General features: G+C 59.6%; 195 protein-coding genes, 7 tRNA genes, 3 rRNA genes and 1 riboswitch (1 of these 206 only partly in view). Of the genes, 112 read left to right on the top strand and 93 right to left on the bottom strand.

Annotation, left to right across the window (positions count from 1 at the left end):
* Positions 1-125 precede the first annotated feature (125 nt).
* The 4 genes from rhlE2 to ahcY all read right to left on the bottom strand — a co-directional run bounded on the left by rhlE2 (position 126) and on the right by ahcY (position 5,646).
* A complete protein-coding gene (rhlE2, locus tag AC3IP0_RS26520) occupies positions 126-1,994 on the bottom strand; it encodes an RNA helicase RhlE2 (RefSeq protein WP_489317524.1) in 1,869 nt (622 codons plus the stop codon).
* Positions 1,995-2,217: 223 nt separating this feature from the next.
* On the bottom strand, positions 2,218-3,036 hold the full coding sequence (locus tag AC3IP0_RS26515) for a substrate-binding periplasmic protein (RefSeq protein WP_489317523.1): 819 nt from the start codon (positions 3,034-3,036) through the stop codon (positions 2,218-2,220).
* Positions 3,037-3,229: 193 nt separating this feature from the next.
* Positions 3,230-4,075 carry a methylenetetrahydrofolate reductase [NAD(P)H] gene (gene metF / locus AC3IP0_RS26510; protein WP_056726523.1) on the bottom strand — a complete coding sequence of 282 codons (846 nt, stop codon included), beginning with the start codon at positions 4,073-4,075 and terminating at the stop codon, positions 3,230-3,232.
* A gap of 161 nt (positions 4,076-4,236) precedes the next feature.
* Positions 4,237-5,646 carry an adenosylhomocysteinase gene (ahcY, locus tag AC3IP0_RS26505; RefSeq protein WP_489326240.1) on the bottom strand — a complete coding sequence of 470 codons (1,410 nt, stop codon included), beginning with the start codon at positions 5,644-5,646 and terminating at the stop codon, positions 4,237-4,239.
* A gap of 23 nt (positions 5,647-5,669) precedes the next feature.
* Positions 5,670-5,772: riboswitch (S-adenosyl-L-homocysteine riboswitch) on the bottom strand.
* A 198-nt stretch (positions 5,773-5,970) separates the two neighbouring features.
* On the opposite strand from ahcY, the gene AC3IP0_RS26500 reads away from it, so the two are divergent.
* Positions 5,971-6,375 (top strand): acyl-CoA thioesterase, encoded by a 405-nt coding sequence (locus AC3IP0_RS26500; RefSeq protein WP_008050263.1) that lies wholly within the window; start codon positions 5,971-5,973, stop codon positions 6,373-6,375.
* Between the two features lie 175 nt (positions 6,376-6,550).
* Positions 6,551-7,447: a formate/nitrite transporter family protein gene (locus AC3IP0_RS26495; protein WP_489317521.1), complete on the top strand. Its 897-nt coding sequence runs from the start codon at positions 6,551-6,553 to the stop codon at positions 7,445-7,447.
* Between the two features lie 3 nt (positions 7,448-7,450).
* Here AC3IP0_RS26495 and AC3IP0_RS26490 read toward each other — a convergent pair whose 3' ends face one another.
* Entirely contained in the window at positions 7,451-8,620 is a 1,170-nt protein-coding gene (locus tag AC3IP0_RS26490; protein WP_056726527.1) for an MFS transporter, read from the bottom strand.
* Between the two features lie 218 nt (positions 8,621-8,838).
* On the opposite strand from AC3IP0_RS26490, the gene AC3IP0_RS26485 reads away from it, so the two are divergent.
* Together AC3IP0_RS26485 and AC3IP0_RS26480 are read left to right on the top strand one after the other, a co-directional pair.
* Positions 8,839-9,672 carry an EamA family transporter gene (locus AC3IP0_RS26485; protein ID WP_057712956.1) on the top strand — a complete coding sequence of 278 codons (834 nt, stop codon included), beginning with the start codon at positions 8,839-8,841 and terminating at the stop codon, positions 9,670-9,672.
* 31 nt (positions 9,673-9,703) lie between these two features.
* Complete coding sequence (locus AC3IP0_RS26480; RefSeq protein ID WP_489317519.1) at positions 9,704-10,087, top strand: MAPEG family protein; 384 nt, start codon at positions 9,704-9,706, stop codon at positions 10,085-10,087.
* A 90-nt stretch (positions 10,088-10,177) separates the two neighbouring features.
* On the opposite strand, the gene mltA is transcribed toward AC3IP0_RS26480, so the two are convergent.
* Positions 10,178-11,350: a murein transglycosylase A gene (gene mltA, locus AC3IP0_RS26475; RefSeq protein WP_489317518.1), complete on the bottom strand. Its 1,173-nt coding sequence runs from the start codon at positions 11,348-11,350 to the stop codon at positions 10,178-10,180.
* 128 nt (positions 11,351-11,478) lie between these two features.
* Between mltA and AC3IP0_RS26470 the strand changes: the two genes are divergently transcribed.
* A complete protein-coding gene (locus tag AC3IP0_RS26470; protein ID WP_489317517.1) occupies positions 11,479-11,928 on the top strand; it encodes a c-type cytochrome in 450 nt (149 codons plus the stop codon).
* A 176-nt stretch (positions 11,929-12,104) separates the two neighbouring features.
* Here the strand turns inward: AC3IP0_RS26470 and AC3IP0_RS26465 are convergent, their stop codons facing one another.
* The 4 genes from AC3IP0_RS26465 to AC3IP0_RS26450 form a co-directional block, all read right to left on the bottom strand.
* Positions 12,105-12,500 carry a DUF1090 domain-containing protein gene (locus AC3IP0_RS26465; RefSeq protein ID WP_489317516.1) on the bottom strand — a complete coding sequence of 132 codons (396 nt, stop codon included), beginning with the start codon at positions 12,498-12,500 and terminating at the stop codon, positions 12,105-12,107.
* Positions 12,501-12,596: 96 nt separating this feature from the next.
* Positions 12,597-14,276, bottom strand: a complete 1,680-nt coding sequence (ligB, locus tag AC3IP0_RS26460) for an NAD-dependent DNA ligase LigB (RefSeq protein ID WP_489317515.1) — start codon at positions 14,274-14,276, stop codon at positions 12,597-12,599.
* A gap of 208 nt (positions 14,277-14,484) precedes the next feature.
* On the bottom strand, positions 14,485-15,675 hold the full coding sequence (gene metK / locus AC3IP0_RS26455) for a methionine adenosyltransferase (protein WP_008050251.1): 1,191 nt from the start codon (positions 15,673-15,675) through the stop codon (positions 14,485-14,487).
* 18 nt (positions 15,676-15,693) lie between these two features.
* Entirely contained in the window at positions 15,694-16,689 is a 996-nt protein-coding gene (locus tag AC3IP0_RS26450; protein WP_046039312.1) for an ArsR/SmtB family transcription factor, read from the bottom strand.
* Positions 16,690-16,950: 261 nt separating this feature from the next.
* Between AC3IP0_RS26450 and tkt the strand changes: the two genes are divergently transcribed.
* The 6 genes from tkt (at position 16,951) to fba (ending at position 23,196) form a co-directional block, all read left to right on the top strand.
* The gene (tkt, locus tag AC3IP0_RS26445) at positions 16,951-18,948 is read left to right on the top strand and encodes a transketolase (RefSeq protein WP_489317514.1); all 1,998 of its coding nucleotides are present in this window, start codon (positions 16,951-16,953) and stop codon (positions 18,946-18,948) included.
* A 181-nt stretch (positions 18,949-19,129) separates the two neighbouring features.
* Entirely contained in the window at positions 19,130-20,182 is a 1,053-nt protein-coding gene (epd, locus tag AC3IP0_RS26440; RefSeq protein ID WP_008050248.1) for an erythrose-4-phosphate dehydrogenase, read from the top strand.
* A 12-nt stretch (positions 20,183-20,194) separates the two neighbouring features.
* Entirely contained in the window at positions 20,195-21,358 is a 1,164-nt protein-coding gene (locus AC3IP0_RS26435) for a phosphoglycerate kinase (protein ID WP_489317513.1), read from the top strand.
* Between the two features lie 34 nt (positions 21,359-21,392).
* Positions 21,393-21,614, top strand: a complete 222-nt coding sequence (locus AC3IP0_RS26430) for a hypothetical protein (RefSeq protein ID WP_223460491.1) — start codon at positions 21,393-21,395, stop codon at positions 21,612-21,614.
* A gap of 56 nt (positions 21,615-21,670) precedes the next feature.
* Positions 21,671-22,012, top strand: coding sequence for an MliC family protein (locus tag AC3IP0_RS26425; protein WP_414913444.1), 342 nt, complete (start codon positions 21,671-21,673; stop codon positions 22,010-22,012).
* A 119-nt stretch (positions 22,013-22,131) separates the two neighbouring features.
* Positions 22,132-23,196, top strand: a complete 1,065-nt coding sequence (fba, locus tag AC3IP0_RS26420) for a class II fructose-bisphosphate aldolase (protein WP_007981624.1) — start codon at positions 22,132-22,134, stop codon at positions 23,194-23,196.
* A gap of 100 nt (positions 23,197-23,296) precedes the next feature.
* Here the strand turns inward: fba and AC3IP0_RS26415 are convergent, their stop codons facing one another.
* The gene (locus AC3IP0_RS26415; RefSeq protein ID WP_489317511.1) at positions 23,297-23,965 is read right to left on the bottom strand and encodes a polysaccharide lyase family 7 protein; all 669 of its coding nucleotides are present in this window, start codon (positions 23,963-23,965) and stop codon (positions 23,297-23,299) included.
* 322 nt (positions 23,966-24,287) lie between these two features.
* Here AC3IP0_RS26415 and AC3IP0_RS26410 point away from each other — a divergent pair, with 322 nt between their 5' ends.
* Genes AC3IP0_RS26410 through AC3IP0_RS26400 form a run of 3 tightly spaced genes read left to right on the top strand, consistent with a single transcriptional unit; the run spans position 24,288 to position 27,279 of the window.
* Positions 24,288-26,411 carry a putative bifunctional diguanylate cyclase/phosphodiesterase gene (locus AC3IP0_RS26410; RefSeq protein ID WP_489317510.1) on the top strand — a complete coding sequence of 708 codons (2,124 nt, stop codon included), beginning with the start codon at positions 24,288-24,290 and terminating at the stop codon, positions 26,409-26,411.
* A 45-nt stretch (positions 26,412-26,456) separates the two neighbouring features.
* Positions 26,457-26,945 (top strand): YgjP-like metallopeptidase domain-containing protein, encoded by a 489-nt coding sequence (locus tag AC3IP0_RS26405; RefSeq protein WP_102699232.1) that lies wholly within the window; start codon positions 26,457-26,459, stop codon positions 26,943-26,945.
* 37 nt (positions 26,946-26,982) lie between these two features.
* Positions 26,983-27,279, top strand: a complete 297-nt coding sequence (locus AC3IP0_RS26400; protein WP_102672284.1) for a winged helix-turn-helix domain-containing protein — start codon at positions 26,983-26,985, stop codon at positions 27,277-27,279.
* 108 nt (positions 27,280-27,387) lie between these two features.
* Here the strand turns inward: AC3IP0_RS26400 and AC3IP0_RS26395 are convergent, their stop codons facing one another.
* Positions 27,388-27,840: a GNAT family N-acetyltransferase gene (locus AC3IP0_RS26395; protein ID WP_489326239.1), complete on the bottom strand. Its 453-nt coding sequence runs from the start codon at positions 27,838-27,840 to the stop codon at positions 27,388-27,390.
* Positions 27,841-28,098: 258 nt separating this feature from the next.
* Between AC3IP0_RS26395 and AC3IP0_RS26390 the strand changes: the two genes are divergently transcribed.
* Complete coding sequence (locus AC3IP0_RS26390) at positions 28,099-28,836, top strand: substrate-binding periplasmic protein (RefSeq protein ID WP_489317508.1); 738 nt, start codon at positions 28,099-28,101, stop codon at positions 28,834-28,836.
* Positions 28,837-28,991: 155 nt separating this feature from the next.
* Here AC3IP0_RS26390 and yccS read toward each other — a convergent pair whose 3' ends face one another.
* The 9 genes from yccS to betI all read right to left on the bottom strand — a co-directional run bounded on the left by yccS (position 28,992) and on the right by betI (position 42,816).
* A complete protein-coding gene (gene yccS, locus AC3IP0_RS26385; RefSeq protein WP_489326238.1) occupies positions 28,992-31,175 on the bottom strand; it encodes a YccS family putative transporter in 2,184 nt (727 codons plus the stop codon).
* A gap of 215 nt (positions 31,176-31,390) precedes the next feature.
* On the bottom strand, positions 31,391-32,569 hold the full coding sequence (locus AC3IP0_RS26380) for a BaiN/RdsA family NAD(P)/FAD-dependent oxidoreductase (protein WP_423505688.1): 1,179 nt from the start codon (positions 32,567-32,569) through the stop codon (positions 31,391-31,393).
* A gap of 141 nt (positions 32,570-32,710) precedes the next feature.
* Positions 32,711-34,048, bottom strand: a complete 1,338-nt coding sequence (dbpA, locus tag AC3IP0_RS26375; protein WP_489319828.1) for an ATP-dependent RNA helicase DbpA — start codon at positions 34,046-34,048, stop codon at positions 32,711-32,713.
* 105 nt (positions 34,049-34,153) lie between these two features.
* A complete protein-coding gene (gene mdtD / locus AC3IP0_RS26370) occupies positions 34,154-35,581 on the bottom strand; it encodes a multidrug transporter subunit MdtD (protein WP_489326236.1) in 1,428 nt (475 codons plus the stop codon).
* 169 nt (positions 35,582-35,750) lie between these two features.
* Positions 35,751-37,088, bottom strand: coding sequence for a TldD/PmbA family protein (locus AC3IP0_RS26365; RefSeq protein ID WP_489326235.1), 1,338 nt, complete (start codon positions 37,086-37,088; stop codon positions 35,751-35,753).
* Complete coding sequence (locus AC3IP0_RS26360; protein WP_489326233.1) at positions 37,088-38,530, bottom strand: TldD/PmbA family protein; 1,443 nt, start codon at positions 38,528-38,530, stop codon at positions 37,088-37,090. The genes AC3IP0_RS26365 and AC3IP0_RS26360 overlap by 1 nt, the downstream gene beginning before the upstream one ends.
* 273 nt (positions 38,531-38,803) lie before the next feature.
* Positions 38,804-40,504: a choline dehydrogenase gene (betA, locus tag AC3IP0_RS26355; protein WP_489326231.1), complete on the bottom strand. Its 1,701-nt coding sequence runs from the start codon at positions 40,502-40,504 to the stop codon at positions 38,804-38,806.
* A 183-nt stretch (positions 40,505-40,687) separates the two neighbouring features.
* A complete protein-coding gene (gene betB / locus AC3IP0_RS26350; protein ID WP_057712979.1) occupies positions 40,688-42,160 on the bottom strand; it encodes a betaine-aldehyde dehydrogenase in 1,473 nt (490 codons plus the stop codon).
* 62 nt (positions 42,161-42,222) lie between these two features.
* Positions 42,223-42,816 carry a transcriptional regulator BetI gene (betI, locus tag AC3IP0_RS26345; protein WP_489317501.1) on the bottom strand — a complete coding sequence of 198 codons (594 nt, stop codon included), beginning with the start codon at positions 42,814-42,816 and terminating at the stop codon, positions 42,223-42,225.
* 380 nt (positions 42,817-43,196) lie between these two features.
* Here betI and AC3IP0_RS26340 point away from each other — a divergent pair, with 380 nt between their 5' ends.
* Positions 43,197-45,137: a BCCT family transporter gene (locus AC3IP0_RS26340; RefSeq protein ID WP_489319827.1), complete on the top strand. Its 1,941-nt coding sequence runs from the start codon at positions 43,197-43,199 to the stop codon at positions 45,135-45,137.
* 196 nt (positions 45,138-45,333) lie between these two features.
* Here AC3IP0_RS26340 and choV read toward each other — a convergent pair whose 3' ends face one another.
* The 3 genes from choV to AC3IP0_RS26325 form a co-directional block, all read right to left on the bottom strand.
* Entirely contained in the window at positions 45,334-46,512 is a 1,179-nt protein-coding gene (gene choV / locus AC3IP0_RS26335; RefSeq protein WP_489317500.1) for a choline ABC transporter ATP-binding protein, read from the bottom strand.
* Positions 46,509-47,354, bottom strand: coding sequence for a choline ABC transporter permease subunit (gene choW, locus AC3IP0_RS26330; protein ID WP_095944879.1), 846 nt, complete (start codon positions 47,352-47,354; stop codon positions 46,509-46,511). Before choW ends, choV begins: the two co-directional genes overlap by 4 nt.
* A gap of 77 nt (positions 47,355-47,431) precedes the next feature.
* Positions 47,432-48,379 (bottom strand): choline ABC transporter substrate-binding protein, encoded by a 948-nt coding sequence (locus AC3IP0_RS26325; RefSeq protein ID WP_489317499.1) that lies wholly within the window; start codon positions 48,377-48,379, stop codon positions 47,432-47,434.
* 435 nt (positions 48,380-48,814) lie between these two features.
* Between AC3IP0_RS26325 and AC3IP0_RS26320 the strand changes: the two genes are divergently transcribed.
* Positions 48,815-50,191: an L-serine ammonia-lyase gene (locus AC3IP0_RS26320; RefSeq protein WP_489317498.1), complete on the top strand. Its 1,377-nt coding sequence runs from the start codon at positions 48,815-48,817 to the stop codon at positions 50,189-50,191.
* A gap of 537 nt (positions 50,192-50,728) precedes the next feature.
* Positions 50,729-51,832, top strand: coding sequence for a choline metabolism transcriptional regulator GbdR (gene gbdR / locus AC3IP0_RS26315; protein ID WP_007975492.1), 1,104 nt, complete (start codon positions 50,729-50,731; stop codon positions 51,830-51,832).
* Here gbdR and aac(6') read toward each other — a convergent pair whose 3' ends face one another.
* The 7 genes from aac(6') to AC3IP0_RS26280 form a co-directional block, all read right to left on the bottom strand.
* Positions 51,833-52,279: an aminoglycoside 6'-N-acetyltransferase gene (gene aac(6') / locus AC3IP0_RS26310; RefSeq protein WP_489319826.1), complete on the bottom strand. Its 447-nt coding sequence runs from the start codon at positions 52,277-52,279 to the stop codon at positions 51,833-51,835.
* Positions 52,280-52,326: 47 nt separating this feature from the next.
* The gene (locus tag AC3IP0_RS26305; RefSeq protein ID WP_223532922.1) at positions 52,327-52,590 is read right to left on the bottom strand and encodes a hypothetical protein; all 264 of its coding nucleotides are present in this window, start codon (positions 52,588-52,590) and stop codon (positions 52,327-52,329) included.
* Positions 52,591-52,975: 385 nt separating this feature from the next.
* Positions 52,976-54,139: a gamma-butyrobetaine dioxygenase gene (locus AC3IP0_RS26300; protein ID WP_489317497.1), complete on the bottom strand. Its 1,164-nt coding sequence runs from the start codon at positions 54,137-54,139 to the stop codon at positions 52,976-52,978.
* Positions 54,140-54,152: 13 nt separating this feature from the next.
* A complete protein-coding gene (locus AC3IP0_RS26295; RefSeq protein ID WP_489317496.1) occupies positions 54,153-54,629 on the bottom strand; it encodes a thioesterase family protein in 477 nt (158 codons plus the stop codon).
* 136 nt (positions 54,630-54,765) lie between these two features.
* Positions 54,766-55,731, bottom strand: coding sequence for an L-carnitine dehydrogenase (locus AC3IP0_RS26290; RefSeq protein WP_489317495.1), 966 nt, complete (start codon positions 55,729-55,731; stop codon positions 54,766-54,768).
* 51 nt (positions 55,732-55,782) lie between these two features.
* A complete protein-coding gene (gene cdhC / locus AC3IP0_RS26285; RefSeq protein ID WP_007994462.1) occupies positions 55,783-56,670 on the bottom strand; it encodes a 3-dehydrocarnitine:acetyl-CoA trimethylamine transferase CdhC in 888 nt (295 codons plus the stop codon).
* Between the two features lie 95 nt (positions 56,671-56,765).
* Complete coding sequence (locus tag AC3IP0_RS26280; protein ID WP_489317494.1) at positions 56,766-57,710, bottom strand: choline ABC transporter substrate-binding protein; 945 nt, start codon at positions 57,708-57,710, stop codon at positions 56,766-56,768.
* A 225-nt stretch (positions 57,711-57,935) separates the two neighbouring features.
* Between AC3IP0_RS26280 and AC3IP0_RS26275 the strand changes: the two genes are divergently transcribed.
* A complete protein-coding gene (locus tag AC3IP0_RS26275) occupies positions 57,936-58,880 on the top strand; it encodes a GlxA family transcriptional regulator (RefSeq protein WP_489317493.1) in 945 nt (314 codons plus the stop codon).
* Positions 58,881-59,005: 125 nt separating this feature from the next.
* Here the strand turns inward: AC3IP0_RS26275 and AC3IP0_RS26270 are convergent, their stop codons facing one another.
* The 3 genes from AC3IP0_RS26270 to AC3IP0_RS26260 form a co-directional block, all read right to left on the bottom strand.
* On the bottom strand, positions 59,006-59,422 hold the full coding sequence (locus AC3IP0_RS26270) for a DUF3010 family protein (protein WP_489317492.1): 417 nt from the start codon (positions 59,420-59,422) through the stop codon (positions 59,006-59,008).
* 33 nt (positions 59,423-59,455) lie between these two features.
* Positions 59,456-59,779: a helix-turn-helix domain-containing protein gene (locus AC3IP0_RS26265; RefSeq protein ID WP_489317491.1), complete on the bottom strand. Its 324-nt coding sequence runs from the start codon at positions 59,777-59,779 to the stop codon at positions 59,456-59,458.
* 216 nt (positions 59,780-59,995) lie between these two features.
* Entirely contained in the window at positions 59,996-60,397 is a 402-nt protein-coding gene (locus AC3IP0_RS26260) for a lysozyme inhibitor LprI family protein (RefSeq protein ID WP_489317490.1), read from the bottom strand.
* A gap of 236 nt (positions 60,398-60,633) precedes the next feature.
* Between AC3IP0_RS26260 and AC3IP0_RS26255 the strand changes: the two genes are divergently transcribed.
* The 7 genes from AC3IP0_RS26255 to AC3IP0_RS26225 all read left to right on the top strand — a co-directional run bounded on the left by AC3IP0_RS26255 (position 60,634) and on the right by AC3IP0_RS26225 (position 69,845).
* Positions 60,634-61,611, top strand: coding sequence for a dipeptidase (locus tag AC3IP0_RS26255; RefSeq protein WP_032829497.1), 978 nt, complete (start codon positions 60,634-60,636; stop codon positions 61,609-61,611).
* Between the two features lie 78 nt (positions 61,612-61,689).
* Positions 61,690-62,220 (top strand): DUF5943 domain-containing protein, encoded by a 531-nt coding sequence (locus tag AC3IP0_RS26250; protein WP_489326228.1) that lies wholly within the window; start codon positions 61,690-61,692, stop codon positions 62,218-62,220.
* 15 nt (positions 62,221-62,235) lie between these two features.
* On the top strand, positions 62,236-64,296 hold the full coding sequence (gene dgcA / locus AC3IP0_RS26245) for a dimethylglycine demethylation protein DgcA (RefSeq protein ID WP_489317489.1): 2,061 nt from the start codon (positions 62,236-62,238) through the stop codon (positions 64,294-64,296).
* Between the two features lie 148 nt (positions 64,297-64,444).
* A complete protein-coding gene (gene dgcB / locus AC3IP0_RS26240) occupies positions 64,445-66,394 on the top strand; it encodes a dimethylglycine demethylation protein DgcB (RefSeq protein ID WP_489317488.1) in 1,950 nt (649 codons plus the stop codon).
* Positions 66,394-67,614, top strand: coding sequence for an electron transfer flavoprotein subunit alpha (gene etfA / locus AC3IP0_RS26235; RefSeq protein WP_489326226.1), 1,221 nt, complete (start codon positions 66,394-66,396; stop codon positions 67,612-67,614). The genes dgcB and etfA overlap by 1 nt, the downstream gene beginning before the upstream one ends.
* Before the next feature lie 15 nt (positions 67,615-67,629).
* Complete coding sequence (etfB, locus tag AC3IP0_RS26230; protein ID WP_489317486.1) at positions 67,630-68,400, top strand: electron transfer flavoprotein subunit beta; 771 nt, start codon at positions 67,630-67,632, stop codon at positions 68,398-68,400.
* A 278-nt stretch (positions 68,401-68,678) separates the two neighbouring features.
* Positions 68,679-69,845, top strand: coding sequence for a retropepsin-like aspartic protease (locus AC3IP0_RS26225; protein ID WP_489317485.1), 1,167 nt, complete (start codon positions 68,679-68,681; stop codon positions 69,843-69,845).
* Positions 69,846-70,622: 777 nt separating this feature from the next.
* Here the strand turns inward: AC3IP0_RS26225 and gbcA are convergent.
* Complete coding sequence (gbcA, locus tag AC3IP0_RS26220; RefSeq protein WP_489317484.1) at positions 70,623-71,918, bottom strand: glycine-betaine demethylase subunit GbcA; 1,296 nt, start codon at positions 71,916-71,918, stop codon at positions 70,623-70,625.
* A 283-nt stretch (positions 71,919-72,201) separates the two neighbouring features.
* Here gbcA and gbcB point away from each other — a divergent pair, with 283 nt between their 5' ends.
* Positions 72,202-73,302 (top strand): glycine-betaine demethylase subunit GbcB, encoded by a 1,101-nt coding sequence (gene gbcB / locus AC3IP0_RS26215; RefSeq protein WP_489317483.1) that lies wholly within the window; start codon positions 72,202-72,204, stop codon positions 73,300-73,302.
* 120 nt (positions 73,303-73,422) lie between these two features.
* Here the strand turns inward: gbcB and AC3IP0_RS26210 are convergent, their stop codons facing one another.
* Together AC3IP0_RS26210 and AC3IP0_RS26205 are read right to left on the bottom strand one after the other, a co-directional pair.
* The gene (locus AC3IP0_RS26210) at positions 73,423-74,247 is read right to left on the bottom strand and encodes an SDR family oxidoreductase (protein WP_489317482.1); all 825 of its coding nucleotides are present in this window, start codon (positions 74,245-74,247) and stop codon (positions 73,423-73,425) included.
* Between the two features lie 135 nt (positions 74,248-74,382).
* Positions 74,383-75,423: a threonine aldolase family protein gene (locus tag AC3IP0_RS26205; RefSeq protein ID WP_489317481.1), complete on the bottom strand. Its 1,041-nt coding sequence runs from the start codon at positions 75,421-75,423 to the stop codon at positions 74,383-74,385.
* A 156-nt stretch (positions 75,424-75,579) separates the two neighbouring features.
* On the opposite strand from AC3IP0_RS26205, the gene AC3IP0_RS26200 reads away from it, so the two are divergent.
* The 8 genes from AC3IP0_RS26200 (at position 75,580) to fdhA (ending at position 85,681) form a co-directional block, all read left to right on the top strand.
* Positions 75,580-76,296 (top strand): TraX family protein, encoded by a 717-nt coding sequence (locus tag AC3IP0_RS26200; protein ID WP_489317480.1) that lies wholly within the window; start codon positions 75,580-75,582, stop codon positions 76,294-76,296.
* A 284-nt stretch (positions 76,297-76,580) separates the two neighbouring features.
* Complete coding sequence (gene glyA, locus AC3IP0_RS26195; RefSeq protein ID WP_046039380.1) at positions 76,581-77,834, top strand: serine hydroxymethyltransferase; 1,254 nt, start codon at positions 76,581-76,583, stop codon at positions 77,832-77,834.
* A 23-nt stretch (positions 77,835-77,857) separates the two neighbouring features.
* Positions 77,858-79,108: a sarcosine oxidase subunit beta gene (locus AC3IP0_RS26190; RefSeq protein WP_007947735.1), complete on the top strand. Its 1,251-nt coding sequence runs from the start codon at positions 77,858-77,860 to the stop codon at positions 79,106-79,108.
* A 14-nt stretch (positions 79,109-79,122) separates the two neighbouring features.
* Positions 79,123-79,452: a sarcosine oxidase subunit delta gene (locus AC3IP0_RS26185; protein WP_046039383.1), complete on the top strand. Its 330-nt coding sequence runs from the start codon at positions 79,123-79,125 to the stop codon at positions 79,450-79,452.
* Entirely contained in the window at positions 79,449-82,466 is a 3,018-nt protein-coding gene (locus AC3IP0_RS26180) for a sarcosine oxidase subunit alpha (protein WP_489317479.1), read from the top strand. The genes AC3IP0_RS26185 and AC3IP0_RS26180 overlap by 4 nt, the downstream gene beginning before the upstream one ends.
* Positions 82,467-82,620: 154 nt before the next feature.
* Positions 82,621-83,253, top strand: coding sequence for a sarcosine oxidase subunit gamma (locus AC3IP0_RS26175; protein ID WP_489317478.1), 633 nt, complete (start codon positions 82,621-82,623; stop codon positions 83,251-83,253).
* A 169-nt stretch (positions 83,254-83,422) separates the two neighbouring features.
* Positions 83,423-84,280, top strand: a complete 858-nt coding sequence (purU, locus tag AC3IP0_RS26170; protein ID WP_007981374.1) for a formyltetrahydrofolate deformylase — start codon at positions 83,423-83,425, stop codon at positions 84,278-84,280.
* Between the two features lie 201 nt (positions 84,281-84,481).
* On the top strand, positions 84,482-85,681 hold the full coding sequence (gene fdhA / locus AC3IP0_RS26165) for a formaldehyde dehydrogenase, glutathione-independent (protein ID WP_477753040.1): 1,200 nt from the start codon (positions 84,482-84,484) through the stop codon (positions 85,679-85,681).
* Between the two features lie 238 nt (positions 85,682-85,919).
* On the opposite strand, the gene AC3IP0_RS26160 is transcribed toward fdhA, so the two are convergent.
* Positions 85,920-86,795, bottom strand: coding sequence for an RHS repeat-associated core domain-containing protein (locus AC3IP0_RS26160; protein WP_489326224.1), 876 nt, complete (start codon positions 86,793-86,795; stop codon positions 85,920-85,922).
* A gap of 225 nt (positions 86,796-87,020) precedes the next feature.
* On the opposite strand from AC3IP0_RS26160, the gene AC3IP0_RS26155 reads away from it, so the two are divergent.
* Positions 87,021-87,575: a DUF2780 domain-containing protein gene (locus AC3IP0_RS26155; RefSeq protein WP_489317476.1), complete on the top strand. Its 555-nt coding sequence runs from the start codon at positions 87,021-87,023 to the stop codon at positions 87,573-87,575.
* A gap of 1 nt (position 87,576) precedes the next feature.
* Here AC3IP0_RS26155 and AC3IP0_RS26150 read toward each other — a convergent pair whose 3' ends face one another.
* On the bottom strand, positions 87,577-88,077 hold the full coding sequence (locus AC3IP0_RS26150) for a 1-acyl-sn-glycerol-3-phosphate acyltransferase (protein ID WP_489326222.1): 501 nt from the start codon (positions 88,075-88,077) through the stop codon (positions 87,577-87,579).
* Between the two features lie 164 nt (positions 88,078-88,241).
* Between AC3IP0_RS26150 and rloA2 the strand changes: the two genes are divergently transcribed.
* The gene (gene rloA2 / locus AC3IP0_RS26145; protein ID WP_489317475.1) at positions 88,242-88,748 is read left to right on the top strand and encodes a retropepsin-like aspartic peptidase RloA2; all 507 of its coding nucleotides are present in this window, start codon (positions 88,242-88,244) and stop codon (positions 88,746-88,748) included.
* Between the two features lie 12 nt (positions 88,749-88,760).
* Here the strand turns inward: rloA2 and AC3IP0_RS26140 are convergent, their stop codons facing one another.
* The 8 genes from AC3IP0_RS26140 to AC3IP0_RS26105 form a co-directional block, all read right to left on the bottom strand.
* Positions 88,761-89,390 carry a glutathione S-transferase family protein gene (locus AC3IP0_RS26140; RefSeq protein ID WP_477777296.1) on the bottom strand — a complete coding sequence of 210 codons (630 nt, stop codon included), beginning with the start codon at positions 89,388-89,390 and terminating at the stop codon, positions 88,761-88,763.
* 171 nt (positions 89,391-89,561) lie between these two features.
* Positions 89,562-89,741: a hypothetical protein gene (locus AC3IP0_RS26135; RefSeq protein WP_489317474.1), complete on the bottom strand. Its 180-nt coding sequence runs from the start codon at positions 89,739-89,741 to the stop codon at positions 89,562-89,564.
* A complete protein-coding gene (locus AC3IP0_RS26130; protein ID WP_489317473.1) occupies positions 89,738-90,868 on the bottom strand; it encodes a PepSY-associated TM helix domain-containing protein in 1,131 nt (376 codons plus the stop codon). The genes AC3IP0_RS26135 and AC3IP0_RS26130 overlap by 4 nt, the downstream gene beginning before the upstream one ends.
* Positions 90,869-90,940: 72 nt before the next feature.
* Positions 90,941-93,385 (bottom strand): TonB-dependent siderophore receptor, encoded by a 2,445-nt coding sequence (locus AC3IP0_RS26125; protein WP_489317472.1) that lies wholly within the window; start codon positions 93,383-93,385, stop codon positions 90,941-90,943.
* 243 nt (positions 93,386-93,628) lie between these two features.
* Positions 93,629-94,603 (bottom strand): FecR domain-containing protein, encoded by a 975-nt coding sequence (locus AC3IP0_RS26120; RefSeq protein WP_489317471.1) that lies wholly within the window; start codon positions 94,601-94,603, stop codon positions 93,629-93,631.
* Positions 94,600-95,118, bottom strand: a complete 519-nt coding sequence (locus AC3IP0_RS26115) for an RNA polymerase sigma factor (protein WP_008048225.1) — start codon at positions 95,116-95,118, stop codon at positions 94,600-94,602. The genes AC3IP0_RS26120 and AC3IP0_RS26115 overlap by 4 nt, the downstream gene beginning before the upstream one ends.
* A 154-nt stretch (positions 95,119-95,272) precedes the next feature.
* Positions 95,273-95,980: a 3'-5' exonuclease gene (locus AC3IP0_RS26110; RefSeq protein WP_489326220.1), complete on the bottom strand. Its 708-nt coding sequence runs from the start codon at positions 95,978-95,980 to the stop codon at positions 95,273-95,275.
* Positions 95,977-97,917, bottom strand: coding sequence for a putative nucleotidyltransferase substrate binding domain-containing protein (locus tag AC3IP0_RS26105; RefSeq protein ID WP_489326218.1), 1,941 nt, complete (start codon positions 97,915-97,917; stop codon positions 95,977-95,979). Before AC3IP0_RS26105 ends, AC3IP0_RS26110 begins: the two co-directional genes overlap by 4 nt.
* A gap of 253 nt (positions 97,918-98,170) precedes the next feature.
* Here AC3IP0_RS26105 and AC3IP0_RS26100 point away from each other — a divergent pair, with 253 nt between their 5' ends.
* Positions 98,171-98,614, top strand: a complete 444-nt coding sequence (locus AC3IP0_RS26100) for a response regulator (protein WP_489317468.1) — start codon at positions 98,171-98,173, stop codon at positions 98,612-98,614.
* Between the two features lie 366 nt (positions 98,615-98,980).
* Positions 98,981-99,892 carry an EamA family transporter gene (locus AC3IP0_RS26095; protein WP_489317467.1) on the top strand — a complete coding sequence of 304 codons (912 nt, stop codon included), beginning with the start codon at positions 98,981-98,983 and terminating at the stop codon, positions 99,890-99,892.
* 73 nt (positions 99,893-99,965) lie between these two features.
* On the opposite strand, the gene AC3IP0_RS26090 is transcribed toward AC3IP0_RS26095, so the two are convergent.
* Entirely contained in the window at positions 99,966-102,155 is a 2,190-nt protein-coding gene (locus AC3IP0_RS26090; protein ID WP_489317466.1) for a malate synthase G, read from the bottom strand.
* Positions 102,156-102,701: 546 nt separating this feature from the next.
* Between AC3IP0_RS26090 and AC3IP0_RS26085 the strand changes: the two genes are divergently transcribed.
* On the top strand, positions 102,702-103,220 hold the full coding sequence (locus AC3IP0_RS26085) for a glycine cleavage system transcriptional repressor (protein WP_223460390.1): 519 nt from the start codon (positions 102,702-102,704) through the stop codon (positions 103,218-103,220).
* Positions 103,221-103,435: 215 nt separating this feature from the next.
* Here AC3IP0_RS26085 and rarD read toward each other — a convergent pair whose 3' ends face one another.
* From rarD to AC3IP0_RS26060, 5 genes are all read right to left on the bottom strand, one after another.
* Positions 103,436-104,323: an EamA family transporter RarD gene (rarD, locus tag AC3IP0_RS26080; RefSeq protein WP_046039417.1), complete on the bottom strand. Its 888-nt coding sequence runs from the start codon at positions 104,321-104,323 to the stop codon at positions 103,436-103,438.
* A gap of 158 nt (positions 104,324-104,481) precedes the next feature.
* The gene (locus tag AC3IP0_RS26075) at positions 104,482-105,456 is read right to left on the bottom strand and encodes a serine/threonine protein kinase (RefSeq protein ID WP_489317465.1); all 975 of its coding nucleotides are present in this window, start codon (positions 105,454-105,456) and stop codon (positions 104,482-104,484) included.
* Between the two features lie 183 nt (positions 105,457-105,639).
* The gene (locus tag AC3IP0_RS26070; RefSeq protein WP_489317464.1) at positions 105,640-107,541 is read right to left on the bottom strand and encodes a PhoX family protein; all 1,902 of its coding nucleotides are present in this window, start codon (positions 107,539-107,541) and stop codon (positions 105,640-105,642) included.
* 67 nt (positions 107,542-107,608) lie between these two features.
* On the bottom strand, positions 107,609-108,373 hold the full coding sequence (locus AC3IP0_RS26065; RefSeq protein ID WP_489317463.1) for a TOBE domain-containing protein: 765 nt from the start codon (positions 108,371-108,373) through the stop codon (positions 107,609-107,611).
* A gap of 63 nt (positions 108,374-108,436) precedes the next feature.
* A complete protein-coding gene (locus tag AC3IP0_RS26060) occupies positions 108,437-109,177 on the bottom strand; it encodes a ComFC family protein (RefSeq protein ID WP_489326215.1) in 741 nt (246 codons plus the stop codon).
* A 93-nt stretch (positions 109,178-109,270) separates the two neighbouring features.
* Between AC3IP0_RS26060 and bioB the strand changes: the two genes are divergently transcribed.
* The 10 genes from bioB (at position 109,271) to AC3IP0_RS26010 (ending at position 121,703) form a co-directional block, all read left to right on the top strand.
* Positions 109,271-110,326, top strand: a complete 1,056-nt coding sequence (gene bioB, locus AC3IP0_RS26055; RefSeq protein ID WP_489317461.1) for a biotin synthase BioB — start codon at positions 109,271-109,273, stop codon at positions 110,324-110,326.
* A gap of 161 nt (positions 110,327-110,487) precedes the next feature.
* Positions 110,488-111,666: an 8-amino-7-oxononanoate synthase gene (gene bioF / locus AC3IP0_RS26050; RefSeq protein ID WP_489317460.1), complete on the top strand. Its 1,179-nt coding sequence runs from the start codon at positions 110,488-110,490 to the stop codon at positions 111,664-111,666.
* Positions 111,659-112,390 (top strand): alpha/beta fold hydrolase, encoded by a 732-nt coding sequence (locus AC3IP0_RS26045; protein WP_489317459.1) that lies wholly within the window; start codon positions 111,659-111,661, stop codon positions 112,388-112,390. The genes bioF and AC3IP0_RS26045 overlap by 8 nt, the downstream gene beginning before the upstream one ends.
* Positions 112,383-113,195: a malonyl-ACP O-methyltransferase BioC gene (gene bioC / locus AC3IP0_RS26040; RefSeq protein WP_489317458.1), complete on the top strand. Its 813-nt coding sequence runs from the start codon at positions 112,383-112,385 to the stop codon at positions 113,193-113,195. The genes AC3IP0_RS26045 and bioC overlap by 8 nt, the downstream gene beginning before the upstream one ends.
* Positions 113,192-113,872 (top strand): dethiobiotin synthase, encoded by a 681-nt coding sequence (bioD, locus tag AC3IP0_RS26035; RefSeq protein WP_489317457.1) that lies wholly within the window; start codon positions 113,192-113,194, stop codon positions 113,870-113,872. The genes bioC and bioD overlap by 4 nt, the downstream gene beginning before the upstream one ends.
* 123 nt (positions 113,873-113,995) lie before the next feature.
* Positions 113,996-114,292: a pyrroloquinoline quinone biosynthesis protein PqqE gene (locus AC3IP0_RS26030; RefSeq protein WP_489317456.1), complete on the top strand. Its 297-nt coding sequence runs from the start codon at positions 113,996-113,998 to the stop codon at positions 114,290-114,292.
* Positions 114,293-114,570: 278 nt separating this feature from the next.
* Positions 114,571-116,376 carry a phenylacyl-CoA dehydrogenase gene (locus AC3IP0_RS26025; protein WP_489326213.1) on the top strand — a complete coding sequence of 602 codons (1,806 nt, stop codon included), beginning with the start codon at positions 114,571-114,573 and terminating at the stop codon, positions 116,374-116,376.
* Positions 116,377-116,574: 198 nt separating this feature from the next.
* Positions 116,575-117,867, top strand: coding sequence for a GGDEF domain-containing protein (locus AC3IP0_RS26020; RefSeq protein ID WP_489326211.1), 1,293 nt, complete (start codon positions 116,575-116,577; stop codon positions 117,865-117,867).
* Positions 117,868-117,952: 85 nt separating this feature from the next.
* Complete coding sequence (locus AC3IP0_RS26015) at positions 117,953-119,749, top strand: acyl-CoA dehydrogenase C-terminal domain-containing protein (protein ID WP_489317454.1); 1,797 nt, start codon at positions 117,953-117,955, stop codon at positions 119,747-119,749.
* Positions 119,750-119,924: 175 nt separating this feature from the next.
* Positions 119,925-121,703 (top strand): acyl-CoA dehydrogenase C-terminal domain-containing protein, encoded by a 1,779-nt coding sequence (locus AC3IP0_RS26010; protein ID WP_489326209.1) that lies wholly within the window; start codon positions 119,925-119,927, stop codon positions 121,701-121,703.
* A gap of 227 nt (positions 121,704-121,930) precedes the next feature.
* Here AC3IP0_RS26010 and AC3IP0_RS26005 read toward each other — a convergent pair whose 3' ends face one another.
* Positions 121,931-122,860, bottom strand: coding sequence for a LysR family transcriptional regulator (locus tag AC3IP0_RS26005; protein WP_489317452.1), 930 nt, complete (start codon positions 122,858-122,860; stop codon positions 121,931-121,933).
* A gap of 169 nt (positions 122,861-123,029) precedes the next feature.
* On the opposite strand from AC3IP0_RS26005, the gene AC3IP0_RS26000 reads away from it, so the two are divergent.
* Both AC3IP0_RS26000 and AC3IP0_RS25995 read left to right on the top strand, forming a co-directional pair.
* The gene (locus AC3IP0_RS26000; protein WP_489326207.1) at positions 123,030-124,313 is read left to right on the top strand and encodes an aspartate aminotransferase family protein; all 1,284 of its coding nucleotides are present in this window, start codon (positions 123,030-123,032) and stop codon (positions 124,311-124,313) included.
* Between the two features lie 205 nt (positions 124,314-124,518).
* Positions 124,519-124,677 carry a YqaE/Pmp3 family membrane protein gene (locus tag AC3IP0_RS25995; RefSeq protein WP_003228885.1) on the top strand — a complete coding sequence of 53 codons (159 nt, stop codon included), beginning with the start codon at positions 124,519-124,521 and terminating at the stop codon, positions 124,675-124,677.
* 87 nt (positions 124,678-124,764) lie between these two features.
* Here AC3IP0_RS25995 and AC3IP0_RS25990 read toward each other — a convergent pair whose 3' ends face one another.
* The 10 genes from AC3IP0_RS25990 to AC3IP0_RS25945 all read right to left on the bottom strand — a co-directional run bounded on the left by AC3IP0_RS25990 (position 124,765) and on the right by AC3IP0_RS25945 (position 135,741).
* Entirely contained in the window at positions 124,765-126,591 is a 1,827-nt protein-coding gene (locus AC3IP0_RS25990; protein WP_489326205.1) for a S9 family peptidase, read from the bottom strand.
* A complete protein-coding gene (gene pqqE, locus AC3IP0_RS25985; protein ID WP_489317449.1) occupies positions 126,557-127,729 on the bottom strand; it encodes a pyrroloquinoline quinone biosynthesis protein PqqE in 1,173 nt (390 codons plus the stop codon). Before pqqE ends, AC3IP0_RS25990 begins: the two co-directional genes overlap by 35 nt.
* The gene (gene pqqD / locus AC3IP0_RS25980; RefSeq protein ID WP_090451769.1) at positions 127,701-127,976 is read right to left on the bottom strand and encodes a pyrroloquinoline quinone biosynthesis peptide chaperone PqqD; all 276 of its coding nucleotides are present in this window, start codon (positions 127,974-127,976) and stop codon (positions 127,701-127,703) included. Before pqqD ends, pqqE begins: the two co-directional genes overlap by 29 nt.
* Positions 127,973-128,725: a pyrroloquinoline-quinone synthase PqqC gene (pqqC, locus tag AC3IP0_RS25975; protein ID WP_489317448.1), complete on the bottom strand. Its 753-nt coding sequence runs from the start codon at positions 128,723-128,725 to the stop codon at positions 127,973-127,975. The genes pqqD and pqqC overlap by 4 nt, the downstream gene beginning before the upstream one ends.
* A gap of 138 nt (positions 128,726-128,863) precedes the next feature.
* Positions 128,864-129,775 carry a pyrroloquinoline quinone biosynthesis protein PqqB gene (gene pqqB / locus AC3IP0_RS25970; protein ID WP_489317447.1) on the bottom strand — a complete coding sequence of 304 codons (912 nt, stop codon included), beginning with the start codon at positions 129,773-129,775 and terminating at the stop codon, positions 128,864-128,866.
* Positions 129,776-129,856: 81 nt separating this feature from the next.
* Positions 129,857-129,931: a pyrroloquinoline quinone precursor peptide PqqA gene (gene pqqA, locus AC3IP0_RS25965; RefSeq protein ID WP_003444522.1), complete on the bottom strand. Its 75-nt coding sequence runs from the start codon at positions 129,929-129,931 to the stop codon at positions 129,857-129,859.
* 158 nt (positions 129,932-130,089) lie between these two features.
* On the bottom strand, positions 130,090-132,519 hold the full coding sequence (gene pqqF, locus AC3IP0_RS25960; RefSeq protein ID WP_489326203.1) for a pyrroloquinoline quinone biosynthesis protein PqqF: 2,430 nt from the start codon (positions 132,517-132,519) through the stop codon (positions 130,090-130,092).
* Positions 132,520-132,567: 48 nt separating this feature from the next.
* On the bottom strand, positions 132,568-133,362 hold the full coding sequence (locus tag AC3IP0_RS25955; RefSeq protein WP_489326202.1) for a carbon-nitrogen hydrolase family protein: 795 nt from the start codon (positions 133,360-133,362) through the stop codon (positions 132,568-132,570).
* A gap of 12 nt (positions 133,363-133,374) precedes the next feature.
* A complete protein-coding gene (locus AC3IP0_RS25950) occupies positions 133,375-135,057 on the bottom strand; it encodes a flavin monoamine oxidase family protein (protein WP_489326201.1) in 1,683 nt (560 codons plus the stop codon).
* Positions 135,058-135,279: 222 nt separating this feature from the next.
* A complete protein-coding gene (locus tag AC3IP0_RS25945; RefSeq protein ID WP_046039454.1) occupies positions 135,280-135,741 on the bottom strand; it encodes an Lrp/AsnC family transcriptional regulator in 462 nt (153 codons plus the stop codon).
* 185 nt (positions 135,742-135,926) lie between these two features.
* Between AC3IP0_RS25945 and AC3IP0_RS25940 the strand changes: the two genes are divergently transcribed.
* Entirely contained in the window at positions 135,927-138,281 is a 2,355-nt protein-coding gene (locus tag AC3IP0_RS25940; RefSeq protein WP_489326200.1) for a glucose/quinate/shikimate family membrane-bound PQQ-dependent dehydrogenase, read from the top strand.
* A gap of 112 nt (positions 138,282-138,393) precedes the next feature.
* Positions 138,394-139,026: a zinc metalloprotease gene (locus tag AC3IP0_RS25935; protein ID WP_489326199.1), complete on the top strand. Its 633-nt coding sequence runs from the start codon at positions 138,394-138,396 to the stop codon at positions 139,024-139,026.
* 95 nt (positions 139,027-139,121) lie between these two features.
* On the opposite strand, the gene AC3IP0_RS25930 is transcribed toward AC3IP0_RS25935, so the two are convergent.
* Complete coding sequence (locus AC3IP0_RS25930) at positions 139,122-139,430, bottom strand: DUF3077 domain-containing protein (RefSeq protein WP_489326198.1); 309 nt, start codon at positions 139,428-139,430, stop codon at positions 139,122-139,124.
* A 538-nt stretch (positions 139,431-139,968) separates the two neighbouring features.
* On the opposite strand from AC3IP0_RS25930, the gene AC3IP0_RS25925 reads away from it, so the two are divergent.
* The 3 genes from AC3IP0_RS25925 to AC3IP0_RS25915 are packed head-to-tail and all read left to right on the top strand — an operon-like array spanning position 139,969 to position 142,107.
* Positions 139,969-140,736: a MarR family transcriptional regulator gene (locus tag AC3IP0_RS25925; RefSeq protein ID WP_489317441.1), complete on the top strand. Its 768-nt coding sequence runs from the start codon at positions 139,969-139,971 to the stop codon at positions 140,734-140,736.
* Between the two features lies 1 nt (position 140,737).
* Positions 140,738-141,439, top strand: coding sequence for a hypothetical protein (locus tag AC3IP0_RS25920; RefSeq protein ID WP_489326197.1), 702 nt, complete (start codon positions 140,738-140,740; stop codon positions 141,437-141,439).
* Positions 141,436-142,107, top strand: coding sequence for a PP2C family protein-serine/threonine phosphatase (locus AC3IP0_RS25915; RefSeq protein WP_489326195.1), 672 nt, complete (start codon positions 141,436-141,438; stop codon positions 142,105-142,107). The genes AC3IP0_RS25920 and AC3IP0_RS25915 overlap by 4 nt, the downstream gene beginning before the upstream one ends.
* Before the next feature lie 146 nt (positions 142,108-142,253).
* Here the strand turns inward: AC3IP0_RS25915 and AC3IP0_RS25910 are convergent.
* From AC3IP0_RS25910 to rpsU, 5 genes are all read right to left on the bottom strand, one after another.
* A tRNA-Ile gene (locus tag AC3IP0_RS25910) sits at positions 142,254-142,330 on the bottom strand.
* 15 nt (positions 142,331-142,345) lie between these two features.
* On the bottom strand, positions 142,346-146,092 hold the full coding sequence (locus tag AC3IP0_RS25905) for a bifunctional diguanylate cyclase/phosphodiesterase (RefSeq protein ID WP_489326194.1): 3,747 nt from the start codon (positions 146,090-146,092) through the stop codon (positions 142,346-142,348).
* Positions 146,093-146,214: 122 nt separating this feature from the next.
* Positions 146,215-148,062 (bottom strand): RNA polymerase sigma factor RpoD, encoded by a 1,848-nt coding sequence (gene rpoD / locus AC3IP0_RS25900; protein ID WP_150725191.1) that lies wholly within the window; start codon positions 148,060-148,062, stop codon positions 146,215-146,217.
* 67 nt (positions 148,063-148,129) lie between these two features.
* Entirely contained in the window at positions 148,130-150,097 is a 1,968-nt protein-coding gene (dnaG, locus tag AC3IP0_RS25895; protein WP_046039464.1) for a DNA primase, read from the bottom strand.
* A 481-nt stretch (positions 150,098-150,578) separates the two neighbouring features.
* Positions 150,579-150,794 carry a 30S ribosomal protein S21 gene (rpsU, locus tag AC3IP0_RS25890; RefSeq protein ID WP_002551877.1) on the bottom strand — a complete coding sequence of 72 codons (216 nt, stop codon included), beginning with the start codon at positions 150,792-150,794 and terminating at the stop codon, positions 150,579-150,581.
* 199 nt (positions 150,795-150,993) lie between these two features.
* Between rpsU and tsaD the strand changes: the two genes are divergently transcribed.
* Positions 150,994-152,019, top strand: coding sequence for a tRNA (adenosine(37)-N6)-threonylcarbamoyltransferase complex transferase subunit TsaD (tsaD, locus tag AC3IP0_RS25885; RefSeq protein WP_489326193.1), 1,026 nt, complete (start codon positions 150,994-150,996; stop codon positions 152,017-152,019).
* Positions 152,020-152,042: 23 nt separating this feature from the next.
* Here the strand turns inward: tsaD and plsY are convergent, their stop codons facing one another.
* Complete coding sequence (gene plsY / locus AC3IP0_RS25880) at positions 152,043-152,612, bottom strand: glycerol-3-phosphate 1-O-acyltransferase PlsY (RefSeq protein ID WP_489326192.1); 570 nt, start codon at positions 152,610-152,612, stop codon at positions 152,043-152,045.
* A 74-nt stretch (positions 152,613-152,686) separates the two neighbouring features.
* Here plsY and folB point away from each other — a divergent pair, with 74 nt between their 5' ends.
* Both folB and folK read left to right on the top strand, forming a co-directional pair.
* The gene (folB, locus tag AC3IP0_RS25875; protein ID WP_008051601.1) at positions 152,687-153,043 is read left to right on the top strand and encodes a dihydroneopterin aldolase; all 357 of its coding nucleotides are present in this window, start codon (positions 152,687-152,689) and stop codon (positions 153,041-153,043) included.
* A complete protein-coding gene (gene folK / locus AC3IP0_RS25870) occupies positions 153,034-153,552 on the top strand; it encodes a 2-amino-4-hydroxy-6-hydroxymethyldihydropteridine diphosphokinase (RefSeq protein WP_489326191.1) in 519 nt (172 codons plus the stop codon). The genes folB and folK overlap by 10 nt, the downstream gene beginning before the upstream one ends.
* An 86-nt stretch (positions 153,553-153,638) precedes the next feature.
* On the opposite strand, the gene AC3IP0_RS25865 is transcribed toward folK, so the two are convergent.
* The 11 genes from AC3IP0_RS25865 to AC3IP0_RS25815 all read right to left on the bottom strand — a co-directional run bounded on the left by AC3IP0_RS25865 (position 153,639) and on the right by AC3IP0_RS25815 (position 167,808).
* Complete coding sequence (locus AC3IP0_RS25865) at positions 153,639-154,862, bottom strand: multifunctional CCA addition/repair protein (protein ID WP_489326189.1); 1,224 nt, start codon at positions 154,860-154,862, stop codon at positions 153,639-153,641.
* 63 nt (positions 154,863-154,925) lie between these two features.
* Entirely contained in the window at positions 154,926-156,488 is a 1,563-nt protein-coding gene (locus AC3IP0_RS25860) for a SpoVR family protein (RefSeq protein WP_223445646.1), read from the bottom strand.
* Entirely contained in the window at positions 156,485-157,756 is a 1,272-nt protein-coding gene (locus tag AC3IP0_RS25855; RefSeq protein WP_007993202.1) for a YeaH/YhbH family protein, read from the bottom strand. Before AC3IP0_RS25855 ends, AC3IP0_RS25860 begins: the two co-directional genes overlap by 4 nt.
* Before the next feature lie 204 nt (positions 157,757-157,960).
* A complete protein-coding gene (locus AC3IP0_RS25850; protein WP_007982655.1) occupies positions 157,961-159,883 on the bottom strand; it encodes a PrkA family serine protein kinase in 1,923 nt (640 codons plus the stop codon).
* A gap of 297 nt (positions 159,884-160,180) precedes the next feature.
* Positions 160,181-160,510, bottom strand: a complete 330-nt coding sequence (gene glpE / locus AC3IP0_RS25845; RefSeq protein WP_008051614.1) for a thiosulfate sulfurtransferase GlpE — start codon at positions 160,508-160,510, stop codon at positions 160,181-160,183.
* Positions 160,511-160,543: 33 nt separating this feature from the next.
* Positions 160,544-161,425, bottom strand: coding sequence for a symmetrical bis(5'-nucleosyl)-tetraphosphatase (locus tag AC3IP0_RS25840; protein WP_489317434.1), 882 nt, complete (start codon positions 161,423-161,425; stop codon positions 160,544-160,546).
* Positions 161,425-161,805: a Co2+/Mg2+ efflux protein ApaG gene (gene apaG, locus AC3IP0_RS25835; protein WP_007980214.1), complete on the bottom strand. Its 381-nt coding sequence runs from the start codon at positions 161,803-161,805 to the stop codon at positions 161,425-161,427. The genes AC3IP0_RS25840 and apaG overlap by 1 nt, the downstream gene beginning before the upstream one ends.
* A gap of 115 nt (positions 161,806-161,920) precedes the next feature.
* A complete protein-coding gene (gene rsmA / locus AC3IP0_RS25830; protein WP_489317433.1) occupies positions 161,921-162,730 on the bottom strand; it encodes a 16S rRNA (adenine(1518)-N(6)/adenine(1519)-N(6))-dimethyltransferase RsmA in 810 nt (269 codons plus the stop codon).
* Positions 162,727-163,716: a 4-hydroxythreonine-4-phosphate dehydrogenase PdxA gene (pdxA, locus tag AC3IP0_RS25825; RefSeq protein WP_489326187.1), complete on the bottom strand. Its 990-nt coding sequence runs from the start codon at positions 163,714-163,716 to the stop codon at positions 162,727-162,729. The genes rsmA and pdxA overlap by 4 nt, the downstream gene beginning before the upstream one ends.
* A complete protein-coding gene (surA, locus tag AC3IP0_RS25820) occupies positions 163,713-165,029 on the bottom strand; it encodes a peptidylprolyl isomerase SurA (protein WP_489326186.1) in 1,317 nt (438 codons plus the stop codon). The genes pdxA and surA overlap by 4 nt, the downstream gene beginning before the upstream one ends.
* Positions 165,010-167,808, bottom strand: a complete 2,799-nt coding sequence (locus AC3IP0_RS25815; protein ID WP_489326185.1) for an LPS-assembly protein LptD — start codon at positions 167,806-167,808, stop codon at positions 165,010-165,012. The genes surA and AC3IP0_RS25815 overlap by 20 nt, the downstream gene beginning before the upstream one ends.
* A gap of 130 nt (positions 167,809-167,938) precedes the next feature.
* Between AC3IP0_RS25815 and AC3IP0_RS25810 the strand changes: the two genes are divergently transcribed.
* From AC3IP0_RS25810 to AC3IP0_RS25800, 3 genes are read left to right on the top strand one after another with little or no spacing between them, the layout of a single operon-like run.
* On the top strand, positions 167,939-168,958 hold the full coding sequence (locus tag AC3IP0_RS25810) for an aminoglycoside phosphotransferase family protein (protein ID WP_489326184.1): 1,020 nt from the start codon (positions 167,939-167,941) through the stop codon (positions 168,956-168,958).
* Positions 168,955-169,626: an N-acetylmuramate alpha-1-phosphate uridylyltransferase MurU gene (gene murU / locus AC3IP0_RS25805; protein WP_489326182.1), complete on the top strand. Its 672-nt coding sequence runs from the start codon at positions 168,955-168,957 to the stop codon at positions 169,624-169,626. The genes AC3IP0_RS25810 and murU overlap by 4 nt, the downstream gene beginning before the upstream one ends.
* Before the next feature lies 1 nt (position 169,627).
* Positions 169,628-170,395, top strand: coding sequence for a TerB family tellurite resistance protein (locus tag AC3IP0_RS25800; RefSeq protein ID WP_489326181.1), 768 nt, complete (start codon positions 169,628-169,630; stop codon positions 170,393-170,395).
* 120 nt (positions 170,396-170,515) lie between these two features.
* Here the strand turns inward: AC3IP0_RS25800 and AC3IP0_RS25795 are convergent, their stop codons facing one another.
* The gene (locus AC3IP0_RS25795; protein WP_489326180.1) at positions 170,516-171,505 is read right to left on the bottom strand and encodes an alpha/beta hydrolase family protein; all 990 of its coding nucleotides are present in this window, start codon (positions 171,503-171,505) and stop codon (positions 170,516-170,518) included.
* 73 nt (positions 171,506-171,578) lie between these two features.
* On the opposite strand from AC3IP0_RS25795, the gene AC3IP0_RS25790 reads away from it, so the two are divergent.
* The 10 genes from AC3IP0_RS25790 (at position 171,579) to trpE (ending at position 184,097) form a co-directional block, all read left to right on the top strand.
* On the top strand, positions 171,579-173,975 hold the full coding sequence (locus AC3IP0_RS25790) for a PAS domain-containing sensor histidine kinase (protein ID WP_489317425.1): 2,397 nt from the start codon (positions 171,579-171,581) through the stop codon (positions 173,973-173,975).
* A 101-nt stretch (positions 173,976-174,076) separates the two neighbouring features.
* Positions 174,077-174,730 carry a response regulator gene (locus tag AC3IP0_RS25785; protein WP_007993216.1) on the top strand — a complete coding sequence of 218 codons (654 nt, stop codon included), beginning with the start codon at positions 174,077-174,079 and terminating at the stop codon, positions 174,728-174,730.
* A gap of 360 nt (positions 174,731-175,090) precedes the next feature.
* The gene (locus AC3IP0_RS25780) at positions 175,091-176,215 is read left to right on the top strand and encodes an ABC transporter ATP-binding protein (RefSeq protein WP_489317424.1); all 1,125 of its coding nucleotides are present in this window, start codon (positions 175,091-175,093) and stop codon (positions 176,213-176,215) included.
* Between the two features lie 48 nt (positions 176,216-176,263).
* On the top strand, positions 176,264-177,307 hold the full coding sequence (locus AC3IP0_RS25775; protein WP_489317423.1) for an ABC transporter substrate-binding protein: 1,044 nt from the start codon (positions 176,264-176,266) through the stop codon (positions 177,305-177,307).
* A gap of 181 nt (positions 177,308-177,488) precedes the next feature.
* Positions 177,489-178,736: an ABC transporter permease gene (locus AC3IP0_RS25770; protein WP_095964075.1), complete on the top strand. Its 1,248-nt coding sequence runs from the start codon at positions 177,489-177,491 to the stop codon at positions 178,734-178,736.
* A 12-nt stretch (positions 178,737-178,748) separates the two neighbouring features.
* Positions 178,749-179,573 carry an ABC transporter permease gene (locus AC3IP0_RS25765; protein ID WP_489317422.1) on the top strand — a complete coding sequence of 275 codons (825 nt, stop codon included), beginning with the start codon at positions 178,749-178,751 and terminating at the stop codon, positions 179,571-179,573.
* 219 nt (positions 179,574-179,792) lie between these two features.
* Positions 179,793-180,941, top strand: a complete 1,149-nt coding sequence (locus tag AC3IP0_RS25760) for an iron-containing alcohol dehydrogenase (protein WP_489326177.1) — start codon at positions 179,793-179,795, stop codon at positions 180,939-180,941.
* Positions 180,942-181,056: 115 nt separating this feature from the next.
* On the top strand, positions 181,057-181,731 hold the full coding sequence (gene rpe / locus AC3IP0_RS25755; RefSeq protein WP_150725211.1) for a ribulose-phosphate 3-epimerase: 675 nt from the start codon (positions 181,057-181,059) through the stop codon (positions 181,729-181,731).
* Positions 181,728-182,546 carry a phosphoglycolate phosphatase gene (locus tag AC3IP0_RS25750; protein ID WP_489317420.1) on the top strand — a complete coding sequence of 273 codons (819 nt, stop codon included), beginning with the start codon at positions 181,728-181,730 and terminating at the stop codon, positions 182,544-182,546. Before rpe ends, AC3IP0_RS25750 begins: the two co-directional genes overlap by 4 nt.
* Positions 182,547-182,615: 69 nt before the next feature.
* The gene (gene trpE / locus AC3IP0_RS25745) at positions 182,616-184,097 is read left to right on the top strand and encodes an anthranilate synthase component I (protein ID WP_489317419.1); all 1,482 of its coding nucleotides are present in this window, start codon (positions 182,616-182,618) and stop codon (positions 184,095-184,097) included.
* A gap of 75 nt (positions 184,098-184,172) precedes the next feature.
* Here the strand turns inward: trpE and estP are convergent, their stop codons facing one another.
* Positions 184,173-186,083 (bottom strand): esterase EstP, encoded by a 1,911-nt coding sequence (gene estP / locus AC3IP0_RS25740; protein ID WP_489317418.1) that lies wholly within the window; start codon positions 186,081-186,083, stop codon positions 184,173-184,175.
* A 408-nt stretch (positions 186,084-186,491) separates the two neighbouring features.
* Here estP and AC3IP0_RS25735 point away from each other — a divergent pair, with 408 nt between their 5' ends.
* From AC3IP0_RS25735 to AC3IP0_RS25720, 4 genes are all read left to right on the top strand, one after another.
* Positions 186,492-187,085, top strand: a complete 594-nt coding sequence (locus AC3IP0_RS25735; RefSeq protein WP_007906885.1) for an aminodeoxychorismate/anthranilate synthase component II — start codon at positions 186,492-186,494, stop codon at positions 187,083-187,085.
* 9 nt (positions 187,086-187,094) lie between these two features.
* Positions 187,095-188,144: an anthranilate phosphoribosyltransferase gene (gene trpD / locus AC3IP0_RS25730; protein WP_489317417.1), complete on the top strand. Its 1,050-nt coding sequence runs from the start codon at positions 187,095-187,097 to the stop codon at positions 188,142-188,144.
* Positions 188,141-188,977, top strand: a complete 837-nt coding sequence (gene trpC / locus AC3IP0_RS25725) for an indole-3-glycerol phosphate synthase TrpC (protein WP_489326175.1) — start codon at positions 188,141-188,143, stop codon at positions 188,975-188,977. The genes trpD and trpC overlap by 4 nt, the downstream gene beginning before the upstream one ends.
* Before the next feature lie 99 nt (positions 188,978-189,076).
* On the top strand, positions 189,077-189,778 hold the full coding sequence (locus AC3IP0_RS25720) for a lipoate--protein ligase family protein (RefSeq protein ID WP_489326173.1): 702 nt from the start codon (positions 189,077-189,079) through the stop codon (positions 189,776-189,778).
* 10 nt (positions 189,779-189,788) lie between these two features.
* Here AC3IP0_RS25720 and crp read toward each other — a convergent pair whose 3' ends face one another.
* The gene (gene crp, locus AC3IP0_RS25715; RefSeq protein ID WP_008051651.1) at positions 189,789-190,433 is read right to left on the bottom strand and encodes a cAMP-activated global transcriptional regulator CRP; all 645 of its coding nucleotides are present in this window, start codon (positions 190,431-190,433) and stop codon (positions 189,789-189,791) included.
* Between the two features lie 228 nt (positions 190,434-190,661).
* On the opposite strand from crp, the gene AC3IP0_RS25710 reads away from it, so the two are divergent.
* Together AC3IP0_RS25710 and speD are read left to right on the top strand one after the other, a co-directional pair.
* Entirely contained in the window at positions 190,662-191,084 is a 423-nt protein-coding gene (locus AC3IP0_RS25710) for an OsmC family protein (RefSeq protein WP_007994936.1), read from the top strand.
* A 239-nt stretch (positions 191,085-191,323) separates the two neighbouring features.
* Complete coding sequence (speD, locus tag AC3IP0_RS25705) at positions 191,324-192,115, top strand: adenosylmethionine decarboxylase (protein WP_007986012.1); 792 nt, start codon at positions 191,324-191,326, stop codon at positions 192,113-192,115.
* 115 nt (positions 192,116-192,230) lie between these two features.
* Here the strand turns inward: speD and coq7 are convergent, their stop codons facing one another.
* The 6 genes from coq7 to hemJ form a co-directional block, all read right to left on the bottom strand.
* On the bottom strand, positions 192,231-192,878 hold the full coding sequence (coq7, locus tag AC3IP0_RS25700; protein ID WP_008051652.1) for a 2-polyprenyl-3-methyl-6-methoxy-1,4-benzoquinone monooxygenase: 648 nt from the start codon (positions 192,876-192,878) through the stop codon (positions 192,231-192,233).
* 149 nt (positions 192,879-193,027) lie between these two features.
* Positions 193,028-193,366, bottom strand: a complete 339-nt coding sequence (locus AC3IP0_RS25695) for a histidine triad nucleotide-binding protein (protein WP_007986008.1) — start codon at positions 193,364-193,366, stop codon at positions 193,028-193,030.
* An 80-nt stretch (positions 193,367-193,446) separates the two neighbouring features.
* Positions 193,447-194,235: an SDR family NAD(P)-dependent oxidoreductase gene (locus AC3IP0_RS25690; RefSeq protein ID WP_032829767.1), complete on the bottom strand. Its 789-nt coding sequence runs from the start codon at positions 194,233-194,235 to the stop codon at positions 193,447-193,449.
* Between the two features lie 61 nt (positions 194,236-194,296).
* Positions 194,297-195,262 carry a DUF805 domain-containing protein gene (locus AC3IP0_RS25685; protein ID WP_489317414.1) on the bottom strand — a complete coding sequence of 322 codons (966 nt, stop codon included), beginning with the start codon at positions 195,260-195,262 and terminating at the stop codon, positions 194,297-194,299.
* Positions 195,263-195,355: 93 nt separating this feature from the next.
* Positions 195,356-196,324, bottom strand: coding sequence for an NAD(P)H-dependent flavin oxidoreductase (locus AC3IP0_RS25680; RefSeq protein ID WP_489317413.1), 969 nt, complete (start codon positions 196,322-196,324; stop codon positions 195,356-195,358).
* A gap of 33 nt (positions 196,325-196,357) precedes the next feature.
* Complete coding sequence (gene hemJ, locus AC3IP0_RS25675; protein WP_353741670.1) at positions 196,358-196,786, bottom strand: protoporphyrinogen oxidase HemJ; 429 nt, start codon at positions 196,784-196,786, stop codon at positions 196,358-196,360.
* A 135-nt stretch (positions 196,787-196,921) separates the two neighbouring features.
* Between hemJ and argC the strand changes: the two genes are divergently transcribed.
* Positions 196,922-197,956 (top strand): N-acetyl-gamma-glutamyl-phosphate reductase, encoded by a 1,035-nt coding sequence (argC, locus tag AC3IP0_RS25670; RefSeq protein ID WP_007980174.1) that lies wholly within the window; start codon positions 196,922-196,924, stop codon positions 197,954-197,956.
* A 166-nt stretch (positions 197,957-198,122) separates the two neighbouring features.
* Positions 198,123-198,473, top strand: coding sequence for an iron-sulfur cluster insertion protein ErpA (gene erpA, locus AC3IP0_RS25665; RefSeq protein WP_007906865.1), 351 nt, complete (start codon positions 198,123-198,125; stop codon positions 198,471-198,473).
* A 68-nt stretch (positions 198,474-198,541) separates the two neighbouring features.
* Here the strand turns inward: erpA and AC3IP0_RS25660 are convergent, their stop codons facing one another.
* Positions 198,542-199,633: an anhydro-N-acetylmuramic acid kinase gene (locus tag AC3IP0_RS25660; protein WP_489317412.1), complete on the bottom strand. Its 1,092-nt coding sequence runs from the start codon at positions 199,631-199,633 to the stop codon at positions 198,542-198,544.
* A gap of 3 nt (positions 199,634-199,636) precedes the next feature.
* Positions 199,637-201,061, bottom strand: coding sequence for a peptidoglycan DD-metalloendopeptidase family protein (locus AC3IP0_RS25655; RefSeq protein ID WP_489317411.1), 1,425 nt, complete (start codon positions 201,059-201,061; stop codon positions 199,637-199,639).
* Between the two features lie 211 nt (positions 201,062-201,272).
* Between AC3IP0_RS25655 and tyrS the strand changes: the two genes are divergently transcribed.
* From tyrS to rpsS, 31 genes are all read left to right on the top strand, one after another.
* Complete coding sequence (gene tyrS / locus AC3IP0_RS25650; RefSeq protein ID WP_110662979.1) at positions 201,273-202,472, top strand: tyrosine--tRNA ligase; 1,200 nt, start codon at positions 201,273-201,275, stop codon at positions 202,470-202,472.
* 494 nt (positions 202,473-202,966) lie between these two features.
* Positions 202,967-204,503 (top strand): 16S ribosomal RNA (locus AC3IP0_RS25645).
* An 82-nt stretch (positions 204,504-204,585) separates the two neighbouring features.
* Positions 204,586-204,662 (top strand) — tRNA-Ile (locus AC3IP0_RS25640).
* Positions 204,663-204,692: 30 nt separating this feature from the next.
* Positions 204,693-204,768: transfer RNA gene (locus tag AC3IP0_RS25635), tRNA-Ala, on the top strand.
* A 248-nt stretch (positions 204,769-205,016) separates the two neighbouring features.
* Positions 205,017-207,910 (top strand): 23S ribosomal RNA (locus AC3IP0_RS25630).
* A 151-nt stretch (positions 207,911-208,061) separates the two neighbouring features.
* Positions 208,062-208,177: ribosomal RNA gene (rrf, locus tag AC3IP0_RS25625) — 5S ribosomal RNA — on the top strand.
* Together the 16S, 23S and 5S rRNA genes with 2 tRNA genes alongside form the textbook arrangement of a ribosomal RNA operon.
* A gap of 135 nt (positions 208,178-208,312) precedes the next feature.
* A complete protein-coding gene (gene birA / locus AC3IP0_RS25620; RefSeq protein ID WP_489317410.1) occupies positions 208,313-209,272 on the top strand; it encodes a bifunctional biotin--[acetyl-CoA-carboxylase] ligase/biotin operon repressor BirA in 960 nt (319 codons plus the stop codon).
* Positions 209,262-210,011: a pantothenate kinase gene (locus tag AC3IP0_RS25615; RefSeq protein WP_489326172.1), complete on the top strand. Its 750-nt coding sequence runs from the start codon at positions 209,262-209,264 to the stop codon at positions 210,009-210,011. Before birA ends, AC3IP0_RS25615 begins: the two co-directional genes overlap by 11 nt.
* A gap of 7 nt (positions 210,012-210,018) precedes the next feature.
* Positions 210,019-210,459 carry a hypothetical protein gene (locus AC3IP0_RS25610; protein WP_489317408.1) on the top strand — a complete coding sequence of 147 codons (441 nt, stop codon included), beginning with the start codon at positions 210,019-210,021 and terminating at the stop codon, positions 210,457-210,459.
* Between the two features lie 143 nt (positions 210,460-210,602).
* Positions 210,603-210,687, top strand: a tRNA-Tyr gene (locus AC3IP0_RS25605).
* Between the two features lie 24 nt (positions 210,688-210,711).
* Positions 210,712-210,785: transfer RNA gene (locus AC3IP0_RS25600), tRNA-Gly, on the top strand.
* A 26-nt stretch (positions 210,786-210,811) separates the two neighbouring features.
* Positions 210,812-210,887 (top strand) — tRNA-Thr (locus tag AC3IP0_RS25595).
* Positions 210,888-211,061: 174 nt separating this feature from the next.
* A tRNA-Trp gene (locus tag AC3IP0_RS25590) sits at positions 211,062-211,137 on the top strand.
* 45 nt (positions 211,138-211,182) lie between these two features.
* Positions 211,183-211,551, top strand: coding sequence for a preprotein translocase subunit SecE (gene secE / locus AC3IP0_RS25585; protein WP_007984402.1), 369 nt, complete (start codon positions 211,183-211,185; stop codon positions 211,549-211,551).
* A 9-nt stretch (positions 211,552-211,560) separates the two neighbouring features.
* On the top strand, positions 211,561-212,094 hold the full coding sequence (gene nusG, locus AC3IP0_RS25580; protein ID WP_007984405.1) for a transcription termination/antitermination protein NusG: 534 nt from the start codon (positions 211,561-211,563) through the stop codon (positions 212,092-212,094).
* Between the two features lie 117 nt (positions 212,095-212,211).
* Positions 212,212-212,643, top strand: a complete 432-nt coding sequence (gene rplK / locus AC3IP0_RS25575) for a 50S ribosomal protein L11 (RefSeq protein WP_007933726.1) — start codon at positions 212,212-212,214, stop codon at positions 212,641-212,643.
* A complete protein-coding gene (gene rplA, locus AC3IP0_RS25570) occupies positions 212,643-213,338 on the top strand; it encodes a 50S ribosomal protein L1 (RefSeq protein ID WP_003186095.1) in 696 nt (231 codons plus the stop codon). Before rplK ends, rplA begins: the two co-directional genes overlap by 1 nt.
* A 198-nt stretch (positions 213,339-213,536) precedes the next feature.
* Positions 213,537-214,037, top strand: coding sequence for a 50S ribosomal protein L10 (gene rplJ / locus AC3IP0_RS25565; RefSeq protein ID WP_007970413.1), 501 nt, complete (start codon positions 213,537-213,539; stop codon positions 214,035-214,037).
* 75 nt (positions 214,038-214,112) lie between these two features.
* Positions 214,113-214,478, top strand: coding sequence for a 50S ribosomal protein L7/L12 (rplL, locus tag AC3IP0_RS25560; RefSeq protein WP_008030886.1), 366 nt, complete (start codon positions 214,113-214,115; stop codon positions 214,476-214,478).
* 220 nt (positions 214,479-214,698) lie between these two features.
* Complete coding sequence (gene rpoB, locus AC3IP0_RS25555) at positions 214,699-218,772, top strand: DNA-directed RNA polymerase subunit beta (RefSeq protein ID WP_108218341.1); 4,074 nt, start codon at positions 214,699-214,701, stop codon at positions 218,770-218,772.
* Positions 218,773-218,836: 64 nt separating this feature from the next.
* Complete coding sequence (rpoC, locus tag AC3IP0_RS25550) at positions 218,837-223,036, top strand: DNA-directed RNA polymerase subunit beta' (protein WP_223445014.1); 4,200 nt, start codon at positions 218,837-218,839, stop codon at positions 223,034-223,036.
* 216 nt (positions 223,037-223,252) lie between these two features.
* Positions 223,253-223,624: a 30S ribosomal protein S12 gene (gene rpsL, locus AC3IP0_RS25545; RefSeq protein WP_003186084.1), complete on the top strand. Its 372-nt coding sequence runs from the start codon at positions 223,253-223,255 to the stop codon at positions 223,622-223,624.
* Positions 223,625-223,732: 108 nt separating this feature from the next.
* Positions 223,733-224,206, top strand: a complete 474-nt coding sequence (rpsG, locus tag AC3IP0_RS25540; RefSeq protein ID WP_007994653.1) for a 30S ribosomal protein S7 — start codon at positions 223,733-223,735, stop codon at positions 224,204-224,206.
* Positions 224,207-224,236: 30 nt separating this feature from the next.
* Entirely contained in the window at positions 224,237-226,342 is a 2,106-nt protein-coding gene (gene fusA / locus AC3IP0_RS25535) for an elongation factor G (RefSeq protein WP_007994652.1), read from the top strand.
* A 30-nt stretch (positions 226,343-226,372) separates the two neighbouring features.
* Complete coding sequence (gene tuf / locus AC3IP0_RS25530) at positions 226,373-227,566, top strand: elongation factor Tu (RefSeq protein ID WP_150716055.1); 1,194 nt, start codon at positions 226,373-226,375, stop codon at positions 227,564-227,566.
* Between the two features lie 157 nt (positions 227,567-227,723).
* The gene (gene rpsJ, locus AC3IP0_RS25525; RefSeq protein ID WP_003186070.1) at positions 227,724-228,035 is read left to right on the top strand and encodes a 30S ribosomal protein S10; all 312 of its coding nucleotides are present in this window, start codon (positions 227,724-227,726) and stop codon (positions 228,033-228,035) included.
* Positions 228,036-228,115: 80 nt separating this feature from the next.
* The gene (gene rplC, locus AC3IP0_RS25520) at positions 228,116-228,751 is read left to right on the top strand and encodes a 50S ribosomal protein L3 (RefSeq protein ID WP_003186059.1); all 636 of its coding nucleotides are present in this window, start codon (positions 228,116-228,118) and stop codon (positions 228,749-228,751) included.
* Positions 228,752-228,763: 12 nt separating this feature from the next.
* Entirely contained in the window at positions 228,764-229,366 is a 603-nt protein-coding gene (gene rplD, locus AC3IP0_RS25515) for a 50S ribosomal protein L4 (protein WP_003228735.1), read from the top strand.
* On the top strand, positions 229,363-229,662 hold the full coding sequence (gene rplW, locus AC3IP0_RS25510; protein ID WP_002555488.1) for a 50S ribosomal protein L23: 300 nt from the start codon (positions 229,363-229,365) through the stop codon (positions 229,660-229,662). Before rplD ends, rplW begins: the two co-directional genes overlap by 4 nt.
* A 14-nt stretch (positions 229,663-229,676) precedes the next feature.
* Positions 229,677-230,501 carry a 50S ribosomal protein L2 gene (gene rplB / locus AC3IP0_RS25505; RefSeq protein WP_003176423.1) on the top strand — a complete coding sequence of 275 codons (825 nt, stop codon included), beginning with the start codon at positions 229,677-229,679 and terminating at the stop codon, positions 230,499-230,501.
* Positions 230,502-230,517: 16 nt separating this feature from the next.
* Positions 230,518-230,686: the 5' portion of a 30S ribosomal protein S19 gene (gene rpsS, locus AC3IP0_RS25500; protein ID WP_002555486.1), read on the top strand. It continues 107 nt past the right edge of the window; the window shows 169 of its 276 coding nt (coding positions 1-169); it begins with the start codon at positions 230,518-230,520; the stop codon falls past the right edge of the window.

Genomic DNA, 230,686 nt, shown 5'->3' with positions numbered 1-230,686 from the left:
CATTCAACATTGAAGGTAACTGATCCACCGCCATCGCGAGCAAGCTCGCTCCCACAGGGTTTTGTACTGATCAAAAAAAATGCCCCGGCTCTTTCGAACCGGGGCATTTTCATTGCAGCGATAACTCAGCGATTGCGGGTCAGCAGCGCTGGTTTCTCACCACGAGGACGGCTTGGCAGTTGATCCAGCTGCTCAGGTGTCGGGAAGCGGTCAGCCTTCGACTCCTTGTGCATGATCTTCGGCGCCGGACCGCGCGGGTTCTGTACGGCAGGCTCCGAACGCGGCTGGTCGTCACGGGCCGGGCGGCGATTGCGCGAGTCTTCGCGGCGGGCCTGGCCGTCGCGCGGTGCGCCACTGCGAGGACCGCTACGCTTGGCCGGTGGGGTGCCGGTGCTGGCGCCATCGCTGTTGCGCGGACCGTTCTGGCGACCTTGTGGCTTGCCGGAACGTGGAGCGCCCGAACCTGCCGCGGTGCCTTGTGCCGGAGCACCCGGACGGCGACCACGGCCTTGAGCAGGTTTCTGCTGTGGCACGTAGTCGACGCGGTTGCCGAAGTTATCGATATCGTCGTCCAGGAACTCGTCCGGGGCACGGTCAGCGGCGGCACGAGGAGGCTGCGACGGACGCTGTTCGCGAGCCGGAGTGCCTTCACGTGGCTTCTGCTGACGGGCCGGGCGCTCACCGCGCTCGCCGGCCGGTTTTTCCTTGCCCTTGTCCTTGCCTTTGTCCTTGCGACCGCCGCCGCCACCGCTGCCGTTCGGACCGTCGCCGCGCGGGCCACGTGGATTGCGTGGGTTACGCATGTCCGGACGCTCGCGCACTTCAGGTTTTTCCGCCTCGATGGTGCTGGCATCGAAGCCCATCAGGTCGCCGTCGGCGATTTTCTGCCTGGTCATGCGTTCGATGCTTTTCAGCAGTTTCTCTTCGTCCGGGGCTACCAGCGAAATCGCCTCGCCCGAACGACCGGCACGGCCGGTACGACCGATACGGTGCACGTAGTCTTCATCGACGTTCGGCAGTTCGAAGTTGACCACGTGTGGCAACTGGTCGATGTCCAGGCCACGGGCGGCGATGTCGGTGGCCACCAGGATGCGCACGGTGCCGGCCTTGAAGTCGGCCAGGGCTTTTGTGCGGGCGTTCTGGCTCTTGTTGCCGTGGATCGCGACGGCGCTCAGGCCGTGCTTGTCCAGGTACTCGGCCAGGCGGTTGGCGCCGTGCTTGGTGCGGGTGAACACCAGTACCTGTTCCCAGGCGCCAGCGGTGATCAGGTGCGCCAGCAGCGAACGCTTGTGGCTGGCCGGCAGACGGAATACGCGCTGTTCGATACGCTCGACTGTGGTGTTCGGCGGCGTGACTTCGATGCGTTCCGGGTTGTGCAGCAACTTGCCGGCGAGGTCGGTGATGTCCTTGGAGAAGGTCGCCGAGAACAGCAGGTTCTGGCGTTTGGCCGGCAGACGGGCCAGGACCTTTTTCACGTCATGGACGAAGCCCATGTCGAGCATGCGGTCGGCTTCGTCCAGCACGAGGATTTCCACGTGGGACAGATCGACGCTGCCTTGGCCGGCCAGGTCGAGCAGGCGGCCAGGGCAGGCCACCAGCACGTCTACACCACGGGACATGGCCTGAACCTGCGGGTTCATGCCGACACCGCCGAAGATGCAGGCGCTGACGAACTTCAGGTCACGGGCATAGACCTTGAAGCTTTCATGCACTTGGGCTGCGAGTTCGCGAGTCGGGGTCAGGACCAGTACGCGCGGCTGGCGCGGACCGTGACGTTGGGATTTGTCCGGGTGACCGTTGGGGAACAACCGCTCCAGGATCGGAAGGGCGAAACCGCCGGTTTTACCAGTACCTGTCTGTGCCGCGACCATCAGGTCGCGACCTTGCAACACGGCGGGAATGGCCCGCTGTTGCACCGGAGTAGGCTCGGTATAGCCCGCTGCCTCGATGGCGCGGACTAAAGCCTCGGAGAGACCGAGGGAAGCAAAGGACATGAGTAATCCTGTTTTAAGTTAGGGCTTGGCCCAATGGGAGTCTTGCCTGGCGCGAATCGCGTTTAAGAGGACGCAATCCCGTCCGGTCCTGCTGGGTCTCGAAGGCTCGTCTGCAAGCGCTCGCGCGGGCTGAAAGCTGCGCAGTAGCGGGGTTGAGATGCCTTTAACGATTCCGAGCGTCCGGGCGTGAGCCTGGCGGGAAGGCCGGAGTATAACAGAGCAATCACTGCGCGCCGCTTTCCTGCTGCTCAACGGTTTTTTCCGCGGCAGCCGTGGCCTTTTCTGCCTTCACGCTGGCTGCCGGTTCCGCGCCGTAGCGGGCACTCAGTTCAGCGTAGGCGGGCTCGCGCTTGAAGCGCTTGAGTTCGGCGCCGAAACGCTGGACCAGCAGATCCATGCCCGCATTGCGCCGTACCGCGAGAAACTGGCTTTGCTGGCTGATGATCGTGGGGTTTTCGGTGATCTTGTCGCGGATGCCCAGTTCGTCGAGCAAATGCTGGCCGACCCGGCGATCGGTGATCAGCAGGTCAATTCGTCCGCGTACCAGTTTGCCGAAGTTGGCTTCATGGGTGGGGGCCGGCTCGCGGGTGAACAGCGTCGAATCGCTGAAATCCTTGCTGTACAGGTAACCTGGCGAGGTGCCGATGGTCAGGCCTTGCAAGTCATCGAGGGTGCGAAACGGATGGGGCCGTTCATTGGCGTAGAACATCACGAACTGGACTTCAGACAGTGGTTCGCTGGGGTAGAGCAGGGTCGCATCGCGTTCGTCGCTGTGAAAGATGTCCAGCGCGCCGTCGGCCTGGCCTGATTCAAGCATCGACAGGCAGCGTTTCCATGGCAGGAATTGCCACTCCACTTCGATGCCCAGGCGCTTGAAGACAATGGCGGTGGTTTCGTAGTCCAGACCCAGGGATTTGCCGTTGTTGTCTTCGTATACGTAGGGCGCCCACGGCTCCGTGACAATGCGCAGCTTCTCGCCCCGGGCGGTAAAGCTCAGGCAAGTGAAGACAAGCACGGCGACTAACTGCGTGATCAAAGGCATGGGCTTGAGATTACGACGAGAAACCGGAAAGAGCCAGAAACTGACCGCAGATGCTCTAACTCCGTGGATTGCCGCACATTAATAGTGCGTTGAAAGCAAAAGATCGCAGCCTGCGGCAGCTCCTACAGGGAATACACATTTCTCTGTAGGAGCTGCCGCAGGCTGCGATCTTTTGGCCTTGCTTTAACGACTTTTAACGCGGCAACTTCAGGTTGTTCCACACCGCCAGGCTCGCTTCAGCCTGGTTCAGGGTGTAGAAGTGCAGCCCTGGAGCGCCACCCTGCAGCAGTTGTTCGCACATCTCGGTGATGACCTGTTCGCCAAAGCGCTGAATGCTCTGGGTGTCGTCGCCGTAGGCTTCCAGTTGCTTGCGGATCCAGCGCGGGATTTCCGCACCGCAGGCATCGGAGAAGCGCGCCAGCTTGCTGTAGTTGGTGATCGGCATGATGCCCGGCACGATCGGGATGTTCACACCCAGCGCCCGCACGCGTTCCACGAAGTAGAAGTAGCAGTCGGCGTTGAAAAAGTACTGGGTGATCGCGCTGTCGGCGCCAGCTTTGGCCTTGCGCACGAAGTTGGCCACATCGTCTTCGAAATTGCGCGCTTGCGGATGCATTTCCGGGTAAGCGGCGACTTCGATGTGGAAGTGATCACCGGTTTCTTCACGAATGAATTCAACCAGGTCATTGGCGTGGCGCATTTCACCGCTGGCCATGCCCATGCCCGAAGGCAGGTCGCCGCGCAGGGCGACGATACGCTTGATGCCGGCGGCCTTGTACTGGGCCAGCAGGCCGCGCAGGTCAGCTTTGCTATCGCCCACGCAGGACAGGTGCGGGGCGGCAGGGATTTTGACTTCGCTTTCTAGCTGCAACACGGTGTTCAGCGTGCGATCACGGGTCGAACCGCCGGCGCCGTAGGTGCAGGAGAAGAAATCGGGGTTGTAGGCGGCCAGCTGGCGAGCAGTGGCGAGCAGCTTTTCTTGCCCGGCATCGGTCTTCGTAGGGAAGAACTCGAAGCTGTAGCGACGATCTTGGGACATGGTCATATCCTTGGAAACTCGAAAGCCAAACGGTGTGTCCGTCACGACGCCTTCGCTGGCAAGCCAGCTCCTGCAAGTGCGACATAAACCCTGTAGGAGCTGGCTTGCCAGCGAACCAGACAACACGGTGCGCCAGGCACACCGTGTTGTCATTTAAGGTATCAGTAGCGGTAAGCGTGCGGCTTGAACGGACCTTCGACGGTCACGCCGATGTAGTCGGCCTGGGTCTTGGTCAGTTGAGTCACTACGCCGCCGAAGCCGCGGACCATTTCCAGGGCCACTTCTTCGTCGAGTTTCTTCGGCAGTACTTCAACGGTCAGGCGCTCGGCTTTCTGGGCTGGCGACAGGTCGGCGTACTTCTGGCCGAACAGGAAGATCTGCGCCAGAACCTGGTTGGCGAACGAACCGTCCATGATGCGGCTAGGGTGGCCGGTGGCGTTACCCAGGTTAACCAGACGGCCTTCGGCCAGCAGGATCAGGTAGTCGTCGTTGTGCGGATCGAAATCGCCAGCGCCGGTACGGTGGATCTTGTGAACCTGCGGCTTCACTTCTTCCCATGCCCAGTTCTTGCGCATGAAAGCGGTGTCGATTTCGTTGTCGAAGTGACCGATGTTGCAGACAACGGCACGCTTCTTCAGGGCCTTGAGCATGTTTGCGTCGCAAACATTGACGTTACCGGTGGTGGTCACGATCAGGTCGATCTTGCCCAGCAGTGCCTTGTCGATGCTCGCTTCAGTACCGGTGTTGATACCGTCGATGAACGGCGAAACCAGTTCGAAACCGTCCATGCAGGCTTGCATGGCGCAGATCGGGTCGACTTCGGAGACTTTAACGATCATGCCTTCCTGACGCAGGGACTGGGCCGAACCCTTGCCCACGTCGCCGTAGCCGATGACCAGCGCTTGCTTGCCGGACAGCAGGTGGTCGGTGCCGCGCTTGATCGCATCGTTCAGGCTGTGACGGCAGCCGTACTTGTTGTCGTTCTTGCTCTTGGTCACCGAGTCGTTGACGTTGATGGCCGGGATTTTCAGCTCGCCCTTGGCCAGCATGTCCAGCAGGCGGTGAACGCCTGTGGTGGTTTCTTCGGTCACGCCGTGAACGCGGTCCAGAACGGCCGGGTATTTCTTGTGCAGCAGTTCGGTCAGGTCGCCGCCGTCGTCGAGGATCATGTTGGCATCCCAAGGCGCGCCATCTTTCAGAATGGTTTGCTCCAGGCACCACTCGTACTCTTGTTCAGTCTCGCCTTTCCAGGCGAAAATAGGGATGCCGGCAGCGGCGATGGAAGCGGCGGCCTGGTCCTGAGTCGAGAAAATGTTGCAGGACGACCAGCGCACTTCGGCACCCAGGGCAACCAGGGTTTCGATCAGCACGGCAGTCTGAATGGTCATGTGGATGCAGCCGAGGATCTTCGCGCCCTTGAGCGGTTGCTCTTCGGAGTACTTGCGACGCAGACCCATCAGGGCTGGCATTTCGGATTCGGCGATGATGGTTTCGCGACGGCCCCAGGCAGCCAGGGACATGTCGGCGACTTTGTAGTCGGTAAAATCTGCAGGCGTGATAACAGCGCTCATGAAGAGCCTCCATTCGTAATGTATGCGAATGGGCGCCGTTGTGCGTTTAGTGTCCAGCCACTGAAGGCCAGGCAACGCCCCATCCGAGCCTGACAGGTCGAACCTGCTGCAGCGCCCCTCGGACAGGTGGCGGGAAAACGGTATCAAGTAGAGGTTACCGTTTTGAAACGGTGGCGATTATAGCGGGCTATGCCGATCTTCCAAAGCGTTTCTGTCGGTCAATGTCCGAACGGTAATCGAGACCATAGACGATGCTCAATAGAGCTCTAGGTCGGGCTCTGCCATGATGGTCAGCATCATTCGGCAAGACGCTCAGGAGTGAACATGAACTTCCACACCCGCAAATGGGTAAAACCCGAAGACCTCAACCCCAACGGCACGCTGTTTGGCGGCAGCCTGCTGCGCTGGATCGACGAAGAGGCGGCGATCTACGCCATCGTTCAGTTGGGCAACCAGCGTGTGGTCACCAAGTACATTTCCGAAATCAACTTCGTCAGCGCCTCGCGCCAGGGCGACATCATCGAACTGGGCATCACGGCGACCGAATTCGGCCGAACTTCGATCACCCTGACGTGTGAAGTGCGTAACAAGATCACCCGCAAGAGCATCCTCACCGTTGAAAAAATGGTGTTCGTGAACCTCGGTGAAGACGGCTTGCCGGCGCCTCACGGCCGGACCGAGATCAAGTACGTCAAGGACCAGTTCCAGGATGATGACGCCGGTCAGTAACATCTGCGTTGCTTTCTTCGCGAGCAAGCCCGCTCCCACAGGTACAGCGCCGTCCATGTGGGAGCGGGCTTGCTCGCGAAAGCGGTTCTGTATTCACCGAAGAATTGTCTGAGTACTGAACAGCCGTGAACCCCGCGTGTCGTAGCTAAATAGCCCGCCACCGGTTGCGCATCCCATGAACTCGGCACAAGACGGCAAGACCCCGAACCTTTCGGCGCAAGAAGAGCACGAAGTCGAAAAGAGCCAGCCACCCCGTGCCGCGGTGCTGCACGAGATCATCCGTACCCAGGGCGATCAGGAACTGGACCGCAGCATTGGCGCGTTGTGGTGGTCGGCGCTGGCGGCGGGGTTGACCATGGGCCTGTCGCTGATGGGCATGGGGTTGCTCAATTCGCGCTTGCCGGATGGCGAAGGATTCAAGGTGTTCGCGAGTTTCGGTTATTGCGCCGGTTTTCTCGCGGTGATCCTCGCCCGTCAGCAACTGTTCACCGAAAACACTCTGACCGCCGTGCTGCCGGTGATGACCAGGCCGACGCTGGCCAACTTCGGCCGGCTGCTACGGCTGTGGACGGTGGTATTGGTCGGCAACCTCTGTGGCACCTTGCTGGTGGCGTACGTGATGCTGGAACTGCCGATTTTCGACAGCAAGACCGATGTCGCCTTCCTCGATATCGGCCGCAAGGTCATGGAAAACCACGCCAGCCAGATGTTCGCCAAGGGCATCATTTCCGGATGGATGATCGCCACCATGGTCTGGATGATCCCGTCCATGGAGAGCGCCAAGATGTGGATCATCATCCTCATCACCTACCTCATGGCGCTGGGGGATTTCACCCACATCGTGGTCGGTTCGCTGGAGGTTTCGTATCTGGTATTTGCCGGCGAGTTGCCGTGGAGTGATTTCTGGCTGGTGTTCGCCGGGCCGACGCTGGCGGGGAACATCATCGGTGGCAGTTTTATTTTCGCGCTGATCAGCCATGCGCAGATTCGCAGCGAAAGCGGGTCGCCGAAAAAATCAGCGGATCAGAGCGAGGCGCCCGATCCGCAGCAGATCAAAAAACCATCAAGGTGATGTTCAGCCCACTACATCGAGTGCAGCCGCACCGCGACGCTGGCGATAGATGAAGAACAGTGCAGTCACCACAGTCAGTCCGCTGACCAGCGCGCCGGTCCAGGGCAGGTCTGCCAGATCGGCGCCGCTGGCCACCACCAGCCCGCCGATCCAGGCGCCGGCCGCGTTGCCCAGGTTGAAGGCGCTCTGGTTCAGGGTCGAGCCCAGGTTCGGTGCCTCGTGGGCCTGATCGATGATCAGCAGTTGCAGGATCGGGCACAGGGCGAAGGCGAATGTCCCCCACAGCACCAGCGTGATTGCCGCCGGGATCACCGAATGGCTGGTTTGCGTGAATGCCGCCAGCACCACCAGCACCGCCAGCGCCATGCCCACCAGCGAAGGCAGCAAGCGGCTGTCCGCCAGACGACCACCGAGCATGCTGCCGGCGGTCAAGCCAACGCCGAACAACAGCAGCATGATGGTGACGCCGTGGGGGCTGACACCGGTGATGTCTTGCAGGATCGGCGCAATGTAAGTGAACACACTGAACAGGCTGGTCGAGGCCAGCACACTCATGCCCAGGGCCAGCAGTACGTTGGCCTTGCCCAGCACCTTGAACTCGCTGGCCAGGTTGGCCTTATCCATCGCGATGTTTTTCGGCAGCCAGACCCATTGCGCAATCGCCGCCAGAACCCCGATCACCGACACTGCCCAGAAGGTCGAGCGCCAGCCTGCGTATTGCCCGAGTGCTGTGCCCAGCGGCACGCCGAGCACGTTGGCCAGGGTCAGGCCGGTGAACATCATGGCAATCGCCTGAGCGCGTTTGTTGGGGGCCACCAGCCCGGCGGCCACCACCGAGCCGATGCCGAAAAATGCGCCGTGGCACAGTGCCGTGATCACGCGCGCGGCCATCAGCGTGGCGTAGTTCGGCGCCAGCGCGCAGAGCATGTTGCCGAGGATGAACATCAGCGTCATGCCCAACAGCGTGGCCTTGCGCGGCATGTTGGCGGTGCCGACGGCGAGGATCGGTGCACCGAACACCACGCCCAGGGCGTAGCCGGTGATCAGCAGCCCGGCATCGGGAATGCTCACGCTGAGGTCGCGGGCGACATCGGGCAAAAGACCCATGATGACGAATTCAGTGGTGCCGATGCCGAACGCGGCAACAGCGAGGGCAAGCAAAGCGAGTGGCATGCGCAAGGTCTCTGTCGGTAGTCTTGACGCTGTGATCAGGCATACGCAGGCCGACGACCGTTCTCGACGAGAGCGGGCCGGGCAGAATTTTTATTGGAATTAGTCTGTGCGCAACTGAGTGCGGCGTGGTCGCTTGCAGTATAAACAGCCACTGAAATATGGCGAATCAATTCTCTGCGCCCCTACAAGGATCGTGGAGACAACAAAAGGAGTAGGCCGTGCTTGCGACGGCGTTGGTGTTGGTGGCGGCGCTGTTGCATGCGGCGTGGAATACCCTGATCAAGTTCAGTGCGGAACGACTGTTGGTGGTGGCCTGCATGGACAGCGTGGCGCTGCTCTTTGTCGTGCTGATGTTGCCGTTCCTGAGCGTGCCGCCACTGGAGATCTGGCCGTGGATCCTGGCATCGGCGGCCTTCGAGTTGCTCTATCGCTATTTGCTGATCCAGGCCTATCGGGTCGGCGATCTCGGGCTGGTCTATCCATTGATGCGCGGCCTGTCACCGTTGGTGGTGCTGGCGCTGACGCTGATCTTTGCCGGGGAAGTGCTGACCCATCAGCAGATTTTCGGCATCCTGCTGATCCCGTTCGGCATGCTGTGCCTGCTCTGGCAGGGCGGTGGCGGTGCGCGTTTGCCGTGGTCGATGTTGCCGGTGGTGGCGCTGATCGGCCTGTGTATCGGTTGCTACACCTACATTGACGGGCAGGCATTGCGGCGCTGGTCCCATCCACTGGATTACCTGGTCTGGGTCACCTTGCTCAGTGCCTGGCCGTTTCCGCTGTTGGCGTTGGTGCGCAAACGGCCCGCGTTCATGTTGTTCTGGCGCGAGCAGTGGCGATTGGGCCTGGCCGTCGGGTTCTGCGTGTTGTTCAGCTACGCTCTGGTGCTGTGGGCGATGCAATTGGGCTCGATTGCAGAGGCGGCGGCGTTGCGCGAGATCAGCGTAATCCTGGTGGTGCTGTTTGGCATGCGTTACCTCAAAGAACCCTTTGGCGGGCCGCGCCTCTTAGCTTGTGGGCTGGTGCTGATCGGCATTTTGGTCATGAAATTTTGACTGTTCTGAAACGTGAAGAAGGGACTGCTTTATGACGGTTGCTCTGTGGTGCATTTTGATCGCGATTTTCCTGCCGTACGTGTGCACGGCCGTGGCGAAGGTCAGCGGCGGATACGGTTTGAGACACAATCATGATCCACGAGGGTTTCTCGATTCCCTGGAGGGTTTGGGCAAGCGGGCGAATGCAGCGCAGCTGAACAGTTTTGAAGTGACGCCGGCGTTCGCAGCCGCGGTGATCGTGGCGCACCTGGCAGGTAACGCCGAATTGGTGACAATCAATGTGTTGTCGGTGTTGTTCATCACCAGCCGTCTGCTCTACATCATTTTCTATCTGACAGACCTGGCGACGCTGCGGTCGTTGATGTGGTTCGTGGGGATGGGGTTGATCGTGAGTTTCTTTGTGGTGTCGGTTTAAAGGCAAGATCAAAGGATCGCAGGCTTCGCCAGCTCCTACCGGGTGTCGAGTGTGCCTGTAGGAGCTGGCGAAGCCTGCGATCTTTTGACGTTAAAGTTTGTCCGCCACCTGCGGCACTTGCGGTAGCACCGCACCTTTGGGCCAGAGCATCCAGATCTGCCCCTGCTGTTTCATGTCCCCGGCCAGTTGCCCGGCCGCATCGCCGGTGCCCCAGAACAGATCCGCCCGAACCTCGCCGGCAATGGCGCCGCCGGTGTCCTGTGCTGCCACCGGGCGAACCAGGGCAGTGCCGTCCGGTCTGGTGGTGGACAGCCATAACAGGCTGCCCAGCGGAATCACCTTGCGATCCACCGCCGCGCTGTAACCGGCGGTCAACGGTACGTTCAGCGAGCCGCGCGGACCTTCATTGCTGTCCGGGTTGCGGGTGAAGAACACGTAGCTGGGGTTGCTGCCGAGCAGTTCGGGAATTCGCGACGGATTGGCCTTGGCCCAGGTGCTGATGGCGCCCATGGTCACGTCTTCTTTTTTCAATTCGCCCTGTTCCACCAGCCAGCGGCCGATCGGTCGATACGGATGGCCGTTCTGATCGGCGTAGGCAATGCGCAACTGGCGACCATTGTCGAGCTGGATACGACCCGAACCCTGGATTTGCAGGAACTGCAGGTTCATCGGATCGGTCAGCCAGGCCACGACCGGCGCCTTGACCCCTTTGCTTTCGATGGCTGCCGCATCGTCGTACGGCTTGAGCACGCGACCTTCGAGTCGCCCGCGCAGGCGCTTGCCCTTGAGTTCCGGGTAAATGCTGTCGAGGGCGACGATGATCATGTCCTCGGGAACGCCATAGACCGGGACATTGGCAGCGCCAGTCTGGGTCAGGCTCCCGGGATAGACCGGTTCGTAGTAGCCGGTGATCAGGCCGTTGGGGTTGTCGTTGGCGGCCCGCAGGCCATAGACATCGAGGTTCTGTTTGAGAAAACCGCGAATGTCGCTGGCGGTTTGCGGCACATTGGCAGCCGCTGCGCAGGTACCACCCCAGACCGGGTCGGCCTTGAGTCGAGTGCAGGCGCTGCGCCAGGAACCGAAACCGGCGACCAGGTCGCTGTCGGACACCGCCGGCAGCGCTTCCCAAGTGGCGCTGGAGTAGGTGGCCAGGGCGTGGGTTTTCGGTTGTTGGTTGTCGCCGCCGGTGCAGCCTGCGAGCAGGGCCACCATCGGCAGAGTCCAGGTCAGGCTGTGACGCCATGCCTTGAAACGACTGTTCATGGGGTGATTCCTTTGCCGGTTACCTGAGCGCTCCATGTGCTCAAGCAACCCTTGTTGATAATAGGGCTATTGGTCTTTGCCGATGACGCGAGGATACTGGCCGCCGTTTCCAGTGACCTGAAGCCACCATGACTCTTAAAAGACTTTCTGTTGTATTGCTGGCCTGCCTGACGTTGTCCGCTTGTGGTGGTATCGACCCCAACTCGCCGCTCGGCCAGCGCAAGGCCATTTTCAAGCAGATGCTCAAGACTGGCGAAGACCTTGGCGGCATGTTGCGTGGACGCATTGCGTTCGATGGCCCGAAGTTCGCCGAGGGCGCGGTGAAACTCGATGGGTTGTCCCGTGAGCCGTGGCAGCATTTTCCGCAGGTGCGCGAGGAAGATCACACCAGCGCCAAGAGTGATGTCTGGGAGCAGCAGGCGCGCTTCCAGGCAATGGCCCGTGACCTTGAAGGCGCCACCGGAGAATTGGTGATCGCCAGCCAGGTTCAACCCTACAAGGCCAGCAACCTGGGGCCGGCGGTGCAGAAAGTCGAAGATGCTTGCAGTGCTTGTCATAAGGCGTTTCGGGATCATTGATTCTCGGCTGCGACGGTCTGCTGTTGTGGCGAGGGAGCTTGCTCCCGCTCGGCTGCGCAGCAGACGTTGATTGGCTGTCGGGTTCGATCTGATGTCCAGGATGGCTGGTTTGGGGCTACTTCGTAGCCCAGCGGGAGCAAGCTCCCTCGCCACGGTTAGCCTTGGGTGTTGCTTGTTTATTTATCCAGCTCATCCAATGCGTTCTGCAATTCCTTGCGGGCATCGGCGAGTTTGTCTTTGCGCTTGTTGATCTTGTCGGGGTCGCCTTTGCTCATGGCCTTGTCGAGGTCCGCCTGACGCTTGCTGACTTCGTGCTTGGCGTCGAGCACCTTGTTTTCCCGTTCCTTCTTCAGTGAGGCGTCGGTGCAGTTCGCTTCGACTTCGCTCAGTGCCTTTTCCAGGCCTGCCTGCTGGTCGGCGTTGCCGTGGACCTTGGCCAATTCGATCTGGTTGACGATACCTTGCTTCTTGGCGGCGCAACCGGTCAGCCCCGGCGCGTCCTCGTCCGCCATCAACGGGGTGGCCAGCACGCTGCAAAGGGTCAACAGGGCGAGCGGTGAAAGAAATTTCATAAAAGCTCCATGTAGGAAAGCAAGCAGGCCGGTGTGGCAATGGCTTGTTGGAGCCCAGCGGTCCCCTGGGGTTCCCGGTGGGCACAGGGCCAACAGCTAAAAGCCGTCAATCCCCGCATCACGTAACGTTTCACTCAAGGCCAGGACCTGCGGGTCGCGGAAAAAAGCGCTCAGTTGCGCCGCGCGCCCTGGCCCGATATCGGCCTCGGCCCGCCATCGTTCGATGTCGCGCTGGGCCAGTACCTGCCATGAATCGCCGAGATGCGCCTGGCCTGTCGGCGGCAATCCCAAGGCTTTGAGCCAGTGTACGAACGGGCGTTGCCGGGCCTGGTTGAAGCTGTCCGCAAGGCGAACCGCGCTGCGCTCGCCGAAACCGTCAATGGTAGCAAGCTCTTGGGCATCGAGGGTCAACCAATCCAGCAGACTGTTCAGGCGACCTGTTGCAAGAAGTTTTTCCCACGTCCCCGGACCCACATTGGGCAGCGCCAGGCTCTGTTTGCTGCTGAGCCAGGTCAGGCGCGCGAGAAACTGGCTCTCACACCCCGGAGTCGGTTGCCAGCAACTCAATGAATGAAAATCCTCTGCCAGCGGCACGTTCAATTCGACGCGTTCGCTGCTGCGCAGTACAACGCTATCGAGTCTGGGAATGGTCAGCCCGGCCAGGCTGATGGCGACCTGGTCACCCGGGCGTATGTCCAGCGCCTGCCAGCGTTGCAACGAGCCGACGCTGACGTGTTTGATCTGCCGGTCATCGAGCTGCACCGGGGTCAGTTCAAGTACCGGAGTGATCCGCCCGGTCCGGCCGATCCTGAAGTGAACCTGGCGGACTTCGGCCAGTGCCTGGGCGAAGGGGTATTTCCAGGCGATGGCCCAGTAGGGTGACCTGGCCTGCCAGCGTTCGGCGGCCGGGCGCTGGTTCTGGCGCAGGACGATGCCGTCGCTGGCAAAGGGCAAGGCAGAGCGATACCAGTGCTCGCGCCAGCGTTCGGCATCGACGACGGAGGTAATGGGCTGGCTGTATGCCGTGGTACTCGGGAAGCCCAGTGCAGTCAGCGCCGCAGCACGCTCGGGCACGCTCGCCGGCCCTTGGGGCCAGTCCCAGACAAACAAGTCGATGTTGGCGGCCTGTTTGGCGCTCAAGACCTTGCGTGCCATCAGGCCGGCCACCGAGCCACGAGCATTGAGGCTACCGGCCCGGGCCTGCACGTGATCGGTCAGGCGCCAATACAGTTCACCTTGCACGATCAAGTCCCGGGCCTGCGATAGGCGTTGCGGGATGGCCGGAATCTGCCGCGCAGGAGCCGTCCAGTCCTGGCCGCTCTTGCCGTCGCCGCGGCTGATTGCCTGGGCCAACAGACCGCTGCGATAAACCAGGGTCACCGCCACGCCATCGATTTTAGGCTGGACCCAGACGCCCACCCGGTCACGCAGCCATTTTTCCACGGCGGGCTGATCGTGCAGTTTGTCCAGGCCGGTGTGGGCGATGGGGTGAGGCAGCGTGCCGCGTGCAGTGCGCAAGGGGTCTGCGGACGGGCTCAGGTTGAAGCATTGGCGCCATTGGGTCAGTTGCGCGCGGGACTGGTCGTAGAGTTCATCGGCGACCAGTGATCGTCCCTGACGGTGATAGCTGTCGTCCCAGAAGTCGATTTGTTGTTGCAGTTTGCCGACTTCGTTCTGGGCGCGTTCGGATGGCCAGTCAGGGCACTCGGCGGCACTGGCGGTCAGGTGGGCAAGGGTTAGTAGAAAGGCGAAAAACAGGCGCAGGTCGGGAAGCATCTTGAGCGTCCTTGCTCGGTGAGGTGCGTGAAGGCTAGGTCAGTATCAGTTGGCATGGCAGTCGGGGGTTTTACCGAGTGTTTCTGGTGCCTGGACTGGCCTCTTCGCGGGCTTGCTCGCGAAGGCTGCGGCGCGGTGTAAAACGAATCCCAATAAAAAGCCCCGCAGGGCGCGAACCGTGCGGGGCTTCGGGTGTTGCGGGGAAACCTTACAGGCCGGCAGCAGAACGCAGGGCGTCGGCGCGGTCGGTTTTTTCCCAGGTGAACGTGGTGAAAGTGTCGTCACCAACGGTCTTGGTCGCCGGGGTGCGACCGAAGTGGCCGTACGCAGCGGTTTCCTGGTACATCGGGTGCAGCAGGTCGAGCATGGTGGTGATCGCGTATGGACGCAGGTCGAACACTTCGCGGACCAGTTTGACGATCTTGTCATCGCTGATCTTGCCGGTACCGAAGGTGTTCAGCGAGATCGAAGTCGGCTGGGCAACACCGATGGCGTAGGAAACCTGGATCTCGCAACGTTCGGCCAGGCCAGCGGCAACGATGTTCTTGGCCACGTAACGACCGGCGTAGGCTGCCGAACGGTCAACCTTCGATGGATCCTTGCCGGAGAACGCGCCACCGCCGTGACGGGCCATGCCGCCGTAGCTGTCGACGATGATCTTGCGACCGGTCAGGCCGCAGTCACCCACCGGGCCGCCAATGATGAACTGGCCGGTCGGGTTGATGTGGAACTGGGTGTCCTTGCTCAGCAGTTCGGCAGGCAGTACGTGCTTGACGATCAGCTCCATCACGCCTTCGCGCAGGTCGTTGTACGACACTTCCGGGTTGTGCTGGGTCGACAGAACGACGGCGTCGATACCGACAACCTTGCCGTTTTCGTAACGGCAGGTCACTTGCGACTTGGCGTCCGGACGCAGCCACGGCAGCAGGCCGGATTTACGAGCTTCAGCCTGGCGCTGCACCAGTTGGTGCGAGAAGGTGATCGGTGCAGGCATCAGCACGTCGGTTTCATTGCTGGCGTAGCCGAACATCAGGCCCTGGTCGCCGGCGCCCTGATCTTCAGGCTTGGCACGGTCGACACCCTGGTTGATGTCAGGGGACTGCTTGCCGATGATGTTCATCACGCCGCAGGTCGCGCCGTCGAAGCCGACGTCGGAGCTGGTGTAGCCGATGTTGGTGATCACGTCACGAACGATCTGCTCCAGGTCAACCCAGGCGGAGGTGGTGACTTCGCCGGCGATGATCGCCACGCCCGTTTTCACCAGAGTCTCGCAAGCCACACGGGCGAACTTGTCTTCAGCAATGATGGCGTCCAGCACCGCATCAGAAATCTGGTCGGCGATTTTGTCCGGATGCCCTTCAGACACGGACTCGGAGGTGAAAAGGGAGTATTCGCTCATCTCGATGTTTTCCTGAAATTACCGATGGTGAGTGTCGCCAGCCGGTCGCTGAAAATGGCGGACCTGGATCTGGAAACCATTACGTAAGCCTACATAGAGGCTTTCCCCGGGAACGAGTCCCGCAGCGGTGGCCCAACGGGCCAGATCGTCCTGTTCAAACCCCAGCCAGAGATCACCGCAGGCCTCCTTGGCCCAACTCTGGTTGTGGCTACATAACTCTGTCACTAACAGGCTACCGCCTGGTTGCAGCAAATTGGCCATGTGCTTGAGCGCATCGGCCGGCGCGGCAAAATGGTGCAGCACCATGTTCAGTACGACGCAATCGGCCTTGAGGCTGACGCCGTTCAATGCATCGGCCAATTGCAGGCTGACGTTAGTCAGCTTGTCGCGTTCGCAGACCTGGCGCGCCAGCTCGAGCATCGCGCTGCTGTTATCCAGCGCCGTGACTTGCGCGAAGCGGCGCGCCAGTTCCGGCAGGAATGCGCCATCGCCGGGGCCGACTTCAATGGCCGTGGCGTCTTTGTCGAAGCTCAGCTTGTCGAGCAGGGCCACCACGCTTTCGCGGTATTGCGGCAGGCCGGCGATCAAGTCTTGCTGGGCGCGAAACTTCTCCGCCACCCGTGAGAAAAAATCCTGGCTGGCGGCCGCCCGTTGTCCATGGACCTGAGTGATGCGCGACTGTACGTCGGTCGGCAGCGTCAGGTTGTCCACTTCTTCGAGCAGGGCTGCGTGCAGTTTGCCGCCCAGCAGTTCGGTGTGGGGCAGGGCGCGACGGTAGAAAATCGCGTTGCCTTCGCGGCGCGTCGCCACCAGGTCCGCCTGGGCCAGTACCTTGAGGTGGTGGCTCATGCCTGACTGGCCGATGCCGAAGATCTGCGCCAGTTCCAGCACACCGAACGAATCGTTGGCCAGTGCGCGCAAAACATTCAAACGCAGGGGATCGCCGCCAGCCTTGCACAAGGCTGCCAGCTCATCGCAATCGTCATGTTGAATGGAGGGCACGCGTAAATTCATAAGGCCGGCAGTCTAGTCATGGGTCGAAGGTATCGCAAGAGCAATATCAAAAAGTTTTGATATTGCTCGATAGATGGCACTTCCGGACGTTAGCTTCAGTCAACAAACGGACGGCGGAAGGGTTTCACCAGGCGAATACGTCGTTATCCATTGGAAAAACGCCTTCAGATGACTATCTGTCATTGCCCCGAGGCGGCCCGGTGAGGGAAAATGCTCGCCTTTTTTCCGTTTCGTTTTATTCAAGCCCCCAGGAGAACAGCGATGCCTAGCCGTCGTGAGCGTGCCAACGCCATTCGTGCCCTCAGCATGGATGCCGTGCAAAAAGCCAACAGCGGCCATCCCGGTGCCCCGATGGGTATGGCAGATATCGCCGAAGTACTTTGGCGCGACTACCTCAAGCACAACCCGAGCAATCCATCGTTCGCCGACCGTGACCGCTTCGTGCTGTCCAACGGCCATGGCTCGATGCTGATCTACTCGCTGCTGCACCTGACCGGCTACGACCTGTCGATCGATGACCTGAAGCAGTTCCGTCAACTGCACAGCCGTACCCCGGGCCACCCGGAACTCGGCTACACCCCGGGTGTAGAAACCACCACCGGTCCACTGGGCCAAGGCCTGGCAAACGCCGTGGGTTTTGCCCTGGCTGAAAAAGTCATGGCGGCGCAGTTCAACCGTCCTGGCCACAACATCGTCGATCACCACACCTATGTGTTCCTGGGTGATGGCTGCATGATGGAAGGCATTTCCCACGAAGTCGCTTCCCTGGCCGGTACCTTGGGCCTGGGCAAGCTGATCGCCTTCTACGATGACAACGGCATCTCCATCGATGGCGAAGTCGAAGGCTGGTTCACCGACGACACCCCGAAGCGTTTTGAGTCCTACAACTGGCAAGTGATCCGCAACGTCGACGGTCATGACCCGGAAGAGATCAAGACGGCCATCGATACTGCGCGCAAAAGCGATCAGCCAACCCTGATCTGCTGCAAGACCACCATCGGCTTCGGTTCGCCGAACAAGCAAGGCAAGGAAGATTGCCACGGCGCCCCACTGGGTGACGCGGAAATCGCCCTGACCCGTGCGGCGCTGAAATGGAATCACGGCCCGTTCGAAATCCCGGCCGATATCTACGCCGAGTGGGACGCCAAGGAAGCCGGTCGCGCCGTGGAAGCCGAGTGGGATCAGCGTTTCGCGGCCTACTCCGCCGCGTTCCCGACTGAAGCCAGCGAACTGGTACGTCGTCTGAGCGGCGATCTGCCAGCTGATTTCAGCGAAAAAGCCTCGGCCTACATCGCCGAAGTGGCCGCCAAGGGCGAATCCATCGCCAGCCGTAAAGCCAGCCAGAATGCCCTGAACGCGTTCGGCCCGTTGCTGCCTGAGTTCCTCGGCGGTTCGGCTGACCTGGCCGGTTCCAACCTGACCCTGTGGAAAGGTTGCAAAGGCGTCACCGCCGAAGACGCCAGCGGCAACTACATGTACTACGGCGTGCGCGAGTTCGGCATGACCGCGATCATGAACGGCGTCGCCCTGCACGGCGGCCTGGTGCCTTACGGCGCGACCTTCCTGATGTTCATGGAATACGCGCGCAACGCGGTGCGCATGTCGGCCCTGATGAAGCAACGTGTGATCCACGTCTACACCCACGACTCCATCGGTCTGGGCGAAGACGGCCCGACTCACCAGCCAATCGAGCAACTGGCCAGCCTGCGCTGCACGCCGAATCTCGACACCTGGCGCCCAGCCGACGCTGTTGAATCGGCAGTGAGCTGGAAGTACGCACTGGAGCGCAAGGACGGTCCTTCGGCCCTGATCTTCTCGCGCCAAAACCTGCAGCACCAAACCCGTGATGCCGGCCAGATCGCCGACATCAGCCGTGGTGGCTACGTGCTGAAAGACTGCGCGGGCGAGCCTGAGCTGATCCTGATCGCCACCGGTTCGGAAGTCGGCCTGGCTGTTCAAGCCTTCGACAAACTGACCGAGCAAGGCCGCAAGGTTCGCGTGGTTTCCATGCCGTGCACCAGCGTGTTCGATGCCCAGGAAGCCGGCTACAAGCAATCGGTCCTGCCGTTGCAGGTCAGCGCCCGTATCGCCATCGAGGCTTCCCATGCGGACTATTGGTACAAGTACGTGGGCCTGGAAGGCCGCGTGATCGGCATGACCACCTACGGCGAGTCGGCGCCTGCGTCTGCGTTGTTCGAGGAGTTCGGCTTCACCCTGGAAAACATCCTGGGTCAGGCTGAAGAGCTGCTGGAAGACTAAACACGACGCGGTGGTTTCACGACCACCGCGGTCCCTTGTAGGAGCTGCCGGAGGCTGCGATCTTTTGATCTTGATCTTCAAAACCAAGATCAAAAGATCGCAGCCTCGTTTCACTCGACAGCTCCTACAGGGTTTGCGTTGTTAACTAGATTTCGATCTGCCTGCGTCTATCGAGAACCCCATGCCTCAACCGCGTCCCTACAAAGTTGCACTCAACGGCTACGGCCGGATTGGTCGTTGCGTCTTGCGTGCGTTGTTCGAGCGAGGCGAGAAGGCCGGGTTCGAGATTGTCGCGATCAACGATCTGGCGGACATGGCCAGCATCGAATACCTGACACGCTTCGACTCCACCCATGGCCGGTTCCCCGGCGAAGTGAAGGTCGACGGCGATTGTCTGCATATCAATGGCGACTGCGTGAAGGTTCTGCGCAGTGCCACCCCCGAAGGCATCGATTGGGCGTCCCTGGGCGTCGATCTGGTGCTGGAGTGCTCCGGCGCTTATCACACGCGCGAAGATGGCCAGCGTTTCCTCGACGCCGGCGCCCCGCGTGTGCTGTTTTCCCAGCCGATGGCCAGCGAGACGGACGTCGACGCCACCATCGTCTACGGCGTGAACCAGGATTGCTTGACCGGCGACGAACTGCTGGTGTCCAACGCGTCCTGCACCACCAACTGCGGCGTGCCGCTGTTGCGCCTGCTGAATCAGGCCATTGGCCTGGACTACGTATCGATCACCACCATTCACTCGGCCATGAACGATCAGCCGGTCATCGATGCCTATCACCACGAAGACCTGCGCCGTACCCGTTCGGCGTTCCAGTCGGTGATTCCGGTGTCCACCGGTCTGGCGCGAGGTATCGAACGCCTGCTGCCGGAACTTGCTGGCCGAATTCAGGCCAAAGCCGTGCGGGTGCCGACGGTCAACGTGTCCTGCCTCGATATCACGATGCAGACCGCCACTGCGACCGACGCCACCGAGGTCAACCGGATCCTGCGCGAAGCCGCCACCAGCGGCCCGCTCAAAGGCCTGCTGGCCTACACCGAGCTACCCCACGCAAGCTGTGATTTCAACCATGACCCACATTCGGCGATCGTCGATGCCAGTCAGACCCGCGTTTCCGGCCCACGGCTGGTGAACATCCTGGCCTGGTTCGACAACGAATGGGGTTTTGCCAACCGAATGCTGGACGTTGCAGAACACTATCTGCAAACAGCAACTTCAAAAAAACCGTAGGAAGTGCGACCCATGACCGTGTTGAAGATGTCCGACCTCGATCTGCAAGGTAAGCGCGTATTGATCCGCGAAGACCTCAACGTCCCAGTCAAGGACGGTGTTGTCACCAGCGATGCGCGTATCCTGGCCTCGCTGCCGACCATCAAGCTGGCCCTGGAAAAAGGCGCGGCCGTGATGGTCTGCTCGCACCTTGGCCGTCCGACCGAAGGCGAGTTCTCGGCCGAGAACAGCCTCAAGCCAGTCGCTGACTACCTGAGCAAGGCCTTGGGTCGCGAAGTGCCACTGGTAGCTGACTACCTGAACGGCGTCGACGTGAAAGCCGGCGACATCGTGCTGTTCGAAAACGTGCGCTTCAACAAGGGCGAGAAAAAGAACGCCGACGAACTGGCCCAGCAATACGCTGCCCTGTGCGACGTGTTCGTGATGGACGCCTTCGGCACCGCTCACCGTGCCGAGGGTTCGACCCACGGCGTGGCCAAGTTCGCCAAAGTCGCTGCTGCCGGCCCGCTGCTGGCCGCTGAACTGGACGCACTGGGCAAAGCCCTGGGCGCCCCGGCCCAGCCAATGGCGGCCATCGTCGCCGGCTCCAAGGTGTCGACCAAACTCGACGTGCTGAATAGCCTGAGCCAGATCTGCAACCAGTTGATCGTTGGCGGCGGCATCGCCAACACCTTCCTGGCCGCTGCCGGTCACCCGGTCGGTAAATCCCTGTACGAGCCGGACCTGCTGGACACCGCTCGCGCCATCGCCGCCAAGGTCAGCGTGCCGCTGCCGGTTGACGTGGTGGTTGCCAAGGAATTCGCTGAAAGCGCCACCGCGACCGTCAAGCTGATCGCTGACGTGGCTGCCGACGACATGATTCTGGACATCGGCCCGCAGACCGCGGCGAATTTCGCCGAGCTGCTGAAGTCGTCGCAAACCATCCTGTGGAACGGTCCGGTCGGCGTGTTCGAATTCGATCAGTTCGGTAATGGCACCAAGGTGCTGGCCCAGGCCATCGCGGACAGCGCGGCGTTCTCCATCGCTGGTGGCGGCGACACCCTGGCGGCCATCGACAAGTATGGCGTTGCCGAGCAGATCTCCTACATTTCTACCGGCGGCGGCGCGTTCCTCGAATTCGTCGAAGGCAAGGTCCTGCCAGCCGTTGAAGTTCTGGAAAGCCGGGCCAAGGCCTGAGGCTCGCCCGTTTGACCAGGCAGGGAGTGTTGAAATGGTCAAGACGTTAGCGCTGTTGATCGTCGCAGGTTCGCTGGTGGCGTGCGGGAGTAACCCGAAGGCCACCCCGGAATCTGCGCCGTCCGAGTCGGACAAAGGCTGCTACCAGGCTGACTGGCAGGCGGAAACCAACCCGGTGCTCAACAAGCGTTCCGGGCCGGAAGGCCTGGACAAATACGAGACCCAGGCACCCGCCAAGGAACATGGCTGCCCTTGACGGGTCTGACTCATTACTCAGGGCTGGCAGCGTGCGCCGTCAGTCGAGGGACACGGATGAAAGGTTTTATCGCCGTTGCGGCGCTGACGTTGTTGGCCGGTTGTGCTCAGTTCAATCAGTTGAACCCGTTCCAGTCGTCCGCGCCTGTGGATAACTGGACCACCTGGACCTGCGACAGCCAGGCCAAAGTGCTGTGGCGCTACACCGACGACAGCCGCAGGGAAGTCGACGTGCGCCTGGGCGGTGCCGATCAGGTCTACCGCCTGAAGCAGGAGCCGGGTGCGTCGGGTTCGCTGTACAGCAATGACATGCTGGCGTTTCACATAAAAGGTGAGGAAGGCCTGGTTTACTGGGTCGCCACCAATGATTTGATCGGCCGTGGCTGCAAGGCCGAGTAAAACGAAGAACACCGAATCCGCAGTCCGGGCCAACCCCCGATCTGCAAAAACTTGAATAGCCGCCGCCGCTCCGGCAGGCTGGCACGATTAACGACCCTCAACCGGGAGAGATACACACAATGGCACTTATCAGCATGCGCCAGATGCTGGACCACGCAGCCGAGTTCGGCTACGGCGTTCCAGCCTTCAACGTCAACAACCTTGAGCAGATGCGCGCCATCATGGAAGCCGCTGACAAGACTGACTCCCCGGTGATCGTCCAGGCTTCGGCCGGCGCCCGTAAATACGCTGGCGCGCCATTCCTGCGTCACCTGATCCTGGCCGCGATCGAAGAGTTCCCGCACATCCCGGTGTGCATGCACCAGGACCACGGCACCAGCCCTGACGTCTGCCAGCGCTCCATCCAACTGGGCTTCAGCTCGGTCATGATGGACGGTTCCCTGGGCGAAGACGGCAAGACCCCGACCGACTACGACTACAACGTGCGTGTGACCCAACAGACCGTGGCCATGGCTCACGCCTGCGGCGTTTCGGTAGAAGGCGAGCTGGGCTGCCTGGGTTCGCTGGAAACCGGTATGGCCGGTGAAGAAGACGGCATCGGCGCCGAAGGCGTTCTGGATCATAGCCAGATGCTGACCGACCCGGAAGAAGCCGCTGACTTCGTAAAACGCACTCAGGTGGATGCCCTGGCCATCGCCATCGGCACCAGCCACGGCGCCTACAAGTTCACCAAGCCGCCTACCGGCGACGTGTTGGCGATCGACCGTATCAAAGAGATCCACAAGCGCATTCCGAACACTCACCTGGTGATGCACGGTTCGTCTTCGGTTCCGCAAGAGTGGCTGGCGATCATCAACCAGTACGGCGGCGACATCAAGGAAACCTACGGCGTACCGGTTGAAGAAATCGTCGAAGGCATCAAGCACGGCGTGCGCAAGGTCAACATCGACACCGACCTGCGCCTGGCATCCACTGGCGCCATGCGTCGCCTGATGGCCACCAACCCGAGCGAGTTCGACCCACGTAAATTCTTCGGCGCCACCGTCACCGCAATGCGTGATGTGTGTATCGCTCGCTACGAAGCCTTCGGCACTGCCGGCAACGCTTCGAAGATCAAGGCGATCTCGCTGGAAGGCATGTATCAGCGTTACCTGAAAGGTGAGTTGAACGCCAAGGTCAACTAAGTCTGAGCGTTAAGCTGCCTTGATGAAAAACCCGCCGAGAGGCGGGTTTTTTATGGGCGAGAGAAATGTATGACACGGGCTTTTGTGACGAGGGTTCGGGCTATTGATTGTGATCGATATCCAGCTTGCTAAATGTCACTTTCCCGCCTTCAGTGGTGTACCCGGTATTGTCCTGCACATAGACCCCGGCCTTGAAGTACAGCGGCTTTTCGCGCCAGGTTGTGCTGATTTGCGTATCCCATTGATAACCTGCCGCGCTGATGCCCAGGGCGCCACCGGGGCTGAGGTGAATGAGGTAGTTGAACTCCTGGTCGAGTTTCACCCCCGTCGCAACGATGATCACCCGGCTTGTATCGTCATAGGGATGCATCCGGACCTTGGCGACGATATTGCCGGTGCCTGTACTGGTTTTGTATTGGTATTCGACCTTCACCAGAGGTTTCTGGCTTTGAAAGGCATGGATCTGGCCGATGACGATCTTCCCGGAACTCGGCACCTGGTTCACTGCCAGAGTGGCATACAACAAATTGTCGGCCTCCGGGTAATACCAGTTTTTCAACGTGCCGTTGCTGTAGGTTTCACGCAATTCGGTGCGCGGATAAATCGCGTTTTCGGTACGGGAACCGGTCACGGGCGTCCAGAAAAACAATGTGCCGGTGTCTGAATGGAAGTATTGATCCTTGAAACCATCCACCAGTTTGGCGGTTTCGACGGTGTACGGCGGGCTGCCGACGGGGACGCTGAGGTTCCAGGTTGCAAGATCGATCATGTCGGTTCTTCCACTTGATTCATGCTGCACGGACGTGCCAGAAGCTCTAGACCGCACCTTTTGGGCGGCCTTTATAAGCGTAGCGGGTGATTTTGTTAATGCCCGCCTGACGGGTGGTTGACGTCAACATCCTGTCGAAATGTCATCTTCCGGGTTTTCATCGGACTGAGCATTCGACCGTTAGTCGGTAAAAAGACACAATGATTAAATGATGGCTCACTGACACCTTCTGCTTTCGCAGAACCGGGTCTAGAGTGAAGGCACAGTATTTGTCCGGTTTTCACGAGAAACCGGCCTGACACCCCGCAATTAGAGAAGCAGCATGGAATGCGCGCAACCCACGCCAGTAGAAGGCGGCTCAACCCTTTTAGTCGTCGACGATTACCCTGAAAACCTGATCAGCATGCGCGCGTTGTTACAGCGCCAGGGCTGGCGGGTCATTACTGCCACCTCGGGTTTCGAAGCCCTCGGCTTGTTGCTTGAACACGATATCGATCTGGTGCTGCTGGACGTGCAGATGCCAGACATGGACGGTTATGAAGTGGCGCGCCTGATGCGCGGTAGCCAGCGGACCCGTCTCACGCCGATCATTTTCCTGACCGCCAACGAACAGTCCCAGGACGCCGTGATCAAGGGCTATGCCAGTGGTGCGGTGGATTACCTGTTCAAGCCGTTCGACCCACAGGTCTTCACGCCCAAGGTCCAGGCGTTGCTCGAACACCAGCGTAACCGCCGGGCCCTGCAGCGCCTGAGTCATGATCTGGAAGCCGCTCGTGCCTTTAATGCGTCGGTGCTGGATAACGCCGCCGAAGGCATTCTGGTATTGGGTGAGGACGGCCTGATTCGGTTTGCCAATCCGGCGATGTCACGGTTGCTCAATGCCCCGGTGCAGGAGTTGCAAGGCAAGGAGTTTCTGGACTACCTGCAAAAACCGCATATCCCGATCTGGGCCGATTCCGAGTTGCTGGCCGGATACAAACGCGGCGAAACCTTGCGCCTGCACGATGCCCAGCTACGAACCGCGCCCGGCCAGCAGGTGCCGGTGGCCTTGTCCTGCGCGCCATTGCCCGCCGAGCAACACGCGATGGTCGTGACCGTGCTGGACATGTCGGTGGTGCGCCATCTGCATCAGCAACTGGAATTTCAGGCGGTCACCGATCCGCTGACCGGATTGCTCAACCGCCGGGGGTTCTATCAGACCGTAGAGAACCTGCTGTTGCGCGGTGAGCGTTCCGACAGCTCCTGGGTCTTGATGTACCTGGACCTCGACGGTTTCAAGCGAGTCAATGATTCGCTCGGGCACGATGCCGGCGATCGGGTGCTGCGCTGGGTCTCCGAACAGCTGAAGGCTTGCCTGCGGCCCTTCGACATCCTGGCGCGGATGGGCGGCGACGAATTCACCGCGCTGCTGGATCTGGAGTTCCCCGAGCAGGCGGCGAAGATTGCCGAGAAACTCATCGAGCGAGTGTCGATCTGTCAGCAGATCGACGGCCTCGATATCGCCCTGGGTGCCAGCATCGGCATCGCCACGTTCCCTGAATGTGGCGCCAATCTCGACGGCATGCTGCGGGCGGCCGATATCGCCATGTACGAAGCCAAGCGTGCCGGCCGCCAGCAATATCGCTTCTACGATCACGAAATGAACGGCCGGGCGCGCACGCGGCTGATGCTGGAAGAAAGTGTGCGCACAGCTATAGAAAACCGGGATTTCAATCTGGTGTATCAGCCTCAGGTTGCGATTGCCGACGGGCGGATTCGGGGCTTCGAGGCCTTGTTGCGCTGGCAGCATCCGAGCGTTGGCGATGTCCCTCCGGGACTGTTTTTGCCATTGCTGGAGGAGGCGCGGCTGATCAGTCGCCTGGGCAGCTGGATCTACCATCGCGGCGCCGGGCAACGCAAAGCCTGGGAGTCCCTGTTTGCCGAGGATCTGGTGCTCGGCGTCAGCTTGAGCAGTACGCAGTTCGGCATGGCCAACCTGGTCACCGAGTTGCGCCAGGTGCTGGAGCGCCATGGCCTGCAACCGCGTCATCTGGAAGTCGAGGTCACGGAAGAGGCCTTGATGCACAACCCCGAAGAAACCCGCAAGCAATTGCGCCTGCTGCACAATCTGGGCGTACGCGTGGCATTGGATGACTTCGGGGCCGGACCCTGTTCCCTGACGCACTTGCGCGACCTGGAGCTGGATACCCTCAAGATCGACCGCCATTTGATCGCCCGGTTGCCGGAGTCGGCAAGGGATGCGGCGCTGGCGCGCAGTGTGATCGACCTGTGCAAACAGTTCGGGATGCTGGTGATTGCCGAAGGGGTGGAAACCGTCGCGCAGTATGAATGGCTGCAAGCCAACGGCTGTGAATATGTGCAAGGTTTTCTGGTGGCCCGGCCGCTGATGGCCGAAGACACCGGGGTCTTTGTCCAGCCGTTTGACTGGAGCGCGCTGCCCCGCTGAATTCGCTACACTGGCGATCTTTTAGTGACCTGTATTGCCGCCCCGATGACCGTGTTGAAATATCTCCAGGCTTATCCCGCTACCTTGCAGGATCAGGTGCGCCAGCTGATCGCCGACGGTCGGCTGGGCGATTACCTGAGCCAGCGTTACCCGCAAAAGCACGGGGTGCAGAGCGACAAGGCGCTGTACACCTATGCCCTGGACCTCAAGCAGGAGTACCTGCGCAATGCCCCGGCCATCGACAAGGTGCTGTTCGACAACCGTCTGGACCTGACCCACCGTGCCCTTGGTCTGCACACCACGATTTCCCGGGTGCAGGGCGGCAAGCTCAAGTCCAAGAAGGAAATCCGCATCGCGTCGCTGTTCAAGGAGGCGCCTTGCGAGTTCCTGAAAATGATCGTGGTGCATGAACTGGCGCACTTCAAGGAATCGGACCACAACAAGGCATTCTACAAACTGTGCGAGCACATGCTGCCGGGTTATCACCAGGTGGAATTTGATGTGCGGGTGTACCTGACGTGGCGGGATCTGTAGGCGCTGCCGCAGGCTGCGATCTTATAAGGAGCATCAGATGGACGTGAGCAAGACCAAGAGCAGCTTCTACCGCCGGTTGTACGTGGCGTACCTGATCGACAGCGGGCTGGCCAGCAGCGTCCCGGCGCTGACCGATGTCACCGGCATGCCTCGGCGCACGGCACAGGACACCATCGCGGCGTTGGCGGATCTGGACATAATTTGTGAGTTCGAGCAGGAAGAAGGCGCGCGCAACCATGCGGGGCGCTATCGGATTCGCGAGTGGGGGGCGATTGATCGCGGGTGGATCGAGCGTAATCTGCGGCAGATCAAGGCGGTGCTGGAGTATCCCTGAGATTTTCGGTGCCTGAACCGACGTCATCGCGAGCAGGCTCGCTCCCACAGTTGATTTGAGTTGTGAACATAATCCAGTGTGGGAGCGAGCCTGCTCGCGATGGGTCCTTCAAGGACGACGCATGCCAATGTGTGGAATGCCATCCTCGACAAACTCCTCACCCGTCACGACAAACCCGTACCGCCCGTAATACCCCTGCAAATGCGTCTGGGCCGAGAGGTAGATCGGCGTTTCCGGCCAGCGTTCTTCAATCTGCTTCAATGCCTGCTCCATCAACCCATGTCCAAGCCCGGCGCCTCGTGCGTGTGGGGCAATGATCACCCGACCGATCACTACGTCCCCGCCTTGCAGTTCCGGATCGAGCAGCCGCAGATAGGCCACCAGTTGATTGCTGTCCCAGGCCATCAAGTGACAAGTGTCACCTTCAAGGTCCTGGCCATCCACGTCTTGATAAGCGCATTGCTGCTCGACAACGAACACTTGCGCACGCAACTGCAAAATGGCGTACAGCTGCTCCTTGCCCAGGTCACTGTGGTGTTTGCAGATCCAATCGACTGTCATGTTTTGATTCCCTGAAAACGTCGTTCCGATACTAAGCGCACTCACGCCAGAAGTCTTTATGGCGGAAGAATCTGTGGCAAAGGCCAAAATGCCATCATTCATTTTTCGCGCGGATGTCTTCTTTGTGTAATCTGGCTCGAAGCGCTGTGCTATGGCTTCGATGAGCTAATGTTGAGTACCCGGGTCTTGCCGGTACAGGGGCCTTGGGGTTTTGGCTGAAAACACGTCGGGCAACCCGCCCACTAAGGATTTTCTGGCATGCCGCGATTGCATCGAGCTTTTGCCTTGATTGGATTGCTGTTGCTGGTTCAGGGAGCGGCGGCAGAAAAACTGCGGTTGGTCGCTGATGCCTGGCCACCCTTTACCGATTCCACGCTCGTCAACGGTGGTCTGGCGACGGACATTGTCAGTACCGCGCTCGCCAGGGCTGGCTATGCCAGTGACTTCGAACAGGTGCCCTGGGCACGGGCCTTGATGGGATTGGGCGAGGGCCGATACGACGTGCTGGTCAACGCCTGGTACACCGAGGAACGGACCAGGCTCGGCCAATTTTCCGGCGAGTACCTGCTCAATCGCGTGCGCTTTCTCAAACGCAAGGACGCGCCGATCGAATTCAATAACCTGCAGCAATTGCACACCTATCCGATTGCCGTCGTGCGTGGATACGCGTATTCGCCCCCGTTCGACAACGACGAGTCGTTGCAGAAAATCCCGGTGCACAGTTTCGCCATGGCGGTGCGCATGCTCGCGGCCGACCGGGTCAAGCTGACGCTGGAAGATGAGTTCGTCGCCCGCTACTACCTGGCCCGTGAATCGCCCAAGGTGCGAAACGCCGTGGAGTTCCTGCCCAAGCCATTAAGCGAGAACAGCCTGCATATCATGGTCAGCCTGAAGAATCCCGAGCATGCACGGATCGTCGCCGGCTTCGACCGGGAGATCGCGGCGATGAAGGCGGACGGGAGTTATGACAAGTTGATTAAACAGCACGGGATGTAAGTGCATTGATCCGGATTCTGTACTGTTGCTGATGGCCTCTTCGCGGGCAAGCCCGCTCCCACAGTGGGCGAAGGTGAACACAAATCCCGTGACCATCAGATAACCCTGTGGGAGCGGGCTTGCCCGCGAAGGGGCCGGTACATTCAGCCGGGATCTCAATCCTCACTCGTATCCTTGATCAAATGCGCCGCCAAGGTCCTCAGCGGCCCCAACTGCCGGCAGATCAGCGCCAGTTGCGTCTGCACCAACCGTTGCCCCTCATCGATTTCATCAGGCATCTGTTCCAGTTCATTGGCCAGTGCTTCTTCTTCATCGCTCTGAATCTCGATCGAAGACTTGCTCGCCAGCCCTTGGGCGATCGCGTCGATGCTGGTGGCCAGTTTCACCCCGGCCCCTTCGATCAAGTGCTCGCGCACGTCCGCCGGCAGTTGGGTTTCCCGATGCGCGCCCAGGCCCGACAGGTAACTGAGCAGCGTGTGTGACAGCACCAGGAAGCGGAAGCCCACGTCCGCCTCCTTTCGGAAATGCCCCGGCTCCATCAGCATGTTGGCCAGTGTGGTCGACAGCGCCGCGTCGGCGTTGTGCGCGTTGCGGCGGGCCAGGCGGTAAGCCAGGTCGTCGCTTTTGCCCGCCGCGTATTGCTGCATGATCTGGCGCAAGTAAATGCTGTTGCAGGCCAGGGTATTGGCCAGCACTTTGTTCAGGCGTCGGCCCTGCCAGTCCGGCAGGAACAGGAATACCGCGAGGCCGGCGATCAGGCTGCCGAGCAAGGTATCGAACAGCCGTGGCAGGAACAGCCCGTAACCGTCACCCACCTGGTTGAAGCAGAACAGCACCATCAGGGTGATTGCCGCCGTCGCCAGGGTGTAGCGGGTGGTGCGGTTGGTAAAGAACACCACCCCGGCGGCGATGGCGAAACACGACTGGATCAACGGGTTCGGGAACAGGTCAAACAGTGCCCAGGCCAGGGTCAGGCCGATGGCGGTGCCGATGATCCGTTGACCGAGTTTGCGGCGGGTGGCGCCGTAGTTCGGTTGGCAGACGAACAGCGTGGTGAGGATGATCCAGTAGCCTTGGGACGGGTGAATCAAATGCACCATGGCGTAGCCGATGCTCAAGGCCAGGGGCAATCGCAGGGCATGGCGGAACAGCAGCGAGGTCGGCGTCAGCTGCGTGCGCAAGCGCAGCCACACGTCCTTGAGGCTGCGCGGCGAACGGTCGAGCAGGCTGCTGTCGGTGGCGTCAGCCAGGGCGTCGGGGTTACTGGCATCGCTGAGCAAGCGGTCGAGGGTGCCGAGGTTGGCCGCCAGTGCCCGCAGTGAACGCAGCAAGCCGCGCCAGGCCGGGTTGCTCTGGATGCGCAGGTGTTCGAGAGAAGCATCGAGGTCGCTCAGGGCCTCGGCGAAACTGGCGTCATAGGTGAACGGCTGGCGCATCTGGATCGATTCGGCCAGGGCCCGGCAGGCCTTGCCTTGCTGACGCAACAGGCGTTGGCAGCGGAACAGCACGTCGCTGTGGAAGAAGGCGTCGGCCAGGGCGTTGTAAGGGTAGTGCGAAGAACTGGCGCGTTCGTGGATGTCCTGGGCGAGGAAGTACAGCTTGAGGTAGCGGCTGACTTTCGACCCCGGGCGACCATTGCCGACCCGGTGCAGGATGATCTCCTTGGCGGCGTTCAGTGCCGCCACCACCCGGCCGTTCTGCTGGGCCAATTCCAGGCGCCGCGCCTCCACGTCCATCTGCCGGATCGGCTCGAACAGCGAGGATTTCAGCTTCAGGTAAAAGCCCAGCTCGCGGAACAGGCGCGCCAGGCTCTGCTGCACCGGCTGATTGGAAAACAGTGCCTGCCACAACACCGACAGCAAACCGTACCAGGCAGCACCGGCCACCAGCAGCAACGGCTCGTGCCAGACGTCGGTGACCGCACCACCACGCTGGTCCACGCCGATCATGGTGTAGACCGAAAGGATCAGCGTCGCCGAGGCAATCGCGCCATAGCGCTCGCCGAGGGCGCCAAGCATGGTCAGGCAGAACGCAGCCAGGGCGAAGGCGATGATAAACAGCGAGGGGTAGGGGAAGAGCAGTTCGACGGACAGGGCGGCAACCGCGAAACACACCAGCGTCACCGCCAGCGCGTTGATACGGCCCTGCCAGCTGTCGTCGGTCTCGGCCAGGGCGCTGGCGATAATCCCCAGGAACAACGGGATCAGCAGGCCCATTTCATCCTGATACCAACACAGCGCCATGGTGCCGGTCAGGGCAATGAATACCCGCACGCTGTAGCTGAACTTATCCAGCGCCCAAAGGCGACGCAGAGACTGGCGGAACGAAGTCGATGACATGAAATGCGAAGGCCTTCCGAGGCAATGACGCTAAATTGAGCCACTAATGACGCCGACGCAATGGCGCCGATCACATCAGACAGCAAAATCTGTTCCTTCCTTGGCGATACACCGCCTCTGTAGGAGCTGCCGCAGGCTGCGATCTTTTGACTTTACTTTAAAAAAACAGGATCAAAAGATCGCAGCCTGCGGCAGCTCCTACAGGGCCGGTGGTGTCAGACGTACTGCGCAGCAGCGTAACCGGAAGCCCACGCCCACTGGAAATTGAACCCGCCCAGATGCCCGGTCACGTCCAGCACTTCGCCGATGAAGTACAGCCCCGGGCTTTTCAGCGATTCCATGGTCTTGGACGACACTTCATTGGTGTTGACGCCGCCCAGGGTCACTTCGGCGGTGCGATAGCCTTCGGTGCCGGCGGGCACGACTTTCCAGCTCGCCAGTTTTTCCGCGATATCGGCCAGCTCGGCGTGGGTGTACTGCTTCATCGGTTTGGAGACGAACCAGTTGTCCGCCAGCAGGTTGGCCATCTTCTTGGTGAATATTTCACCGAGCAAGGTTTTCAGCTCGCTGTTGGGACGTTCGGCCTGTTGCTGTTGCAGCCAGGCCGGCACGTCGTGATCCGGCAGCAGGTTGATCTCGACGGTATCGCCGGATTCCCAGAACGACGAGATCTGCAAAATCGCCGGGCCGCTGAGGCCGCGGTGGGTGAACAGGATGTTCTCGCGAAAGCTCTGGTCGTTGCAGCTCACCAGGCAGTCCACCGACGTACCGGACAGCTCAGTGCACAAGGCCTTGAGCTGATCGGTGATGGTGAACGGCACCAGGCCGGCGCGGGTCGGCAGCAGTTCGTGGCCGAACTGCCTGGCCACCTGGTAACCGAAACCGGTGGCGCCCAGGGTCGGGATCGACAGGCCACCGGTGGCGATCACCAGGGATTCGCAGGTGATTTGGTCGAGTGTCGTGTCCAGCAGGTAGCCGCTTTCGAGCTTCTCGATGGTCTGGATCGAGGTGTCCAGGTGCAGGCTGACGCCGACCTGATCGCACTCGTTGAGCAGCATTTCGAGGATGTCGCTGGATTTGTTATCGCAGAACAACTGGCCGAGTTTTTTCTCGTGGTACGGCACGCCGTGTTTGGCCACCATGCCGATGAAATCCCACTGGGTGTAACGGGCCAGTGCGGATTTGCAGAAATGCGCGTTCTGCGAGAGGAAATTGCCCGGTTCTGTGTACATGTTGGTGAAATTGCAGCGGCCACCGCCCGACATCAGGATTTTCTTGCCGGCCTTGTTGGCATGGTCGAGCAGCAACACCTTGCGCCCGCGCCCGGCGGCGGTCAGTGCACACATCAACCCTGCGGCGCCAGCGCCAATGATCACGACTTCGGTAGAGCGCAAAACGGTGTCCTCTCAGTGCTACACCACAAAACAAGCTGTGGGAGCGAGCTTGCTCGCGATGAGGCCATTCCAGTCACAGACTTTTTGACTGAAAGACCGCTATCGCGAGCAAGCTCGCTCCCACAGGGGTATACGTTGTTCTTACAGGATGCGAACGCGCAGCGAACGACCCTTGATCTTGCCGTCGTTCAAGCGCTGCAAGGCCTGCTTGGCAACGCCGCGCTCCACGGCCACATAGGCCTGGAAGTCGAAAATCGCGATCTTGCCGACCTGGGCACCGGGGATGCCGGCGTCACCGGTCAGTGCGCCAAGAATGTCGCCCGGACGAACCTTGTCCTTGCGGCCGGCAGCGATGCACAGGGTGCTCATCTGCGGCAACAGCGGGCCACCACCCTTGGAGGTGAGGTTGTCCACCTGATCCCAGGTCAATGGTGTCCTCTGCAATTGCTCGATGGCCTGGGCGCGCTGCGCTTCGGACGGCGCCACCAGGCTGATCGCGAGGCCTTTCTCACCGGCGCGGCCGGTACGACCAACGCGGTGAATGTGGATTTCAGAATCACGGGCCAGTTCGACGTTGATCACCATGTCCAGGGAGTCGATATCGAGGCCGCGGGCGGCGACGTCGGTCGCCACCAGCACCGAAGTACTGCGGTTGGCGAACATCGCCAGCACCTGGTCGCGGTCACGCTGTTCCAGATCGCCATGCAGGCCGACGGCGGAAATGCCTTTGGTGGTCAGGTGGTCGACGGTTTCCTGAACCTGCTGCTTGGTGTAGCAGAAAGCCACGCAGGAGGCCGGACGGAAGTGACCCAGGACCTTGGTCACCGCACTCATGCGGTCGTCCGGGGAAATTTCGTAGAAGCGCTGCTCGATCTGCGTGTCGTCGTGGAACGCCTCGGCCTTCACTTGCTGCGGGTTGCGCATGAACTTCGAGGCCAGTTGCTTGATGCCTACCGGGTAGGTGGCGGAGAACAGCAGGGTCTGGCGACGCTCCGGGGCCTGCATGATGATTTCTTCGATGGAATCGTAGAAACCCATGTCGAGCATGCGGTCGGCTTCGTCGAGGATCAGGGTGTTCAGGCCGTGGAGTACCAGCGAACCCTTGCGCAGGTGCTGCTGGATGCGCCCCGGGGTGCCGACGATGATGTGCGCGCCGTGTTCCAGCGAAGCGATCTGCGGGCCGAGGGACACGCCGCCGCACAGGGTCAGGACCTTGATGTTGTCTTCGGCACGGGCCAGGCGACGGATTTCCTTGGCGACCTGGTCAGCCAGCTCGCGGGTCGGGCACAGGATCAGCGCCTGGCAACCGAAGTAGCGCGGATTGATCGGGTTCAGCAGGCCGATGCCGAAGGCAGCGGTCTTGCCGCTACCGGTCTTGGCCTGGGCGATCAGGTCCATCCCCTTGAGGATCACCGGCAAGCTTTGCGCCTGGATCGGCGTCATCTGGGCATAACCGAGGGAGTCGAGGTTAGCCAGCATGGCGGCGGACAGCGGCAAAGTATTAAATTCGGTGGCGATGGTGGTCACGGGACTGGCCTGCAAAACAAAATGTCGCGCAGTGTACCAGTCCGATGGCCATTCGCCCTAAGGCTCTATGTGTTCTTCCGGACGTTTGACTCGCCGTCCGTCATTCTTTGACAGTTGCGAGAAGATCGTAGCGGCCAGCATCGCCATGATTCCCACGGTCACGAAGGTCAATTGGAATGCCCCCAGGACCGTGTCCACGCCATCATTGCCAATTTCCGCGGTAAAGCCACCGAGCAACGCACCGGCGCAGGCCACGCCCAGGCTCAGGGACAGTTGCGCGACCACCGACAGCAGGCTGTTGCCGCTGCTGGCGCTGGCGTCATCGAGGTCGATCAGGGTCACGGTGTTCATCGCAGTGAACTGCAAGGAGTTGATCGCGCCAAGGATCGCCAGCTGGCACAGCAGCAGCCAGTACGGCGTCTGCTCGCTGACCAGGCCCATGCTCGCCAGCATGATCCCCAGCGCCAGGGTGTTGCCGGTGAGCACGATGCGGTAACCCAGACGCTCGATCAGCGGCCGCGCCACCCACTTGGCGATCATCGCCGCCGCTGCCAGCGGCAGCATGCTCATCCCGGCCTGAGACGGCGAATAGCCCAGCGCCACTTGCAACAGCAACGGCACCAGAAAGGGCAGGGCGCCGCTGCCGAGACGAGCGAACAGGTTGCCGAGAATCCCGACGGCGAAGGTCCGGGTCTTGAACAGCGACGGCGCGAACAGCGGGTTTTCGATATGCCCGGCGCGCAGCCAATACGCGGCGAGGCAAGCCATGCCGCCGAACAGCAGCAACATTACCCGCAAATGCGGCAGGTGCAGTTCGCCGAGCCCTTCCATGGCGATGGTGATCAGAATCATCGCCGCGCCGAACAGCACGAAACCCAGGCTATCGAAGCGCGTGCGCTCGGAGCCGCGCAGGTCCGGGATGAATTTCCACACGGCGTAGCAACCGACCAGCCCCACCGGCAGGTTGATCAGGAAGATCCAGTGCCAGGTCAGGTATTGCACCATCCAGCCGCCCATGGTCGGGCCGATCAACGGGCCGAGCAGCCCGGGAATGGTGATGAAGCCCATGATCCGCACCAGCTCCGAGCGCGGGTAGGCACGCAACACCACCAGCCGCCCGACCGGCAGCATCAACGCGCCGCCCAGGCCCTGGATCACCCGGGCGCCGATCAACTGGGTCAGGCTGGTCGACAATGCGCAGAGCAGCGAGCCGAGGCTGAACAGCAAAATCGCACTGAAGAAGATTTTCCGGGTGCCGAAGCGATCGGCGATCCAGCCGGATGCGGGAATCAGCAAGGCGACCGTGAGCATGTAGGCGATGATCACGCCTTGCATGCGCAATGGGTCTTCGGCCAAGTCGCGGGCCATGGCCGGCAGGGCGGTGTTGAGGATAGTCCCGTCGAGGGACTGCATGAAGAAGGCAATGGCGACGACCCAGGGAATCCAGCGGGCGGTTACAGCGTCGAGAGGTGGGCGGTTGGGCATGGGACCTCTAGATTGATGAAGTTAATGCAAGGTCATGGTGGGTCGAGATTCATGTGGGAGCGGGCTTGCTCGCGAAAGCGGTGTATCAGTCACCAAATAGATCAGCTGAAAGATTGCATTCGCGAGCAAGCCCGCTCCCACAGGTTTGCTGTGCACTTGAGACTTGTGTTTACAGCGTCAGAGTCAATCGGCTGACCAACGCCCCCGGCAACAACGCCGAAGCCGTCGCCCGTTGGCTGTAGGTACTCGCCGACAACAACAACTCCCGCTCCTCGGTCAACGCTTCCAGCTGCGAGCCGAGCAGGCTGAAGGCGCTGTCATCGAAGCGCATGGTACTGACCGGTGCCTGGATCTCGCCGTTCTCGACCCAGAACGTGGCAAAGCGGGTCATGCCGGTCAGGCGTGCGGCCGGTTGATCCGAGAAGTTCAGGTACCACAGGTTGCTGATGTACAACCCCGTGCCCAGTTGCTTGAGGATGTCCGCGTCAGGCAATGCCCCGGCTTTCATGTTCAGCGCGCTCGGTGATTCACCGCCGCTGGCGCCATTGGCGGTCAAGCCGTATTCGGCGGCGCTGCGCGAGCTGACCAGTCGTGCCCCGGCCTTGCCATCGACGATCAAGCCCAGATCGCTGCGTGGATAACCTTCATCGGAAAACGCCGGGCTCAGCGAGCCGCTGACTTTTTCATCCAGCGAGACCAGCGGGCTGAACGCGCTGTCGCCGCCGTAGAGCTTTTGCAGCGGGCTACTTTTGCTGGCAATCGACTGTGCCGAGAAACCACCCCAGCACAACATGCCGATGATTTCTTCCAGAGCCGCCGGTGCCAGGTAGGCGCGGTACTGGCCGGGTGGCAAAGTGCGCAGCGGCCGGCCCAGAAACTCAAGCTGCTCGCGGGCTTGCTGGAAGCGTCTGGCAAAGCCTTCGCTGTTCCAGTCGTGCCCGGCGTAGCTGGCTTTCACGGCCTGGCCGTTCTCGTGGAACAGACTGAAATCGAAGTTGAAACTGTTGGCCTGATGCCAGCCGAAGGCGCCCGAAGAACTGGCAAAGCCACGACTGATCGGGCCGGCAGCGTAGAAACCGACAAGGTCCAGGCCTTCGGCGGCCTGGGTGATTTGCGCGACCACCTGCTCGGTGTCCGGCAGCGGATGCGACTGCACGTTGTTGCTCTGCCAGCCATTGTGGTTGAGCAGCAGGTACGGGTCCGGAGGCAGCAGCGGCAGGGTTTCACGCAACTGTTGCAGACCTTCGCTCAGGCGCTGCGCATCCACTTGCGGATCGCCGGCCAGGGTGATGTGCAGGTCGGCATGGCGGCCTTCGTTGATCAGCTTCAGGCCGATACTCGCCTGCTGCACCTGACCGGCCTGACGCACCTTGGCGTGGTTGAAGCGCACGAAAGCCGACGATTCGGCGGCGTAGCTGAGGGTGAACTGCTCGGGCTCGTGCAGCGCTTCACGCAAGCTGTTGACCAGCGCCTTGAACGACGCGGACTGGCTGATTGAAGGATTCATCAGGCGTCTCCTCCGAATACATCAACGTTGCTGAACACACAGGCCGGTGACGCGTGGCCGACGCGGATCACCTGGTTCGGTTCGCCCTTGCCACAGTTCGGTGTGCCGAGGACCTTCAAGGTACTGGCATCGCCGACGGCGCTGAGACTCTTCCAGAATTGCGCGGAGATGCCCCTGTAATTGGGATTCTTAACCACGCCCTTGAGTTCGCCGTTTTCGATCAGTTGGCCCCATTCGCAGCCGAACTGGAATTTGTTGCGCGCATCGTCGATCGACCATGAACGGTTGGTCGACATCAGCACGCCGTGTTCGATACCGCCGATCAACTGCTCGATGGACTGATCCCCCGGCTCGATGTTGAGGTTGGCCATGCGGTCGATCGGCGGGCGGTTCCAGCCGCAGGCGCGGCTGTTGGCGACGCCGTCCATGCCGGCACGGAATTGCGACAACGCACCGCCCAGCGGACGCAGCAGCAGGCCTTCACGGATCAGGAACTGTTTGCTGGCGGGCGTGCCTTCGTCGTCATGGCCGTAGCTGGCGAGCTCCTCGGGGATGTCCGGGTCGAAGGTCACGTTGAGCAGGCCGGAACCGTATTGCAGGCGGCCAAAATCACTGGCTTTGACGAAGCTGGTGCCGGCGTAATTGCGCTCGTCGCCGAGGATGCGGTCCAGCTCCAGCGGATGACCGATGGACTCGTGGATTTGCAGCATCATCTGGTCGGGCATCAGCAGCAGGTCGCGCTGGCCTTGCGGGGTGTTCGGCGCCAGGAGCAATTGCAGGGCCTGATCGGCCACCTGGGCACCGGCACCGATCAGACCGCAGCGGCTGATGACGTCCGCCGCGCCTTGCTGGCCGAAGTTCTCGCGGCCAAGGCTGCGGGTCTGGCTGTCGTTGCCGTCGTAGGCCGTGACGTCCAGGCCGGGGTACACAAAACGTTGGGCCTGGCGCAGTTCGGCACCGGCGCTGTTGAGGTAGATCTGCTCGACGTGGGTGATGCCGAGGCTGACCTGCCAGTTCACCAAGCGGTCGTCCTTGGGTACGGCGGCGGATTCGGCGCCGAGCAACTGGTAGCAGTCGCTCAGGGTCGGGAAGGCCTGGTCGAGGTTGGGTGAAAAGTAATCGGCGCGGTCGCTGGAAACAGCCTGCTCGCGCAGGTCCAGCAAGGCGTGGGGCTTGAGCCCGCGGGCCTGGAGTTCGGCGCGTTCGAGGGCGGCTTGCAGGCCCTGTTGCGACAGGTCGTTGGTGGCCGCATAGGCCTCGACGCCATTGACCCGCACGGTCAGCATCGCCCCTTCGTCACGGCTCAGGTTCGGCGGTTCGGCGACGTTCTTGCGCACCGACAGGTACTGCCCGGATTCGCGCACATAACGCAGGGAAAAGAATTCAGCACCCGTGCGCAAGGTAGCGAAGCGCTGCTTGAGCTGGGGGTAGAAATCGAACATTCGTGAACCTCCTGGATATGGAGTGGCGATGGGACGGTGCTGCGAGGGGAGGGGTGAAACGATTGCGTGGCGCTAGATTAGGCTTGCGCGGGGGGAGGATCAAGTTTGGATCGGACTTGCGAGTGATTGCCGGGGGAGAGGTGTTGCCTGACCGGGCCTCTTCGCGAGCAAGCCCGCTCCCACAGGGGGCTCGGTTGGATCACAAATCTGCAATCCAACCCGAAACCTGTGGGAGCGAGCTTGCTCGCGATAGGTTCGACGCGGTCTGTCGCCTTATGCAGTCTGGCTCAATTCACGCACCGGCTTGCCCTTCACCGGCGCTTCACCCGCCACATAGTAAGTGGCAGTGCTGCGCGGCAACGGCTTGCGACCACGGATCTTGTCGGCGATTTTCTCGGCCATCATGATCGTCGGTGCGTTGAGGTTGCCAGTGGTGATGATCGGCATGATCGAGGCATCGACCACCCGCAGGCCTTGCATGCCATGCACGCGACCTTCGCCATCGACCACGGCCATTTCGTCGGTGCCCATCTTGCACGAGCAGGACGGGTGGAACGCGGTTTCGGCGTGCTCGCGGATGAACTTGTCCAGTTGCTCGTCGCTCTGCACGTCGATGCCCGGGCTGATCTCTCGACCACGGAAGGCGTCCAGTGCAGGTTGCTGCATGATTTCACGGGTCAGGCGGATGCCGTCGCGGAATTCCTGCCAGTCCTGCTCGGTGGCCATGTAGTTGAACAGGATGCTCGGGTGCTGGCGCGGGTCCTTGGACTTGGCCTGGATGCGCCCGCGGCTCGGCGAACGCATGGAGCCCATGTGCGCCTGGAAACCGTGCTCTTTCACACCGTTGCTGCCGTTGTAGTTAATCGCCACCGGCAGGAAGTGGTACTGGATGTTCGGCCATTCGAATTCCGGACGGGTACGGATGAAACCGCCGGCTTCGAACTGGTTGCTGGCGCCGATACCGGTGCCGTTGAACAGCCACTCGGCACCGATGGCCGGCTGGTTGTGCAGGAGCAGCGAAGGGTACAGCGACACCGGTTGGGTGCAAGCGTATTGCAGGTACAGCTCAAGGTGATCCTGCAGGTTTTCACCGACGCCCGGCAGGTCGTGGACCACCGGAATGTCGAGCTTGTTCAGCAGTTCGGCCGGGCCGACGCCGGAGCGTTGCAGGATCTGCGGCGAAGCGATGGCGCCGGAGCACAGCAGCACTTCCTTGCGCGCCTTGACTTCAACACGCTCCTCAGCGGAGCCGACCAGGTAACGCACGCCGACCGCACGCTTGCCTTCGAACAGGATCTTGTCGGTCAGGGCGTGGGTGACGATGGTCAGGGTCGAACGCTTCTTGGCGACGTCCAGGTAACCACGGGCGGTGGAGGCACGACGACCTTTCGGGGTCACGGTGCGGTCCATCGGGCCGAAGCCTTCCTGCTGGTAGCCGTTCAAGTCTTCGGTGCGCGGGTAACCGGCCTGCACGCCGGCTTCAACCATGGCGTGGAACAGCGGGTTGTTGCCGGCTTTCGGCGTGGTCACGCTGACCGGGCCGTCGCCGCCGTGGTAGTCGTTCGGGCCGATGTCGCGGGTTTCCGCTTTACGGAAATACGGCAGGCAGTCGAGGTACGACCAGTCTTCCAGGCCTGGCAGTTTCGCCCAGCCGTCGTAGTCCATGGCGTTGCCGCGGATGTAGCACATGCCGTTGATCAGCGAGGAACCGCCCAGGCCCTTGCCGCGACCGCATTCCATGCGACGGCCGTCCATGTGTGGCTCGGCATCGGTTTCGTAGGCCCAGTTGTAACGACGGCCTTGCAGCGGGAACGCCAAAGCGGCCGGCATCTGCGTGCGGAAGTCGAAACGGTAGTCCGGGCCGCCCGCTTCGAGCAGCAGGACGGTGACGCCGGCGTCTTCGGTCAGACGGGTCGCCAGGGTGTTACCGGCCGAGCCGGCACCGATGATGATGTAGTCGAATTCTTGGGACATTGAATGCACCCTCTTTGATGTTGGTCAGGTCAGGCCATGGCGAGTGCTGCGCACTCGATTCGCGAGCAAACCCGCTCCCACATTTGATCTCTGGTGTACACAGGATCTGTGTCCGCCACTGGCCTCTTGTGGGAGCGGGCTTGCTCGCGAAGAGGCGCTCGCGAGCAATACAGGTCTCGGGTCTTAGAACACCGAGACGTAATCGCCCAGCTCGACCTGTACCGATTTGATGCGGGTGAAGTTGTTCAGCGAGCTGATGCCGTTCTCACGGCCGACACCCGACTGCTTGTAGCCGCCAACCGGCATCTTCGCGTCGGACTCGCCCCAGGCGTTGATCCAGCAGATACCGGCTTCCAGCTGATGAATCACGCGGTGGGCGCGGTTCAGGTCCTTGGTGACGATACCGGCGGCCAGGCCGAAGTCGGTGTCGTTGGCGCGGCGGATCACTTCTTCCTCGGTTTCGTAGGACAGGATCGCCATCACCGGGCCAAAGATTTCTTCACGCACGATGGTCATGTCGTCGGTGCAGTCGGTGAACACGGTCGGAGCCACGAACGCACCCTTGGCGAATTCGCCGTCGGTCAGGCGCTCACCGCCGCACAGCAGGCGGGCACCTTCTTCCTTGCCCTTGGCGATGTAGCCCAGCACGCTTTCCATGTGCGCAAAGCTGACCAGCGGACCGAAGTTGGTGTTTTCGTCTTCCGGGTTGCCGATGCGGATGCGTGCAACGCGCTCAGCGATCTTGGCTTCGAAAGCGGCTTTCAGGTGGGCCGGAACGAACACACGAGTGCCGTTGGTGCAGACCTGACCGGAGCTGTAGAAGTTGGCCATCATCGCGGTGTCGGCGGCGCGATCGAGGTCGGCGTCGTCGCAGATGATCAGCGGGGATTTGCCGCCCAGTTCCATGGTCACGTCCTTGAGCGAAGAGCTCGAGGCGCTGGCCATGACTTTCTTGCCGGTGTCGGTGCCGCCGGTGAACGAGACTTTCTCGATGCGCGGGTGCTCGGTCAGCCAGGTGCCGACTTCACGGCCGCTGCCGGTCAGGACGTTGAACACACCGTTTGGCACGCCGGCTTCGGTGTAGATCTCAGCCAGTTTCAGGGTGGTCAGCGAGGTGACTTCACTTGGCTTGAAGATCATCGCGTTACCGGCGGCCAGGGCTGGCGCGGATTTCCACAGGGCGATCTGGATCGGGTAGTTCCACGCGCCGATACCGGCCACGACGCCCAGCGGTTCGCGACGGGTGTAGACGAACGAAGTGGTGCGCAGTGGAATCTGCTCGCCTTCGATGGCCGGTACCAGGCCTGCGTAGTACTCCAGCACGTCAGCGCCGGTGACGATGTCGACGTAGCGGGTTTCGGAGTAGGCCTTGCCGGTGTCCAGGGTTTCCAGGGCGGCCAGTTCGTCGTTGCGCTCGCGCAGGATTTCCACGGCGCGACGCAGGATGCGCGAACGCTCCATGGCGGTCATGGCGGCCCAGATCTTCTGGCCCTTTTCGGCGCTGACGACGGCGCGTTCGACGTCTTCCTTGGTCGCACGTTGCACTTTTGCGAGAACTTCACCGTTAGCCGGGTTGATGGCTTCGAAAGTGGCGTCGCTGCTGGCGTCGCTGTACGCGCCATCGATGTAGAGTTTTTGCAGTTCGAAACGGGCCATAAAGTCCTCGCAAGAGTATTAAGTGGCTGGCGCGGTTCGGTGGTTGAGCGTTTATGTGTGCTCTAACTCACCCGCTTGGCCAGTTGGGTATCCATGTATTCGTAAGCAATCTGTTGCGCCTGCCCGGTGTCGAAAGCATCTCCCGACAGCGCGCCGCGCAACCACAAGCCGTCGATCAACGCTGCCAGGCCTCGGGCGGCACTGCGCGCATCATTGAGCGGCAGCACGCGGCGGAACTGGCAGCACAGGTTGGAATACAGACGGTGATCGTTGATCCGCTGCAACCTGTGCAAAGACGGCTGGTGCATGCTGGTGGCCCAGAAGGCCAGCCAGGTTTTCATTGCCGGGCCATTGACCTGGCTGGCGTCGAAGTTGCCCTCGATGATCACCTGCAGATGCGCCCGCGGGCTGTCATCTGTCAGCGCCTGTCGGCGCAGGGTGACGTTCTCGCTCAGAACGGTCATCAGGTACCCCATGGTGGCGGCAATCAGGCCGTTCTTGTCCCGAAAGTAGTGACTGATGATGCCATTCGAGACACCGGCCAAACGGGCGATCAGCGCAATGCTGGCGTCCCCCATTCCGACCTGATCGACGGCCTGCAAAGTGGCTTCGATCAATTGCTGGCGACGGATGGGTTGCATACCGACCTTGGGCATCTTGCACATCTCCTTAGGCCTTCCGGTGGGCGTACGACGGCTACCGGGTTGAAGGCCAGTCTATTTTGTTTTGATTGAACGTTCAATCAACAAAGAATAAGATCTGCGACAAATCGTCGCTGCTTGTGAATTTTCCTACGTGCAGTGGCGGAAAAAACGACTTCCGAAACTGCTCGAAACCTACGCGCTGCGGCGCTCCAGGGGTTTCGGGCTTTTTTCGGGCTGTCTTTATATCACCCGCCGGTCGGCTGCCCACTAACCGATTGGTCGGGTAACTCGTTTGCCTTGCGTTCTTCTCTCGCACTGCCCGGAGCATCTGTGCCATGAGTTCTGCCTCGCTAATAAAGACCCCACCCGAGAAGGTGACGGTCAACGGTTGGGTGTTCTACACCTCTACCGCGTTGATTCTGTTGTTGACCGCCATTCTGATCATCGCCCCGCAAGAGGCCGGCAGAATGCTTGGTACGGCGCAAGCCTGGTTGTCCCGCAGCTTCGGCTGGTACTACATGGTGGTGATTGCCGCCTACCTGATTTTTGTCGTCGGCCTGGCGTTTTCGTCCTACGGCAAACTCAAGCTCGGCAGCAAGGACGACACCCCGGACTTCAGCTACGGTGCCTGGGCGGGGATGCTGTTCTCGTCGGGTATCGGCATCTCGCTGCTGTACTTCGGCGCGTCGGAGCCGCTGGACCACTACTTCAATCCGCCGGAAGGCGTGGCCGGTAGCAACCTTGCCGCCCGTCAGGCGGTTCAGCTGACGTTCCTGCACTGGGGACTGCACGGCTGGGCGATTTACGCGCTGGTCGGTCTGGCCGTTGCCTACTTTGCTTACCGTCATAACCAGCCGCTGGCGTTGCGTTCGGCGTTGTATCCGCTGGTGGGCGAGCGTTGGGTCAAGGGCGCGGCCGGGCATGCGGTGGACGGCTTTGGCATGTTCGTGACCCTGCTGGGGCTGGTGACGAACCTGGGGATTGGTTCGCTGCAAGTGTCGTCGGGGCTGGAAAACCTGTTCGGCATGGAACACAGCAACACCAACCTGCTGATCGTGATCATCGTGATGAGTACCGTGGCGACTATCGCCGCTGTGTCGGGAGTGGAAAACGGCATCCGTCGTCTGTCCAACCTGAACATCGTGCTGTTTAGCGGCCTGCTGATTTTCGTGCTGTTGTTCGGCCCGACCTTGCACCTGCTCAACGGCTTCGTACAGAACGTCGGTGACTACCTGAACGGCGTGGTGCTGAAGACTTTCGACCTCTATGTGTACGAAGGCGACAGTGAGAAGTCCGACCGCTGGCTGGGCCTGTGGACCCTGTTCTACTGGGCCTGGTGGATTTCCTGGGCGCCATTCGTGGGGATGTTCATCGCGCGTATTTCCCGTGGTCGCAGCGTGCGCGAACTGGTAGCCGGCGTGCTGCTGATTCCGCTGGGTTTCACCCTGGCGTGGCTGTCGATCTTCGGTAACTCGGCTTTGGACCTGGTGATGAACCATGGGGCGGTGGAGCTCGGGAAGACGGCGCTGGAACAGCCGTCCATGGCGATCTACCAGTTGCTTGAGCATTACCCGGCGTCGAAAGTCGTGATCGGCGTGTCGATCTTTGTCGGTTTCGTGCTGTTCCTGACCCCGGCGGACTCCGGCGCGGTGATGATGGCCAACCTTTCGTGCAAGGGCGGCAACGTCGACGAAGACGCGCCGCACTGGCTGCGGATCTTCTGGTCGGCGGTGATCACCCTGGTGACCATCGGCCTGCTGTTCGCCGGCAACTTCGAAGCCATGCAAACCATGGTGGTGCTGGCCGGTCTGCCGTTCTCGGTGGTGCTGGTGTTCTTCATGTTCGGCTTGCACAAGGCCATGCGCCAGGACGTGCAGATCGAACAGGAGCAAGCGGAATTGGCTGCACGCGGTCGCCGTGGTTTCAGTGAGCGCTTGACCCAACTGGACCTGCAACCGAGCCAGTCGGTGGTGCAGCGCTTCATGGACAAGCACGTGAGCCCGGCGCTGGAAGATGCGACGGCGCAAATGCGTACTCAGGGCCTGCAAGTACAGACACTGCTGGGCAAGTCCAAGCGTTGCATGGGCGTACGGGTCGAGATGGAAGAGGGCAACCCTTTTGTCTACGAAGTGAGCCTGGACGGCTACCTGGCCACGCCGACCGAATCGGCTCAGTCCGACGAGGAGCGTCAGCGTTACTACCGTGCGGAGGTGTACCTGCACAACGGTAGCCAGGACTACGATTTGATGGGCTTCACCCAGGATCAGATCACCCGCGACGTGCTCGATCAGTTTGAAAGCCATCGGCAGCTCCTCGGCCGGGTTTATAGCTAAGGTGTGAGTGACGCGGTGATTCAGTAACACCGCGTCGCATTCTTCGCGAGCAAGCCCGCTCCCACATTTGGAATGCATTCCCCTGTGGGAGCGGGCTTGCTCGCGAAGGGGCCATCAGCATCAAAGCTGCATTACCCGATGTCCCCCATAAACAAAAACGCCGCGATTCTCTCGCGGCGTTTTTGCATCTGTTGCCTTACCCCAGGTTCTTGCCGAGCAGTGCGTGATACAGCTCGCTGTCGCCAAGAATCCCCACCACGTGGTTGTTATCGTGCAGCACCAGTTTGTTGCCGGTCTGATAACGAATCTGCAGCGCATCGCGCATGCCGATGTTCGAGTCCACCAAGGTTGGTCGACGACCCAGGCCTTCAACGGCCTGACCCGGTACCCAGTTCTGCAAGTCCAGCGCAGAGCCGTTCTGGCGAGCGCCCTTGATGGTGTTGCCCTCGGCCAGGTCCAGCCACGAATCGCCACCTGGATCCAGGCACACCGAACCGTTGATGCGTTTGCAGTTGTCCAGGCTGCGCATCAGGCTGCGGCCGCACAACACGTTCAGCGGGTTGGTGTGGGCCACGAAGGTCCGCACGTAATCGTCCGCAGGGTTGAGGACGATTTCTTCCGGCTTGCTGTACTGGATGATCCGGCCGTCCTTCATGATCGCGATACGGCTGCCGAGTTTCAGCGCTTCATCAAGATCGTGGCTGACGAAGACGATGGTCTTGTGCAGCTTGCGTTGCAGTTCCAGCAGTTCGTCTTGCAGGCCCTGGCGGATCAGCGGGTCGAGTGCCGAGAACGGTTCGTCCATCAGCAGAATGTCGGCGTCCATCGCCAGTGCACGGGCCAGGCCCACGCGTTGTTGCATACCACCGGACAGCTCGTTGGGTTTCTTGTTGCGCCACTGGGTCAGGCCCACCAGCTCAAGCTTGTCGTCCACCAGTTTGCGGCGTTCCTTCTCGGGCCGACCCTGCATTTCCAGGCCGAAGCTGATGTTCTCGCGCACCGTCAGCCAAGGCATCAGGGCAAACTTCTGGAACACCATCGCGATGCGCTTGGTGCGCATCATTTTCAGTTCTGCCGGCGTGCACGAGGCAATGTCGATCTGCTTGCCTTCGTGCTCGACGAACAGCTTGCCGCGGCTGACGGTGTTGAGGCCGTTGATGCAGCGCAGCAGGCTGGACTTGCCGGAGCCGGACAGGCCCATCAGTACGCAGATTTCACCTTTTTCGACATCCAGGCTGGCCTTTTCGACCCCCACGATCTGCCCGGTCTTTTTCAGGATCTCGTTACGGGTCATGCCTTGATCCAGCAGCTTGAGGGCCTCGCGTGGATCCTTGGAGAAGATAACGTCAACGTTATCGAAGCGAATAATGCTCATGCGTCACCCCCTACTTTGGCGTCGGGTTGTTTGCAGATACGGTCGAGCATGATCGCCAGCAGTACGATCGCCAGGCCAGCTTCAAAGCCCAAGGCGATATCAGCGGTATTCAGTGCGTTGACCACCGGTTTGCCCAGGCCATCGGCGCCCACCAGTGCCGCAATCACCACCATCGAAAGGGACAGCATGATGCACTGGGTGATACCGGCCGCGATGCTTGGCATGGCGTGGGGCAGTTCGATTCGCGAGAGCAGCTGACGTCGCGAGCAGCCAAAGGCCTTGCCGGCGTCCATCAATTCTTCCGGAACATCGCGGATACCCAGGTAGGTCAGGCGGATGGGCGCGGCAATCGCGAACACCACCGTGGAGATCAGGCCCGGGACCACACCCAGCCCGAAGAGGGTGAGGGTAGGAATGAGGTACACGAAGGTCGGTACGGTCTGCATCAGATCGAGTACCGGACGCATTAAAGTATAGAACATCGGCTTGTGCGCGGCGACGATGCCCAGCGGCACGCCGATGACCACGCAAACCAGGGTGGCGAACAGCACCTGGGCGAGGGTTTCCATGGTTTCCTGCCAGTACCCCAGATTGAGGATCAGCAGGAAGGAGGCAACGACAAAGGCGGTCAGGCCCCATTTGCGCTGGATGAAGTGGGCGAGCAGTGCGATCAGGCCGATCAATGCCAGCGGGTTGAACCAGGTCAGCGCAAACGTCACGCCGTGGATCATCGTTTCCAGTGTCACGGCGATGGCGTCGAAGGTGTTGGCGCCGTGTTGCGTCAACCATTCAACGAAGCCTGCGATGTACTGGCCTAGGGGTATTTTCTGATCAATCAGCATGGTAGTGAACGTCCGCATGCAAGGAAATAAACAGCCCGGACGGCGTGGGCCGTCCGGCATAAGCGATGCTCCCTAATTCAAGGCGTCAGTTTGGCTTTCACGGCCTCCAGGCCAGGTTTACCGTCAATGGTGGTCACGCCAGCGAGCCAGGTATCGAGCACCTGTGGATTCTTTTTCAGCCAGGCCTTGGCGGCCGCGTCAGGCTTCATCTTGTCGTCCAGGATGTTGCCCATCAGTTCGCTTTCCATGTCGACGGTGAACTCCAGGTTCTTCAGCAACTGACCAACGTTGCTGCACTCCTGGGCGTAACCCTTGCGGGTGTTGGTCGCCACGGTGGCGGCACCGAAGTCCGGGCCGAAGAAGTCATCGCCACCGGTCAGGTATTGAATCTTGAAGCGCTTGTTCATCGGGTGCGGCGCCCAGCCGAGGAACACCACGGCGGTGTCGCGTTTCTGCGCGCGGTCGACCTGCGACAGCATGCCGGCTTCGGAGGATTCGACGACTTTGAAACCGGCCGTCTTCAGGCCGAAGGCATCCTTGTCGATCATGCTCTGGATCAGACGATTGCCGTCGTTGCCAGGCTCGATGCCGTAGATCTTGCCGTCGAGCTCTTTCTTGAATTTGGCGATGTCGGCGAAGTCATGCAGGCCCTTGTCGTACAGCGCCTGAGGGACGGCGAGGGTGTACTTGGCGCCCTTGAGGTTGGTGCGCACGGTTTCCACGGTGCCGGCATCGCGGTAGGCCTTGATGTCGTTTTCCATGGTCGGCATCCAGTTGCCCAGGAACACGTCCATGTTCTTGCCGTCGGCCAGGGACTTGTAGGTCACGGGCACGGAAATCATGGTGGTCTTGGTCTTGTAGCCGAGGGCGTTGAGCACGACGCTGGTGGTCGCGGTAGTCGCGGTGATGTCGGTCCAGCCGACATCGGAGAAGTTTACGGTATTGCACTGCGCCGGTTCTGCGGCTTGCGCCAGAACCGGCAGACTAAGCATGGCGGCCAACAACAACGACGGGGAACCTTTCATGGATGGACTCCTTGGTGTTTTTTTTGGCAGTGTTCCGACTGGACCACCGCACTTATAGGTTGCGGTTGGATGGCGTTCTGGAGACAGCTCTACCACGGCGCCTTGCAATCGAGTCGATATGATCATGTACCAGTGAAAATCTGACGCCTACAGGGTGCGTCGTATCCAGTACAGGGATGGTCGCATCCAGTGTCGGTGACGTCGTTTACAGATTTTTTCAGCCCGATTTCCCCCTCTGAACCGCAAAAAAACGGCGAAAACACAGCGTAAAAGACACGCGGCGCTGGTGGGCATGAGTGCGTCGGTTAGAGACGTCGAACAACTGGATAAAAGCTTGATGATGCGGTCATCTCGGCGGATTGCAGCTTGAGCGTAGCAGCTCCGTCACCGTGCGCTTTCGCGTGCGCAGTGGGCCCATCCAGGAGTTCGGCAGTAATGGCTATCAGTGTTTTCGACCTGTTCAAAATCGGCATCGGCCCTTCCAGTTCACACACCGTGGGGCCCATGCGGGCGGCGGCGTTGTTTGTGCAGGGCCTGCGTGAGCGCGGGCTGCTTGAGCAGGTGCGGCGTGTCGAAGTCCAGCTGTTCGGCTCGTTGTCGGCCACCGGTATCGGCCATGGCAGCGACAATGCTGTGATCATGGGCCTGATGGGCGAGTGGCCGGATGCGATCGATCCGTCGCAAATCGGCATCCGCATCGCCACCCTGCGCGAGACCGATACGCTGCTGCTCGACGGTCGCTTGCCGGTGCCCTTCATCTGGGCCCGGGACATGCGCCTGATCGACGAGAACCTGCCATTCCACCCCAACGCCATGACCCTGATTGTCGAGGGTGATGACGGCGAGTTGTATCGCGACACCTACTATTCGGTTGGCGGCGGTTTTGTCGTCGATGAGGCTCAGGCCTCCAGCGGTGTCGTCGACCTCGACCGCACTGTGTTGCCTTATGACTTTTCCAGTGCGGCCGAGCTGCTGGAGTTGTGTAAAAAGCACAATCTGCGCGTAGCTGAATTAATGATGGCTAACGAGAGGGTGTGGCGCAGCGAAGAGGAAATCCGCAGTGGCCTGATGAAGCTCTGGCGCGCCATGCAGGATTGCGTCGAACAGGGCCTCAAACACGAAGGCATCCTGCCCGGCGGGCTGAATGTGCGCCGCCGCGCGGCCAAGCTGCATCGCAGCCTGCAGGAGCTGAACAAACCCAACGTGATCGGCTCGACCTTGAGCGCCATGGAATGGGTCAACCTGTTCGCCCTGGCGGTCAACGAAGAAAACGCCGCCGGCGGGCGCATGGTCACGGCACCGACCAACGGCGCGGCGGGGATCATTCCGGCGGTGCTGCACTACTTCATGAAATTCAGCGAGGCCGTGACCGACGCCAATGTCGTCGACTACTTCCTCAGCGCGGCGGCGGTGGGAATCCTGTGCAAGAAGAACGCCTCGATCTCCGGTGCCGAAGTCGGTTGCCAGGGCGAAGTCGGTTCGGCCTGCGCCATGGCGGCAGCCGGGCTGGCGGAAATCCTTGGTGCCACTCCAGAGCAACTGTGCAACGCGGCGGAGATCGGTCTGGAGCACAACCTCGGCCTGACCTGCGACCCGGTGGGTGGATTGGTCCAGGTGCCGTGCATCGAGCGCAACGCGATTGCCGCGGTCAAAGCGATCAATGCCGCACAGATGGCATTGCGCGGTGATGGTCAGCATTTCATTTCGCTGGATCGGGTGATCCGCACCATGCGCGATACCGGTGCCGATATGCATGACAAATATAAGGAGACATCGCGGGGTGGGTTGGCGGTTAGCGCGGTGGAGTGCTGAGACCGCGTCGATTCCATCGCGAGCAAGCTCGCTCCCACAGTTTTGCGTCGGTCACAAAAATTGTGTTCACCTCGATCCCTGTGGGAGCGAGCTTGCTCGCGATAGCGCCAGACCAGTCAAAACTGCGCGCTAAGTGAACACCCGGATTAAAGCGCGCCACCTTTTGGCGCGTCGTTCACAGATAAATCGTCTTGCCACTGATCGAGGGCCAATCGGCCTTCGACCGCCTGTCACCCGTGCCTGCGGTGACACTCCTTTCCATCACGGCGCAACGCCGTTCCCACAAGTGCTACCGAATTGCTCACAGCTTGTGGACCGGGGCGCTTGCCAGTCCTGATGGCCATTTAAATCCCCCTGCCTTGCAAGACATATATAGACACATTCCGACGTCGTTTTTAGGAGTTATTGAACGCGCATTCAAATTTAGGCATGGCAATTGCTCTGTCATTACAAAGCCCGTCTCCCACGCGAGAACGATGGCAATAAAAAGAGCCTCCGCCTGAGGCCATCACCCGCTTTGTGTGAGGAGATACCGCGATGACGACGTTCAACTCCGGGGCCCAACCCCAGAACCGTGCGCCTCAATCCATCGGCTTTCTGCTGCTGGACAATTTCACGCTGATTTCTCTGGCCTCCGCAGTGGAACCCCTGCGCATGGCCAACCAGTTGTCCGGTCGCGAGCTGTATCGCTGGACCACCCTCACCGTCGACGGCGGCCAGGTATGGGCCAGTGACGGCCTGCAGATCACCCCCGACGCTTCCATGCACAAAGCCCCGCCAATGGACACCGTCATCGTCTGCGGCGGCATCGGCATCCAGCGCACTGTTACCCGCGAACACGTGTCATGGCTGCAAAGCCAGGCCCGCCAGTCCCGCCGCCTCGGTGCGGTGTGCACCGGCAGCTGGGCCCTGGCCTGCGCCGGCCTGCTCGACGGTTTTGATTGCAGCGTGCACTGGGAATGCCTGGCGGCGATGCAGGAAGCTTTCCCGCGTGTAGCGATGAGTACCCGCTTGTTCACCCTCGACCGTAACCGTTTCACCAGCTCCGGCGGCACCGCGCCGCTGGACATGATGCTGCACTTGATCAGCCGCGATCACGGTCGTGAGCTGTCGGCGGCCATTTCGGAAATGTTCGTCTACGAGCGCATCCGCAACGAACAGGATCACCAGCGTGTGCCGCTCAAGCACATGCTCGGCACCAACCAGCCGAAGTTGCAGGAAATCGTCGCATTGATGGAAGCCAACCTCGAAGAGCCGATCGACCTGGACGAACTGGCGGTGTATGTCGCGGTGTCCCGTCGTCAGCTCGAGCGGTTGTTCCAGAAATACCTGCACTGCTCGCCGTCGCGTTACTACCTGAAGCTGCGCCTGATCCGCGCGCGGCAGCTGCTCAAGCAAACGCCGATGTCGATTATCGAAGTGGCGTCGGTGTGTGGCTTCGTGTCCACGCCGCACTTCTCCAAGTGCTACCGCGAATATTTCGGCATTCCGCCGCGTGACGAGCGCGTAGGGTCCAACACCACCCAGCAAGTGGCGATGATGCCGCTGCCGCAAGCGCTGGTGCTGTCGCCGTTGTCCGGGCCGTTGTCGGCGCTGAGCCAGGCGCGCAATGAGTCGACGTTTGCCAGTGTAAGGCTCTAGTCAGAGCTGGCGTTTGAAAAATACGACGCGCTCGGTTTCCTCGAAACCGAGCGCCTTGTGCGTCTTCTGGCTCAGCAGATTGTCGAGCTCGGTGTCGGAGGCCATTTGTACGCAGCCCTGTTCTCGTCCCCATTGCGCCACAATTTCGATTAGCTGTGCGGCCAAGCCTTGGCGCCGCTGCTGGGGCACTACGTAGATACCTTCCAGGAACACCACCGGAGAGTTGTCGGTGCCATTTACGTAGTCGCGACGCAATGAGGCTTCGACCAATCCAACGGGTTGCTCCCGACAGTCGTAAGCAATGAAGTTGATATAGCGTTGCGGCTCGCTCAGCTGGTGGCCGATCTCATCCCGATGCTCCTGTTCGGAAGCATCCGGCCAGAGGGCCTGACGCAAAAGCAGCCAGCCCGCTTGTTCGCTGGACTGGCAGTGTTGGATTCGAAACATCAGCGTTTGCTCGCAGTTGCCAAACAGGCCGACACTCTAGCAAACGCTCAAGTGCGATGGCTTTGCTGGTACTCCGACAACGCCGGCAGCAATTGTTTGTCGATGGCCTGGCGCACTGCCGGCAGGATCGTCGCGCTGCTGGTGTACATCTCCTTGACCATCTTGCGAAGTTCATACGCCCGGGCATCGTCCAAGCCCCTTACCACGCACTCGCAAGCCTGCTCGGCGGTGGCTCCACTGGGCACGTTGAACCCCAACGACTTGAGCTGGCCCAACAGGTCTTCCTGGTCTATCAAATCGGCGTGCATCATGACGCAATCCTTCTTCAGGGAACGGTGTCGTGGTTCGATTCTGGTAGGGGTGCCGGGTGTCGGCAAGGGCGAATTGTCGCAATGGCTCAATTGGTTATGAACATGTCGTTTTCGGCTAACCTGGTTCGCGGGGGAGTGGGCACACTGGACTCAGCTCGCTTCACGATGGTTTGGTCACCCTCGCACGGCAGCTCCTCAACAGTACCCTCTGCCTCGATCCTGTCACGGCTTGATCGGGGTTTTTTTTGCCTGTGATTCAGTGGGTTTTGTGTGGATTGATATACCGCCTTCGCGAGCAAGCCCGCTCCCACAGTTGACCGAGTTCTCCCAGAGGAATGCGATCGAATGTGGGAGCGGGCTTGCTCGCGAAGAACGATGACGCGGTCTAGCGCTGTAACACCAGAATCCGCGACAACAACTCATCCCGGTCGACATAGCAGCCCTGGAAGTGCCGTGCCCCGGTGGCGGGGTCGAAGGCGTTGCGGGCATGCAGGGTGCGGCGGTTGTCGAAGCACCACAGCTCGCCGGGGTTGAGCCGCTGCATCAACCTGAATCGAGGTTCGCGGGTCATCGCGATAAAGCGCCGGTAGGCCTGATACAGCTTGGGCATCTGCTCCACCGAGGCATCGAACGGCCCGCGCAGAAAGTTTGCCATGCGGATTTCCGACACCTGCCCCAACGCATCCAGGGCAATGATCGGCGCCAGACAGCGGTAATCGCTGTGGCGGTCCTTGTTGCGAAACTCAACGGGAATTTCGCAGAGGCTTTTGAAGGATTCGGGATCTTCCCGGCGCAAGGCGTCGGCAATGGCAAAACCGTCGACGAAAATGCTCTCGCCACCCTCGGCGTCATTGACCAGGCAATGCAAAAATTGCAGCCCCGGTTGCAACTCCCGGGTCGGCAAATCGCTGTGCAGCGGCAGGTTGAAGGCGGTGTAGGCGTTGCTGTCGGCGTCGGCCTTGGATTGCACGTTGAACAGTACGCCGAAATTGCTCTCACGGACGAAGGAAATCCGCTGGGCGATCAGCTTCAGAGAACCGGGCTCGGTAGGCACGCCACGGACCTGGGTCAATCCGACATCCCGCACCGCCAACAACCATTGCAGCAAGGCGTCGGAGTCGTTCATCAGCGCTTGATACTCGAACACTGGCAACTGCAAATCGCTGTGCCAGAGCCTGGCTTTCGGCTTGCGTGCCTGGCGTTCGGCGCGGGATTCATCGTCATAGGCGTGGGCGCGTAGCCAGCCGGGGTCGAAGCGGCTGCTGTGGCCGTCCTGCCAATCCACCGACAGGCAGCCATCGCTGTCTACAAGGGCGTTATCGGGTATCAGGTCTTGAGCCACATCGACGATTTCCAGCACTTGCTCGCGGGTCACGGTGTAGACGCACTGCGGGCACGGGCAGTTATCCCGCAGCCATTGATGGTGGAAAGGGCTGGCGCGATCGTCGGCCCACTTCACCAGAACATGGTCCGCCAGGGTCTGCACGCCAGTCAGCGCGCTGATCAACGGATAGGTACGAAAGTCGGCAAATGCTGCGGCGGTGTTCATGGCGATCTCCTTGTTATTTTTTTGGCGGTAATGCGATCACTCGGCCAATGTAGTCGGGCGCTGGCAGGTCCGCCTGTTCGGCGACGATGGCTTGCAACCGGCTCAAGGACAGTTCGCTGAAAGGCGCCGAACGCGGCCCGGCGAGATCCACGTGCAGCAGCATCTGTTCATTGCCGGCAAGCTCCTGGGCATCACCGACCAGGTGCAGGCTGTGATAGAGGTGCACGCGCTTGTTGTCGTGGGCGATGATTTGGGTGTGCACTTCGACCTGGGCGTCGAGCTTCACTTCGTGCAGGTAATTGAGGTGCAGTTCGAGGGTGAACAGCGAGTTGCCGCTGGCCTCGCGGCTGTTGCTGTCCAGGCCCAGGCGATCCATCAGGGCATCGGTGGCGTAGCTGAAGATCAGCAGGTAGAAGGCGTCGCGCAGGTGGCCGTTGTAGTCGACCCAGTCGGGGATGATGGTGGTTTGGTAGGTGGTGAGGGTGGGCATGATGACTGATCCAAGAAAATAGGTGACTGGACTGCCGCTTTCGCGAGCAAGCCCGCTCCCACAGGGGGAATGCATTCCAATGTGGGAGCGGGCTTGCTCGCGAAGAGGCCAGTGCTGCTGGCCCCAAGCCTGGGGGTTACTCGCTGAAGGCCATCCCATGCTTCTCTTTGGTGGTCTTCACCGCCTCCAGCACCGCCAGCAGGCAGTCATCACGATAGCGCTCCAGCGCCGAAATGCTGTGTTTGCCCAGTTGATCGCTGGTGCCATCAACCACGTCGTCGATCAGCTTGTCGGTCAGTTCCGGCGCTGGCAGGTAGGTCCACGGCAACTGCAACGCAGGGCCGAACTGCGCCATGAAGTGGCGCATGCCGGCATCGCCACCGGCCAGGGTGTAGGTCAGGAAGGTGCCCATGAACGACCAGCGCAATCCTGCGCCAAAGCGGATGGCATCGTCGATTTCGCCGGTGGTCGCCACGCCGTCGTTGACCAGGTGCAGCGCTTCACGCCACAGCGCTTCGAGCAGGCGGTCGGCGATGAAACCCGGTACTTCCTTGCGCACGTGCAGCGGGCGCATCCCGAGGGATTCATAGACCTTCATAGCCGCTTGCACTGCTTCAGGGGCGGTGTTTTTACCGCCGACCACTTCCACCAACGGCAGCAGGTAAACCGGGTTGAACGGGTGACCGACCACGCAGCGTTCCGGGTGCGTGGCGCTCTCGTAGAACTCGCTTGGTAGCAGGCCAGAGGTGCTGGAACCGATCAACGCATTGGGCTTGGCTGCCGCGCTGATTTTGCTGTGCAGGTCCAGTTTCAGCTCCAGCCGTTCCGGGGCGCTCTCCTGGATGAAATCTGCATCGCACACGCACTCTTCGATGGTCGCTACAAAGCGCAGGCGATCTTGCGATGCACCCGGCGCCAGGCCTTGTTTCTCCAGCGCGCCCCAGGCATTGGCGACGCGTTTGCGCAAGGCGGCTTCGGCGCCTGGGGCCGGGTCCCAGGCCACCACATCCAGACCATGGGCGAGGGCGCGGGACACCCAACCGCTGCCGATGACACCGCTGCCTAACGCTGCGAAGGTTTTGATTTCGGTGATAAAGCTCATGGTCGATTCCTGAATTTGGCTCGGAAAAAACTGTGGGAAAAGGTGATGGGGTCAACCGCGCTTGGTCAGGCCCATTTTTGCCCGGCCTTCAGCCGGGGTCAGGACGCGGGCGCCGAGGCGGCTGAGGATTTCCGTGGCGCGCTCGACCAGTTGGCCGTTGGTCGCCAGCACGCCCTTGTCCAGCCACAGGTTGTCTTCCAGCCCGACCCGCACGTTGCCGCCGAGCAACACCGCTTGCGCCGCCATCGGCATTTGCATGCGACCGATACCGAAGCCGGCCCAGACCGCGTCGGCCGGCAGATTGTCGACCATGGCTTTCATGGTGGTGGTGTCAGCCGGCGCGCCCCACGGGATGCCCAGGCACAGCTGGAACAACGGGTTGTCGAGCAGGCCTTCCTTGATCATCTGCTTGGCGAACCACAGGTGGCCGGTGTCGAAGATTTCCAGCTCGGCTTTTACGCCAAGTTCTTGAATGCGTTTGGCGCCAGCGCGCAGCTGCGCCGGGGTGGAGACGTATATGGTGTCGCCGTCGCCGAAGTTCAGGGTGCCGCAATCGAGGGTGCAGATTTCCGGTAGCAGTTCTTCGACGTGGGCCAGACGGGTCAACGGGCCGACCAGGTCGGTATTCGGGCCGAATTCCATCGGATTCTCGCCGGCACCGATCTCCAGGTCGCCGCCCATGCCGGCGGTGAGGTTGACGATGATGTCGACGTCCGCCTCGCGGATGCGCTCCATCACTTCGCGGTACAGCGCCACGTCACGGCTGAATTTGCCGGTTTGCGGGTCACGCACATGGCAGTGAACCACGGTGGCGCCGGCCTTGGCGGCTTCCACGGCGGCAGCGGCGATCTGTTTCGGGGTGACCGGCACGTGTGGGCTCTTGGCGGTCGTGTCGCCAGCACCGGTGAGTGCGCAGGTGATGATGACGTCGTGGTTCATGAGGCGGTTCCTTACAGGCGGGTTTTTGGTTTTGGCCGGGCGTGATAGTCCCGTTCGCAGCCCGTTGGGGCTGCGATTCGGCGAATCAATCGGGCTTATTTACTGGTCAGTTTCAGGTTTTCAGCGGCCGGTTTGCCGTCGAAGGTGGTGACGCCTTCAAGCCAGCGTTTTTTGTCCTGCGGGTGATCCTTGATCCATTGTTTGGCCGACTCGAAAGCGTCCTTGTGATCCAGCAGCGGCTGCATCATCCGGCTCTCGTCTTCGGCGGTGAACGTCAGGTTGCTCAGCAGGCGACCGATGTTCGGGCATTGTTCGGCGTATGTCGGTGCAGTGACGGTCCACACGGTGGCCTTGCCTTCGTCCGGCCCAAGGGCGTTTTCACTGCCGGTGAGGTAGGTCATTTTCACGTTGACGTTCATCGGGTGCGGCGCCCAGCCGAAGAACACCACGGCTTCGTTGCGACGTACGGCGCGATCCACGGCGGCGAGCATGCCGGCTTCACTGGACTCGACCAGCTGGAACTTGCCGAGGCCAAACTGGTTCTTGGAGATCATCGCCTTGATCTGGGTGTTGGCGCCCGAGCCAGGCTCGATGCCGTAGATCTTGCCGCCCAGTTCTTTTTCGAACTTGGCGATGTCAGCGAAGGTTTTCAGACCCTTGTCGGCGAGGTAGGTCGGCACAGCGAGGGTCGCGCGGGCGTCCTGCAGGCTTGGCGCTTCAAGCACCCTGACCTGCTTGGCGTCGACGAACGGGGTGATGGTCTGGGTCATCAGCGGGTTCCAGTAGCCGAGGAACAGGTCCAGACGCTGGTCGCGGATCCCGGCGAAGATGATTTGCTGGGAGGCGCTGGTTTGTTTGGTGCTGTAGCCGAGGCCATCGAGCAATACCTGGGTCATGGCACTGGTGGCGATCACGTCGGTCCAGTTCACTACACCCATGCGCACGTTCTGGCATGCGGCGGGTTCGGCGGCCATGACACTGGCGCTCAGCAAAGCGGTACCACTGAGTGCAAGAACACAGCTGCTGATCAGTCGTTTCATTCTCAGGTTCCTCGGCAGTTCGTTTATTGTGAGTTCCGGTGTCTGATGCGCCGGTGATGCCAAGTTACGCAGCAAAGCACCAATGAAAGCGCACTGCAGCGACCAGCTCTTGCACTGCAGCGACCTGTGCTCTTGAATGCCGCTCGCAAGTGGCGTATCAACTTCCCTACGCTGCCCGCCCTCTCGTTACCTGGCCTCCTGTTACCTGCTAAGCGAGTGCGCTCCATGTCCCAGGATTTCTACTTCTTGTTGATGCCGGGTTTCTCGGCCATCGGATTTATCTCGGCCATCGAGCCGTTGCGGGTCGCCAATCGCTTTCGCGGCGAGCTGTACCGCTGGCATGTGCTGAGCGCCGATGGCGGGGCGGTGCTGGCCAGCAACGGCATGTCGGTCAACGCCGATGCGGCTCTGGAGCCGCTCAAGAAAGGCGCGACACTGCTGGTGGTCGCCGGTTTCGAACCCCTGAAGTTCACCACCCCGGCGCTGGAACACTGGCTGCGCCGGCTGGACAACGAAGGCGTGACCCTCGGCGCCATCGACACCGGCAGCTTCATCCTCGCCGAAGCCGGCCTGCTCGATGGCCATCGCCTGACCTTGCACTGGGAAGCCATCGACGCCTTCAAGGAATCCTATCCACAGCTCAGCGTCACCCAGGAGCTGTTCGAGATCGACCGCCGTCGCATCACCTCCGCCGGCGGCACCGCTTCCATTGACCTGATGCTGGATCTGATCGCCCAGGCCCACGGCCCCGATCTGGCGATCCAGGTCAGCGAACAATTCGTACTTGGCCGCATTCGTCCGCGCAAAGACCACCAGCGCATGGAGGTCGCCACCCGTTATGGCATCAGCAACAAGAAACTGGTGCACGTAATCGGCGAGATGGAGCAGCACAGCGAACCGCCCTTGAGTACGCTGGAACTGGCGGAATCGATCAAGGTGACGCGACGACAGCTGGAGCGCCTGTTTCGCCTGCATCTGAACGACACACCGAGCAATTTCTACCTGCGATTAAGGCTGGAAAAGGCCCGGCAGTTGCTACGGCAGACGGACATGAGCGTGCTGGAAGTGAGCATTGCCTGCGGGTTTGAATCGCCGTCGTATTTCACCCGCAGTTATCGGGCGAAGTATGAGCGGTGCCCGCGGGAGGACCGGCGTACCGCCAATGCCTGAACACCTGATAACCCTGTGGGAGCGGGCTTGCTCGCGAATGCGATGTACCAGTCGACATTTAAATTGACTGACCCACCGCCTTCGCGAGCAAGCCCGCTCCCACATTTGTACGGTGGCGCCTGGAGTTACTTCTTCACCAACGCCGAACACGCCGCTTTGTAAGCCTCATGCTGATACTTGTTCAGCGTCCCCGGCAGTTCGAAGTTGTGCTTCTTGGCCTGGGCATTGATGGTCTGTGGTGACAACAGCATCACCTCGCAATTCTCCACTAACTGGAAAACCCCTTCGATCTTGAAGGTGGTCGGCCCGCCAGCGAACTCGCCTTTCTTGCTGCGCTTCTTGATCGCAATGCGGTCGATGGAATTCTCGCGGACAAACGAAGCGACCTGAGCGGCGAACACTTTGACGTTGGCGGCTTCGTCGTCATCGTCCAGGGCAATTTTCTTGGTGGCGAGCGCGACATGGCCCAGCGCCTGACCGTCCAGCGTGGCCACGGCGATGATCGCTTCGCTGCCTTTGATTTCGATGCCGCAGACTTTCATGTTCAATCCCATTAGTGACAGAGGGTGTGCAGCTTACAGCTCAAGCTGGCTGGCCGTGATGCCAAACGCCAAAGCGATTTTTTCGCGAGTGGCTTTACGGGGCTTGGCGACTGTTTCCTGTTGGGCAAAGGCAGGCTGGGTTATGCCCATGCGTTTGGCCACTTCATCCTGGGTAAGGTTCAAGTGTTCGCGCCAGGCGCGGATAGGGGTAACGCCATCGACGATACGGCTCACCACCTCATGGGGGATCAAGTCGGGCTCGATTTTCTGCGCCACGTATTGTGCATAGGGAATGACCACGAAGGCTGGATTGCCTTCGGCGTCGTTGATGATTTGAATGTCAGTAGGTGCGTTCATCGCGGAGGAATATAAGTTTTTTATAAGATTTGCGAATCTTTACTTATATTTTTATGGTTGGCCATCAACAACATTTGTCGGCATGTTGCGTGAAAAGCCCGCAGAGCAGGGCCTTTGGACAGAAGCTGTAGGTCAGATCAGAGTGCTTTGTGGGAAGAGGGGTTTTTGGCGATTGAAAGCTGGTGGTAGTGCCAGCTTTCAGCGGGATATTCAGGACTATTCCTGCCCAATCGATTCCAAAAACTCCGACCGCTCGTCGCTCATCCGCGCCACACAATCGTTCTGGGCAATGGTGAGCGCCTTGCTGCCAGCGGTGGCCGGGAAGGCTTCGACGGCGCAGTCTGCGTCGCGGGTCTTCAGCCATTGCTGTTGGGCGGCTTTGATCTTGGCGGTGATGTCGGCCAGTTGCGACGGGGTTTTGCCGTACTGCGACTGCATGCGCTCGGTCAGGCCCTGGAGGTTTTCCTTGAGCAGGTCTTCGGCGGTGGTTTTGCTGAAGGCCGAGCATTCCAGTGTCTGGACGTCGTTTTCGACTTTGTCGCACGGATTGTCGTCGGACACCTCCGCTGCGTGTACGCCGGTCGCAATCAGTGCCATTGCCAGAATGATCGATTTCATTATCGTCGCCGCTCTTGTCCAGTGAAGCATCCAGTGATGCGGCGAATTCTGGCCCAAGCCGAAGACCTTGAACAGGCCGGTGATTGTGCCTGGCGACGACCCTTTGTCGCGGATTGACGCTTTCGGCAAACCCCCTGTCGTTTTTGCACCCGGTCGCCCCGTCCCTCAGGCATATGCTGGCCCCAAAGCGCCGGCAGACGATTCGGCGCATGAATCGCTAATAAGGGGACAGCCTGATGAGCCCAGCCGAATTGCACGCCGACAGCATCGTTATCGACGGGCTGATTATTGCCAAGTGGAACCGTGAACTGTTCGAAGACATGCGCAAGGGCGGTTTGACCGCAGCCAACTGCACCGTGTCGGTGTGGGAGGGCTTCCAGGCCACCGTCAACAACATCGCCGCGAGCCAGAAGCTGATCCGCGAGAACAGCGACCTGGTGATTCCGGTCCGTACCACCGCCGACATCCGTAAAGCCAAGGAGCAGGGCAAGACCGGCATCCTTTTCGGCTTCCAGAATGCCCACGCCTTTGAAGACCAGATCGGCTATGTCGAAGTCTTCAAGCAGCTTGGCGTCGGTATCGTGCAGATGTGCTACAACACCCAGAACCTGGTGGGCACCGGTTGCTACGAGCGCGACGGCGGCCTGTCGGGCTTCGGTCGCGAAATCGTCGCCGAGATGAACCGGGTTGGCGTGATGTGCGACCTGTCCCACGTCGGTTCCAAGACTTCCGAAGAAGTCATCCTCGAATCCAAGAAGCCGGTCTGCTATTCCCACTGCCTGCCGTCGGGTCTGAAAGAGCACCCGCGCAACAAGTCCGATGAAGAACTGAAATTCATCGCTGACCATGGCGGTTTTGTTGGCGTGACCATGTTCGCGCCGTTCCTGGCCAAGGGCATCGACTCGACCATCGACGACTACGCCGAAGCCATCGAGTACGTAATGAACATCGTTGGCGAAGACGCCATCGGCATCGGCACCGACTTCACCCAGGGCCACGGCCAGGATTTCTTCGAATACCTGACCCACGACAAGGGCTACGCCCGCCGTCTGACCAGCTTCGGCAAGATCATCAACCCGCTGGGCATCCGTACCGTGGGCGAGTTCCCGAACCTGACAGAGACCCTGCTCAAGCGCGGCCACTCCGAGCGCGTGGTGCGAAAGATCATGGGCGAGAACTGGGTCAACGTCTTGAAAGATGTCTGGGGCGAATAAGCCGCCGCACTTCTGAATCCTTTCCCGCTGCCGTCCGTGCAGCGGGCAACACAACGAATTTTCTGGAGTTAAGTTTCCATGGCCAAGATCGCCCCGCAATTGCCAATCGAAGTCGACAGCGAAACCGGTGTCTGGACCTCCGACGCCCTGCCGATGCTGTACGTGCCGCGTCATTTCTTCGTCAACAACCACATGGGTATCGAGGAAGTGCTGGGCGCTGAAGCCTATGCCGAAATCCTCTACAAGGCCGGCTACAAGTCCGCCTGGCACTGGTGTGGAAAAGAAGCCGAATGCCACGGCCTGGAAGGCGTCGCAGTGTTCGAGCACTACATGAAGCGCCTGTCGCAGCGCGGCTGGGGCCTGTTCAAGATCCAGGACATCGACCTCGACAAAGGCACCGCCAGCGTCAAGCTCGAACACTCGGCATTCGTCTACGTGTACGGCAAGGTCGGACGCAAGGTCGACTACATGTTCACTGGCTGGTTTGCAGGGGCCATGGACCAGATCCTCGCCGCTCGCGGCAGCAAGATCCGCACCGTGGCCGAGCAAGTCTACGGTGGCTCCGAAGAGGGCCACGAAGACGGCTTGTTCACCGTCAAGCCGTTGTAAGTCGAGGAACCCGCCATGGCTTTCGAAGCAATGTTCCAGCCGATCCAGATCGGCAAACTGACCATCCGCAACCGCGTGCTCAGCACCGCGCACGCCGAGGTCTATGCCACCGACGGCGGCATGACCACCGACCGGTACGTCAAGTATTACGAAGAGAAAGCCAAGGGCGGGATCGGCCTGGCGATTTGCGGCGGCTCCTCCAGCGTGGCCATCGACAGCCCGCAAGGCTGGTGGAAGTCGGTGAACCTGGCGGATGACCGGATCATTCCGCACTTCCAGAACCTGGCCGATGCCATGCACAAGCATGGCGCCAAGATCATGATCCAGATTACCCACATGGGCCGACGCTCGCGTTGGGACGGCGAGCACTGGCCAACCCTGCTGTCGCCGTCGGGCATCCGTGAACCGGTGCACCGTGCGACCTGCAAGACCATCGAGCCGGAAGAAATCTGGCGGGTAATCGGCAACTACGCCAGTGCTGCGGCACGGGCCAAGGCCGGTGGCCTGGACGGTGTTGAACTGTCGGCCGTGCACCAGCACATGATCGACCAGTTCTGGAGCCCGCGGGTCAACAAGCGTACCGACGAATGGGGCGGCAGCTTCGAGAACCGCATGCGTTTCGGTCTGGAAGTGATCAAGGCCGTGCGCAAGGAAGTTGGTCCGGATTTCTGCGTCGGCATCCGTCTGTGCGGTGATGAATTCCACCCGGACGGTTTGTCCCATGAGGACATGAAGCAGATCGCCAAGTACTACGACGACACCGGCATGATCGATTTTATTGGTGTCGTGGGTTCAGGGTGCGATACCCACAACACCCTGGCCAACGTTATCCCCAACATGAGTTATCCACCGGAGCCGTTCCTGCATCTGGCGGCCGGTATCAAGGAAGTGGTCAAGGCACCTGTACTGCACGCGCAGAACATCAAGGACCCGAACCAGGCGACCCGTATTCTGGAGGGCGGCTACGTCGACATGGTCGGCATGACCCGCGCCCACATCGCCGACCCGCACCTGATCGCCAAGATCAAGATGGGCCAGGTCGACCAGATCAAACAGTGCGTCGGCGCCAACTACTGCATCGACCGTCAGTACCAGGGCCTGGACGTACTTTGCATCCAGAACGCCGCGACCTCCCGTGAATACATGGGCGTGCCGCACATCATCGAGAAAACCACCGGCGTGAAACGCAAGGTGGTGGTGGTCGGTGCCGGCCCGGCCGGGATGGAAGCCGCTCGTGTATCGGCCGAACGTGGCCACGACGTGACCCTGTTCGAGAAGAAAGAATTCATCGGCGGGCAGATCACCACCGCCTCGAAAGCCCCGCAACGGGACCAGATCGCCGGTATCACCCGCTGGTTCCAGCTGGAGCTGGCGCGGTTGAAAGTCGACCTGCGTCTGGGTACCGCGGCGGATGCGGCGACCATCCTGGACCTGCGTCCGGATGTGGTGGTGCTGGCAGTGGGCGGTCATCCGTTCCTGGAGCAGAACGAACACTGGGGCGCGGCTGAAGGCCTGGTGGTCAGCAGCTGGGACGTGCTCGACGGCAAGGTCGCACCGGGCAAGAACGTGCTGGTCTACGACACCATTTGCGAGTTCACCGGGATGTCGACGGCCGACTTCCTCGCCGACAAGGGCAGCCAGGTCGAGATCGTCACCGACGATATCAAGCCGGGCGTGGCCATTGGCGGTACGTCGTTCCCGACTTACTACCGCAGCATGTACCCCAAAGAAGTGATCATGACCGGCGACATGATGCTGGAGAAGGTCTACCGCGAAGGCGACAAGCTGGTGGCGGTGCTGGAAAACGAATACACCGGCGCCAAAGAGGAGCGGGTGGTGGACCAGGTGGTGGTGGAAAACGGCGTGCGTCCGGACGAAGAAATCTACTACGCGTTGAAGGAAGGCTCGCGCAACAAAGGCCAGATGGACATCGAAGCCTTGTTCGCGATCAAGCCGCAACCTTCGCTGAGCACCACGGGTGACGGCTACTTGCTGTTCCGTATCGGCGACTGCGTGGCTCAGCGCAATACACACGCTGCGATCTATGACGCGCTGCGGTTGTGCAAGGATTTCTAAGCCACTGACGCGCCCCCTGTAGGAGCTGCCGCAGGCTGCGATCTTTTGATCTTTGAAAGTCGCCAGACCTGAAGATCAAAAGATCGCAGCCTTCGGCAGCTCCTACGCCGACCGTGTTTCTCCAAGATGTACTGGTGGGAGCTTCACCATGTTGAACACCCTTCTTCCAATTCTGTTGTTCGCAGCCCTGGGCCTTGGTGTCCTGGGCGCGTTGCGGCGGGTGGCCATGTGGCGCCGGGGCCGGGCTTCGAAAGTCGACCTGATCGGCGGACTGTTCGCCATGCCCAAGCGCTACATGGTCGACTTGCACCATGTGGTGGCGCGGGACAAATACATTGCCAACACCCACGTCGCCACGGCCGGCGGTGCGGTGGCGTCCATCGTGCTGGCGATTCTGGTGCATGGTTTCGGCCTGCATAACCGCTTCCTCGGCTATGCGTTGCTGCTGATGACGGCAGTGATGTTCGTCGGCGCGATCTTTGTTTACCTGCGTCGGCGCAACCCGCCGTCGCGCCTGTCGAAAGGCCCGTGGATGCGCCTGCCGAAAAGCCTGCTGGCGTTCTCGGCTTCGTTCTTCCTGTTGACCCTGCCGGTGGCCGGGATCCTGCCGGAAAACTTCGGTGGCTGGCTGTTGGCGGCGATTCTCGGGGTTGGCGTGTTGTGGGGCGTGTCGGAACTGTTCTTCGGCATGACCTGGGGCGGGCCGATGAAGCACGCCTTCGCCGGTGCGCTGCACCTGGCCTGGCACCGTCGCGCCGAGCGCTTCGGTGGCGGTCGTTCCACGGGCCTCAAGCCTCTGGACTTGAGCGACCCGACCGCGCCACTGGGCGTAGAAAAACCCAAGGATTTCACCTGGAACCAATTGCTCGGCTTCGACGCCTGCGTGCAGTGCGGTAAATGCGAAGCGGCGTGCCCGGCGTTCGCCGCTGGCCAGCCGCTGAACCCGAAAAAACTGATTCAAGACATGGTCGTTGGCCTGGCCGGTGGCACCGACGCCAAGTTCGCCGGCAGCCCGTATCCAGGCAAAGCCATCGGCGAACACGCCGGTAACCCGCATCAACCAATCGTCAACGGTCTGGTGGACGCTGAAACCCTGTGGTCCTGCACCACCTGCCGCGCTTGCGTTGAGGAGTGCCCGATGATGATCGAGCACGTCGACGCCATCGTCGACATGCGCCGTCACCTGACCCTGGAAAAAGGCGCCACGCCAAACAAGGGCGCCGAAGTCCTGGAAAACCTGATCGCCACCGACAACCCTGGCGGCTTCGCCCCGGGCGGGCGGATGAACTGGGCGGCGGACTTGAACCTCAATCTGATGAGCGAGAAGAAATCGGTCGACGTGCTGTTCTGGGTCGGCGACGGTGCCTTCGACATGCGCAACCAGCGCACCCTGCGCGCCTTTGTCAAAGTGCTGAAAGCGGCCAAGGTCGACTTCGCGGTGCTGGGCCTCGAAGAGCGTGACAGCGGTGACGTGGCCCGACGTCTGGGCGACGAAGCAACCTTCCAGTTGTTGGCCAAACGCAACATCCAGACCCTGGCCAAATACAGCTTCAATCGCATCGTCACCTGCGACCCGCACAGCTTCCACGTGCTGAAAAACGAGTACGGCGCCTTCGACGGCAACTACCTCGTGCAGCACCACAGCACTTACATGGCAGAAATCATCGGCGCTGGCGCCCTGAACCTCGGCCAGCACAAAGGCAGCAGCGTGACTTATCACGATCCGTGCTACCTCGGCCGCTACAACGGCGAATACGAGGCGCCGCGTGAAGTGCTGCGCGCCCTGGGTATCGAGATCAAGGAAATGCAACGCTCCGGTTTCCGCTCGCGCTGCTGCGGCGGTGGTGGCGGTGCGCCGATCACCGACATTCCGGGCAAGCAACGGATCCCCGACATGCGCATGGAAGACATCCGCGAAACCGGCGCCGAACTGGTGGCCGTGGGTTGTCCACAGTGCACCGCGATGCTCGAAGGCGTGGTCGAACCCCGGCCGCTGATCAAGGACATCGCCGAACTGGTGGCGGATGCGTTGCTCGAAGACGCTGCCCCGAGCAAGCCGACCAAGCCGGCCCAACGTGAACCTGCGGAGGCCCACTGATGAGCGACATTATCCGCCGCGACCCACGCGCCGAATGGATCGCCCGTAACCGTTTGCACCCGCTGCACGCGGCCATGCAGCCGGCGCAACACAGCTGGATGGGGCCTAACGGCGTCATCCGCAAGAATCCCCATGGCGTCGGTTTCATTGGCCCCAACGGCATCAAGCGCATCGACCGCAGCGGCGCCCAGCAGGGCGGGGCGACCAAGCGCTCGGCTGCCGTGGAAGTGCAATTGCCGCTGCATCAGGTTCCCGCGCCGGCGTTTTACATCAGCGTGGTGCCGGACATGGTCGGTGGTCGCTTGAGCAGTCACGACCGCGACCTGCTGGGCCTGGCCCATCAACTGGCCGGGAAGGACGGCGCAGTGCTGGCCGTGGTGTTCGGCGAACACAAGGAAAGCGCTTTCGCCACGGCGGGCGTCGACCGCCTGCTGGTGCTGGAAGGCGAAGAATTCAACGGTTATGCACCGGAACAGCGGGTCCAGGGCCTGCGGGCTGTGGATAACCAGTTCAGCCCGCGTCACTGGTTGCTGCCGGATAGCCGCAGTGGCGGAGGTGAACTTGGCCGACGTTTTGCCGCGGCACTGGGCGAGCGCCCGGCCACGAGGGTATGGCAGGTCAAGGATCAGGAGTGCATCGGCCGCGCCGGCGCGGGTCTGCAAGACCTTGCCCGGCCGCTGGCGCGATTGATTCTGGCGGCTGTCGAGTGCGCCGAACCGGTCAGCGAAACCCGTCACGAAGCCTTGCCGGTGGAGTTATCCACAAGCGTGGCGCGCAGCCTGTCGCGGATCGAAGATCTGGGTGCAGTGGCCGTCGATCCGGCGGCAATTCCCATGGCCGAAGCCGAGTTCATTTTCTCCGGCGGCAACGGGGTCAAGGACTGGGGACTTTTCCACAGGACCGCCGAAGCCCTTGGGGCGACCGAAGGCGCCTCGCGGGTGGCGGTGGACGACGGCTTCATGGCCCGCGACCGTCAGGTCGGGGCGTCCGGCACCTGGGTCACCGCACGGGTCTATGTGGCGGTGGGGATTTCCGGGGCGATCCAGCACCTGCAGGGCATTGGTGCCTGCGACAAGGTGGTGGCGATCAACCTTGACCCCGGCTGCGACATGATCAAGCGTGCGGACCTCTCGGTGATCGGTGAGAGCGCGGAGATTCTTCAAGCCTTGATCGAGGCGGTAGAGGTTTACCGCAACGAAGCCAAGCGCGATGCGGCTTAAGGGAAGGAAAGGGTTATGAGCACGAAAATCATCAGCCTGGTGTCCATTGGCGCCCACCCGACCTCCGGTCGGCCGCGTCGCGCGGAGCAGGATGCGCGGGCGGTTGAACTGGGCCTGCAATTGGCTGGGGATAACTTGCAGGTGCTGCATGCCGGTGACATCGCCGAGCCTGCCTTGCGCGCTTACCTGGGCATGGGGCTTGAGCAGCTGCATGTGCTGGAACAACCGCAAGGTGCCGACGCGCTACCGGCGCTGACCGACTATTTGCGCGATGCCGGGGCGCAGGTGGTGTTGACCGGCAGCCAGGCGGAAACCGGTGAAGGCTCGGGCATGCTGCCCTTCCTGCTGGCCGAAAGCCTGGGCTGGCCGCTGGTGGTGGGACTGGCACAGGTCGAGTCCATCGATGGCAATTCGGCGCTGGTGCTGCAAGCCTTGCCCCGCGGCCAACGTCGTCGGCTGAAGGTGCGCCTGCCGTTTCTGGCGACGGTGGATAACGCCGCACCCAAGCCTCGGCAGAGCGCTTACGGCCCGGCCCGACGCGGCGTACTGCAAGCGCAGGACGTCGAGGTCATCGACGATGAACTGCTCGCGGTCGCCACCCTGCAACCGGCCAAGCCACGGCCCAAGCGCCTGAAGGTGATCAAGGCCAAGAGCGGCGCCGACCGTATGAAAGCCGCGACGGCCAAGGCCAGTGGTGGAGGCGGGCAGGTGCTCAAGGGTGTCACGGCGCAAGCCGGGGCCGAGGCCATCCTTAAACTTCTCATCGAAGAAGGCGTGGTCCGCTAACCAAACCTGTGGGAGCGGGCTTGCTCGCGAAGACGGTGTGTCAGTCGATATCAATGCCGCCTGATACGACGCTTTCGCGAGCAAGCCCGCTCCCACAGGATCTCTTCGTCCCGCACCACACCCGTCAGCCTGGTGAACTACAGTTTCCTATGCGCTGATCAAGGGTGCGGCACGCTTTCGGGAGTTTTCAGACATTCAGCGCCGACTCATAAAACCCTGTTTTTATGACTGGCCTGAATATGAAGACTTTCGCTCTTCTGGTGCTCCTTGCATTGGCCATGTGGTTATCCACAGGCTTGATCTCTGTCGCCCAGACAAAAGCGTCCGAGGCTGACCAGGATTTTTATCGCTGGATAGACTCCGAACAGGGCCGTAGCGCGTCCCTGGCGCAACTGCGGCAACAGTGCGACAAGGTGCTGGATGCCGATAGACACCTCAGCTGTTCGGTGACGGTCTTCGCCAGATTGCTCGAAGCCAAGGTCGCCAACCAACTCCCCGAGTACTATCTGGCGATCAAGGCCAAGCATGCCCAGGCGATTGCGGCCAACGCCTATCTGAAACCTCTGTTCTCCACCTTTGGCAGCAAATCACTGGCTGTCCTGGCGGCGACCGGCGATTTCTCGGTCAGCGGTTCGACGAGGCATGAGGTGCTGCCGCTCCATCCGTATGCCGACGACGTCTACATTGCTGAACAAGTGCTGCCATTTATCGAGGTCGGCGCGGCCAATGGTGTCTCGGCGCGTTTTGTACTGGACACGGGCGCACCGCAAACCCGGATCAACATCGACACGGCGAAACAGATGGGCATCAAGTTGTTGCCCGATGCTTTTTATCGCTACAGCACGTTTTATGGCGAAAAGGACCTGGCCGCGAGGCTGGGAATTCTCGGGTCGCTGAAAGTCGGCACCCGCGAGTTCAGGAACGTCCTGGTCTTTGTCAGCGACCGGGATAATCTGTTGGGGCTGGATCTGATCAGCAAGCTGGGGCGTTTGAAGATCACCAGCAGAACACTGGAGCTGAATCCGCCGCTGGCCACACGCTGTGATGCGTCGATTGTCATTAGCCGCCTGGATCTCAATCAACGGCTGGTGGTGGCCGCACAACTGGATCGCCGGGTAACGCAGGCCATCATCGATACCGGAAATGTCGACTACCTGACGGCCTCGTCGCCCGGCAGGCAGCTCAGCGTTGTGCAGGCGCTTACACCGGGGAGCTCGAACGCTTACAGCGGCAACAACAAGCGTTTCCAGCGCTTCGACGGCGTATTAGCCCTGCAAGGCAATACCATGGCGGTCACCTACAAATACTACCCGGGCTTTACCATCCCGCCGTCGCTGATAGGCGGGCAATACGTCCCGTCGATATTGCTCGGATGGCGCGCCTTCAAAGACTTTGAATTGAACCTGGACCTGGATTCGGGTCGCTCATGCCTCAATAAAATCTGAACAACTTCGGTGTTTACCCACAATCCCTGTTGGTGGTTCTGTGGATAACATGTTCGCGCCTCGCTACACCCCCTGCAAATCAAGCCCTGCAGGCTGTAGGTCAAAAAACAACCAGTCCTGTTCGTGGTTTTTCCAAGCTTTTTCAAGGGGATAAGTGCTGTTGTGGATGCAGACTTGCCCCCAATCTCTGTTGGCGCTTCTGTGGATAAGATGTTTGCTATCGGCTGCAGGCCTTATAAACAGAGGCTTTCATGGTTGTGGTTAAAAAGTGATCAATTGAAGGTTGTGAGCCGTAGAATTGGACGCAAACACCGGTTTCTTGCGGGTTACAGCGTTTTTCCACAGCGTCTTCGAAGTTAACCCCAAAGTCTGTTGGCGCTTCTGTGGATAAGGTGTTTGCCATCCTCTGAAAGCTACGCAGTCCGTGCCTTTCAGGCTTATGATCAAAAAATGACCAGTCCGCTCGTGGAAGCATGCTTCTGGATAAGTCACGATTTTTCTTTGGGTTTTGTGGAGAAATTTTGCGGTCTTTCCACAGTTGTCCCCAATAGCTGTGGGTGGAGATGTGGATAACTTGTTCGCGGAAGGCTGGGAGGTGCGGCGGACATAGGCCTGAACGAGATAGGTCATATTTCGTACAGTTCTAAATGATCGGGGAAAGTGAGGCCGCTTTCGCGAGCAAGCCCGCTCCCACAATGACCGAGGCGTTCACAGAATTTGTGTGCGCCACCGATCCACTGTGGGAGCGGGCTTGCTCGCGAAGCTTTTGCTTTTGATTTAACCCTGAACCGGAACCCCTTTGAGATACGGCGCAGGCTCGGCCCCCAGGTTGCTCAGCAGGCGCTCGCTGTACCAGTCCACGAAGTTCACCACGCCGAACTCATAGGTCTTGGAGTACGGACCCGGCTGGTACGCGGTGGAGTTGATGCCGCGCTGGTTCTCTTCGGCCAGGCGACGGTCCTGGTCGTTGGTGGCGTCCCAGACCTGGCGCATGCGCTCCACGTCGTAGTCCACGCCTTCGACCGCGTCCTTGTGCACGATCCACTTGGTGGTGACCATGGTTTCCTGGGCGCTGATCGGCCACACGGTGAACACGATGATGTGGTCGCCCATGCAGTGGTTCCAGGAGTGCGGCAGGTGCAGGATGCGCATCGAGCCCAGGTCCGGGTTCTGGATGCGGCCCATCAGCTTGGCGCAGCCCTGTTTGCCGTCCATGGTCATCGACACGGTGCCCTTGAGCAGCGGCATGCGCACGATGCGGTTACGCAGGCCGAAGCTGGCGTGGGCGTAAGGAATCTTCTCGGCTTCCCAGGCGGCGGCGGAGGCGGCTACGTGGTCCTTGAAGGCCTGGTCGGCGCGCGGGTCGGTGACGTCGTCCCATTCCAGCAGCGTTTTCAGCAGCTCCGGGTGCGACGCGTTGCAGTGGTAGCACTCGCGGTTGTTTTCCAGCACCAGTTTCCAGTTGGCCTTTTCCATCAAGGTGGTGGTGATCGCCACCTTGGTGTTTTCCATGTCGTACGGTTCCATGTAATGGTTGAGCGTCGACAGGAAGTCATCGATGGCCGGCGGGTTTTCCGCCAGGCTGATGAAGATGTAGCCGCCGGCGGTCTTCACGTTCACCGGCTTGAGGCCGTACTCTTTCATGTCGAAGTCGGCGCCCATTTCCGTGCCGGCGAACAGCAGGCGGCCGTCGAGTTCGTAGGTCCACTGGTGGTAGTGGCAAACCAGCTTGGCGACCTTGCCCTTGTCGCTGGTGCACAGGCGCGAGCCACGGTGGCGGCAGACGTTGTGGAACGCGTGCACCACGCCTTCGGCGCCGCGGATCACGATGATCGGGTTCTTGCCGATCTGCAGGGTCAGGTAGTTGCCCTTGGTAGGGATTTCGCAGGTCATGCCGGCGATCAACCACTCTTTCTGAAAGATTTCCTGCATGTCGATATCAAACAGGCGCTCGTCGGAGTAAAACGGCTGCGGCAGCGAGAACGTGCGCTCGCGCTCTTGCAGCATCTGTGCGGTGGCCTTGCGTGCGGGTTCCAGCGGATCGCCCAGGCTCAGGGTAGTAGTGACGTCCATCGTTTAATCCTCAAGGCCATTCTGTGTGGCCGGCGAAAGTGGCTAATCAGGGTTGCTACGCAAGGTGTAATGGTTGTGTCTTGGTATGGGGCGAGTGTGGGGCCGGCGCTGGCCAGAACCTTATCCATGGGCGACATGGTGCAATCTGTTCCCGACGCGCAAGCCCCGGTAGTTGGGGGCTGGTCGCGATAAGCATGTCAATGTCGCAGATAGGTAAATGGATGGTTCGCGCTATACGCAGAATCGCCAACATGAAGGCCGGCAGTCGGCCGTGGAGATCAGCATGTCCAACAGCTTCCTGAACCCGGTAACCACCCAGACCTGGGCCAATGGTCGACACATCGTCCGTTGCGTCAAAGTCATCCAGGAAACCTGGGATGTGCGCACCTTTTGCTTCATGGCCGACCAGCCGATCCTGTTCTTCTTCAAGCCGGGGCAGTTTGTCACCCTGGAGCTGGAGATTGAAGGCCAGCCGATCATGCGTTCGTACACCATTTCCAGCTCGCCATCGGTGCCGTACAGCTTTTCGGTGACCATCAAGCGCGTGCCGGGCGGCAAGGTGTCCAACTGGCTGCACGACACCCTGCACGAAGGCCAGGAGCTGGCGGTACACGGGCCGGTCGGGCTGTTCAACGCCATGGACTTCACCGCGCCGAAGGTGCTCTACCTCAGCGGCGGCGTTGGTATCACGCCGGTCATGTCCATGGCGCGCTGGTTCTACGACACCAACGGCAATGTCGACATGGTGTTTATCCACAGCGCCCGTTCGCCTAAAGACATCATTTACCACCGTGAGCTGGAACACATGGCGTCGCGGATCGACAACTTCAGCCTGCACCTGATCTGCGAGAAGCACGGTATGGGTGAGCCCTGGGCCGGTTATCGCGGTTACCTGAACCACAGAATGCTTGAATTGATGGCGCCGGACTTCCTTGAGCGCGAAGTATTCTGCTGCGGCCCGACACCGTATATGAATGCGGTCAAGCGCTTGCTGGAAGCCGCTGGCTTCGACATGTCGCGTTACCACGAAGAATCCTTCGGAGCGACCCCGCCAGAGGCGCGCGCTGACGCAGTGGAACACGCCGAACAAGCGGCCGAGGCACCGGAAGTCGACGCTGCTGACTTGCATCAAGTGGAATTCACCACCTCCGGCAAGAGCATCCGCGTGGCCCCGGGCGAGACCGTGCATGCGGCGGCGGCCAAGGTCGGTCTGATGATTCCGAAAGCTTGCGGCATGGGGATTTGCGGGACGTGCAAGGTGTTGAAGCTGGGTGGTGAAGTGGAGATGGAGCACAACGGCGGGATCACCGAGGAAGACGAAGCGGATGGGTTCATCCTGTCGTGCTGCAGCGTGCCGAAGGGGGATGTGCGGATCGAGTTCTGATAAACACCATAAAAACTGTGGGAGCGAGCTTGCTCGCGATAGCGGAGTGTCAGTCGACATCAATTCTGAATGTCAGACCGCAATCGCGAGCAAGCTCGCTCCCACAGGTACGGTGTTTTTTCAGTCAACGAATAGGTCGGTCATGAGCTTGTCGGCGCTATCCGGCGCAAACCGATAGTGTTCGAACTCCGTCACACCGTTCTCCCGCAGTATTTCTTCATCAATCAGCAAACGCCCGGTCAGGCTGCGGTTTGCGCTGCTCAGAATCACATGTGCCGCATCTGCCATGATCGCAGGCAAGCGCGCATGCTTGAACGATTCCCTCGACCCCAGCTGAAACTCGATGGCGGCGGTGGCGATCATCGTCTGTGGCCATAGCGAGTTGACGCTGATCCCGTAGTTCTTGAATTCCTCACTCATGCCCAAAGTCAGCATGCTCATGCCGTACTTGGTAACGGTGTAGGGGCTGTATTGGGCGAACCACTTGGTGGCCAGGTTCAGCGGCGGGGACAGGTTAAGGATGTGGCCGCCGGACTTCTTCAGGTACGGCAACGCAGCCTGGCTGCACAGCAAGACGGCGCGGGTGTTGATCTGGTGCATCAGGTCGAAGCGCTTGAGTTCGAGGTGCTGGACCCCGGTCAGCTTGATCGCCCCGGCGTTGTTGATCAGTGCATCGATGCCACCGAAATGTTCGTTGGCCTGGGCCAGGGCCGCACGTACGGCATCCTCTTCCCGCACATCCACCTGCAAGGCCAACGCCTTGCCGCCTGCGGCTTCCACCTCCTGGGCCACACTGAAAATCGTGCCTGGCAGCTTGGCGTGGGGTTCGGCGCTTTTGGCGGCGATCACAATGTTGGCCCCATCGCGTGCGGCCCGCAGCGCGATCTCGCGGCCGATGCCGCGACTGGCGCCGGTGATGAACAGGGTTTTGCCTTGCAATGACATGCGTACGCTCCTGGTTTTTGTTATGTGAGCGGATCGAAGCGGCTCGCCAATCAATGTAGACGATGTCTTTCAAGGTGGAGGGATGCAGCGAGGTTCTTGTAGGAGCAGCCTGCGGCAGCTCCTACGGGATGAGGGTCAGGCGGTCATGACCTGGCGGATGTCGCGGGCCAGTTCACGTACGCGCTCTTCCTCGGTGTCCCACGAGCACATGAAGCGTGCGCCGCCGTTGCCGATGAAGGTATAGAAGCGCCAGCCCTTGGCGGTCAGTGCGGCGATGGCCGGTTCCGACAGTTGCAGGAACACGCCGTTGGCCTGTACCGGGAACATCAGCTCCACGCCGGGGATGTCGCTGACCAGTTCGGCGAGCAATTGCGCGCAGTGGTTGGCGTGGTTGGCGTATTTGAGCCAGGCGTCGTTTTCCAGGATCCCGACCCAAGGCGCCGAAAGGAAGCGCATTTTCGACGCCAGCTGCCCGGCCTGCTTGCAGCGGTAATCGAAGTCTTCAGCCAGCTTGTGATTGAAGAACAGAATCGCCTCGCCCACCGCCATACCGTTTTTCGTGCCGCCAAAGCACAGCACGTCGACGCCGGCCTTCCAGGTCAGGTCGGCCGGGGTGCAGCCGAGGAATGCGCAGGCGTTGGAGAAACGCGCGCCGTCCATGTGCAGGTTCAGGCCCAGTTCCTTGCAGGTGGCGCTGATGGCGCGGATTTCGTCCGGGGTGTAGACACTGCCGACTTCGGTGGCCTGGGTCAGGGTCACGACGCGGGGTTTCGGGTAGTGGATGTCCTGGCGCTTGAGCGCGACCTCGCGGATCGATTCCGGGGTCAGCTTGCCGTTTTCAGTACGGGCGATCAGCAGTTTGGAGCCGTTGGAGAAGAATTCCGGGGCGCCGCATTCGTCGGTTTCGACGTGGGCGGTTTCCGAGCAGATCACGCTGTGGTAACTCTGGCACAGCGACGACAGGGCCAGCGAGTTGGCGGCGGTGCCGTTGAAGGCAAAGAACACTTCGCAGTCGGTTTCGAACAGTTTGCGGAAATCGTCGGACGCGCGGGCGGTCCACTCGTCGTCGCCGTAAGCGCGCTGGTGGCCGTGGTTGGCCTGTTCCATGGCCGCCCAGGCTTCAGGGCAGATGCCGGAATAGTTGTCGCTGGCGAATTGTTGGCTCTTGTCGGTCATGGCCTGCTTCCGTGGTCGAGATGCCTATGGTGAAGCGTCCCGTGGTCAATGAGGGTGCGCACTGTACCCAAGATCGTCAGGTGGAGCGCACAGGATGTCGCTGTCAGGAACATACACAGTCGAAGGGCAATTATGCACATGACGATGCACAAGGCCATGCACTTAAAGCAGCGCGACGGGGCACTGGATCTGCTCAAGTGGCTGGCGCTGCTCTGCATGGTGCTCGATCACCTGCGATATGTCGGTTATTCCGCCGATCTGTTGTATGTGCCGGGACGCCTGGCGTTTCCGTGGTTCTGCCTGGCGATGGCGGCCAATCTGGCGCGCGCGCGGACTACGACGACCGGTGGCCAGTGGCGCTATCTGGGCTGGTTGTTGCTGTTTAGCGCGGTGAGTGAAATTCCTTACCGGATGTACATTCCCAATCCCGACACCTTGAACGTGCTGCCCACCCTTGCCTTGGGCTTGCTGGTGATTCGTGGCTGGCAGCAGCCGGTGCTTGCCTCGCGCCTGCTCGCCGTTGGCGCGGTGCTGCTGGCAGGGTTTTTCTCCCAGCGCTTGATGTTCGGTTTCTTTGGCGTGCTGTTGCCGCTGGCGATGCTGCTGGTACTGCAACGGCCCTGGTATTTCGCACTGTTGGCGGGGTTGGTATGCCTGGCGGCCAATCAGTGGCAGGTGCTGTATCACGCCACTCGCCTGGGCAATGTCGCGGCGATTCCGGCCATCGTCGCGTGTCTGATTGCGCCATGGCTCGGGCTGTTCTTGTTGCGACATGCAAAGGGCGTAAAACCACCGCCGATGCGGCGCTGGGCGTATGCGCTCTATCCCTTGCATTTCCTGGTGTTGCTCGCAGTGCGACAGGCCATCGCCTGACCCTGTAGGAGTGAGCCTGCTCGCGATAGCGGTGGGTCAGCCACCATCATTACCGAATGTGGCGCCGCTATCGCGAGCAAGCTCGCTCCCACAGGGGATCTGCGCCGGATCGACGGTCGTGTTCGGCCAGCCATTTCTTCCCATGTCGTAAACGCACCTTTGCGTGGCGTCCGTAGGCATTTGACGACTCCAAGCCAGTCATACCATCGCTACCAAAGGGCACTGCCGAAACGCCAGTGCCTCACCGAGACGAATGGCGCACTGCCGCCGCTGGGAGAGACGCGATGTTCAGCAAGCAAGACCAGATCCAGGGTTACGACGATGCACTGCTGGCGGCGATGAATGCCGAGGAGCAACGTCAGGAAGATCACATCGAGCTGATCGCGTCGGAGAACTACACCAGCAAGCGCGTGATGGAAGCGCAAGGCAGCGGCCTGACCAACAAATATGCCGAAGGCTATCCGGGCAAGCGCTACTACGGTGGCTGCGAGCACGTCGACAAAGTTGAGGCGCTGGCCATCGAGCGCGCCAAGCAACTGTTCGGCGCCGATTACGCCAACGTGCAGCCGCACTCCGGTTCCTCGGCCAACAGCGCCGTGTACCTGGCCCTGCTGCAAGCCGGCGACACCATCCTCGGCATGAGCCTGGCCCACGGCGGTCACCTGACCCACGGCGCCAAAGTGTCGTCCTCGGGCAAGCTGTACAACGCCGTGCAGTACGGCATCGACACCAAGACCGGTCTGATCGATTACGACGAAGTCGAGCGCCTGGCCGTCGAGTGCAAGCCGAAGATGATCGTTGCCGGCTTCTCGGCCTACTCCAAGACCCTGGACTTCCCGCGCTTCCGCCAGATCGCCGACAAGGTCGGTGCACTGCTGTTCGTCGACATGGCCCACGTGGCCGGTCTGGTCGCTGCCGGCCTGTACCCGAACCCGCTGCCTTACGCCGATGTGGTCACCACTACTACCCACAAGACCCTGCGCGGTCCGCGTGGCGGCCTGATCCTGGCCAAGTCCAACGAAGAAATCGAGAAGAAGCTCAACGCGGCAGTTTTCCCGGGTGCCCAGGGCGGCCCGCTGATGCACGTGATCGCCGGTAAGGCAGTGTGCTTCAAGGAAGCGCTGGAGCCTGGCTTCAAGGTTTACCAGCAGCAAGTGATCGACAACGCCCAGGCCATGGCCGGCGTGTTTATCAAACGCGGCTACGATGTAGTGTCCGGCGGTACCGACAACCACCTGTTCCTGGTCAGCCTGATCCGTCAGGGCCTGACCGGCAAAGAGGCGGACGCAGCCCTCGGTCGCGCCCACATCACTGTGAACAAGAACGCTGTCCCGAACGATCCACAGTCGCCGTTCGTGACCTCTGGCCTGCGCATCGGCACCCCGGCGGTCACCACGCGCGGCTTCAAGGTGACCCAGTGCGTCACGCTGGCCGGCTGGATCTGCGACATCCTCGACAACCTCGGCGACGCCGATGTCGAGGCCAATGTCGCCGAGCAAGTGGCAGCCCTGTGCGCGGACTTCCCGGTTTATCGCTGAGTGCGGTTTTGGAGTAAATGACTATGCAACGCTACTCGGGCTTCGGCCTCTTCAAACACTCTCTCAGCCATCATGAAAACTGGCAGAAAATGTGGCGCACGCCGACCCCTAAAAAGGTCTACGACGTGGTCATTGTCGGTGGTGGCGGGCATGGTCTGGCCACGGCCTACTACCTGGCCAAGGAACACGGCATCACCAACGTGGCCGTGGTCGAGAAAGGCTGGCTGGGCGGCGGTAACACCGCGCGCAACACCACCATCGTTCGCTCCAACTACCTGTGGGACGAGTCGGCGCACCTGTACGAACACGCGATGAAACTGTGGGAAGGCCTGTCCCAGGACCTGAACTACAACGTGATGTTCTCCCAGCGCGGCGTCTACAACCTGTGCCACACCCTGCAGGACATCCGTGATTCCGAGCGTCGGGTCAGCGCCAACCGCCTCAATGGCGTCGACGGTGAACTGCTCGATGCCAAACAGGTTGCCGACGAGATTCCGTACCTCGACTGCTCCAAGAACACCCGCTATCCGGTGATGGGCGCCACCGTCCAGCGTCGCGGCGGCGTGGCCCGTCACGATGCCGTGGCCTGGGGCTTTGCCCGGGCCGCCGACGCCCTCGGTGTGGACCTGATCCAGCAGACCGAAGTGATCGGTTTCCGCAAGGAAAACGGCGTGTGCATCGGCGTTGAAACCAACAAGGGCTTCATCGGCGCCAAGCGCGTCGGCGTAGTGACCGCCGGTAACTCCGGGCACATGGCCAAGCTCGCCGGTTTCCGCCTGCCGATCGAATCCCACCCGCTGCAAGCGCTGGTGTCCGAGCCGATCAAGCCGATTATCGACAGCGTGATCATGTCCAACGCCGTACACGGCTACATCAGCCAGTCCGACAAGGGCGACCTGGTGATCGGCGCCGGTATCGACGGCTACAACGGCTACGGCCAGCGTGGTTCTTACCCGGTGATCGAGCACACCATCCAGGCCATCGTCGAGATGTTCCCGGTGCTGTCGCGGGTACGCATGAACCGTCAGTGGGGCGGCATCGTCGACACCACGCCGGATGCCTGCCCGATCATTTCGAAAACCCCGGTACCGAACATGTTCTTCAACTGCGGTTGGGGCACCGGCGGCTTCAAGGCCACACCTGGTTCGGGCAACGTGTTTGCCGCGAGCCTGGCCAAGGGTGAAATGCACCCATTGGCTGCACCTTTCTCCATCGACCGTTTCCACAACGGTGCGTTGATCGATGAACACGGCGCTGCTGCGGTTGCCCACTAACAGGAGAAATCCCCATGTTGCATATCTTCTGTCCTCACTGCGGCGAACTGCGCTCCGAAGAGGAATTCCATGCATCCGGCCAGGCGCACATCCCGCGCCCACTGGATCCGAACACCTGCACCGACGAGGAGTGGGGCGACTACATGTTCTTCCGCGATAACCCGCGCGGTCTGCACCACGAGCTGTGGGATCACGTCGCCGGTTGCCGTCAGTACTTCAACGTCACCCGCGACACCGTGACCTACGAGATTCTCGAAACCTACAAGATCGGCACCAAGCCACAATTCACCGACAAGACCGATAGCCCGAAAGCGGCCAGCACGGCTCTGGGAGAGAAGGTATGAGCCAGATCAATCGCCTGTCCAATGGCGGACGGATCGACCGCAACAAAGTCTTGACCTTCACCTTCAACGGCCAGAACTACAAAGGCTTCGAAGGCGATTCCCTGGCCGCTGCACTGCTGGCCAACGGCGTCGACATCATCGGTCGCAGCTTCAAGTATTCCCGTCCCCGCGGCATCTTCGCTGCGGGCGCTGAAGAGCCGAACGCGGTGCTGCAGATCGGCGCCACCGAAGCCACGCAGATCCCGAACGTACGCGCCACGCAACAGGCGCTGTACCAAGGCCTGGTCGCCACCAGCACCAACGGCTGGCCGAGCGTGAACAACGACATGATGGGGATTCTCGGCAAGGTCGGCGGCAAGCTGATGCCGCCGGGCTTCTACTACAAAACCTTCATGTACCCGCAATCGTTCTGGATGACCTACGAGAAGTACATCCGCAAGGCTGCCGGCCTGGGCCGCTCGCCGACCGAGAACGATCCGGACACCTACGACTACATGAACCAGCACTGCGACGTGCTGATCGTCGGTGCCGGCCCTGCAGGTCTGGCCGCTGCACTGGCCGCTGCGCGCAGCGGTGCCCGTGTGATCCTGGCTGACGAACAGGAAGAGTTCGGCGGCAGCCTGCTCGACTCCCGCGAAAGCCTCGACGGCAAGCCGGCGATGGAGTGGGTGGCCAGCGTCATCGACGAACTGAAGAACACCCCGGACGTGCTGCTGTTGCCGCGCGCCACCGTCAACGGCTACCACGACCACAACTTCCTGACCATTCACGAGCGCCTGACCGATCACCTCGGCGACCGCGCACCGATTGGCCAGGTGCGTCAGCGCATTCACCGGGTTCGCGCCACTCGCGTGGTGCTGGCGACCGGTGCTCACGAGCGTCCATTGGTCTACGGCAACAACGACGTGCCGGGCAACATGCTCGCCGGCGCTATCTCGACCTACGTGCGTCGTTACGGCGTGGCACCGGGCAAGAAGCTGGTGCTGTCGACCAACAACGACCACGCCTACCGCGTTGCCCTGGATTGGCTCGATGCCAGCCTGCAAGTGGTGGCCATTGCCGACGCCCGCAGCAATCCCCGTGGTGCGCTGGTGGAAGAAGCACGCGCCAAAGGCATCCGCATCCTCACCGGCAGCGCCGTGATCGAGGCCCGTGGCAGCAAGCACGTGACCGCTGCCCGTGTGGCCGCCATCGATGTCAAAGCCCACACCGTGACCAGCCCTGGCGAATGGCTTGAATGCGACGTGGTGGCCAGCTCCGGTGGCTACAGCCCGGTGGTTCACCTGGCTTCGCACTTGGGTGGCAAGCCGATCTGGCGCGAAGACATCCTCGGTTTCGTACCGGGTGAAGCACCGCAGAAACGCGTGTGCGTCGGTGGCATCAACGGCGTTTACGGCCTCGGCGATTCTCTGGCCGACGGTTTTGAAGGTGGCGTTCGCGCTGCTGCCGAAGCCGGCTTCCAGTCGGTTGAAGGCGTGTTGCCGAAAGCCCTGAGCCGTCTGGAAGAGCCGACCCTGGCGCTGTTCCAGGTACCCCATGAAAAGAACACCGCACGGGCGCCGAAGCAATTCGTCGACCTGCAAAACGACGTCACCGCCGCCGCCATCGAACTGGCGACCCGCGAGGGCTTCGAGTCGGTCGAACACGTCAAGCGCTACACCGCGCTGGGCTTCGGCACCGATCAGGGCAAGCTCGGCAACGTCAACGGCCTGGCCATCGCTGCCCGCTCGCTGAACGTGACCATCCCGCAGATGGGCACCACCATGTTTCGCCCGAACTACACGCCGGTGACTTTCGGCGCCGTGGCCGGTCGTCACTGTGGGCACATCTTCGAGCCTGTGCGTTACACCGCGCTGCATCAATGGCACCTGAAAAACGGCGCCGAGTTCGAAGACGTCGGCCAGTGGAAACGTCCTTGGTACTTCCCGAAATCCGGTGAAGACCTGCATGCCGCGGTGAAGCGCGAATGCAAAGCCGTGCGCGACAGCGTCGGCCTGCTGGACGCTTCGACCCTGGGCAAGATCGACATCCAGGGCCCGGATGCGCGTGAGTTCCTCAACCGCGTCTACACCAACGCCTGGACCAAGCTCGATGTTGGCAAGGCCCGTTACGGCCTGATGTGCAAAGAAGACGGCATGGTCTTCGACGACGGCGTGACGGCTTGCCTGGCCGACAACCATTTCGTCATGACCACCACCACTGGCGGCGCGGCTCGCGTACTTCAGTGGCTGGAGCTGTACCACCAGACCGAATGGCCGGACATGAAGGTGTACTTCACTTCCGTCACCGACCACTGGGCGACCATGACCCTGTCCGGGCCGAACAGCCGCAAGTTGCTCGCTGAAGTCACCGACATCGACCTGAGCAGCGAAGCTTTCCCGTTCATGACCTGGAAAGAAGGTCTGGTGGGTGGTGTGCCGGCGCGGGTATTCCGGATTTCGTTTACCGGTGAGCTGTCATACGAAGTCAACGTGCAAGCCGACTACGCCATGGGCGTGCTGGAAAAAATCGTCGACGCCGGCAAGAAGTACAACCTGACCCCGTACGGCACTGAAACCATGCACGTGCTGCGGGCCGAGAAGGGCTTCATCATCGTCGGTCAGGACACTGACAGCTCGATGACCCCGGACGACCTGAACATGGGCTGGTGTGTCGGTCGCACCAAACCGTTCTCGTGGATCGGCTGGCGCGGCATGAACCGTGAAGATTGCGTGCGTGATCAGCGCAAGCAACTGGTTGGCCTGAAGCCGATCGATCCGAACAAATGGCTGCCGGAAGGCGCGCAACTGGTGTTCAACACCAAGCAAGCCATCCCGATGACCATGGTTGGTCACGTGACTTCCAGTTACCTGCACAACTCCCTGGGCTATTCATTCGCCATGGGCGTGGTCAAGGGCGGGTTGCAGCGGATGGGCGAGCGAGTGTTCGCACCGCTGGCCGACGGCAGCGTGATCGAGGCGGAAATCGTTTCTTCGGTGTTCTTCGATCCGAAAGGCGAACGCCAGAACGTTTAATGACCTCGGGTCCTGTGGTGTGCTGGCTGCCGCTTTCGCGAGCAAGCCCGCTCCCACAGGGGAATGCGGTCAAATGTGGGAGCGGGCTTGCTCGCGAAGGCGGTAGTTCAGCCACCACAAGGCTAGAACCAACAGAATTCAGGAAAGGTGCTTTATGACCGCAGCCAATGTTTACCAACAACGCCCAACCTCCGGGGCCAAGGCCGAGTCGTCGCTGCATCACGCCGACCTCGCCAGCCTGGTGGGCAAGGGCCGCAAGAACGCCGGCGTGACCGTGCGTGAAAAGAAACTCCTCGGTCACCTGACCATCCGTGGCGATGGCCACGATGCCGCGTTTGCCGCCGGTGTGCACAAGGCCCTGGGCATCGAGTTGCCGGGCGCGCTGAGCGTCATCGTCAAAGGCGAAACCAGCCTGCAATGGATGGGGCCGGATGAGTGGCTGCTGATCGTGCCGACCGGTGAAGAACTGGTCGCCGAGCAAAAACTGCGCGCAGCGCTGGGTGATCTACACATTGCAATCGTCAACGTCAGCGGCGGCCAGCAACTCCTCGAACTGAGCGGCCCGAACGTGCGCCAGGTGCTGATGAAGTCCACCAGCTACGACGTGCACCCGAACAACTTCCCGGTGGGCAAAGCCGTCGGCACGGTGTTCGCCAAGTCGCAGCTGATGATCCGTCACACCGCCGAAGACACCTGGGAGCTGCTGATTCGTCGCAGCTTCTCGGATTACTGGTGGTTGTGGTTGCAGGACGCTTCTGCCGAGTATGGGCTTAGCGTTCAGGCGTAATCACAACTGAACGTGGAGACAAACCCTGTGGGAGCGAGCTTGCTCGCGATGGACTTGAGAGCGACGCGTTAAATCAGGAAGTGCGCGTCATCGTTGATGTCCATCGCGAGCAGGCTCGCTCCTACAGGAAGGCTGTTCCGTTTACAGATTTCACAGGAGTCACCGCACTATGAGCCGCGCCCCAGACACATGGATTCTGACCGCCGACTGCCCCAGCGTGCTCGGCACCGTGGACGCGGTGACCCGCTTTCTGTTCGAGCAGGGCTGCTACGTCACCGAGCACCATTCTTTCGATGATCGGCTCTCGGGCCGTTTCTTCATTCGTGTGGAATTCCGCCAGCCTGACGGTTTCGACGAGCAGTCGTTCCGCGCGGGCCTGGCCGAGCGCGGTGAAGCCTTCGGCATGATCTTCGAGCTGACCGCGCCGAACTATCGGCCGAAAGTGGTCATCATGGTTTCCAAGGCCGATCACTGCCTCAACGACTTGCTCTATCGCCAGCGCATCGGCCAGTTGTCGATGGACGTCGCCGCGGTGGTCTCCAACCACCCGGACCTCAAGCCGCTGGCCGACTGGCACCAGATTCCGTACTACCACTTCCCGCTGGACCCGAACGACAAGCCGTCCCAGGAACGTCAGGTATGGCAGGTCATCGAAGAGTCCGGTGCGGAACTGGTGATCCTTGCGCGCTACATGCAGGTGCTGTCGCCGGAGCTGTGCCGCAAGCTCGATGGCAAGGCGATCAACATTCACCACTCCTTGCTGCCGGGTTTCAAGGGCGCCAAGCCCTATCACCAGGCCTACAACAAGGGCGTGAAACTGGTGGGCGCCACCGCGCATTACATCAACAACGACCTGGATGAAGGCCCGATCATTGCCCAGGGCGTCGAGGCAGTGGACCACAGCCATTATCCGGAAGATCTGATCGCCAAGGGGCGGGATATCGAAGGGCTGACCCTGGCCCGGGCGGTTGGGTATCACATTGAGAGACGAGTGTTTTTGAACGCCAATCGTACGGTCGTTCTTTAAATCGCCATCGCGAGCAAGCTCGCTCCCACAGGGTTTTGTGTCGTTCACATATCTTGTGTCCACCCCGGTCCACTGTGGGAGCGAGCTTGCTCGCGATGGGGCCATAACAGACAACACAAGACAACAGGCAATAACCAGAGCACTTAACGCGCTGCCTGCCTGGGCAACGCGGTTCCATAAAAACAACAGCGAGGTGAAAGCATGTCTGGCAATCGTGGTGTGGTGTATCTCGGCGCTGGCAAGGTCGAAGTGCAGAGTATTGACTATCCGAAAATGCAGGACCCGCGCGGCAGGAAGATTGAACACGCTGTCATCCTGCGTGTGGTGTCCACCAACATCTGTGGTTCCGACCAACACATGGTGCGCGGTCGTACCACGGCGCAAACCGGCCTGGTGCTGGGTCATGAGATCACTGGCGAAGTGATCGAGAAGGGCAGCGACGTCGAGAACCTGAATATCGGCGACCTGGTGTCCGTACCGTTCAACGTGGCTTGCGGGCGCTGCCGTTCCTGCAAAGAAATGCACACCGGTGTCTGCCTCAGCGTTAACCCGGCGCGTCCGGGCGGTGCTTATGGTTACGTCGACATGGGCGACTGGACCGGTGGCCAGGCCGAATACGCCATGGTGCCGTACGCCGACTTCAACCTGCTGAAACTGCCGGATCGCGACCGGGCGATGGAAAAAATCCGCGACCTGACCTGCCTCTCCGACATCCTGCCGACCGGCTATCACGGCGCAGTGACCGCTGGCGTCGGCCCGGGCAGCACCGTGTACATCGCCGGTGCCGGTCCGGTCGGTCTGGCGGCGGCCGCATCCGCTCGCCTGCTGGGTGCGGCGGTGGTGATCATCGGTGACGTCAACACCGTTCGCCTGGCTCACGCCAAGGCCCAGGGTTTTGAAATCGCCGACCTGTCCCTGGACACGCCGCTGCACGAACAGATCGCCGCACTGCTGGGCGAACCGGAAGTGGATTGCGCCATCGACGCCGTCGGCTTCGAAGCCCGTGGCCACGGCCATGACGGCGTGAAACACGAAGCCCCGGCCACCGTGCTCAACTCGCTGATGGGCGTGGTACGTGTGGCAGGCAAGATCGGTATCCCCGGCCTCTACGTGACCGAAGACCCGGGTGCTGTCGACGCTGCTGCGAAAATGGGCAGCCTGAGCATCCGCTTCGGTCTGGGCTGGGCCAAATCCCACAGCTTCCACACCGGCCAGACCCCGGTGATGAAGTACAACCGCGCGCTCATGCAAGCGATCATGTGGGACCGCATCAACATCGCCGAAGTGGTGGGCGTTCAGGTGATCAGCCTGGATCAGGCACCGCAGGGTTATGGCGAGTTCGATGCGGGCGTGCCGAAGAAGTTTGTGATTGATCCGCATAAGATGTTTAGTGCGGCGTAAGGGCCTTTTGCTAAGGTAAAAGGGCGACATACAGTCGCCCTTTTACTGAGAGAATCTAATTGATTGAAGGGTGCATGTTTAGTTTTCGGTTCCATTGTTTCGAGGAGGGGGTGAGAAGTTAGCTCTAGTCCCACTTGTGCCCGGAGTCACTCTTAAGTTTCGATTTAGAATATTCATGATAAAAGGGTCGGAGTAACCGCTGTCCGTTAGTGTTCGTATTGTTATATTTCTTTCTATATTAACATCTAGATGTTGCGCTGGTGTTTTGCGCCGTTAGAGCGGAGTTACCGGGATTGGTTTGAGATTGGTTTGCAATGGTCGCTGGGCTCGCTGTTTGATTGACGATGGAGTTCTGCAGGTTTCGGGAGAGAGTTGGCGGCACCACCAAGACGGGCGTGCGCTGAGTAGGCGCGACTTTTTGTATCGGTATCTCTTTTATTCCCCGCTGAAAAGCATCCTCAGCTGAACGCTTGGTTGCTCGGCCTGCCACTTTTAGTGGTCGACGGACAAGAGTAGTTACTTGCTCACCTTTACCGATTAAAAATTTCAAGTTTTTCCGCACGACTGCCCATAGAGCTATTGCCGCGTGTCCAGAGGGATCTGTTTTATTGCTAGGATTTCCGTAGCAGTATACATAGCTATTCAACCCGCCCTCCCCAAACGGACTCCAGCTATCTGGACTGTTGAAGCGCATCAACACCGGATTAAACGTCCGATAGCCATTCCCCAACAGATAACACCCTGTCACCAGATCTGGCCACTCGCCGTTGAAGCCGAGCAGGCTGAGCAAACCGTTCCCCATCGGGCAATGTCCATAAGGCGTGTAGATCATGGGATGCGGTCGATCGACATCAAGTACATTCAAAACCGAACGCTGTTGATCAGTGGCAAGCAAGCGCGCTTCCACGGCCCCACTCTGACGCTGCTGCTGAGCCAGCAGTTGATCGTCGTGCTGCATGATCGAACGCTGCACCGCGTCTTGAATCTCGGTGGCCAGACGATCTTTCAGGTAAAAGCGTCGGGTGGGGGCCTGCGCAGAGAGAGTGCAATCAACCAGACGATCCAGCGGGTCGTAGTGGTAGCGGCAGAGCAGGGATTCTCGATTGGGGAGCATGGCCGGGTTCCTGAAGGAGTTTGTCGATTCAGGGTTTTACTGTGGCGAATTCGAACAGAGCCGCCCACTAGCAGATCTGATAGTGCCGCAGGCTTCTGGGCTGCTTTGTGACGAGCGGGTGGGAAATGGGTGGAAACCTGAGGAACATGCCCGCGTTTGCCCGGTCAAACCGGCAGCTTTGCGCCTGTAAGCCGGGCGTTTTTCATGACGCAAGAGGATGTCTGAATGAAGATTTCACGCGGTTTTGCCCTGGCATCACTCCTGACCCTGGCGGCCAGCCCGGTCTTCGCACAGTTCAGTCTGGGTGATGCGGCCAATGCCATTGCCGGCATGAAGGGCGGTGACGCGGCCGCGACCGCCGCACCGACACCGCAGACAGCCGACCTGCTGAGCACTCTCAGTGAACTGGACATCACCCCACAGCAAGCCGTTGGCGGTGCCGGGGCGATGCTGGGGCTGGCGAAGAACCAGTTGAGTTCGACCGACTACTCGGAACTGGCCCAAAGCGTGCCGGGCATCGACATGCTCTCGGGCGGCGGTGAGTTGGGTGCACTGGCCGGTCTGCTAGGTTCCAGCGGCAAAGCTGCAGGGCTGGATAACGCCCTGGGCAACGTCAAGGACACCAACGACCTGAACAACGCCTTCAGCGCCCTGGGCATGGACAGCGGCATGATCGGACAGTTTGCCCCGGTGCTCCTGCAATACCTCGGTCAGCAGGGCGTCGGCGGTTCGCTGCTGAGCAGCCTGGGCAGCATCTGGGGCGCTGGCGCCGGTAGCTGACTCAGCGGCGCCCGGCGCGCAAGGCGTCGATGCGCCGGTCCTTCTCGATCCAGAGCTGGTTGACCCATTCCTGGACCTTCTCGCGAAACGCAGGGTCGTTTTCGTAATCTCCCTGCCACCACGCCAGGCCCAGGAAGGGCACCCAGATCAGCTCTTTCTTGAGGAAGAACTTGAAGAACGGCGTGCGCCGGTTCAGCGTCTGGATCAGCGCCGGGATGTCGACCCAGGATTGATGGTTGCCGATCACCAGATATGAAGTGTCGCGACGCAGATCATCACCGCCACGGATGTCCCATTGGGTGGGGATACACCAGCGGAAAATCAGCTTGTCGATCTCCGACCAGGTCTCGGCGATCCACATCACCGACCATGAGGCGTAATCGCGAAAACGGCCGGGCAGGACCAGCTTGAGCAGGGCAAACATCATCAGCGGCCCGATCAGGACCAGGGTGTTGAGCACAAGCAGCAGGGTCACGAAACAGCCGGTGAGCAGGCGGCGCATAAGTCACTCGTGGAAGCGGTCGGGCGCGCCATGATAAGCAGCTTCGGGTGGCAGGCCAAATCGGCGGTGACGAATGTTTCACTTTTGCGTCGGTAACCTTGTGGGAACGATCAAGCGCACGACGGTCTAAAATCCGACTGCTCACTCTCATGGAAACCCATTACGTGAAATCCCTCCTTGCAGTGCTCTCCCTCATCGCCCTGCCGGTCATGGCCGCCGAACCGACCCTCTATGGTCGTTACGAATACATCGCCCTGCCGGAAATCGGCGGGCAGGTCCTCAAGGCGAAAATGGACACCGGCGCCCTGACCGCGTCGCTGTCGGCCAAGGACATCGAAACCTTCAAGCGTGACGGCGAAGACTGGGTGCGTTTCCGCCTCGGAACCAAGGATGCGGGCAATCAGGTCTATGAACACAAGGTCGCACGGGTTAGCAAGATCAAGACCCGTTCCGAAGAGGAAGAGGATGACAGCGACGTGATCGCACCCACCAAACGTCCGGTGGTCGATCTGGAGCTGTGCCTGGGTAACGTCAAGCGCACGGTCGAGGTCAACCTGACTGACCGTAGCAGCTTCAACTACCCGTTGCTGATCGGTGCCAAGGCGTTGCGCGAGTTCGGGGCGGCGGTGAATCCGGCACGACGGTTTACGGCCGACAAGCCGGATTGCTGATCTTTTGAAGGCTTAAACCTTCGGCATCGTTGCAATCATCGAAGGCCGCTGACTCACCTCGAAATACCACGCCGCGAGTTGCGGATTGGCTTCGCGCCAATCCAGATCCGGATGGCGCAGGTCCAGGTAACCCAGTGCACAGGCCACGCTGATCGCGGCCACGTCGAAGTGGCAGGTCAGCTCGGCAATTGCGTCCTTTTCCAGCAATGCCAGGGCACGACGGATCTTGTCGCGCTGGCCGTCGAGCCATTCGTCCCAGTGTTTCTCGGGGGCGCGCAGGGCGACTTCGTAGCGCACCAGCACAGCCGCGTCCATGATCCCGTCGGCCAGCGAAGCGAGGGTAAGGCGCCGCCAGCGGGCCGAGCCTTCGCGTGGGATCAGCGGGTTGCCGACGTGTTGCTGATCGAGGTAGTCGAGGATGACCCGGCTGTCGTGGATGACATTGCCATCGGCCAGGCGCAGCGCCGGGATTTTGCTCAAAGGGTTGTCGTCGATCAGGGTCAGGTCCGGGTTGACCGGGGTGAGCACGCTGGTCTGCAACGCCACGCGGTTCTGCTGGCCGGTTTCGTGCAGCAGCACCATGACTTTGCGAACGAAGGGAGAGAGCGGGTTGTGGTACAGGGTCATGCTCGGGGCGGACATGGCAGCGTCTCGATCGGTGGCAGTGTCGGGCAGCATAGCGCGTTGGCCTGATAGCTCAAGCGTCATGGCTTGGGCCCTTGTGGGAGCGAGCTTGCTCGCGATGGCGGTGTGTCAGATACGACAATGGTGACTGACATGGCCCCATCGCGAGCAAGCTCGCTCCCACAGGGATCAACGGCGTTGGAAGAGACCGCGCAGGGCCAGGGCTGCGGGGATGCCCAGCCCCACCCAGCTCAACGAATCCCAAACACCATCCCCGAGCAACGCGGCAAACAACCCTGCCGCGCTGAGCACCGCGATGACGGTCGGGATGGCAAACACTTTCCAGAAGTTAGACTGCCGGGGCTTCATGCCAGGCTCTCCGCTTTTTCCAGCACCGGCCTGGCAGCCTTGCGCCGCACCACCCACAGGTAGACCCCGCTACCAAGCACGATGATGGTCAGCACATCGAGGGTCGCCCAGAGTATCTGCATCGGCATGCCTCCGTAGTCACCGAAGTGCAGAGGCTGCGACATGCCCATGGCGTCCATGTACCACGGTCGTTCGGCCGCGGCGGTGACTTGCAGGGTGTTGGCGTCGATCAGTACCGGCGTCAGCAGGTGCGAGGTCAGGTGCGTGCTGCCTTTCATGAATACCGCGTAATGGTGCTCGCTGGAAAACCGCGTGCCTGGGAAAGCGATGAAGTCCGGCTGCATGCCCGGCGCGACATCTTTGGCGATATCGAGCAAACGGGTCGCGGGCGCGAGTTGCGTCAGTGGTGGCGCATCGCGGTACGGCGCGACCATCGCGCTCAGGCTGTCGTTGCGCCAGGCGGCAATGATCAGGTCGGCGCAGGCACTAATTACGCCCGTCATGCCGACCACCAGGGCCCAGGTCAACGTCACCACACCGATCAGGTTATGCAGGTCGAGCCAGCGCAGTCGGGTGGATTTGTCCTGGCGCACGGTGGCGAATTTCAAGCGGCGCATGAACGGCAGGTACAGCACCGTGCCGGAGACAATCGCGACGACGAACAGCAACCCCATGAACGCCAGCAGCAACTTGCCCGGCAGCCCGGCAAACATGTCCACGTGCAGGCGCAGCATGGTCATCATGAAACCACCGTTGGCCGATGGCGTCTCCAGCGCTTCGCCGGTACGGGCGTCGAGCATGAAGGTGTGGGACGAGTTCGGCTCGGTGCCCGCGGTCGCGGCCATGATGGTCAGCACCGCGTTGGGCTCATCGTCCTCGAAGCCGAAATACTGCATGACTTCGCCGGGGCGATGCTTCTCGGCCGCTTCCACCAACTGCTGCAAATTCAGGTGCAGGGTGTTCGCCGGCATTACTTTCACTTCAGGCGCATCGCCCAGCAAGTGGTCGATCTCGTGGTGAAAGATCAGCGGCAGGCCGGTCAGTGCCAACAGCAACAGGAACACCGTACAAATCAGGCTGGTCCAGGTATGAACAGCGGACCAGCGGCGAATTGTTTTACTTTTCATTTCATAGCCTTCAGAAAAACCAAAGCCGCCCACGAAGGACGGCCTGGTCATTGGGCGTGTCAGCTCAAAGCGTTACCACTTGTAGGTTGCACTTGCGACGACACTGCGCTGGTCGCCGTAGTAGCAGTAGTAGCTATCGCAAGTCGAGATGTAGTCCTTGTCGAACAGGTTGGTTGCGTTAACGGCCAGCGAAGCGCCTTTGAGGCTGTTGTCCAGGCGACCGAGGTCGTAGTGAACCACCGCGTCGAACACCGTGTAGGCGTCGGCCTTGCCCAGCCAGGTGTTGGCCTGGTCGCCATAGGTGTTGCCGGTATAGCGCGCGCCGGCGCCGATGCCGAAGCCATCCAGCACGCCGTTGTGCCAGGTGTAGTCGCCCCACACCGACGCTTGCTGGTTAGGCATCAGTTGCAGGCGATTGCCCTTGTAGATGCCCTCTTGCACTTCGGATTTGGCCAGGGTGTAGGCAGCGGTGACCTTGAGGTTTTCGGTCACGTCGGAAACGGCTTCCAGCTCCAGGCCTTTGACTTTCACTTCGCCGGTCTGGCTGGTGACTGTCACGTTGCCCACGTTGTTGGTGACGGAAACGTTTTTCTGGGTCAGGTCATACACAGCCGCCGTCAGCAGGGTGTTGCTGCCCGGTGGCTGGTACTTGATCCCCAGTTCCCATTGCTTGCCTTCGGTCGGCTTGAACGACTCGGTCGGCGAGGCGACGGCATTGCTGGTCGGCTGGAACGATTCGGCGTAGGACAGGTAGGGCACGAAGCCCGAGTCGAACACGTAGCTGATCGCCGCGTTGCCGCTGAAGTTCTTGTCGCGTTCGGTGTTGGTGGCATCGCCCTTGTTGAAGAACGTGGTACCGGTGTGGACCCAGTCTTCACGGCCGCCGAGGGTCAGGCGCCATTGGCCGAGAGCCATCTGGTCCTGGATGTACAGGCCGGTCTGCTGGGTCTTTTGTTCGTAGTCGTAGAACGCCGTGGAGCGTGGCGGACGGGTGATCGGCAAGCCATAGACCGGGTCGTTGACGTTGATGTCTGGCGCGGTGCCGAAGATCGAGAGGTAGTTGGTGGTGTTGCGCTGGTGATCCAGGCCGATCAGCAAGGTGTGACTGACGTCGCCGGTGACAAAGTCGCCCTGGAAGTTGTTGTCCACGGCGAATTGGGCGATGTCTTCGTCGACATTGGTGGTGCCACGGCCGGTGTTGCCTTGATCGTCGACGACAAACCCGAACTCGGCAAAGTCAGGGTTGTAGCTATTGACGGTCACGGCCTGGAACGACAGCTCCGACTTGGTGTAGCGCAGGTTCTGGCGGAACTGCCAGACATCGTTCAAGCGGTGTTCGAAGGCATAACCCAGCGCGTAGTAGGTGCGGTCATAGAAGTCGTAGTTCGGGTCACCCAGGTTCTTGTGGTGGGAGATATCGCCGAACGGCATGTCGATCTTGGTGCCCTGGATCGGATAGAACTGACTGGTGATACCGGTATCGTCCCGGGTGAATTGCGTGAGCAGGGTGAACCTGGTGTCTTCGTCGATGTTCCAGGTCAGGCTCGGCGCAATGTTGTAGCGCTTGTCATCGATGTGGTCGATGGGCGTGCCGCCGTCGCGCAGCACGCCGCTGAGGCTGTACAGGAACTGGCCTTCGTCGTCGATCTTGCCGGTGCTGGCGAAGTTGATCTGACGATGATTGTCACTGCCGTATTGCAGCTGGATCTCGCTGCTGGCTTCAGCGCTTGGGCGACGGCTGACCATGTCCAACAGGCCGCCCGGTGGGGTCTGGCCGTACACCGAGGAGGCCGGGCCGCGAAGCAGCGCCAGTCGGTCGAGGTTCCAGGTTTCCTGTTTAGGGTTGGAGTACACACCTTTTGGCAGTGGCAGGCCGTCGAGGAATTGAGTCGGCTCGAAACCCCGCACGCGCAACCAGTCGGCGCGGGTGTCGCTGCCGAAGCTGCTGGAGGTGATGCCCGGCAAGTAGCGCACGGCATCGTCGAGGGTGTGCGCGTTGCGGTCGTCCATCTGCTCGCGAGTGACGACCGAAATCGAACGCGGCGCCTCGACCAGCGCGGTGTCGGTCTTGGTGCCGGCGGCGGTGCGCTTGGCCAGGTAGCCCTGTACCGGGCCCCAGGCGCTTTCAGTGTCTTGCACGCCGATCACGCTGGTGGCCGGCAGGTCCATCACGCCCTCGGGCACGGCCACCAGGCTATAGGTGCCCGCACTGCTCAGTTCCAGTTGCAGCCCGGTGCCACGCAGGGCTTCGCGCAGGGCGCTGGCTGCGTCGAACTGACCTTTGACCGGCGCCGAGGTTTTGCCCGCGGCCAGGGATGGATTCAACGACAGGGCCAAACCGGCCTGGCTGGCGATCTGGTTCAGGGTGCTGGCCAACGGCGCGGCCGGCAGGTTGTAGGCGCGGACGCTGGACACCTGTTCGGCGGCGACCAGTTGGCTGCTGGCCAAAGGGGTGCAAAGGGCAATGGCGACTGCCAGCAAACTGCGGCGCAACAGGGAGTCTAGCGAACGAGGCATACAGCGGCTCCTGAATGGAAACATTTCTCAATTGCCTGTGTGCCGAACGAAAATCAAAAAGTGATAGGGCTGGATGAAAATAATTTCGATTCAGAAGTCGGTTGCGGCTGGTATTGGGTCAAAACGGTTTTTGCGGGGAGTCGAACGCCGTCATCGCGAGCAAGCTCGCTCCCACATTTTGAAATGCATTCCAATGTGGGAGCGAGCTTGCTCGCGATGACGGTTGATCAGACAAAAAGCTTTTCAGGGCTTGGTATCAGCCTTGGCCACGACCTTCACCCACCATTGCGTGTGCTGTTCGATCTGCACCGGCAGGGTCGGCAGCAGGGCATTGAGTGCCAGGTCGGTGTCGCGCAGCGGGAAGCTGCCGGTGATGCGCAGGTCGGCCACTTCCGGTGCGACCCCGACGTATCCGTTTCGATAGCGGCCGATTTCATGCACCAGATCTTCCAGCCGCGTGTTGTCCACCACCAGCATGCCGCGGGTCCAGGCATCCGCGCCGAGGCTGACGGCCAGGACCGGACCCAGGCCGTTGTTGCGGATCAGCACCTGCTGGCCTTCGCGCAGAATCTGTTCGTCAGGGTTGGATTCAGGGTGAACCGCTACCGCCGACTGCAGGACGCTCAAGCGCGTTCCGTCTTCCTCGCGCTTGACCAGAAACCGCGTACCCAGCGCACGCATGCTGCCTTCGCGGGTTTCGACAATGAACGGCCGGGGATCGCCGTGGCCGGTTTCGACCAGGATTTCGCCTTCCTGAAGCACGATGCGCCGCTGCTTTTCATCGAAACGCACATCCAGCGCGCTGTGGGTATTGAGATTGATCAGCGTGCCGTCAGCCAGACGCAGGGTGCGCTGTTCGCCAACGGCGGTGCGCTGGTCGGCCAGCCAATAGTCGATCGGCAGGTAACGTTCCCCGGCGAACAGGGCCAGGCCGATCACTGCAACGATGCTGGCGACACCGTTGCCAAGCTTGCGCACTCGCCGGCGAATGCCTTCGCGCGATTGCAGCAAGGCGGTGCGAGCCGGGCCGCTGGCCACGCTGAAACGCTGGTCGAGCATGCCCAACTGGCGCCAGGCGCGGGCGTGCTCTTCGTGGGCAGCGTGCCACTTGGCGAACTCTTCGCGCTCTACCGGGTTGGCGGAGTCCATGGACAACTGCCAGGCAATCGCCGCGTCCAGCACGCTGGCCGATACCGGTTTGGAACTGACCGGATTCATGTCGGCTCACCATACAGCGCGATATAGCACTGGCGAATGCCTTGGGCCAGGTACTGGCGCACCCGCGGCACCGACACACCGAGGCGCTCGGCGATTTCTGCGTGGCCGAGGCCATCGAGACGGTTGTAGAGGAACGCCGCCCGGGCCTTGCTGGAAAGCTTGCCGAGCAAGCGGTCGATGTTTTTCAGGTCTTCGAGGATCATTTGCTGTTCTTCCACCGACGGTTGTTCGGCTTCGGGAATCAGCATCAGCTCGGTGAGATAGGCCTGTTCCAGCGCGGCGCGACGGAAATAATCGAACAGCAGGCCCTTGGCGATCGCCACCAGGAACGCCCGGGGCTCGCGCGGTACCTTCAGTTCCTCACGGCCCAGCAAGCGTACGAAAGTGTCCTGGCTCAGGTCTTCGGCCCGCTGCGGGCAGGCGACGTTGCGACGAAGCCAGGCCAACAGCCAACCGCGATGGTCGCGATATAACGCACCGACGAGCTCACTTTGAGGGCTTGGGACTGACGACACGCCGCATCACCGATTGGGAAATATTAACTAACGAGAATTGTTCGCGATTGTGGCAGAGGCAAGGGAGGTAAGCAATTGGCGTTGGTCGGGTGGGGATTTGGCGACGGCACCTGTAGGAGCGAGCAAGCTCGCTCCTACAGGGATGGCGTATGGGTCAGAAGGACGGCGCCTGCTGCCGGCGCTTCCACTGATTCAAGCGCTGTTGCAGATTCAACGGGCTGTGAATCTGCTGCTGTCGCGCACGGCTGAACAGGATCAGCATCAGTTCGGCGGTGGCCAGGGCGTCGGCGCTGGCGTGGTGGCGCTCGAAGACTTCGAGCTTGAACCAGTCGATCCAATCGTCCAGCCCGGCCTCGCGAATGTGCGCCTGGGGGCAGAGCAGTGGCGCAATGTCCGCCACATCCAGAAACGGATGCTGCAACTTGAAGCCCAGATGATCTTTCAGCGCACGGCCGAGCATGTGCTGGTCAAACGGCGCGTGGAAGGCCAGCACCGGACTGTCCCCGATGTACTCCAACAGGTCGAGCAGTGCTTCTGCCGGATCGCTGCCCGCCGCAATGGCGCTGGGGCCAATGCCGTGGATCAGCACGCTGGGACCGAGTTTCACTTGCGGATATTGCAGGGTGCGTTCGAACAGCTGGCGAAAGTCGATGGCTCCGTCCTCGATCACCACCGCGCCAATGGACAACATATGGTCCTTGTTCAGGTTCAGGCCGGTGGTTTCCAGATCGAGCACCACCCAGCGTTGCTCGTGCAGGCTGCACTGCGCCAGGTCGGCAGCCGTCGGTAATTGTTCCAGCCGATGTTGCAGGTGGCCGGGTAGGGTGGGACTCGGCGGGCGCAGCCACGAAAACAGGCTCATAACTGATACCGCAAGGCCAGGCTGCTTTGCAGGCGCTGTGCCTGGCGCAGGGACTCACGCAGGATGCGCCGGTCCAGATGATTGAGGCTGTCGGGATCGACCCGGTTTGAGTAAGGAAAATTCTCCCGGGTCTGTAGTTGGTGTTGCTGCATGCGGGTTTGCTGGATGAAGTGATAGGCCTCTTCGTACGCGGCGCCGTCCAGGGGATCGATGACCTCCTTGTCGACCAACTGGCGAAAACGCTCCAGCGTGTTGTTCGCTTCGATACCGTGGACCAGGGCCAGCAACCGGGCACCGTCGACAAAGGGTGCCAGACCCTGGATCTTCAGGTCCAGGGTGGCCTTCTCGCCATTTTTGCGCGCCAGCACGAACTCGCGGAAACGCCCTACTGGCGGGCGATTGCGCAGCGCATTCTCGGCCATCATGCGCTGGAACAAACGGTTGTCGCCGACCTGCTCGAGAATGCCCCGACGCAATTGCTCACAGCCTGGCTCGCTGCCCCAGACCACGCGCAAATCGAAATAGATGCTCGAACCCAGCAGGTTCTCCGGGGTGGCCTCGCGGATAAATGCCGCAAAGCGCCGCGCCCATTCGGCCCGGGACAGACACAGCTCGGGGTTGCCGGCCATGATATTGCCCTTGCACAAGGTGAAGCCGCACAGCGCCAGGCTCTGGTTGATCTGCTGGGCAATAGGCAGCAGCTTGCCGCGAATCTCGGCGGCATGGGCCGCGTCCCGGGCTTCGAACAGAATGCCGTTGTCCTGATCGGTGTGCAGGGTCTGCTCGCGACGACCTTCGCTGCCGAAACACAACCAGCTGAACGGCACGCCGGGGTCACCTTTTTCGGCGAGGGTCAGTTCGATCACCCGGCACACGGTGTGGTCGTTGAGCAAGGTGATGATGTGGGTGATCTGCGTCGAAGATGCGCCGTGGGCCAGCATGCGCTCGACCAGTTGACCGATTTCGCCCCGCAGCGCCACCAGGTTTTCCACTTTCTGGGCATTGCGGATAGTGCGCGCCAGATGCACCAGGTCGATCCGTTGCAGGGAAAACAGATCGCGCTCGGAAACCACGCCGCACAAGCGTTGGTCCTTGACCAGGCAGACATGGGCGATGTGACGCTCGGTCATGGCAATCGCCGCGTCGAATGCACTGTGATCCGGCGACAGGAAGAACGGCGCCCGGGTCATGTGCCCTTCGATGGCTTCGTTGAAATCACTGCTGCCGTTGGCCACGGTCTGGCGCAGGTCGCGCAGGGTGAAAATCCCCAGTGGCGCCTTGAGTTCATCGACCACCACGATGCTGCCGACCTGTTGTTCGTGCATCAACGTCACGGCTTCGCGCAATGGCGTCTGCGGGCCGCACGTTACCGGGTGGCGCATGGCCAATTCGCCCAGTCGGGTATTGAGCGAATATTGGGTGCCCAGGGTTTCCACGGCTTTTTGCTGCACTTGCTGGTTGACCTGATCCAGCAGGCTGCTGACGCAGCGCAGGGCGAAGTTGCGGAAGGTGTCCGATAGCGAAAACAGGCGGATGAACGCCGGCTTGTTCAGTTGCAGGCAGAAGGTGTCTTCGCCGGCCAGGTGCTCGGTGCGGGTCGCCCGTTCACCCAGCAACGCCGCCAGGGGGAAACATTCGCCGGTGGTTATCTCGAAGACCGTTTCGGTGCCACCTTTTGCCGTATGCGGACGCTCGCCCACGACCCGGCCTTGCTTGACGATATAGAAGTACTCGACCGGCCCGTCGGCGGGTTTGATGATGCTCTCGCCGGGGGCGTAAAAACGCAGCTGACATTGCTCGACCAGATACGCCAGGTGAGCGTGTTCCATCTGGTTGAAAGGCGGGAAGCGCTGAAGGAATTGCAACGTGCCCTGGATGTTCTGCAACACCGCGGTTTTCCCTGCCTGTGTGAAGGCGTCCGCTTTACTCATAACCATTACCGCAGTCTTTTTTGAATTGTTGTAGTCGGATGACCAGGACATGGTCGACCCCTGTGGCCGGGGTGCCCATTGGACGTAAGTCTAGGTAGGCAGTTAGCGCCCTGAAATGTCGGAAGAAGCCTACGCAATTGTGCGAAAAACCTCTCTGCTGCCCTATTGGACTATTCTCCGACGAGGTGCACATTGATGGTCTGCTTAGGGATGTCTCACTGCTGTGCCAGGGAATTGTATTGAACATATAGGGAAAGCCATGTCCGACCACGATATTTTGAGCGACGCCGAGCGCGAAGCGCTGAGTGCCGTCATGCTGGAACCTGACCTGCCACCGCAACGGGTGCTGATCGTCGATGACGATAAAGACGCCCGGGACCTGCTGTCAGAGATCCTCGCGCTGGACGGTATTCGCTGCCTGACCGCGGCCAGTGGCGAAGCGGCGCTCAAGATGCTGGAGGAGAAACCTTCGATCGGACTGGTGATTACCGACCTGCGCATGGGCCACATCGACGGGCTGGACCTGATCCGACAGGTGCGCGAGTCGGTACGGGCGGCGTTGCCGATCATCATCGTCTCGGGCGATGCCGACGTAAAAGATGCGATCGCCGCGATGCATTTGAGCGTGGTGGACTTTCTGCTCAAACCGATCGATGCCAGTCATTTGCTGACACTGGTAAAGCTCGAATTAGGCATTAAATAACTGATCTCCTGTAATTGTTAATTACAGCTTCGAGTTGCTTTGGTGAATTAAACTTGTAATTAATTTTATCTAGTTGATTTGCGAAAAAACTACTCACAAATAGCTTGTTCTTTCTTTCGGTTATTCAGCTACCGTTCAGAGCTTGAAAGCTGAAGCAGGCATTTGTTTGATCTCGTGCTTGGTTTAATTAAGTCTGTCGCCGCACCACCCAGGTTGCCAGTTTGACTCTCCGATTTTAGTGGCTTGAGTATGGCGATGTTTGTCATGCATTCAGGCTTCAGTTAGTTCCTGCGGATAAAAATACTGACAGTACTTAGGTCGTTACTCTTCCTGGGTTGTGTGGCTATGTATCGCAATGAGGACGATATGATAAAGAAAATGGAATTTCGCGATCTTATACTTGTTGTCGGTGTGACAGTCATGTGGGGTAGCAATTTTACGGTAATTGATATCAGCCTTAACGGTATCGACCCGTTCATATTGACAGCGTTGCGCTTTACTTTCTGCGCATTGCCGCTGGTGTTCTTCATCCCTAAGCCGAAGGAGGTCAGTACTTTTGTAACTGTCGTTTACGGTTTGTTGTTCGGTGTTGGAATGTGCTGGTTGATGAACTATGGAATGTTTCTTGGCGTCAGTGCCGGTGTGACGTCTTTGCTCTTGCAATTCAGTGCTTTTTTCACGGTCATATGGGGAGTCCTGTTGTTTGGCGAGAAAATGACGGCAATACAAGTAACCGGCATTCTCATGGCGTTGGTGGGGCTGATGTTTATTATTCATGTGACGGATGGTGATGCCGAAGGCTTTGGACTTTTCCTGGTATTGCTCGGTGCATTGTTCTGGAGTCTTTGCAATGTGCTGGTCAAGAGAAGCAAAGTGGTTGATATATTTCCCTTTGTCGTTTGGTCGAGTCTGTATGCAACACCTCCTCTATATCTGATGACTTACTGGGTCAAGGGAGCAGCCCCTTTCCAGGCGTTGCTAACGAACATGACCGCTCCGGTGCTGGCATCTGTCCTGTTCCAGGCCTATGTGGCGACGGTATTCGGGTATTGGGTCTGGAACCGAATGATTGAGAAGTATCCTGCGAGTCAGGTTGCACCGTTGTCGGTGATTGTTCCGATATCGGGGATCTTGACCTCCTGGTATGTACTCGACGAACCCATCGGTGGCGAAAAACTGTTTGCTCTCATAATCACGGTCCTTGGAATCACCTTGTTCATGAATGCATCGAGAATAGGCCGCCACATCGCTACAAACGCAATGCGTTACAAGAAATAGTTCTGCATTTGCAGGAAGCAGAAACAAAAATCCCCCGTTTTTTCAACCGGGGGATTGCTGTGGAGACAGCTGGTTACAACCCGTTCTTCGCCTTGAACTCGCGACGACGACGGTGCAGGACCGGCTCGGTGTAGCCGTTCGGTTGCTTCGTGCCTTCGACCACCAGTTCGACCGCCGCCTGGAAGGCGATGTTGCTGTCGAAGTTCGGGGCCAGCGGACGGTACAGCGCGTCGCCGGCGTTCTGACGGTCAACCACCGGCGCCATGCGCTTGAGGCTTTCCATGACCTGGTCTTCGGTGACGATACCGTGACGCAGCCAGTTGGCGATGTGCTGGCTGGAAATACGCAGCGTTGCACGGTCTTCCATCAGGCCGACATCGTTGATGTCCGGCACTTTCGAACAGCCGACGCCTTGGTCGATCCAGCGCACCACGTAGCCAAGAATGCCCTGGGAGTTGTTGTCCAGTTCGTTCTTGATCTGTTCGGCGGTCCACTGCGGGTTCACCGCCAGCGGGATGGTCAGGATGTCGTCTACCGAAGCATGGGCACGTTTGGCCAGTTCGGCCTGACGGGCGAACACGTCAACCTTGTGGTAGTGCAGCGCGTGCAGCGCAGCAGCGGTCGGCGATGGTACCCAAGCGGTGTTGGCACCGGCCATCGGGTGAGCGATTTTCTGTTCGAGCATCGCCGCCATCAGGTCAGGCATGGCCCACATGCCTTTACCGATCTGTGCGCGACCTTGCAGGCCGGTGCTCAGACCGATATCGACGTTGGAGTTCTCGTAGGCACCGATCCATTTTTCCGCCTTCATGTCCGCCTTGCGCACCATCGGGCCGGCTTCCATGGAGGTGTGGATTTCGTCGCCCGTGCGGTCGAGGAAACCAGTGTTGATGAACACCACACGCTCGCTCGCCGCCTTGATGCAGGCCTTGAGGTTGATCGTGGTACGACGCTCCTCGTCCATGATCCCGACTTTGAGGGTGTTGCGTGGCAGGCCCAGCACGTCTTCGATGCGACCGAACAGCTCGTTGGTGAACGCCGCTTCTTCCGGGCCGTGCATCTTCGGCTTGACGATGTAGATCGAGCCGGTGCGGGTGTTTTTGCGCGAGGTGTTGCCGTTCAGGTTGTGCATCGATGCCAGACAAGTCACCAGGCCATCGAGAATGCCTTCCGGCACTTCGTTACCTTGACTGTCAAGGATCGCGTCGATGGTCATCAGGTGACCAACGTTACGCACGAACAGCAACGAACGACCGTGCAGGCTCAGTTCACTGCCATCGACCGCGGTGTAGGTGCGGTCGGCGTTCATGGTGCGGGTAAAGGTCTGACCACCCTTGGCGACGTCTTCCGACAGATCGCCCTTCATCAGGCCGAGCCAGTTGCGGTAGATCACCACTTTGTCATCGGCGTCGACGGCGGCAACCGAGTCTTCGCAGTCCATGATGGTGGTCAGCGCGGCTTCCATCAGGATGTCTTTGACGCCGGCCGCGTCGGTCTGGCCGACCGGGGTGTTGGCGTCGACCTGGATTTCGAAATGCAGGCCATTGTTTTTCAGCAGGATCGCGGTCGGTGCAGCGGCATCGCCCTGGAAGCCGATCAGTTGCGCATCGTTGCGCAGGCCGCTGTTGCTACCACCTTTAAGGGCGACCACCAGTTTGCCGTCGACGATCTTGTAGCCGGTGGAGTCGACGTGGGAGCCGGCCGCCAAAGGCGCCGCTTCGTCGAGGAAGGCACGGGCGAAAGCGATGACCTTGTCACCGCGCACCTTGTTGTAGCCTTTGCCTTTTTCCGCGCCGTCGGCTTCGCTGATGGCGTCGGTGCCGTAGAGCGCATCGTACAGCGAGCCCCAGCGGGCGTTCGAGGCATTGAGCGCGAAGCGGGCGTTCATCACCGGCACCACGAGCTGCGGGCCGGCCATGCGGGCGATTTCTTCATCGACGTTTTGCGTCGTTGCCTGGAAGTCGGCCGCTTCTGGCAGCAGATAACCGATCTCTTGCAGGAAGGCTTTATAGGCCTTCGCGTCGGGCTCCTGAGCTGTCCCAAGAGCTTTGCGTTCCTGATGCCAGGAATCGATTTGAGCCTGGAAATCATCGCGTTTGGCGAGTAGGGCTTTGTTCTTCGGCGCCAGGTCATGGATGACCTTGTCGGCACCGGCCCAGAACTTATCGGCGGTGAGGCCGGTACCGGGAATGGCTTCGTTGTTCACGAAGTCGAACAGGACTTTGGCGACCTGCAGGCCACCGACTTGAACGTGTTCAGTCATTGCTTGCCTCACTCTGCTCAGCTATTTCGCTTTTCAGCTCTTCAATTTAACAATGAAGCCTTTGGCCATTTAAACCACAAACCCCTCTACCAGTACATGCCCATGACAGGCGGCTGGGTTGGGACCAATCAACGGCTTGGGGCCTTGCTGACAGGGCTTTCAGGGTTGCGAACGTGCCTGCGGCAGACATCGATCCAACGTTATGTAGTGCGCGCTGCGGCATACTACATGATGAATTGCGGTTGTGAAAATTAGACTAATTACGTCGTTCTGCGACCCCATGACGCATTGCGGTCACGTCGGGGAGCGTGATGTTCTCAAAAAACCATTGGATTGTTCCAGTTAAATATCAAAAGTTGTACACGATTTGTTGGGTCAGTCAGATCGGCGGTGCCTTCATTCGCGAGCATGCTCGCTCCCACCAAGGCCCGCGCAACCCTTGTGGGAGCGAGCCTGCTCGCGAAGGCGCCTGACCTGTCGGCGCAGGTCCAACCCTTGCCTATACTTGGTTCTCTATAACAAAAGTCATGACTGGAGGGCTGCGCCATGGACCACCTCGTACTCACTGTTTTTGCTCCGGACAAGCCCGGGCAAGTCGAGCGCATTGCCCAATGCATTGCCGAGCACGGCGGCAATTGGCTCGAAAGCCGCATGTCGCGCATGGCGGGACAATTCGCCGGGATTCTTCGAGTGGGGGTGCCGGCCGAGGCCTACGACGAATTGGTCGATGCCCTGCAGGGCTTGTCCACCCAGGGCATTCGCGTGTTGATCGCTGAAAGCGGTATCGAACAATCCTGCACCTGGAAACCGATCGCCATGGAACTGGTGGGCAATGATCGGCCGGGGATCGTGCGTGACATCACGCGCTTGCTGAGCGAGCAGGGGGTGAATCTGGAACGACTGGTCACCGAAGTGCGTCCGGCACCGATGAGCAGCGAGCCGTTGTTCCATGCCGAAGCAATTCTCGCGGTCCCGCTGACCCTGTCGCTGGACGTACTGCAATCGCGCCTGGAAACCCTGGCTGACGACCTGATGGTCGAATTGGTGCTGCGCAGTGAACCTTGATCAGGTTATCCAAGTTAAACGTGCACCGGCCTGTGGATAACCTGTAGAGACACCCCGCCAGGCCACGCCGACCGGGGCTCTCCAGAATCTGATCAAAAAACCAGCAATTTCAGCCACTTGCGCACAATCGGCGGGGATCACGCTGTGGATAACCTTGGGAAGGAATGATGCAGGCCACGGGAGACGTGGCCTGTAGGGTTTTGTGCGTTTTTTGATCAGCTGCGACGGCGCAAACTTATCCACGCATCGATGCTGTAAACCGCCAGGCCGGCCCAGATAAACATGAACGCTACCAAGGTGCTGGACGACAGGTGCTCGCCAAACAGCAGGACCGCTTGCAGCAGCACCAGTGTCGGTGCCAGATACTGGAGAAACCCCAGTGTCGTGTAGGGCAAATGCCGTGCAGCAGCGTTGAAGCAGACCAGCGGCACCAGCGTGATCGGGCCGGCGGCGACCAGCCACCAGGCTTGGGACGTGGTCCAGAATTCGGCCTGGGCGCTGCTGGCTGTCGGATTGAGCAGCAACCAGCCGAGGGCAATCGGTACCAGCATCCAGGTTTCCACCACCAGCCCCGGCAGCGCCTTGACCGGCGCCTGCTTGCGAATCAGGCCATAGAAACCGAAGGTCAGTGCCAGCACCAGCGACACCCACGGCAGGCTGCCGACCTGCCAGACCTGTTGCGCCACACCCACAGCCGCCAGACCGACGGCAATCCATTGCATGCGCCGCAGCCGTTCGCCGAGGATCAGCATGCCCAGCAACACGTTCACCAAGGGGTTGATGTAGTAACCGAGACTGGCCTCCAGCATGCGTCCGTTGTTCACCGACCAGACGTAGGTCAGCCAGTTGGCCGCGATCAGCGCACCGCTCAGGGCCAGGATCGCCAGTCGTCGTGGGTTTTCCCGCAGCTCGCGCCACCAGCCGGGATGCTTCCAGACCATCAGCAACAAGGCGCCGAACAGCGCCGACCACAGTACCCGGTGGATGATGATTTCCACGGCGGGCACGCTGGCGATGGCTTTGAAGTAGAGGGGGAAAAGTCCCCAGATGATGTAGGCACTCAGGCCTAGAATGTACCCGCGACGCGGGTTGGCGGCTTGCATGCAGAATCCTTGCTTAGGCAGCTAACAAAGAAGGGATTGTAAGGTGGTTGTATAGATGTGTCGTGTCAGAAAAAAGATCGCAGCCTTCGGCAGCTCCTACAGAGAAAACATGTTCGCCCTGTAGGAGCTGCCGAAGGCTGCGATCTTTTGATTTTCGATTAAAACAGCTTCAACGGCTCTTCATTGAGCGCCGCCAGTTGCTCGCGCAACGCCAACACCTGATCCCCCCAATAACGCTCGGTGCCGAACCACGGAAAACTGCGGGGGAAGGCCGGGTCTTCCCAGCGGCGGGCGAGCCAGGCGCTGTAGTGCATCAGGCGCAAGGCGCGCAGCGGTTCGATCAAGGCCAGTTCACGGGGGTCGAAGTCGTGGAATTCGTTGTAGCCGTCCATCAGTTCCGACAACTGGCTCAGGCAATCCTGACGATCGCCGGCGAGCATCATCCAGATGTCCTGCACCGCCGGACCCATGCGACAGTCGTCGAGGTCGACGATATGGAACATCTCGTCACGGCACATCATGTTGCCGGGGTGGCAGTCACCGTGCATGCGGATGTTCTGGTGCGGCGTGTTGTTGTAGGCATCTTCCACACGCTTGAGCAGATCGCGGGCTACCGATTCGTAGGCCGGCAGCAGGCTGCGGGGGATGAAGTTGCCGTCGAGCAGCGTGGCCAGCGAGTCATGGCCGAAATTCTTTACCGCCAGCGCTTCACGGTGCTCGAACGGCCGGGTCGAGCCGACTGCATGCAGGCGCCCGAGCAACTGGCCCAGGCGATACAACTGGTCGAGGTTGCCCGGCTCCGGTGCGCGGCCGCCACGGCGGGGGAACAGGGTGAAACGGAATCCTTTGTGTTCGTGCAGGGTTTCGCCATTGTGGATCAACGGCGCCACGACCGGCACCTCGCAGTCGGCGAGTTCGGCGGTGAACTGGTGCTCTTCCAGAATGGCTTCGTTGGTCCAACGTTGCGGCCGGTAGAACTTGGCGATCAGCGGCTCGGCGTCTTCGATACCGACTTGATAGACGCGGTTCTCGTAGCTGTTGAGGGCCAGGATGCGTGCGTCGCTGAGAAAGCCGATGCTTTCGACGGCATCGAGCACGAGGTCTGGTGTGAGGGTTTCAAACGGGTGGGCCATGCTGACTCCTGCGCGCAGCAGGCTGCTGCGTCCGGCCAGGCATGGTAGCGCAGACGGCGGGGCTTGAGGTGAGTGTTGTCCTTGCTGACGCCATCGCGGGCAAGCCCGCTCCCACAGGAATTGCGCAGGCTTGAAACCTGCGCACGAACTTGTGGGAGCGAGCTTGCTCGCGATGAGGGTCTGTCAGGCGCCGACGATCCCGCCATCTTCCCGCGAAATCGCCATCACCGATGAGCGCGGCTTGCCATTGGGCAGGTGCTCGGGGAAGGTCGAACCACCGTTTTCACCCGGATGCTGAATCCCGACAAACAGGGTTTTCTGATCCGGCGAGAAGCTGATCCCCGTCACTTCACAACCTACCGGGCCAACCATGAAGCGGCGAATCTCGCCGGTTACCGGGTCGGCACAGAGCATCTGGTTGTTGCCCATGCCGGCAAAGTCTCCGGCGTTGCTCGAATCGCCGTCGGTGAGAATCCACAAGCGTCCGGCCTTGTCGAAGCCCAGACCGTCCGGGCTGTTGAACATGTTCTGCGGCGTGATGTTCGACGATCCGCCTTTTGGTGTGCCGGCGTGAACCCCCGGATTACCGGCGACGACGAACAGATCCCAGGTAAAGGTTTTCGAGCCGTGATCGTCACGCTCGGTGCGCCAGCGCAGGATCTGCCCGTAGACGTTCTTCTCGCGCGGGTTCGGCCCGCCCACTGGTTGCCCGTCTTCACCACGTTTGGCGTTGTTGGTCAGCGTGCAGTAGACCTGGCCATCCTTGGGGCTGACCACGATCCATTCCGGGCGGTCCATGCGCGTCGCTTTCACCACGCTGGCAGCCAGGCGGGCGTGGATCAGCACTTCGGCCTGATCGGCAAAACCGCTGCTGGCGTCGATGCCGTTTTTACCATGGGTCAGTTCGATCCATTCACCCTGGCCTTTCGGGTGATCGACGTTGCCGTCGCCGGCATCGAAACGCGCCACGTACAGGGTGCCGTGGTCAAGAATGTCGCGGTTGGCCTTGGGGTTCTTGTGGTCGATCTTGTCGCGGCTGACGAATTTGTAGATGAACTCCCCGCGTTCATCGTCGCCCATGTACACCACGGCATGACCGTCGCCAGTTTCCGCAAGGGCTGCGTTTTCGTGTTTGAAGCGCCCCAGGGCCGTGCGTTTGACCGGCGTCGACTTCGGATCGAACGGATCGATCTCCACCACCCAGCCGTGACGGTTGAGCTCGTTGGGGTTCTTCGCCATGTCGAAGCGTTCGTCGTGCTGGTGCCAGTTGATCTCTTTGCTGGTGGCCACCACGCCGTAGCGTTTTTGCGCCGGGTCGAATTTCTGCTCGGCGTTGCTGCTGCCGAAGCAGTCGGTGAAGTTCTCTTCACAGGTCAGATAGGTGCCCCACGGCGTCTTGCCGTTGGCGCAGTTCTGGAACGTGCCGAGGACGTTCTTGCCGTGCGGATCGGCGCTGGTTTTCAGCAGGGCATGTCCGGCGGCCGGGCCGCTCAGGGTGATGGGTGCGTTGCCGTGAATGCGGCGGTTGTAGCGTGAGCCCTGGACGAATTGCCATTGGCCGTTCTTGCGCTGCACTTCAATCACCGACACACCTTCGCAGGCCAGTGCCTTGCGCACTTCTTGCGCCGATTGCGGCATGCCGCCGTGGGCGTAGAGGTAGCGGTAGTTGGTGTATTCGTTGTTGATCGCCATCAGCGCCCGGTCTTTTTCGCCCGGAAATTCGAACAGGCTCATGCCGTCGTTGTTGTCGCCGAACTGGGCTTCCTGATGTTCGGCGCTGCCGTTGCCGCTCGGGTCGAACGCCGGGCCGTCCTTGTGCAGAGGCTGGCCCCAGCTGATCAGCACCGAGGACTTGTAGCCCGCTGGCAGGGTGATGGAATCGCTGGTGGCGGCGGCAATGCTGTCGAAGCCCAGTAACTGGCTGTTGCCGGCGCTGACGCTGGCGGCCATCACGCTGCGGCTCAGCAGGTTGCCGCCGAGGAACATCGCAGCGCCGCACAGGGCACCTGCGCTGATGAAGCCGCGACGGCTGAGGCCGACCATGTTTTCGAGGTCGGTGGACTGGTTTTCTTCTAATAGGCTCATTTCAGGCTCCCTGCGGATTTTGCAGACACCTTAAAGATGAGTAATGAACCTTTTGTTGCAGTTCTGCTTACAGTGGTGTGCCCAGCAGAACCCGGGACGGCGAAAACTCGACGCGCACCGGCTTGCCGCAGGTCAGCTCCGATGCTTGCAGATGACTCGGTTCGGCCAAGGCGCATAGGGTCAGACCGTTGGGCAGGGTGATGCGCACTTCGCTGGGGCCGTCGTCGGCGTCGAGGATTTTTTCGATGATGCCCCTGAGGCAATTGTTTCCAGGAGTTTCGGCGGAATCGCTTTCCAGTACGTCGAGCCAGCCGGCCTTGATCAATGCCACGACTTCGCTGCCGATTTGCAGCTCCAGGCGCTCGGTGCTGTCGTGGGTGATTTGCGCGGCGACGATCAGGCCTTCGGCGACGTCGAGGCGAATCAGGTCGTTGCGCCCCTGAGGTTCAATCGCGATCACCTTGCCGTGCAACTGATTGCGCGCGCTGGTGCGCAGCATCAGGCGCCCGAGCAGATCCAGATCGCTCGCGTCTTCAGCGGCTTCCAGCACCTGGGCCTGCAAGGCTTGCAGCTTCTGGTACAGGCGCAACACCCGCTCGCCTTCGTTGGACAGGCGCGCACCGCCGCCGCCCTTGCCGCCGACAATCCGCTCCACCAGCGGCTTCTGCGCCAGGTTGTTCAGCTCATCGATCGCATCCCAGGCAGCCTTGTAGCTCAGGCCCGCGCTTTTTGCCGCGCGGGTGATCGAGCCTTGTTCGGCGATGTGCTGCAGCAGGGCGATGCGCTGCGGACGGCGGACAATGTGCTGGGACAGCAAGGTTGGCAAAGACATGACAAGTCGCTTTGGGTGGTGACGATGGTGAGGACGTTGGTCGCTTAGGCCGTGCGAGTCAAGTCAGGGTGTCTCGCCGGGTTTGGGCGTGCGGGCCAGGCAATAGACGTCGACCCTCGCCGCCCCGGCGTCCATCAGCAGGCGAGCCAGTGCCTGGGCCGTGGCACCGGTGGTCAGTACGTCGTCGACCAGGGCCAGGTGCAGGCCTTTGACGACGGCGCCGGGTGCCAGGGCGAAAGCGTTGCGCAGGTTTTTTCGGCGGGCTTCGGCATTCAAGGCCTGTTGGGCGTCGGTGTCTTGGGTGCGCAGCAGCAACCGTTCGTCGCAAGGGATATCGAGACTCGCACTCAACCAGTAAGCCAGCATCGCCGCCTGATTGAACCCGCGCTGGCGCAGGCGTCGGTTGGCCAACGGCACCGGGATCAGCGCATCGGGGCGCTGCAGATCGTCTTCGAAGCGATGTTGCAGGTATTGAACGAGAAGTTCGGCGAGCAGGCGGCCAAACGGCCACTTTGCGTTGTGTTTGAAGCGGGTGATCAGGCTGTCTACCGGAAAGCTGTAGGTCCAGGGGACAATCACTTGTTCGAAGGCCGGCGGCTGCTTCAAGCAATGGCCGCAGGTCAGGCCCGCGGCCGGGAGCGGCAGGGCGCAGGTGATGCAATGATCGCCGAGCCAGGGCAACTCGGTTTCGCAGGCCATGCAGACAGGAGGGATGCCGTCGGCCGGTTCATCGCACAAAAGACATGTTTGTTTGTTTTTTAACCAGATGTAAACCTGTCCTTCGTATCGTGGTTGACAGCGCATCGCTCTTCCTTAAATATGCCGAAACAACTGTGAAGCGACTGTGACATTCCATTACCCAGCCGCCTGCCAAAGCATAATTCAAAGGAAACGCCCATGAGTGCCAGCACCACTGCAACCCTGCGTCATGACTGGACTTTGGCCGAAGTCAAAGCACTCTTCGTTCAGCCATTCAACGACCTGTTGTTCCAGGCGCAGACGGTGCACCGTGCGCATTTCGACGCCAACCGCGTCCAGGTGTCGACCCTGCTGTCGATCAAAACCGGCGCCTGCCCGGAAGATTGCAAATATTGTCCGCAGTCCGGTCACTACAACACCGGCCTGGAAAAAGAAAAACTGATGGAGGTGCAGAAGGTCCTCGAAGAGGCCGCTCGTGCCAAGGCCATCGGCTCGACCCGCTTCTGCATGGGCGCGGCGTGGAAGCACCCGTCGGCCAAGGACATGCCGTACGTATTGAAAATGGTCGAAGGCGTGAAGGCCCTGGGCCTGGAAACCTGCATGACCCTCGGTCGCCTGGATCAGGATCAGACCGAAGCGCTGGCTCAGGCCGGCCTCGACTACTACAACCACAACCTCGACACCTCGCCTGAGTTCTACGGCAGCATCATCACCACCCGCACCTACAGCGAGCGCCTGCAAACCCTGGCCTATGTGCGTGAGTCGGGGATGAAGATCTGTTCCGGTGGCATCCTCGGCATGGGCGAGTCGCTGGACGACCGCGCCAACCTGCTGATCCAGCTGGCCAACCTGCCGGAGCATCCGGAGTCGGTGCCGATCAACATGCTGGTGAAAGTCGCCGGTACGCCGCTGGAAAATGCCGACGACGTCGATCCGTTCGACTTCATCCGCATGCTCGCCGTCGCGCGCATCCTGATGCCGCAATCCCACGTGCGCCTGTCCGCCGGCCGCGAAGCCATGAACGAGCAGATGCAGGCCCTGGCGTTCTTCGCCGGCGCCAACTCGATTTTCTACGGCGAAAAACTGCTGACCACCGCCAACCCGCAGGCCGACAAGGACATGCAACTGTTCTCGCGCCTGGGCATCCTGCCGGAAGCCCGTGAAGAGCACGCCGACGAGGTGCATCAGGCCGCTATCGAGCAGGCGCTGGTGGAGCAGAAGAGCAGCGAGCAGTTCTATAACGCGGCCGTCTGAGTCTTCCACCGACTTCTCTGGTTGGAATGCAAAACCCTTGTGGGAGCGGGCTTGCTCGCGAAAGCGTCGTGTCAGTCGACATCAATGTTGAATGTCAGTCCGTATTCGCGAGCAAGCCCGCTCCCACAGGGGATCTGTGTCATTTGAAAGTCGAGGCCTGCATGTCTTTCGATCTCGCCGCACGCCTTGCTGCCCGTCGTGCCGAAAACCTCTACCGCCAGCGCCCGCTGCTCGAAAGCCCGCAGGGGCCGCAAGTGGTGGTCGATGGCCAGCCGTTGCTGGCGTTCTGTAACAACGACTACCTGGGCCTGGCCAATCATCCGCAAGTGATCGAAGCCTGGCGTGCCGGCGCTTCGAAGTGGGGTGTGGGTGGAGGGGCATCACACTTGGTCATCGGTCATAGCTCCCCGCACCATGCCCTGGAAGAGGCGTTGGCCGACCTGACCGGTCGCCCGCGCGCGTTGCTGTTCACCACCGGCTACATGGCCAACCTCGGCGCGGTCACGGCGCTGGTGGGGCAGGGTGATACGGTGCTCGAAGACCGGCTCAACCATGCGTCGCTGCTCGACGCGGGGCTGTTGTCCGGCGCACGGTTCAATCGCTACCTGCACAATGACCCGGTGAGCCTGGCCAAACGCCTGGAAAAAGCCACCGGCAATACGCTGGTGGTCACCGATGGCGTGTTCAGCATGGACGGTGATATCGCCGACTTGCCTGCACTGGCCCGAGAAGCCAAGGCCAAAGGCGCCTGGTTGATGGTCGACGATGCCCATGGTTTTGGACCGCTGGGTGCCAACGGTGGCGGCATCGTCGAACACTTTGGCTTGAGCCAGGATGACGTTCCGGTGCTGGTCGGCACTCTCGGCAAGGCGTTCGGTACGGCGGGTGCGTTTGTGGCTGGCAGCGACGAGCTGATCGAAAGCCTGATCCAGTTCGCCCGCCCCTACATCTACACCACCAGCCAGCCACCCGCGCTGGCCTGCGCCACATTGAAAAGCCTGGAACTGCTGCGCAGCGAACACTGGCGCCGCGAGCATTTGCAGACGCTGATCCGCCAGTTCCGCAAAGGTGCCGAGCAGATTGGCCTGGAACTCATGGACAGCTTCACACCGATCCAGCCGATCATGATCGGTGACGCCGGGCGTGCGGTGCGTCTTTCGCAAATGCTGCGTGAACGCGGGTTGATGGTGACCGCGATTCGTCCGCCGACCGTACCCGCCGGCAGTGCCCGGCTGCGGGTCACGTTGACGGCTGCCCACAGCGAAGCCCAGGTACAGCTATTGTTAAATGGACTGGCCGATTGTTTTCAGCAACTGAAGCCGGAGCCAAGCCATGCGTGATCGTCTGATTCTGCTGCCTGGCTGGGGTCTTGGCGTTTCACCGCTGGAGCCTCTGGCGGCGGCCTTGCGAGGCCTGGATGAGCACCTGCACGTCGAGATCGAGCCGTTGCCGGAACTGGAGTCGAGCGATCTTGAAGAGTGGCTCGATGAGCTTGATTCGACCTTGCCGCAAGACGCCTGGCTTGGCGGTTGGTCATTGGGCGGCATGCTCGCCTGCGAGTTGGCGGCCCGGCGTGGCGATCGCTGCTGTGGCGTGTTCACCTTGGCCAGCAACGCTTCTTTTGTCGCCCATGATCAATGGTCAAGCGCCATGTCCGGGGAAACCTTCGATGCGTTTCTGGCGGGATGCGGAGCCGATCCGCGTGCAACCTTGAAACGCTTTTCACTGCTCTGCGCCCAAGGCGCCGAAGACCCCCGCGGATTGTCGCGGTTGTTGCTCGGCGGCGCCCCGAATACCGCCGCGCCGGTGCTTCTCAGTGGTCTGCAAGTGCTCGCGCAACTGGATACCCGACAGGCACTGCAATCGTTCCGTGGCCCGCAACTGCATCTGTTCGCCGGCCTCGACGGGCTGGTGCCGGCGGAAGCGGCGGGCGAGTTGTTGGCATTGCTGCCGGATGTCGAAATCGGTCTGATTGAACAGGCCAGCCACGCGTTTCTCCTGGAGGATCCCCACGGTGTGGCGGGGGCGATCCAGGCCTTTTTGCATGAGTCCGGCGATGACTGATTTATCCCTTCCCAACCTGCCCGGCGTCTTGCCCGACAAGCGCCAGGTAGCAGCATCATTCTCCCGCGCGGCGGCCAGCTACGACAGCGTGGCCGAGTTGCAGCGTGATGTGGGCAGCCAATTGCTCGGGCGCCTGCCGCAAGACTTCGTACCGCAGCGCTGGCTGGACCTGGGTTGTGGCACCGGACATTTCAGCCGTGCCCTGGGTGAGCAATTTCCGGGCGGTCACGGTGTGGCGCTGGACATCGCCGAAGGCATGCTCAATCACGCCCGGCCATTGGGCGGCGCCACGCACTTCGTGGCCGGCGATGCCGAGCGCTTACCACTGCAGGATTCGACCTGCGACCTGATCTTCTCCAGCCTGGCGGTGCAGTGGTGCGCGGACTTCGACTCGGTGCTCAGTGAAGCCTTTCGGGTACTGAAACCGGGTGGCATTTTTGCGTTTGCTAGTCTGTGTGTAGGGACGTTGTTTGAATTGCGCGACAGCTGGCGCGAAATCGACGGCATGGTGCACGTCAATCGCTTCCGGGAGTTTGGTGTTTATCAGCAGTTGTGTGCGGCCAGCGGCTTGATGACGGTCAGTCTGCAAAACCTTGCGCATGTGCTGCATTACCCGGATGTGCGCAGCCTGACCCATGAACTCAAGGCGTTGGGTGCACACAATCTCAATCCCGGGCGGCCGGGTGGCTTGACCGGCCGGGCGCGGATTTTGGGTCTGATTGAGGCTTACGAACAGTTTCGTCAGGCCCAGGGCCTGCCGGCGACTTATCAAGTGGTGTACGCCGTTTTGGAGAAACCCTTATGAGCGCAGCCTATTTCATCGCCGGTACGGATACCGATGTCGGTAAAACCACGGTCGCTGCCGGGTTGCTGCATGCGGCGCGTTCGGCGGGTTTGAGCACGGCGGCGGGCAAGCCGGTCGCTTCCGGTTGCGATGTGACACCCAAGGGCCTGCGCAACGCCGATGCGCTGGCCTTGCTGGCGGAATGTTCGCTGCCGCTGACCTATGCACAGGTCAATCCGATGGCCTTCGAACCGGCCATTGCCCCGCATCTGGCGGCGCGAGAGGCGGGCGTGGCGCTGACGGTGCAGTCGTTGCTGACGCCGATGCGGCAGATTCTGGGCATGCAGGCGGACTTCACCCTGATCGAAGGCGCCGGCGGTTGGCGCGTACCCTTGGCGGATCAGGACAATCTGTCGGACCTGGCCATCGCATTGAAGCTGCCGGTGATCCTGGTGGTTGGCGTGCGGCTGGGGTGTATTAGCCATGCCTTGTTGACCGCCGAAGCGATTGCCCGGGACGGTTTGCAATTGGCGGGATGGGTGGCCAACATCATCGACCCGAAGACCTCGCGGCTGGAAGAAAACCTGGCCACCCTTGCCGAGCGCATCCCGGCGCCATGCCTGGGGCGTGTGCCTAAACTCAAGGCCGTTACGGCCGAGGCAGTGGCCGAGCACTTGCAACTGGACCTGTTGGACTGAGGTTAGTGGCTTGCGGGCTTTGCCTATGACAAGGCACTATGCCATTAGTGTTTTTGTCGAGTGTTTTGCCGGCTACTCTGCTTCAATGGCCGCTGTTGATCCTTTGAAAGGACGAGTTCTCCCATGGAAATCTCAGGAAACACCGCTTTTTATGCCGGTCTGAGCACTCTTCAGACAGGGCAGAACCGTGTCGATCAAGCCGCCGGGCAGATCGCCAACACCACGATCGAGCGTTCGGTCACCAGCCAGTCCTCCGAGGCACAGGTCGATCGTCTGCGATCGGTTGATCTCAGCCGGCAATCGGACCTGGTCAGCAACGTGGTCGACATGGCCCAAGGCAAGATTCAGGCGGAGCTGGGCGTGAAAGTCGCCAAGGCAGCCGACGAAGTGCTCGGGACGTTGATCGATACCTACGCCTGATTCTTTACAGAATCCGCACCCTCCAGCGCCGCGCCTGTTCGCGGCGTTTTTCTGCGTAAGTCTTTCTTGTTCAACTAATCTTTTCGGTGCGGCGGGCTGCTTCGCAAGCGCGGCTGCGTTGTCGCGTGCCTGTGTGTCCAATCCTGCGATGACGAACGGCAAAAGATCGACGCTTGACAAGATTTGGGCGTAAACGTATGTTTCAAACAACTGTTTGATCGCAACAACAAATCAATGCGGTCGTTCATTCCCGGTTACATCAGCAGAGGTTTATCGCTATGCCTGACTACAAGGCCCCCTTGCGTGATATTCGCTTCGTTCGTGACGAGCTGCTCGGCTACGAAGCGCACTATCAGAGCCTTCCGGCTTGTGCCGACGCAACTCCGGACATGGTTGACGCCATTCTTGAGGAAGGCGCCAAGTTTTGTGAGCAGGTACTGGCTCCGCTGAACCGCGTGGGCGACCTCGAAGGCTGCACCTGGAGCGAGTTCGGCGTTAAGACCCCGACTGGCTTCAAGGAAGCCTACAAGCAATTCGTCGAAGGTGGCTGGCCGAGCCTGGCTCACGACGTAGAGCACGGCGGCCAAGGCCTGCCGGAGTCCCTGGGTCTGGCCATCAGCGAAATGGTTGGCGAGTCCAACTGGTCGTGGGGCATGTACCCAGGCCTGTCGCACGGTGCGATGAACACCATCTCCGAGCACGGTACCCCTGAGCAGCAGGAGGCTTACCTGACCAAGCTGGTTTCCGGCGAGTGGACCGGCACCATGTGCCTGACCGAGCCGCACTGCGGCACCGACCTTGGCATGCTGCGCACCAAGGCCGAGCCTCAGGCCGACGGTTCCTACAAGGTTTCCGGCACCAAGATCTTCATCTCGGCCGGTGAACACGACATGGCCGACAACATCGTCCACATCGTACTGGCCCGCCTGCCGGATGCACCGGCTGGCACCAAAGGCATCTCCCTGTTCATCGTGCCGAAGTTCATGCCGAACGCCGATGGTTCGGTTGGCGCGCGTAATGCCGTGTCCTGCGGTTCCCTGGAACACAAGATGGGCATCCACGGCAACGCCACCTGCGTGATGAACTTCGACGGCGCCACCGGTTTCCTGATCGGCCCGGCGAATAAAGGCCTGAACTGCATGTTCACCTTCATGAACACCGCACGCCTGGGTACCGCTCTGCAAGGCCTGGCCCACGCCGAAGTCGGTTTCCAGGGCGGCCTGAAATACGCTCGCGACCGTCTGCAAATGCGCTCGCTGACTGGCCCGAAAGCGCCGGACAAAGCCGCTGACCCGATCATCGTGCACCCTGACGTACGCCGCATGCTGTTGACCATGAAGGCATTCGCCGAAGGCAACCGTGCGATGGTTTACTTCACCGCCAAGCAGGTCGACATCGTTAAGTACGGCGTGGACGAAGAAGAGAAGAAGAAAGCCGACGCACTGTTGGCGTTCATGACCCCAATCGCCAAAGCCTTCATGACCGAAGTCGGTTTCGAATCGGCCAACCACGGCGTGCAGATCTACGGCGGCCACGGCTTCATCGCCGAGTGGGGCATGGAGCAGAACGTCCGCGACAGCCGCATCTCGATGCTGTACGAAGGCACCACCGGTATCCAGGCACTCGACCTGCTGGGCCGTAAAGTGCTGATGACCCAAGGCGAGGCTCTGAAGAGCTTCACCAAGATCGTCCACAAGTTCTGCCAGACCAACGAAGGCAACGAAGCGGTTCAAGAGTTCGTCGCTCCGCTGGCTGCACTGAACAAGGAATGGGGCGAGCTGACCATGAAGGTCGGTATGGCCGCCATGAAAGATCGCGAAGAAGTCGGCGCGGCCTCCGTGGACTACCTGATGTACTCCGGTTACGCCTGCCTGGCCTACTTCTGGGCTGACATGGCGCGCCTGGCTGCCGAGAAACTGGCTGCCGGCACTTCCGAAGAGGCGTTCTACACCGCCAAGCTGCAGACTGCGCGTTTCTACTTCCAGCGCATCCTGCCGCGTACCCGCACTCACGTCGTAACCATGCTGTCGGGCGCCAACAACCTGATGGACATGAAAGAAGAGAACTTCGACCTGGGCTACTAAGCCTTAACGAAGTACTTCAAAAAGCCGCTGCTCCTTCGGGACCAGCGGCTTTTTTTGCTTTGAAGGTTGCCGGTGGAAAAAATGTTTGTAACGCACTTTGAAAAATACCTCAGTAATTCACTCAGTAACTCGGGCTTTCTGCCGTTACAGTAGTGGGCACATTGCCATCTATTGATTTGACGGGTCGGAGCTTTACCCTTGCCGCGCTCATCTGCTGTACGTTTCAGTCATTTCCTGCCGTCATTAGTGCTGTTACTGGCGGGGCTTGCGGCTGCTTACATCAAGGATCTGAACGTCTTCTTCACGTCGCTGTTCAACGTGCTGCCCACCCTGGTGTTGTTGCTCGGTGGTGCCTATTGCGCGGTGTACCGACGCCAGCGTGAACTGTTTCTGATGGTCACGGTGTACATCGCCTACTTCCTGCTCGACACCCAGACCGACTATTACCGTGACAACGGCAAGGTGCGTGACGATGCCGCCGTGGTCTTTCATTTGTGTTGCCTGCTTCTGCCGCTGCTGTTTGGCGTGTTCGCGGCGTGGCAGGAGCGCACCCATCTGTTCCAGGACATGATCGCGCGCTTCGCAGTATTGCTGGCGGTCGGCAGCGTGGCGCTGGGGCTTGAGCAAAGTTATCCACATGCGCTGCTGATCTGGCTGTCGGAGATTCGCTGGCCTGCCTTGCATGGCGCCTGGATGAGCCTGATCCAGTTGTCCTATCCGGTGTTCATTGCGGCGTTCCTGCTGCTGGCCTGGCAATACTGGCGCAACCCGCGACCGCTGCATGCCGCGCAATGGGTGGGGCTGCTCGGGTTGTTCTGGATGTTGCCGAAAACCTTCATCCTGCCATTCACACTGAACATCATGTGCAGCCAGGTGATGCTGATGATCGCCGCCGCCGTTGCCCACGAAGCCTATCAAATGGCCTTCCGCGACGAACTGACCGGGCTGCCGGGCCGTCGTGCGTTGAATGAACGCATGCAACGGTTGGGGCGCAACTACGTGTTGGCCATGAGCGACGTCGACCATTTCAAGAAATTCAACGACACCCACGGACACGACGTCGGCGACCAGGTGCTGCGGCTGGTGGCCAGCAAGTTGTCGAAAATCGGCGGTGGCGGTAAGGCGTATCGCTATGGCGGCGAGGAATTTGCCCTGGTGTTTGCAGGCAAGACCCTCGAAGAGTGCATGCCGCACCTGGAAGTCATCCGCGAGTCCATCGCCACTTACAACATTCAGCTGCGCAATCAGGAAAACCGCCCGCAGGACGATCATCAGGGGCGCCAGCGGCGTGCCGGTTCCGGTGCGTCGAGTGTGTCGGTGACGGTCAGCATCGGCGTTGCCGAGCGGATCGACCAACGCACTCCGGAAGAGGTGCTCAAGTCCGCTGACCAGGCGCTCTACAGCGCCAAGGGCGCCGGGCGCAACTGCGTGATGGCGTTCGGGCAGAACCGCCGTGGCGCCGTGCGCATGGATGCCGCTACGGTTGAGTGATGATGGCGCATTCAGCGAGCGCAAAGTGATTGTGAGGCGTGGTCGGCAGCAGTAGGTTGGAGAAATCTGCCGACGGAGAATGACCATGCCCGAGTACAAAGCTCCCTTGCGCGACATGCGCTTTCTGATCGACCACGTCTTCGACTTTCACAGTAATTACGCCGCGCTGGGGGCCACCGATGCCAGCCCGGACATGGTCAGTGCGATCCTCGAAGAAGGGGCGAAGTTCTGCGAAAACGTGCTGTCGCCGCTCAACCGCAGTGGCGATGAAGAAGGCTGCCATTTCGACAATGGCGTGGTCACCACGCCCGCGGGCTTCAAGCAGGCATTCACCCAATATGTCGAGGGCGGCTGGCATGGCCTGGCGGCGGATCCGGTATACGGGGGCCAAGGGTTGCCGATCTCTCTGGGCCTGGTGATCAGCGAGATGGTGGGTTCCAGCAACACCTCATGGGGCATGTACCCCGGCCTGACCCACGGTGCGATGTCGGCGATCCACGCCCATGGCACCGAGGCGCAAAAGCAAACCTATTTGAAGAAGCTCACCGCTGGCCAATGGACCGGCACCATGTGCCTGACCGAAGCCCATTGCGGCACTGACCTGGGCATCATCAAGACCCGAGCCGTACCTGCGGCCGATGGCAGCTACGCGATCTCCGGCAGCAAGATCTTCATCTCCGCCGGCGAGCACGACATGAGCGCCAACATCATTCACCTGGTGCTGGCCAAATTGCCGGACGCACCGGCCGGGACCAAGGGCATTTCGCTGTTCATCGTGCCCAAGCTCCTGCCCGATGCGACGGGCGAAGCGGGCGAGCGCAACGGCGTGTCCTGCGGCTCGATCGAACACAAAATGGGCATCAAGGCCTCGGCCACCTGCGTGCTGAACTTCGACGAGGCCAAGGGCTTCCTGATCGGCGAGCCGAACAAGGGCCTCAACTGCATGTTCACCATGATGAACCACGCGCGGCTGGGCACCGGCATGCAAGGGTTGTGTCTGGGTGAAGCGAGCTTCCAGGGCGCGATCAAATACGCCAACGACCGTTTGCAGATGCGCTCGCTGACCGGCCCGAAAGCGCCGGAAAAGGCCGCCGACCCGATCATCGTGCACCCTGATGTGCGGCGGATGTTGCTGACCATGAAAGCCTTCAACGAAGGCAACCGCGCGCTGACCTACTTCACCGCGCAGTTGCTCGACGTTGCCCACCTGAGCCCGGATGAAACGGCGCGCCAGGACGCAGAAGACCTGTTGGCGTTCCTCACGCCGATCTGCAAAGCCTTCATGACCGACACCGGGCTGGAGGTGACCAACCACGGCATGCAGGTGTTTGGCGGCCACGGGTTCATTCGCGAATGGGGCATGGAGCAACTGGTACGCGACTGCCGGATCGCGCCGATCTATGAGGGCACCAACGGCATTCAGGCGCTGGACTTGCTCGGGCGCAAGGTACTCGGCAGCCAGGGCAAGCTGCTGCGCGGTTTCACCAAAATCGTCCACAAGTTTTGCGCGGCGAACGCCGAGCATCCACAACTGGCCGGGTATGTGGCGCAGCTCAATCAACTGAACCAGCAGTGGGGTGAGTTGACTACCAAGGTCGGCATGGCGGCGATGAAAAACCCGGACGAAGTCGGTGCCGCGTCGGTGGATTACCTGATGTACAGCGGTTACATCATCCTCGGCTACCTGTGGTTGCGCATGGCGCTGGTGGCTCAGGCCCAGCTCGATGCTGGCAGCGGCGACGGCGATTTCTGCCGGGGCAAACTGGCGACCAATGAGTTTTACTTCAAGCGTCTGTTGCCACGTACAGCTGCTCATCGGGCGGCCATCGAAGCCGGGAGCGATTGCCTGATGCAACTGCCGGCGGAGTTGTTTGCGCTTTAGTCATATAAATCCGTTACAAAGAAGCTCGCCTTGCGCGGGCTTTTTTGTTGGTGACTAAAAATAACAAAATGGTCATGAGTTGACCCTATGTGTCGCAAAAGTTGTTGGGTTACACTCCGACCCAACGAAAACACTCTTCCTGTGAATCACCTGTATAGATCTTGCGAGGTTTGCCATGGCTGACTACAAAGCGCCCCTGCGCGATATGCGCTTCGTCCTCAATGAAGTTTTCGAGGTCGCCAAACTCTGGGCCGAACTGCCTGCACTGGCCGAGACTGTGGATGCAGAAACGGTCGAAGCCATCCTGGAAGAAGCCGGCAAAGTCACCAGCAAAAGCATCGCACCGCTGAGCCGTGCCGCTGACGAAGAAGGTTGCCATTGGGCGGACGGTGCCGTCACCACGCCGGCAGGTTTCCCACAGGCCTATCAGACTTACGCTGAAGGCGGCTGGGTCGGTGTCGGTGGCGATCCGTCCTACGGCGGCATGGGCATGCCCAAAGCCGTTTCGGCCCAGGTCGAAGAAATGGTCAACTCCGCCAGTCTGTCGTTCGGGCTGTACCCGATGCTGACCGCCGGCGCTTGCCTGTCGATCAACGCCCACGCCAGCGAAGAGTTGAAAGCCGCGTACCTGCCGAACATGTACGCCGGCATCTGGGCCGGTTCCATGTGCCTGACCGAGCCACATGCCGGTACAGACCTGGGGATCATCCGTACCAAGGCCGAACCTCAGGCCGACGGCTCCTACAAGGTCAGCGGCACCAAGATATTCATTACCGGTGGCGAACACGACCTGACCGAAAACATCATCCACCTGGTGCTGGCCAAGCTGCCGGATGCACCGGCGGGTCCGAAAGGCATTTCGTTGTTCCTGGTGCCGAAGTTCATGGTCAATGCCGATGGCAGCCTGGGCGCGCGCAACCCGGCCAACTGCGGTTCGATCGAGCACAAGATGGGCATCCAGGCGTCCGCGACCTGCGTGATGAACTTCGATGAAGCCGTGGGTTACCTGGTCGGCGAGCCGAACAAGGGCCTGGCGGCGATGTTCACTATGATGAACTACGAGCGACTGGGCGTCGGTATCCAGGGCCTGGCCACTGGCGAGCGCTCGTACCAGAACGCCGTGGAATACGCCCGCGACCGTTTGCAAAGCCGTTCGCCGACCGGTGCGCAGGACAAGGACAAAGTGGCTGACCCGATCATCGTCCACCCGGACGTGCGTCGCATGCTGCTGACCATGAAAGCCTCGAACGAAGGTGGTCGTGCGTTCTCCACCTACGTGGCGATGCAACTGGACACCGCCAAGTTCAGCGAAGACGCCGCCACCCGCAAGCGCGCGGAAGACCTGGTGGCGTTGCTGACCCCGGTAGCCAAGGCGTTCCTGACCGACCTCGGTCTGGAAACCACCGTACACGGCCAACAGATTTTCGGCGGCCACGGTTACATCCGTGAGTGGGGCCAGGAGCAACTGGTGCGTGACGTGCGCATCACCCAGATCTACGAAGGCACCAACGGCATTCAGGCGCTGGACCTGGTCGGGCGCAAGATCGTGGGTAGCGGCGGGGCGTTCTACAACCTGTTCGCCGACGAGATTCGCCACTTCACGGCGACCGCCAGCGCGGACCTCGCCGAGTTCACCAAGCCGCTGAACGACGCAGTGACCACCCTCGATGAACTGACCGCGTGGTTGCTTGACCGTGCGAAGAGCAATCCGAACGAAATCGGCGCGGCGTCGGTCGAGTATCTGCAAGCGTTTGGTTACATGGCCTACGCCTACATGTGGGCCCTGATGGCCAAGGCGGCTTTCGGCAAGGAAGCGCAAGACGATTTCTACGCCAGCAAACTGGGTACGGCGCGGTTCTATTTCGCCCGCCTGCTGCCGCGCATTCACTCGTTGAGCGCGTCGGTGAAAGCCGGTAGCGAATCGTTGTTCCTGCTGGATGCAGGACAATTCTGATGAAGTAACGTTATGTAAGCATTCTCTTACATAACGTGCTGCTGTTCTCCCATAGATGCAAATTGGATCCACAGCTAATCTACTTCACATGGACGTAGCGCAGGAAGCGCAAAGCAACAACAGGGACACGTAGGATTCTGCCAGGACGGCGGAGTGAAATGGATGTCAGGGAAACAGTCTGCAAAGCCCCGCTTCGGCGGGGTTTTCTTTTGCCTGAAGAAAAGTTTTCAGCTTGTCCCATCCAACGCCTGCGCACTCTTCAAGCGCCCATCCGGGCCGTTTATCACCTCTTCCAGCAATGTCCGCAGCAAGGCCAGCGAGGCCTGCTGCCGTTGCACATCCCGACACACCAAACCGACTTTCAGCGGAACCCGGGGTTCGCTCAGGGGTTTCCACAGCAGTTCGTGGTTGCCATGGGTCTTTTGCGAGCGTCCGGGCAGCACCGTCGCCAGGCGCGTGTGAGGCAGGCTGTCGAGGATACCGGCCATGTTGTTCAATTCGGCTTGCACCTGTGGGCGACGTCCGAGGCTTGTCAGCTGTGCCTGCCAGATCTGCCTGATCTGAAACTCTTCGCCCAGCAGCAACATCGGCAGTTCGGCAGCCTGACTCATGGACACTTTCTTGAATTCACGCAGCGGATGCTCTGCCGGGATGACCAGGGTCAGTTCATCTTCGTACAGCATCACGCCATGCAAGCCAGGCTGGCGGGGCGGCAGGTAGCCGATGCCGATATCCAGGGAGCCGTTGAGCAGTCGCCGCTCGATTTCCAGCCCGGTCAGTTCATAGATCTGCACCACCAGATGCGGCTGGGCCTTGCGCACCCGTTCGAGCATCTGCGGAACGAGGCTGGTATGCACGGTCTGCAATACACCGATGGCCAGGGTGCGCAGCGCCTGACCCTTGAAGTTGCCGAGCGCTTCCCGTGCCCGTTGCAGGCCATCGAGCAATGGTAGTGCGTGGTTGTACAGCGTGTGGGCCGCGAGGGTCGGCAACAGGCGTTTGCTGCTGCGCTCGAACAAGCTCACATCGAGGTTTTGCTCGAGGTGGCGGATTTGCTGGGACAGCGCCGGCTGGGAGATGGACAGGCGCTCGGCGGCCCGGCCCACGTGGCCTTCTTCATAGACCGCGACGAAATAACGCAGTTGCTTGAAATCCATAAGTGCTGCTTATCGAAAATGCTGGGAAATCGAAATGGCTGAACGCCTCGCCTGAGCCTAGTCTAACCGCATTCACAGGGCTTACAGGGCCACAGAGCGCGATGAATACCCTTTGCTTCGATGGTATTTACATAGGTAAGGCAAAAAACCTCAAAAGGGTTTTTTTCAGATGAATCTGTTCAGTCTGCGCCGCAGTCCTCCCAGTCTTGACGATCTGGTCATGGACGCCTCCCTGCCATCCCAAGGCGTTAACCTTTCCAGCGAGTACTTGATGCCTAGTGTCGAGCGGCCGAAACAGGTGTTTGTGCGTGGCCAGGGTTCATGGTTGTGGGACGGCGATGATCGTGCGTACCTGGATTTTTCCCAGGGCGGCGGGGCCAACAGCCTTGGTCATAGTCCTTCGGTTCTGGTCAACGCAATCACTGCCCAGGCCCAATCGCTGATCAATCCGGGCTTCGGCCTGCATAACTGCGGCATGCTCAGCCTCGCTGAACATCTGTGTGCCAGCACCGGCAGTGATCAGGCCTACCTGCTCAATACCGGCAGCGAAGCCTGTGAGGCGGCGATCAAACTGGCGCGTAAATGGGGTCAACGGCATCGCGGCGGTGCGTCGCGAATCATTGTGGCCAACAACGGTTGCCATGGCCGGAGCCTGGGGACGATTTCGGCGTCGGACAGTTCGACATTGGTCAACCGGTTCGAGCCGCAATTGCCAGGCTTCAGTCGTGTTCCGTTCAATGACCTGCCAGCGTTGCATGCGGCCGTGGATGAACGGACCGTGGCGATCATGCTCGAGCCGATCCAGAGCGAAGCCGGCGTGATCCCGGCCACCGCGCACTACCTCAGGGGCGTCGAACGCTTGTGCCGAGAACTCGGCATTTTGCTGATCCTTGACGAAGTGCAAACCGGCATCGGCCGTTGCGGCACCTTGCTCGCGGAACAGTCCTGCGGCGTCACGGCGGATATCGTTGTGCTCGGCAAAGGCCTGGGCGGCGGTGTGCCATTGGCCGCGCTGCTGGCGCGGGGCAAGGCTTGCTGTTTCGACATTGGCGAGGTGAAAGGCACTCATCACGGTAATGCGTTGATGACCGCGGCGGGACTCTCGGTACTCGATACGGTGCAGGACAAGGCTTTCCTCAAGCACGTCGCAGAAGCCGGGCAACACCTGCGTGAAGGATTGGCGCGTCTGGCCCATCGTTACGATCACGGCGAGTTGCGCGGACAAGGGCTGCTTTGGGGGCTGACGCTGTCGGACGACTCCGCTGACGCGGTGGTCAAGGCCGCGCTGTACGAAGGCTTGCTGCTCAATGCCCCGCAACCTGACTGCCTGCGCTTTACCCCTGCGCTCAATGTCAGCAACGCCAACATCAATGAAATGCTCCTGCGCCTGGCACGCGCCTTCTCCCGAGTACGCACCGCGCAATTGCAGTGCCGCAAAGGGATTGCCGTCTGATCAGACGCGCCCTGCACATTTTCCAGAACCGTCTCGCGGTAATACGCACGCCCCACGTCCGACATTTTTGGCGTGGGGCGTTTTTTTGTCTGCGAAACTCAACGAAGGGACGGGGCTTGGGAGTAGAGTGACTGAACCCTGACAAACGGCACAGGTCGATTAGCTGTAGGGCTCGAACGAATTCACCCCAATCAGGAGCTGTCCCATGGACTTTATTCGCATCATCATCGCCATCCTGTTGCCGCCACTGGGTGTGTTTCTGCAAGTAGGATTCGGCGGGGCGTTCTGGCTGAATATTCTGCTGACGTTGTGCGGTTACATTCCGGGGATCGTGCATGCGGTGTACATCATCGCCAAGCGCTGAGTTTTTGCGGCGCTGGATAGATCGCTTTCGCGAGCAAGCCCGCTCCCACAGGATCTGTGCACGCCACAGAACCTGTGGGTGCAGGCTTCAGTCCACTGAATCCATTACCCGCCGATAAAACAACCACTCTTGCTCCAGCGCATGGGCCTGGTTACCGGCCTTGCGAAAGCCATGACGCTCATCGGCGTAATAATGTGCTTCGACCAGGATGCCGTTGTCCTGCAGCGCCGTGACCATATCGCGGGTCTGCTGCGGGACGACCACGGCATCCAGCTCTCCTTGAAAGAAGATCATCGGCACGCGAATGTTGCCGGCATGCAGCAGCGGCGTGCGGGCGGCGTAGCGTTCAGCATCCAGTTGCGGATCGCCGATCAGCCAATCCAGATAGTCGCTTTCGAATTTGTGGGTCGCGCGCCCCAGCGCCACCGGGTCGCTGACCCCATACAGACTGGCGCCGGCGCGGAACACGTTGTGAAAGGCCAAAGCGCAAAGGGTGGTGTAGCCGCCGGCGCTGCCGCCGCGAATGAACGCTTGGTCGCCGTCGATCAAGCCACGTTCGTTGAGGTAACTGACCACGGCGCAGGCGTCTTGCACATCCACATCGCCCCAACTCAGGTGCAGTGCCTGGCGATAGGCCCGGCCATAACCACTGCTGCCGCGATAGTTGAGGTCGGCCACGGCGAAGCCCCGCTGTGACCAGTACTGGATGCGCGGATCGAGCATCGGGTAACACGCCGAAGTCGGGCCGCCATGGACGAACACCACCAATGGGGGGTTCGCCTCGCCGGTCATCGCCGGGTAGAAGAAACCGTGTGCTTCGCCTGAGCCACTTGGGTAGCGCAAGGTTTGCGGGCGGCTGATCTGTTCGGGAGCAAGCGGGGCGATGCCGCCGGCCAGCACTTGTACTTGCCGGCTCTGGCGGTCGATGGCGATGACGGCGGTTGAACTGACGGGCGATGCGGCGATGCAATAGATGAAATGCTCATCCACGGCGAGATGGCGAAAGCGGCTGTAGTCGCCGGTAAAGTCAGCGCTGGAATCGCCGCCTATGCCCAATCGGCCAAACCCGCCTTCGGTCCAACTGGCCAGATAGCTGTTGTCGCTCAGCGGCAACCAGGTGCTGCCGCCGAGTTGCCAGGGTGCGGGGCCATGGTCGGCGCTGGCACTTGGCAATGGGCTCAGGCCTTTTTCAGATTCTATCCATGGCTGCCAGTAACCCGCGCGATCCGTCAGGCAATACAAGCGACCACCGGCATCAAACCGCGGTTGTTGCACAGACTCTTGAACGCCGTCGCCCGCCACACAACGAGCCTCGGCAAAGCCGCCGTTGGCGAGGCGTTCGGCCACCATCAAGCGGGTCGCTGTCCATGGCTGATCCGGGCGACTCCACTCGATCCAGGCCAGACGCCGGGCATCAGGGCTCAGCGTCGGTGCCGCGTAGAAATCGGCACCTTCGGCCAGCAGGTAACGTGCGCCATCCGACAGATCGATCGCCACCAGTCGGTGTTGATCGCGATGCTCCTCGACCGCCAGCACTTGCCCGTTGGCGAACTGCAGATCGCCAAAACGGCATGCCCCGGACGTCAGTCTTTCGGGCGCTTCGCCTTGCAGTGATTGCCGATACAACTGCTGGTCGGCCTCGTTGACGAAAACGATGCCGTCGTCCGTCAGACAAAATGCGCCGCCGCCATATTCATACACCCGGCTGCGCACGCTGAACCCCGGTGGCGTCAGGCATTTCGCAGCACCGTCGCGCCAATGCCAGATCCGGCACGCCGCGTCTTCGGGGCGGTACTCGTTCCAGAACAGGCCCCGCCGACCGACCTGCAGTTCGGCAAAATCGATACCGGCGGCCACGGCTTTGGCAGCGCTGAAAGGTTCAGCTTTTGGCGATGAGGCGTGAGTTTCGTTCATTGCGAAAGGCCAGTTGGTCGATGGTCTGGGTGGCGTGTTCGGCTTCTTCGCGGGCCTTGAGGATCACGCCGTGTTGTGGCGACTTGCTGCACACCGGGTCGGCGTTGCTGGCATCACCGGTGAGCATGAACGCCTGGCAGCGGCAGCCGCCGAAGTCTTTTTCTTTCTCGTCACAGGAGCGGCACGGTTCGGGCATCCAGTCATAACCGCGAAAGCGGTTGAAGCCGAACGAGTCGTACCAGATGTGCTGCATGCTGTGGTCGCGCACATTGGGAAACTGCACCGGCATCTGTCGGGCACCGTGACAGGGCAGGGCAGTTCCGTCTGGCGTGACTGTCAGAAAAATACTGCCCCAGCCGTTCATGCAGGCTTTCGGGCGCTCTTCGTAATAGTCCGGCGTGACGAAAATCAGCTTGCACGGATGCCCTTTGGCTTCCAGTTTGGCGCGGTATTCGTTGGTGATGCGTTCGGCGCGCACCAGTTGCTCTTTGGTCGGCAATAGCCCAACGCGATTGAGTTGCGCCCAGCCATAGAACTGGCACGTGGCGAGTTCGACGAAGTCCGCTTCCAGGGCGATGCACAGCTCGATGATGCGGTCGATCTGGTCGATATTGTGCCGATGGGTGACGAAGTTCAGCACCATCGGATAACCGTGGGCTTTCACCGCCCGGGCCATTTCCAGTTTCTGCGCGAAGGCCTTTTTCGAACCGGCCAGCAGATTGTTCACCTGCTCGTCGCTGGCCTGGAAACTGATCTGGATGTGATCGAGACCGGCCTTTTTGAAGTCGCTGATTTTCTGCTCGGTCAGACCGATGCCGGAAGTGATCAGGTTGGTGTAGAAACCCAGTTTTCGGGCCTCGGCAATCAGCTCGGCGAGGTCCTGACGCACCAGCGGTTCGCCACCGGAAAAGCCCAGTTGCGCCGCGCCCATTTCCCGCGCTTCGCGAAACACCTTGATCCACTGCTCGGTGCTCAGCTCTTTGCCTTGCTCGGCGAAATCCAGCGGATTGGAGCAGTACGGGCATTGTAGCGGGCAGCGATAGGTCAGCTCGGCCAGCAGCCACAGCGGCAGGCCGACCTCGGGTTTTGGCGGTACTTGCACCGATGAATCAGGCAAGTTCGATCCAGTGCTGCGCACGGGCAACCTCCATGAATTGCTCGATGTCGTCTCCGAGCTCGGGCACGCCGGGGAACTGTCGGTCGAGCTCATTGATGATGGCCGCGACATCCCGTTCACCGTCAATCAGACCGCCGATCAGCGCGGCACTCTCGTTGAGCTTGATCATGCCTTCCGGGTACAGCAGCACGTGGCCTTTTTGCGCCGGTTCGTACTGGAAGCGGTAGCCAGGGCGCCAGGTCGGGGTCTTGCTGCGATCGAAACTCATAAGGTGATTCCTTTGTGCCAGACCCGTTCCCCGGTCACGCTGTGATACGGCGGGCGTTTCAGTTCGTAGGCCATGCTCATGGCATCGAGCATGCTCCAAAGAATGTCCAGTTTGAACTGGAGAATTTCCAGCATGCGCTCCTGGCCTTCGCGAGTTTTGTAGTGCTCAAGCGTGATCGCCAGACCATGCTCGACATCACGCCGTGCCTGGCCCAGGCGCGTGCGGAAATACTCGTAGCCAGCCGGGTCGATCCACGGGTAATGCTGCGGCCAGCTGTCCAGGCGCGATTGATGGATCTGCGGGGCGAACAGTTCGGTCAGCGAGCTGCTGGCGGCTTCCTGCCAATTGGCGCGGCGGGCAAAGTTGACATAGGCGTCCACGGCGAAGCGTACGCCGGGCAGCACCAGCTCCTGGGAACGCAACTGGTCCGGGTCGAGGCCAACGGCCTGGCCCAGGCGCAGCCAGGCTTCGATGCCGCCGTCTTCACCGGGCGCACCGTCGTGGTCGAGCAGGCGCTGAATCCATTCGCGGCGGATCTCGCGGTCAGGGCAGTTAGCGAGGATCGCCGCGTCCTTCAGGGGAATGTTCACCTGATAGTAGAAACGGTTGGCGACCCAGCCCTGGATCTGTTCGCGGGTGGCCCGGCCTTCGTACATCGCCACGTGGTAGGGGTGATGGATGTGGTAATAGGCGCCCTTGGCGCGCAGGGCCGCTTCGAATTCGGCGGGGGACATTGGGGTGTCGGTCATTGCGGTTCTCCGGGAAACAACCGTAGAGGTCTAGTGCCTGTGCCGGCCTCATCGCGAGCAAGCTCGCTCCCACAGGGGAATGCGGTCAACTGTGGGAGCGAGCCTGCTCGCGATAGACCGCGCAGCGGTCTCGATTGCTTACAACACAATACTCATGCCGTCATACGCCACCTCAACCTGGCGCCGATCCAGCTCTGAGCGCTCCGGCGAATCCTCATCAAGAATCGGGTTGGTGTTGTTGATGTGGATAAGCACTTTGCGCTGGTTGGGCAATTGCTCAAGCACTTCGAGCATGCCACCAGGACCGTTCTGCGCCAGATGTCCCATCTCTCGACCGGTGCGGGTACCAACGCCGCGACGCTGCATTTCATCGTCATTCCACAGTGTGCCATCGACCAATAGGCAATCGCTGCCGGCCATGATTTCCAGCAGTGGTGCATCGACCTTGCCCAGCCCCGGTGCGTAGAACAGTTTGCCGCCAGTGTTGAGGTCTTCGACGATCAGGCCGATGTTGTCGCCCGGATGCGGGTCGAAGCGATGCGGTGAGTAGGGCGGCGCAGCGCTGCGCAGTGGCAGTGGGGTGAAGCGCAGGTTCGGGCATGCCGGTACGCTGAAGCTCTGGTCGAGCTCGATCCGGTTCCAGGTCAGCCCGCCATTCCAGTGGTTGAGCATGGTGAACAGCGGAAAACCGCTGGTCAGGTCTTCGTGGACCATGTCGGTGCACCAGACCTGATGCGGGCACCCTTCACGCAGCATCAGCAGGCCGGTGGTGTGGTCGATCTGGCTGTCCATCAGGATGATCGCGCCGATCCCGGTATCGCGCAGGGCGCGGCCCGGTTGCATCGGGGCGAAGCTCTGGAGTTGGGCGCGAATGTCCGGGGAGGTGTTGCACAGCACCCAGTTCACGCCGTCGTCGGAAATCGCGATGGAGGATTGCGTCCGCGCCTTGGCCCGCAGGCTGCCGTTGCGAAAGCCCGCGCAGTTCACGCAGTTGCAGTTCCACTGGGGGAAGCCACCGCCGGCAGCGGAACCTAGAATCTGGACAAACATGGACGCTCCATCATTTCAACGCTGAAAATAAAACGCCTCGGATAACCGAGGCGTTGTGCTGCATCTCTGCCAAAGCTGAGATTAGCGGCTTGCGAAGTACATGGTGACTTCAAAGCCAATACGCAGGTCGGTGTAGGCAGGTTTGGTCCAGGCCATAGATTGAACTCCTTCAGGTAGGGTGGGACAGCGCTATCTATAGGTATAGTCCACCTCAAGTCAGAGATGTTCAAGATAGTTAGGTTGCTATGTTACTCAAAATTTCAAAGAAATTGCCCGTGAAACTTTGAGAAAGCTCCTTGCAGCCCCAGTAATGATCATTTTGCCGCTTGCCATGGCGCGCTTGGTGCGGCGCTGTTGGCAAGGCACAGCCAGCCGCCTTCGGCCTGATTCAGGCGTTGGGCCGCAGCCAGCAGAGCGGTCCGGTCAACGAGCACAATGGCCTCGGGCAATTGCGTCAGATAATCCGACGAACGGCCAGCCAGCTTGCCCTGCCAGAGCAATTCGGCCGCTTGACCCGTGGTGAGCGCAGCGCTGGAAAACTGATCCGCCAGGGCCTGGCGTTGAGCGTTGAAGGTGGTGTCGTCGAGTGCGTGGATCAGCTCCGGCAATCGATTCAGGAATTGCTCGATGTGTTGCAACAACTCCACCGGTGCAACGCTTGGCGATTGCACACCGAACAGCAGCCCGGTTTGCCCGTGAATCTGGCGCAGGGCGCTGAACACTGCATAGCCGAGTTGCAGTTCTACCCGCAGGCGTTGGTAGAACGGCGTCTGGCAGACATGCGCGAGCAAACGCCACGCGGCTTCGTCGGCCATTTCCTGGGTGGCTGTCGGACAGAACAGCAGCAAGGCGTGCTCGCTGGAGGCGGTATCGACAGTGCTCCACAGATGCTGTGCAAGGATCGAAGAGGGCGGCGTCAGTTGATTGTCCGGCGTGCCGGGTATGCGGCTCAAGGCCAGGCCCATGGCTGCTTGAGTCTGAGCCGACAACCCGATGGCCAGCCCATCCCATCGCGCACTCGACCAGAGTGGCTGCACTTCGTCCGAGTTCGCGGTGTGCCCGAGGCAGTGATCGGGCAATGCCTTGAGCAGTTGTCGAATCGGTATCAAAGCAACGCTGGTCGATTCGGCTTGTGAGACAGCGGCTTCAGGTTTTGTCAGTTCTTTCAGCACATGCTCCAGGACGCTGGGCATCGGCTCCTGTAGCCCGTTCAGTTTGAGCAGCCATTCGTTGCCCGACGCACTGAAGGAAAAATCCACACCGGCCTGACGCGCGTCTTCGCGTAACGGTTGCAGGTGGTTTTCCAGCCGTGATTGAAGATGGCTGCCGGGAGTCGAGTCCAGGCGCCAGCGCAGATAAATCGCACCTTCAGCATCGTTGTCCGGCCATGCCTGGCTGAATTGCATCGGCGAATGTTCACGACGACTGCGCGAGCGGTCCTGGGCAAACGTGCGCAGGCCGCGGTGGGCGCTGGTCTGGCCGCGAATCAATCCGGCGTTGGCTGCAGGTGCTTCTGAGTGCAGGAACGGATTGGGTGCCGGCAATTGCCATGGCCCGCTGAAGTTATCCACAGCGCCGATTTGTTGGAGGATTTGCTTGAGGGCTGTAACGCCCTGCTCGGATAAACCGACTTCGCGTTGTTCGCTGTCCAGTCGGGCCAGTTGCAAGGCGCTGCTGACTTGCTGCTGGCGTTGGAGCTGGGTGGCGTACTCTTCACGCAATCGGTCCCAGTCTTGCTCGGCAAAGAAACCGAGCCAGCCCAGAAGGCGTTCGCGGATGCCTGTTGCCGAGCCAGCGGCGGGCAGGGTGAATTCGATATGCAGCAAGGCTTGCCCGGCGAACTGGTACAGCGGCTGGGCTTTCAGGTGATCGGCCAGACCGCGTTCGCGCAGGTCCGCCAACAAGCCGCCGGGTTTTGCCAGGTTCAGCCAGTGGCACAGGAACGCCAGCGCTTCGGCAGAGTTGTCAGGCAGTGTTTCGAGGGCAAACAGCAGGTCCAGACGTCGTTCGCCAGCCTGTTGATGACTTTTATCCGGCGCATCCATCAGCGGTATCGGCGCTTGTTGCGTGACTGTTTCGCCTTTGGCAATGACGCTGTCAAAGGCGTCGGCCATCGCTTTCAATTCATCAAGGCTCTGCGGCCCGGCCAGGCTCAGGGTCATTTGCCCTGTCTGGTAAAACCGCTGATAAAAATCCTGCAGCGCCTGCTGAAACTCGGGTTGTTGCAGCGGCAGACTGTCGCGATTGCCAGCATGAAAACTCCGCAATGGATGAGCCTCGCCAAGCCCGATGAACAACGCAAACTGCTGCTGCGCCGTGGCATCCTGCGACCAGGCGATAAACTCCGCCTGCAACACTTCCCGTTCCCGCTGCTGGTCGTCCGGATTCATACGTGGATGGGCGAGCATGTCCGACAGACGCTCGAGTCCACCGGCAAACGGCTGGGGCGGCAGTTCGAAAAAGTAGTCCGTGGTGCGTTCGCTGGTTCGCGCGTTTACCTGGCCGCCATGACTCTGGACGTAGGCCATCAACCCTTGCCCAGCGGGAAAGCGCTCGGTACCGAGAAACAGCAGGTGCTCAAGGAAATGCGCCAGGCCAGGCCACGTCAGCGGCACATCATGGCTGCCCGCGGCGACCCGCAACGCTGCTGCGCAACGCTTCAAATTCGGGGCATGACGCAGCGTCACCCGCAGGCCGTTGGCCAGGGTTTCAGTGTGGGGACGAAGGGGATTCAGCGCGGGCATGGGCACTTCCAGAACAGTGAAGTGCCAATGCTAGCGGATAACGATGGATCAGCGCTTGTTCAGCTCGCCGTAAAGCTCGGGACGACGATCGATCAGGTAGCGATTGGCGGCACGGGAATCGACCATCAGCTGTCGATCCAGCTCACCGACAATCAGCGATTCATCCAGTCCCGCCTGAGCGATACGGCTGCCATCCGGCGCAGCAATGCTGCTCTGGCCGCAGTAGTGGATGTCGCCTTCATGGCCGCAGTAGTTGGCGTAGGCCACATAACATTGGTTTTCGAAGGCGCGGGAGCGCACGGTGACATCGGCGACGAAATCGAACGGAATCATGTTCGCGGTCGGCACCAGGATCAGCTCGGCACCGGCCAGGGCCAGGCGTCGGGCGTTTTCCGGGAACTCCAGGTCGTAGCAGATCAGGAAACCGAGCTTCCAGCCGTTGAGCTCAACGATGGGAAACTCGTCTGAGCCTGCGCTGAACATCGAGTGATCCAGATCGCCGAACAGATGGGTCTTGCGGTAGTTGCAGATGCGCTCGCCGTTAGCGTCGATCAACTGCACGGCGTTGTAGATCTGCCCGTCCTCGGTGCGCTCGGGATAGCCATACAAAATGGCGATCCCGGCAGCCTTGGCAATGCGCGCAATCTGCTGCGCCGACTCACCGTTGTACACCTCCGCCAATACGCTGACGGCATCGACGCCGATGTTGTAGCCGGTCAGGAACATCTCCGGCAGCACCAGCAAATCAGCGCCTTTTGCCTCCAGCGCAAGCTGCTGCAAACGATGCAGGTTGCCAGCGACATCCAGAGGCAGCGGTGGACATTGGTAAAGGGCTACGCGCATTTCGGATTCCTCTTACTCGGGCAGGGCGATCGGTCCGATCTCGTTGAATACATCTCCGGGACCCGGATTCTCGACGTGAGTTGCACCGCCGAAGTGTTTCATGATGCCCCACACCGCGTTGAGCGAGGTCTGTACCGCGCCCTCAACCCAGGCCGGCGTCCACGAAACGTCGTCACCGGCGATGAAGATCCCGCGCTGCTCGGCAGGCATGTCGTCCTGCATGAAGTGCGCGTACATGCGCTGGTTGTAGCGGTAGTGGCCGGGAAGGGCGCCTTTGAACGCGCCGAGGAAATGCGGGTCGGCTTCCCACGAAACGGTGATCGGGTCGCCAATGATCCGCGCGGCGATGTCGACTTTCGGATAGATCTTCTTCAACGCATCCAATGCCAGCTTCACGCGTTTTTCCACCGGCTGCGGCAGCATTTTCAGCGCGTCGCTCATCCACGAGTACGACAGGCAAATCACCCCCGGCTTGTCGTCGCCGTTGTCGAACAGATAAGTGCCACGGGTCAGACGATCGGTGAGGGTCATGCTCATCAGGTCGCGGCCGGTTTCCGGATCCTTGTCCTTCCAGAACGGGCGGTCGACCATCACGAAAGTCTTCGACGACTGCATGTAGCGGGTGCGGTCCAAAGCCATCCACATCTTTTGCGAGAACAGGGTTTCGTCGCACTCGATCTGGGTGGTCAGCAGCCAGCTCTGGCAGGTGGTCAGCACGGCCGCGTATTCGCGGGTGTCGCCCCAGTTGTCGGTGACGGCGAAACGGCCGCCCGGCGCGTGGGCAATTTTCTTCACGCCGGTACGCGGTGCGCCGTTGTGCAGCGAGCTGAGGCTGGTGCCGGCCGGCCAGTGCGCGCAACGCTCCGGTACATGGCGCCAGATGCCTTGGGGCACCTGTTCTACACCGCCAACCACCAGGTGCTGGTGGTCATCACAGTTGGTCATCACCACGCGGAAGATTTCCAGCATCGAGTTCGGGAAGTCCGAGTCCCAGCCGCCGGTACCGAAACCGACCTGGCCGAACACTTCACGGTGATGGAACGAGAGCTTCGCGAAGGCCTTGGAGGTGGCGACGAAATCGTAGAAGGTGCGGTCGTCCCACAACGGAACCAGGGTGTTCCACAGCTCTTTCAGACGTGGCACATCACGATCACGGATGGCTTGCTGGATATCGGAGAACTGCGAACCGGCTTCCAGGGCATCGGCCCAGGCGTCAGCCACTTCCTGGAACAGCGCAGGAAGGTCCGACAGCTTCTGTGCGTAATGGGTCTGGCCTTCGAGGTCGATCACTGTGCTGCCCGACGCGGGTGTCAGCGGGTTGGGGAAAGGTTTGGTTTCCAGACCCAGTTTGTCGACGTAGTGATAAAACGCGGTGGACGACACCGGAAAGCGCATCCCGCCCAACTCGGCAACAATGCCTTCGGCGCCATTGAACGCCTGGGAGCGCAGACGGCCACCCATTTTCGAGGCTTCGTAGACGACCGGTTTCAGGCCCAGCTTCATCAGCTCATACGCCGCCACCAGGCCGGCGATCCCGCCGCCGACAATCGCCACTTCGGCACCGTGATTGTGCTCGGGAATGCTGCCCAGGCCGGCCGGATGTTCGATCCAGTCGTCGAAGGCGAAAGGAAAGTCCGGGCCGAAAATGGTGACTGGTTTCTTACCGTCTGCAGGATGGCGATTGTTCTTGTTCATGGCTGACCTTGCTGGCGACCCGACGCGGAATGCGCATCTGAGTATAGGAAAAGATGCCAGCCATTCTAGAGAGCACAGAACACGTTAATAAGACGCAAAGTGTCGTCATTTTGCTATTTTATTGGTCAGTATGACGATCTGGTAATGCACACTGTCCACTGTGGGAGCGAGCTTGCTCGCGATAGCGCCAGTTCAGTCACCGATGAACCCAGGCCTGAAAACTCAAACCGGCTGCCCCCGATCAATCTTGCTGCTCAAGATGATCGACGTTGTGGTCTTCTCCACCCCATCCACACTGCCAATCTGATCCAGCAACTGATCCAGCTGCTCCGGCGAATCGGTGCGCAACCACGCCACATAATCAAATTCGCCACTCACGGCACACAACTGCTGCACCTGCGCCATCGCGCTGAGCCGTCGCAACACTTCCTTGCCGGAACGCGGTTGCACGGTTATCCCCACATACGCCTGCAACCCGCCATCCACCACCCGCTGACCGAGGCGCACGCCGTAACCGGTGATCACCTTGGCCTTTTCCAGCCGCGCCAGGCGCGAAGTGACGGTGGTACGGGCGATGCCCAGTTGCCGGGCGAGCATGGCCACGCTCTCGCGGGCGTTGATCTGCAGGGCGGCAATCAATTGGCGGTCGATTTCATCGAGAACAGGCGTGCGAGTGTCAGGCAAAGGGTTATCTCCAGCGGCATGGATCAGTGCGCAAGCATGTTACAGGCAGTTCCTGCAGGACGCTCGCGACGGCGATTTGATCTAGCCTCAATACCGTTCATGACATTTTTGCCTGCGACAAATTGCCATAAGTAACTAGGTAGTACATTATTCCGTCCTTGTCACAAATGGGGAAAATGTCCGACATGAACAATTCTGGGGCTGCCGCCGGCAGCAAATGGTTGCTGGCGGGGCTGGGTGTGCTGATTGCACTGATCGGGCTCGGCCTGGCCGGTGGCGGTGGTTATCTGATCGCGCTGGGTGGCAGCTGGTATTTCCTGCTGATGGGGCTGGCGATGCTGGCGTCCGGGTTGATGATTGCCCGGCGCAAGCCGCTCGGCGCCTGGCTGTATGGTGTGGCGTTGGTCCTCACTGCGATCTGGGCCGTGTGGGATGCGGGCCTCGAATATTGGTCGCTGGTCTCGCGGGTACTGACCTTTGCTGTGATCGGTCTGGTTGTGGCGTTGATCTATCCGACCCTGGTCCGCGCTTCGGGCGCGACCGGCGGGCGTGGTGCCTACGGTCTGGCTGGCGTTCTGGGTGTGGGCGTCGTTGCGACGATGGCCTACATGTTCGTGCCGACCCACGTGGTCAAAAACACCACTGTACCTGCGGTAACGCCGGTCACTCCGGGCACCGAACAGAAAGACTGGGCGCACTGGGGCAACACCACCGCCGGCAACCGCTTTGCTGCGCTGGATCAGATCACCAAGGGCAACATCGACAAGCTGCAGGTCGCCTGGACCTTCCGCACCGGCGACATCCCGCAAAGCACCGGTGCCGGTGCCGAAGACCAGAACACTCCGCTGCAAATCGGTGACACGGTCTACACCTGCACCGCCTACGGCAAAGTCTTCGCCCTGGATGCCGACACCGGCGCCCAGCGCTGGAAGTTCGACCCGCAAGGCACCGCGCCCAACTGGCAGCGTTGCCGTGGCCTGGGCTATTCCGAAACCCCGGCGTCTTCGGACAATCAGCCAACCGCCTGTACGAAACGCCTGTTTCTGCCGACCGGCGATGCGCGCCTGATCGCCATCAATGCCGACACCGGCAAGCCTTGCGAAGAGTTCGGTAACCACGGCACTGTCGATCTGACCACCGACATGGGCGAAGTGAAACCCGGTTACTACCAGCAAACCTCGACCCCATTGGTCGCAGGGGACGTGGTGATCGTCGGCGGCCGCGTGGCCGATAACTACTCCACTGGCGAACCTCCGGGCGTGGTGCGTGCCTACGATGTGCGCAGCGGTGAGTTGGTATGGGCGTGGGATCCGGGCAACCCGAACACCACCAAACGCCCACCGGCCGGCGAGACCTATACCCGCGGTACGCCGAACGTGTGGTCGGCCATGTCCTACGACGCCAAGCTCGGTCTGGTCTATCTGCCGACCGGCAACGCGACGCCAGACTTCTTCGGCGGCCAACGTACCGGGTTCGACGACAAGTGGAGCTCGTCCATCGTCGCTATCGATGTGAAGACCGGCCAGGTGCGCTGGCACTTCCAGACCACTCACCACGACCTGTGGGACTTCGACTTGCCGGCACAGCCGCTGCTGTACGACGTGCCGGACGACAAGGGCGGCACCCAGCCAGCCCTGGCGCAAGTCACCAAGCAGGGCGAGATCTTCCTGCTCAACCGCGAAACCGGCGTGCCTATCGCCCGCGTCGAAGAGCGTCCGGTGCCGCAAGGCAAGGTGCCCGGCGAACGCTACTCGCCAACCCAGCCGTTCTCGGTAGACATGCCGTCCATCGGCAACAAGACCCTGACCGAATCCGACATGTGGGGCGCCACGCCGTTTGATCAATTGATGTGCCGCATTCAGTTCAAAGGCATGCGCCACGAAGGCGTCTATACCCCGCCGGGCATGGACCGCGCCCTGCAATTCCCGGGCTCGCTGGGCGGCATGAACTGGGGCAGCGTCTCGGTTGATCCGAACACCAACTACATGTTCGTCAACGACATGCGCCTGGGCCTGGCCAACTACATGATCCCGCGCGACAAGATCAAAGCCGGGGCCAGCGGTATTGAAATGGGCGTGGTACCGCAGGAAGGCACACCGTTCGGCGCCATGCGCGAACGCTTCCTCTCGGCGGTCGGCATTCCGTGCCAGAAACCACCATTCGGCACCATGTCCGCCATCGACCTCAAGACCCACAAACTGATGTGGCAAGTCCCGGTCGGCACCGTGCAAGACACCGGCCCGCTGGGCATCCGCATGCACCTGCCGATCCCCATCGGCATGCCAACCCTCGGCGCATCGCTAGCCACCCAGTCGGGCCTGCTGTTCTTCGCCGGCACCCAGGACTTCTACCTGCGCGCCTTCGATACCGGCAACGGCAATGAAATCTGGAAATCGCGCTTGCCGGTGGGCAGCCAGTCCGGGCCGATGACTTACGTTTCACCGAAAACCGGCAGGCAGTACATCCTGCTGACGGTGGGCGGTGCGCGTCAGTCGACGGATCGTGGGGATTATGTGATTGCTTACGCTTTGCCCAAATAACGGCTGAAGCTTGAGTCAGAAAAGCCGCGCCATTGCGCGGCTTTTTCTTGGGCGAAAAGCCTGTGTGTAAATCGGCTAGGATTGAGGCAGTCGAGGGTGCGAGGCGAAGGATATGACAATGAAGCTACCTGCTGCTGTACGGGACCGTGCCTTGCAGATCGCCCATCACGAAATGGGGCACTACGTGGTGGCCCGCGCCCTGGGGTTTGAAACGGGCGGCGTGACCCTGACAGTGACCAAGGATTTGCGGCACCACGGAGGGGCCTCCATTACCCTGGTGCGCCCAATTTCGTCGATGGAAGCCATGAAGGAACATCTGGAAGCCCGGATGATGGTGCTCCTGGCTGGCGCAATGGCGCAGACACTGCCTTCAAAACCTTCAGCCGCAAAACGTGTCGATAAGTCGAAAGCCATAGCCATCCTCAAAGGCGAGCAGGGCGCGGAGCAGGATTACGCAAAGGTCAGGGAGCTTCAGCATCTGCTGCGCAATGTCGCCTACCCCGATACCGATCCAGCGTCGGGTGAGCGGATAGCGGCGGAGCTTAAATCGATGACTGATCGGGTGTGGCTTCGGACGCAAAAAATCATCGAGGAGCAGGCCGAGACGATTGCCGAATTGGCTGTGGCGCTGGTGGACGGCATGGTCATCGTGGAGCAGTGGGGACGGCCGGCGGATACGTATGAGGGCATGCTGACGGGGCAGATGCTGGAGCGGCGGCTGGTCGTGCAGGCCATGCCTTCATGATGTGTTTGAGCTGAAGAATCAAAGCATCTGGCTCTAATCAGTCCCAAAAAGGGAACGCTCGGTCCCTGTTTGGGAATTTTCAGGCTTTGTTTGTTTTATTGATCCGCATGCGCTCTCGTTTGAGCAGGTTTGCGCGTCAACACCTTCACTACATCATCAATCACCGCTTTGCTCATCGTCGTCAGGTAATGCGCGGCCCAGGCGTAGCGGTCGGAGTCTTGGGCGTAGGCGGCGTCCACGGTGAGGGACTTGGCGAGGAACAGCAGGTCGGAGGCTTGGGACAGGGCGTCGGCGACGGGGACGTCGCGGCAGACGTGGAACAGTGGTTGATCCGAGAGATACAGAAAGGGTGTGAAGCCGATGGTTTTCAGTTCTGAGGGTGCGGGCGAATCCGTTTTATTCATGGGATTACTCCTGGTTATTCAAGGAGCCGCCACTTTCGTTTCCAAGCGAATGGGTGGCAGCTGTGCGCAGGTTGGAAAACCGGGAACCAGAGAAACCGGCACGCCCGAAGGCGTCCCACGCACAGCTGCCATGACACAGGATTGCAGTCGTAAAAACGTCTGCAGTCTTGATTGGGCGCTATTGCGTAGCGGTTCGACGGGTTTCCAAGCCCGATCGCTGAATGGTCAGCGACGTGCGGAGACTATCCCGTCGAAGAAAAGCGTAACAAGGCGGCAAAGTGCCCAAATAGAAGATTCGGAGTTTGCCTACAAGGTCCTAAGGCGTCATCCGATATTGCGTCACCTTCAGTAAACAAAACCAAAAAATCAGGCAAAAAAACTGCAAATGAAACGCGGCGTTTTAGTTTGACGTGCACAGCCTCCCATCAGTACCGGCACGATAATCAGGCCGGTCGTAAAATGGCTTGACTGTAAAACTTTTATCGTGCGACAACTGTCCACGTTTTATGGAATGTGGACAGCGAGGCTTTTTGAGTTCATGAAGAGTCAAGATATTTTGCTTCTTTTTAAAATGGCTAGTCTCCACGCGCAGGAGGAGAAGCTTTTTGGAAGCATGGAATCGGAGTCAACGGCTGATTTCGTTGAAGCGCTACTGGAGCCCAGAGTGAGCCCACCAATAGTGGCTGGCGATCCGGTGGGTCGCGCATTGGCTGCTCACAATCCTGATCCTGAAGACGCAGTTTATCGCGTGCAGGAGCTTGATAACCCCATGGGTGATGCAGACAAGTGGGAGGGGTGGTCGGACGCGGTACCGTCCCCCCCAGTGTCAAGCTGGATTGAAAGTTACTCCTTGCGCGCACTCTCGGCATCTCTTGGTCTGAGTAAAAGTGAGGTTTCGAACTCAATGGCACGGTGTCGTGAGGCGGGGTTGCTCACCAACGACTACGAAACCTCTCTCCCGAAGGTGAACCGCCGAGAGCTCGTGAAAATCACGGAGCATGCCCTCAAATACTTTTACCCAGTAAAGCTAGGTGCAATTGTTCGCGGCATCCCCACCGGCTTTGCAGCGCCAGCGCTGTCCAAGAGCCTCAAAAGTGCTGGTGGGCTCATTCCAGTTTGGCCTGATCCTTTCGGGAGTGAGCGCGGTCAGGCGATTGAGCCGCTTTACAAAACCGTTCCAGACGCGGTGAAGAAGGACCGAACCCTTTATCACTATTTGGCGCTCGTTGATGCGATCCGTGTTGGCGGACCGAGAGAGTGCGCAGTAGCGGTCAACATACTCAAGGCGGGGATGGGGCTGAAATAAGATGGCATCAAATGCTGACCATAATTACGAGCTGATTGAGTATGTGGCTGAAGGTCTGGGCAAAGAATTTTTGGCTGAAGTTGCCTTTGTTGGTGGATGCACGACGGCAATGTTGGTGACCGACACCGCTGTCATGGATGACATCCGGTTTACTGATGATGTCGACTTGGTAATCGAGTTGGCTGGTGTTAGTGCCTGGCAACGCCTCACAGAACGCCTGGCGGCCAAAAAATTCAAAATCACAGGGGAGGACGAGGTCAACTGTCGATTTCGTTTCAACGATGTCATCGTAGATGTGATGCCTTCGGATCAGGCTGTTCTCGGCTATGCGAACCGCTGGTTCGTGGAAGGGCTCGCTCAAGCTGTGAAGTTCGCGCTACCCAGTGGTATAGAGATACAGATCTTCAAGTCGACTTACTTTCTTGCTACGAAGTTGGAAGCCTTCAGCGGGCGCGGAGAAGGCGATCCTTATCACAAGGATGTCGAGGACATCGTTATCTTGATTGATGGGCGCCCGGAGCTGCTCGAGGAGGTTCGGCAGGCGGAAACCGAATTGATGCAGTTCATTGTCAAAGGGGTTGGTGAGCTGTTTAGGCTCAGCGGCATCGACTATGCGATTCAAAGCTCGGGCTCGGTTCGGGCAAACCCCGCTCGTGGCATGCTCATCCATCAGCGTATGAAGGATCTGAGCCTGCTCGCATGAGATATGAAATCAGATCGGTAAAAGGGCGAGCCCGAGAAGCCAACCATGATTGCGCTGGCGCGGTATTCGATGGTGTGAGGGGGCTTTTTGTTGTCGTGGATGGCACTTCGAAGCCCGGTAGTGGTCAGTTGGCCCGTGGATTTGTGCAAGCAGTGATGGATGCCTACCAGGTCTGTATTAGCCAAGGCGTTGAAGACACTACTCATAGTGCCGTCGAGCAGCTGCTACGGTCTGTACTTACAGATTTACACGCTCCACTGTTTGCTAGGCAGACCGGTACAACAAGCTACTTGGTTGGTGTTGCTTCTCATGGGCAGCTCACCCTTGCATATGAGGGCGACTGTTCATGTGGCTTTGCCAGCGCGGAGGGTGGAATCGAGTGGTTCACGCCACCGCATTGCAAGGCGAACTGGAGGCGTGACCGATCGCATCGGGAACTTGCACTTGATCCGGCCCGCAATCTGATCACCCGTTGCTATAGGGTCAACCGTTCCCCGGATCCAGATTTTGTTTTCCGTTCAGTGGCTGCAGGTGAGCGTCTGGTGTTCGCAACGGATGGCTTTTGGGCGGAGTTGACCGATGCTCGACAGGATGACGTGCTTGCAGCTCCTGCCATTGAAATCACCGATGTAGACGATGATGTGACTTGGATTGATGTGAAGCTGTAAAACATTGCGAGTTGGCCGGTTTTTTCATTGATGGCGCGCCAGCTGCGTATTAAGTGGTCCGACTGGCTTGAAATGGAGCTGAAATTGTTCCAGTCGCTCCCACCGACCAGACACGAAAAAGCCGCGCATTGCGCGGCTTTCTTGTTTGGTGGGCCCACACGGACTTGAACCGTGGACCAAAGGATTATGAGTCCTCTGCTCTAACCAACTGAGCTATAGGCCCTCAGTAGGTCGCGGATTATAGCGACGGTTTTGCGACTGTGCTATCCGAAAAAGCCTTTACTGTTGTACGAAGAAACGTCGCGGCAAATTCGTCGGGGGGTAGGGGCAGGCTGACGATGTAGCCCTGGATTTGTTCACAGCCCTCGGCGGCGAGGAATTGTTGTTGCGCCCGGGTCTCGACCCCTTCGGCAATCACGGTGAATTGCATGCTGCGTCCGAGGGCGATGATGGCGCGGACGATGGCGGCATCGTGGGGGTCGTCCGGCAGGCCGCGGACGAAGGATTGGTCAATCTTGAGGATGTCCAGCGGCAGGCGCTTGAGGTAACTCAAGGACGAGTAGCCGGTGCCGAAGTCATCGATGGCCAGTTGCACGCCCAGTTGTTTGAGTTGATGCAGCACCGCCAGCGCTTCCTCTGCCTGGCTCATGATGAAGTTTTCGGTGATTTCCAGTTGCAGGAAGCCGGGGTTGAGGCTGTTGTCCTTGAGCAACTGTTCGATGCGGCCCACCAGGTTGGGTTGGCGCAGTTGGGCGCCGGCCAGGTTGACCGACAGCGGGCTGGGGCTTTCGTAAAGCCGGTGCCATTCGGCCATCTGCCGGCAGGCGGTTTCCAGGACCCAGTCGCCGATTTGCAGGATCATGCCGTTTTCTTCGGCCAGCGGGATGAAGTGTTCCCGCGGAACGTCGCCAAAGGTCGGATGGTGCCAGCGGATCAGGGCTTCGGCGCCGACCAGGCTGTAGTCTTCGAGACTGATTTTTGGTTGGTAGCACAGGCGCAACTCATTGCGCTCGATGGCGCGGCGCAGTTCGTGTTCCAGCGCCACGCGTTCGCTGGCCTGGGCGGTGAGGTCGCGGGTGTAGCTTTCGACACGGTTGCGGCCCTTGGCCTTGGAGCGGTACATCGCGGCGTCGGCGTTCTTGATCAGTGTGGCAACGTCGCAGCCATCCTTCGGATAGAGGCTGGTGCCGATGCTGGCGCTGATGAAGAACTCGTGTTCACCGGCCTGGAACGGCGCGGCGAAACAGTTGAGCAGTTTATTGGCGATGTGGTCGGCATCGCTGGATTGTTGCAGGCCCGGCAGCAGGATAATGAACTCGTCACCCCCCAGGCGTGCCACGGTGTCGATGTCACGCAGCTGCTCCTTGAGGCGCACGGCAATGCCCTTGAGCAGCAGGTCGCCGACCGGGTGGCCGAGGCTGTCGTTGATGTGCTTGAAGCGGTCGAGGTCGAGGAACAGCACGGCGCCCTGACCACCGTTTTCCTGTTGGTTGTTGAGCGCCGTTAGCAGGCGGCTTTCGAACAGCGTGCGGTTCGGCAGGCCGGTCAGCGGGTCGTGGTGTGCCTGGTAGTCGAGTTTGGCCTGGGCATGCTTGAGGCTGGAAATGTCGGCGAACACCGCGACAAAGTGGGTGATGAACTTCTCCCGGTTGCGCACTGCACTGATGGTCAGCCAGCTGGGATACAGCTCGCCATTCTTGCGCCGATTGGAAATCTCGCCTTGCCAGTGGCCTTCGGCGGTCAGTTGATGCCACATGGCCGCGTAGAACGCGCTGTCATGCAGGCCCGAGGCGAGCAGGCGTGGTGTGTGGCCCAAGGCTTCGCTTTCGCTGTAACCGGTGATTTCGGTGAACGCACGGTTGACCGCGCTGATGTGCTGTTGGGTATCGGTGATCAACACGCCTTCGGCGGTGCTTTCGAACACGGTGGCGGCCTGTTGCAGTTTTTCCTGCATCAGGTGCCGCTCGGTAATGTCCCGGGCGATGGTCAGCATGCAGTCTTCATCGCCAATCGGCAGCGGACGGCTGGACACTTCACAGAGGCGGATCTGCCCGTCGCTGCGGCGGATATGGCAGCTGAAGTCGCGGACAAAACCGTCCCGGTGCAGCAGGTCGAGCATTTGCTTGCGTTCATTGAGGTTGACCCAGATCCCCAGGTCCAGCGCCGAACGATCCACCGACATGGCGCTGTTGAACCCGGTGATGCGGCTGAAACCGTCGTTGACCTCCAACAGCAAGCCATCACTTTGCCGGGACAGCAGCAAGCCGTCGGGGGAGGCGTGGAAGGCCTTGGCGAATTTTTCTTCGGACGTTTGCAGCTGTTGCTGGGTTTCCTTGAGTTGGGTGATGTCCCGCACCACGACCACCAGCGCCGGTGTCATGTCGAGGTCGAACGGTTCGGCGGAGATCAGGCCGGTAAATACCAAGCCGTTGCTGCGACGAAAGGGCATTTCCAGGTTGCGGATGCTGCCGGCCTGCAAGCGTTGCAGCAGGCCCGGCCCGACACCGGGAATCCCCCAGATGTTCAGGTTGGTGGCGGTCTGGCCAATGACGTCCTCGGCCTTGAGGCCGATCTGTTCTTCGAACGCTTCGTTGACTTCCAGCAGGCAACCGTCGCTCAGGCGCGCGATCACCAGAATGTCCGGGCATTGCTGGAACACGGAGGCGAATTTCTGTTCCGACAGGCGCAATGCTTCTTCGGTGCGCTTGGCGTCGGTGATATCGATCATCAACCCGCGCAGCACCGGCTCATGCCCGTGTTCGATCAGGCTGACGATATCGCGCACCCACAGGCAGCGGCCGTCGGCGGTGATCACCCGGTAATCGAGTCGATGATCGCGCCCGGCCAGCACTTCGTGGTCGCAGAAGGTCTGGGCGCGGGTCAGGTCGGCGGGGTGAATGATGTTGCGCCAGAAGCCCGGAATCAGCCAGTGGGACAGGGGATAACCGAGAAGGTCTTCGGCATGGGGCGATACATAGCTGTAGGTGAAGTCGGTGACTTTTGCTTCCCAGGCGATTGCCGACAGGCTCTCCACCAGGCCTCGGTAGTGGTATTCGCTGCTGCGCAGTTCCTGTTCAAGGTCGACCCGGCGGGCGATTTCCGAGCTCAAGCGGCGGTTGATGCGGATTACCACCCCCAGCACGATAGTCAGCAGTAGCAATCCTGGCAGGCCATACACCAGCAGGTCATTCCAGAAAGTTCGATGATCGAGGACGTTACCGACCCAATGCTCCTGAATGGCGCTGATTTCAGCGGGGCTCATGTCCGCCAGGACTTTGTCGAGAATGCCGACCAGCATCTTGTTATCGCGGGGTACACCCATGGCCAGTTGATAGCGATAGGGCGTTTCACCGCTGACATACAAGCCATCGAGCTTGAGTTGGCGCAGGCTCCAGACGCTGGAAGCCAGATCGCCCACCACGGCGTCCACTTCGTCGGTGGCCAGCGCCTGCAGCGCCGAACTGACATTGGACATCGCCACCAGATTCAAGTCGGGATGGTGGGTGCGCAGCAGTTCGTGGGGGGCGTAGTTTTCCACCACGGCGATTTTCAGGCCATACAGGTCTTTCAGGTTATGTGGCTGGGGGCCCCCGACATGGGCCAGGATGACAATCGGAAAGTCCAGATAGGGGCGGGTGAACGACAGGTATTTCTGGCGTTCCGGGGTCGACATGATGCCCGGCAGCAGGTCCAGTTTGCCCTTTTTGGCCTGTTCCAGGACGGCGGTCCAGCTCACCGGTTCGATGGGCGTGAGCCGGGTTGCCAGCCTTTTGCGGATAACCTCGATGTAGTCCGCGGCAAGGCCCTGGTAGCGGCCCTCATCGTCACGAAACTCGAAGGGCGGCCACGACGCATCGACACCCAGGCGCAATTGCGGGTGAGCCGCCAGCCAGCTACGTTCTTCGTCAGTGAGAGTCAGCGCGCCAGCCGTTGCGGTCCAGGTCATCAGCGACAGCAAAAAAAGCACGGTCGGCAGTCTGGGCATAACGGTCTCGTTATGGCTCGGGGGAATGTTTCGAGTGTAGACGGCTACTGGGCGGAGCGGGGAAGCGGGGGGATTTAATCTGTACAAAGCAAAACCCCCGGCCTGGGCCGGGGGTTCTGTGATCACTCGTCGAGGAAGGAGCGCAGATGCTCGCTTCTCGTCGGGTGGCGCAGCTTGCGCAGCGCCTTGGCTTCGATCTGACGAATCCGCTCACGGGTCACGTCGAACTGCTTACCAACCTCTTCGAGAGTGTGGTCGGTATTCATGTCGATACCGAAGCGCATGCGCAGTACCTTGGCTTCACGGGCAGTGAGGCCGGACAGCACTTCGCGAGTCGCTTCTTTAAGGCTCTCAACGGTTGCAACATCGATTGGCGACTGCATGGTCGAGTCTTCGATGAAGTCACCCAGATGGGAGTCTTCGTCATCACCGATCGGGGTTTCCATGGAGATCGGCTCTTTAGCGATCTTCAATACCTTGCGGATCTTGTCCTCAGGCATTTCCATGCGTTCGCCCAGCTCTTCCGGGGTCGGTTCGCGACCCATTTCCTGCAACATCTGGCGGGAAATGCGGTTGAGCTTGTTGATCGTCTCGATCATGTGCACCGGAATACGGATGGTGCGGGCCTGGTCGGCGATCGAGCGAGTGATCGCCTGACGGATCCACCAGGTGGCATAAGTCGAGAACTTGTAGCCGCGACGGTATTCGAACTTGTCTACCGCTTTCATCAAACCGATGTTGCCTTCCTGGATCAGATCGAGGAATTGCAGGCCACGGTTGGTGTACTTCTTGGCGATCGAGATCACCAGACGCAAGTTGGCTTCAACCATCTCTTTCTTCGCGCGGCGGGCCTTGGCCTCACCGATCGACATGCGACGGTTGATGTCCTTGATTTCAGCGATGGTCAAACCGGTTTCGGTTTCCAGCGCGGTCAGCTTCTGCTGGCAACGGATAATGTCCGGCTGCAGACGACCAATGGCTTCAGCGTATTTGCCTTTGCCTTTGGCCAGGGCGTCACTCCAGCTTTCGTCGACTTCGTTGCCCGGGAACTGGCGCAGGAAGTCGGCACGCGGCATGCGTGCATCACGAACGCAGAGCTGCATGATTGCGCGCTCTTGCTGACGCAGGCGATCCAGGGCACTGCGAACACGCTCGACCAGGCCTTCGAATTGCTTCGGCACCAGTTTGATCGGCATGAACAGCTCGGCCAGGGCCAACAGTTCGGCAATTGTTGCCTTGTTGTTGCGACCGTGCTTTTTCAGCGCCTTGCGGGTGATTTCCATCTGATCGGCGACAGCGCCGAAACGCTGGGCGGCGATGATCGGATCCGGACCGCTTTCGGCTTCTTCCTCGTCATCGGAGGCTTCGGCGTCATCGTCCTCGGAGTCGTCATCCGCTTTAGCGGCTTTCGCGTCGATCGGCGGCGGCACTTCTGCCGCAGGCGGCGCGATGCCGTCGTCCGGGTCGATATAACCGCTCAGGACGTCGGACAGGCGACCACCTTCGGTGGTGACGCGGGTGTACTCGGAGAGAATATGATCAACCGTGCCAGGGAAGTGCGCGATTGCGCTCATCACTTCACGGATGCCCTCTTCAATACGCTTGGCGATTTCAATTTCGCCTTCACGCGTGAGGAGCTCTACGGTTCCCATTTCGCGCATGTACATGCGCACCGGGTCGGTAGTGCGACCAATGTCGGTCTCGACCGCTGCCAACGCAGCAGCTGCCTCTTCGGCCGCGGCTTCGTCGGTATCGGCGTCGGCCAGCATAAGGGAATCCTTATCTGGCGCAACCTCGAATACGTTGATCCCCATGTCATTGATCATGCGGATGATGTCTTCCACCTGTTCCGGATCTGAAATATCCTCCGGCAGGTGGTCGTTGACCTCCGCGTAAGTCAGGTAGCCCTGCTCACGACCAAGTGTGATCAACTCTTTGATACGAGACTGCTGTTGCGCTTTTCCGGACATAACACCCTATCCACTGAAGGTCTTGGCGGGCAAAAAACAAGCCGAGGATTATACCTGAGCTATGACCTCACGCGCCAGTTGAGGTCGGGTTTGATGCGGAAACATTGCGACTCAAGAGGTCGCGCAGTTGATTTTTCTCTTCGCTGGTCAATTCGCTTTGACGCGCTTTTCGCAGAAGTTGTTCCAGATTTCGCTCGCGTTGGCGGGCTGACAAGCTAGTAATGGTGTCGAAAAACTGTTGTTCAAGGTTATCTCCATCAATCAGCCATTCCTTTTCCGCCAGGGCCTTGAGCAAACGGCCTTGTTCTGTGCCGTGCCAACGCGCAATCAGTTGAATTGAGTTTAGCTTGGGATTCTTCTGCACGGCTTCGAGCAGCGCCACCAGCAATTGCGTGTTGGTGTGATCCTCGGCGGCGAAGTGCCCGGCATCCTCGACTTTTTCGGCTAGTTGCGGGTGGTGCAGCAACGTGCGCAAGGCGGCGAGGGTCGGCGGTTCTACGGCGGCGGGCACCCGTGGCGCGCGGGGTTGATCACGATCACCGCCCCGTTTGCCATTCTTGTCCCACGGTTTTTTGTCCCATTTCTTGCCTCCTGCACCGGGTTTCTTCGGCGTCCATTCCTGCTGCGGCACATACATTTCCTGTGCCTGCGGCTGATGATAGTCGCTGTAATCGGGCATCGCGTCGTAATCGATGCCCGGGTCGTAGGCCGGCGGCGCTTCTTGCGGGGCGCTTTGTGCCAGCTGACTGACCGCTTCGCCACTCAGGCCGGTGATTTCGCTCAGGCGCTGACGCATCAATATGCGCAGGTTGGCGCCCGGGACTTTGTCGATCAACGGCGCGGCGAGGGTGGCCATGTGAGCCTTGCCCTCAAGCGAGCGCGGGTCGGCTTCTTCCGTCAGTTGCTGGAAGAAATAATCGGCCAGCGGCTGCGCGTGCTGGTTGATCCGTGCGCGGAAGGCATCGGTGCCCTCGGAGCGGACCAGGGTGTCCGGGTCTTCGCCTTCGGGAAGGAACAGAAAGCGTGCACGACGACCGTCTTGCAGGCTCGAAAGTGTCGCTTCCAGTGCTCGCCATGCCGCATTGCGGCCGGCCTGGTCGCCGTCGAAGCAGAACAGCACGCTGGGCACGACGCGAAACAGCCGCTTGAGGTGTTCCTCGCTAGTGGCGGTGCCCAGGGTCGCGACGGCGTTGCGCAGGCCTTGCTGGGCCAGGGCAATGACGTCCATGTAGCCCTCGACGACGATGATCTCGTCGAGGTTGCGGTTGGTCTTGCGCGCTTCGTACAGGCCGTAGAGTTCCTGGCCTTTATGGAAAACCGGGGTTTCCGGGGAGTTCAGGTACTTCGGCTTGTCGTCGCCCAATACCCGGCCGCCGAAGGCGATGACGCGCCCGCGACTGTCGCGGATCGGAAACATCACGCGGTCGCGGAAGCGGTCGTAGCGTTTACCGCTTTCGGCGTTTTCGATCAGCAGGCCGGCATCGATCATGGCTTTTTGTTGCAGGGTGTCGCTGCTCAAGTGCTTGAACAGGTTGTCCCAGCCAGGCGGAGCAAAACCCAGGCCGAAGTCCCGGGCGATTTCGCCGGTCAGCCCGCGACCTTTCAGGTATTCCACGGCGGCCTTGCGCGATGGATGACTTTTCAGGGCCTGGCGATAGAAGTCGGCAGCGGCGCTCAGTAGCGGATACAGCGGCGAATCGGTCGGCTGCCGCGGTTTGTGCGGTCGGCCGCTTTCTTCGCGGGGGATTTCCATGCCGGCGGCTTTGGCCAGTTCTTCGACAGCCTGGACGAAATCCAGGTTGTCGTGATCCATGATGAAGCCGAGGGCGTTGCCGCCAGCGCCGCAGCCGAAGCAGTAATAGAACTGCTTGTCGGGGCTGACGCTGAACGACGGAGTCTTTTCTTTGTGGAACGGGCAGCAGGCGGTGTGGTTCTTGCCGGCCTTTTTCAATTGCAGGCGCGAGCTGACCACATCGACGATGTCGGTGCGGTTCAGAAGGTCGTCAATGAAGCTCTGGGGAATTAGCCCGGCCATGGCGTTCTCGTCATCTGCGCTGAAAAGGGGTCCGAAACGTGCGGCAACCGAACGCGGTCATTGTTTGAGGCGCGCAAAGTGTGCGGCTCGACCAGTGTCGTCTGCGTAATCGTTGTCGGGAAGTGTATCTGCCGAAAATCCACTGACGTTAATGCCAATCAGAATTCGACTGTTTGAATGTGTTGCGCTGAATCCGCTGCGGCCAATCATAGGCCCCGGATAGCTCATCATCTGGCACGCAAGCAGGTGCCTTGGGCTGATCGTCGTGAGAGGAATCAGTGGGTGTGCTCGTCAGTAGCCTTGAAAGGCTCGTCAGAAAAGACGTGCACCGCTGGCAAAAGAGCCAGGTCTGACGCGGTGAAGCAGATTTGTCTCGGTCGCGTCTGCGGCTTCGACAGTGAAGCATCAAGCGTTTTACGCAAATGCCATAAGCCCGGCTGAGGGCCGGGCTTGGCAGAAGCTTGCTACGATCGTCTGTGTATTAGTACAGACGAACGGCGCGGCGCTGTTCGCGCTGAACTTTCTTGGCGTGACGCTTAACAGCGGCTGCTGCTTTGCGCTTACGCTCAGAAGTTGGCTTCTCGTAAAATTCGCGGCTACGAACTTCAGCCAGTACACCGGCTTTTTCGCAGGAGCGCTTGAAACGACGCAGAGCTACGTCGAAGGGTTCGTTCTCTTTTACTTTGACGGCTGGCATCCAGAGCTACCTTCATTCATTACCGGGGTCAACATCCTCGCGGCAAAAGAGCACTTGAAGACGTCGGTTTTTAAGGGTTGCGGATGTTAACCCCTCATCGCTCGGAATGCAAAGCCTCTGATCGAAAACCGCTGGTCGGGGCATCACGCGACGACTATTATGCGCGCCTTCGAATTCAGCCTAAACAAGGCGCAAACCCATGCTAGTACTGGGATTAGAAACCTCCTGCGACGAAACTGGTGTCGCATTATATGACAGTGAACGCGGCCTGCTGGCCGACGCGTTGTTCAGTCAGATCGACCTGCACCGCGCCTATGGTGGCGTGGTGCCAGAGCTGGCTTCGCGCGATCACGTCAAACGCATGCTGCCCTTGATTCGTCAGGTGTTGGCCGAGGCCGACTGTGTGCCGACCGAGATCGATGCGATCGCCTACACCGCGGGTCCTGGCCTGGTCGGTGCCTTGCTGGTAGGGGCTTCCTGCGCCCAGGCGCTGGCCTTTGCCTGGGGCATTCCGGCCCTCGGCGTGCATCACATGGAAGGCCACTTGCTGGCGCCGATGCTGGAGTCGCAACCGCCAGAATTTCCGTTCGTCGCTTTGTTGGTGTCGGGTGGTCATACGCAACTGGTTCAGGTCGACGGAATTGGTCAGTACACGCTCCTGGGCGAGACCCTGGATGACGCTGCCGGCGAGGCCTTCGACAAGACGGCCAAGATGATGGGCCTCAATTATCCGGGCGGACCGGAGATCGCTCGCCTTGCAGAGCAGGGCGTTGCAGGACGTTTCGTCTTCCCGCGTCCGATGTGCGACCGCCCTGGCCTGAATTTCAGCTTCAGTGGCCTGAAAACCTTTGCGTTGAACACCTGGCAACAGTGCGTCAGCGCCGGGGACGACAACGAGCAAGCCCGTTGCGACATCTCGCTGGCGTTCCAGCAGGCCGTGGTGGAGACTTTGACCATCAAGTGCAAGCGTGCCCTGAAGGCTGCCGGCATGAAGCGCCTGGTGATTGCAGGGGGCGTCAGTGCCAACAAGGCATTGCGCACTTCCCTGGAAAAAATGCTCGGCGACATGAAAGGCGATGTGTTTTATGCGCGCCCTGAGTTCTGCACCGATAATGGCGCAATGATCGCGTTCGCCGGTTGCCAACGCTTGCAGGCCGGTCAGCAGGAAAGCCTGGCGATCAGCGTGCAGGCGCGTTGGCCGATGGAGCAGTTGACCGCATTGTGATGAGTGGCGTTCATGTCCGGCCGCTAGAAATGCCGTTCGCGCCCAGCAAACAGGTCGCGTAGATTGCCGCGATGGCGCCAGACGATCAGCCCTGTGAGTGCGCTCATGGGCAGCAGGGCGGCCGGTTCCTGCCAGGCCAGCAGCGGCAGGGTCAGTGGTGTGGCGATGAGGGCGGCCAGGGAGCTGGTGCGGGTCAGGTAGAACGTCAAGAGCCAGGCGCAGACCGCCAGAAGGGCTGCGGGCGGGTACAGCCCCAGCAACATGCCGGCAGCGGTGGCGACACCCTTGCCGCCGCGAAAGCGGAAGTACAACGGAAACAGATGGCCGATGACGGCATAGACGCCGATCCAGGCCTGTTCCTGCTGCGAAAGGCCCGCAAGACGCGCAATCAGTACCGGCAGCAGGCCTTTGCAAAGATCGCCGAGCAGGGTCAGGATGGCGAGTTTCTTGCCGGCCAGGCGCAACATGTTGGTGGCACCGGCATTGCCCGAGCCACTCATTCGCGGATCGGGTTTACCGGTCAGGCGGCTGAGCAAAATGGCAAAGGACAGAGAGCCGAGCAGGTAGGCGAGGATCGCCAATAACCAAAACATGCTAACTATTCCGGGCGAGGAAGCCCTGATTCTAACGGCGCATTGCGCCCTTGTCGTGTAGCGGAGAGAAGTGCTTGGACAGAGTGTTTATCGAGGGCCTGGAAGTCGACACGGTGATTGGTGCCTACGACTGGGAACGAGGCATCCGACAGTGCTTGCGTCTTGATCTGAGCTTCGCCTGGGATAATCGCCCGGCCGCAGCCGGTGATGACCTGACCCTGGCGCTCGACTACGCCAGTGTTTCCTCGCGCATCCAGGCGTTTGCCGAGCAGGCGCAATTCCAGCTGGTGGAAACCTTTGCCGAGCGCCTGGTTGAAGTGCTGATGAGCGAATTCAAGATCACCTGGATGCGCCTGAAGCTGACCAAGCCCGGCGCCGTCCCGGCTGCCACTGGCGGTGTGGGCGTGGAGATCGAGCGCGGATGTCGCTGACTCAGGTGTACCTCGGGCTCGGTAGCAATATCGAGCGTGAAACCCATTTGCGGGCGGGGCTCGATGCTTTGGCGGCGTTCCTTGTCGATATCCGCTGTTCGGCGGTGTTCGAAAGCCAGTCGGTGGGCATCAAGAGCGGGCCGTTCTTCAATTTCGTGGTGTCGGCGTATACCGATCTGCCGCTGATGGAGCTTGATCGTCGACTGAAGTTCATCGAGGCGGATAACGGTCGTTATGCACCGGATCGCCGAGGTTTGCCGCTGGATATCGACGTGTTGTTGTTCGGTGACCTGGTGGGCAATTTCGATGGCTTGATCTTGCCGCGGGCAGAAATTCTGAAAAATGCGTTCGTTCTGTGGCCGTTGTCGTTGATAGCGCCGGATCGCGTGCATCCGGGCGCTGGCAAGAGCTTTGCGACCTTATGGGGTGAAGCGCAGATCGATCAGGTGTTGGCGCCGGTGGCTTTCGAATGGCGTGGTGAGCAGCTGACACCCTCTGATTTACTGTAAAGCAAAAAGATCGCAGCCTTCGGCAGCTCCTACATGGATTGATGCGTCCTGTAGGAGCTGCCGAAGGCTGCGATCTTTTATCCTGTTCAGGCTTTTTCTTTGTAGGACTTCAGCGCCTTTAGTCGCTCACGCTTGATCTCCTTCCCCAGCTCCGGCCCCCTGAAGCCTTTCTCCAGCAACGGCTGAACCGCCACGCTGCGAGCTGCAGTTGCCGCGCCGCGCAAATAATCCGCCTGTGGATAACTTCTTTCCTCCAGCCCTTCGCGCCCACGCGCATCCATCTCACATGCCGCGATGAACTCCTCGAATCGCTGTGGCCGACGGTAAATGTCGAAGCTTTGCAGCAATTCGAGCAGTGTCGATGGCTTCAGCTCAAGGGCGCGATGCCCGTGGGTGTGATATTCGCCCACCAGCAGTGCCAGTTCCTGGCAGTTCCTCGGTACCTTGAAGCGTTCATTGACCGCTTTGATCAGCTTCAGCCCCTTGAACTCGTGGGCAATGTGTCGCGGCCATTCTTCCTCTGGCGTCAGGCCCTTGCCCAGGTCGTGCAGCAGGCACGCCCAGCGCACGGTCAGGGGCTGTTTGTGCAGCGCTGTTTGCTGCAACACGCTCAGGGTATGTGCGCCTGTATCGATTTCCGGGTGGTGGGCGGGTGGTTGCGGTACGCCAAACAGCGCGTCGACCTCGGGCATCAGCACCTTGAGTGCGCCGCATGCGCGCAAAACCTCAACAAACACTTGTGGCTGATCTTCCATCAGGGCGCGGGAAATTTCCTTCCAGCTGCGCTCCGGGGTCAGCGCTTCAAGTTCGCCTGACTCGCTGAGTTGGCGCATCAGCGCCAAGGTTTCCGGGGCAACGGTAAAACCCAGGGTCGCGTAGCGCGCCGCGAAGCGGGCAACACGCAGGACTCGGAGCGGATCTTCGGCAAATGCCGGGGAAACATGGCGAAGCAGGCGCGCTTCGAGATCGCGCTGGCCGTGGTATGGGTCGGTCAGGTTCTGCTGATCGTCTTCGGCCATGGCATTGATAGTCAGGTCGCGACGGATCAGGTCTTCTTCGAGGGTGACTTCAGGGCTGGCGTGAAAAGTGAACCCGCCGTAACCGCGCCCGCTTTTGCGCTCGGTACGGGCGAGGGCGTACTCCTCACCGCTTTTTGGATGAAGGAACACCGGGAAATCCGCGCCCACCGGGCGAAAGCCCTTGGCGAGCATTTCTTCGGTGGTGGCGCCAACCACGACCCAGTCGATATCGGTAACCGGTTTGCCCAGCAGGCGATCGCGTACCGCGCCGCCGACTTTATAAATACGCATAAAAAACCTCCGTTAGCTCGACAGGATAACCGTTGCATCGAGCTTTCGGAGGCACAAACCGGATCAAAGATGGATGACGGCCAGGTCCAGGCGGCCGTAATCGCCTTCGCTGTGCTCGCTTCTAGGCGGCACATGATGGGTTTTCATGACCTGATCGCCCTGCAGGGTTTCCAGGTGAATGTCGAAACCCCAGAGTCGGTGCAGGTGCTTGAGCACTTCCTCGGTGGACTCTCCCAGCGGCTTGCGGTCGTGCTGTTGGTGGCGCAGGGTCAGGGAGCGGTCACCACGCCGGTCGATGCTGTAGATCTGCACGTTGGGTTCGCGATTACCCAGGTTGTACTGTGCCGCGAGAGTTTCACGGATGATGCGGTAGCCACCTTCATCGTGAATGGCCGGCACCAGCAGGTCATCTTTCTGATCGTCATCGAGAATGCTGAACAGCTTCAGGTCACGGATCACCTTCGGCGACAGGTATTGCAGGATGAAGCTCTCATCCTTGAAGCTGCTCATGGCGAACTTGATGGCTGCCAGCCAGTCGGTGCCGGCAATTTCCGGGAACCAGCGGCGATCTTCCTCGGTGGGTTCTTCGCACATGCGCCGGATGTCCCGGTACATGGCAAATCCGAGAGTGTAGGGGTTGATTCCGCTGTAGTAAGGGCTGTCGAAGCCCGGCTGAAAGACCACGCTGGTGTGGGATGTCAGGAACTCCATCATGAAACCGTCGGTGACCAGGCCTTCGTCGTACAGGTCGTTCATCAGGGTGTAGTGCCAGAACGTGGCCCAGCCCTCGTTCATCACCTGGGTCTGGCGCTGTGGATAAAAATACTGGGCGATCTTGCGCACGATGCGCACGATTTCCCGCTGCCATGGCTCCAGCAGCGGCGCATGTTTTTCGATGAAGTACAGGATGTTTTCCTGAGGTTCGGCGGGGAAACGTGCGTTGTCCTTGTCGCTGTACTTGTCCGCGCCTTTTGGAATGGTGCGCCACAGGTCATTGATCTGTTTCTGCAAATGTTCTTCCCGGTCTTTTTGCCGACGGCGTTCTTCTTCCGCGGAAATCGGATAGGGGCGTTTGTAACGGTCGACGCCATAGTTCATCAGCGCATGGCAGGAGTCGAGCAGGTCCTCGACCGCGTCGATACCGTGGCGCTCTTCGCACTGCATGATGTACTGCTTGGCAAACACCAGGTAGTCGATGATCGAGCTGGCGTCGGTCCAGGTGCGGAACAGGTAGTTGCCTTTGAAAAAGCTGTTGTGCCCATAGCAGGCATGGGCCACCACCAGTGCCTGCATGCAGATGGTGTTTTCTTCCATCAGGTAGGCGATGCATGGGTCGGAGTTGATCACGATCTCGTACGCCAGCCCCATCTGGCCGCGGGTGTAGGACTTTTCGGTGCTGAGGAAGTGCTTGCCGTAGGACCAGTGGTGATAACCCAGCGGCATACCGACCGAGGCGTAGGCGTCCATCATCTGTTCGGCGGTGATCACTTCGATCTGGTTGGGGTACGTATCGAGTGCGTAGCCAGCCGCAATACGACTGATTTCGCGGTCGTAGGCCTGGATCAGCTCGAACGTCCATTCGGAGCCGGTGGAAATGGGTTGGCGTTTCTGCTCTTTGGCGGTCATGTCACTAACCTGCGCTGGAAGAGTTCACGGAAGACCGGATAGATATCCCCGGCCGAGACCAGTTGTTGCTGGGCAAAAGTGTCGGAAAAGGCTTCGGCGATGCGCTCGTACTCGAACCACAGAGCCTGATGTTCGCGCGGGGTGATCTCAACGTAAGTGTAGTACTGCACGAATGGCATGATCTGGTTGATCAGGATGTCGCGGCAGATCGGAGAGTCGTCGTTCCAGTTGTCACCGTCGGAGGCCTGGGCGGCATAGATGTTCCACTCGTTGCTCGGATAACGCTCGGCCATGATCTCCTGCATCAGTTTCAGGGCGCTGGAGACGATGGTGCCGCCGGTTTCCCGGGAGTAGAAAAATTCCTCTTCATCCACTTCGCGGGCGCTGGTGTGATGGCGGATGAACACGACGTCGATCTTTTCGTAGTTACGCTTGAGAAACAGGTACAGCAGGATAAAGAAGCGCTTGGCAATGTCCTTGGTCGCCTGGGTCATCGAGCCGGACACGTCCATCAGGCAGAACATCACGGCCTTGGAACTGGGGTTGGGTTGTTTGATGAGCAGGTTGTACTTGAGGTCGAATGTATCGAGAAACGGTATGCGGTGAATGCGTGCGCTGAGTTTTTCGATTTCTGCTTCGATTTCCTGAATATCGCCGAAGTTGTCCGGTTCCTCCTGCTTGAGTCGCAGAAGTTCTTCCTTGGCTTCGCGCAGTTTTGCCCGGCTGCTGCCGGACAGGGCGATTCGCCGGGCGTGGGCTGAACGCAGGGTGCGGATGATGTTGATCCGCGACGGGTTGCCCTCGTTGCTGATCCCGGCGCGCACGGTCTTGAAGGTGTCGGTGCCGGTCAGGTTGCGCTTGACCAGGTTGGGCAACTCGAGGTCCTCGAACATGAATTCGAGAAATTCTTCCTGGGTGATCTGGAAGACGAATTCGTCCATCCCTTCACCGGAATTGCCGGCCTTGCCGGGGCCTCGGCCGCCACCGCCTCCCGGTGGACGGGCGATATGTTCGCCGCTGGTGAATTCCTTGTTGCCCGGGTGCACGACCGTCTGCTTGCCACCGCGACCGTGATGAAGCACCGGCTCGTCGATGTCGCGACCGGGAATGCTGATTTGTTCGCCGTGTTCCATATCGGTAATGGAGCGCCGGCTGACCGCCTCTTCGACAGCCTTCTTGATGTGATCACGGTAGCGCCGCAGAAACCGCTGGCGGTTCACCGTGCTCTTGTTCTTGCCATTGAGACGTCGGTCGATCACATAGCTCATGACTGCTCCTTAGAAGCTGTCCTGAAAGGGGCGAGCGGTGATACAGCATCGAACCGAGAGCCGGGGGATATTGAACGCTCCCCCAAGCGCTTTGGATGCTGCCTGAACTCGCTACCGACTTTCGAACACCTTCCAGAGGCTTGTGTAACAGAAAATGCATACACAGGCCTCTGGCTGACGACAACCGGTCTGACCGGCAGCGGGTTATTGTGATTTTCTGACCCGCAGGTACCACTCGGACAGCAGTCGTACCTGTTTGTCGGTGTAGCCCCGCTCGACCATCCGTGTGACGAAGTCGTTGTGTTTCTGCTGGTCCTCTTTGCTGGCCTTGGCATTGAAGCTGATGACTGGCAGCAGGTCCTCGGTGTTGGAGAACATTTTCTTCTCGATGACCACCCGCAGTTTTTCGTAGCTGAGCCAGGTCGGGTTCTTGCCGTTGTTGTTGGCCCGGGCGCGCAGTACGAAGTTGACGATTTCGTTGCGGAAGTCCTTCGGATTGCTGATGCCGGCCGGTTTTTCGATTTTCTCCAGTTCTTCGTTCAGTGCTACGCGGTTGAGGATCTCGCCGGTTTCCGGGTCGCGGTATTCCTGGTCCTGGATCCAGAAGTCGGCGTACAGCACATAACGATCGAAGATGTTCTGGCCGTACTCGCTGTAGGACTCGAGGTAGGCGGTCTGGATCTCCTTGCCGATGAATTCGATGTAGCGCGGTGCCAGGTACTCCTTGAGGAAGCGCAGATAGCGTTCGCGGGTCTCGGCCTGGAACTGTTCCTGTTCGATCTGTTGTTCCAGCACGTAGAGCAAGTGCACCGGGTTGGCGGCAATTTCGTGTGGATCGAAGTTGAACACCTTCGACAGGATCTTGAACGCGAAGCGGGTCGAGAGTCCGTTCATGCCTTCGTCGACGCCCGCATTGTCGCGGTATTCCTGGATCGACTTGGCTTTCGGATCGGTGTCCTTGAGGTTCTCGCCGTCATACACGCGCATCTTCGAGTAGATGTTGGAGTTTTCCGGCTCCTTGAGGCGCGAGAGCACGGTGAACTGGGCCAGCATCTTCAGGGTATCCGGCGCGCAATGCGCCTTGGCCAGCGAACTGTTGAACAGCAGCTTGTCGTAGATCTTCACTTCGTCACTGACCCGCAGGCAGTACGGCACTTTGACGATGTAGATCCGGTCGATGAAGGCTTCGTTGTTCTTGTTGTTGCGGAAGGTGTGCCACTCCGATTCGTTGGAGTGCGCCAGCAGGATCCCGGTGAACGGAATCGCGCCGAGGCCTTCGGTACTGTTGTAGTTGCCTTCCTGGGTGGCGGTCAGCAGTGGGTGCAGCACCTTGATCGGTGCCTTGAACATTTCGACGAATTCCATCAGGCCCTGGTTGGACCGGCAAAGTGCGCCCGAGTAGCTGTATGCATCAGCGTCGTTTTGTGGGAATTCTTCCAGTTTGCGGATATCGACCTTGCCCACCAGTGCCGAGATGTCCTGGTTGTTTTCATCGCCTGGTTCGGTCTTGGCCACGGCGATCTGGTTGAGGATCGAAGGATAGAGTTTCACCACGCGGAACTGACTGATGTCGCCACCGAATTCGGCCAGGCGCTTGGTCGCCCATGGCGACATGATGGTGTTGAGGTAGCGCCGTGGAATGCCGAAGTCTTCCTCGAGGATCGCTCCATCTTCAGTGGAGTTGAACAGACCCAGGGGCGACTCGAAAACCGGCGAGCCCTTGATGGCATAGAAGGGCACTTTTTCCATCAGTTGCTTGAGCTTCTCGGCCAGGGACGATTTACCACCACCGACAGGGCCGAGAAGGTAAAGGATCTGTTTCTTCTCTTCCAGGCCCTGAGCGGCGTGGCGGAAATACGACACGATCTGGTCGATGCATTCTTCCATCCCGTGGAAGTCTTCAAAGGCCGGATAGCGGCGGATGACCTTGTTGGAGAAGATGCGCGACAGTCTCGAGTTGGTCGAGGTGTCGAGCAGTTCCGGTTCACCGATGGCCAGTAGCAGGCGCTCGGCGGCTGAAGCGTAGGCGCTGCGGTCTTTTTTGCACAGCTCCAGGTACTCCTGCAGAGAGAGTTCTTCCTGGCGTGTGGACTCGAAGCGTTGTTGGAAGTGGCTAAAGATACTCATGACGTCACCTCGCTCGATACGTGGAGCCGACGCCGGATCACTCAGTCGATGCTGGCAGCAACCGAACAGGCGATTGCTGTTTACCCCCCAGAACTCTCCCGGAGCTGACTTCTCCGAAAGCTACTCCCGATGACCCGTGCGCCGGTGTACCGGCTCTCCCCTGTTTTGGATGGCCTGCGCTTAAGGATAGTTGGGAATTCGGGAGGTAAAGGCGAGATACGTAATTAGTTGTGGCAGACCGTTCGTCTGCCACCGCGCCAGCCCGCGGGAGCCGGGGCCTGCAACGTTACAAAAAAATTATTCAGTGGTGCCTTGCGCCGTTTCCGCAGGGTACGTCGTACGCCACAACTCGAATCCGCCATCCATGCTGTAGACGTCGGAGAAGCCCTGACTGATCAGGTAGGCGGCCGCGCCCTGGCTGGAATTGCCGTGATAGCAGACCACCACGGTCGGTGCATCGAGGTCGGCGCCCTGGATGAAAGCGTGCAGGGAATGGTTGTCCAGGTGCTTCGAGCCTGCGATGTGCAAGGCGGCAAAAGTGGCCGGGTCGCGGACGTCGACCACCACTGCGCCTTGTTCGCGCAGGGCTTGGGCCTGTTCCGGGGGGATACGTTTGAATTCGCTCATGGCGGGCTCCTGTGGCTCGGCTGAATGGGCAGTCTAGCGCGGGGCGCTGGCTGGCGATGTTTGGGGAATGGATGAGGCGACTGGCGGCACGGCATGACCGTGTTCGTCGCATTTGCAGGACAGGCGCTCAAGGCTGTCGACGTTCATCAGGGTCAGGGCGCCGCCCCAGACGCAACCGGTGTCGAGGGCCGAGATACCCGGCTCGTCGCACTTGCCTTCCAGTGCTGCCCAGTGACCGAAGATGATCTTCAGGTCCTTGGTCTTGCGTTCCTTGTGCTGGAACCAGGGCTTGTAGCCTGCTGGTGCGGTATCAAGACCTTCCTTGCTCTTGAGGTCGAGTTTGCCTTCGGCGGTGCAAAAGCGCATGCGCGTGAAATAGTTGGTGATCACCCGCAGACGCGTCACGCCTTTGAGGTCGTTGTCCCATTTCGCCGGATCGTTGCCGTACATGCCATCGAGGTAGGGCGGCAGCAGGTTGTCGTCACGCAAGGCAGTCTCGACTTCGACAGCACACTTCAAGGCTTTGCGCAGCGACCACTGCGGTGGAATGCCGGCATGGACCAATGCAAGATTGCGCTGTTCGTCGTAGTGCATGAGCTTTTGCTGGCGCAGCCATTCCAGCAGTTCGGCGCTATCGGGCGCTTCAATGATCTCGCGCAGGGTGTCGGCCTTCTTCAGGCGTTCGATGTTACGTCCGGCCGCCAGCAGGTGCAGGTCGTGGTTGCCGAGCACGCACACCAGCGATTCGCGAATGCTATAGAGGAAGCGCAAGGTTTCCAGCGACTGTGGGCCGCGGTTGACCAGGTCGCCCACCAGCCACAGACGATCCCGTTGTGGGTCGAACGCCACTTGTTTGAGCAGGCATTGCAGGGCTTGAAGACAGCCTTGCAGGTCACCGACAGCGTACGTTGCCATCAGTGCAGGGCTCCGGGCACCGCCAGGCGGAAGGGCGCGATGATGGCATCGAAGTGTTTGCCGTCGTCGGACAGCATCTGATAGGTGCCTTGCATAGTGCCGACCTTGGTGGTCATGACCGTGCCGCTGCTGTAGGTGTGGCTCTTGCCGGGGTCGATCAGCGGTTGCTGGCCGACTACGCCTGCGCCGCGCACTTCTTCGACATGCCCGTCACCATCGGTGATGACCCAGTGCCGTGAAAGCAGTTTGGCGGGCATTTCGCCATTATTTTGCACGGTGATGGTGTAGGCGAAGGCAAAGCGGTCATGCTCGGGTTGCGATTGTTCTGCCAGATAGCGGGTGACGACGCTGACGTCGACCTGATAGCGAGGATCGGACATGCAAGGGGCCTTAAAAACGAAGCGGGACGCGGGGCGTAGCTGTTGGGGTTCAGTCTAGGCCAAGTATCGGGTAGTAGACCAGAGTGGCGTCCTACCCGATAGCGCTCATCGCCTGTCAGTCTGCGGCAGGCTTTTGTTCGCTGAGCTTGTCGGCCAGGCGTACGAATGCGGCCAGGTCGAGTTGCTCGGGACGCAGGCTGCCATCGACGCCGGCGGCTTCGATTTCGGCATTGCTCAGCAGCAGCTTGAGGGTGTTGCGCAGGGTTTTGCGGCGCTGGTTGAAAGCTTCGCGCACGACGCGTTCCAGCAGGCGGTGATCCTTGGCCGGGTGTGGCAGTACCGCGTGGGGTACCAGGCGCACGATGGCCGAATCGACTTTCGGCGGCGGGTTGAACGCGCCAGGGCCGACGTTGAACAGGTGCTCGACCCGGCAGTGGTACTGAACCATGATCGACAGACGGCCCCAGTCACCACCACCCGGGCCGGCAGCCAGGCGCTCGACCACTTCCTTTTGCAGCATGAAGTGCATGTCGCGAATCAGGTGCGAGTTGTGCAGCAGGTGAAAAATCAGCGGCGTGGAGATGTTGTACGGCAGGTTGCCGACCACACGCAGGCTGCCTGGCGCGGCATTGAGGCTGTTGAAGTCGAACTTCAGCGCATCGCCCTGATGCAGGTTGAAGTTGCTCTTGCCGGCAAACTGCTGGTTGAGGATCGGGATCAGGTCCTTGTCCAGCTCCACCACATCGAGTTGCGCGCCGCTGCTGAGCAGGCCTTGGGTCAGCGCGCCCTGCCCCGGGCCGATTTCCAGCAGGCGGTCTTCTGACTTGGCATGAATGGAACGCAGGATGCGGTCGATAACGCCGGCATCGTGCAGGAAGTTCTGGCCAAAGCGTTTGCGCGCCTTGTGTTGGTAGTGCTCGGTCATAAACGGGTCTCGGCCATCTGGTAGGCGGTTTCCAGGGCGACTTGCAGGCTGCCGGTGTCGATCTTGCCGCTGCCGGCCAGGTCCAGGGCGGTGCCGTGGTCGACCGAAGTGCGGATGATCGGCAAGCCAAGGGTCACGTTGACTGCCGCGCCGAAGCCTTTGTACTTCAGCACCGGCAGGCCCTGGTCGTGGTACATCGCCAGCACCGCATCGCAGTGCTCCAGATATTTGGGGGTAAACAGAGTGTCGGCGGGCAGGGGGCCACGAAGGTCCATGCCCTCGCCGCGCAGGCGCTCTAATGTGGGTTCGATGATATCGATTTCTTCATGGCCCAGATGTCCGCCCTCGCCGGCGTGGGGGTTGAGCCCGCAGACCAGGATGCGTGGCTGGGCGATGCCGAACTTGTTTTGCAGGTCGGCGTGCAGGATTCGCGTGACGCGTTCCAGGCGCTCCGGCGTGATTGCATCGGCAATCTCGCGAAGGGGCAGGTGAGTGGTCACCAGAGCCACGCGCAAGCCGCGTGTGGCCAGCATCATCACCACTTGCGCGGTGTGGGTCAGGTCGGCGAGAAATTCCGTGTGCCCGGAAAAGGCGATCCCGGATTCGTTGATCACACCTTTGTGCACCGGCGCGGTAATCATGCCGGCAAAATCCCCGCTCAGGCAGCCCTGGCCGGCCCGGGTCAGGGTTTCCAGAACGAAGGCAGCGTTGGCCTTGTCCAGTTGCCCGGCGACGACCTTGGCATTGAGCGGTGTATCCCAGACATACAGGCTGTTGGCTGGCGCGGGTGCATCCGGCCAGTTGTCCGGTGTGACCGGCAGCAAGTCGACTTCCACGCCCAGTTGCGCGGCCCGCTCTATGAGCAGGTCGCGGCTGGTAATGGCAATCAGGGGGTGAGGCTGGGCTTGCGAGGCGAGCAGCAGGCACAGGTCGGGACCTATGCCGGCCGGTTCACCGGGTGTCAGCGCGAAACGTTGGGGTTTCACTGCGCTGCCTGGTCGGCGCCAGGGAGTTTGATTTCAACGTACGCTTCGTCACGGATCTGACGCAGCCAGGTCTGCAGCTCTTCGTCGTATTTGCGGTTACGCAAAACGGTCATTGCTTGCTGCTCGCGAGCCTGTGAGGTGCTGTCGGTGGCGCGACGGCCAAGGACTTCCAGGACATGCCAGCCGTATTGAGTCTGGAACGGCTTGGACAGCTGACCTTGCGGGGTCTTGGCCATCACTTCGCGGAACTCGGGCACCAGTGCGTTCGGGTCGATCCAGTTCAGGTCGCCGCCGTTGAGGGCGGAGCCTGGGTCTTCCGAGTAGCTTTTCGCCAGCTCGCCGAAGTCTTCGCCAGCCTCTATACGGCTGTAGAGCGAATCCGCCAGGGCCTTGGTTTTTGCTTCGTCGCGAATCGGACTCGGCTTGACCAGGATGTGGCGAACATGCACTTCGTCGCGCATCTGGGTCTGGCCGCCACGCTTTTCGAGGACCTTCAGGATGATGAAGCCGCCCGGGGTGCGCATTGGCTGGGTGACATCACCCACCGGCATGGTGCTCAGCAGGCGATCGAACGGCGGAGGCAATTGAGCGGCTTTACGCCAGCCCATGTCACCACCTTCCAGTGCGGTTTCGCTGGCGGACTTGGCGATTGCCAACTGACCGAAGTCAGCGCCTTGCTTGAGTTGCTGGTAAATCGCATCGGCCTGCCTGGCTGCATTCTGAATCGCATCGGAGTTGGCGCTTTCCGGCGTAGGAATCAGGATGTTGGCCAAGTGGAACTCTTCGGACAGCTGCATTTTGCCCAGGTCGGATGCCAGGAAGTTCTTCACTTCCTGCTCGGAGACCTGAATGCGTTCGGCGACCCGACGCTGGCGTACACGGCTGATGACCATTTCGCGGCGAATCTGCTCACGTGCGTCGTCGTAGGACAAACCGTCGCGAGTCAGGGCGGCACGGAACTGCTCGACCGACATGTTGTTGCGCTGGGCAATGGTGCCGACAGCCTGGTTCAACTCTTCGTCGGTAATGCGGATGCCGGAGCGCTCGCCGATCTGCAATTGCAGGTTTTCGACGATCAGGCGCTCAAGTACCTGCTGCTCCAGCACGCTGGCCGGCGGCACGGCAGAGCCGCGCTTGGCAATGGTTTGCTGGACTTCATGAACCCGTTGGTCCAGTTGGCTCTGCATGACCACGTCGTTGTCGACGATGGCCACCACTTTATCGATGGACTGTACGGCGGCGCTCGCCGCCGTACTCAGGAACAGCGCGCCCAGCATCAGCGGGCGCAGACAATCAGAAAGCTTGGTCTTCACGTTCACGATAACCTTGAATGCCTTTGTCGAGGAAGCTCTCTACCTTGGCGCCAGTCAGGCCGCCGAGTCCCTTCAGAACAATTTGGAGGAAGACGCCATGGTCGCCTTTTTCGTTTTGCGGTGCTTCCTGACTGAACTCGTCATAGGCGACCCAGTAACGGTTGATCAGGCGCAGTTTCCAGCAGCAGTTGTCGTACTCGAAGCCACCGAAGGCTTCCAGGGTACGATTGCGGTTGTAGTCATACTGCCAACGGCTGATGGCATTCCATTGCGGCACGATCGGCCAGATCACCGAGAAGTCGTGCTGTTCGATCTTGTAGTAATCCTTCACGTAGCCAGGCTGGCCAGGGGTGCCGTAGTCACCGCCGCCCACGCTCCATTGACCGGTGTTCTGGTCGTAACGGACCTGGTCATTGCGATAGCGATAGCCGGCGTTGATCACCTTGTTCGGGTTGTCTTCAGGCTGGTAGTGGAACATCGCGCTGCCCGAGCGAGGGCTGCGGCTGTCCGGGTCCCAGTTGTAGTCGGCCGTGGTACGCCAGTCGCGGTTCCAGCGATATTCGTATTCCAGGGCGTAAGGCGAAACGTTGGCTTGCGTATCCTTGCGGGTTTTTGCATCGATACCCGGCAACTGAACTTCGCGGTCCTTGAAGTACAAGGCCTGGCCGACGCTGAGGCGTTGACGTTCGAAGCCATTGTCTTCGATCCAGCGGCTGGTCACACCCAGGGACAGTTTGTTCTCGTCACCAACACGGTCGGAGCCGGAGAAGCGGTTGTCACGGAACAGCGACGCATAGTTGAAGGTGTATTCGCTGGTATCGAATACCGGGATGTCTTCCTGGTCGACCTCGGGCACGTACAGATAGAACAGGCGCGGTTCGAGGGTCTGGCGGTAGTTCTTGCCGAAATACTGGGTATTGCGATCGAAGTACAGGCCGCTGTCGATGCTGGCGATTGGTACGCCGCGGTTCTGGTTGCTGTCAAACGTTCCCAGGAGCCTGTCCTGTTCTGCGGTCTGATTCGCAATCTGACCTTTGCCAGTGCTGTCCAGGTCCAGTTGGTACTGGGTGTACTGGTACTTGAGCTTCGGTTTCAGGAAACCGTACGTCGTATTCATCGGCAAGCTGATGGCGGGCGCGAGATTCAGGCGGTCGCCATTGGCGCGAGCCAGACCTTGAACGTTGTTATCGAGACGGGGAGAGCCGACGCCGTCTTCGTCAAAGTATGTTCCGCTCTGCAGATCCCGGTCAAACCGCACGAGTTCGGTGTTGTACGTGAAGTCCAGGCCTTCCGGATGATAAGGCAGCATGCCATCAAGGGTGAGCTGCGGCAGGCGGTCGTACGGCGTAATGTTCGACACGCTTGCCAGTTCGTATGCTTGGGCGTTCACGCGAGCGGAATAGCTGTCGCCACGATAGGTGACGGAGCCCTGCTGGTTCACGTAGTCGTTGCTTTTTATGCCAATCTGGTCGGTCTGCAGATCCTGGAAGTAATACGGATCGCTGATCTTGGTGTAGTCGACTTGCGTGAGCACTCGCGAGTCGAGACCACCCTTGTGCTGCCAGTTGTACATGTAGCGGGTTTTTTCGGCGTCGCTCTGCTTGTCGCGTTCGTCGCTTTCGTCGTTGAGGTACGCCGCACCGAACTGGCCTTCGCTGGACTTGGTCAGGTAGCGGAATTCGCCTTCCATCAACAAGCCGTGCTTTTCCATGTAGCGCGGGTACAACGTGGCATCGTAGTTCGGCGCCAGGTTGAAGTAGTACGGGGTGACCAGCATGAAGCCGGTATCGCTGCCGGTGCCAATGGTCGGCGGCAGGAAGCCGGACTGGCGACGGTCGTCGATCGGGAAATAGATGTACGGCGTGTACAGGACCGGAATGTCCTTGACCCGTAGCGTCACGTTGGTCGCCGTGCCGAAACCGGTGGCCGGGTTCAGGGTGATGTTGTTGCCCTTGAGCTGCCAGGCGTTGCTGTTCGGTTCGCACGTGGTGTACGTACCATCCTTGAGGCGGATGATCGCGTTCTCGGCACGTTTGGCGTACAGCGCATTACCGCGGATGCGGGATTTGTGCATCACGTATTCGGCGTTGTCGACCTTGGCTTCACCGGTGTCGAGCTGCACGTCGGCGTGGTCGCCGACGATCAGTGCGCCATTGTCGCGAATGCGCACGTTGCCGTTCAGTTCGCCACGGCTTTCGGCCTGGTACAGGTTGGCTTCGTCGGCTTCGACCTGCATGCTGCCCTGACGCATGACAACGTCACCGGCCAGGGTCGCAACTTGCTCATCCTGCTTATAGCGGGAGGCTTTTGCGCCGATAAAGGTTGGAGCGTCACTTTTATTCGTCTTGTCATCCATGCCAGGACGAATCGGTTCGATATAGGAACCAGAGCAATAAGGACCGGTTTCGGCCAATTGTGCGGCGGTGAGCTGCTCGCGGGGAACCCAGTCGAGGTGACTGTAGTCTGCGCTACGCGACTTCAGGCCACGGCCTTTGGATTCGGTGACCAGCACCGGCTTGGCGCCGGTGTCCTCGCTGGAGCCGTTCTCGGCCGGGGCTTCGCCGGTGGCGGAAACTGCGCTGCCGTCATGGACAGGGCGCGGTGGCAATGCCGCCGCCGGTGTCTTTGGCGCACAGTCCCAGGAACCCGAAGCAGAGACTGAGCAGTCAAACTGTTCCGCGGCGACCACGTAGGAAGTGGCAAGGGGTTGCAGCGCCAGCAAACTGCCGGTAACCAACAACGGAAATTTTTTACGAAACGCGGGGGATTTCAATGCCATCTTATTAGTCCGGGCTTCCTGCGTGCCATCTGCCCGCGGTGTGGGCCGCACGCCTCTCGATGGTCTGAAAAAGATGCTGGATAATAAAGCATGACCCGCTTGACGGCTAGCGCCGTCGGAGACCCTTGCAATGCCTGATCAAGATGTACGCTTGCAACACCTGAAAGTTTGGCTCGATGAGCAATTGGCGACCCTTTTTGCCGAGCAGGGCTGGGGCGTCGTACCCCCGGCCACGTTGACTACGGCCAGCAGCGATGCGAGTTTTCGGCGGTATTTCCGCTGGGAAGGCGGTGACAAAAGTTTCATCGTGATGGACGCGCCGCCGCCCCAGGAAAACTGCAAACCCTTCGTGGATATCGCCTTTTTGCTGGCGAAATCCGGAATAAATGTGCCGAAAATTTATGCCGAAGACCTCGAGCGCGGCTTTCTTTTGCTCAATGACCTGGGCAACAAGACCTATCTGGACGTCATCGACAGCGAAAACGCCGACGATTTGTTCACGGATGCCCTGCAAGCGTTGCTGGCTTTCCAGCAGTTGCCGATGGTTGCGCCTCTGCCGAGTTATGACGTGGCCTTGCTGCGTCGCGAACTGGAGCTGTTCCCCGAGTGGTACGTGAAGCGCGAACTGGGCATCGAATTCGACGCGGCGCAACAAGTACTCTGGCAGCAGGTCAGTGAACTGTTGATCGACAGCGCCCTGGCACAACCAAAAGTCCTGGTGCATCGCGACTACATGCCGCGCAACCTGATGCTCAGCGAGCCCAATCCCGGTGTGCTGGATTTCCAGGATGCGGTGTATGGCCCGGTGACCTACGACGTGACCTGCCTGTTCAAGGACGCATTCCTCAGCTGGCCCGAGGAACGCGTGCACGGCTGGCTCGAAAGCTACTGGCAGCAAGCGGGTGCCCTGGGGATTCCGGTTCAGCCCGACTTCGAGGACTTCCTGCGTGCCAGCGACTTGATGGGCGTGCAACGTCACCTGAAAGTCATCGGCATTTTCGCGCGCATCTGCCATCGCGACGGCAAACCGCGTTATCTGGGTGATGTGCCACGTTTCTTTGCGTACATAGAGGCGGTGATCGCTCGCCGCCCTGAACTGGCCGGGCTGGATGTGTTGCTGGCCAGTCTGCGTGCCGGAGTGAAAGCATGAAGGCAATGATTCTGGCCGCGGGCAAAGGCGAGCGCATGCGCCCGCTGACCCTGACCACGCCAAAACCTCTGGTTCGTGCAGGCGGCGTGCCGCTGATCGAGTATCACCTGCGAGCGTTGGCTGCTGCCGGGTTCACCGACATCGTGATCAATCACGCCTGGCTCGGTCAGCAGATCGAAGACTATCTGGGCGATGGTTCGCGTTATGGCGTGAGCATTCAGTACTCGGCCGAAGGTGAGCCCCTGGAAACCGGCGGCGGGATTTTTCGCGCGTTGCCGTTGCTGGGGGATGAAGCGTTTGTCGTGGTCAACGGAGACATCTGGACCGATTACGACTTCAGCGTGCTGCATCAGCCCATCAACGGCCTGGCGCACCTGGTGCTGGTCAGCAACCCGCCCCATCATCCGGGCGGGGACTTCAGCCTGGTCGAAACGCAGGTGCGCGACGGTCAGCCAGAGGTTGGCACCCTGACCTACAGCGGTATCGCCGTGTTGCATCCGCAATTGTTCGACGGCTGCACTTTGGGGGCCTTCAAGCTCGCGCCGCTGTTGCGCAAGGCCATGGCTGACGGTCAGGTGACTGGCGAGCAGTTGAGGGGGCACTGGGTCGATGTCGGCACTCACGAGCGTCTGGCCGAAGTTGAAACATTAATAGAAGCGAGCCGCTGACATGCTGTGGCCAGGGACTCTGATCGGAGCCGGAGCAGGCTTTGCCATAGCCAGCATTCCGGGGGCCATTCTCGGCGCGTTGTTGGGGCAGGCGCTGGACCGGCGCTTGCACCTGCAGAGCTGGGGACACTTGCGGGAAAAACTGGGCGGTCGCCCGGTGCTGCGTAACGATGAATTGCTGTTTGTCCTGTTGGGGCGTCTGGCCAAGTGTGACGGCCAGGTGATGGCCGGGCACATCGAGCAGGCACGGGCGGAAATGCGCTCGCTGGAGATGTCCGAGTCGGCCCAGCGTCGTGCGATTGCCGCGTTCAATCGCGGCAAGTCGGGCCGCGACCGGTTGCGCGGTTATCTGCGTCGCCTGAGTGCCCAGCCCCATGCGGCGGAAGGCGTATTGCGCGCCTGTTGGCGAATGGTCTGGGCCGATGGTCGTGCCGGTAGCAGTGAACGTAAACTGATCGGCCAATGGGGCAAATGGTTGGGCTGGACGCCCCATCAGGTGCAGGCGTTGGCCCACGACTATGAGCCGCAGAAACGGCCATTGGGCAACAGCGTGCCCAGTTATCAGGACGCGTTGAGGCTTTTGGGGGTGTCGGCCACTACTGAGCCAGCGCAGATCAAGCGTGCTTACCGGCGCCTGCTCAGTCGCCATCATCCGGACAAGATTGCCGGCAGTGGCGCGACGGCGATGCAGGTTCGTGAGGCCACCGAGCGAACGCGTGAACTGCATAACGCCTATACGCTGATTCGGGAGCGGCGGGATTTTCGCTAGCTAGTGCTACTGCTATCGCGAGCAAGCTCGCTCCCACAGGTTTTGTGTCGTGCGCAATTTTGTGATCGGCATAAAACCCGTGGGAGCGTGGCTTGCCCGCGATGATCGCGCCTCGGTCTGTCAGCCCGCCGGGTTCTGCGGATTCAACCAGCCCCGCACCCGACGGAACAGTTGCTCCTGTTCGGCCTTGGTATCCGGCAACGCCTTGAGCGCGACCTGGTTGAATGTCGATGACTTCAGGCGTTTGCTGGCCTGCAGGCGCTCCAGTGCTGCGTTGCGATCCAGCGCTTTGTCCTTGTAGAAAATATCCGCGGTCGGCAGTTTCAGGGTCGGGGTCAGCTCTGCCAGCCCGGGCGTGGCCGCCACAGGTGTCCGGGCGGCAACCATCACCAGTTTTTCGACCTGCGATGGCTGCTTCTCGTTCAGGTAGCGCGCGGCCCAATAGGCGCCGGAACCATGCCCCAACACCACGATACTGCGGGCGCTTTGCTGTTCGGCGAAGGCGATTGCGGCGTCGATCCGGGCAAAGATGCGCTCGGCATCTGCCTTGGACTGTTCTTCGGTGGTTTCGGCAATGGGCTTGTCGGCCACATCGGCCTCGCCACCGGCCACCTGTTCGATAGGGGCTGCGGTGGTCGAGTCTTTACTGCCGGTTTCGGCGGGCTTGGGAGCCGGCGCTGCTTCGACGATTCGTGGCGCAATGGCATCGCTTTGCAGGTCCGGCAAGGTGATACTCAGGCTGCTCCACTCGGCATCCGGCAGTTTGCGCCGCAAAGGGCCGACCGCTTGCGGCCAGTCAACGGTTTCGCCGGCGCCCGGGATGATAATCACCGCGCCTTCGGGTTCGGCCGTATTGGCCGGTTTCCACAAGGCCAGAAACGTGTCGGCGCCAGCTTGCAGTTGTTGCTGTTCCTGAGCCGGGATCTTTCGTTCAAGTGCAGTCGCTTCTTCCTGACTACGCTCAGGCAGCGGTTGGCGTTCGAGTGGTTTTTCTTCGGCGGTTTTTTCCTCCGCGGCGGGCGCCGGGTCGGCCGCCTTGACGGAAAAAGCGCAAGGCAGGATCAGCGACAGGCACAATGCTGGCAGTGCCAGGCGGTAGACAGGGGGCATCGGATATTCCAGGCCAGAAGATGTTCCGGCAGCCTAATGGGTTGGTCAGTATTTGTCAGTGTGTGAGAGTTCAATGATGCGTTTTCGCTGCCTTTGGGTTATCGGCTGTTTGTGGTTTCCCTTGATGGGCTGGGCGGCCGCCGCGCCTCCGGCGCCCGTTGTCCAACTGTCCCTGAAACAACAGCACTGGCTGGCGCAGCAGGGCGAGTTGCGGGTCGGCCTGGTGTTGCAGGTGCCCTATGCGCAATACGATCGACGCTTGCAGCGCCTGTCCGGGGTGAACGTCGAGTTGATGAAGTGGCTGGCAAAAAACCTCAATGTCGAACTGAGCTGGCGCAGTTTTCCCGATCTTGAGCAATTGGAAGCCGCTGCCCGCGAAGGCGAAATCGACATCGCCCCGGGGCTGACCCAGACCCCTGGCGGGCTGCGCCTCTGGCAGTTTTCCGACCCCTACATGCGGGTGCCGCAATTGGTGGTCAGCGATCAGAAAAGCGCTGGCACGGTCGAGCTGGAAAAACTCGACAGCCAGACCCGCGTCGCCGTGCGCATGCCCAGTGCCATCGCCGATTACCTGCGCGGCAACTACCCGCACCTGAATCTGCAAGGCGTACCGATGGAGCGCCAGGCATTGCAATTATTGGTCGGCCAGCAGGCGGCTTATGCGGTGATCGATGAGGCGCAGCTGGGACGCTTGTCGGTCGAGCCGGAGTTCGCCGGGTTGGTGGTGGTGGGGGATGTCGGTCTGCCGCAGTTGCTGCGGGTGGCCACGCTACGTGGCAAGCCGGAACTGGCGGGCATCGTCGAAAGTGCACTGCGGGCGATCCCGGCCAAGGATCTGGAACAACTGCACAATCAATGGCTGCAACCCAAGTATCCGCGCCTCACCGAGTCGCCGGGGTTTTGGCAAAATCTCTGCCTGTTGCTGGCCGTGCTGGCGTTGAGTTGCATGGCCATTGTGGTCTGGCAGCGTCGCCAGCAGCACAACCTGGAGCAGCGCCTGTCGGCCGCGCAAGAAGACATTGCCTTGCGCGCCGCTAGCGAAGAGGCCTTACGGCTCACCCAGTTTTCCATCGACCAGAGCACCGTCGGCATCCTCTGGGTCAACTGGGACAGCCATGTGCGCTACGCCAACCGTGCGGCGGAAAGCATGCTGGGCTATCCGGCCGGCGGGATCATCGATCGACCCCTGATCGACTTCGAGCCTGGCCTGCACATGGACCGTTGGCTGAACCTGTGGAAGCGCGCCCGGGCCAGTGAAGACGGCCCGCAAAGCTTCGAATCCAATTGCGTGCGGGCCGATGGCAGCATCCTGCCGGCCGATGTCTCGTTGAGTTTCCTGCGTTTTCGCGATGGCGAATACCTGGTGGTTTACCTCAACGATGTCACCGAGCGGCGTCGCGCCCTGGCGGCCTTGCAGGAAAGCGAGGCGCGGCTGCAAGGCATCGCCGCCAACGTTCCGGGACTGGTTTTCCGGCTGGAGCGGGCGCCGGTGACCGGTCAGATCGACTTTGCCTACATCAGCGAAGGCAGCGAAAGCCTGGTGGGTTACTCGCCGGCCACGCTGGCGCATCGCGATAAAGGTCTGCGCAGCCTCGTGCATCCGGATGACAAGGCCAGCTATCACCGGACCCAGGATCATGCGCTGGATACCGACAGCGATTGGTCGTGGCAGGGGCGAATCCTTACGCGTCAGGGCGAGCAGCGCTGGGCGGAAATCAAGGCCATCACCCGTCGGCTGGAAGACGGCGCCTATGTCTGGGACGGGATCGTCTGGGACATCAGTGAGAGCAAGCGCATCGAACTTGAACTGGCCAGCTCCCGGGAGCAACTGCGTGAGTTGTCCGCGCACCTGGAAAGCGTGCGCGAAGAAGAAAAGGCGCGCATCGCACGGGAAGTTCACGACGAGTTGGGTCAGATGCTCACGGTATTGAAGCTGGAAACGTCCATGTGCGAACTGGCCTACGCGCAGCTTGATCCGGGTCTGAACGAACGCTTGAACAGCATGAAACGCTTGATCGCTCAGTTGTTTCAGTTGGTCCGTGATGTGGCCACGGCATTGCGACCGCCGATTCTCGACGCTGGCATCGCCTCGGCCATAGAGTGGCAGGCCCGCCGATTCGAGGCGCGCACGCAGATCCCGTGTCTGGTGCAGGTGCCGGACAACTTGCCGGTGCTCAGCGATGCGAAGGCAATCGGCCTGTTTCGAATCCTTCAGGAAGCGCTGACCAATGTCATGCGCCATGCACAGGCGCATACTGTCGAACTGACACTGGTGCTGGAAGGCGACGAGTTGTGTCTGACGGTCAGCGATGATGGCGTAGGATTTGTCGCCGCGCCTGGCAGGCCAACGTCCTTTGGGATCGTCGGCATGCGTGAGCGAGTGTTGATCCTGGGCGGCGAGTTGTCGCTGGAGAGTGAGCCGGGTGAGGGCACGACGTTAGAAGTGCGAGTGCCGCTGGACGAAGCCTGAAGAATTTGTGGTGTCTGTGCTGACGCTTTCGCGAGCAAGCCCGCTCCCACATTGGCTTTGAGTCGTTCACAAATCCCCTGTGGGAGCGAGCCTGCTCGCGAATGATCTTGAATCTGGAGAAGAACGTGATCCGTGTACTGGTAGCCGAAGACCACACCATTGTCCGTGAAGGCATCAAACAGTTGATCGGCCTGGCCAAGGACTTGCTGGTAGTGGGGGAGGCGAGCAATGGCGAGCAGTTGCTCGACACCTTGCGTCATGTACCCTGCGAAGTGGTGTTGCTGGATATCTCCATGCCGGGCGTCAACGGCCTGGAAGCGATTCCGCGGATTCGCGCCTTAAACAATCCACCGGCGATCCTGGTGCTGTCGATGCATGACGAAGCGCAGATGGCCGCGCGGGCGTTGAAGGTCGGGGCTGCCGGTTATGCGACCAAGGACAGCGACCCGGCACTGTTGCTGACAGCCATTCGCAAGGTGGCGTCAGGCGGGCGTTACATCGATCCGGAACTGGCCGACCGCATGGTTTTCGAGGTCGGTCTTACCGACTCGCGTCCACTGCACTCGTTGCTCTCCGAGCGCGAATTCTCCGTGTTCGAACGCCTGGCCCAGGGCGCCAACGTCAATGACATCGCCCAGCAACTGGCGTTGAGCAGCAAGACCATCAGCACCCACAAGGCGCGGCTGATGCAGAAGCTCAACATCACCTCGCTGGCGGAACTGGTGAAGTACGCGATGGAGCACAAGCTGCTCTAAAGCACACCGCTGTACCTTTGGGAGCGAGCTTGCTCGCGATGGCGGTTTGTCAGGCAATACATGTATTGACTGGTCGGGCCTCATCGCGAGCAAGCTCGCTCCCACAGGGATCTCCATCAGTCATTGAGCCGTGCACATATCCAATAACGACGTGCCTGACGAGCCGCCTTTGCCGTGACTTGCGGCTTGCAGCCGACCACTCGCCGCTGCGTTTGCCAAAACGCGCCATCCTTGTAGGGCAATCCCTACCCCCAACCTTCCATCCGGCTGAGGCCAATCTCTCTTGCGCCCCGATTTGCGCGGTCCCCAGCGTCCACTAGGCTTAGTCCCACAGCAGTCATCAATAACAAAGGTGTGGGTATGAGCCAGGTCGATTCAAGCGCAGGGGCCAATGATGTTCTGGTCAGCTTTCGTGGAGTGCAGAAGAGCTACGACGGCGAGAACCTGATCGTCAAGGACCTCAACCTGGACATTCGCAAAGGCGAATTCCTCACATTGCTCGGGCCGTCCGGCTCCGGCAAGACCACCAGCCTGATGATGCTCGCCGGCTTCGAAACGCCGACCGCGGGCGAAATCCTGTTGGGCGGGCGCGCCATCAACAACGTGCCGCCGCACAAGCGCGACATCGGCATGGTGTTCCAGAACTACGCATTGTTCCCGCACATGACGGTGGCCGAGAACCTGGCGTTCCCGCTGACCGTGCGCGGCATGAACAAGAGCGACGTGAGTGCCCGGGTCAAGCGCGTGCTGAGCATGGTCCAGCTCGATGCCTTCGCCCAGCGCTACCCGGCGCAGCTTTCCGGCGGTCAGCAACAGCGTGTGGCATTGGCCCGTGCGCTGGTGTTCGAGCCGCAACTGGTGCTGATGGACGAACCCCTTGGCGCACTCGACAAACAACTGCGTGAACACATGCAGATGGAGATCAAGCACCTGCACCAGCGCCTGGGCGTCACCGTGGTCTACGTGACCCACGATCAGGGCGAAGCCTTGACCATGTCCGACCGTGTGGCGGTGTTCCATCAGGGCGAAATCCAGCAGATCGCTCCGCCGCGCACCCTCTACGAAGAACCGAAGAACACCTTCGTCGCCAACTTCATTGGCGAGAACAACCGCCTCAATGGCCGTCTGCACAGCCAATCCGGCGACCGTTGCATTGTGGAACTCGGGCGCGGTGAGAAGGTGGAAGCCTTGGCGGTCAACGTTGGCCAGACCGGCGAACCGGTGACCCTGTCCATTCGTCCGGAGCGAGTGAGCCTCAATGGCTCCAGCGACCAATGCGTCAACCGCTTCTCCGGGCGAGTCGAGGAATTCATCTATCTGGGCGACCACGTCCGGGTTCGCATGGAAGTCTGCGGCAAGACCGACTTCTTCGTGAAACAGCCGATTGCCGAGCTTGATCCCTCGCTCGCCGTCGGCGACGTGGTACCGCTTGGATGGCAGGTCGAGCACGTTCGCGCACTCGATCCTCTTTTAGAGGCGCATTGATCGCCCCGGCAACACCAACACCAACCCTGCACGTGGAGAGAACAATAAATGTTGAGATCCCTGAAATTCACCGCTTTGGCACTGGGCATGATGGGCGCGGCACACGCAATGGCGGCCGGCCCGGACCTGACCGTGGTGTCCTTTGGCGGCGCGAACAAGGCGGCTCAGGTCAAAGCCTTCTACGCACCCTGGGAAGCGGCAGGCAACGGCAAGATCGTGGCCGGCGAGTACAACGGCGAAATGGCCAAGGTCAAGGCCATGGTCGACACCAAGAGCGTGTCCTGGGATCTGGTAGAGGTTGAATCGCCGGAACTGTCCCGTGGTTGCGACGAAGACATGTTCGAGCAGCTTGATCCAAAGTTGTTCGGCAAGACCGAAGACTACGTCAAGGGCGCCATCCAGCCTTGCGGCGTGGGTTTCTTCGTGTGGTCGACCGTGCTGGCCTACAACGCCGACAAGCTGAAAAGCGCACCGACCAGTTGGGTGGATTTCTGGGACACCAAGCAGTTCCCGGGCAAGCGTGGCCTGCGTAAGGGCGCCAAGTACACCCTGGAATTCGCACTGATGGCCGACGGCGTTGCGCCGAAAGACGTCTACAAAGTGCTGGCTGGCAAGGACGGTCAGGACCGCGCGTTCAAGAAACTCGATGAGCTCAAGCCGAACATTCAGTGGTGGGAAGCCGGCGCACAACCGCCGCAATACCTCGCTTCCGGTGACGTGGTCATGAGCTCGGCCTACAACGGTCGTATCGCTGCCGTGCAGAAAGAAAGCAACCTGAAAGTCGTGTGGAACGGCGGCATCTACGACTTCGACGCATGGGCCATTCCAAAAGGTCTGGATGCCAAACGCGCTGAAGCTGCGAAGAAGTTCATCGCCTACTCGGTAATGCCTCAGCAGCAGAAGACCTATTCGGAAAACATCGCCTACGGCCCGGCCAACACCCAGGCCGTACCCTTGCTGGCCAAGGAAGTCCTGAAAGACATGCCGACCACCCCGGAAAACATCGCCAACCAGGTGCAGATCGACGTCAGCTTCTGGGCTGACAACGGCGAGCAACTGGAACAGCGCTTCAACGCCTGGGCTGCGAAGTAATCCTTCGCCTGTAGGAGCTGCCGAAGGCTGCGATCTTTTAACTTTGCCTTTCCAAGATCAAGAGATCGCAGCCTCGTTGCACTCGACAGCTCCTACAGCGGCAGGTGTGTTTCATGAGTGTTGATGTAATGCGGCATCACCGTGGGTGGTGCCGCCCATTCAAAGATTCCCGGAGTACGTCATGGCTATCGCCGTTCCCCTGAACGAGGGCACCAGCCCCACCTTGAAGCAGCGGCTCAAGCACGCCGAGCGGGTCAACCGCTGGAAGGCCCAGGCGTTGATCGCGCCGCTGGTGCTGTTTCTGTTGCTGGTGTTCCTGGTGCCGATCGTGGCGCTGCTCTACAAAAGCGTTGGCAACCCGGAAGTGGTCGGCGGCATGCCGCGCACCGTGACTGCCATCGCCAGTTGGGACGGCCGCGGCCTGCCCGCTGAACCGGTTTACAAAGCAGCGGCCGAAGACCTCGCCGAGGCTCGCAAGAATCAGACCCTGGGCGATCTGTCCAAGCGCCTGAACATGGAGCTGGCCGGCTACCGCAGCCTGCTGACCAAAACCGCCCGCGCCTTGCCGCTCGCCACTGAACCAGCCTCCTATAAAGAAGCGCTGGAAGGTCTCGATGAGCGTTGGGGCGACCCGGCCTACTGGCAAGCGGTGCGTCGCAACACCAGTAGCATCACCCCATATTACCTGCTGGCGGCTGTCGATCACCGCATCGACGACCTTGGCGAAATCGCTCCGGCCACCCCGGATCAGGCGATCTACCTCGACATCTTCGCCCGCACCTTCTGGATGGGCCTGGTCATCACCGTGATCTGCCTGGTGCTGGCGTATCCCCTGGCTTACCTGCTGGCGAACCTGCCGTCGCGCCAGAGCAACCTGCTGATGATCCTGGTGCTGCTGCCGTTCTGGACCTCGATCCTGGTACGAGTTGCGGCGTGGATCGTGTTGCTGCAATCGGGTGGCCTGATCAACAGCGGCCTGATGGCCATGGGCATCATCGATAAGCCGATCGAGCTGGTGTTCAACCGCGTCGGTGTCTACATCTCCATGGTGCACATCCTGCTGCCGTTCATGATCCTGCCGATCTACAGCGTGATGAAGGGCATCTCGCCGACCTACATGCGCGCCGCGATTTCCCTCGGCTGCCATCCGTTCGCCAGCTTCTGGCGGGTGTACTTCCCGCAGACCTATGCCGGTGTCGGCGCCGGTTGCCTGTTGGTGTTCATCCTCGCCATCGGCTACTACATCACCCCGGCATTGCTGGGCAGCCCGAACGATCAGATGGTCAGCTACTTCGTCGCCTTCTACACCAACACCAGCATCAACTGGGGCATGGCGACCGCACTCGGTGGGCTGCTGTTGCTCGCGACGGTCGTGCTTTATCTGATTTACAGCTGGCTGGTGGGCGCGAGCCGCCTGCGCCTGAGCTAAGGGGAGAACGAAATGCTGAGTCCTTATATGTCGCCCATCGAACGGGTGTGGTTCTACAGCTTGCGGATTCTCTGCGGCTTGATTCTGTTGTTCCTGATCCTGCCAGTGCTGGTGATCATTCCGCTGTCGTTCAACTCCGGCAGTTTCCTGGTGTACCCGCTGCAAGGCTTCTCGCTGCAGTGGTATCACGATTTCTTCGCTTCGGCGGAATGGATGCGCGCCCTGAAGAACAGCATCATCGTCGCCCCGGCGGCCACGGTGCTGGCCATGATCTTCGGTACGCTGGCGGCCATCGGCCTGACCCGGGGCGACTTCCCCGGCAAGGCGCTGGTGATGGCGCTGGTGATTTCACCGATGGTGGTGCCGGTGGTGATCATCGGTGTGGCCAGTTACCTGTTCTTTGCTCCGTTGGGGCTGGGCAACAGCTTCTTCTCGCTGATCGTGGTGCATGCGGTATTGGGTGTGCCGTTCGTGATCATTACCGTGTCCGCGACCTTGCAGGGGTTCAACCACAACCTGGTGCGGGCCGCTGCGAGCCTGGGCGCTTCGCCGCTGACCACGTTCCGCCGGGTGACCTTGCCACTGATTGCACCGGGCGTGATCTCCGGTGCGCTGTTTGCCTTCGCGACTTCGTTCGATGAGGTGGTGGTGACGCTGTTCCTCGCCGGACCCGAACAAGCGACCTTGCCACGGCAGATGTTCAGCGGCATCCGCGAAAACCTCAGCCCGACCATCGCCGCCGCCGCGACGCTGCTGATTGCCTTCTCGGTAATCCTGCTGCTGACCCTGGAATGGCTGCGTGGGCGTAGCGAGAAACTGCGTACCGCGCAGGTTTAACGGACCATCTCATTCCCTGTGGGAGCGAGCTTGCTCGCGATAGCGGACTGTCAGTCGACATCAATAGTGACTGTCACTGCGCCATCGCGAGCAAGCTCGCTCCCACAGTGGTTTTTGGTGTTCCCGGAAACCTGGGTCATTCACCGCCTGAATGGCAGACAAACCCCAATCCCCAGCTACTATTGTGCCCAGCTCCCCTACCTATAAGAGGCTGCGCACATGAGTATTTCCTCTTTCAAAATCGCTCACAAACTGATCACCGGCGCAGGTGCCATCGAGCAGCTGTCTGCCGAGCTTACGCGTCTGGACATCGACAACCCGCTGATCGTCACCGATGCCGCCCTAGTCAAGTCCGGCACGGTAGAGCTGGCACTGGCGCAGCTGGGCGAACGCAGTTACGAGATTTTCGACCGGGTGCTGCCGGACCCGGAAATCGCCATCGTCGAAGATTGCATGCAGGTCTATCGCGACGGTGGGCATGACGGCTTGATCGGCCTCGGCGGCGGCAGTGCCATCGACATTGCCAAGAGCGTGGCGGCCTACGCCGGGTACCACGGTGCGCTGGAGGATCTGTTCGGTATCAATCAGGTCCCGCGCAAAGGCCCGCCGCTGATCGCCATTCCGACCACGGCTGGCACCGGCTCGGAAGTGACCAACGTCGCCATCCTTTCCGACAAGGTCGCGCAACTGAAGAAGGGCATTGTCAGCGACTACCTGTTGCCGGATGTGGCGCTGGTCAGTCCGCAAATGACCCTGACCTGTCCGCGCAGCGTCACGGCGGCCAGCGGCGTCGATGCGCTGGTGCACGCTATCGAGTCCTATCTGTCGGTCAACGCCTCGCCCATTACCGATTCTCTGGCCATCGGCGCCATCAAGTTGATCGCCAAGGCTTTGCCCAAGGCCTACGCCAACCCGTCGAACCTGCAAGCCCGGGAAGACATGGCCACTGCCAGCCTGATGGCCGGCATGGCGTTCGGCAATGCCGGGGTTGGCGCGGTGCATGCGCTGGCGTACCCGCTGGGCGGGCGTTTCAACATTGCCCATGGGGTCAGTAATGCCTTGTTACTGCCTCATGTCATGACCTGGAACAAGATGGCCTGCATCGAACGCATGCAGGATATCGCCGAGGCCATGGGCGTGAAGACCGCTCACTTGAGCATCAACGACGCGGCCGACAAAGCCGTGCAAGCCATGACCGAACTGTGTGCCTCCGTGGAAATTCCCCAGGGCTTGCGCAGTTTCGGTGTGCCCGAGGATGCCATCCCGTCTATGGCCGTGGAAGCGGCGGGGATCGAGCGCTTGATGCGCAACAATCCGCGCAAATTGAGTGCCGCCGATATCGAAAAGATCTATCGCGCGGCGTACTAGGGCCCCTGCCGTCGATGGATGATGGCAAGGTCCAATCATCGCGCTCACGGTGCGCGCTTCAAAGCATGAGGTATACAATGCGCGCCATCGTGATTCTGCTCAGAAAAGGTGCGTCATGCAGCCCTTCGTAATTGCTCCGTCGATTCTCTCCGCCGACTTCGCCCGCCTGGGTGAAGAAGTGGACAACGTCCTGGCCGCTGGCGCCGACTTCGTGCACTTCGATGTCATGGACAATCACTACGTGCCCAACCTGACCATCGGCCCGATGGTCTGCGCGGCGCTGCGCAAGTACGGCGTGACCGCGCCGATCGACGCGCACCTGATGGTCAGCCCGGTGGACCGCATCGTCGGCGACTTCATCGAAGCCGGCGCTACTTACATCACCTTCCACCCGGAAGCCACGCAGCACATCGACCGCTCCCTGCAATTGATCCGCGAAGGCGGCTGCAAGTCGGGCCTGGTGTTCAACCCGGCGACCCCGCTGGATGTGCTCAAGCACGTCATGGACAAGGTCGACATGATCCTGTTGATGAGCGTCAACCCGGGCTTCGGCGGGCAGAAGTTCATCCCCGGCACCCTCGACAAGCTGCGTGAAGTGCGGGCGCTGATCGATGCGTCGGGCCGTGACATTCGCCTGGAAATCGACGGCGGCGTGAACGTGAACAATATTCGTGAAATCGCCGCGGCCGGGGCTGATACCTTCGTCGCCGGCTCGGCCATTTTCAATGCGCCGAACTATCAGGAAGTCATCGACAAGATGCGTTCCGAACTGGCGCTGGCTCGCCCATGAGTGGTTTTGAGCAGCTATTCCCGGGGCAACTGCCGCGGCTGGTGATGTTCGATCTGGACGGTACATTGATCGACTCGGTCCCGGACCTGGCAGTGGCTGTGGACAAGATGCTGCTCAAACTCGGTCGTAAGCCCGTCGGTCTGGAAGCGGTACGCGAATGGGTCGGCAACGGCGCGCCGGTATTGGTGCGTCGTGCGCTGGCTGGCGCTATCGATCATTCGGCGGTCGATAACCACGAGGCCGAACGGGCGCTGGAGTATTTCATGCAGGCTTATGGCGAGAGCCATGAGTTGACCGTGGTTTACCCCGGCGTGCGCGACACCCTCAAATGGCTGCAAAAGCAGGGCGTCGAGATGGCGCTGATCACCAACAAGCCGGAACGTTTCGTCGCGCCGCTGCTGGATCAGATGAAAATCGGCCGTTATTTCCGCTGGATCATCGGCGGTGACACCCTGCCACAGAAAAAGCCCGATCCGGCCGCGCTGTTTTTCGTGATGAAAATGGCCAACATTCCGGCTTCGCAGTCGTTGTTTGTCGGCGATTCGCGCAGCGATGTGCTGGCGGCGAAAGCGGCGGGGGTCAAGTGCGTGGCCCTGAGCTACGGCTATAACCACGGTCGCCCAATTGCCGAAGAATCGCCGGCAATGGTGATCGACGACCTGCGCAAACTAATTCCCGGTTGCCTGGATCCGGCCGCTGAGATAACGTTGGCCGACGCTGTCAAACCCCCTTCTGGAAACGCCATCGTGGTGGTCACTCGCAAACTCTGGATGAAAGTCATCAAGGCCCTGGCCCGCTGGCGTTGGCGCGCCTGACTTGATCCTGGCCGGTTTCCGGCGCGTTTGCATACCTGACTGTTCGACCCTCAAGCCACGAGGCACCTCATGATCCGCGAAGAATTCCTGCGCTTGGCCGCTGCCGGCTACAACCGCATCCCGCTTGCCTGCGAAACCCTGGCCGACTTCGACACGCCGCTGTCGATCTACCTGAAGTTGGCCGACGAGCCCAATTCCTACTTGCTGGAGTCCGTACAGGGCGGCGAGAAGTGGGGCCGTTACTCGATCATCGGCCTGCCGTGCCGTACCGTGATGCGGGTTCACGATCATCACGTCAGCGTGACCGTCGACGGCGTCGAGACCGAAAGCCACGACGTGGAAGACCCACTGGCCTTCGTCGAAGCCTTCAAGGCGCGCTACAACGTGCCGACCATTGCCGGCCTGCCGCGCTTCAATGGCGGCCTGGTGGGTTACTTCGGTTATGACTGCGTGCGTTATGTGGAAAAGCGCTTGGGCAAATGCCCGAACCCGGACCCGCTGGGCGTACCGGACATTCTGTTGATGGTGTCCGATGCGGTGGTGGTGTTCGATAACCTGGCCGGCAAGATGCACGCCATCGTCCTGGCCGACCCGGCGCAGGAAGACGCCTTCGAACAAGGTCGCGCGCGTCTGGAAGAGTTGCTGGAAAAACTCCGTCAGCCGATCACCCCACGCCGTGGCCTGGACTTCAGCAAGCAACAATCGGCTGACCCGGTGTTCCGCTCCAGCTTTACCCAGAGCGATTACGAAAAAGCCGTCGACACCATCAAGGAATACATCCTGGCCGGTGACTGCATGCAGGTCGTGCCGTCCCAGCGCATGTCGATCGACTTCAAGGCAGCACCCATCGATCTGTACCGTGCGCTTCGCTGCTTCAACCCGACGCCTTACATGTACTTCTTCAACTTCGGCGACTTCCACGTCGTCGGCAGTTCGCCGGAAGTGCTGGTGCGGGTCGAAGACAACCTGATCACCGTGCGCCCGATTGCCGGCACCCGTCCGCGGGGCGCCAACGAAGAGGCCGACCTGGCGCTGGAAAAAGACCTGCTGTCGGACGACAAGGAAATCGCCGAACACTTGATGCTGATCGACCTCGGTCGCAACGACACCGGTCGCGTATCGGAAATCGGTTCGGTGAAGCTCACCGAGAAAATGGTGATCGAGCGTTACTCCAACGTGATGCACATCGTGTCCAACGTCACCGGGCAACTGAAAGCAGGGCTGACGGCAATGGACGCACTGCGGGCGATTCTGCCGGCGGGCACCTTGTCCGGTGCGCCGAAGATTCGCGCGATGGAAATCATCGACGAACTGGAGCCGGTCAAGCGTGGCGTCTACGGCGGTGCGGTCGGTTACTTCGCCTGGAACGGCAACATGGACACCGCCATTGCGATCCGCACGGCGGTGATCAAGAACGGCGAACTGCATGTGCAGGCCGGTGGCGGCATCGTCGCCGACTCGGTGCCGGCGCTGGAATGGGAGGAAACCCTGAACAAGCGCCGCGCGATGTTCCGCGCCGTTGCCCTGGCTGAACAGACCCCGGAAAGCTGAGTTCACCACAAAGACCTCACCACCATAAAAAAACGCGGCGCCTGTGAGGGCGCCGCGTTTTTTATTGGCTGCACATCAGAAGTCCAGCGCAACACCTACGTTGATGCCCTGTTGGGTGAAGTCGTCGTCCTTGCGGATGTTGTAGCTGGCGCGCAGTGCCAGGTCCCGGGTGAGGTTGTGGCTTACCCCAAGGTTCACACGTTGCAAGTGACTTTGCGGGGTGTAGCCTTCCAGCGTGAACTGGTTGTTTGGCAGGCTGTTGAGGTTGATGTCCACGTCCTGGGTATCGTCGTTGTACTCACGCTCGATTGCCGCTTCGCCGAACACCTGGGTTTGCGGGGTGATCTGGTATTTGCCCTGCAGGCCAGCACCCAGGCGCCGGGAAATACGCTCCTGATCGGCGAAGGTCAGCGCCGTGGAATTGTTGCCGTCCTCCGAGTAACCATCGACTTGTACCTTGGAGAAGTCGGCGCTGACAAACGGCGACAGGTGCCAAGGGCTGCTGGCTTGTTGCGCAATGTCGTAACCCACGCGTGCGCTGAAGGCTTCGACGTAACCGCTGGTATCGCCTTTTTCGCCGCGTTCGTTGACGCCCAACTGGAATTTACGCTTGAGGCTGTCGTAATCCAGATGCCCGGCCGTCAACGCCGCGTCAGCCCACACACGGTTTTGCTGGTACTGGGCGAATGCCGTGCCCAGGTAAGTGTTGAGCTTGTAGTCGGAGTCGTTGTTGCCGGCTTCGAGTTTCTGGTTGTAGAAACCGGCCACCAGACCAACACGCCAGGCATCGTCGAGACGATAGCTGCCACCAATGTTCAGGTTGGCTCCGTTACCGTCGGCGCTTGCCACGCTGTCCTGGCCGTCAAAGTCCTGATGCTGTCCGCCGCCGGAAACAATGGCTCGCCATTGGCCGACGCCTTGCCAGTTTTCCCAATCGGCCAGCCACTGGTTGCGCAATTCATCCTGATGCGCACGCACGGTGCCCTGGGCCATTTCCGGCAGCAGGGTCAGCTCCCACGGCGCCGCCAGCAGGGAATACGCGTAATCGGCAATCAGGCGCTGCCCGGCTTCGGTGGGGTGCACCGAGTCGTTGTAGATCAGCCTGGTCGGGTCCGGCGTGGCGCTGTTGATGCCGTAGCGGGCGTTCTCGGTACAACCGTTGCCGCTGAAGCAGGTGGTGATGAGGTTCTGGTCGGTGGCCAGGCCAAACTGTGCCGGGTTGGCGAACGTCTCTTTGAGCAGTACCGGAATGTTGAGCGGGATGACTTCGGCATTGATGTTTTGCAGTCGGCTTACCAGTTCAGTGTTGAACTGGGCGCTGAGTTGGGATGTGAACGCTTGCAGCGGGGTGCCGTTGAACGCCGGGGTAAAGCCGATATCGGGCAGCAACCAGACCATGACGTATCTGGCGCCGGCGGTTTGCAGCGTCTGCACGCTGTCGGCCAGGCGGTCGGCGGCGGCACTGGCCTGTGGCAGGCTGGTGACGCGTCCTTGCAGGAAGTCGTTACCGCCACCCGACAGGTAATACAGTGCGTTCGGGTCGGCACGGAAGTTATTGGATGGAAGATAGCCGGCCCGGGTGCGTTCACCGGTGGCGGAGATGCTGGTAATCGAATCAAGAATCTGGTCGGTACGGTAGCCGCCTACAGCCCAGTTGTTACCATCAGGCAGGCCTTCGTTGGCGCGAACTGCTGAAGCAGAGGATGCCGTCTGATCCGCTGAAAACCCCAGTTTCCCACCCAGAATCTGTGTGGAGTTGAGCGAGCGGACTTCGCCGCTGCCATCCAGGTACACCGGCCCCGTCCGGTTGGTGAAGCGCTGTGTTGCCCCGGCAGGTCCGCCCGTGTCGGCAAAGGTCCCTGCATCGTTGAGGCTGTCCCCGAAGACAACGAAATTTGTATAAGGATTGGGTGCGGCGTTCGCCTGGGCGCATGCGATCGCGAGCAAGCATCCTGCGAGCGGTACAAACAACGACTGTTTGATCATGAGCAAGTCCGTTTATTTATTGTTTTAGTTAACGAAACGACAGTACCAAAAACTTCCGGCCTTTTGCCATCTGTCGCGAAGCCTTTGATAGTTTCACGGGCAGCACCCCCGGCGATATTGCGCGCTCTGCCCAGCTAAGTTACTGTGCCGGGACGTACGAACGAGACCTTCCCCGTGTTGATCATCAGTAAACTCCTGGATCAAGTCATCAAGGCACACGCCCGCTGGCGTTGGCGCGCCTGAATTCTTTTGCCGGCCTCGCCGGACCTGTACCGCTTTGCCTTCTTTACCTGTTTGAAATGCCGCTTTGCTGGCGCTACACCGGCACCTGACAAAGCGCAGCACCCTGCGGGTAAATCATTCGAAGGCCATCTTTAAAGTCAGTGAGTTCAAGAGGTTCTAAACGCCATGTTGCTGATGATCGATAACTACGACTCCTTTACCTATAACGTTGTGCAGTACCTGGGCGAGCTCGGCTCCCAGGTCAAGGTCGTGCGCAACGATGAACTGACCATCGCTGAAATCGAAGCCCTCAACCCTGAGCGCATCGTTGTGTCCCCCGGTCCTTGCACCCCGACCGAAGCCGGCATCTCGATTGAAGCGATCAAGCATTTCGCCGGCAAACTGCCGATTCTTGGCGTCTGCCTCGGCCACCAGTCCATCGGCCAGGCCTTTGGCGGTGATGTGGTGCGCGCCCGTCAAGTGATGCACGGTAAGACTAGCCCGGTATTTCACGAGGACAAGGGTGTATTCGAAGGCCTGAATCGTCCGCTGACGGTCACCCGCTATCATTCATTGATCGTCAAGCGCGAAACCCTGCCCGATTGCCTGGAGCTGACCGCCTGGACCCAGCTCGAAGACGGCTCGGTCGACGAGATCATGGGCCTGCGTCACAAGACTCTGAACATCGAAGGCGTGCAGTTCCACCCTGAGTCGATCCTCACCGAACAGGGCCACGAACTATTTGCCAACTTCCTCAAACAAACCGGCGGCACGCGCTAAGGACTTTTCATGAACATCAAGACAGCCCTGAGCCGTATCGTCGATCACCTCGACCTCAGCACCGATGAAATGCGCGATGTCATGCGCGAGATCATGACCGGGCAATGCTCGGATGCGCAGATTGGCGCGTTCATGATGGCCATGCGCATGAAGAGTGAAAGCATCGACGAAATCGTCGGTGCGGTGTCGGTGATGCGCGAACTGGCGGACAAAGTCGAACTCAAGACCCTCGACGGTGTGGTCGATGTGGTGGGCACCGGCGGTGACGGCGCCAATATCTTCAACGTGTCGACCGCTGCTTCGTTCGTGGTTGCCGCTGCGGGCTGCACCGTGGCCAAGCACGGCAACCGTGCAGTCTCGGGCAAGAGCGGCAGTGCCGACCTGCTGGAGGCGGCCGGTATCTACCTGAACCTGACGCCGGTGCAAGTGGCGCGCTGCATTGACAACGTTGGTATTGGTTTCATGTTTGCCCAGACTCACCATAGCGCGATGAAATACGCAGCCGGCCCGCGTCGGGATCTGGGTCTGCGTACTTTGTTCAACATGCTCGGCCCGCTTACGAATCCGGCCGGTGTGAAGCATCAGGTGGTAGGCGTATTTACCCAGGCCTTGTGCCGGCCGCTGGCGGAAGTGTTGCAGCGTCTGGGCAGCAAGCATGTGCTGGTGGTGCATTCGAAGGATGGCCTGGATGAGTTCAGCCTGGCAGCACCGACCTTCGTGGCAGAGCTGAAAAACGACCAGATCACCGAGTATTGGGTCGAGCCGGAAGACCTGGGCATGAAGAGCCAGAGTCTGCATGGCCTGGCGGTGGATAGCCCGGCGGCTTCTCTTGAACTGATTCGCGATGCCTTGGGCAAGCGCAAGACCGAAAACGGTCAGAAAGCGGCCGAGATGATCGTGCTCAATGCCGGTGCCGCGCTGTACGCGGCCGATCATGCCAGCAGTTTGAAAGAGGGAGTTGCACTTGCGCACGATGCGCTGCACACCGGCCTCGCTCGGGAAAAGCTCGAGGAGCTGGGTGCGTTTACCGCGGTATTCAAAGTGGAGAATGAGGGATGAGTGTACCGACGGTTTTGGAAAAGATTCTGGCGCGCAAGGTCGAGGAAGTCGCCGAGCGTAGCGCTCGCGTCAGCCTCGCCGAGCTGGAAAACCTGGCCAAGGCGGCCGATGCACCCCGTGGTTTTGCCAAGGCCTTGCTGGCTCAGGCCAAGCTGAAGCAGCCGGCTGTGATTGCAGAAATCAAGAAAGCCTCGCCGAGCAAAGGCGTGATCCGCGAGAACTTCGTTCCCGCCGACATCGCCAGAAGCTACGAGAAGGGCGGCGCGACCTGCCTGTCGGTACTCACCGATATCGATTATTTCCAGGGCGCTGACGCCTACCTGCAGCAGGCCCGTGCGGCCTGCAAGCTGCCGGTGATCCGCAAGGACTTCATGATCGATCCATACCAGATCGTCGAAGCCCGGGCCCTGGGTGCCGATTGCGTGCTGTTGATCGTTTCCGCGCTGGATGACGTGAAAATGGCCGAACTGGCAGCCGTGGCCAAAAGCGTCAACCTCGATGTGCTGGTGGAAGTCCACGACGGCGACGAACTGGAGCGGGCCTTGAAAACCCTCGACACCCCGCTGGTTGGCGTGAACAACCGCAATCTGCACACCTTCGATGTCAGCCTGGAAACCACCCTCGACCTGTTGCCGCGTATTCCGCGCGATCGTCTGGTCATCACCGAGAGCGGCATTCTCAACCGCGCCGATGTTGAACTGATGGAAATCAGCGACGTCTACGCATTCCTGGTCGGCGAGGCGTTCATGCGCGCCGAAAGCCCAGGTACCGAGTTGCAGCGTCTGTTCTTCCCTGAGCGCGGCATTCCCGTCAGCGGCTCGACCCTCGACTGAATACATCTTCACAGGCAATCCGCTTCCACTGTGGGAGCGGGCTTGCCCGCGAAGATGCCCGCAATTCCCCTGAAGACCTCTGGTCTGTCGGAGCCTTCCATGTCGCTGCCAACCTCCCTCACCATCGAAGCCGGTCTGCAAGCCGAGCAGGACCTGTTGGCCTCGGTATGTGCTGGCGACGCGGAGTTCGGCCTGCTGTTCTGGCAGCCGAGCGATCGGGCGCTGGTCATGCCGCGCCGTTTGAATCGCTTGCCGGGTTTCGAAGCTGCATGTGCAGTGTCGGCGGCGGCAGGTTGGCCGGTGCTGTTGCGTGAAACCGGTGGCGAGCCGGTGCCGCAATCGGCCTCAACGATCAACATCGCACTGGTTTATGCGCCGCCGCGTAGCGAAGGGGATTTGAATCGCATCGAAACCGGTTACCACCGTTTGTGCGATCCAATTTGTCAGCTGCTGGATGAGTTGGGTGGTACTTCGTCCCTGGGTGAAATTGAAGGCGCTTTCTGTGACGGTCGCTTCAACGTCAACCTCGATGGTCGCAAGATGGTCGGTACCGCCCAGCGCTGGCGCCAGAGCCAGGGTGGGCAGCGCCCGGTAGGACTGGTGCACGGAGCGATGCTGATCGATAACGAGCGAGAGTCAATGGTAGCCGCGGTCAATCGTTTCAACGAGGCCTGCGGGCTGGAGCAACGCGTACGCTCCGAAAGCCACATCGCGCTGCATGAGAAGTTCACGGCGCACGATGCCCTGGCGCGCCTCGACTATCTCTACCGGTTGGTGCTGGTGCAGATGTTCAACGGCTAGGTTTTCGAGCTTATCTCGTACCGAAGACCACCATGGTCTTGCCTTTGACGTCCACCAGGTTGCGCTCTTCCAGATCCTTGAGCACGCGGCCGACCATCTCCCGCGAACAACCGACAATCCGCCCGATTTCCTGACGGGTCACCTTGATTTGCATGCCATCGGGGTGCGTCATGGCGTCTGGCTGTTTGCACAGCTCCAGCAGGCAGCGGGCGACTCGACCGGTTACATCAAAGAATGCCAGGTCACCGACCTTGCGCGTGGTGTTGCGCAGGCGCTGTGCGATTTGTCCGCTGAGGACGTAAAGAATGTCCGGATCCTGCAGGGACAATTCGCGGAATTTCGCGTAGCTGATTTCCGCGACTTCGCATTCAACCTTGGCCCGCACCCAGGCGCTGCGCTCCTGCTCCAGGCCGGCTTGCTCAAACAGTCCCAACTCGCCGAAAAAGTCCCCGGCGTTCAGGTAGGAAATGATCATTTCCCGGCCGTCGTCATCTTCGATCAGGATGGTGACCGAGCCTTTGATGATGAAGAACAGCGTTTCCGAGCGGTCGCCGGCACAAATGATGTTGCTCTTGGCCTGATAACGGCGGCGCTGGCAATGCATCAACAGCTTGTCGAGGTTCTTGATCTTGGAGTTGGGGGCAATAGCAACCATGGTTGTATCCCGAAAAAACTGCACGGTATGTTTGGTTTTTATAAATAGTGAACGCTGGAGTAAAGCTGGCTATGCGCCATAGAATTGGCGTCAGCTTAACAGACACTTCCTGCAATATTCGAGCATTTACCTACAAGGCAGTGGGATATGTCCCAGGACGCCGGGCGCTGTCAATCACGGGGCCTGTGCTAAGCTGGCGACCCTTTTTTATACAGTGGAGTCTTGGCGATGAAGGCACGCATCCAATGGGCTGGCGAAGCCATGTTCCTCGGCGAATCCGGTAGCGGTCATGTCGTGGTCATGGACGGTCCGCCCGATGCCGGCGGGCGTAACCTGGGTGTCCGGCCGATGGAAATGCTGCTGCTGGGTGTCGGCGGTTGCAGCAATTTCGATGTGGTCAGCATCCTCAAGAAGTCCCGTCAGGCGGTCGAAAGCTGTGAAGCCTTCCTCGAAGCCGAGCGTGCGACCGAAGATCCAAAGGTGTTCACCAGGATCCACATGCATTTCGTGGTCAAGGGCCGCGGGCTGAAAGAAGCCCAGGTCAAACGCGCCATCGAACTGTCTGCCGAGAAGTATTGCTCGGCCTCGATCATGCTCGGCGCGGCCGGCGTGGCAATTACCCACGACTACGAGATCATCGAGCTTGGTTGAATCGACATTCAACTATCATAAAAGCAGTGCAGACTCTGGCGAACACAAGCTGACGTCTGCATAATGCGCCACTTTTTTCAGGGTAGTGGTCCGTCAGCCGACAGGCCTCGCACCCGAACAGACAACCAAAATCGCCATCGCGAAGAGGTGTTAACCGTCCTACGCAGGTGCGTTGTTCGCATTTGACGGGCATGCTTGATCACGCGGCCGGGCCGCAAACACATAGAGAGTTTTTAACGGTGAAAAGCAAACTCAAGCTCCACGGGTTCAATAACCTGACAAAGACCTTGAGCTTCAACATCTATGACATCTGCTACGCGGAAACCCCGCAAGACCAGCAGGCTTACGTCGAGTACATCAATAAAGAGTACAACGCGAAACGCCTGACGCAGATCCTCACGGAAGTTGTCGATATCATTGGTGCCAACATCCTGAACATTGCCAGTCAGGACTATGAGCCGCAGGGCGCCAGCGTCACGATCCTGATCTCGGAAGAGCCGGTAACCCCGACCGACAGTCAGATCGAAGAGTCCCCAGGCCCGCTGCCCGAAATCATTCTGGCCCACCTCGACAAGAGCCACATCACGGTGCACACCTATCCGGAAATCCATCCGGTCAGCGGCATTGCAACCTTCCGTGTGGACATCGACGTGTCGACTTGCGGGGTTATTTCACCGCTTAAAGCGCTCAACTTCCTGATTCACCAGTTCGATTCGGACATCGTGACCGTGGACTACCGTGTGCGCGGCTTCACCCGTGACGTTGAAGGCAAAAAGCACTTCATCGACCACGAGATCAATTCGATCCAGAACTACCTCTCCGACGACACTTACGACGCGTACCAGATGACCGACGTGAACGTGTACCAGGAAAACCTGTTCCACACCAAGATGCTGCTGAAGAACTTCGAACTGGATAACTACCTGTTCGGCGACGCCACCAGCAACCTGTCCTCTGAGCAACGCGCCCAGGTGACCGAGCGGGTGAAACACGAAATGCTCGAAATCTTCTACGCGCGCAATATGGCGTAAGATTTTCGAACACAAAAAAGGCGACTCCCTCACGGCAGTCGCCTTTTTCATGTCCGCTGCAAAACCTGTGGGAGCGAGCCTGCTCGCGAAGAGGCCCGGACCGACAACGCAACCGTCAGATCCGATAAGTACTCTTGGTCATCACCTTGGCCATCAGACTCATCCCGAACTTCACCGGTGCCGGAAAGCGGAACCCGCCAGCATCCAGCGCACTTTCGGCATGCTGTTCTTCATCGATGCGCATCTGCTCAAGAATCGCCCGGGATTTTTCATCCTCGGCCGGCAATTGCTCCAGATGTTCGTTCAGGTGTTTGCACACCTGGTCTTCCGTCGCCGCAACGAAACCGAGGCTGACTTTGTCGCTAATCAGGCCGGCCACTGCGCCAATCCCGAACGACATGCCATAGAACAGCGGATTGAGGATGCTGGTGTGGCTACCCAGTTGATGGATACGTTGTTCGCACCAGACCAGGTGATCGATTTCTTCTTCGGCGGCATGCTCCATCGCAGCACGCACTTGCGGCAGTTTGGCGGTCAGCGCCTGTCCCTGGTACAGCGCCTGGGCGCAGACTTCGCCGGTATGGTTGATGCGCATCAGGCCGGCAACGTGGCGCGTGTCTTCGTCGCTCATTTTCGCATCCGGCTGCACGATGGCGGGCGACGGGCGGTACGGCTGGCCGCTGAAGGGCAGCAGGGTGCGCATCGCGGCATCGGCTTGCAGCAGAAGGCGGTCAATCGGCGAGTAGTGACGTTGGGTAGTCATGCTGACCTCCGGGGGGAATTTCGGCGGCCAGTTTAACCCAATCGGCCGGGGAAGGTTTGCGCTGGGTCATTGTGATACAGAGGCTGTGACAGTGTTGTGATGCCTTTTGTGGAAGCGGCAGTGCGCCGCTTCCACAGGGTTTGGCGCAATCAGCCCGGCGGCCAGTGCATCTGGCGCTGACCCAGCACATGCATATGAATGTGGTAGACGGTTTGTCCGCCTTCTTCATTGCAGTTCATGACGACGCGGAAACCTTTTTCGCAGCCCAGTTCCAGTGCCAGGCGCTGGGCGGTGAACAGAATGTGCCCGGCCAATGCCTTGTCGTCCTCGGTCAGGTCGTTCAGGGTGCGAACCGGTTTCTTCGGGACTACCAGGAAATGTACCGGTGCCTGTGGGGCAATGTCGTGGAAGGCCAGTACCTGGTCGTCCTCGTAAATGATCTTCGCCGGGATTTCCCGGTTGATGATCTTGGTGAACAGAGTATCCACAGCTGTTTTCTCCGTTGTTTGGGCTGGGCTGAGTGTACTCATGGCGTATGCCAGCGCCCAGCTTTTTACCTTGAGTTGGATCAGCGCGGGCAGTAAGCCTTGTTGACCATACCGGCGATTGTGCGAGTCAGCCACCGCGAGCCCAGCCGCGGCAGGAAGGCGAACCAGCGGTTGCGCCGCCCGGGAATGATGATCGCTTTATTCTTTTCCAGTGCGCGCACGGTGTAGAGCGCCACTTCCTCGGGGCTCATCAGCAGTTTGCTGTTGGTCAGTTTTTCGCTGTCGAGTTGCGCGGTACGGAAAAACGCCGTTCGGGTCGGCCCGGGGCAGAGCACCGAAACCTTGATCGCACATTTTTTCAGCTCGACGCGCAATCCTTCGGAAAAGTGCAGCACATACGCCTTGCTGGCGTAATAGGTGCTCATCCACGGGCCGGGTTGAAACGCCGCCACCGAGGCCACATTCAGAATCTGCCCGCCGCCTTGCAGGGCCATGCTGTTGCCGATGGCATGGCACAGGCGGGTGAGGGCGAGGATGTTCACTTCGATCAGGTCTTGCTCGGTCATCCAGTCCTGGGCCAGAAACGGGCCGCATGTACCGATACCGGCGCAGTTGACCAGCAGATCGATCTGCCGGTCGCCTTCTTCCAGCTCCAGCAGGAACCCGGAGAGGCGCAGCGGTTCACCCAGGTCACAGGCACGGAACAACACCTCAACGCCGAACCTCTGGGTCAGTTCAATCGCAATACTTTCCAGCTGATCACGTTGTCGGGCCACCAGAATCAGGCTGCGGCCGCGCCGGGCCAGCGCTTCGGCCATTGCCAGGCCGATGCCGCTGGAGGCGCCAGTGATCAGAGCGTAACGGGTCATGCAGTTCTCCATCGCAACAGCTCCGCGCCGCGACGCAGGTGTCACGGGCCAGGAGCGCTGTTCATTCTTTCGCAGAGTCTACAGGGGGCTGGGCCTCTTCGGCTGCATCGTCGGCGGAATTTGGCACCGGTTCGACCTCGACTTCGATTTCATCGGTGGTGACCGAACTGCTTTCGTAGCTGCTCTGGGCGGCGTTTTCGTATCCTTCCCGTATCGCCGTGAGACCACCGGCCAGCGAGCCGAACAGAACCAGCGCGATAACGATCAGCCACAGCGAAGACAGTACCTTGACCGCGGTACTGTTCGGCGGAGGCGGTGGGCCGTAGCGGTTGGCGGTGTCGTTGCCCGGTACGACCATGATCACGAACGGAAAGAAGCTGCCAACGAACGGCACCAGGTTCAGCAGCCACAGCCAGCCGGACCAGCCGACATCGTGCAAGCGTTGAACAGTGATCTGGATGCTGACGAATACAAACCCGACGAACAGGATCAAGGCCAGCAAGCTGCCCAATATCAGGCCGGCGGACGAATCCGCGCCGATGAGAGCCAGGGCGACCAAGGCAAACACCCCGCAAACGGCCAGGAGCACAGTTGACAGCACCAGCGTCCAGGCGAGGTAACGCAAGCGGCCGATACGGCCATCGAAACTGAAGGGCTTGAGCGTGGCGAATTCCGCCACGGCTTCGCCGACGGGCGCGCGAGGCGGCGCGTAAGGGGACTGCGGATCTGCAAAAGACGCCTGGCTGCTGGCCGGCGCATGGTCATGAACGTCGGCGAGGTTCAGTTCGATCGGCGTTTCGGCTTCGATACGGGCGTCGATACCGGTTTTGCTCAGCGCCTGGAGATAGGTCTGGGCATCGGCTTGCGACAGGTTGCGTTTCAGCGCTACCGGACGCCCGGTGAACAAGCGCTCAATGGCCGTGACATCGCTTTTGAACAAATCGGCGAGATTGAGCTTTGCCGTGGTGATATCGACACCGGGCAGCAAGGCGCCCTCGAATACGATTTTGAAATGATTTTCGCCCATGTGCGAAGCATCCTTGTCGCGAGAGGTTGAAAGAAGAAGCTTGTGCCCAGGTGAGTGTAAGACCAGCCGGGCAAGACTGGCCAAGATTTGCTGTCAGCGCGGCCAGCGTTTTGGCAACCGGGCGGCATGCTCCAGGGCTTGGCGGTACTCCGCGTCGAGACGAGCAATCAACTGCTCGACACTCGGCAAGTCCTCGATTTCTCCCACCCCCTGGCCTGCAGACCAAACGGTTTTCCAGGCTTTGGCCTCATCGCTCACGGGTTTGAGCTTGGAACCGAAGTTGATCTCGCCCTTGCCTTGCAAGGCAGCCATGTCGAAACCGGCGGCCTCCAGGCTCTTACGCATGAAGCTCGCGGGGACACCTGACACGGCTGGAGTATGGATGATGTCTGCCGCTTTGGATGTCAGCAGCATTTCTTTGTAGGCGTCGGGCGCGTGACTTTCGGTCGTGCCGATAAATCGTGTGCCAAAGTAGGCCAAATCCGCGCCGAGCAATTGAGCGGCAAGAATTTCGTGGCCGTGGTTCAAGCAACCGGCCAGCAACAAGGTTTTGTCGAAGAACTGGCGGATTTCGGCAATCAGCGAAAACGGGCTCCAGGTCCCGGCGTGCCCACCGGCGCCGGCAGCCACGGCGATCAAGCCATCCACGCCGGCTTCGGCCGCTTTCTCGGCATGGCGACGAGTCGTCACATCATGGAACACCAGGCCGCCGTAGCTGTGCACCGCGTCGACCAGTTCTTTCACGGCACCGAGGCTGGTGATCACGATCGGCACTTTGTGTTCGACGCAGATCTCAAGATCCGCCTGTAAACGAGGATTGCTGTTATGGACGATCAGGTTTACGGCATAAGGCGCGGGGTTTTCCATTGTCGCCAGCCCGGCTTCGATTTCTTCCAGCCAGGCCTTGAAACCGCTGCTTTCGCGCTGGTTCAGCGCCGGGAAGCTGCCGACCACGCCCTGGCGACAACAGGCGAGTACCAATTGCGGATTGGATATCAGGAACATCGGCGCCGCCACCACGGGTAGACGCAAACGTTGTTCGAGCAGAGCGGGCAGCGACATTGGAAGTACCCCGGTAAGTTGTGCCTGGTGGATTTAGAACGGCCGAACGACGACCAGAATTACGATAGCCAGCAATATCAGAACCGGCACTTCATTGAACCAGCGATAAAAGACATGGCTGCGGGTGTTCTCGCCACGGGCAAAACGTTTTACCTGGGCGCCGCACATGTGGTGGTAGCCGATCAGCAGCACGACCAGGGTCAGTTTGGCGTGTATCCAGCCACCCTGGCTGAAGATGCCTGGATTGAGGTAGATGAGCCAGCCGCCGAAGATCAGCGTGGCGATCATCGCCGGGCCCATGATGCCCCGGTACAGCTTGCGCTCCATGACGCTGAAGCGTTCCTTGCTGATCGTGTCTTCACTTTGTGCGTGATAAACGAACAGTCGTGGCAGGTAGAACAGGCCGGCAAACCAGCAAACGACGCTGATGATGTGAAAAGCTTTTAGCCACAGATAGAGCATTTTTTGTTATTCCCCAATTCACGGTAGTGGGAATAGTAGAGGCTTGAGCGTCCGCACGTCACCTTGACGGTTGTCGCAGGGGCGCGCGGCCCCTATTATCGACGGCTTTCCAGTGGGTTCGTTGAGGGCAGGTTTATGGTCAAGGTCGGTATCGTCGGCGGCACGGGTTACACCGGTGTCGAACTGCTGCGTCTGTTGGCGCAACATCCGCAAGCTGAGGTGGTTGTCATCACTTCCCGATCCGAGGCTGGCCTGGCCGTAGCCGACATGTACCCGAACCTGCGAGGCCATTACGACGGCCTGGCGTTCAGCGTTCCGGACATCAAGACCCTGGGTGCCTGCGATGTGGTGTTCTTCGCCACACCGCACGGTGTTGCCCATGCCTTGGCGGGCGAACTGCTGGCGGCCGGGACCAAGGTCATCGACCTGTCGGCCGACTTCCGTCTGCAAGACGCGGATGAATGGGCCAAGTGGTACGGCCAGCCGCACGGTGCACCGGAGTTACTGGACGAGGCGGTCTACGGCTTGCCGGAAGTCAATCGCGAGCAGATCAAGAAAGCGCGCCTGATTGCCGTGCCGGGCTGCTACCCAACTGCAACGCAATTGGGTTTCCTGCCATTGCTCGAAGCAGGCTTGGCCGATGCCGCGCATTTGATTGCTGACTGCAAGTCCGGCGTCAGCGGTGCCGGTCGTGGTGCTTCCGTAGGCTCGTTGTACTCCGAGACGTCGGAAAGCATGAAGGCCTATGCGGTCAAAGGTCACCGTCACCTGCCAGAGATTCGCCAAGGGCTGCGTCGCGCAGCAGGCAAGGACGTCGGCCTGACCTTCGTTCCGCACCTGACGCCGATGATTCGTGGCATTCATTCCACGCTCTACGCAACCGTTGTTGATCGCTCGGTGGACCTGCAGGCGCTGTTTGAAAAGCGTTATGCCAACGAGCCGTTCGTCGATGTGATGCCGGCCGGCAGCCATCCGGAGACTCGTAGCGTACGGGGTGCCAACGTCTGCCGTATTGCCGTGCATCGCCCACAGGATGGCGATCTGGTGGTTGTGCTGTCGGTGATCGACAACCTGGTCAAAGGCGCTTCGGGTCAGGCGGTGCAGAACATGAACATTCTGTTCGGGCTGGATGAGCGTCTGGGCCTGTCCCACGCCGGCATGCTGCCGTAAGCTTTATCGCGTACAGCAAAAGGCCCGTCTGACGGGCCTTTTTGCATTCCGGGCCGGCGATTGGATTGGTTGATATACCATAACAATAGTTGACCGCTTTTCTAGGAGAAGCGGATAATGCGCGTCATCACGCAATATGACGGCGTAACGCCGGGAGATAGTCAGCATGAGCGTCGAATCCTTCACCCCCACGGCTTTGCAATTCACCCACGGTGCCGCGCACAAGGTGAAGAGCCTGGTCGATGAAGAGGGGAATGATCGCTTGAAGCTGCGCGTATTCGTTACGGGCGGCGGTTGTTCAGGTTTTCAGTACGGCTTTACCTTCGATGAAGAAGTGGCCGATGACGACACCATCGTCGAGCGCGAAGGTGTGAGTCTGGTTGTCGATCCGATGAGCTTCCAGTACCTGGCAGGTGCCGAGGTGGACTACCAGGAAGGTCTGGAAGGTTCGCGTTTCGTCATCAAGAACCCGAATGCGACCACCACTTGTGGCTGCGGTTCTTCGTTCTCGATCTGATCAGCGCATCTGTTTCACAGAACGCCGCACGGCCTCAGGGCTTTGCGGCGTTTTGCTGTGTGCAGGGTTTATGCGGGGTAGATGGCGCCGAGTACGCGCAAGCCGCGGGCACCGGTGACGCTCGGACGGTTGGCTGCGATGCCTTCGAGACAGCAATGAGCCAGCCACGCGAAGGCCATGGCTTCGACCCAGTCGGGGTCTACACCGTAGGTAGCGGTGCTGCTGACGCTGGCGTTTGGCAGCAGGCTGGCCAGGCGGTTCATCAAGGCAGTGTTGTGGGCGCCGCCGCCGCAGACCAGCAGCTCCTGCGTGTCCGCCTGGGCGCTTTGCAGTGATTCGATGATGGTCAGCGCGGTCAGCTCAAGCAGCGTTGCCTGAACATCTTCGGCGGCGAAGGCTGGCAGTTGTGCCAGATGCTGTGTCAGCCATGGCAGGTTGAACACTTCCCGGCCGGTACTCTTCGGGCCTTTGGTCACAAAGAACGGATCACTGAGCAGTGCATTCAACAGGAGCGGTTCTATATTGCCGCTGGCAGCCCATTGACCGTCACGGTCAAAGTGGTCGCCGCGTTGCTGGTGAATCCAGGCGTCCAGCAGCACATTGCCCGGGCCACAGTCGAAACCGGCGACCGGTCTGCCGGGCTCGATAAGGCTGAGATTGCTGAAGCCGCCAACGTTCAGCACTGCGCGATTGCCGGCCCGCTCTTCAAACAAGGCTTCGTGAAAGGCGGGAACCAGTGGTGCTCCTTGTCCGCCGGCAGCGACGTCGCGGCTGCGGAAATCGCTGACCACGGTGATGCCGGTCAGCTCGGTCAGCAGGGCCGGGTTGCCAATCTGCACTGTGAAGCCGCGTGCTGGTTCGTGGCGGATGGTCTGGCCATGGCTGCCAATTGCACGAATGTCGTCAGGCTTCAGTTGCTGCTGAGCGAGGAGGGCATGAATCCCTTGGGCTGCCAGCTTCACCCAGTTCTGCTGGGCGATGGCGGAGCGGGCAATTTCGTCCGGGCCGCTGGCGCACAAGCCGAGCAGCTCGGCGCGCAGGGTATCGGGCATCGGGATGTAATGGGTGGCGATCAGCTTGATCGCCGGGGCTTGCTCGATCAGCGCGATATCCAGGCCATCAAGGCTGGTCCCGGACATCACGCCTATATAGAGCGCCATGGCTTAGCGCTTGGCCGAAGCTAGCTGGGTGGATTTTTCCTGATCCATGCGCGCCATCAGCGGTTGGCTCTGCGCGAGGAAGCGTGCGCGTTCACCTTTGGAGATCGGATCGGCCATCGCTACTTTCTGGCCCAGCGGATCGACGTGCACGCCATTGACCTGGAATTCGTAGTGCAAGTGCGGGCCGGTGGAGAGACCGGTGGTGCCGATATAGCCAATCACCTGGCCTTGTTTCACCGTGCCGCCAGTCTTCACGCCTTTGGCGAAGCCTTGCATGTGGCCGTAGAGCGTGGTGTAGGTATTGCCGTGCTGGAGGACCACGGTATTGCCGTAGCCACCACGGCGGCCGGCCAGCAAGACCTTGCCATCACCCGCAGCCTTGATCGGCGTGCCGCGCGGTGCTGCGTAGTCGACGCCTTTGTGGGCGCGGATCTTGTTCAGGATCGGGTGTTTGCGGCCCATGGAAAATTTCGAGCTGATGCGGGCGAAGTCCACCGGTGTGCGGATGAACGCCTTGCGCATGCTGTTGCCGTCAGCGGTGTAGTAGCTGCTGTTGCCTTGTTTGTTGGTGTAACGCACGGCAGTGTAAGTCTTGCCGCGGTTGGTGAAGCGCGCCGACAGGATCGGGCCAGTGCCGACGGCCTTGCCGTTGACCACCTTTTGCTCGTAGATCACGTCGAACTCGTCGCCCTGGCGAATATCCTGGGCGAAGTCCACGTCGTAGCCAAACACACTGGCCATGTCCATGGTCAGGCTGTGAGACAGGCCGGCCCGGGCTGCGGACTGCGACAGCGAGCTGTTGATCACGCCGTGTACATAGGCAGAGCGCACGGTCGGTTTCGCGGTAATACGGTTGAAGGTGTAGCCCTTGTCGTTCTTGGTCAGGCTGATGCTTTCGAGGTCGTTGAGCTTGCTGTGCAGGTTGGTCAGCTGGCCGTCAGGGCTCAGTTCGAACTCGAGTTTTTGCCCATGTTTGAGCTGGCTGAACTGCTTGGCCTGCTTGTCGCTGGCCAGCACGTCATGCACTGAGGTGGCCGGGAGGCCGACCTTCTCGAACAGTGTCGAGAGGGTGTCACCCTTGGTGACGATCACTTCCCTGTGGCTTGCCGACTTCTTTTCTTCGACGACCGGCACCGGTGCAGGTTCGGCTTGAGCGGTTTCCTGAGTGTCTTCGGCGCTGTTGTCGATCTGCGCGAAGGGGGAGGTTGCTGGTTCATTTGTGGCTTGAACGGCGTCAGCAGCGTCTTGATCTTGTGTCAGTTGTTCAGCAGGACTTTCCAGTTCAAGACTCAGGGTTGTCTTTTTGGCTTCGACATCGCTGGAAGGGAATACCAGGAGCGCCAGGCTGAGAAGGGCGGCGATGCCACTTGCGGCAAGCAAGTGGGTCTTCGGGTAAAGCGGCGGCGCTTTAGACGATTCTGTGGTCATAAGTGGTTTTGACTTTGAAAAAGATGAATTGGAAAAGATGAATGACATGATGAAGATGAAATAACTGTATAAAATATAACCAAATCATCTCTGAAGCAAGTCCGCAGGCGCTCTGTCTGCGGATTGGCGTCCGTGCGCCGGGCAAACCTTGTATTTGACGCGCGATCTTGTATGGTTGGTTCCCTTTGAATCTGAGCCTTGCGGGTCTGTTATGAAGTCGGTTGAAGAGCAGCTAGCGCTGATCAAACGTGGTGCGGAAGAACTGTTGGTCGAGTCCGAGCTGATTGAAAAGCTCAAGCGTGGCCAGCCGCTACGTATTAAGGCGGGCTTCGATCCAACGGCTCCGGATCTGCACTTGGGTCACACCGTGCTTATTAATAAGCTGCGCCAGTTCCAGGAGCTGGGGCATCAGGTGATCTTCCTTATAGGTGACTTCACCGGGATGATCGGTGATCCGAGCGGCAAGAGTGCCACGCGCCCACCGCTCACTCGCGAGCAGGTCCTCGAGAATGCCGAGACCTACAAGACTCAGGTGTTCAAGATTCTCGATCCGGCAAAAACCGAAGTGGCATTCAACTCCACCTGGATGGATCAGATGGGGCCGGCCGACTTCATTCGCCTGACTTCGCAGTACACCGTGGCTCGCATGCTCGAGCGCGATGACTTCGACAAGCGCTACACCACCAATCAGCCAATCGCCATCCATGAGTTCCTTTATCCGCTGGTTCAGGGTTATGACTCGGTAGCTTTGCGCGCAGACGTCGAGCTCGGCGGTACCGATCAGAAGTTCAACTTGCTGATGGGGCGTGAGCTGCAGCGTGGTTATGGTCAGGAAGCTCAGTGCATTTTGACCATGCCGCTGCTTGAAGGCCTGGATGGCGTGAAGAAGATGTCCAAGTCCTTGGGCAACTACGTCGGTATCCAGGAAGCGCCGGGTGTGATGTACAGCAAGCTGGTTTCCATTCCGGATGCGCTGATGTGGCGTTACTTCGAGTTGCTCAGCTTCCGCTCCATGGATGAGATCAATGCGTTCCGTGCTGATGTAGAGGCGGGTGCCAATCCGCGCGACATCAAGATCAAGCTGGCTGAAGAGATCGTTGCGCGCTTCCATGGTGAGGAGGCTGCTGCCAATGCTCACCGTGCCGCCGGTAACCGTATGAAGGATGGCGAGCTGCCGGATGATCTGCCGGAAATCGAATTGACTGCTGCCGAAGATATGCCGATCGCTGCTGTCCTTAATAAGGCTGGCTTGGTCAAGAACTCGGCTGTTGCGCGAGATCTCCTGGGTTCCGGTGGTGTGCGTATAGATGGTGAGGTTGTCGATCGCACCTTTATATATGCACTGGGTGCGACCCATGTTTGCCAGGCCGGCAAGAAGGCATTTGCGCGTATTACGCTCAAATCCGAATAAAGCTGAGATAAGGGGTTGACGGCGAATTTTAGAAGCCTATAATTCGCCCCACTTCCGGCGCAGTCGAAACGGAAAACTCCTTGGTAAACAAAGAGTTACGCAGGTTTCGGCAGCAGGTCGCTTCAGTTCATCGAAGCCGAAAGGGAGTTGAAAAAGAGGTGTTGACAGCAGCGTGTAACGCTGTAGAATTCGCCTCCCGCTGACGAGAGATCTGAAGCGCAAGTGGTTGAAGTTACAAAGGAAACTTTGAAAACTTCTGAAAATAATCACTTGACAGCAAATGAGGCTGCTGTAGAATGCGCGCCTCGGTTGAGACGAAAGATCTTAACCAACCGCTCTTTAACAACTGAATCAAGCAATTCGTGTGGGTGCTTGTGGAGTCAGACTGCTAGTCAACAGATTATCAGCATCACAAGTTACTCCGCGAGAAATCAAAGATGTAACCAACGATTGCTGAGCCAAGTTTAGGGTTTTCTCAAAACCCAAAGATGTTTGAACTGAAGAGTTTGATCATGGCTCAGATTGAACGCTGGCGGCAGGCCTAACACATGCAAGTCGAGCGGATGACAGGAGCTTGCTCCTGAATTCAGCGGCGGACGGGTGAGTAATGCCTAGGAATCTGCCTGGTAGTGGGGGACAACGTTTCGAAAGGAACGCTAATACCGCATACGTCCTACGGGAGAAAGCAGGGGACCTTCGGGCCTTGCGCTATCAGATGAGCCTAGGTCGGATTAGCTAGTTGGTGAGGTAATGGCTCACCAAGGCGACGATCCGTAACTGGTCTGAGAGGATGATCAGTCACACTGGAACTGAGACACGGTCCAGACTCCTACGGGAGGCAGCAGTGGGGAATATTGGACAATGGGCGAAAGCCTGATCCAGCCATGCCGCGTGTGTGAAGAAGGTCTTCGGATTGTAAAGCACTTTAAGTTGGGAGGAAGGGCATTAACCTAATACGTTAGTGTTTTGACGTTACCGACAGAATAAGCACCGGCTAACTCTGTGCCAGCAGCCGCGGTAATACAGAGGGTGCAAGCGTTAATCGGAATTACTGGGCGTAAAGCGCGCGTAGGTGGTTTGTTAAGTTGGATGTGAAAGCCCCGGGCTCAACCTGGGAACTGCATTCAAAACTGACAAGCTAGAGTATGGTAGAGGGTGGTGGAATTTCCTGTGTAGCGGTGAAATGCGTAGATATAGGAAGGAACACCAGTGGCGAAGGCGACCACCTGGACTGATACTGACACTGAGGTGCGAAAGCGTGGGGAGCAAACAGGATTAGATACCCTGGTAGTCCACGCCGTAAACGATGTCAACTAGCCGTTGGGAGCCTTGAGCTCTTAGTGGCGCAGCTAACGCATTAAGTTGACCGCCTGGGGAGTACGGCCGCAAGGTTAAAACTCAAATGAATTGACGGGGGCCCGCACAAGCGGTGGAGCATGTGGTTTAATTCGAAGCAACGCGAAGAACCTTACCAGGCCTTGACATCCAATGAACTTTCCAGAGATGGATTGGTGCCTTCGGGAACATTGAGACAGGTGCTGCATGGCTGTCGTCAGCTCGTGTCGTGAGATGTTGGGTTAAGTCCCGTAACGAGCGCAACCCTTGTCCTTAGTTACCAGCACGTCATGGTGGGCACTCTAAGGAGACTGCCGGTGACAAACCGGAGGAAGGTGGGGATGACGTCAAGTCATCATGGCCCTTACGGCCTGGGCTACACACGTGCTACAATGGTCGGTACAGAGGGTTGCCAAGCCGCGAGGTGGAGCTAATCCCACAAAACCGATCGTAGTCCGGATCGCAGTCTGCAACTCGACTGCGTGAAGTCGGAATCGCTAGTAATCGCGAATCAGAATGTCGCGGTGAATACGTTCCCGGGCCTTGTACACACCGCCCGTCACACCATGGGAGTGGGTTGCACCAGAAGTAGCTAGTCTAACCTTCGGGAGGACGGTTACCACGGTGTGATTCATGACTGGGGTGAAGTCGTAACAAGGTAGCCGTAGGGGAACCTGCGGCTGGATCACCTCCTTAATCGACGACTCAGCTGCTCCATAAGTTCCCACACGAATTGCTTGATTCATTGAAGAAGACGATATAGAAGCAGCCCGAAATTGGGTCTGTAGCTCAGTTGGTTAGAGCGCACCCCTGATAAGGGTGAGGTCGGCAGTTCGAATCTGCCCAGACCCACCAATTTTGTGTGGGAAACGCCTGTAGAAATACGGGGCCATAGCTCAGCTGGGAGAGCGCCTGCCTTGCACGCAGGAGGTCAACGGTTCGATCCCGTTTGGCTCCACCACTAACTGCTTCTGATTGTATAAAGCTTAGAAATGAGCATTCCATCGGTGCGATGGTGAATGTTGATTTCTAGTCTTTGACTAGTTCGTTCTTTAAAAATTTGGGTATGTGATAGAAAGATAGACTGAACGTTACTTTCACTGGTAACGGATCAGGCTAAGGTAAAATTTGTGAGTTGCTCTTAGGAGCTCAATCGAATTTTCGGCGAATGTCGTCTTCACAGTATAACCAGATTGCTTGGGGTTATATGGTCAAGTGAAGAAGCGCATACGGTGGATGCCTTGGCAGTCAGAGGCGATGAAAGACGTGGTAGCCTGCGAAAAGCTTCGGGGAGTCGGCAAACAGACTTTGATCCGGAGATGTCTGAATGGGGGAACCCAGCCATCATAAGATGGTTATCTTGTACTGAATACATAGGTGCAAGAGGCGAACCAGGGGAACTGAAACATCTAAGTACCCTGAGGAAAAGAAATCAACCGAGATTCCCTTAGTAGTGGCGAGCGAACGGGGACTAGCCCTTAAGTGGCTTTGAGATTAGCGGAACGCTCTGGAAAGTGCGGCCATAGTGGGTGATAGCCCTGTACGCGAAAATCTCTTGGTCATGAAATCGAGTAGGACGGAGCACGAGAAACTTTGTCTGAATATGGGGGGACCATCCTCCAAGGCTAAATACTACTGACTGACCGATAGTGAACTAGTACCGTGAGGGAAAGGCGAAAAGAACCCCGGAGAGGGGAGTGAAATAGATCCTGAAACCGTATGCGTACAAGCAGTGGGAGCCCACTTTGTTGGGTGACTGCGTACCTTTTGTATAATGGGTCAGCGACTTATTTTCAGTGGCGAGCTTAACCGAATAGGGGAGGCGTAGCGAAAGCGAGTCTTAATAGGGCGTCTAGTCGCTGGGAATAGACCCGAAACCGGGCGATCTATCCATGGGCAGGTTGAAGGTTGGGTAACACTAACTGGAGGACCGAACCGACTACCGTTGAAAAGTTAGCGGATGACCTGTGGATCGGAGTGAAAGGCTAATCAAGCTCGGAGATAGCTGGTTCTCCTCGAAAGCTATTTAGGTAGCGCCTCATGTATCACTGTAGGGGGTAGAGCACTGTTTCGGCTAGGGGGTCATCCCGACTTACCAAACCGATGCAAACTCCGAATACCTACAAGTGCCGAGCATGGGAGACACACGGCGGGTGCTAACGTCCGTCGTGAAAAGGGAAACAACCCAGACCGTCAGCTAAGGTCCCAAAGTTATGGTTAAGTGGGAAACGATGTGGGAAGGCTTAGACAGCTAGGAGGTTGGCTTAGAAGCAGCCACCCTTTAAAGAAAGCGTAATAGCTCACTAGTCGAGTCGGCCTGCGCGGAAGATGTAACGGGGCTCAAACCATACACCGAAGCTACGGGTATCACCTTCGGGTGATGCGGTAGAGGAGCGTTCTGTAAGCCTGTGAAGGTGAGTTGAGAAGCTTGCTGGAGGTATCAGAAGTGCGAATGCTGACATGAGTAACGACAATGGGTGTGAAAAACACCCACGCCGAAAGACCAAGGTTTCCTGCGCAACGTTAATCGACGCAGGGTTAGTCGGTCCCTAAGGCGAGGCTGAAAAGCGTAGTCGATGGAAAACAGGTTAATATTCCTGTACTTCTGGTTATTGCGATGGAGGGACGGAGAAGGCTAGGCCAGCTTGGCGTTGGTTGTCCAAGTTTAAGGTGGTAGGCTGGAATCTTAGGTAAATCCGGGATTCCAAGGCCGAGAGCTGATGACGAGTGTTCTTTTAGAACACGAAGTGGTTGATGCCATGCTTCCAAGAAAAGCTTCTAAGCTTCAGGTAACCAGGAACCGTACCCCAAACCGACACAGGTGGTTGGGTAGAGAATACCAAGGCGCTTGAGAGAACTCGGGTGAAGGAACTAGGCAAAATGGCACCGTAACTTCGGGAGAAGGTGCGCCGGTGAGGGTGAAGGACTTGCTCCGTAAGCCCACGCCGGTCGAAGATACCAGGCCGCTGCGACTGTTTATTAAAAACACAGCACTCTGCAAACACGAAAGTGGACGTATAGGGTGTGACGCCTGCCCGGTGCCGGAAGGTTAATTGATGGGGTTAGCTAACGCGAAGCTCTTGATCGAAGCCCCGGTAAACGGCGGCCGTAACTATAACGGTCCTAAGGTAGCGAAATTCCTTGTCGGGTAAGTTCCGACCTGCACGAATGGCGTAACGATGGCGGCGCTGTCTCCACCCGAGACTCAGTGAAATTGAAATCGCTGTGAAGATGCAGTGTATCCGCGGCTAGACGGAAAGACCCCGTGAACCTTTACTATAGCTTTGCACTGGACTTTGAATTTGCTTGTGTAGGATAGGTGGGAGGCTTTGAAGCGTGGACGCCAGTTCGCGTGGAGCCAACCTTGAAATACCACCCTGGCAACTTTGAGGTTCTAACTCAGGTCCGTTATCCGGATCGAGGACAGTGTATGGTGGGTAGTTTGACTGGGGCGGTCTCCTCCTAAAGAGTAACGGAGGAGTACGAAGGTGCGCTCAGACCGGTCGGAAATCGGTCGTAGAGTATAAAGGCAAAAGCGCGCTTGACTGCGAGACAGACACGTCGAGCAGGTACGAAAGTAGGTCTTAGTGATCCGGTGGTTCTGTATGGAAGGGCCATCGCTCAACGGATAAAAGGTACTCCGGGGATAACAGGCTGATACCGCCCAAGAGTTCATATCGACGGCGGTGTTTGGCACCTCGATGTCGGCTCATCACATCCTGGGGCTGAAGCCGGTCCCAAGGGTATGGCTGTTCGCCATTTAAAGTGGTACGCGAGCTGGGTTTAGAACGTCGTGAGACAGTTCGGTCCCTATCTGCCGTGGACGTTTGAGATTTGAGAGGGGCTGCTCCTAGTACGAGAGGACCGGAGTGGACGAACCTCTGGTGTTCCGGTTGTCACGCCAGTGGCATTGCCGGGTAGCTATGTTCGGAAAAGATAACCGCTGAAAGCATCTAAGCGGGAAACTTGCCTCAAGATGAGATCTCACTGGGACCTTGAGTCCCCTGAAGGGCCGTCGAAGACTACGACGTTGATAGGTTGGGTGTGTAAGCGCTGTGAGGCGTTGAGCTAACCAATACTAATTGCCCGTGAGGCTTGACCATATAACACCCAAGCAATTTGCGCTTAAAAGCCAGATTGCGGTGTGTGAAGACGAAACGAACCGAAAGTTCGAGATACTCACAAAACACCTAGCTGTCACATACCCAATTTGCTGAAGCGAGGCCATCTGGCCACGACTCAGTACCCGAATTTCTTGACGACCATAGAGCGTTGGAACCACCTGATCCCATCCCGAACTCAGCAGTGAAACGATGCATCGCCGATGGTAGTGTGGGGTTTCCCCATGTGAGAGTAGGTCATCGTCAAGATTAAATTCCGAAACCCCAATTGCGAAAGCAGTTGGGGTTTTGTTTTTGTCCGCAAGTAAGCCACGGCTGCTGGATTTCTATGCAACCGCTCGATGCGTGGCTATCATGCGGGCCTCATTGTGAGGCGAGACCTGCATGCTGACGTTGTTAAAGCTTCTTAAAGATGGCCGATTCCATTCGGGTCAAGCATTGGGTGCCGCCCTGGGCGTCAGTCGTAGTGCTGTGTGGAAGCAGCTTCAGCATTTGGAAGCTGAGCTGGGTTTGTCTATTCATAAAGTTCGTGGGCGCGGCTATCAATTGTCCGCGCCATTAGCGCTGCTCGATCCTGCCGAGATAAGCGCTCAGGCGCATTCTTGCGCCTGGCCCGTCCAGGTTTACGACTCAATCGACTCCACGAATGCCGAGGCACTGCGCTCTATCGAGCGGGGGCAGGCGGCACCGTTTGTGGTGCTTTCGGAGCGGCAGACAGCCGGACGCGGGCGACGTGGTCGCAAGTGGGTGAGTCCATTCGCAGAAAACGTCTATTACAGCTTGGTGCTACGCATTGATGGTGGGATGCGTCAGCTGGAGGGCTTGAGTCTCGTCGTTGGGCTCGCTGTCTTGCAGACGTTACGTGAGCTCGGTATTGCATCCGCTGGATTGAAGTGGCCTAACGATGTCCTTGTAGGTCAGAAAAAGATCGCGGGAATATTGCTCGAGTTGGTTGGTGATCCTGCTGATGTGTGCCACGTGGTCCTGGGTGTTGGAATCAATGTGAACATGCAGTCCGCTGACGAGGTGGACCAGCAATGGACATCCCTGCGGCTCGAGTCAGGCAAATTGTTTGATCGCAACCAATTGGTTGCGATGCTTGGGGAGATGCTGCAGCGATACCTGGCTCGTCACCAGGTGGGTGGTTTTTTGGCCATCCAGTCAGAGTGGGAGCAAAATCACCTGTGGCAGGGGCGAAGCGTGTCGTTGATTGCCGGCGTCAATCAAATTGATGGTGAAGTGCTTGGTATTGATGGCCAGGGCGCCTTGCGCCTGAAGGTGGGTGGTGTGGAGAAAGTCTTCAGTGGTGGTGAGTTGAGCCTGAGGTTGCGTGATGATTCTTGAGCTCGATTGTGGGAATAGTTTCATCAAGTGGCGTGTGCTTGCCGCTAATGCCGGGCAGGTGCTAGGTGAGGGGGTTGTTGATTCCAATCTTGGATTGCTGGAGGGGTTGGGGGCGCTCAAAGGGCTTGCCCTCACGTTTTGCCGGTTGGTGAGCGTCAGGACCGCGGAGGAAACCGCTGCGCTGACGTCTTTGCTCGGCGATACCTTTGATGTGCCGGTTGTGTGCGCAACGCCTGCGCGCGAAATGTCAGGCGTGCGCAATGGGTATGAAGAGTTTGAGCGGCTGGGGCTGGATCGGTGGCTCGCAATGCTCGGAGGCTTTCATCTGGCTTCAGGTGCGTGCCTGGTGCTCGATTTCGGTACGGCCGTGACCGCTGACTTTATCGCGGCGGATGGAGAGCACCAGGGTGGTTTCATCTGTCCGGGGATGCCGTTGATGCGCAACCAGTTGCGCACCCACACCCGCAAAATTCGTTATGGGGATCTGGCGGCCGAGCAGGCTCAGGAAAGTCTTGTTCCTGGTCGCGCGACTGTCGAGGCTGTAGAGCGTGGTTGTCTGTTGATGTTGCGCGGCTTTGTGCTGACCCAGCTCGAATTGGCGCGCAGTTACTGGGGTGAGGACTTTGTCGTGTTCCTCACCGGGGGGGATGCGAGCCTGGTTGCTGAGGTCGTGCCTCAGGCCAGGGTTGTTCCGGACTTGGTGTTTGTCGGATTGGCTATGGCCTGTCCCTTGTCCTGAGGTTTTTATGCGTTGGTTGTTTCTGCTGCTGCTTGTCCTCAATGGCTTCTACTACATCTGGAATCAACAAGAGGCTCCTTTGCGCGCGAAGGATGTCACGTCTTTGAGTCTGTATCGCGGATCTCAACAAGATATCCGCTTGTTGAGCGAAGCAAGTGACGTGTCCAAGGATAAGGGTAAAGCTGTCTCGACAGACAATGGCTGCCTTTATCTGGGCGGCTATACGCGCCAGGAGGCCGCGCAGGCGGTTGAGCGACGTTTGAGCGGGATGGAGGTCAAGTTTCAGTCCCTGCCGAAAGCTGCGACAGAAGGGGCAGGGTATTGGGTGCGTATCGCACCGGAAAGCCGGCGTTGGCTGGACGATTTGCAGCTGCTAAACCTTTCTAAAGAATTCAATGAGTTAAAACATAAAATAATGCCGTGCGAGGGGGTTGCACCCGCCGAATAGTTTGCATAGAATGGCGCCCGCTCCACAGCGAACACCGGAAACGGTTAGCGATGTGAGGCGAGGTCAATGCAGCTAAGCTCAGGTTTTTAATGAGAAAAATGCTTGACAGAAGGCTGGCATGATGTAGAATGCCGGCTCGCTTAGGAGGGGTTCCCGAGCGGCCAAAGGGATCAGACTGTAAATCTGACGTCTACGACTTCGAAGGTTCGAATCCTTCCCCCTCCACCATTTTTAGCGAGAGCTGTAAGCCTCGCGGGTATAGTTTAGTGGTAGAACCTCAGCCTTCCAAGCTGATGATGCGGGTTCGATTCCCGCTACCCGCTCCAAGTTTACAGGTTTTGCACAGTGTTACGCTCTTGTAGCTCAGTTGGTAGAGCACACCCTTGGTAAGGGTGAGGTCAGCGGTTCAAATCCGCTCAAGAGCTCCATATAACAAGGCAGATATGAAAATATCTGCCTTTGTTTTAGGTGGTAGTGGTTGCGCCTGATTGTGTTTCTGAAGGTTGCCGGTGTCGTGAATGCCGGTGTTGCAGCCAAGGTTGCCTGGTAAGTGTTGTAAAGTCTTTTTCGGGTCGGCATAATGGTCGGCCTGATTTTGTTTTAGGTCAGTAGCTCAATTGGCAGAGCGACGGTCTCCAAAACCGTAGGTTGGGGGTTCGATTCCCTCCTGACCTGCCAGATTCACTCGGTGTGTCTGGCTTTCTTTTCACAGGATCTTCATAGATGACTCCTAAAGCTGAAGCTCAAGGCTCTCGTTTCGACCTCCTCAAGTGGCTTGTAGTAGTCGCTCTGGTGGTTGTTGGCGTTGTTGGCAATCAGTACTTTTCTGCTTCGCCGATCCTGTACCGCGTACTCGCATTGCTTGCCATTGCTGCCGTAGCTGCCTTTGTAGGCCTGCAGACGGTCAAGGGCAAGTCTTTCTTTGTACTGGTTAAGGAAGCACGCACCGAAATTCGTAAAGTCGTTTGGCCAACTCGCCAAGAAACCACGCAGACCACGTTGATCGTTGTGGCTGTTGTCCTGGTTATGGCGTTGCTGTTGTGGGGGCTTGATTCCCTGCTCGGCTGGCTTGTTTCCTTGATCGTCGGCTAAGGGTGTCCCGTGGCTAAGCGTTGGTATGTTGTGCATGCTTACTCCGGTTACGAGAAGCATGTAATGCGCTCGCTGATCGAGCGCGTAAAGCTGGCCGGTATGGAAGATGGCTTCGGCGAGATTCTGGTTCCCACTGAAGAAGTGGTTGAAATGCGCAATGGCCAGAAGCGCAAAAGCGAACGCAAATTCTTCCCTGGCTATGTGCTGGTGCAGATGGATATGAACGAGGGTACTTGGCACTTGGTCAAGGATACTCCTCGGGTGATGGGTTTTATCGGCGGTACTGCCGACAAGCCTGCGCCAATCACCGATAAAGAAGCGGAAGCGATTCTGCGCCGCGTTGCCGATGGCAGCGACAAGCCGAAGCCGAAGACGTTGTTCGAGCCGGGTGAGTCGGTGCGTGTCAATGACGGTCCGTTCGCAGACTTTACCGGTGTTGTTGAAGAAGTTAACTACGAAAAGAGCCGGATCCAGGTCGCAGTGCTCATTTTCGGTCGCTCTACTCCGGTGGAGCTCGAGTTCAGCCAGGTCGAAAAGGTCTAGTTGAACAAAAATCCCAACCCCGCAGCCGTAGGCTGTGGGGTTTTGTCGTCACTGGGATAAACGCGCAAGTAACCGGGGAGCCTCTCGAGGCGTTCGAACCCGTAATTGGAGTGCCTCATGGCCAAGAAGATTACCGCTTACATCAAGCTGCAAGTGAAGGCCGCTCAGGCTAACCCAAGCCCACCTGTTGGTCCTGCTCTGGGTCAGCACGGCGTGAACATCATGGAATTCTGCAAGGCTTTCAACGCCCGTACTCAGGGTCTTGAGCCAGGTCTGCCGACTCCAGTGATCATCACTGTCTACAGCGACCGTAGCTTCACTTTCGAAACCAAATCCACCCCTGCTTCGGTTCTGCTGAAGAAAGCGGCCGGTCTGACCAGCGGTTCCGCTCGTCCGAACACCGTTAAGGTTGGCACCGTGACTCGTGCTCAGCTGGAAGAAATCGCGAAAACCAAAAACGCGGATCTGACTGCAGCTGATATGGAAGCAGCCGTGCGTACTATCGCCGGTTCTGCTCGTAGCATGGGCCTTAACGTGGAGGGTGTGTAATGGCTAAGCTGACCAAGCGTCAAAAGGCTATCGCCGGCAAAATCGAAGCAGGCAAGGCCTACAACTTTGTAGACGCCGCTGCCCTGCTGGCTGAGCTGTCGACTGTCAAGTTCAGCGAGTCGTTCGACGTAGCTGTAAACCTGGGTGTTGACCCGCGTAAATCCGATCAGGTCGTTCGTAGCGCTACTGTGCTGCCACACGGCACTGGCAAGACCGTTCGCGTTGCTGTGTTCACCCAGGGTCCAGCTGCTGAAGCCGCTCTGGCTGCCGGCGCTGACCGCGTAGGCATGGACGACCTGGCTGCCGAAATGAAAGGCGGCGACCTGAACTATGACGTAGTGATCGCATCCCCGGATGCAATGCGCGTTGTAGGTCAGTTGGGTCAGATCCTCGGTCCACGTGGCCTGATGCCTAACCCTAAAGTCGGCACCGTAACTCCAGACGTAGCTACCGCGGTTAAAAACGCCAAGGCTGGTCAGGTTCGTTATCGCACCGACAAAAACGGCATCATCCACACTTCCGTTGGCAAGATCGGCTTCGACGCCGTCAAGCTGAAGGAAAACGTTGAAGCCCTGATCGCTGATCTGAAGCGTATCAAGCCAGCTTCCTCGAAAGGCATTTACGTCAAGCGCGTTACCCTGAGCACCACTATGGGCCCAGGTCTGGTCATCGACCAAAGCTCGCTCGACGCGTAAGACACAGGTTGGCGCGAGCGATCGCGCCAATTGAAAAATTGGGGTCCCTGCCTGGCGGGGGCTATCCAAGACCGTAGGCGACGCAAGTCTTAAACCACAAGCCTACGCAGATGGTGCTCCCGGTTCCTTACCGAATCAGACACCAAAACGACATCCGGTTTCGACCAGATGAAACGGTAACAAGCAGGAGTTAAACCCGTGGCAATTAAACTCGAAGACAAGAAGGCCATCGTCGCTGAAGTCAACGAGGCTGCCAAAGTCGCTCTGTCCGCTGTCGTGGCTGATGCCCGTGGCGTAACAGTAGGCGCGATGACCGGACTCCGTAAAGAGGCTCGTGAAGCTGGCGTTTACGTACGTGTTGTACGTAACACCCTGCTCAAGCGCGCTGTTGCTGACACTGAATTCAGTGTCCTCAACGACGTGTTCACTGGCCCTACCCTGATTGCGTTCTCCAAGGAACATCCTGGCGCTGCTGCCCGGATCTTCAAGGAATTCGCAAAGGGTCAGGACAAGTTCGAGATCAAGGCAGCTGCGTTCGAGGGCAAGTTCCTCGCAGCTAACCAAATCGACGTACTGGCAACTCTGCCGACCCGTGACGAAGCAATTTCTCAGCTGATGAGCGTGATTCAAGGCGCTACCAGCAAGTTGGCTCGTACTCTGGCGGCAATTCGCGACCAGAAAGAAGCTGCTGCAGCCTAAGGCTCGTCAACTTCTCGCGTTTTTTGTTTTTTTCGATGGTCGCGTAGGCCGTCCCCAATATCAGGAATTAGATTCATGTCTATCTCTCAGAACGATATCCTTGAAGCAGTTGGCAACATGTCCGTAATGGAAGTTGTTGAGCTGATCAAAGCTTTCGAAGAAAAATTCGGCGTTACCGCTGCTGCTGCATCGGCTGGTCCAGCTGCTGCTGCCGCTGTTGTTGAGGAGCAAACCGAATTCAACGTCATGCTGACCGAAGCTGGCGAGAAGAAAGTTAACGTGATCAAGGCTGTACGTGAACTGACCGGTCTGGGCTTGAAAGAAGCCAAGGCTGTAGTTGACGGCGCACCTGCCATGGTTCTGGAAGCTGTTGCCAAAGACGCAGCTGACAAAGCCAAAGCAGTTCTGGAAGAAGCAGGCGCTAAAGTCGAGCTGAAGTAAGCATCGACTTTGCTCCTCCAGCCCGAGCGTTAAGCGACAGGCTGATGGCTGGTGGCTCTTGCCACCGGCCTTTTTCCGTTACTGGCAGCCGACTGGGTCGGTGCCGATAACGTGCTGTAACCACCCGATGCGGTGGCGCAAACCATGGGGTTTGCACGATTTTCTGGCTGCTCCCGTCGGGAGGGGCCAAACAAGCAGGTGACCAAGCTGGGGAACGCTGATGGCTTACTCATATACTGAGAAAAAACGTATCCGCAAGGACTTTAGCAAGTTGCCGGACGTCATGGATGTGCCGTACCTCCTGGCCATCCAGCTGGATTCGTATCGTGAATTCTTGCAAGCGGGAGCGACTAAAGATCAGTTCCGCGACGTGGGCCTGCATGCGGCCTTCAAATCCGTTTTCCCGATCATCAGCTACTCCGGCAATGCTGCGCTGGAGTACGTCGGTTATCGCCTGGGCGAACCGGCATTTGATGTCAAAGAATGCGTATTGCGCGGTGTAACTTACGCCGTACCTTTGCGGGTAAAAGTGCGCCTGATCATTTTCGACAAAGAGTCGTCGAACAAAGCGATCAAGGACATCAAAGAGCAAGAAGTCTACATGGGTGAAATCCCCCTGATGACTGAAAACGGTACCTTCGTAATCAACGGTACCGAGCGTGTAATCGTTTCCCAGCTGCACCGTTCCCCGGGCGTGTTCTTCGACCACGACCGTGGCAAGACGCACAGCTCCGGTAAACTGCTGTACTCCGCGCGCATCATTCCTTACCGCGGTTCGTGGCTGGACTTCGAGTTCGACCCGAAAGACTGCGTGTTCGTGCGTATCGACCGTCGTCGCAAGCTGCCTGCATCGGTACTGCTGCGCGCGCTGGGCTATACCACTGAAGAAGTGCTGGACGCGTTCTATACCACCAACGTATTCCACGTGAAGGGCGAGACCCTGAGCCTGGAGCTGGTGCCTCAGCGCCTGCGCGGTGAAATCGCTGTCCTCGATATTCTGGATGACAAAGGCAAGGTTATTGTCGAGCAGGGTCGTCGTATCACCGCTCGCCACATCAACCAGCTGGAAAAAGCCGGGATCAAAGAGCTGGATGTGCCTCTGGACTACGTCCTGGGTCGCACAACCGCCAAGGTCATCGTGCACCCGGCAACCGGCGAAATCCTGGCAGAGTGCAACACCGAGCTGAACACCGAGATCCTGGCCAAAATCGCCAAGGCTCAGGTTGTTCGCATCGAAACTCTGTACACCAACGATATCGACTGCGGTCCGTTCGTCTCCGACACCCTGAAGATCGACTCCACCAGCAACCAACTGGAAGCGCTGGTCGAAATCTATCGCATGATGCGTCCTGGCGAGCCGCCAACCAAAGACGCTGCCGAGACCCTGTTCAACAACCTGTTCTTCAGCCCTGAGCGCTATGACCTGTCTGCGGTCGGCCGGATGAAGTTCAACCGTCGTATCGGTCGTACCGAGATCGAAGGTTCGGGCGTGCTGTGCAAGGAAGACATCGTCGCGGTACTGAAGACCCTGGTCGACATCCGTAACGGTAAAGGCATCGTCGATGACATCGACCACCTGGGTAACCGTCGTGTTCGCTGCGTAGGCGAAATGGCCGAGAACCAGTTCCGCGTTGGCCTGGTACGTGTTGAGCGTGCGGTCAAAGAGCGTCTGTCGATGGCTGAAAGCGAAGGCCTGATGCCGCAAGACCTGATCAACGCCAAGCCAGTGGCTGCGGCGGTGAAAGAGTTCTTCGGTTCCAGTCAGCTGTCGCAGTTCATGGACCAGAACAACCCGCTGTCCGAGATCACCCACAAGCGTCGTGTTTCTGCACTCGGCCCTGGCGGTCTGACTCGTGAGCGTGCCGGCTTCGAAGTGCGTGACGTACACCCGACTCACTACGGTCGTGTATGCCCGATTGAAACGCCGGAAGGTCCGAACATCGGTCTGATCAACTCCCTGGCCGCTTATGCGCGCACCAACCAGTACGGCTTCCTGGAAAGCCCGTACCGTGTGGTGAAAGACGCTCTGGTCACCGACGAGATCGTATTCCTGTCCGCCATCGAAGAAGCTGATCACGTGATCGCTCAGGCCTCGGCCACGATGAACGACAAGAAAGTCCTGATCGACGAGCTGGTAGCTGTTCGTCACTTGAACGAATTCACCGTCAAGGCGCCGGAAGACGTCACCTTGATGGACGTATCGCCGAAGCAGGTAGTTTCGGTTGCTGCGTCGCTGATTCCGTTCCTCGAGCACGACGACGCCAACCGTGCGTTGATGGGTTCGAACATGCAGCGTCAAGCTGTACCAACCCTGCGCGCTGACAAGCCGCTGGTAGGTACCGGCATGGAGCGTAACGTAGCCCGTGACTCCGGCGTTTGCGTCGTGGCTCGTCGTGGCGGCGTGATCGACTCCGTCGACGCCAGCCGTATCGTGGTTCGTGTTGCTGATGACGAAGTTGAAACCGGTGAAGCCGGTGTCGACATCTACAACCTGACCAAGTACACCCGCTCCAACCAGAACACCTGCATCAACCAGCGTCCGCTGGTGCGTAAGGGTGATCGGGTCCAGCGTAGCGACATCATGGCCGACGGCCCGTCCACCGACATGGGTGAACTGGCACTGGGTCAGAACATGCGCATCGCGTTCATGGCATGGAACGGCTTCAACTTCGAAGACTCCATCTGCCTGTCCGAGCGTGTTGTTCAGGAAGACCGCTTCACCACGATCCACATCCAGGAACTGACCTGTGTGGCCCGTGACACCAAGCTTGGCCCAGAGGAAATCACTGCCGACATCCCGAACGTGGGTGAAGCGGCTCTGAACAAGCTGGACGAAGCCGGTATCGTTTACGTAGGTGCTGAAGTTGGCGCAGGCGACATCCTGGTCGGTAAGGTCACTCCGAAAGGCGAGACCCAGCTGACTCCGGAAGAAAAACTGCTGCGTGCGATCTTCGGTGAAAAAGCCAGCGACGTTAAAGACACCTCTCTGCGTGTACCTACCGGTACCAAAGGTACTGTCATCGACGTACAGGTCTTCACCCGCGACGGCGTTGAGCGTGATGCTCGTGCCCTGTCGATCGAGAAGTCCCAGCTGGACGAGATCCGCAAGGACCTGAACGAAGAGTTCCGTATCGTTGAAGGTGCTACTTTCGAACGTCTGCGTTCCGCTCTGGTCGGCCACAAAGCCGAAGGCGGCGCCGGTCTGAAGAAAGGCCAGGACATCACCGACGAAGTTCTCGACGGTCTTGAGCACGGCCAGTGGTTCAAACTGCGCATGGCTGAAGATGCTCTGAACGAGCAGCTCGAGAAGGCTCAGGCCTACATCGTTGATCGTCGCCGTCTGCTGGACGACAAGTTCGAAGACAAGAAGCGCAAACTGCAGCAGGGCGATGACCTGGCTCCAGGCGTGCTGAAAATCGTCAAGGTTTACCTGGCAATCCGTCGTCGCATCCAGCCGGGCGACAAGATGGCCGGTCGTCACGGTAACAAGGGTGTGGTCTCCGTGATCATGCCGGTTGAAGACATGCCGCACGATGCCAATGGCACCCCGGTCGATGTCGTCCTCAACCCGTTGGGCGTACCTTCGCGTATGAACGTCGGTCAGATCCTTGAAACCCACCTGGGCCTCGCGGCCAAGGGTCTGGGCGAGAAGATCAACCGCATGATTGAAGAGCAGCGAAAAGTTGCCGAGCTGCGCAAGTTCCTGCACGAGATCTATAACGAGATCGGCGGTCGTCAGGAAAGCCTCGATGACTTCTCGGACCAGGAAATCCTGGATCTGGCTCAAAACCTGCGTGGCGGCGTTCCAATGGCCACTCCAGTGTTCGACGGTGCCAAGGAAAGCGAAATCAAGGCCATGCTGAAACTGGCGGACCTGCCAGAAAGCGGCCAGATGCAGCTGACCGACGGCCGTACCGGCAACAAGTTCGAGCGCCCGGTTACCGTTGGCTACATGTACATGCTGAAGCTGAACCACTTGGTAGACGACAAGATGCACGCTCGTTCTACCGGTTCGTACAGCCTGGTTACCCAGCAACCGCTGGGTGGTAAGGCGCAGTTCGGTGGTCAGCGTTTCGGGGAGATGGAGGTCTGGGCACTGGAAGCATACGGTGCCGCTTACACTCTGCAAGAAATGCTCACAGTGAAGTCGGACGATGTGAACGGCCGTACCAAGATGTACAAGAACATCGTGGATGGCGATCACCGTATGGAGCCGGGCATGCCCGAGTCCTTCAACGTGTTGATCAAGGAAATTCGTTCCCTCGGCATCGATATCGATCTGGAAACCGAATAACACGTGACGCGAATCGAGAGCGGGGCAGGATTGCCCGCTCTCTGCTCCGCCAGGAGGAAAGGCCTTGAAAGACCTACTGAATTTGCTGAAAAACCAGGGTCAAGTCGAAGAGTTCGACGCCATCCGTATCGGATTGGCATCGCCTGAGATGATCCGTTCGTGGTCGTTCGGTGAAGTTAAAAAGCCGGAAACCATCAACTACCGTACGTTCAAACCTGAGCGTGACGGCCTGTTCTGCGCCAAGATCTTTGGCCCGGTAAAGGATTACGAGTGCCTGTGCGGTAAGTACAAGCGCTTGAAGCACCGTGGTGTGATCTGCGAGAAGTGCGGCGTTGAAGTCGCGCTGGCAAAAGTTCGTCGTGAGCGCATGGCGCACATCGAACTGGCCTCGCCAGTTGCCCACATCTGGTTCCTGAAATCGCTGCCGTCCCGTATCGGCTTGCTGATGGACATGACCCTGCGTGATATCGAGCGCGTTCTCTACTTCGAGAGCTACGTCGTTATCGATCCAGGCATGACCACCCTTGAAAAAGGTCAGCTGCTCAACGACGAGCAGTACTTCGAAGCGCTGGAAGAGTTCGGCGACGATTTCGATGCCCGCATGGGTGCCGAAGCTGTCCGCGAACTGCTGCACGCTATCGACCTGGAGCACGAGATTGGCCGCCTGCGTGAAGAAATTCCGCAAACCAACTCCGAAACCAAGATCAAGAAGCTGTCCAAGCGTCTGAAGTTGATGGAAGCCTTCCAGGGTTCCGGCAACCTGCCAGAGTGGATGGTGCTGACCGTTCTGCCGGTTCTGCCGCCAGATCTGCGTCCACTGGTCCCGCTGGATGGCGGTCGCTTCGCGACTTCCGACCTCAACGATCTGTATCGTCGAGTGATCAACCGTAACAACCGCTTGAAGCGCCTGCTGGATCTGTCCGCTCCGGACATCATCGTGCGCAACGAAAAGCGTATGTTGCAGGAAGCTGTCGACGCACTGCTCGACAACGGTCGTCGTGGCCGCGCTATCACCGGTTCCAACAAGCGTCCTCTGAAATCCCTGGCTGACATGATCAAGGGTAAGCAGGGTCGTTTCCGTCAGAACTTGCTCGGTAAGCGTGTTGACTACTCCGGCCGTTCGGTAATTACCGTAGGTCCGACCCTGCGTCTGCACCAGTGCGGTCTGCCGAAGAAAATGGCTCTCGAGCTGTTCAAGCCGTTCATTTTCGGCAAGCTTGAAATGCGTGGTCTCGCTACCACCATCAAGGCTGCCAAGAAGATGGTTGAGCGCGAGCTGCCAGAGGTTTGGGACGTTCTCGCCGAAGTGATTCGCGAACACCCGGTACTTCTCAACCGTGCACCGACCCTTCACCGTCTGGGTATCCAGGCGTTTGAACCGGTACTGATCGAAGGTAAGGCTATCCAGCTGCACCCTCTGGTCTGCGCCGCGTACAACGCCGACTTCGACGGCGACCAAATGGCCGTGCACGTACCGCTGACGCTGGAAGCCCAGCTCGAGGCGCGTGCGTTGATGATGTCGACCAACAACATTCTGTCGCCAGCCAACGGTGAGCCAATCATCGTTCCGTCGCAGGACGTTGTATTGGGTCTGTACTACATGACTCGTGAAGCGATCAACGCCAAGGGCGAGGGTCGTGTGTTCGCGGATCTGCAGGAAGTTGACCGTGTGTTCCGTGCCGGCGAAGCCGCACTGCACGCCAAGGTCAAGGTGCGGATCAACGAAACCGTCAACGACCGTGATGGCGGCAGCGTGAGCAACACCCGTATCGTCGACACCACTGTCGGCCGTGCTCTGTTGTTCCAGGTTGTGCCAAAGGGTCTGTCGTACGACGTCGTCAACCTGCCGATGAAGAAAAAGGCGATCTCCAAGCTGATCAACCAGTGCTATCGCGTGGTTGGTTTGAAAGAGACTGTGATCTTCGCTGACCAGTTGATGTACACCGGTTTTGCTTATTCGACCATTTCCGGCGTTTCCATCGGTGTTAACGACTTCGTTATCCCGGATGAAAAAGCCCGCATCATCAATGCTGCTACTGATGAAGTGAAAGAGATCGAAAGCCAGTACGCCTCCGGCCTGGTAACCCAGGGCGAGAAGTACAACAAAGTGATCGACCTTTGGTCCAAGGCGAACGACGAAGTTTCCAAGGCGATGATGGCCAACCTCTCGAAAGAGAAAGTCATCGACCGTCATGGCGTCGAAGTCGACCAGGAGTCCTTCAACTCGATGTACATGATGGCCGACTCGGGTGCGCGGGGTTCCGCAGCACAGATTCGTCAGCTGGCCGGTATGCGTGGCCTGATGGCCAAACCGGACGGTTCCATCATTGAAACGCCGATTACTGCGAACTTCCGTGAAGGTTTGAGCGTACTTCAGTACTTCATCTCCACTCACGGTGCTCGTAAAGGTCTGGCGGATACCGCGTTGAAAACGGCTAACTCCGGTTACCTGACTCGTCGTCTGGTAGACGTGGCGCAGGATCTGGTTGTAACCGAGATCGATTGCGGCACCGAACACGGTCTGCTGATGACTCCGCACATTGAAGGCGGTGACGTTGTAGAGCCGTTGGGTGAGCGCGTATTGGGTCGTGTTATCGCCCGTGACGTATTCAAGCCGGGTACCGAGGACGTCATCGTTCCTGCCGGCACCCTGGTAGACGAGAAGTGGGTCGAGTTCATCGAGCTGAACAGCATCGACGAAGTGATCGTGCGTTCGCCGATCAGCTGCGAAACCCGCTTCGGTATTTGCGCCAAGTGCTACGGCCGCGATCTGGCTCGTGGTCACCAGGTGAACATCGGTGAAGCGGTCGGCGTTATCGCTGCCCAGTCCATCGGTGAGCCGGGTACCCAGCTGACGATGCGTACGTTCCACATCGGTGGTGCGGCAAGCCGGACCTCCGCAGCCGACAGCGTTCAGGTGAAGAATGGCGGTACCGTCCGTCTGCATAACCTGAAGCACGTTGAGCGAGTGGATGGTTGCCTGGTTGCTGTGTCCCGTTCCGGTGAGCTGGCCATCGCTGACGACTTCGGTCGTGAGCGCGAGCGTTACAAGCTGCCGTACGGTGCCGTGATTTCGGTTAAAGAAGGTGACAAGGTCGAAGCTGGCGCTATCGTGGCCAAGTGGGATCCGCACACTCACCCAATCGTTACCGAAATGAAAGGTACCGTGACCTACGTGGGCATGGAAGAAGGCATCACGATCAAGCGTCAGACTGACGAATTGACCGGTATGACCAACATTGAAGTACTCGACGCCAAAGATCGTCCAGCTGCCGGTAAGGACATCCGTCCTGCCGTGAAGATGGTCGACGACAACGGCAAGGATCTGTTGCTGCCAGGCACTGACGTTATCGCTCAGTACTTCCTGCCAGCCAACGCCCTGGTCGGTGTAGCGGATGGTGCGAAGATCGCGATCGGTGATGTTATCGCTCGTATCCCGCAAGAGACTTCGAAAACTCGCGACATCACCGGTGGTCTGCCGCGTGTTGCCGACTTGTTCGAAGCCCGTCGTCCGAAAGAAGCGTCGATTCTGGCTGAAGTCAGCGGCACCATCGCGTTCGGTAAAGAGACCAAGGGCAAGCGCCGTCTGGTTATCACCCCGAACGACGGTACCGATCCGTACGAAGAGCTGATTCCGAAGTGGCGTCACCTGAACGTGTTCGAAGGCGAACAGGTAAACCGCGGCGAAGTTATCTCCGACGGTCCGAGCGATCCACACGACATCCTGCGTCTGCTGGGTGTGAGTGCGCTGGCCAAGTACATCGTCAACGAGATCCAGGACGTTTACCGTCTGCAAGGCGTGAAGATCAACGACAAGCACATCGAGACCATCCTGCGTCAGATGCTGCGTAAAGTTGAGATCGCTGAATCCGGCGATTCCAGTTTCATCAAGGGCGACCAGATGGAATTGACTCACGTTCTGGTAGAGAACGAGCGTCTGAGCGGCGAAGACAAGTTTGTCTCCAAGTTCACTCGCGTTCTGCTGGGTATCACCAAGGCGTCGTTGTCCACCGAATCGTTCATCTCGGCGGCTTCCTTCCAGGAAACCACTCGCGTACTGACCGAAGCGGCGGTAACCGGCAAGCGCGATTACCTGCGCGGCCTGAAAGAAAACGTGGTCGTGGGTCGTCTGATCCCGGCTGGTACCGGTCTGGCGTATCACAGCGAGCGTAAGCGCCGCCGTGATGCAGACAAGCCGTTGCGCGTAAGCGCCAGTGAAGTGGAAGCTGCACTGACCGAAGCGCTGAACTCGAGCGGTAACTGAGTTCTGCGGTAAATGAGTGTGAGGCCCTGGTCACTCCGTTCATCGAATCGAGACAATTTGTCGAGATTGGATGAGCGGGGAGGGCGGGGCCTTGCCTTGACTGGGGACAAGATCCTCTTTAGACTCTTGTACCCCTAAATTTGGCGGGAACTCGTTCCTGCCATTTTGCTTTTCTTGCAAGACAATAGCGTCGCAAGACAACAGTGGAGCTAGTAGATGGCAACTATCAACCAGCTGGTACGTCAGCCGCGTAAGCGTATCGTCGAGAAATCCGACGTGCCTGCGCTGCAGAACTGCCCGCAACGCCGTGGCGTGTGCACCCGTGTGTACACCACCACGCCGAAAAAACCTAACTCGGCACTGCGTAAAGTATGCCGTGTGCGCCTGACCAACGGTTTCGAGGTTTCCTCGTACATCGGCGGTGAAGGCCACAACCTGCAAGAGCACAGCGTGGTACTGATCCGCGGCGGTCGTGTAAAAGACTTGCCAGGTGTTCGTTACCACACCGTTCGCGGTTCGTTGGATACTTCCGGTGTTAAAGGTCGTAACCAGGGTCGTTCGAAGTACGGTACCAAGCGTCCGAAGTAATCGGCCGTTTTGCAGATTTTCATTTTATTGAGTCGATAAGAGTAAGGTCGGGCACGCATCCATAGGAGCTGTCCCGGGCTAACCTGAAGACCGTTTGAGGGCTTATCAATGCCAAGACGTCGCGTAGCAGCCAAGCGTGAGATTCTGGACGATCCGAAATACGGAAGCCAAATCCTCGCCAAATTCATGAACCACGTAATGGAAAGCGGCAAGAAAGCCGTTGCCGAGCGTATCGTTTATGGTGCCCTGGATACCGTGAAGGCTCGTAAGGCCGGCACCGATCCCCTGGAACTCTTCGAAAAAGCACTCGACGCCATCGCTCCGCTGGTCGAAGTGAAGTCGCGCCGCGTTGGTGGTGCTACTTACCAGGTTCCGGTCGAAGTTCGTCCTTCCCGTCGTAACGCTCTGGCAATGCGCTGGTTGGTAGACTACGCCCGCAAGCGCGGCGAGAAGTCTATGGCTCTGCGTTTGGCTGGCGAACTGTTGGACGCTGCCGAAGGTAAAGGTGCTGCAGTTAAGAAGCGTGAAGACGTTCACCGTATGGCTGAAGCCAACAAGGCTTTCTCGCACTACCGCTTCTAATTTTAGCGTCACTAATTTTGCGAGGGCTTTATGGCTCGTACAACACCGATTAATCGCTACCGTAACATTGGTATCGTTGCACACGTGGATGCTGGTAAAACCACCACCACTGAGCGCGTCCTTTTTTACACTGGCAAAAGTCACAAAATGGGCGAGGTGCATGACGGCGCCGCGACCACAGACTGGATGGTGCAGGAGCAGGAGCGTGGTATTACCATTACTTCTGCTGCCATTACCGCCTTCTGGCAGGGTTCCGCCAAGCAGCACAAAGACCAGTACCGTTTCAACGTCATCGATACCCCGGGCCACGTAGACTTCACTATTGAAGTTGAACGTTCCCTGCGTGTACTCGACGGCGCGGTCGTTGTGTTCTGCGGTACTTCCGGCGTTGAGCCTCAGTCCGAAACCGTATGGCGTCAAGCCAACAAGTACGGTGTTCCACGTATCGTTTACGTGAACAAGATGGACCGTGCCGGTGCGAACTTCCTGCGCGTGATCGCTCAGATCAAGCAGCGTCTGGGTCACACTCCGGTGCCTATCCAGCTGGCTATCGGTTCCGAAGACAACTTCCAGGGTCAGATCGATCTGATGACCATGGAAGCCGTTTACTGGAACGATGCCGACAAGGGTATGACTCCTCGTCGTGAAGCCATTCCTGCTGAACTGCAGGAACTGGCTGAAGAGTGGCGCAACAACATGGTTGAGGCTGCGGCCGAAGCCAGCGAAGAGCTGATGAACAAGTACCTTGAGGGTGAAGAACTCACCATCGAGGAAATCAAGGGTGCTCTGCGTCAGCGTACTATCGCTGGTGAGATCGTTCTGGCTGTTTGCGGTTCTTCCTTCAAGAACAAGGGTGTTCCCCTGGTTCTCGACGCCGTTATCGACTACCTGCCGGCTCCAACCGACATTCCTGCCATCAAGGGTACCGACCCTGATGACGAGGAAAAGCAAATGGAGCGTCATGCAGACGACAACGAGCCGTTCTCGGCTCTGGCGTTCAAGATCGCTACCGACCCATTCGTGGGTACCTTGACTTTCGTCCGTGTTTACTCGGGCGTGTTGGCCTCCGGCGACGGCGTGATCAACTCGGTCAAAGGCAAGAAAGAGCGCGTGGGTCGTATGGTGCAAATGCACGCAAACGCCCGTGAAGAGATCAAGGAAGTGCGCGCTGGTGACATCGCGGCCCTGATCGGCATGAAGGACGTCACCACTGGTGAAACCTTGTGCAACGCTGACAAGCCAATCATCCTGGTTCGCATGGACTTCCCGGAGCCGGTTATTTCGGTTGCCGTTGAGCCTAAGACCAAGGATGACCAGGAAAAAATGGGTATCGCTCTGGGCAAACTTGCTCAGGAAGACCCGTCTTTCCGCGTCAAGACTGATGAAGAGACTGGTCAAACGATCATCTCTGGCATGGGCGAGTTGCACCTGGACATCCTGGTTGACCGGATGCGCCGTGAGTTCAACGTCGAAGCCAACATCGGTAAGCCTCAGGTTTCGTATCGTGAGCGCATCACGAAGAATTGCGAAATCGAAGGCAAGTTCGTTCGTCAGTCCGGCGGTCGTGGCCAGTTCGGCCATTGCTGGATCCGTTTTGCTCCTGCTGACGAAGGTCAGGAAGGTCTGCAATTCGTGAACGAAGTAGTGGGTGGTGTGGTTCCTAAGGAATACATCCCGGCTATCCAGAAGGGTATCGAAGAGCAGATGAAGAACGGCGTAGTTGCCGGCTATCCGCTGATCGGCCTGAAGGCTACCGTGTTTGATGGTTCTTACCACGACGTCGACTCGAACGAGATGGCGTTTAAGGTGGCTGCTTCCATGGCGACCAAGCAACTGGCCCAGAAGGGCGGTGGTGAGTTGCTCGAGCCGATCATGGCGGTAGAGGTTGTTACGCCTGAAGACTATATGGGTGACGTGATGGGCGACCTTAACCGTCGTCGCGGCATGATTCTGGGTATGGAAGACACGGTCTCCGGCAAGGTAATCCGTGCTGAAGTTCCGTTGGGCGAGATGTTCGGTTATGCGACCGACGTTCGTTCGATGTCCCAGGGTCGCGCAAGCTACTCTATGGAATTCAAAAAATACAATACAGCTCCGTCGCACATCGTCGAAACTGTAACCAAAAAACAAGGCTGATTCAGTCCTTTAGGCAAGGAGTTAATTGTCGTGGCTAAAGAAAAATTTGATCGTTCCCTACCGCACGTCAACGTTGGCACCATCGGTCACGTTGACCACGGTAAAACCACTCTGACCGCAGCTCTGACTCGCGTTTGCTCCGAAGTTTTCGGTTCCGCAATCGTCGATTTCGATAAAATCGACAGCGCGCCAGAAGAAAAAGCTCGTGGTATCACCATCAACACCGCGCACGTCGAGTACAACTCGAAGATCCGTCACTACGCTCACGTTGACTGCCCAGGTCACGCTGACTATGTGAAGAACATGATCACCGGTGCTGCCCAGATGGACGGCGCGATCCTGGTTTGCTCGGCCGCTGATGGTCCGATGCCACAAACCCGTGAACACATCCTGCTGTCCCGTCAGGTAGGCGTTCCGTACATCGTGGTTTTCCTGAACAAGGCTGACCTGGTAGACGACGCTGAGCTGCTGGAACTGGTCGAGATGGAAGTTCGCGACCTGCTGTCCACCTACGACTTCCCGGGCGATGACACTCCAATCATCATCGGTTCGGCTCGTATGGCGCTGGAAGGCAAAGACGACAACGAAATGGGCACCACTGCCGTTCGTAAACTGGTTGAAACTCTGGATAGCTACATCCCAGAACCAGAGCGTGCTATCGACAAGCCATTCCTGATGCCAATCGAAGACGTATTCTCGATCTCCGGTCGCGGTACTGTTGTGACTGGTCGTATCGAGCGCGGTATCGTTCGCGTTCAGGATTCGCTGGAAATCGTTGGTCTGCGTGACACCACCACCACCACCTGCACCGGTGTTGAGATGTTCCGCAAACTGCTCGACGAAGGTCGTGCTGGCGAGAACTGCGGCGTTCTGCTGCGTGGTACCAAGCGTGACGACGTTGAGCGTGGTCAGGTTCTGGTTAAGCCGGGTTCGGTTAAGCCACACACCAAGTTCACCGCAGAAGTTTACGTTCTGAGCAAGGAAGAAGGCGGTCGTCACACTCCGTTCTTCAAAGGCTACCGTCCACAGTTCTACTTCCGTACTACTGACGTGACTGGTAACTGCCAGCTGCCAGAAGGCGTTGAAATGGTAATGCCAGGTGACAACATCCAGATGGAAGTTACCCTGATAAAGACCATCGCAATGGAAGACGGCCTGCGTTTCGCTATCCGTGAAGGCGGTCGTACCGTCGGCGCTGGCGTCGTAGCCAAAATCATCGAGTAAGCATCTCTTTTGAGATAGCTTCGATGCTTTGAAAGGCCCCCGCTCAGCGGGGGCTTTTTTATTGGGTTGACACCCATCTGGGGCGTCTATAGAATTGCGCCTCCTTTTAACGGGCGTATTGCGCTCGCTGGGAATAGCAGCCGGAGTCTGAAATCCAATGCAAAATCAGCAAATCCGTATCAGGTTGAAGGCTTTCGACCATCGCCTGATCGACCAATCAACCCAGGAAATCGTGGAAACCGCGAAACGTACTGGTGCTCAAGTGCGTGGTCCAATTCCACTGCCTACCCGTAAAGAGCGGTTCACCGTTCTGGTCTCCCCGCACGTCAACAAAGACGCGCGTGACCAGTACGAGATCCGTACTCATAAGCGCGTTCTGGACATCGTCCAGCCAACGGATAAAACCGTTGATGCTCTTATGAAGCTTGATCTTGCGGCCGGTGTGGAAGTGCAGATCAGCCTCGGCTAAGACTCGGTCTTAGTCGTGTAACGCTCTGAAATGGGCGGCCATAGCGGGTGAAAGCCCCGTACACTCATGAGGTTTACAACATGACTATTGGTGTAGTCGGTCGTAAATGCGGTATGACCCGTATTTTCACCGAAGAAGGTGTCTCCATTCCGGTCACGGTCATTGAGATCGAACCGAATCGCGTCACCCAGTTCAAAACTGAAGAGACCGATGGCTATCGTGCAGTGCAAGTCACTGTCGGCGAGCGTCGTGCTTCGCGTGTAACAGCAGCTCAGGCTGGCCACTTCGCTAAGGCGAACGTTGCCGCTGGTCGTACCGTAATGGAATTCCGCCTTGAAGAAGGCGAGTACCAGGCCGGCGATCTGATCAACGCTGAAATCTTCGCCGCTGGTCAACTGGTTGATGTAACCGGTCAGTCCAAGGGTAAAGGCTTCCAGGGTACGATCAAGCGTTGGAATTTCCGCGGGCAAGATAACACCCACGGTAACTCCGTATCCCACCGCGTTCCAGGCTCTATCGGCCAGTGCCAGACTCCTGGTCGTGTATTCAAGGGCAAAAAAATGTCCGGTCATATGGGCGCTGAGCGCGTGACCGTGCAGTCCCTCGAAGTAGTGCGCGTGGACGCTGAACGCAATCTGTTGTTGGTCAAGGGCGCTGTTCCTGGCGCTACTGGCGGCAACTTGGTTGTACGTCCAGCAGCCAAGGCTCGCGGTTAAGGGGAAGCTGACATGCAATTAAATGTAAATGACGCTCAAGCGATCGAAGTTTCCGAACTGACATTTGGCGGCGAATTCAACGAGACGCTGGTTCACCAAGCAGTCGTGGCCTACATGGCCGGCGGCCGTCAGGGTTCCAAGCAGCAAAAGACCCGTTCCGACGTTCGTGGTGGCGGCAAGCGCCCATGGCGTCAGAAAGGTACTGGCCGTGCTCGTGCCGGTACTATCCGTAGCCCAATCTGGCGTGGCGGCGGTACCACTTTCGCAGCTCGTCCTCAGGATCACTCCCAGAAGCTGAACAAGAAGATGTATCGCGCAGCAATGCGTTCCATCCTTGCTGAGCTGGTGCGTACTGATCGTCTGGTCGTGGTTCAGGATTTCGCCGTTGAAACGCCGAAAACCAAAGACCTGCTGGGCAAACTGAACAACATGAGCCTGACCGACGTTCTGATCGTGTCCGACGCTGTTGATCAGAACCTGTACCTGGCTGCTCGTAACCTGCCACACGTAGATGTACGTGACGTGCAAGGTTCCGATCCAGTTAGTCTGATCGCATACGACAAGGTGTTGATCACCGTGTCGGCCGTGAAGAAATTCGAGGAGCTGCTGGGATGAACCAGGAACGCGTATTTAAAGTTCTGCTTGGCCCGCACGTTTCCGAGAAGGCTACGGTTCTGGCAGACAAGAAAGGCCAGTTCGTTTTCAAGGTTGCTACCGACGCAACCAAGCTGGAAATCAAGAAGGCCGTCGAAAGCCTGTTCAGCGTGAAAGTAGAGCGTGTTACTACCCTGAATGTTCTGGGTAAGAGCAAGCGCACTGCTCGCGGTCTGGGCAAGCGTAATGACTGGAAGAAGGCAGTTATCTCCCTTCAGCCAGGCCAAGATCTCGATTTCAGCAGCAGTGCTGAGTAAGGAAGGGGTGCATCATGGCAATCGTTAAATGCAAACCGACTTCCCCTGGCCGCCGTTTTGTGGTCAAGGTGGTCAACCAGGAGCTGCATAAAGGCGCTCCTCACGCACCGCTGCTCGAGAAGAAATCGAAGACTGGTGGTCGTAACAACAATGGCCGTATTACCACTCGTCACATCGGTGGTGGTCATAAGCAGCATTATCGTCTGGTCGACTTCCGTCGCAACGACAAAGATGGCATCTCTGCCACTGTCGAGCGTATCGAATACGATCCAAACCGTACTGCTCACATCGCTCTGCTGCTGTACGCAGATGGCGAGCGTCGCTACATCATCGCCCCTAAAGGCGTGAGCGCTGGCGACCAGCTGATCGCAGGTGCCCTGGCACCGATCAAGCCGGGCAACGCTCTGCAACTGCGCAACATTCCAGTTGGTAGCACCGTACACGGCATCGAATTGAAGCCAGGTAAAGGCGCTCAGATCGCTCGTTCCGCTGGTGCTTCGGCTCAGCTGATCGCTCGTGAAGGCGTGTACGTTACCCTGCGTCTGCGTTCCGGTGAAATGCGTAAAGTCCTGGCTGAATGCCGTGCGACCCTGGGCGAAGTCTCGAACTCCGAGCACAGCCTGCGTTCGCTGGGTAAAGCTGGTGCCAAACGCTGGCGTGGCGTTCGCCCAACCGTTCGTGGTGTTGCCATGAACCCGGTTGACCACCCACATGGTGGTGGTGAAGGTCGTACCTCTGGTGGTCGTCATCCGGTATCGCCATGGGGCTTCCCGACTAAGGGCGCGAAGACTCGTGGTAATAAGCGTACCGACAAAATGATCGTCCGTCGTCGCAAGTAAATAGAGGGATACGACAGTGCCACGTTCTCTGAAAAAAGGTCCTTTTATCGATCTTCACCTACTGAAGAAGATCGAAGTGGCGGCGGAAAAGAACGATCGCAAACCGGTGAAAACCTGGTCGCGTCGTTCGATGATCCTGCCACAAATGGTCGGTCTGACCATCGCAGTACACAACGGTCGTCAGC

This window comes from Pseudomonas sp. GL_103, from assembly GCF_057835175.1.
This window is presented reverse-complemented; position numbering and strand designations above follow the sequence as displayed.

What these genes read in the sequence shown, in the direction of transcription:
- rhlE2 (WP_489317524.1), bottom strand. Translation starts at nt 1,994, where the DNA reads ATGTCCTTTGCTTCCCTCGGTCTCTCCGAGGCTTTAGTCCGCGCCATC.
- AC3IP0_RS26515 (WP_489317523.1), bottom strand. Translation starts at nt 3,036, where the DNA reads ATGCCTTTGATCACGCAGTTAGTCGCCGTGCTTGTCTTCACTTGCCTG.
- metF (WP_056726523.1), bottom strand. Translation starts at nt 4,075, where the DNA reads ATGTCCCAAGATCGTCGCTACAGCTTCGAGTTCTTCCCTACGAAGACC.
- ahcY (WP_489326240.1), bottom strand. Translation starts at nt 5,646, where the DNA reads ATGAGCGCTGTTATCACGCCTGCAGATTTTACCGACTACAAAGTCGCC.
- AC3IP0_RS26500 (WP_008050263.1), top strand. Translation starts at nt 5,971, where the DNA reads ATGAACTTCCACACCCGCAAATGGGTAAAACCCGAAGACCTCAACCCC.
- AC3IP0_RS26495 (WP_489317521.1), top strand. Translation starts at nt 6,551, where the DNA reads ATGAACTCGGCACAAGACGGCAAGACCCCGAACCTTTCGGCGCAAGAA.
- AC3IP0_RS26490 (WP_056726527.1), bottom strand. Translation starts at nt 8,620, where the DNA reads ATGCCACTCGCTTTGCTTGCCCTCGCTGTTGCCGCGTTCGGCATCGGC.
- AC3IP0_RS26480 (WP_489317519.1), top strand. Translation starts at nt 9,704, where the DNA reads ATGACGGTTGCTCTGTGGTGCATTTTGATCGCGATTTTCCTGCCGTAC.
- mltA (WP_489317518.1), bottom strand. Translation starts at nt 11,350, where the DNA reads ATGAACAGTCGTTTCAAGGCATGGCGTCACAGCCTGACCTGGACTCTG.
- AC3IP0_RS26470 (WP_489317517.1), top strand. Translation starts at nt 11,479, where the DNA reads ATGACTCTTAAAAGACTTTCTGTTGTATTGCTGGCCTGCCTGACGTTG.
- AC3IP0_RS26465 (WP_489317516.1), bottom strand. Translation starts at nt 12,500, where the DNA reads ATGAAATTTCTTTCACCGCTCGCCCTGTTGACCCTTTGCAGCGTGCTG.
- ligB (WP_489317515.1), bottom strand. Translation starts at nt 14,276, where the DNA reads ATGCTTCCCGACCTGCGCCTGTTTTTCGCCTTTCTACTAACCCTTGCC.
- metK (WP_008050251.1), bottom strand. Translation starts at nt 15,675, where the DNA reads ATGAGCGAATACTCCCTTTTCACCTCCGAGTCCGTGTCTGAAGGGCAT.
- AC3IP0_RS26450 (WP_046039312.1), bottom strand. Translation starts at nt 16,689, where the DNA reads ATGAATTTACGCGTGCCCTCCATTCAACATGACGATTGCGATGAGCTG.
- tkt (WP_489317514.1), top strand. Translation starts at nt 16,951, where the DNA reads ATGCCTAGCCGTCGTGAGCGTGCCAACGCCATTCGTGCCCTCAGCATG.
- epd (WP_008050248.1), top strand. Translation starts at nt 19,130, where the DNA reads ATGCCTCAACCGCGTCCCTACAAAGTTGCACTCAACGGCTACGGCCGG.
- AC3IP0_RS26435 (WP_489317513.1), top strand. Translation starts at nt 20,195, where the DNA reads ATGACCGTGTTGAAGATGTCCGACCTCGATCTGCAAGGTAAGCGCGTA.
- AC3IP0_RS26430 (WP_223460491.1), top strand. Translation starts at nt 21,393, where the DNA reads ATGGTCAAGACGTTAGCGCTGTTGATCGTCGCAGGTTCGCTGGTGGCG.
- AC3IP0_RS26425 (WP_414913444.1), top strand. Translation starts at nt 21,671, where the DNA reads ATGAAAGGTTTTATCGCCGTTGCGGCGCTGACGTTGTTGGCCGGTTGT.
- fba (WP_007981624.1), top strand. Translation starts at nt 22,132, where the DNA reads ATGGCACTTATCAGCATGCGCCAGATGCTGGACCACGCAGCCGAGTTC.
- AC3IP0_RS26415 (WP_489317511.1), bottom strand. Translation starts at nt 23,965, where the DNA reads ATGATCGATCTTGCAACCTGGAACCTCAGCGTCCCCGTCGGCAGCCCG.
- AC3IP0_RS26410 (WP_489317510.1), top strand. Translation starts at nt 24,288, where the DNA reads ATGGAATGCGCGCAACCCACGCCAGTAGAAGGCGGCTCAACCCTTTTA.
- AC3IP0_RS26405 (WP_102699232.1), top strand. Translation starts at nt 26,457, where the DNA reads ATGACCGTGTTGAAATATCTCCAGGCTTATCCCGCTACCTTGCAGGAT.
- AC3IP0_RS26400 (WP_102672284.1), top strand. Translation starts at nt 26,983, where the DNA reads ATGGACGTGAGCAAGACCAAGAGCAGCTTCTACCGCCGGTTGTACGTG.
- AC3IP0_RS26395 (WP_489326239.1), bottom strand. Translation starts at nt 27,840, where the DNA reads ATGACAGTCGATTGGATCTGCAAACACCACAGTGACCTGGGCAAGGAG.
- AC3IP0_RS26390 (WP_489317508.1), top strand. Translation starts at nt 28,099, where the DNA reads ATGCCGCGATTGCATCGAGCTTTTGCCTTGATTGGATTGCTGTTGCTG.
- yccS (WP_489326238.1), bottom strand. Translation starts at nt 31,175, where the DNA reads ATGTCATCGACTTCGTTCCGCCAGTCTCTGCGTCGCCTTTGGGCGCTG.
- dbpA (WP_489319828.1), bottom strand. Translation starts at nt 34,048, where the DNA reads ATGCTGGCTAACCTCGACTCCCTCGGTTATGCCCAGATGACGCCGATC.
- mdtD (WP_489326236.1), bottom strand. Translation starts at nt 35,581, where the DNA reads ATGCCCAACCGCCCACCTCTCGACGCTGTAACCGCCCGCTGGATTCCC.
- AC3IP0_RS26365 (WP_489326235.1), bottom strand. Translation starts at nt 37,088, where the DNA reads ATGAATCCTTCAATCAGCCAGTCCGCGTCGTTCAAGGCGCTGGTCAAC.
- AC3IP0_RS26360 (WP_489326233.1), bottom strand. Translation starts at nt 38,530, where the DNA reads ATGTTCGATTTCTACCCCCAGCTCAAGCAGCGCTTCGCTACCTTGCGC.
- betA (WP_489326231.1), bottom strand. Translation starts at nt 40,504, where the DNA reads ATGTCCCAAGAATTCGACTACATCATCATCGGTGCCGGCTCGGCCGGT.
- betB (WP_057712979.1), bottom strand. Translation starts at nt 42,160, where the DNA reads ATGGCCCGTTTCGAACTGCAAAAACTCTACATCGATGGCGCGTACAGC.
- betI (WP_489317501.1), bottom strand. Translation starts at nt 42,816, where the DNA reads ATGCCCAAGGTCGGTATGCAACCCATCCGTCGCCAGCAATTGATCGAA.
- choV (WP_489317500.1), bottom strand. Translation starts at nt 46,512, where the DNA reads ATGAGCATTATTCGCTTCGATAACGTTGACGTTATCTTCTCCAAGGAT.
- choW (WP_095944879.1), bottom strand. Translation starts at nt 47,354, where the DNA reads ATGCTGATTGATCAGAAAATACCCCTAGGCCAGTACATCGCAGGCTTC.
- AC3IP0_RS26325 (WP_489317499.1), bottom strand. Translation starts at nt 48,379, where the DNA reads ATGAAAGGTTCCCCGTCGTTGTTGTTGGCCGCCATGCTTAGTCTGCCG.
- AC3IP0_RS26320 (WP_489317498.1), top strand. Translation starts at nt 48,815, where the DNA reads ATGGCTATCAGTGTTTTCGACCTGTTCAAAATCGGCATCGGCCCTTCC.
- gbdR (WP_007975492.1), top strand. Translation starts at nt 50,729, where the DNA reads ATGACGACGTTCAACTCCGGGGCCCAACCCCAGAACCGTGCGCCTCAA.
- AC3IP0_RS26305 (WP_223532922.1), bottom strand. Translation starts at nt 52,590, where the DNA reads ATGATGCACGCCGATTTGATAGACCAGGAAGACCTGTTGGGCCAGCTC.
- AC3IP0_RS26300 (WP_489317497.1), bottom strand. Translation starts at nt 54,139, where the DNA reads ATGAACACCGCCGCAGCATTTGCCGACTTTCGTACCTATCCGTTGATC.
- AC3IP0_RS26295 (WP_489317496.1), bottom strand. Translation starts at nt 54,629, where the DNA reads ATGCCCACCCTCACCACCTACCAAACCACCATCATCCCCGACTGGGTC.
- AC3IP0_RS26290 (WP_489317495.1), bottom strand. Translation starts at nt 55,731, where the DNA reads ATGAGCTTTATCACCGAAATCAAAACCTTCGCAGCGTTAGGCAGCGGT.
- cdhC (WP_007994462.1), bottom strand. Translation starts at nt 56,670, where the DNA reads ATGAACCACGACGTCATCATCACCTGCGCACTCACCGGTGCTGGCGAC.
- AC3IP0_RS26280 (WP_489317494.1), bottom strand. Translation starts at nt 57,710, where the DNA reads ATGAAACGACTGATCAGCAGCTGTGTTCTTGCACTCAGTGGTACCGCT.
- AC3IP0_RS26275 (WP_489317493.1), top strand. Translation starts at nt 57,936, where the DNA reads ATGTCCCAGGATTTCTACTTCTTGTTGATGCCGGGTTTCTCGGCCATC.
- AC3IP0_RS26270 (WP_489317492.1), bottom strand. Translation starts at nt 59,422, where the DNA reads ATGAAAGTCTGCGGCATCGAAATCAAAGGCAGCGAAGCGATCATCGCC.
- AC3IP0_RS26265 (WP_489317491.1), bottom strand. Translation starts at nt 59,779, where the DNA reads ATGAACGCACCTACTGACATTCAAATCATCAACGACGCCGAAGGCAAT.
- AC3IP0_RS26260 (WP_489317490.1), bottom strand. Translation starts at nt 60,397, where the DNA reads ATGAAATCGATCATTCTGGCAATGGCACTGATTGCGACCGGCGTACAC.
- AC3IP0_RS26255 (WP_032829497.1), top strand. Translation starts at nt 60,634, where the DNA reads ATGAGCCCAGCCGAATTGCACGCCGACAGCATCGTTATCGACGGGCTG.
- AC3IP0_RS26250 (WP_489326228.1), top strand. Translation starts at nt 61,690, where the DNA reads ATGGCCAAGATCGCCCCGCAATTGCCAATCGAAGTCGACAGCGAAACC.
- dgcA (WP_489317489.1), top strand. Translation starts at nt 62,236, where the DNA reads ATGGCTTTCGAAGCAATGTTCCAGCCGATCCAGATCGGCAAACTGACC.
- dgcB (WP_489317488.1), top strand. Translation starts at nt 64,445, where the DNA reads ATGTTGAACACCCTTCTTCCAATTCTGTTGTTCGCAGCCCTGGGCCTT.
- etfA (WP_489326226.1), top strand. Translation starts at nt 66,394, where the DNA reads ATGAGCGACATTATCCGCCGCGACCCACGCGCCGAATGGATCGCCCGT.
- etfB (WP_489317486.1), top strand. Translation starts at nt 67,630, where the DNA reads ATGAGCACGAAAATCATCAGCCTGGTGTCCATTGGCGCCCACCCGACC.
- AC3IP0_RS26225 (WP_489317485.1), top strand. Translation starts at nt 68,679, where the DNA reads ATGTGGTTATCCACAGGCTTGATCTCTGTCGCCCAGACAAAAGCGTCC.
- gbcA (WP_489317484.1), bottom strand. Translation starts at nt 71,918, where the DNA reads ATGGACGTCACTACTACCCTGAGCCTGGGCGATCCGCTGGAACCCGCA.
- gbcB (WP_489317483.1), top strand. Translation starts at nt 72,202, where the DNA reads ATGTCCAACAGCTTCCTGAACCCGGTAACCACCCAGACCTGGGCCAAT.
- AC3IP0_RS26210 (WP_489317482.1), bottom strand. Translation starts at nt 74,247, where the DNA reads ATGTCATTGCAAGGCAAAACCCTGTTCATCACCGGCGCCAGTCGCGGC.
- AC3IP0_RS26205 (WP_489317481.1), bottom strand. Translation starts at nt 75,423, where the DNA reads ATGACCGACAAGAGCCAACAATTCGCCAGCGACAACTATTCCGGCATC.
- AC3IP0_RS26200 (WP_489317480.1), top strand. Translation starts at nt 75,580, where the DNA reads ATGCACTTAAAGCAGCGCGACGGGGCACTGGATCTGCTCAAGTGGCTG.
- glyA (WP_046039380.1), top strand. Translation starts at nt 76,581, where the DNA reads ATGTTCAGCAAGCAAGACCAGATCCAGGGTTACGACGATGCACTGCTG.
- AC3IP0_RS26190 (WP_007947735.1), top strand. Translation starts at nt 77,858, where the DNA reads ATGCAACGCTACTCGGGCTTCGGCCTCTTCAAACACTCTCTCAGCCAT.
- AC3IP0_RS26185 (WP_046039383.1), top strand. Translation starts at nt 79,123, where the DNA reads ATGTTGCATATCTTCTGTCCTCACTGCGGCGAACTGCGCTCCGAAGAG.
- AC3IP0_RS26180 (WP_489317479.1), top strand. Translation starts at nt 79,449, where the DNA reads ATGAGCCAGATCAATCGCCTGTCCAATGGCGGACGGATCGACCGCAAC.
- AC3IP0_RS26175 (WP_489317478.1), top strand. Translation starts at nt 82,621, where the DNA reads ATGACCGCAGCCAATGTTTACCAACAACGCCCAACCTCCGGGGCCAAG.
- purU (WP_007981374.1), top strand. Translation starts at nt 83,423, where the DNA reads ATGAGCCGCGCCCCAGACACATGGATTCTGACCGCCGACTGCCCCAGC.
- fdhA (WP_477753040.1), top strand. Translation starts at nt 84,482, where the DNA reads ATGTCTGGCAATCGTGGTGTGGTGTATCTCGGCGCTGGCAAGGTCGAA.
- AC3IP0_RS26160 (WP_489326224.1), bottom strand. Translation starts at nt 86,795, where the DNA reads ATGCTCCCCAATCGAGAATCCCTGCTCTGCCGCTACCACTACGACCCG.
- AC3IP0_RS26155 (WP_489317476.1), top strand. Translation starts at nt 87,021, where the DNA reads ATGAAGATTTCACGCGGTTTTGCCCTGGCATCACTCCTGACCCTGGCG.
- AC3IP0_RS26150 (WP_489326222.1), bottom strand. Translation starts at nt 88,077, where the DNA reads ATGCGCCGCCTGCTCACCGGCTGTTTCGTGACCCTGCTGCTTGTGCTC.
- AC3IP0_RS26140 (WP_477777296.1), bottom strand. Translation starts at nt 89,390, where the DNA reads ATGTCCGCCCCGAGCATGACCCTGTACCACAACCCGCTCTCTCCCTTC.
- AC3IP0_RS26135 (WP_489317474.1), bottom strand. Translation starts at nt 89,741, where the DNA reads ATGAAGCCCCGGCAGTCTAACTTCTGGAAAGTGTTTGCCATCCCGACC.
- AC3IP0_RS26130 (WP_489317473.1), bottom strand. Translation starts at nt 90,868, where the DNA reads ATGAAAAGTAAAACAATTCGCCGCTGGTCCGCTGTTCATACCTGGACC.
- AC3IP0_RS26125 (WP_489317472.1), bottom strand. Translation starts at nt 93,385, where the DNA reads ATGCCTCGTTCGCTAGACTCCCTGTTGCGCCGCAGTTTGCTGGCAGTC.
- AC3IP0_RS26120 (WP_489317471.1), bottom strand. Translation starts at nt 94,603, where the DNA reads ATGAATCCGGTCAGTTCCAAACCGGTATCGGCCAGCGTGCTGGACGCG.
- AC3IP0_RS26110 (WP_489326220.1), bottom strand. Translation starts at nt 95,980, where the DNA reads ATGAGCCTGTTTTCGTGGCTGCGCCCGCCGAGTCCCACCCTACCCGGC.
- AC3IP0_RS26105 (WP_489326218.1), bottom strand. Translation starts at nt 97,917, where the DNA reads ATGGTTATGAGTAAAGCGGACGCCTTCACACAGGCAGGGAAAACCGCG.
- AC3IP0_RS26100 (WP_489317468.1), top strand. Translation starts at nt 98,171, where the DNA reads ATGTCCGACCACGATATTTTGAGCGACGCCGAGCGCGAAGCGCTGAGT.
- AC3IP0_RS26095 (WP_489317467.1), top strand. Translation starts at nt 98,981, where the DNA reads ATGATAAAGAAAATGGAATTTCGCGATCTTATACTTGTTGTCGGTGTG.
- AC3IP0_RS26090 (WP_489317466.1), bottom strand. Translation starts at nt 102,155, where the DNA reads ATGACTGAACACGTTCAAGTCGGTGGCCTGCAGGTCGCCAAAGTCCTG.
- AC3IP0_RS26085 (WP_223460390.1), top strand. Translation starts at nt 102,702, where the DNA reads ATGGACCACCTCGTACTCACTGTTTTTGCTCCGGACAAGCCCGGGCAA.
- rarD (WP_046039417.1), bottom strand. Translation starts at nt 104,323, where the DNA reads ATGCAAGCCGCCAACCCGCGTCGCGGGTACATTCTAGGCCTGAGTGCC.
- AC3IP0_RS26075 (WP_489317465.1), bottom strand. Translation starts at nt 105,456, where the DNA reads ATGGCCCACCCGTTTGAAACCCTCACACCAGACCTCGTGCTCGATGCC.
- AC3IP0_RS26070 (WP_489317464.1), bottom strand. Translation starts at nt 107,541, where the DNA reads ATGAGCCTATTAGAAGAAAACCAGTCCACCGACCTCGAAAACATGGTC.
- AC3IP0_RS26065 (WP_489317463.1), bottom strand. Translation starts at nt 108,373, where the DNA reads ATGTCTTTGCCAACCTTGCTGTCCCAGCACATTGTCCGCCGTCCGCAG.
- AC3IP0_RS26060 (WP_489326215.1), bottom strand. Translation starts at nt 109,177, where the DNA reads ATGCGCTGTCAACCACGATACGAAGGACAGGTTTACATCTGGTTAAAA.
- bioB (WP_489317461.1), top strand. Translation starts at nt 109,271, where the DNA reads ATGAGTGCCAGCACCACTGCAACCCTGCGTCATGACTGGACTTTGGCC.
- bioF (WP_489317460.1), top strand. Translation starts at nt 110,488, where the DNA reads ATGTCTTTCGATCTCGCCGCACGCCTTGCTGCCCGTCGTGCCGAAAAC.
- AC3IP0_RS26045 (WP_489317459.1), top strand. Translation starts at nt 111,659, where the DNA reads ATGCGTGATCGTCTGATTCTGCTGCCTGGCTGGGGTCTTGGCGTTTCA.
- bioC (WP_489317458.1), top strand. Translation starts at nt 112,383, where the DNA reads ATGACTGATTTATCCCTTCCCAACCTGCCCGGCGTCTTGCCCGACAAG.
- bioD (WP_489317457.1), top strand. Translation starts at nt 113,192, where the DNA reads ATGAGCGCAGCCTATTTCATCGCCGGTACGGATACCGATGTCGGTAAA.
- AC3IP0_RS26030 (WP_489317456.1), top strand. Translation starts at nt 113,996, where the DNA reads ATGGAAATCTCAGGAAACACCGCTTTTTATGCCGGTCTGAGCACTCTT.
- AC3IP0_RS26025 (WP_489326213.1), top strand. Translation starts at nt 114,571, where the DNA reads ATGCCTGACTACAAGGCCCCCTTGCGTGATATTCGCTTCGTTCGTGAC.
- AC3IP0_RS26015 (WP_489317454.1), top strand. Translation starts at nt 117,953, where the DNA reads ATGCCCGAGTACAAAGCTCCCTTGCGCGACATGCGCTTTCTGATCGAC.
- AC3IP0_RS26010 (WP_489326209.1), top strand. Translation starts at nt 119,925, where the DNA reads ATGGCTGACTACAAAGCGCCCCTGCGCGATATGCGCTTCGTCCTCAAT.
- AC3IP0_RS26005 (WP_489317452.1), bottom strand. Translation starts at nt 122,860, where the DNA reads ATGGATTTCAAGCAACTGCGTTATTTCGTCGCGGTCTATGAAGAAGGC.
- AC3IP0_RS26000 (WP_489326207.1), top strand. Translation starts at nt 123,030, where the DNA reads ATGAATCTGTTCAGTCTGCGCCGCAGTCCTCCCAGTCTTGACGATCTG.
- AC3IP0_RS25995 (WP_003228885.1), top strand. Translation starts at nt 124,519, where the DNA reads ATGGACTTTATTCGCATCATCATCGCCATCCTGTTGCCGCCACTGGGT.
- AC3IP0_RS25990 (WP_489326205.1), bottom strand. Translation starts at nt 126,591, where the DNA reads ATGAACGAAACTCACGCCTCATCGCCAAAAGCTGAACCTTTCAGCGCT.
- pqqD (WP_090451769.1), bottom strand. Translation starts at nt 127,976, where the DNA reads ATGAGTTTCGATCGCAGCAAGACCCCGACCTGGCGCCCTGGCTACCGC.
- pqqC (WP_489317448.1), bottom strand. Translation starts at nt 128,725, where the DNA reads ATGACCGACACCCCAATGTCCCCCGCCGAATTCGAAGCGGCCCTGCGC.
- pqqB (WP_489317447.1), bottom strand. Translation starts at nt 129,775, where the DNA reads ATGTTTGTCCAGATTCTAGGTTCCGCTGCCGGCGGTGGCTTCCCCCAG.
- pqqF (WP_489326203.1), bottom strand. Translation starts at nt 132,519, where the DNA reads ATGCCCGCGCTGAATCCCCTTCGTCCCCACACTGAAACCCTGGCCAAC.
- AC3IP0_RS25955 (WP_489326202.1), bottom strand. Translation starts at nt 133,362, where the DNA reads ATGCGCGTAGCCCTTTACCAATGTCCACCGCTGCCTCTGGATGTCGCT.
- AC3IP0_RS25950 (WP_489326201.1), bottom strand. Translation starts at nt 135,057, where the DNA reads ATGAACAAGAACAATCGCCATCCTGCAGACGGTAAGAAACCAGTCACC.
- AC3IP0_RS25940 (WP_489326200.1), top strand. Translation starts at nt 135,927, where the DNA reads ATGAACAATTCTGGGGCTGCCGCCGGCAGCAAATGGTTGCTGGCGGGG.
- AC3IP0_RS25935 (WP_489326199.1), top strand. Translation starts at nt 138,394, where the DNA reads ATGACAATGAAGCTACCTGCTGCTGTACGGGACCGTGCCTTGCAGATC.
- AC3IP0_RS25930 (WP_489326198.1), bottom strand. Translation starts at nt 139,430, where the DNA reads ATGAATAAAACGGATTCGCCCGCACCCTCAGAACTGAAAACCATCGGC.
- AC3IP0_RS25925 (WP_489317441.1), top strand. Translation starts at nt 139,969, where the DNA reads ATGAAGAGTCAAGATATTTTGCTTCTTTTTAAAATGGCTAGTCTCCAC.
- AC3IP0_RS25920 (WP_489326197.1), top strand. Translation starts at nt 140,738, where the DNA reads ATGGCATCAAATGCTGACCATAATTACGAGCTGATTGAGTATGTGGCT.
- AC3IP0_RS25915 (WP_489326195.1), top strand. Translation starts at nt 141,436, where the DNA reads ATGAGATATGAAATCAGATCGGTAAAAGGGCGAGCCCGAGAAGCCAAC.
- AC3IP0_RS25905 (WP_489326194.1), bottom strand. Translation starts at nt 146,092, where the DNA reads ATGCCCAGACTGCCGACCGTGCTTTTTTTGCTGTCGCTGATGACCTGG.
- rpoD (WP_150725191.1), bottom strand. Translation starts at nt 148,062, where the DNA reads ATGTCCGGAAAAGCGCAACAGCAGTCTCGTATCAAAGAGTTGATCACA.
- dnaG (WP_046039464.1), bottom strand. Translation starts at nt 150,097, where the DNA reads ATGGCCGGGCTAATTCCCCAGAGCTTCATTGACGACCTTCTGAACCGC.
- rpsU (WP_002551877.1), bottom strand. Translation starts at nt 150,794, where the DNA reads ATGCCAGCCGTCAAAGTAAAAGAGAACGAACCCTTCGACGTAGCTCTG.
- tsaD (WP_489326193.1), top strand. Translation starts at nt 150,994, where the DNA reads ATGCTAGTACTGGGATTAGAAACCTCCTGCGACGAAACTGGTGTCGCA.
- plsY (WP_489326192.1), bottom strand. Translation starts at nt 152,612, where the DNA reads ATGTTTTGGTTATTGGCGATCCTCGCCTACCTGCTCGGCTCTCTGTCC.
- folK (WP_489326191.1), top strand. Translation starts at nt 153,034, where the DNA reads ATGTCGCTGACTCAGGTGTACCTCGGGCTCGGTAGCAATATCGAGCGT.
- AC3IP0_RS25865 (WP_489326189.1), bottom strand. Translation starts at nt 154,862, where the DNA reads ATGCGTATTTATAAAGTCGGCGGCGCGGTACGCGATCGCCTGCTGGGC.
- AC3IP0_RS25860 (WP_223445646.1), bottom strand. Translation starts at nt 156,488, where the DNA reads ATGACCGCCAAAGAGCAGAAACGCCAACCCATTTCCACCGGCTCCGAA.
- AC3IP0_RS25855 (WP_007993202.1), bottom strand. Translation starts at nt 157,756, where the DNA reads ATGAGCTATGTGATCGACCGACGTCTCAATGGCAAGAACAAGAGCACG.
- AC3IP0_RS25850 (WP_007982655.1), bottom strand. Translation starts at nt 159,883, where the DNA reads ATGAGTATCTTTAGCCACTTCCAACAACGCTTCGAGTCCACACGCCAG.
- glpE (WP_008051614.1), bottom strand. Translation starts at nt 160,510, where the DNA reads ATGAGCGAATTCAAACGTATCCCCCCGGAACAGGCCCAAGCCCTGCGC.
- AC3IP0_RS25840 (WP_489317434.1), bottom strand. Translation starts at nt 161,425, where the DNA reads ATGGCAACGTACGCTGTCGGTGACCTGCAAGGCTGTCTTCAAGCCCTG.
- apaG (WP_007980214.1), bottom strand. Translation starts at nt 161,805, where the DNA reads ATGTCCGATCCTCGCTATCAGGTCGACGTCAGCGTCGTCACCCGCTAT.
- rsmA (WP_489317433.1), bottom strand. Translation starts at nt 162,730, where the DNA reads ATGACCGAGCACTACCAACACAAGGCGCGCAAACGCTTTGGCCAGAAC.
- AC3IP0_RS25815 (WP_489326185.1), bottom strand. Translation starts at nt 167,808, where the DNA reads ATGGCATTGAAATCCCCCGCGTTTCGTAAAAAATTTCCGTTGTTGGTT.
- AC3IP0_RS25810 (WP_489326184.1), top strand. Translation starts at nt 167,939, where the DNA reads ATGCCTGATCAAGATGTACGCTTGCAACACCTGAAAGTTTGGCTCGAT.
- murU (WP_489326182.1), top strand. Translation starts at nt 168,955, where the DNA reads ATGAAGGCAATGATTCTGGCCGCGGGCAAAGGCGAGCGCATGCGCCCG.
- AC3IP0_RS25800 (WP_489326181.1), top strand. Translation starts at nt 169,628, where the DNA reads ATGCTGTGGCCAGGGACTCTGATCGGAGCCGGAGCAGGCTTTGCCATA.
- AC3IP0_RS25795 (WP_489326180.1), bottom strand. Translation starts at nt 171,505, where the DNA reads ATGCCCCCTGTCTACCGCCTGGCACTGCCAGCATTGTGCCTGTCGCTG.
- AC3IP0_RS25790 (WP_489317425.1), top strand. Translation starts at nt 171,579, where the DNA reads ATGATGCGTTTTCGCTGCCTTTGGGTTATCGGCTGTTTGTGGTTTCCC.
- AC3IP0_RS25785 (WP_007993216.1), top strand. Translation starts at nt 174,077, where the DNA reads ATGATCTTGAATCTGGAGAAGAACGTGATCCGTGTACTGGTAGCCGAA.
- AC3IP0_RS25780 (WP_489317424.1), top strand. Translation starts at nt 175,091, where the DNA reads ATGAGCCAGGTCGATTCAAGCGCAGGGGCCAATGATGTTCTGGTCAGC.
- AC3IP0_RS25775 (WP_489317423.1), top strand. Translation starts at nt 176,264, where the DNA reads ATGTTGAGATCCCTGAAATTCACCGCTTTGGCACTGGGCATGATGGGC.
- AC3IP0_RS25770 (WP_095964075.1), top strand. Translation starts at nt 177,489, where the DNA reads ATGGCTATCGCCGTTCCCCTGAACGAGGGCACCAGCCCCACCTTGAAG.
- AC3IP0_RS25765 (WP_489317422.1), top strand. Translation starts at nt 178,749, where the DNA reads ATGCTGAGTCCTTATATGTCGCCCATCGAACGGGTGTGGTTCTACAGC.
- AC3IP0_RS25760 (WP_489326177.1), top strand. Translation starts at nt 179,793, where the DNA reads ATGAGTATTTCCTCTTTCAAAATCGCTCACAAACTGATCACCGGCGCA.
- rpe (WP_150725211.1), top strand. Translation starts at nt 181,057, where the DNA reads ATGCAGCCCTTCGTAATTGCTCCGTCGATTCTCTCCGCCGACTTCGCC.
- AC3IP0_RS25750 (WP_489317420.1), top strand. Translation starts at nt 181,728, where the DNA reads ATGAGTGGTTTTGAGCAGCTATTCCCGGGGCAACTGCCGCGGCTGGTG.
- trpE (WP_489317419.1), top strand. Translation starts at nt 182,616, where the DNA reads ATGATCCGCGAAGAATTCCTGCGCTTGGCCGCTGCCGGCTACAACCGC.
- estP (WP_489317418.1), bottom strand. Translation starts at nt 186,083, where the DNA reads ATGATCAAACAGTCGTTGTTTGTACCGCTCGCAGGATGCTTGCTCGCG.
- AC3IP0_RS25735 (WP_007906885.1), top strand. Translation starts at nt 186,492, where the DNA reads ATGTTGCTGATGATCGATAACTACGACTCCTTTACCTATAACGTTGTG.
- trpD (WP_489317417.1), top strand. Translation starts at nt 187,095, where the DNA reads ATGAACATCAAGACAGCCCTGAGCCGTATCGTCGATCACCTCGACCTC.
- trpC (WP_489326175.1), top strand. Translation starts at nt 188,141, where the DNA reads ATGAGTGTACCGACGGTTTTGGAAAAGATTCTGGCGCGCAAGGTCGAG.
- AC3IP0_RS25720 (WP_489326173.1), top strand. Translation starts at nt 189,077, where the DNA reads ATGTCGCTGCCAACCTCCCTCACCATCGAAGCCGGTCTGCAAGCCGAG.
- crp (WP_008051651.1), bottom strand. Translation starts at nt 190,433, where the DNA reads ATGGTTGCTATTGCCCCCAACTCCAAGATCAAGAACCTCGACAAGCTG.
- AC3IP0_RS25710 (WP_007994936.1), top strand. Translation starts at nt 190,662, where the DNA reads ATGAAGGCACGCATCCAATGGGCTGGCGAAGCCATGTTCCTCGGCGAA.
- coq7 (WP_008051652.1), bottom strand. Translation starts at nt 192,878, where the DNA reads ATGACTACCCAACGTCACTACTCGCCGATTGACCGCCTTCTGCTGCAA.
- AC3IP0_RS25690 (WP_032829767.1), bottom strand. Translation starts at nt 194,235, where the DNA reads ATGACCCGTTACGCTCTGATCACTGGCGCCTCCAGCGGCATCGGCCTG.
- AC3IP0_RS25685 (WP_489317414.1), bottom strand. Translation starts at nt 195,262, where the DNA reads ATGGGCGAAAATCATTTCAAAATCGTATTCGAGGGCGCCTTGCTGCCC.
- AC3IP0_RS25680 (WP_489317413.1), bottom strand. Translation starts at nt 196,324, where the DNA reads ATGTCGCTGCCCGCTCTGCTCGAACAACGTTTGCGTCTACCCGTGGTG.
- hemJ (WP_353741670.1), bottom strand. Translation starts at nt 196,786, where the DNA reads ATGCTCTATCTGTGGCTAAAAGCTTTTCACATCATCAGCGTCGTTTGC.
- argC (WP_007980174.1), top strand. Translation starts at nt 196,922, where the DNA reads ATGGTCAAGGTCGGTATCGTCGGCGGCACGGGTTACACCGGTGTCGAA.
- erpA (WP_007906865.1), top strand. Translation starts at nt 198,123, where the DNA reads ATGAGCGTCGAATCCTTCACCCCCACGGCTTTGCAATTCACCCACGGT.
- AC3IP0_RS25660 (WP_489317412.1), bottom strand. Translation starts at nt 199,633, where the DNA reads ATGGCGCTCTATATAGGCGTGATGTCCGGGACCAGCCTTGATGGCCTG.
- AC3IP0_RS25655 (WP_489317411.1), bottom strand. Translation starts at nt 201,061, where the DNA reads ATGACCACAGAATCGTCTAAAGCGCCGCCGCTTTACCCGAAGACCCAC.
- tyrS (WP_110662979.1), top strand. Translation starts at nt 201,273, where the DNA reads ATGAAGTCGGTTGAAGAGCAGCTAGCGCTGATCAAACGTGGTGCGGAA.
- birA (WP_489317410.1), top strand. Translation starts at nt 208,313, where the DNA reads ATGCTGACGTTGTTAAAGCTTCTTAAAGATGGCCGATTCCATTCGGGT.
- AC3IP0_RS25615 (WP_489326172.1), top strand. Translation starts at nt 209,262, where the DNA reads ATGATTCTTGAGCTCGATTGTGGGAATAGTTTCATCAAGTGGCGTGTG.
- AC3IP0_RS25610 (WP_489317408.1), top strand. Translation starts at nt 210,019, where the DNA reads ATGCGTTGGTTGTTTCTGCTGCTGCTTGTCCTCAATGGCTTCTACTAC.
- secE (WP_007984402.1), top strand. Translation starts at nt 211,183, where the DNA reads ATGACTCCTAAAGCTGAAGCTCAAGGCTCTCGTTTCGACCTCCTCAAG.
- rplK (WP_007933726.1), top strand. Translation starts at nt 212,212, where the DNA reads ATGGCCAAGAAGATTACCGCTTACATCAAGCTGCAAGTGAAGGCCGCT.
- rplA (WP_003186095.1), top strand. Translation starts at nt 212,643, where the DNA reads ATGGCTAAGCTGACCAAGCGTCAAAAGGCTATCGCCGGCAAAATCGAA.
- rplL (WP_008030886.1), top strand. Translation starts at nt 214,113, where the DNA reads ATGTCTATCTCTCAGAACGATATCCTTGAAGCAGTTGGCAACATGTCC.
- rpoB (WP_108218341.1), top strand. Translation starts at nt 214,699, where the DNA reads ATGGCTTACTCATATACTGAGAAAAAACGTATCCGCAAGGACTTTAGC.
- rpsL (WP_003186084.1), top strand. Translation starts at nt 223,253, where the DNA reads ATGGCAACTATCAACCAGCTGGTACGTCAGCCGCGTAAGCGTATCGTC.
- rpsG (WP_007994653.1), top strand. Translation starts at nt 223,733, where the DNA reads ATGCCAAGACGTCGCGTAGCAGCCAAGCGTGAGATTCTGGACGATCCG.
- fusA (WP_007994652.1), top strand. Translation starts at nt 224,237, where the DNA reads ATGGCTCGTACAACACCGATTAATCGCTACCGTAACATTGGTATCGTT.
- rpsJ (WP_003186070.1), top strand. Translation starts at nt 227,724, where the DNA reads ATGCAAAATCAGCAAATCCGTATCAGGTTGAAGGCTTTCGACCATCGC.
- rplC (WP_003186059.1), top strand. Translation starts at nt 228,116, where the DNA reads ATGACTATTGGTGTAGTCGGTCGTAAATGCGGTATGACCCGTATTTTC.
- rplD (WP_003228735.1), top strand. Translation starts at nt 228,764, where the DNA reads ATGCAATTAAATGTAAATGACGCTCAAGCGATCGAAGTTTCCGAACTG.
- rplW (WP_002555488.1), top strand. Translation starts at nt 229,363, where the DNA reads ATGAACCAGGAACGCGTATTTAAAGTTCTGCTTGGCCCGCACGTTTCC.
- rplB (WP_003176423.1), top strand. Translation starts at nt 229,677, where the DNA reads ATGGCAATCGTTAAATGCAAACCGACTTCCCCTGGCCGCCGTTTTGTG.